Here is a 227,489-nt window from a genome sequence, read left to right as displayed (position 1 = left end):
CGTGCGCGGCGTCTCCTTCACACTCGGCAAGGAACGACTCGGCATCGTCGGTGAATCCGGTTCCGGCAAGTCGCAGACCGGCCGGGCAATCATGGGCCTGACGCCGAAACACGGCATCGTCACGGCCGACAGGCTTGATTTCAACGGCATCGATCTGATCAATGCGTCTGCCGGCGAAAGGCGCAGGCTGCGCGGCAAGCGCATCGCCATGATCCTGCAGGATCCGAAATATTCGCTCGATCCCGTCATGTCGATCGGACGGCAGATCTGCGAAACGCTGCGCACGCATGAGAAGGTCGGCAAGGCGGAAGCGCGCGAGCGCGCGCTCGCCATGCTGGAAGCGGTGCAGATCCGTGACCCGAAACGTGTCTTCGACCTGCATCCGCACGAGGTTTCGGGCGGCATGGGGCAGCGTGCGATGATCGCCATGATGCTGATTGCCGGGCCTGAGCTGCTGATTGCCGACGAGCCGACCTCGGCGCTCGACGTGACGGTGCAGCTCGACGTGCTGAGGATCATGGACAAGCTGGTGTCCGAGCGCGGCATGGGGCTGATCTTCGTCTCCCACGATCTGAGGCTGGTTTCCTCCTTCTGCGACCGTGTCATCGTCATGTATGCCGGCAAGATCGTCGAGGAGCTGGCGGCCGCCGATCTCAAACATGCGCGGCATCCCTATACGCAGGGGCTGCTGAACTGCATGCCCGAGATCGGCGCGAACCGCCACCCGCTGCCGGTGCTCGACCGCAAGCCGGAGTGGGCGGCATGAGCGCAGCTCTCGAGATCGACGATCTGAGCGTCGTTTACGACCATTTTCATGCATTGAAGGATGTCAGCATCGCCGTCGAACGCGGCGAATCCTTTGGTCTTGTCGGCGAATCCGGCTCGGGAAAATCGACCTTGTTGCGGGCCGTTGCCGGACTTGCGCCGGTGAGCAGCGGCGCGATCAACATCGATGGCGAGCCGCTGAAAGGTTCGAAACGCAGCAAAGTCTTCTACCGGCGCGTACAAATGGTCTTCCAGGATCCTTATGGTTCGCTGCATCCGCGCCAGACGATCGACCGGCTTCTGCTCGAACCGCTTGCCATCCACGGCATCGCCGACGGCGAGAAGCGCATTGCCCGAGCGCTTGACGAGGTCGGCCTCGGCAATGGTTTCCGCTTCCGCTACCCGCACCAGCTCTCCGGCGGCCAGCGCCAGCGCGTGGCGATCGCCCGGGCGCTGATCGTCGAACCGTCGATCCTGCTGCTCGACGAGCCGACATCGGCGCTCGACGCCTCGGTGCAGGCCGAGGTGCTGAACCTGCTGGAAGAGATCCGACGCGACCGCAAGCTCACCTTCGTGATGGTGAGCCATGATCTCGGTGTCGTCACCCATATGTGCGAACGGCTCGCGGTAATGCGCAACGGCGCCGTCGTCGAGCGGCTGAGCTCGCAGGAACTGGCGCAAGGCGCGGTTCACGAGGACTATACGAGAAATTTGATGATCGCGAGCAAGGGTTTCGTCAAAGCCTGAAAGTCAATCTTTTGAAGCCGTTGAAAAGAAAAGACCGGCGGCGGTGTTAAGGATAATGCTTCCCTAAAAGACGACCATTCAGCTAGACTATTGACAGCTGCCTTGCTTCTGTCATGATCCCGTTAACGTTTGTTAGCTTTCGTGATCGATGGAGGTTGAGGCATGTTCTTTCTCGGTGGGATGACCATGGGTTACCTCGATCCTCCTGTGAGAGCCGATCGCCAGGAACAGATTTCGGCATCCATTCCCTCGGAAAAGGACCGTCGGCTGATCGACAGTTCCTCCAACCCGTCGCAGAACGAGAACGCCGTCGAGCGCTCGTTGATCTGGGCATGGCGCACGCTCTGCTAAAAGGGCTGGTTGAATTTTCTCTTCCGCTCGCTCTGGACGGAAATTTATCTCTACCTACTTGATAGAGAAAATACGAATATAAACGCGAGCCGCACAACCGGCCGCACGAGAACAACGGAGGCGACATATGGCAGATCTGGGTATTTCGCATGCTCACGTGAACCAGTATGGTTCCGTACCGACCAAGAAGCCGCTCACCAAGCGCCACAGGCTTCAGACGGTGCTCCATGGCGCGATCTTCACCGCGGCGTTCCTGTTCGTGGTCGCTATGGTTTGCGGCGTCGTCGGGTAATCCGGCGGATGAAGCGTCGGCAGATGCCGGCGCTGCGGAGGTTTCCGCCTCTATTGAATTCCGGACCATTCAATTTGTCTCGGCATTCTCCTGGCACTCAAATGTCAAAAGGAGAGTGGTCACCAGAGCCATTTTGTTATGGTTGATCGGCATTCCGATCCCCCCATCATCGTTCTTCTCTATTTTTTACGCCATCTGAAGCGTCCCACGAAGGCCTTGATCTCGAGCGCAAACGGCGTGGGCCGGCCGCCCAGACTGCCGCCAGCATGGTGAGGCAATCCATGCGTCTTTCGTTTTTCTGGAATCGAACAGCTCTTGCATTGCCGGAACCAGGTGCCGGCACCCAGACAAGCTCGCTGGGCGGCGGGGAATGCCTCCCGACTTGAATTTTCCCAAGGATGTCCAAATTTTCGACATGGCTTTCGCGGAGAGGTTATCGATGGTCTCGATCACCCGTCGGGCCGTGTCCTGACCAGGGCTTAACCCGTTTGCATCGCTTGCCAAGTGTCGTTCACCCCGGCTTCATCGATCTTTGAAGAATAGGGCTCCGTTCATGTAACAGTCATGATAAGCAGTGCAAAAGGCCGAGCAAAACAGCCATAACTTCGTTTGGATCCAGAACCGAACCCATGTCTATTTCAAATCTTTCTCCGAGCCTTTCGCGCGAACCCGAGACGAAGCAGATCGATCATAACGATTCGATCCGCTCGACCTATCTTTCCATCGAGGACATCAAGGCGATGGGCGATGCGGTCGCCCGCAACGGCGTCGACAAGCTGCCGGCTTTCGCCCCCTTCGATTTCTTTGCGCGTCATAAGGAAAACCAGAAGGAAATCCTGCGCGTCTACAGGACCACGGCGACCGATGTCGAGGCCGGCGATACCATCACGCCGGCGGCAGAATGGCTGCTGGATAATCACTATATCGTCGAAGAGGCGATCCAGGAGGTGCGGCGCGACTTCCCCCGCCGCTTCTATCGCGAATTGCCGACCATGGTCGTCGGCGGCGTCGAAGTACCGCGCACCCTTGTGCTTGCCTGGCTCTACGTCGCCCATACCCACAGCACGATCTCGCAAGAAAGTCTGACGGCACTGGTCGACGGCTTCCAGGCCAGCGAGACGCTCAGGATCGGTGAACTCTGGGCGTTGCCCTCCCTCGTGCGCTACGTGCTCGTGGAAAACCTTCGCCGTATTTCGAGCCGCGTCGAAGCCAGCCGCCGCCTGCGCCGCCGCGCCAACGAGGCGGCCGACGAATTGGTGCGCCTGACCGACCCAGCCGCGGCGGCCGCCTATCTGAAGACGCTGGAACCGCTTGCCGAGGACAATACCTTCTCGACGCAGTTCCTCTATCGCTTGCGCGACGGTTCGCAGACATCGAGCCTGGCGATCACCTGGCTCGACGAGCGGCTGGAAGAGCTCGGCCGCAACACCGAAGAGGCGACGACGGCCGAACACAGCCGACTCTCTTCCGGCAACGTGACGATGGGCAACATCATCCGCAGCCTTCGCGAGATCGATGATGCCGAGTGGTCGGTCTGGGTCGAGCAGGTCAGCCATGTCGACAAGCTCCTCTGGGAGCATTCGGATTACGGCATCCTCGATTCCGGCTCGCGCAACAAATACCGCAAACAGATCGAGAAGCTGGCCAAGCGCTCGCCGCTGTCGGAAATGGAAATCGCCCAGCTGGCGCTCGACATGACCGATGCCGCCAAGGCCTCCGGCGAGCCGCAGCCGCATGAACCGAATGTCGGTGGCTTCCTGTCGGGCGCGCAGCGGCCGAAACTCGAGGCGCGGGCGAACTATCGCCCGACGGCCATCCAATATTTCGTGCGTGCGGTGCGCCGGTTCAACTGGCTGGCGATTGCCGTGCCCGTCATGCTGCTGACGGTCATCGCCATGGCGATTGTCGGCAAATTCATGGCGAATGCCGGCATGGGTGCTTTCGAAATCGCCCTGCTGCTGATCATGTTCTCAGTGCCGGCATCGGAGGGGGCGACAGGTCTCTTCAACACCGTGCTGTCCTTCTTCGTGACGCCGGCGCGCCTCGTCGGCTACGAGTTCAAGGAAGGCATTCCGGAGGATGCGCGCACGCTGCTCGTCGTGCCCTGCCTGATTTCGAACCGCGACAGCGTCGACGACCACGTGCGTAATCTCGAGGTTCATTATCTCGCCAATCCGCGTGGCGAGATCTATTTCGCAATGCTCAGCGATTGGCCGGATAGTGAGGCCGAGGAAACGCCCGCCGATCTCGAGGTTCTCGATTATGCCAGGCGCGAGATCGCCAATCTCTCCGCCCGCTATGCCTATGATGGCAAGACGCGTTTCTATCTGTTGCATCGCCGTCGCCTCTATAATCCCTCGGAAGGCGTCTGGATGGGTTGGGAGCGCAAGCGCGGCAAGCTGCACGAGCTGAACATGCTTCTGCGCGGCGACCGCGACACGACCTATCTGCCGGGCGCCAATACCGTGCCGGCCAAGGTGCAATATGTCATGACGCTCGATGCCGATACGCGCCTGATGCGCGATGCCGTCACCAAGCTCGTCGGCAAGCTCTATCATCCGATCAACCGCCCGGTCATCAACCCGAAAACCGGCCGCGTCGAAAGCGGCTATGGCGTACTGCAGCCGCGGGTCACGCCGTCGCTGACGACGGGCAAGGACGCGTCGGTCTTCCAGCGCGTCTTTTCGATCAACCGCGGCCTCGATCCTTATGTCTTCACCGTTTCCGACGTCTATCAGGATCTCGCCGGCGAAGGCACATTCACCGGCAAGGGCCTTTATCATGTCGATGCCTTCGAAGCGTCGCTGAAGGGACGGATCGACGAGAACTCCGTGCTCAGCCACGATCTTCTCGAAGGCTCAATGGCGCGTTGCGCGCTCGTCACCGATCTCGAACTGGTCGAGGATTTCCCGATCCGCTACGAGGTAGAAACCTCGCGCCAGCATCGCTGGGCGCGCGGCGACTGGCAGCTTCTCCCCTACATGTTCAATCCGAAATACGGCGTCACGGCACTCGGCCGCTGGAAGATGTTCGACAATCTGCGCCGTTCGCTGACGCCGATCGCCTGGTTCTTCGCCTCCGTGCTCGGCTGGTATTTCATGGGTCCGCTCGGCGCGCTCATCTGGCAGATTCTGCTGATCTTCTGCCTCTTCGTTGCGCCGACGCTGTCGCTCATCAACGGCATCATCCCGCGCACCAGCGATATCATCGCCCGCGCCCATCTCTATACGGTCTGGTCCGATATCACGGCCGCCAATGCGCAGGTTGCGTTGCGTATCGTCTTCATCGCCGATTCGGCTTGCATGATGGCGGATGCAATCGGCCGTTCACTCTATCGCCTCTTCGTCAGCCGCAAGCTGATGCTGCAGTGGCGGACCGCCGCCAGCGTTCAGGCCGGCGGCCAGGGCACGTTGATTTCCTACTACAAGGCGATGTGGCATGCGCCGGCGTTGGCGCTGCTGGCGCTCGGTTTTGCAGCCCTTCCCGGCAACAGCGCCTTCCTCGTCGGCATTCCCTTCGCGCTGCTGTGGATGTTTTCGCCGGTGGTGGCCTGGTATGTCAGCCAGTCGGCAGAGACCGAGGATCGGCTCGAAGTTGCCGATTCGGTGTCGAGCGAACTGCGCAAGATCGCCCGGCGCACCTGGCGCTATTTCGAAACCTTCACGACGGCCGAGCAGAATTATCTGCCGCCGGACAATATCCAGGAAACGCCGCATGTGATCGTTGCGGCGCGCACCTCGCCGACCAATATCGGCGTCTATCTGCTTTCCGTCGTTTCCGGCCGGCATTTCGGCTGGTTCTCCTTCGAGGAGACGCTCGAGCGGCTGGAGCAGACGATCGCGACGATCGACAAAATGGAGAAATTCCGCGGCCATTTGTTCAATTGGTACCACACCGATACGCTGCAGACGCTTGGGCCCCGTTATGTCTCGGCCGTCGACAGCGGCAATCTCGCCGGTCATCTGATCGCGATTTCGTCGGCCTGTCGCAACTGGGCGGAGGCGCCGTCCGCCCATATGCAGGGCAATCTCGACGGCGTCGGCGACACGGCCGGCATTCTCGGCGAAGTGCTGGCGGACCTGCCCGATGACCGCAAGACCGTGCGCCCGCTGCGCCGGCGCCTGGAGGAGCGCATCGTCGGCTTCCAGAACGCGCTTGCCGCCGTCAAGCGCGAGCACGAATTCGCCTCGATCCGCATCATCAACCTCGCCGTTCTCGCGCGCGACATCGAGAAACTCGCCGCCAATCTCGACCATGAGGTCAAGTCGAAGCAGAGCGAAGAGGTCACCCTGTGGGCGGCATCGCTGGTGAAGGTCTGCGAGGCGCATATTTCCGACAGCACCTTCGATCTTTCCAAAGTCGATGCGCTGAGGCCGCGCCTGGTGGCGCTGCGCGACAAGGCCCGCGATCTTGCCTTCTCGATGGATTTCGGCTTCCTGTTCCGGCCGGAGCGGCGCCTGCTGTCGATCGGCTACCGCGTCGAAAGCGGCGAACTCGACCAGGCCTGCTACGACCTTCTCGCCTCGGAATGCCGCCTGACCAGCCTCTTCGGCATCGCCAAGGGTGATCTGCCGACGGAACACTGGTATCGCCTCGGCCGCCAGGTCGTACCTGTGGGGTCGCGCGGTGCGCTGGTCTCCTGGTCCGGCTCGATGTTCGAATATCTGATGCCGCCGCTCGTCATGCAGGAGCGCGGCGGGGGTATTCTCAACCAGACCAACAATCTGGTCGTCGTCGAACAGATGAACTACGCCCGCAAGCTCGGCATTCCCTGGGGCATTTCGGAGGCAGCCTTCAATGCCCGCGACCACAACCTCAATTATCAGTACACGAATTTCGGCGTGCCGACGCTCGGCCTGAAGCGCGGCCTCGGCCACAATGCCGTCATCGCGCCTTATGCATCGTTGCTTGCCAGCCAGTACGACCCGCCGGCCGCGCTCGAAAACCTGCAGAGGCTGCGCAAGGTCGGGGCGCTCGGCAAGTTCGGTTTCCACGACGCCGTCGACTTCACGCCGACGCGCGTGCCGGAAGGCAAGAAATGCGCGGTGGTCTACAATTATTATGCCCACCATCACGGCATGTCGATCGCGGCGGTGGCCAACGTCGCCTTCAACGGTCATCTGCGCGAGCTCTTCCACTCCGATCCCGTCATCGAGGCAGCGGAGCTGCTGCTGCAGGAAAAGGCGCCGCGCGACATTCCCGTCATGAGCGGCAAGCATGAATCCGACACGCCGGCCAGCATCCAGGACGATCTCCTGCGGCCGGAGCTCAGGAAAATCAGCGATCCGGCATCGCGCGACCGCGAGCTCGTGTTCCTGTCGAACGGTCATTATTCGCTGATGCTGACGGCGACCGGTGCCGGTTATTCCCGCTGGAACGGCCTTTCCGTTTCCCGCTGGAAAGCCGATCCGACCGAAGACCGCTGGGGCAGCTTCATCTTCCTGCGCGATACCGCCACCAACGAATGGTGGTCGACGACATCTGAGCCGAAGGGTGTCGAAGGCGAAAAAATCAAGGTCGAATTTGCCGACGAGAAGGCGCAGTTCACCAAGACGGTCGGTGACCTCACAAGCGAGGTGGAATGCATCATCGCGACCGAGCATGATGCCGAGGCCCGACGCGTCACCCTGCTGAACATGGGCACGGAGGACCGGTTCATCGAGGTCACCTCCTATCTCGAACCGGTGATCACTTCCGACGACACCGACAATGCGCATCCGGCGTTCGCCCGCATGTTCGTCAAGACCGAGATCGGCAAGCGCGGCGACGTCATCCGCGCCGAACGCAACAAGCGCGACCCGAACGAGCCGAACATCAGCATCGCACATCTGATCGTCGACAATGCCGGCGACACCCGCCATACCGAATTCGAGACTGACCGGCGTAAGTTCATCGGCCGTGGCCGCAGCCTTGCCGATGCGGCCGCCTTCGATCCGGGTGCCACGCTTTCCGGCAGCGATGGTTTCGTGCTCGATCCGGTGATGTCGCTGCGTCGCACCGTCCGCGTGCCGGCCGGCAAGAAAGTCAGCGTGATCTTTTGGACGATTGCGGCGCCGAGCCGCGACGAAGTCGACAAGGCGGTCAATCGCTACCGTCATCCCGACGCCTTCACCCACGAGCTCGTTCAGGCCTGGACACGCACGCAGGTGCAGATGCGCCATGTCGGCGTCACCTCGCAGCAGGCGGCGGCCTTCCAGCATCTCGGACGCTATCTCGTCTATCCCGATATGCAACTGCGCAAGGACGAGGCGACCGTCGAGGCCGGCTTGCAGTCGCAATCGGCGCTGTGGCCGCTGGCAATCTCCGGCGACTTCCCGATCTTCACGCTGCGCATCAACGACGACATGGATCTCGAGATCGCCCGCGAGGCGCTGCTGGCGCAGGAATATCTGCGCTCGCGCGGCGTCACCGCCGATCTCGTCATCATGAACGAACGCGCCTCCTCCTATGCGCAGGACATGCAGCATGCACTCGACGCCATGTGCGAGAACGTCCGTCGCATCGGCCAGGCCGACGGATTGCGCCAGCATATCTTTGCGGTTCGCAAGGACCTGATGGAGGAGAGCACCTATCACGCGCTGATCGCGGCTTCGCGTGTCACGCTGCATACCAAGAACGGCAAGGTGGTCGACCAGATCAACCGCGCCGTGGCGCTGTTTGCACCCTCCAAGGAGGAACTGCAGGAGATCGAACGGGCCGAGCGCAACAAGCCCCCCGTCAAGCGTGTTGCCCCTGTGCCAGCGCCTGTCGTGCCCGCCGTCGTCATCGAGGAGGAAGGCGATCTCGACTTCTGGAACGGCATCGGCGGCTTTGCCCGAGATGGGCGTGAGTATGTCGTTCGCCTGCCCGGAGGTCATGCGACGCCGCAGCCCTGGATCAATGTCATTTCCAACGACAGCTTCGGCTTCCACGTGTCGGCCGAGGGCGCCGGATTCACCTGGAGCGTCAATTCGCGCGACTATCAACTGACCTCCTGGTCGAACGATGCCGTGGTCAACCGTTCGGGCGAGGCGTTCTATCTCACCGATCTCGACAGCGGTGCCGTCATGACGCCGTTCGCAGCGCTTTCCCGCCGGCCGGACATCCGTTTCGAAGCCCGCCACGGGCTCGGCTATTCCGTCTTATCCAGCGTTCAGCACGAGATCGCACTCGAGTTGACGCAGACGGTCGATCGCGAAAAGCCGGTGAAACTGCAACGCCTGCGCCTGCGTAATACCGGTTCGGCCACCCGTAAGCTGCGTCTCTACGGTTATGTCGAATGGGTCCTCGGCAGCAATCCTGCACGCACGGTGCCTTTCATCCTGTCGCAGCATGACGAGGAGACGGGGGCGCTGTTTGCCACCAATCCCTACAGCATCGATTTTTCCAACCGCACCGCCTTCTTCGCGGCGAGCGAGACGCTTTCGAGCTTCTCGGCAAGCCGGCGCGAATTCATCGGCAAGGCGGGAACGATCCAGGCGCCGCAGTCCGTCATCTCCGCCGCCGCTCTTTCCGGCGCGACCGAACTCGATGGTGATCCGGCCGCGGCGCTTGCGATCGACATCGAACTTGGCGCCGGCGAGGAGCGCGACTTCACCTTCTTCCTCGGCGATACGCCGACGGAAGAAGAAGCGCGCACTGTCATCGCCGATATCCGCAAGGCTTCGTTCGACGAGACGGTCGAGGCGAACCGCGCCTTCTGGCGGGACTTCACCGGCAGGCTGCAGATATCGACGCCAGATCGCGGGATGAACAATCTCGTCAATACCTGGCTGCCTTATCAGAGTCTCGGCTGCCGCATCATGGCCCGCACCGCCTTCTACCAGGCAAGCGGCGCCTTCGGCTTCCGCGATCAGCTGCAGGACACGCTGGCCTTCGTGCTGCACGAACCCTCGCTTGCCCGCCGGCAGATCCTGAATGCCGCTTCGCGCCAGTTCCGCGAAGGCGACGTGCAACATTGGTGGCTGCCGGGAACGGGTGCGGGCGTGCGCACGCTGATTTCGGACGACGTCGTCTGGCTCGCTTACGCGATCCATCACTATTGCAACGTCACCGGCGACAAAAACGTCCTCGACGAGGAGATCGCCTTCCTGGAAGGGCCGGCACTGCTCGAAGGCCAGCACGACTCGTTCTACAAGCCGGAGATTTCCGAGGACAAGGCAAGCGTCTACGAACACGCGGCGTTGGCGCTCGATCTCGCCATCGCTCGCAAGGGGGCTAACGGCCTGCCGCTATTTCTTGGCGGCGACTGGAACGATGGCATGAACCGCGTCGGCATCGGCGGCCGCGGCACCAGCGTTTGGCTCGGCTGGTTCCTGGCGGGGGCATTGCGCTCCTTCGTTCCCTATGCCGAGCAGCGCGGCGACACGGCCCGTGCAGAGCGCTGGTCGGCGCATCTCACCGAACTGAAGAAGGCGCTGGAAACTGCGGCCTGGGATGGCGGCTACTATCGCCGCGGCACGTTCGACGACGGTGCGCTGCTCGGCTCCAGGGAAAGCCCCGAATGCCGGATCGATTCGATCGCGCAGTCCTGGAGCGTGCTGTCCGGCGAGGGCGATCCGGCCCGCGCCGTCACGGCGATGGATGCGGTGCTCGATCAGCTGGTCGACGAGGATGCCCGCATCATCCGGCTGTTCACGCCGCCTTTCGTCAATTCCGCCAGGGATCCCGGCTATATCAAGGCCTATCCGCCGGGTGTGCGCGAAAACGGCGGGCAATATACCCATGCAGCGACCTGGGTCGTGATGGCGCTGGCGGAGCTGAAGCGGGGCGACGATGCCTTCCGCTGCTTCCAGATCCTCAACCCGATCACCCACGCGCTCGACAAGGCTTCAGCGGAGCAATACCGCGTCGAACCCTATGTCGTGGCGGCCGACGTCTACGGAAACGAGCCTTATAAGTCGCGCGGCGGCTGGACCTGGTATACCGGGTCAGCCGGCTGGCTCTACCGCGCCGCCGTCGAGGGCATCCTCGGTATTCGGCTGAAAGACGGCCGGCTCTACGTGCGCCCGTCGCTCCCTTCGGAATGGGACGGTTTTGCGGCAGAGGTGGAGCAAGGCGGCGGCAAATACCGCATTTCGGTCTCAAAAGCGTCCAATGACAGCGGCTACACTCTGTCGATAAACGGCTGCGAAGTCACCGATCCCGAAGAGGGATATCCGCTCGGATAACAGCGTTCTCCACGCTGAAAAACACGGCGATTCGCGACGGCCAAAAGGGAACCCTTTTGGCCGTCGTCGCGTTTGCAAACCGGATAATAAGGAGAGACCCATGGCAAGCACGCCGACCGAAGCCATCGCCACGGGGCGCAGTTCCCTATCCGCAGTTGCGCCAGTACGTGATACGAGGCTCGACGTCTTGCGCGGCGTGGCCCTGATCATGATCTTCATCAATCATGTTCCCGGACAGATCTTCGAATATGTGACGACGAAGAATTTCGGCTTCTCCGATGCCGCCGAAGCCTTCGTGCTGATTTCGGGCATTGCCGTCGGCCTTGCCTATGGGGGCCGCTTCCAGCCGGGCAACCGGCTCACGGTGGCGATCAAGGCGGCAAAGCGCGCCTTCACGCTCTATCTCGCCCACATGATCACCACCTTCATGACGCTGGCGCTCTTCATCTGCGGTGCCTGGCTGTTCCATCGGCCGGGGTTGCTGGTCGAAATCAATATTCTGGCGGTTCTGATGAACCTGAAGGAAGGCATTCCGGCGCTGCTCCTGCTCGGCCACCAGATCGGCTACAACAATATCCTGCCGATGTACGGGGCGCTGATGCTGATGGTGCCGATCATCCTGCTCTTGAATGCGCGCAGCCCATGGCTGGCGCTCGGCGTCTCGGGCACGGTCTGGCTGCTTGCGGGCATCTACGAGGTGGCGCCGTACAACATGCTGATCGAGGGCTACTGGTTCCTCAATCCGCTCTCCTGGCAGTTCTTGTTTTCGATCGGCATCGTCTCGATGCTGCATATCAAGCGCGGCGGCTCGATCCCGCAGCATCCGTTGCTGCTGGCGACCGCTGCCGGTTACGTCATCTCGTCCTTCATCTGGGTGACCGGCCATCTCTGGATTTTCGGCAACTCGCTGGCAGCCCTTGGCCTGCCGCCCGTCATCACCGGTTTCGACAAGACCTTCCTGTCGCTGCCGCGGCTGCTACATGTGCTGGCGCTGACTTATCTCGTTATCAGCATCCCGGCACTCTCGCGTATCCTGCGCCGTCCTGCGGACCATCCGCTGACGATCCTCGGCCGCCACTCGCTGAACATTTTCGTTGCCGGCACGATCCTCGCCATGGTCGGCCAGGTGGTGCTCTACATCACCAACAAGGACCAACTGGTCGGTCCGCTCTTCGTGATCGCTGGAGTCGCGACACAATTCGCCTATGCCTATTATCTCGAGCGCAAGCGCCAGCAGGGCAAGGTCAAGGGGAAACTTGTCGCCGATACCATCCCCGTTCCCGTCCGCATCGGCGGGGCGGCAAATGCCTATCGCCGGAACGATCGGAAATAGGGCCCGGATTTGCCCGACATGGAGGAGCCGGCGGCCGATGGCCGCCGGCTCAATTGTGAATGAGGATGTTCACGAGCTTGCCGAAGGGATCGCGGACATAAAAGCGCCTGACGCCCCAAGGCTCGTCGGCCGGGCCGTACTCGATCGGAAAACCGGCAGCCGACATCGCTTCGAAAGCCGTATCGAGATCATCAACCTCGATCGAAAGATCAGGAACCGGCGTCCCGGAGCCGCCTTCGCTGGCGATGCTCAGCTGGACGTTCATCGGCCTTGCGGCACCGAAGGTCGCGATCCAGCCGTGATTCATGATGACGTCAAGAGCGAGGATATCCTGATAGAAGCGCCGGGCCGGCGTGATATCCGGTGCCTGGATATTGGCGACGATGCGCAGGACCTTCATGGGCTTCCTCCCGATGCTTGGTGACAAGGCGGAAGGTAGGAACATGGGCACGGTGGTCAATTGGGGTTTGGCTTGAAATGGCGACGTGACGGCGTGTGGCATCCCCCTCTGCCCTGCCGGGCATCTCCCCCACAAGTGGGGAGATTGGCCAGTGGTTAGGCCCTCAATCTCTCTCTACTACGGTGCGGAACATCAGTTGGTCAGTGGTTGGGGAAACCATCGCGCCCAGCCGATCTCCCTCCTTGTGGGGGAGATGCCCGGCAGGGCAGAGGGGGTGGCCTCACGGCACACTGCAATGCATATCGTCCACAGCGGTATTGGGAGAAAGCAAAGTCTTAAGGCGTGGCATCTTGAATGCAGTTCGATGCAGCCGCCTAACCCAGGCAAACAAAAAAGGCCGGAAGGAGCTACCTTCCGGCCTTTATCTTGAAACCCGAACGATCAGGCAGCTTCGGTGGTGTGGGCCTTGCGGACCTCTTCATCCGTCAGGATGCCGCTGGCGCGCAGCAGGGCGGCGAAGCGGCCGTTGCTGTGGCTGAGCTCGTCGAAGCTGCCCTGTTCGACGACACGGCCGTCATCCAGGAAGAGCACCATATCGGCTTCGCGGACCGTCGACAGGCGGTGGGCGATGATGAAGGTAGTGCGATTCTCACGCAGATTGTCGATCGCGGCCTTGACGCGGGCCTCGGTCTCGACGTCGAGCGCCGAGGTCGCCTCGTCGAGCACCAGGATCGGTGCGTCCTTGAGGATGGCGCGGGCAATCGCGATGCGCTGGCGCTCGCCGCCGGAGAGCTTGTTGCCTCGTTCACCGACATGCGTATCGTAGCGATCCTCGCGGGTTTCGATGAAGTCGGCAGCGGCGGCGGCTTCGGCTGCACGGCGCATTTCCTCTTCACTGGCGCCTTCGCGGCCAAGGCGGATATTGTCGCTGATCGAACGGTTCAACAGGCCCGCATCCTGGAAGACGGTAGCGATGTGGCGACGCAGCGACTTGCGGGTCACCTTGGTGATATCGGTGCCGTCGACGAGGATCTTGCCGCCCTGGGCATCGTAGACACGCTGCAGCAGGTTAACGAGCGTCGTCTTGCCGGCGCCGGTCGGGCCGACGATCGCGACCGTCTGGCCTGCCTTCACCGAGAAGGAAACATTGTGCAGGCCCTGTGAGCTGTTGCCGAAGCCGAAGGAGACGTCGCGGAATTCGATCGCGCCCTTGACGTCCTTGATCTCGCCGTTGCCGGCTGGCTCTTCACGTTCACGCACCGAGTCTTCAAGCGTATAGAAGTCCTCGAGCTTGGAGCGGGCCTCGAAAATCTGCGTCGCGAACTGGCGCATCAAGTCGAGACGGCCGATCAACAGGTTGGCAAAGCCGATGAAGGCGATGACGTCGCCAACACGCAGCTGGCCGGCCTGGACGAGCATGGTGCCGATGATCAGGACCACCATCATCGCGATGGTCGACGCCATGCGGTTCAGTGCGCTGGCGATCGCCCACCAGTCGAGCACCGGATACTGAGCTTCGAGCAGACGGTCGGCGAAGGATTTCAGCGCTCGGGTTTCGGCTTCGATGCGGTTGTAGCTGTGCAGGACCGAAACGTTGCTGATCGAGTCGCTGACATGCGAGAAGACGGTGTGATAATGGTTCTCGACCGAAGCCTGGCCGTCCTTGGTGCGGCTCATGACGACGCGGCCGATCAGCCAGTAGCCAATGGCGAGCACCATAAGCACGGCGGAAAGGCGCAGGTCCATCGACATCGCTGTCGGCACCAGAAGGGCAAGCGCGATGACCGTCGACAGGTGGTTGCGCATGAATTCCAGCCAGAGGCCGAACAGCGTTTCGCAGGCGCGCAGCAATGTATGCAGCGCGTTGGAGGTACCGCGCTGATGGTGCCAGCCAAGCGGCATGGAAATGATGCGGCCGAAGGCTTCCGTCAACAGCGTCGCCCGCCGGCCATGGGCCAGCCGGTCGGCCTCGCGGGCCACCAGGACGAAGGCAATGGTGTTGAAGACGGCGAAAGTCGCCCACATGAAGAGGATGGGCTTGACCTCGCCCTTGCCCGAAATCGCATCGATAATGCGACCGAACAGGATCGGCTCCGCGATGGTAATCGTCGCAAGAACAATGTTTGCGACAACGACCAGGGATACGCGCAGCTTGTAGACGCCAAGATAGCGCAGAGCCCTTGCATAGACCTTAAATAGCGTCACGTCGAACCTCTTGTGCATCTGCGAAAACGGGATGATGCGATGCTACAAAAGGCTACCTGAACGGGCGATTAACGGAGTATTCGGGGTTCAGTCGATGTGATGACTGACACGATGGTACTGTCGCAGGACGCGACGGGATGGCCGTGGCGTCGAAATTGCCGTCCGGCTATATCTCGCAGCAATTTGCACTTGCATTTTATTCAATATTTAGCACAGCATTAAATTACAGACTGCATTTATTGAAGACCGTTTCGCGACCAGTTTGACCAGCCGCCGACGGCCTCAGGCGGGCATCAGGTCCGGGCAAGGGGCATTTTTGTGAATATTAATTTGTTAATTCAATTGCTTGTAATTCTGGAAGAATGCTCAAATCCTGAAGCTGTCGTCACCGAACTGGAGCAGATCCTCCACGGTTGCGGCTTCGAATATTACGGTCTGCTGCGCCATGCGCCGCGGAACCCGGTGCAGCAGAACCCAGAGCCCTGGGCTGCGGCGCTTGCCGGCCGCTGGCCGGAACAATGGCCGCAAATATACACTGCGAAAAAATATGCTCTGATTGATCCGATGGTGCGCTATCTCGCTCATGCGCAGCGGCCTTACCGCTGGCGGGAGGCAATGGCGGCCTTCCACAAGGATGCGCATCAGCGCCGCATGGAGCAGATGATGGTCGATGCCTTCGGGCATGGAATGGAGGATGGCTACATCTTTCCGATCCACGGACGTAACGGCATTCTCGCCAGCCTCAGTCTCGCCGGCAAGCCGATCGAGTTGTCGCCGGTGGAGATCGCACTGTTGGAGGCGGTGGCGCGCAAAGCCTTCTGGCGGCTGCTCGATCTGAAAGGCGAGGCGCCGGCGCTGGAAACCGTGTTGCCGGCCGATACGCCGCTGACGCGGCGCGAGATGGAAATCCTGCATTATCTCGCCGAAGGCATGACGTCGATGGAGATCAGCAAGGTGCTGAAGATCTCAAACCACACGGTCGACTGGTATATGAACGGCCTGCAGAACAAGCTGAAGGCGAAAAACAGGCAGCAGGCGGTGGCGATTGCCTTCCGTCATGGACTGATAAGTTAGAGCAATTCCGCCTCTCATCGAAGCGGAATTGCTCTGGTTTTTATTTTGATGCAACTCCGGACGGAAAACCGCTTCGCACTTTTTCTGGAGTTGCTCCAGAATGTCGAAAAATTGCATTTCGCAGTCGCAAGATAAATTGAACTTTCTGTGACAAGAAGTTAAGAATTTCCTTCGCGGGTGCAGCATGCCCGCGTCTGAACGTCCGAGGAGACCGTTTTGCCCATTTCCAAGATTCTCGTTGCCAATCGCTCTGAAATTGCCATTCGCGTGTTCCGTGCGGCCAACGAACTTGGAATAAAAACGGTGGCAATCTGGGCGGAAGAGGACAAGCTGGCGCTGCACCGCTTCAAGGCGGACGAGAGCTACCAGGTCGGCCGCGGCCCGCATCTTTCCAAGGACATGGGTCCGATCGAGAGCTATCTGTCGATCGAGGAGGTGATCCGCGTTGCGAAACTCTCCGGCGCCGATGCCATTCATCCCGGCTATGGCCTGCTGTCGGAAAGCCCCGAATTCGTCGATGCCTGCAACAAGGCCGGTATCATCTTCATCGGCCCAAGGGCTGATACGATGCGCCAGCTCGGCAACAAGGTCGCAGCGCGCAACCTGGCAATCTCGGTCGGCGTTCCTGTGGTGCCGGCCACCGGGCCTCTGCCGGAGGACATGGCGGAAGTGGCGAAGATGGCGGAAGGGATCGGTTATCCCGTCATGCTGAAGGCTTCCTGGGGCGGCGGCGGGCGCGGCATGCGCGCGATCCGCGATCCGAAGGATCTCGCCCGCGAGGTGACGGAGGCCAAACGCGAGGCGATGGCCGCCTTCGGCAAGGATGAGGTCTATCTGGAAAAGCTCGTCGAGCGTGCCCGCCATGTCGAAAGCCAGGTTCTCGGCGATACGCATGGCAATGTCGTGCATCTCTTCGAGCGTGACTGCTCGATCCAGCGCCGCAACCAGAAGGTTGTCGAGCGCGCCCCGGCGCCCTACCTCTCGGAAGCGCAGCGCCAGGAACTCGCCGCCTATTCGCTGAAGATCGCGGCCGCGACCAATTATATCGGCGCCGGTACCGTCGAATATCTGATGGATGCCGATACCGGAAAATTCTACTTCATCGAGGTCAATCCGCGCATCCAGGTCGAGCATACAGTGACCGAAGTCGTCACCGGCATCGACATCGTCAAGGCGCAGATCCACATCCTCGACGGCTTTGCGATCGGCACGCCGGAATCGGGCGTGCCGCGCCAGGAAGATATCCGCCTCAACGGCCATGCGCTACAATGCCGCATCACCACGGAAGATCCGGAGCATAACTTCATTCCGGATTACGGCCGTATCACTGCCTATCGGTCAGCGTCTGGTTTCGGCATCCGCCTCGATGGCGGCACTTCCTATTCGGGCGCCATCATCACCCGCTTTTACGATCCGCTTCTCGTCAAGGTCACGGCATGGGCGCCCAATCCTTCCGAAGCAATCGCCCGCATGGACCGGGCGCTGCGCGAATTCCGTATTCGCGGCGTGGCAACCAACCTGACCTTCCTCGAAGCGATCATCGGCCATCCAAAGTTCAGGGACAACAGCTACACGACACGCTTCATCGACACGACGCCGGAACTCTTCCAGCAGGTGAAGCGCCAGGACCGCGCCACGAAGCTCCTGACCTATCTCGCAGACGTCACCGTCAATGGTCACCCCGAAGCCAAGGACAGGCCGAGGCCGCTGGAAAATGCGGCCGAGCCGGTGGTCCCCTACGCCAACGGCAATACGGTCAAGGACGGCACGAAGCAGCTCCTCGACACGCTCGGCCCGAAGAAATTCGGCGAATGGATGCGCAACGAGAAGCGTGTGCTTTTGACCGACACGACGATGCGCGATGGCCACCAGTCGCTGCTCGCCACCCGCATGCGCACCTATGACATCGCCCGCATTGCCGGAACCTATGCGCACGCGCTGCCGAACCTGCTGTCGCTTGAATGCTGGGGCGGCGCGACCTTCGACGTCTCCATGCGTTTTCTGACCGAGGACCCGTGGGAGCGCCTGGCGCTGATCCGCGAGGGCGCGCCGAACCTCCTGCTGCAGATGCTGCTGCGCGGCGCCAACGGCGTCGGCTACACCAATTATCCCGACAATGTCGTCAAGTATTTCGTCCGCCAGGCGGCCAGGGGCGGCATCGATCTCTTCCGGGTGTTCGATTGCCTGAACTGGGTCGAGAACATGCGCGTCTCGATGGATGCCATTGCCGAGGAGAACAAGCTCTGCGAGGCGGCGATCTGCTATACCGGCGATATCCTGAACTCGGCCCGTCCGAAATACGATCTGAAATACTATACCAACCTTGCGGTCGAGCTCGAGAAGGCCGGCGCGCATATCATCGCACTCAAGGATATGGCAGGCCTCCTCAAGCCTGCGGCTGCGAAGGTTCTGTTCAAAGCACTGCGCGAGGCGACCAGCCTGCCGATCCATTTCCACACGCATGATACCTCAGGGATTGCGGCCGCGACCGTTCTTGCCGCCGTCGATGCCGGCGTCGATGCCGTCGACGCCGCCATGGATGCGCTTTCCGGCAATACCTCGCAGCCCTGTCTCGGCTCGATCGTCGAGGCGTTGCGCGGTACGGAGCGCGATCCGGGCCTCGATCCGCAATGGATCCGCCGCGTTTCCTTCTATTGGGAAGCGGCGCGCAATCAGTATGCCGCCTTCGAAAGCGATCTGAAGGGTCCGGCATCCGAAGTCTATCTGCATGAAATGCCGGGTGGCCAGTTCACCAACCTCAAGGAACAAGCCCGCTCGCTCGGCCTCGAGACCCGTTGGCATCAGGTGGCGCAGGCCTATGCAGACGCCAACCAGATGTTCGGCGATATCGTCAAGGTGACGCCGTCTTCCAAGGTCGTCGGCGACATGGCGCTGATGATGGTATCCCAGGACTTGACGGTTGCCGATGTCGTCAGCCCCGACAAGGAAGTCTCCTTGCCGGAATCGGTGGTCTCGATGCTGAAGGGCGATCTCGGCCAGCCGCCGTCAGGATGGCCTGAAGCGCTGCAGAAGAAGGCGCTGAAGGGCGACAAGCCCTATACCGTGCGTCCCGGCTCGCTGCTCAAGGAGGCCGATCTCGATGCGGAGCGTAAAGTCATCGAGACGAAGCTCGAGCGCGAGATCAGCGACTTCGAATTCGCTTCCTACCTGATGTATCCGAAAGTCTTCACCGACTTCGCGCTCGCCTCCGATACCTACGGCCCGGTCTCGGTGCTGCCGACGCCCGCCTATTTCTACGGTCTCAAGGACGGCGAGGAACTGTTTGCCGACATCGAGCGCGGCAAGACGCTCGTCATCGTCAACCAGGCGATGAGCGCCACCGACAGCCAGGGCATGGTGACCATCTTCTTCGAGCTCAACGGCCAGCCGCGCCGCATCAAGGTGCCGGACCGGGCCCATGGGGCGACAGGGACCGCCGTCCGCCGCAAGGCCGAACCGGGCAATGCCGTTCACGTCGGTGCGCCGATGCCGGGTGTCATCAGCCGCGTCTTCGTCTCGCCCGGCCAGGCCGTCAATGCCGGCGACGTGCTCGTTTCGATCGAGGCGATGAAGATGGAAACGGCGCTGCATGCGGAAAAGGACGGCACGATTTCCGAGGTGCTGGTGCGGGCCGGCGATCAGATCGACGCCAAGGACCTGCTCGTCGTCTACGCAGGCTGAAGGGCAGCTGGCCATTGTTAAAAAGGCGCCTTCAGCGTCTTTGCGAACCTGGCTCATTCACCCGATCGTGTATGATCGGCCTGTCAAAAAGCTGATAGTTAGCAGCCTCCGCGCCTTGCCCGGCGCGGGGGCTTTCTCCTAAACTTGGCCTTCCATCACCCGCCCCAAGACCAATCCAGGAAACAATATCCATGAGCAAGTTGAAAATTGCCGTCATCGTCGGCAGCACGCGTATTGGCCGTTTTGCCGAGCATCCGGCCAAGTGGATTGCCGCTATCGCCGCTGAGCGGCAGGACATCGAGGTCGAGGTTCTCGACCTGCTCGACTACCCCATGCATTTTTTCGGTGAGCAGCGTGCGACGACCGCTGAAAGCGAGACGGCAGAGCGCTGGAAAAAGAAGCTGCGTGAATTCGACGGCTTCATCTTCACCGCTGCCGAGTACAATCACGCTCCGACGGCCGTTCTGAAGAACGCCATCGATCTCGGCGAATTTATCCAGAAGCCGGTCGGCTTCGTCGGCTACGGCGGCGTCGGCGGCGCACGCGCGGTCGAGCACCTTCGTCTGATCTTCGTGGAAATGGGTGCGACGTCGGTGAAAACCGGCGTGCATATCGCGCTTGGTGAATATCTCGGCGTCCTCAAGGATGGCAAGAGCCTCAGCGATTACGCGCATCTCAACGAAGCGGCGAAGAACCAGCTCGACCAGCTCACCTGGTGGGGTAATGCGCTGAAGGCGGCGCGGGCCGTCGTCACCGCCTCCTGAGTGGAATTCCAGCAATGCCGGGATGTTCGCATCCCGGCATTAGATCAAAGAAATAGAGCATGAAGTCGTCCGAAAACCGCTCACACTTTTCCGCATCATGGTCTAGCTCAGATATCGTACGTATGGGCGGCGTTGATCGTCGAGATGAAGCGTTTGGTGCGCTCGCGCTCCGGCGCACTGAAGATAGCCCTGGCGCTGCCCGTTTCCACCACGCTGCCGGCTTCCAGGAAAACCACGTCATTGGCGATCTTGGAGGCGAGCCGGAGATCGTGGGTCGCCATCACCATCGTCGTGCCCTCGCTGGCAAGTTGGCCCAGCACATCGACCACTTCGGCGGAAAGCTCGGGATCGAGGGCGGATGTCGGCTCGTCACAGAGAAGCACGCGCGGCGACGGCGCCAGTGCGCGGGCGATCGCGACGCGCTGCTGCTGGCCGCCCGACAGCGTCGAAGGCCAGGCGTCGGCCTTGTGCGTCATGCCGACCTTGGTCAGCAATTCCATCGCACGCTCGCGGGCCTTTTCCCTCGGCCATCTCAACACCGTCACCAAGCCCTCCATGACGTTCTCGATCGCGGTCTGATGCGGGAATAGCTGGAAGTTCTGAAAGACCATACCGGTCTGGCGGCGGATCTTCTGGATCGCCTGCCAGCTCGTTCGTTTGCCTGGCGCAAAGGCCAGCTTTTCCTCTCCGAGGCGGATCGAGCCGGCGGTCGGAATTTCGAGCAGGTTGATGCAGCGCAGCAGCGTGCTCTTGCCGCCGCCGGAAGGCCCGACGAGCGCGGTGACGCTGCCTTCGGGGATGCGGAGACTGATATCCTTGAGGATGATGGCGTCGCCGAAGCGCTTTTCGATGTTGGAAAGCTCGATCATGCATTTGCCTCCAGCATGCCGCCATAACGCGCGAAGCGGCGTTCCAGCCGCACCTGCAGCTGCGAGAGGACGGAGCTCAGGACGAGATAGATCAGCGCCGCCTCGATATAGAGGATCAGCGGCTCATAGGTGGTGGCGACGATGCGCTGCGCTGCCTGGAAAAGCTCGGGCACGGTGATGGCCGCGGCAAGCGAGGTATCTTTGACCAGCGAGATGAAGGTGTTCGACAATGGCGGCACGGCGACGCGAGCCGCCTGCGGCAGGATGGTGCGGCTCATTGACTGGCGCCAGCTCATGCCGATCGAATAGGCGGCCTCCCATTGGCCCTTCGGCACCGAGGAAATGACAGCACGGATGATCTCGGAGCTGTAGGCGCCGATATTCAGCGTGAAGCCGATGAGGGCGGCCGGGAAGGCATCGAGCAGGATGCCGAGGCTCGGCAGGCCGTAGAAGATGACGAAGAGCTGTACGAGCAGCGGCGTGCCGCGGATGACCCAGACATAGAAGCGCGCGATGGCCGAAAGCGGCATCGGCCCGAAGAGCCGGGCGATCGCGGTGGCGAGCCCGAGGGCCAGGCCGAAGACGAAGGATAGCAGGGTCAGCGGAATGGTGAAGATCAGCCCCGCCCACAGGAGCGAGGGCAGCGATTCCGCCATCAGTTGGAGCCAGTGCGCCAAGGGAGTTCTCTCTCGTCGGTTGGGTCGTGATACCCGAATACCCCTCCCCAACCCCTCCCCACAAGGGGGAGGGACTTATCTAGGTGCCGCCTCGCAAGAAATAACGACCGGGCGGCCGGCCGAAACGATTATCTGGAGATGAGGCGGTCCGCCGGCTAAGCCCCTCCCCCTTTGTGGGGAGGGGCTGGGAAGGGGACTCTTTCTTCAGTTGAACTTACTTGGAAACATCCTGGCCGAAATATTTGTCGGCGATCTTCTTGTAAGTGCCGTCGGCCTTGATGTCGGCAAGCGCCTTGTCGATTTCGGCGAGAAGCTCGGGCTCGTTCTTGCGGATGATGACGCCGGAGTAGTCGGCATTTTCCTGCTCGGCGACGATCTTCACCGGCGCGTCCGGCTTGTGCTTCTTGAAATCGAGGAAGGAGAGGCTGTCGTTGATCGTGGCGTCGGCGCGTTTGGTCAGCACGAGCTGGATCGATTGATCAAAACCGTCGGTGCCGACGAGCTCGGCACCGGCTTCGGTTGCGAGCTTGCCGAAGTTGCTGGTCAGCGACTGGGCGGCCTTCTTGCCCTTCAAGTCGGCGAAGGACTTGATGCTGTCGTCGCCTTCGCGGGCGATCAACACGGCCTTGGAGGCGATATAGGGCTCGGAGAAATCATACTTCTGCTTGCGGGCTTCGGTGATGCCGACCTGGTTGATAACCGTGTCGTAGCGCTTGGCGTCGAGGCCGGCGATAAGGCCATCCCACTTGCCTTCGACGAATTCGGCCTTGACGCCGAGCTTGGCGGCGATCGCTTCGCCGATCTCGACATCGAAGCCGACGAGCTTGCCGCTTTCGTCATGATAGGTGAAGGGCGCATAGGTGCCTTCGGTGCCGATCTTGAAGACGCCGGCCGATTTGATGGCGGCGAGGTTTTCACCGGCATGGGCGGGCAGGAGGGCCGCAGCCTGAATGAGCGCAGCGGCGGCGACGGTTTTCAACCAGTTCATTGTTTCATCCATCCTTGGGAGGTGTTTCGGATGGGGATAGTTGGCAGAAAATTATGGCGCCGGAAGCGTAGAAAACTGCGAATAAAAGCAGCAACTGCAAATATTTTTCTCAAACGGCCACTCGAACCATGAATCCGGCAGAAATAGGCATCAAGCGGCGATGCGGCGGCGCAGCCTTTCGCTGACGATGATGATCAATCCGGCGCCGGCGACCACATTCTGTGTCGGGATGCCGGCCCAGACAACCCAGGAAGCAAGCCCAGACCGGAGAGCTATATTCGAATGACGCGGGCACGGAGACGGGCGCCTAACGTATGCCTTCGAAAAATCGGAATGACCAATCGATTTTCCCGCCTCGGTCAATAGGGCATGTTCGCTCTGTTAGTGCAGCTTTGTTTCCGAACGTCAGAAAACGTGTGTCCGTGTATATTGCCTGCATGATCATAAGCGTTTATGCACGTTCTCGGTTTTATAGGATCTCGATTCGGTAGGAACATGCAGGATTTTCTGTTGCGAGAGCGCCAAGGCGTGATTTCCGAGAGGCTGCGGCTGAATGGCCGCGTGCTGGCGACGGAGCTTGCGCTCGAATTCGGTGTCTCCGAGGACACCGTACGGCGGGATCTGCGCGAGATGGCGGCAGCAGGGCTCTGCGAGCGGGTCTATGGCGGCGCATTGCCGGTCTCACCGGCGCGTGGAAGCCTGTCGCAGCGCATCGGCTTTGCCGCTGACCGGAAACAGGCGCTGGGGCGCGCTGCGGCAAAGCAGATTGCCGCCGGCTCGACAGTGTTCTTCGACGCGGGCAGCACCAATCTGGCGATTGCCAATGCGTTGCCGGCCGACCTAGCACTGACGGCTGCAACGAACGCGCCGGCGATTGCCGCGGCGCTGATCGACAAGCCGGCTGTCAACGTCATCCTGATCGGCGGAATGGTGGACCGGCACACGGGCGGTTCGCTCGGCGCTAAGGCGTTGCGGGATATGGAGCAGATCTCGCCCGATCTCTGCATTCTCGGCGCCTGCGGCGTCGATCTCGAGGCCGGCATCACGGTGTTCGGCTTCGAGGATGCGGAGTTCAAGCGGTTTGCAACATCCAGGAGCAAAAGGGTGCTGGTGGCCGCAACCTCGGAGAAATTCGGCACTGCTGCCCCCCATAGCATACTGCCGGTTGCGCATTGCGAATGCTTGGTCGTCGAGCACGATGCCGATCCGGCCGTTCTTGCCGGTTACCGCGAGCGCGGATGCAGGACTGTTCTCGCCGAGAAAGCGAACTGAGGCGCCATCACAGAGTTTTGGGAAACCGGGCCAAGCAAGCCCGGCAATGAGGAAAGACCGGAAATGGATAGTCACGTGAGTATGCCGGGAGCCCGAAGCGGCTTCATTACCAGAAGCAGGGCGGCGGTTTCCCTGCTCTTTCTCATGAACGGTTTTGTCGTCGGCTGCTGGGCGCCGAAGATCCCGGATTTTGCCGAGCGTCTGGCGCTGACCAAGTTCGAGCTTGGGTTGATGATCCTCGTTTTCGGCGTCGGCTCGCTGGTCATGATGCCGATCGCCGGTGCACAGATCGCCAAACACGGCTCGCGTATCGTCGTTCAGGTACTGGCTGTCTGCATGCTGCCGTTGCTGCTGGCATTGACGCTCGCGCCAAATGTGCTGACCGGGGCAATTTCGCTCTTCCTGTTCGGCGGCCTTATCGGCGCAATGGATGTGGCAATGAATGCCAATGCGGTCTCGGTCGAGAAGTCCATGCGCCGCGCCATCATGTCGTCCTGCCACGCTTTCTGGAGCCTTGGCGGACTGATCGGCTCAGGTCTCGGCGGCATCGTGATTTCCAAGCTCGGCGTGCTCGGCCATGCGCAACTGGCGACCGTGCTGGCGGCAATCTTCCTTGCTCTGGCATGGCCGATGATCCTTGCGGATCCGCCGCATCCCGATACCAAGAAGGAAAAGACGAAGCTGCCGATGGTGCCGCTGCCGTGGCTGCTTGGATTGATGGCGCTGTTCTCGATGGTGCCGGAAGGCGCGGTTCTCGACTGGGGCGCGCTCTATCTCCGGCAGGAAATGGATGCATCCGTGGCACTATCCGGTCTTGGCTTCGCAGCCTTTTCGGCGACCATGGCCATCATGCGCTTTGGCGGCGACCTGGTGCGCGACCGTCTCGGCGGCGTCAAGACGTTGCGCATCTGTACGCTGTTTGCCATTGTCGGCATGCTGCTTGCAGGCTTGGCGCCCAATGCCGAGCTTGCCATCCTCGGCTTTGCCTGTTGCGGTATCGGCATTTCCAACATGGTGCCGATCGCCTTTTCGGCGGCGGGCAATATACCCGGCCTCAAGCCTGGCATCGGTATCTCGGTGGTCACGACCGTTGGCTATTCCGGCATGCTGGTTGCGCCATCGTTGATCGGCTTCGTCGCCGAGCATATCGGCTTTGCCGTCGTTTTCATGGCGCTGCCGTTGCTGCTGCTCGTCGTTTTGCTGCTGTCTAACCTAGCCCATTATGCCGATGAGACCTCCAGGGGCGGTCACTGAGCCGCCTCCCAACAAAAGTGATATCAGGGGCGGTTGACAAGCAGCCGGCCTTGATCCACCTGAAAAGCACTGTTTTTAGGGGTGCAAGAACTCTCCATGTCTTCAGCCGCCGATTTTGATCCGAAACCGCGCCGCACTTCCGTTGCCGTCGATGTCGGCGGCGTCATCGTCGGCGGCGGGGCGCCGGTCGTCGTGCAATCCATGACGAATACCGATACGGCCGATATCGATTCCACCGTCGCGCAGGTCGCCGCTCTCCACCGGGCGGGTTCGGAGCTGGTGCGCATTACCGTCGACCGCGACGAGAGTGCGGCCGCCGTGCCGAAGATCCGCGAGCGGCTGCTGCGCCTCGGCATGGACGTGCCTTTGATCGGCGACTTCCACTATATCGGTCACAAGCTGCTCGCCGATCATCCTGATTGTGCCGCGGCATTGGCGAAATACCGCATCAATCCCGGCAATGTCGGCTTCAAGGACAAGAAGGACAAGCAGTTCGCCGAGATCATCGAGATGGCGATCCGCTATGACAAGCCGGTGCGTATCGGCGTCAACTGGGGTTCGCTCGATCAAGAGCTGTTGACGGCGCTGATGGACCGGAACGCCGAAGCCGGATCGCCGCTTTCGGCCCGGCAGGTGACGCGGGAGGCGATCGTGCAGTCGGCGCTGCTTTCGGCAGCCCTTGCCGAAGAGATCGGCCTGCCGCGCAACCGCATCATCCTGTCGGCGAAGGTCAGCCAGGTGCAGGACCTGATCGCCGTCAATTCCATGCTTGCCGAACGCTCCAATCACGCGCTGCATCTCGGTCTGACGGAGGCCGGCATGGGCACCAAGGGCATCGTCGCCTCGTCGGCGGCGATGGGCTTCGTGCTGCAGCACGGCATCGGCGATACGATCCGCGTGTCGCTGACGCCGGAACCGAACGGCGACCGCACGCGCGAAGTCCAGGTGGCGCAGGAAATCCTGCAGGTCATGGGCTTCCGCCAGTTCATTCCCGTCGTTGCGGCCTGTCCGGGCTGCGGACGCACGACATCGACCGTGTTCCAGGAACTTGCCCAGAACATCCAGAACGACATTCGCAAGAACATGCCGGTCTGGCGCGAGAAATATCCCGGCGTCGAGGCACTGAACGTCGCCGTCATGGGCTGCATCGTCAATGGGCCGGGCGAAAGCAAACATGCCGATATCGGCATTTCGCTTCCCGGTACCGGCGAGACGCCGGCGGCCCCCGTCTTCATCGACGGCCGGAAGGCGTTGACGCTGCGCGGTCCCAATATCGCCGCCGACTTCGAAGCGCTTGTCGTCGACTATATCGAGAAGCGTTTCGGCCAGCGGACGGCGGCGGAATGAGCGCCCGCAGGTTCGCATGAGCCGGTTCTGGTCTGATATCGTCAGCAAGCTTCGGCCCTATGTCGCCGGCGAGCAGCCCCGTATCGCGAACATGGTCAAGCTCAATACCAACGAAAATCCTTACGGGCCGTCCCTGATGGCACTCGAGGCGATCCGGGAAGCGGCGGACGATCGCCTGCGGCTCTATCCCGACCCCACTGCTACCGAATTGCGCGAGACGATCGCGGCCCGTTTCGGCCTGACGGCGGAAGAAATATTCGTCGGCAACGGCTCCGACGAGGTTCTTGCGCATGCGTACCAGGCGCTGCTGAAACATGAGCGACCGCTTCTCTATCCCGATGTGACCTATGCCTTCTATTCGACCTATAGCCTGCTATACGGCGTCGAAGCGATCGAGATACCTGTTGATGATGGGTTCCGGCTCCGGCTGGAAGATTACGACAGACCATGCGGCGCGATCATCATCCCCAATCCGAATGCACCGACCGGTATCGGCCTGCCGCTTGCCGGTATCCAAGCACTTCTTGCCGCCCATCCGGATGCAGTCGTCGTCATAGACGAGGCTTATGTCGATTTCGGCGGTGAAAGCGCTATCCCGCTGATAGCCAGGCATCCCAACCTGCTGGTAATCCAGACCCTGTCGAAATCCCGTTCGCTTGCCGGTCTGCGCATCGGCTTCGCGCTGGGACAGCGGCCGCTGATCGAGGCGCTGGAGCGGGTCAAGGACAGTTTCAATTCCTATCCGCTCGATCGCCTGGCGCAGCTTGCTGCGACGGCGGCGATCAAGGATGAGGCATGGTTCGAGACATGCCGGGGGAAAGTCATCGCCAGCCGGAAAAACCTGGTCGCGGAACTTGAAGCGCTGGATTTTGAGGTTCTGCCGTCGCAGGCGAATTTCGTTTTCGCGAGGCACGAAAGCCGTTCGGGGCCAGCGCTTCAAGCCGCCCTGCGGGAGCGCGGCATTCTCGTCCGGCATTTCGCCAAGCCGCGTATTTCGGATTTCCTGCGGATCAGCATCGGCACGGACGAGGAGTGTGCTCGCCTGGTTTCGGCTCTCAAGGAGATACTGGCAGCCTGACCTGCGGGTTCAGTTCTTCCGGTCGGCGATGAAATGCGCTGCAGCGATGAGGATCGAGGCGCGGGCACCGTAGGGGGCCAGCAGCGCCTCGGCATCGCGGACGTGCTCACGGAGCTGGCTCTCGGCCCATTCCATACCACGCAAGGCGACGAGTGTTCCCTTGCCGCGCGCCGCATCCTTGCCGGTCGCCTTGCCCATGGTCGCCGCATCCGAGGTCAGGTCGAGAATGTCGTCGGCAAGCTGGAAGGCAAGGCCGATCTTTTCGCCGAAGGCGCGCAGGCGGCGGCGATCGTCCGGCGGGCTTGCCGAGATGACGGCGCCGGCTTCGCAGGCGAAGCGGATCAGCGCGCCTGTTTTCATCGCCTGCAGGCGGATGATGCCGGCCTCGTCGGGCGCCTGCCTTTCCGCCGCGAGATCGAGCGCCTGGCCGCCGGCCATGCCGCCGAGACCGGCTGCGCGCGCAAGGGCCAGTACCAGCGATGCCTTGCTCGTATCGGCAAGGGTCGTTTCCGGCGCGGCGATGATGTCGAAGGCATAGGTCAGCAGGCTGTCGCCGGCGAGGATTGCCGTCGCTTCGTCGAACTTGATGTGCACCGTGGGTTTGCCGCGGCGCAGGTCGTCATCGTCCATGGCCGGCAGGTCGTCATGCACGAGAGAATAGCAGTGGACGCATTCGAGCGCGGCGCCGACGCGAAGTGCCGCCTCGGCGTCGCCGCCGAGAAGGGCGGCACTTTCGACGAGGAGAAACGGGCGCAGCCGCTTGCCGCCGTTCAACACGGCATAGTGCATGGCATCGCGCAGCGTCTCGGGCCTGGCCATTTCATCGGAAAGAGCATTTGGTGAAAGCAATGCGTCGAGCAGCGCCTCGATCTCGCGGGCGTTGTTCTTCAGCCTCGTCTCGAAAGTGTCCCGGTTCGCGTCCATGGGCGCTGTTTGGCATGAGCGCCCCCGGGCTTGCAACGGAATTGTCGATGGCGGCAGCAAGTTTTGCCACGCACTCTGGCATAAGCTCTGCACAGGCGTTATGAGAACGACAGGAGCGAAATCGGACTGGGGACATTGGATATAGCGCCAGAGAGAGAGGACAGCGTCGACATGCCGGCTCGTCGGCGATGGTTCGAAGACCGGCGTGTGTTGAAACGCATCGTTGTTGCCATGCTGATCGTGCTGATCCTTCCCTATGCGTTGATCTTTTTCTATCTGTTGCCCTTCATTCACCCCGTCTCGACGCTGATGCTGCGCGATCTCGTGCTGCTGCGTGGTTACGACAGGCAATGGGTATCGCTTGATAAAATCGCCCCAGTTGCGGTGCAGTCGGTGATGATGTCGGAGGACGGGCAGTATTGCTTTCACGGCGGCGTCGACTGGGCGGAAATGCGCATGCTGGTCGAGGATACGCTGAAAGGTCAGGCGACGCGCGGCGGCAGTACCATCCCAATGCAGACGGCGAAGAACCTCTTCCTCTGGAACGGCCGCTCCTTCGTGCGCAAGGGGCTGGAACTTCCGCTCGCGGTGACCACGGATTTCGTCTTGTCGAAACGGCGGCTGATGGAAATTTATCTCAACATTGCCGAATGGGGTCCCGGCATCTACGGCATCGAAGCGGCGGCCCAGCATCATTTCAAGGTGCCCGCCTCGAAGCTCACGCGGCGCCAGGCATCGCTGCTTGCCGTCTCGCTGCCAAACCCAATCGACCGCAATGCCGGCAAGCCCGGACGAGGCCTTCGCCGGCTCGCGGGCGTCATCGAGAGACGCGGGCAAGGTTCGGGCGATTACATCAGATGCATCTATGATTGACATCAGAACTGGTCGTTGGAAGCGGCAAGTGTCATCTGACATTCTTGGTTCTGCCATATGGGCGAATGCAGTCCAACCAGAGCCCCGATTCGCCCATGACCATCACGACATTTTCGTCCGAACTTCTCTGCTATTCGAAGACGCATAATCCGACCCCGCCCGCCCATCTCGGCAGCCGTTATGGCAAGCACGGCGGCTTTCTGCCGGAAGCCGGCAACACCATCGTCTGTCATCTCGAGAAGGGCTCGCAGACGCAGACGGCGCTGATCGAAGCGCGTGAAAAATATCTGGCGATGACCGAGGCCCCGCAGTTCCTCTTCACGCCGATATCAAGCATTCACATGACGCTTTTCGAAGGTGTCATCGAGACCAGGCGCCGGCAGGATTACTGGCCAAGCGATCTCCCTCTCGATACGCCGATCGACGACATGACCGCGCTGATGGCGGCAAGGCTGGAAGGTTTCTCGATGTTCGACCCCTTCAAGGTCGCCATCGTCGAAGCGCGTCCGTCGGGCCTGCTCGTCGACGGGGCGACGGCGAACGACCGCAAGATCATGCGCGCCTGGCGCAGCGCCCTGGCCGATCTTCTCGGCTATCGCCAGCCGAACCATGAGGACTATAAGTTCCATATAACCTTCGCCTATGCGATCGAACGGCTGGAGGATGAAGCCTTGCCGCGCTGGCAGGCGATGCTCGATGATGTGGCCGACGATATCCGCCGTAAGGCGGTTGTTTTCGAGCTGACACCGCCGGCATTCTGCGTGTTCGAGGATATGAACCATTTCCACGAATTGCTGATCTTCGATTTCGAAGCCTGAACGGGAGAGGCCCATGGACAAACCGACGCTTTACATCGCCAACAAGAACTATTCCTCCTGGTCGTTCCGGCCGTGGATGGCGCTGACGGCTGCCGGAATCGATTTCGAGGAAGTCCTGATCCCCTTCGACGATACGGGTGGCAATCCCAATATCAAGGCGGTTTCGCTGACCGGGCGGGTGCCGCTTCTCAAGCACGGCGCATTGAAGATCTGGGAATCGCTGGCAATCATCGAATATGTCGCCGAACTTTATCCGGACGCCGGCCTTCTGCCGAGGGATCGGGCCGAGCGGGCGCTCGCCCGTTCGGTTTCGATGGAGATGCTCTCGAGCTTCCGGGCGCTGCGCAGCGCCTGCCCGATGAATATCCGCCGGCCAAAGGGCAAGATCGCGTTGCCGGATGGTGTCGACGCCGACACCAGCCGCATCGAGACGATCTGGCGCGATCTCCTGCAGCAATCCGGCGGACCGTTTCTGTTTGGCGCGTTCAGCGGGGCGGATGCGATGTTTGCACCTGTCGTCAACCGGTTCGACATCTATGATCTCGTCAGGCGAAACGACATCCTGGCCTATATGGAGACCATGAAGGCGCATCCGGCCTGGCGAAAATGGGAAGAGGCGGCCCGCGCCGAGCCCTGGATCGTACCGGAGGACGAAGTCTGAGCCCGGAATCATCGGCTTCGCAAAAAATACGCATGGGGACTGGTCAACGCCACCCCTTGCATGTATAAGCGCGCCAAATTCCGAAATCGCGACATGTCCGTTTCGGCCGCCAGTCTGGCCGTGGGAATGTTTTGCCCGCAAGTGGAGTAAGAGAAATGGCTGTACCGAAGAGAAAAACAAGCCCGTCCAAGCGCGGTATGCGCCGTTCGGCAGACGCCCTGAAGGCTCCGACCTACGTCGAAGACAAGAACTCCGGCGAACTGCGTCGCCCCCATCATATCGACCTGAAGACCGGTATGTATCGCGGCCGCCAGGTTCTGACGCCGAAGGAAAGCGCATAATTTCCCGATCCGGCTTGTCCGGTCGAAGTTTCAAGGCCGGCGTCACGCCGGCCTTTTGCATATCGACGATATAATATTTGCAATGACTTGCAGTCAGGCAACGGTTTGCGGCAGTATTCTTCCATGATGCGCTGGGAGATTGCAGATGATAGCCGCCATGCCCCTAATGATTATCCCGTTTATTCTTTACAATCTCGCGATGCTGGGCCTGATGGGCGATGGCGGCATTCCGGCACTGCAACATGATATCATCGTGCTGTCGATGATCTCGGGCGCCATCTGGAGCATGGCGCTCGGCGATCTTTTCATCGTCATCGCACTTGTCGTGCTGTTCTTCGAAATCCTCAAAGCCACCAGAACCGGCCCCGGCAATCTCGTCAACCACATGCTGTCGATGCTGGTGTTCATCGCCTTCCTGGTTGAGTTTTTGCTCGTCCGGGATGCTGCGACGCAGGTGTTCTTCATTTTGATGACGATCGCTCTGATCGATGTCATCGGCGGTTTTGCCGTGTCGATCCGGAGCGCCGGGCGGGATGTGTCGATCGGATTATAGGTTGTCGAGCTTGTTCTGAAGAGCGCGGAGCTGTTCCTTCAGCTCGTCGATATCCTTGGCCTCGGCCTTGCGGCTTTCCTTGGCGGGCGGCGTCATGAAGGGCGAGAACATCTGCATCGCCTGCTGAAACAGCTCGGTGTTGCGGCGAACATGGTCCTCGACCATCTGCATCGGCAACTGCAGGTTCTTGCCGAGCGGCGTTTCGCCGAAGGCGCGGGTCACCTGCTCGCGCATCTGGGCCTGCTGTTCGGTGAAGGAGCGCATCGAATGTTCGAGAAAGCTCGGCACGACCATCTGCATCTGATCGCCGTAATAGGTGATGAGCTGGCGCAGGAAGGAGATCGGGAGCAACGTGTTGCCGGTCTTCGATTCCTGTTCGAAGATGATCTGGGTCAGCACCGAGTGGGTGATGTCATCTCCGCTTTTTGCATCCTGTACGGTAAATTCTTCGCCCTTCTTCACCATCTCCGCCAGGTCTTCCAGCGTCACGTAGGTGCTGGTGCCCGTGTTGTATAGGCGGCGATTGGCGTATTTCTTGATAACGATCTGACCCTCATGCTTCGCCATATCAGTCTCCTGGACCCCCGTCTGATTTATGGATATTCCTCCATTTGAGACTGTAAACGCAAAAGAAGCCCGGTGACAATCTCTTTGTGCGATGCGGCAAACCTTTCACAGAGCAGATGAATCGGGCTTTGACGGGCTTTGCCTAAAAATGACGGCGGCCGGTCTTCGCGTTTGACTTGTGCTCCAAGCTTTGCCAGTTTCCACTTATGTAAGTGAGACGAAAACGAGGAGCGTCCCCATGAGCAATCCATCCATCGTCATCGCCAGTGCAGGGCGAACAGCAGTCGGCGCCTTCAACGGCGCTTTCGCGACAGTCCTCGCGCATGAGCTCGGGGCGGCCGTCGTCAAGGGCGCTCTCGAACGCGCCAGCGTCGATCCCGGCGAGGTGGACGAGGTGATACTCGGCCAGGTGCTTTCCGCCGGCGAGGGCCAGAACCCGGCCCGCCAGGCGGCGATGAAGGCCGGCATTCCGAAGGAAGCGACGGCTTGGGGCGTCAATCAGCTCTGCGGCTCGGGCCTGCGCGCGGTGGCGCTTGGCATGCAGCAGATCGCCACCGGCGACGCAAAGATCATCGTTGCCGGCGGCCAGGAATCCATGTCGATGGCGCCGCATGCCGCGCACTTACGCGGCGGCGTCAAGATGGGCGACATGAAGATGATCGACACGATGATCAAGGACGGCTTGACCGACGCTTTCCATGGCTACCACATGGGCATCACCGCTGAGAATGTTGCGCGCCAGTGGCAGCTTTCGCGCGACGACCAGGATCAGTTCGCCGTCAGTTCCCAGAACAAGGCGGAGGCAGCGCAGAAAGCCGGTCGCTTTGTCGACGAGATCATCCCCTACGTCATCAAGACACGTAAGGGCGACGTTACGGTCGATGCCGACGAATATATCCGTCACGGCGCCACGCTGGAGGCGATGGGGAAATTGCGCCCGGCTTTCGACAAGGACGGCACGGTCACCGCCGCGAACGCGTCCGGCCTCAACGATGGTGCCGCTGCGGCGGTGCTGATGAGCGAAGCGGAGGCGGTCCGGCGCGGCATCCAGCCGCTCGCCCGCATCGTTTCCTGGGCAACGGCGGGTGTCGATCCGCAGATCATGGGCACCGGACCAATCCCGGCCTCGCGCAAGGCGCTCGAGAAGGCCGGCTGGTCGGTGAACGATCTCGATCTCGTCGAAGCCAACGAGGCCTTCGCGGCGCAAGCCTGCGCCGTCACCAAGGATCTGGGGTGGGATCCGTCGATCGTCAACGTCAATGGCGGGGCAATTGCGATCGGCCATCCGATCGGCGCCTCCGGCGCGCGCATTCTCAACACGCTGCTGTTCGAAATGAAGCGCCGTGGCGCGAAGAAAGGTCTCGCCACGCTTTGCATCGGCGGTGGCATGGGTGTGGCCATGTGCTTTGAAGCGCTTTAAATAGCATGCGATCCATGTTTGATTGAAGATCCCGCCAAGCGGCGAGGCGAAAAACAATAGGGGAGCGGAACATGAGCAGAGTGGCTTTGGTCACCGGGGGCACACGCGGCATCGGCGCGGCAATATCCATGGCACTGAAAAATGCCGGATACAGGGTCGCTGCCAGCTATGCCGGCAACGACGAGAAGGCCAAAGCCTTCCACGACGTTACCGGCGTTCCGGTGTTCAAATGGGATGTTTCGGATTACCTCGCCTGCGGCGAGGGAATTGCCAGGGTCGAAAGCGAGATCGGTCCGGTCGAAATCCTCGTCAACAATGCCGGCATCACCCGCGACGCGATGTTCCACAAGATGACGCAGCAGCAATGGCACGAGGTGATCAATACCAACCTCACCGGCCTGTTCAACATGACGCATCAGGTCTGGACCGGCATGCGTGACCGCAGCTTCGGCCGTATCGTCAATATCTCGTCGATCAACGGGCAGAAGGGCCAGATGGGCCAGGTGAACTATTCGGCGGCCAAGGCGGGCGATCTCGGTTTCACCAAGGCGCTGGCCCAGGAAGGGGCGAACAAGAACATCACCGTCAACGCCATTTGCCCCGGTTACATCGGAACGGAAATGGTGCTTGCCGTGCCGGAGAAGGTGCTGAACGAACGCATCATTCCGCAGATCCCCGTCGGCCGTCTCGGCGAACCGGAAGAGATCGCGCGCTGCGTCACCTTCCTCGTCTCCGACGATGCCGGTTTCATCACCGGTTCGACGCTGACGGCCAATGGCGGACAGTTCTTCGCCTAGACATTTCAGTCTTGGAGTCGACACTAGAGGTCAGATTCAAAGCAATTGGCGCGTCCGGCTGAACGCGCCAATCTCTGTTTATGGACGTCGCTGTGGCCGAACTCTGGCCGGCACTTTGCGCAGCGAGCGATCTTCGCTGCTGAGGACTGATATCGCGGTCGCCAGGAAAGCCGACGCGATGAGAACGGCGACGAGGGAATTCAGCAAAGTGTGAATCATGGAAACGTTTCCTTTCCGGTGCGCCGGGCGGCTTTGCCTGTCCGTTGCGCTCGCAAAGGAAATATGTACCTGGCCGTTTGGCGGCGGTAGATTTGACTTTCGCAACCAATTGTCAACATCGCGTTGACGGATGCGGCAGCCAAAGAAAAACGGGCGCCGAAGCGCCCGTTGGGAGTCCGAGATGTTTTTGCCGATCAGCAGCGGGCCTCGTAGCGGCGGCCATAGCGGTCGCGGTAGACGCAGTAGCCGCGGCGTTCGACCGAGTGGCCGATGAGTGCGCCGGTCAGGCCGCCGGCAACGGCGCCGACAGCGGCACCACCCCAGCTGTTGGTGACGACACCGCCGATAACAGCGCCCGTGCCGGCGCCGATCGCCGTGCCTTGCTCGGTCGCCGTGCAGGATGCCAAGGCGCCGACGAGGGCACCAATAAGAACAATCTTCTTCATCATGTCGTAACTCCCCAGGTTAGTTGGGCTTTAGATGCGGCCCATTAGTACAAGGATAATGATAATCACGAGAACTAGCCCTAAACCGCCGGAAGGTCCATAGCCCCAGCCACGGCTATAACCCCAATTCGGCAGGGCTCCGATCAAGAGCAGAATGAGGATAATAAGAAGTATTGTGCCAAGCATGGTGTGTTTCCTTCATCTCATCGGCAATTTGGATGGACGAGAAACACACATTGGCGATTTTTGTTCCCGGTTCAGCTCCGGAAATGTGACGGCGCCTGATTCACGGTTTAAGTTGCGTTATTTCCGGAAATTGCCACTATGGTTAAAAAGACATGTAAATACAATATGTTGCGGTGAACAAATCGGGAAAATCGCGATGTCGCCGATTCGTCAGCGATTCGTTCCGTGTTTGATCGGAATGCGATATTGGCCGCCTTGACTTAACGCCATCTGAATCCGGCTCCTGAAAGATTGATGCCGATGCGACGAGGCGGCGCGAAAGGATCTGCCGCCGATCCGCATCTAGCACCCGGACCTGAAGCCGCTACCAGATATTGTCGTGAACGAAAGGCGAAAACGGCGGAGTCAGCGATTCGTCTCCGATTCGTTCCGGCTTTGGTCGAGAGGTTAATTTCGGGCGGATTTTCGCCCGCTCAACATCGGGGCGGGAATCGTCACCCGCGACATCGAAAATGCAAACGGGAGAGAGTCTCATGATTCAGCATCTAGTGGGAAAAAGTGATTCAAAATCAATACTTAGCCGTGAACAAAAGCTGAATCAGCGGGAGTCAGCGATTCGTCGCTGATTCGTTCTCACGCTGTTCCGAATCGGACATTCGGGCATTCCGCACGACTCGCAAAGGTCGTAATCCCCGAGGCATTTTGAAATCTGCCCTTGCGTTTGCGGCGGCAGCTGTCCATGTGTTCTCTGCTTCCACCGAGGAGCCGAGATTTTCCTGGGGCCACCCGCCTCATTTGCATGGACCCATGACTCTGACTTCGCAGCCGATGATTCTGAGTGGGCGCGGTGTGACCGCGGTGCTCGGGCCGACCAATACCGGCAAGACCCATTATGCCATCGAGCGCATGGTCGCGCACGGGACGGGCGTGATCGGCCTGCCGCTCCGGCTGCTGGCGCGCGAGGTCTATACGCGGGTGGTGGAGAAGGTCGGCGTACGGAATGTGGCGCTGGTCACCGGCGAGGAAAAGATTTCGCCGCCCAATGCGCGTTTTTCCGTCTGCACCGTCGAAGCGATGCCGCGCGAGACCAAGGCCGCCTTCGTCGCGATCGACGAGGTGCAGCTCGCCGGCGATCTCGAGCGTGGCCATATCTTCACCGACCGCATCCTGCATCTTCGCGGCCGCGAGGAAACGCTGTTGCTCGGCGCGGCGACAATGCGGCCGATCCTGCAGCAGCTCCTGCCCGGCATCACTATCGTCGAGCGGCCGCGGCTTTCGCATCTTTTCTATGCCGGGCAGAAGAAGATCACCCGACTGCCGCAGCGCTCGGCCATCGTCGCCTTCTCCGCCGACGAGGTCTATGCCATCGCCGAGCTCATTCGCCGGCAGCGCGGCGGCGCGGCAGTCGTGCTCGGCGCGCTCAGCCCGCGCACCCGCAATGCGCAGGTGGCGCTCTATCAGGCGGGCGACGTCGAATATCTGGTGGCGACCGATGCGATCGGCATGGGCCTCAACCTCGATGTCGATCACGTCGCCTTTGCCCAGGACCGGAAATTCGACGGTTACCAGTTCCGCAATCTCAATCCGGGCGAACTCGGCCAGGTCGCCGGGCGTGCCGGGCGGCACGTGCGAGACGGGACCTTCGGCGTCACCGGGCAGGTCTCGCCTTTTGACGACGAACTGGTGCAGCGGATCGAAGGACACGAGTTCGACAACGTCAAGGTTTTGCAGTGGCGGACGACGGAGATGGACTTCTCCTCAATCGCGTCGCTGCGCGCCAGCCTTGAGGTGGGTCCGCGCGTGCCGGGGCTGACGCGGGCGCTGCCTGCGGTCGACCAGCAGGCACTGGAGCAGCTTTCGCGTTATCCCGAGGTCATCGATCTCGCCGACAGGCCCGCGCGCGTCGAAAAACTCTGGGAGGCTTGCGCGCTTCCCGACTATCGGCGTATCACCCCAGCACAACATGCCGATCTTATCTCGACCCTCTTTTCCGATCTCGTCCGCTATGGCACGGTGAACGAGCAGTTTCTTGCGGAGCAGGTTCATCGCTCCGATCGGACAGATGGCGAAATTGACACGCTTTCGGCGCGAATCGCGCAGATAAGGACCTGGACCTACGTTTCGAATCGGCCCGGTTGGCTTGCCGATCCGACACACTGGCAGGAAAAGACGCGGGAAATCGAAGATCGATTGTCCGACGCGTTACATGAAAGGTTGACGAAACGCTTTGTTGATCGCAGGACATCTGTGCTCATGAAGCGCCTGAGAGAGAATGCGATGCTGGAAGCTGAAATCAGTGTGAATGGCGATGTCTTCGTTGAAGGACATCATGTAGGGCAGTTGAGCGGATTCCGTTTCACGCCGGTGGCGGGAACGGACGGACCGGATGCCAAGGCGGTTCAGGCTGCGTCGCAGAAGGCGCTCGGGCTCGAGTTCGAAGCCCGGGCGGCCCGGATGCATGCCGCCGGCAACAGCGATCTGGTGATCGGTTCGGATGGGTTAATCCGTTGGCTGGGCGACCCGGTGGCGCGGCTTTCGGGCAGCGATCACATCATGCGTCCGCGCGTGATCCTGCTGGCCGACGAGCAACTGACGGGCAACGCCCGCGATCACGTTGCCGCGCGCATCGAGCGCTTCGTCAATCATCATATCAGCACGGTGCTGAAGCCGCTCGACGACCTGTCGCGCGCCGAGGACCTGCAGGGCCTCGCCAAGGGGCTTGCCTTCCAGCTCGTCGAGAATCTTGGGGTGCTGTTCCGCCGCGACGTGACCGAGGAGGTGAAGTCGCTGGACCAGGAAGCCCGCGCCTCCATGCGCCGCTACGGCGTGCGTTTCGGCGCCTATCATATCTTCGTTCCGGCACTTCTGAAGCCGGCGCCGGCCGAACTCATCACGCTGCTCTGGGCGCTGAAGAACGACGGTTTGGACAAGCCGGGCTACGGCGATCTCATTCCCGTGCTTGCCGCCGGCCGCACCTCCGTCGTCACCGATCCGAGCTTCGAGCGGATGTTCTACAAGCTCGCCGGCTTCCGTTTCCTCGGCAAGCGTGCCGTGCGTATCGACATCCTGGAACGGCTTGCCGATATCATCCGTCCGCTGCTGCAATGGAAGCCCGGTCAGAACAACCGTCCGGAGGGCGCCTATGACGGCCGCCGCTTCACGACGACGACGGCGATGCTGTCGATCCTCGGTGCGACACTCGAGGACATGGAAGAAATCCTCAAGGGTCTCGGCTATCGCGCCGATGCCGTGAAGGCGGAAGAAGCGTCGGCACATCTTGCGACGCAGGATGCAGCCTCAGCGCCCGCCGCCAGCGCGCAAGCGCCCGCGGAAGAAACGGCCGAAACAGCCGAAAAGGCCGACCACGACGATGCCGACGGCGCGGCAGAAGAGACTGCTGCCGAGCCCGCCGCAACCGAGGCGGCTTCGGCAGTCGCGGAGGCGCCCGTGGCGGAAGGGGTCGAAATCGCCGCTCCGGCCGAACCGATCGAGACATCCGCTCCTGCGGAAGCCTCTGCTGCCGGGGAAACCTCCGCTCCTGCGGAAGCGGTATCGGCTTCCGATGAAGCAGTACCTGCATCTGGGGAAGCCGGCGAGCCGGCGGAACCGAAGCCGGTTCTTCTGTGGCGTCTTGGCGGTCGCAACGACAATCAGCGCCAGGCGCGTGGCGGGCATGGCGAACGCCGTGGCGGCCAGGGCGAGCAGCGCGGTCAAAGCCAGGAGCGCGGCGATCGCAGTCGCCGGCCGGGCGGCGGTGAAGGCGGCGAGGGCAATCGCAATGGCGACGGCCGCGACAACAATCGCCAGAACCGCGGCAAGGACGGCGCAGGTCGCGATGGCGGCCGGCCCCAGCAGGCAAGAGGCGACCGCAACAACCAACCACGGGGCGATCAGCCGCGTGGCGACCGGCAGGAGCGTGGCGATCGCAAGGATCGCGGTGAGCGTAACGATCGTAACGACCGCAACAACAATCGTAGCGGCTCGCAGCCGCTGCGCTTCGAGGCCAAGCCACCGCGCAAGGAGAAGCCGATCGATCCGGATTCGCCTTTCGCCAAGCTTGCAGCTCTCAAGGAGCAGATGAAGAAGTAATCATGAGCGGGGAGACACAGCCGACAAGCGGTTCGCGCCAGCGCATCGACAAGTGGCTGTTCTTCGCGCGCATGGTGAAATCGCGCTCGCTGGCGCAGAGCCATATCCAATCGGGCCATGTGCATATCAACGGCGAGCGCTGCAGCCATCCGAGCCAGATGGTCAAGCCGGGCGACCGTATCGAGCTGACGCTGGAGCGGCGCGATGTCGTTCTCGTCATGCGCCTTGCCGGCGAGCGGCGCGGTCCTTACGAGGAGGCGCGCCTACTCTACGACGACCAATCCCCGTCACCGGATGAGGCAAAACGTCTCACGCTCTACGAGCAGGCGATCCGGGCGACCGGCGCCGGCCGTCCGACCAAAAAGGAAAGACGTGCAATCGACAGGCTGATGTCGGACGAGGATTAGAAAACTCTGTCTGCGGCGGCGGTTTTTGCAGATCGTTTATCCTTGAAATCCGGCGCTAAAGCCGATACGTCACTGACAACCTGCCGGAAGCGTGCTTGCCTCCCAAGCCTGCTCACGCTTTTCCTCCGGCACGGGGATAGGCGCGACGTTCCAGGTTGCCCGGCCCCATCCGCATGGAAATCCTGGAGTTCTTCATGACCTATGTCGTGACCGACAATTGCATCAAGTGCAAATACACCGACTGCGTGGAAGTCTGCCCTGTCGACTGCTTTTATGAAGGCGAGAATTTCCTCGTCATCCATCCTGACGAATGCATCGATTGCGGCGTCTGCGAACCGGAATGTCCCGCCGAGGCGATCAAGCCCGATACTGAGCCGGGCCTCGACAAATGGCTGAAGATCAACACCGAATATGCCACGATCTGGCCGAATATAACGATCAAGAAGGACCCGTTGCCCGAGGCCAAGGAAATGGATGGCGAGACCGGAAAATTCGAGAAGTTTTTCTCCGACAAGCCCGGTTCCGGCGATTGAGACAGCGCCTACATTCGGTCGCCGGATTCAGGCGACCGTCGGGAAAAACGTTTTAAAAGCTGCGTGAGGCATATGGGTGACATGTGTTGCCCGCATGACTCAAGCGAAGCAAATTATTGATTTCCTCATATTTTTATGATAGGTTTCGTCTACTGTTCCATTTGTGGCATGACGCATGCCCAAAACCATCACGAAAGCAAAACAAATCCGTACACGGTTTCCGTGACATATCAACGCTTTGAGCGCCGGGTCCCAAGATCGAGCGCAAGAAGTCTTTGCTTTTGCCCGATGGGACCAGAGTGAAGTCACCCGACGGATACTACCGTCTCACCCGGGCCTGACTGACCCGGCTCCGGCCGCCGCCGGAAGCGTAACAGGGAGTTTTTGAATAGAATGACGACTCAGCAGAAAAAGCCTTCTACAGCACGTCACGGCTTCAAGACCGGTGAATCGATTGTCTACCCCGCTCATGGCGTCGGTACCATCACCGCTATCGAAGAGCAAGAAGTTGCCGGCATGAAGCTCGAACTTTTCGTTATCGATTTCGAGAAGGACAAGATGCGTCTGAAGGTTCCCGTCGCCAAGGCCATGAGCATCGGTATGCGCAAGCTTTCGGAAACGGATTTCGTCGAGCGTGCTTTGAAGGTTGTGCAGGGCAAGGCACGCGTCAAGCGTACCATGTGGTCCCGCCGTGCCCAGGAATATGATGCGAAGATCAATTCCGGCGACCTGATTTCCATCGCTGAAGTCGTGCGCGATCTCTATCGTGCCGAGAACCAGCCCGAGCAGTCCTATTCCGAGCGCCAGCTTTATGAGGCTGCCCTCGATCGCATGGCGCGCGAAATCGCCGCCGTCAACAAGATGTCGGAAACAGAAGCCGTCCGCCTCGTCGAGACCAATCTCAACAAAGGTCCGAAGCGGGGCAAGGCGATCGAAGAAGACGATTCACAGGACGAAGCCGCATAAAGCGACCCTGTTTTTCCATCAAAAAACCCGGCCTTCGCGCCGGGTTTTTTTATTGGAACTTTTTTCCGACTGCCGCGTTTAGCATACGTAATTGCGGACTGCTCGTCGGGCAATGCCTCAGCGAGCGAACTGCTATTCCGTCAATGTTCGATGAGGAGCGGATCATGCCTTTTCTATATTGCCAATCCGGCAAGGTGAAGAAACAGGTCCAGCCCAGCCGTCTTACCGGCATATGATGAGAAATAGGGCCTCCCCCTGAAAAGTCCAGGGGCGAGGCTTTTATGCATTCAGAACACCATTCAATCCGGACAGCGATGTTCCGGAAGATGAGTTTTATTGTTCATTTCAGGGCGAGAGGCCTGTTTCGGGAGATCGAAATGAAGAACATGTCTGCAGATCGGCGCATGATCAAAATCGCGATGGCCGCCCCTTATCTCGCCCGTCAGGAAGAGCACGATCTCGCCACCCGTTGGAAGGATCACGACGACCGCGGCGCGCGCAACCAGATCGCCATGGCCCATATGCGCCTCGTCATATCCATGGCCGGCAAATTCCGCAATTTCGGCCTGCCGATGAGCGATCTGGTGCAGGAGGGCTATGTTGGCCTGCTGGAAGCCGCCGCTCGCTTCGAGCCGGAGCGCGACGTGCGCTTTTCGACTTATGCAAGCTGGTGGATCAGGGCTTCGATCCAGGACTATATTCTGCGCAACTGGTCGATCGTGCGCGGCGGTACGAGTTCGGCGCAGAAGGCGCTGTTCTTCAATCTGCGCCGTCTTCGCGCCAAGCTCGCCAAGGGTGACACCCAGCTGACGCTGCAATCCATTCACCAGGAAATCGCCGCGGCCCTCGGCGTCAGCCTCTCCGATGTGCAAACGATGGATGCCAGGCTTTCCGGCAACGACGCTTCGCTGCAGGCGCCTTCGGTCTCCGGCGATGCCGAGAGTGCGGAGAAGATGGACTTCCTCGTCAGCGACGATCCCCTGCCGGACGAGCAGGTGTCCAACATGATCGACGGCGAGCGCCGCCGCGTCTGGCTAGCCTCGGCGCTGAAACATCTCAACGAACGCGAGATGAAGATCATCAGCGCCCGGCGTCTGGCGGAGGACGGTGCCACGCTTGAAGAACTTGGCGCCGATCTCGGTATTTCCAAGGAACGTGTGCGTCAGATCGAAAGCCGGGCGATGGAGAAGCTTCGCAGCGCGCTCGTCAGCGCCGATCCGCATATGGCGGCCTACGCCTGAAGCCTATCCCCTCCAGCAGCACAGACTGGCCCGGCGCAAGCCGGGCCTTTTTATTCGGCGATGATCTTGACGCGATCGCCTGTAGAAACGGCTGCACCCGTGGGCAGGGCGTTGATGAGCTTGAAGAGATCGAGCTTGCGGTCCGTGCCCATCATGCGGGCGGCGAGCGTCGAGATATTCTCACCCGGCCGGACGGTGACGACGCGAATGCGCAGCGGCTTCAGCGAGGCTGCCTCTGCCGGCGTCATGCGGCGGAAACTCGCGCGCAAGACACTGGCCGTTGGCTCAAGGGCGTCGCTGCCTTTCGGCACGGCGGTCAGGAAACGGAAGATCTGCGAATTGTTGCGGATCACGGTGACATCGAAATCCCAGCGGTCGGCGCTGGCGCGCGCGGCGGCTGCTTCCATGCCGTTGATGGTGATCGGCTGGATGGTCGACGGATCGAGGCCGGTCACCCAGCCGCTGGAGATATAGTTGGTGAGGCTCTGGTTCTGATTGTCGGCGACGCCGTCGAAGCGGACGGCGATGTCGTTCGGGCCGGTGGCCATCACCGCCTCGACCTTGTTGTCGATGTGAAAATCCGGCGGCACGTCGAAACGGATGCCGAGGCCGCCATGCAGGAAGGTCTGGCCGCGCACATAACCTTCTTCGGGGCTGTCGCCGTAGAGCAGTCCATCTATGCCGTCGAGATAATAATTACGGCCCTTGTCGCCGACCGCCCCTTCCTGGCCGAAGGCGCGGGCGTGGGTGCGGGCAAGCTCTATGCGTTGCGCCGAATTCGGATGGCTCGACAGGAAGTCGAGGCTCTGGTCGGCTTCGGGATCAACCGACATGAAGCGACTGTAAGCGGCCATCGAATCGAGGAAACGGGCAGCGGCATAGGGGTCGTAGCCCGCTTCGCCGAGCATGCGCACACCAATGACATCGGCCTGCAGCTCCTGCTGGCGGGAGAAGGCGGCGAGCCGCAGCTTGCCGCGGGCAAGCGCCTGCTTGCCGGCGATGTCGCTGGAAAGGACTTCGGCGACGACACGGCTGGCGATGACCTCAGCCTCTTCGCGCTTCTGCCGCTCGATGCCGTGGTTTGCGGTCACGTGGCCCATTTCGTGCGACAGCACGGCGGCGACTTCCGAGGCATCGTTGGCAAGGGCGAGCAGGCCGCGGGTGACGTAGAGATAACCGCCCGGCAACGCAAAGGCGTTGATCGCCGGCGAATTCAGGATGGTGATGCGGTAGGACTGGCTCGGATTTTCCGACACCGCCGTCAGGGCGCCGGCGATGCGGGCGACGAGGCGCTCGGTTTTGGCGTCCTTATATTCGCCGCCGTAGCTTGATACGATGCGCGGATGCTCACGAGCGCCCATCGCCGCGCGCGGATCGTTCTTCTGCACCTCGTCGACGATCTGCGGATTGGAAGAAGGCGAAACACTCGGCTGATAGGATTGGTCGATCAGCGTTTGGCAGCCATTCAGCGCCATTGCGACGGCCGAAAACAACATCAGGCGACGGGCGAAACGCTGCGGCGCGGAGATGGCATCACTGGAAAGCGCGGGCGATTTCCACGTCGTCAAGCTGTCCAGGCTGTTTCTCCGCATCATGTCGCTGTTTTGCCGGTTTGCCGCAGATTCGGACCGACCATGGCAAAGGGAATTCAACAGGGACGCACCCCTGATCTCGCACTGCACAATCGGCCGATACAAGTCCTTGCTGTAGCTGATTTACGCATCGGTTGCATAGCGAGACTCTGTATAAATGTGGCGCCGTTGCATTTTGGCAAGCCTCAGGCATGAGGGCCTCCCTTCGCTCGGATGAAATTATGGCGAAAGTTCCGTCACAACGCGGAGATTCGTCGACGGCGCGGAAAAAGAACGGGCCCGATTGAAGCAACCGGGCCGATAGCAACAGTCCTGCGAGAAAATTGCAACCCACGATAATTCATCGAGAAGGAATGCCTTCCGATGAAGCATTCTCTCGCCGTCGTGATTCGACTATTCCGCAGCTTCCGCCGCCGGTTGCTTCGTCGTCTCGCCGGCGCGGGACAGTTGCACAGGCTTCAGCATGATGGCGGCGGCAAGGCCGATCAGCGCAATGGCGCAGGAGGTCATGAACAGCGGCGAGAAAGCGGCGGCATAGGTCTCGGCGACGGCCTGGCGGCTCGCTTCGGGAAGGGCGGCCATCATTTTCGGCGTCAGCTGCTTGATATCGGCGACGCCGGGAATGGAGACGCCGATCTTGCCGAGCTCAGAGGCGATGATGGCGCCGTAGATGGAAATGGCGATCGAGGCGCCGCCCATGCGCGACAGCGTCACCGAGCCGGTGGCGGCGCCGACGTCGCGGACGGGTGCTGCATTCTGTACGCCGATAATGGGAACCTGCTGGGCAAGGCCGATGCCGATGCCATGCAGCATCATGATCGCGCCGATGAAGGCGATCGGCGTTCCGGCGTGGATCTGCGACATCAGCGCAAAGGCGGTGGCGCTGCAGATGAGGCTTGCGATAGCGAAGGGCTTGTAGCGCCCCGTTATCGAGATGATGCGGCCTGCGGAAAGCGACCCGCAGACGAGGCCGCCGGTCAGGAGGATGAAGAGCAGGCCGGCGGCAGACGGCGAAAGGCCGGTCGTGGTCTGCAGGAAGAGGGCGAGATAATTGACCATGCCGATGGCGATGGCGCCGCCCATGATCGAGATCACCAGGAGCAGGCTGAAGGTCGAATTGCGAAACAGCTGCAGGGGAACGATCGGTTCCGGCGCGCGACGCTCGACGAACACCCAGGTGACGGCGCAGACGACGCCGAAGGCGACGATGCCGATACTCTCAGGCGAGATCAACGCGCCGAACAATTCGCTGCTGTCGGTGGCAAGCACGATGCTTGTCGTCGTCATGGCAAGCAGGAGGGCACCGGCATAATCGATCTTGGGGCGGCGATGCGGTTTGCGGTACGGCAGCATGAAGGCAAGGCCGATGAGCACGACGAAGCCGATCGGCACGTTGACGAGGAAGATCGAGCGCCAGCCGAAGAGATCGCTCATCGTGCCGCCGAGCACGGGGCCGATTGCGCCCGATGCCATCAGCACGAGGCTGGAATAGCTTTGGTAGCGAGCCCGTTCGCGCGGCTCGAACAGGTCGGCGTTGACGGCGAAGATCGACACCATGATGCCGCCGCCGCCAAGGCCTTGCAGCACGCGGGCGGCGATCAGCGTGTCCATCGAGACCGCCAGGCCGCAGACTGTCGATCCGACGGTGAAGATCATGATCGCCGTCATCATCACGTATTTGCGGCCGAACAGATCGCCAAGCTTGCCATAGACCGGCATGACGGCGCTCAGCGACAGGAGATAGGCCGAGCCGATCCAGCCGAAGCGCTCGAGATGGCCGAATTCGCCGACGATCGTCGGCAGAGCCGTGGAGACGATCTGATTATCGAGCGTCGCCATGAACATGGCCGTCATCAGGAAGAAGAAGAGAATAAGCCGTCGGCGAGGATCCGTCACGAGCGGCGCAGGCGCGAGTTGCATGTCCATGGAAGGCATCGTTCCGGGTTGATGTGCTTTTATGTGCTAACAGCATATAGTTGTCAATGGCACATTAATGACATCGGCATATTCAATTTTTGAATCGGCTCTGTTATAGTCCTGTGATGAGCGAAATCCTGACCAAGACCCTTTCTGCGGAGCCGGCCGAGCCGGATCGTGAAAATGTGCCGCGTATCGGCCGGAGCATGGCGCGCATGCGGCTGATGACCGGGCGGCGGCTGATCGGCCGGCTGGCGATCCAGAGTGCTGCACCGGGCCTTGAGCTTTCGCATCTCGACGTGCTCGATGCCGTGCGCAAGGCGCAGCCTGCCGGCGAGGTCACCGTCGGCATGATCGCGGAGATGCTGCGCATCGATCCGTCACGGGCAAGCCGGGTGGTGGCCGACATGGTTGGGCGCAATGTGCTGCGCCGCGAGGCCTCGCAGGCCGATGCGCGGCGGATCGTCGTCGTCATGACCGAGGTCGGCCAGGACCTGCTTGCCGAGATCGTCGCGCAGAAACTTGCGATCATTTCCGAGATCGTTTCCGACTGGCCGCAGGAAGATGTCGAGCGCTTCGCAGCGCTTTTCGAGCGCTTCATCGGCGGTTACGAGGCGGTCTTCCTGTCGCGCGACAAGGATACGCCGGGCTGAGGCAGACGCCGTCGTTCGCCGGCCCTTCCCCTCGACCCCTCGTTTGCGCTATGGGCAATGCCCATGAGCCAATCCACCTTCACCATTCTCCTTGGCGGCGAACTCAGCCTGACGGAACGCCTGCGCCATGCCATCGAAGACAGCCGCTTCATTGCGGCCGATGGCGGCATGCGGCATGCGGCAGCCCTCGGTATTACGCCGGAGCTCTGGGTCGGTGATTTCGATTCGACGCCGGCCGATCTCGCCGATGCATTTCCTAATGTGCCGAAACAGCCTTATCCGGCAGCGAAGGCGGCGACGGACGGTGAAATCGCAGTGGCGGAAGCCATCGCGCGCGGCGCTCGGCGGCTGATCCTCGCCGGTGCGCTCGGTGGTGAACGTTCCGACCACGCGCTTCAGCATCTGCTGTCGGCCGTCAGCCTGGCGGAAGAGGGTTTCGACCTGCTGCTGACCTCGGGCAAGGAAGAGGCAGTGCCGCTGGTTGCCGATACGATCGAACTGGACCTTCCCAAAGGCAGCCTGTTTTCCGTGCCCGGATTCAGCGAGTTGAGGGGGCTTTCCATCGAGAATGCGCGTTATCCGCTGGTGGATTTCCATCTGCCTTTCGGCTCGTCACGCACGATTTCCAATGTTGCGGAAGGCAAGGTTCGCTTTTCGCTCCGCAGCGGCCGGGCGATCGTGCTCGCCCGGCCCTATGATCTTTCCGGAGTCTGATTTTTGGCCCCTCCCATTCTGAAACTCGACGATATCTTCCTGAGCTTCGGCGGTGCACCGCTTCTGGCGGGTGCTGGCCTGCAGATCGAGCCCGGTGACAAGATCTGTCTCGTCGGCCGTAACGGCTCGGGAAAATCGACGCTGCTGAAGATTGCCGCCGGCCTGGTCGAGGCGCAGTCCGGCGAGGTCTTCCGCCATCCGTCCTCGACGGTGCGTTATCTCGAACAAGCGCCGGATTTTGCCGGCTTCAATACGGTGCAGGCCTATGCCGAGGCCGGCCTCGGGCCGGGCGATGACCCCTATCGTGTCACCTATCTGCTGTCGCATCTCGGGCTGAGCGGCGACGAAGACCCCAGAATGCTGTCCGGTGGCGAATCGCGGCGCGCAGCCCTTGCCCGGGTTATGGCACCGGAGCCGGACATTCTCCTGCTCGACGAGCCGACCAACCATCTCGACCTGCCGACCATCGAATGGCTGGAAGGCGAGCTGCAAAAGACCCGCAGCGCCTTGGTGCTGATCTCGCACGACCGGCGTTTCCTCGAAAAGGTCTCAACGGCAACCGTCTGGCTCGACCGCGGCACCTCGCGCCGGCTCGACCGCGGCTTTGCACATTTCGAAGCATGGCGCGACCAGGTGCTGGAGGCCGAGGAGCTGGAGCAGCACAAGCTCGGCAAGTCGATCGAGCGCGAGGAGCACTGGCTGCGCTATGGCGTCACGGCGCGGCGCAAGCGCAACATGCGCCGTCTCGGCGAGCTGCAGACGATGCGCTCGAACTATCGCGGCCACAAGGGGCCGCAGGGCACGGTGCAGGCGACGGTTTCGGACGCGCAGGAATCCGGCAAGCTGGTGATCGAAGCCGACAAGATCACCAAGAGCTTCGGCGAGCGGGCAATCGTCACGTCGTTTTCGATCCGCGTGCATCGCGGCGACTGCATTGGTCTCGTCGGGCCGAACGGCGCCGGCAAGACGACGCTGCTGAAGATGCTGACCGGGCAGCTTTCGCCGGATAGCGGCATCGTCAAGCTCGGCACCAATCTGGAGATCGCGACGCTCGACCAGAAACGCGAGGATCTCGACCCCGAGGATACGCTTGCCAACTATCTGACGGATGGGCGCGGCGAAAACCTGCTCGTCAACGGCGAGCAGCGCCATGTCACCGGCTACATGAAGGAATTTTTGTTCCAGCCGGAACAGGCGCGTACGCCGATCAGAAACCTCTCCGGCGGCGAACGCGCCCGGCTGATGCTGGCGCGCATCCTTTCGCGCCCGACAAACCTTTTGATCCTCGACGAACCGACCAACGATCTCGATATCGAAACGCTCGATCTCCTGCAGGAGATTGTCGCCGGCTTTCCCGGCACTGTCATTCTCGTCAGCCACGACCGCGATTTCCTCGACCGCACCGTGACCTCGACGATTGCACCCGCCGTGCCGGATGCGCCGGATGGTCGCTGGATCGAATATGCCGGCGGCTATTCGGATATGCTTTTACAGCGCAAGGGCGCGCTCGATGAGCGTAAGAGAGCCGAGAAGGCGGCGGAGAAGCCGAAGACGCAGGAGGCAGCGCCTTCCGCCGGGAGCTCGAAGGCCAAGCTGTCCTTCAAGCAGAAATTCGCGTTGGAAAACCTGCCGAAGGAGATGGCGAAGGCCGAAGCCGAAATCGCCAAGCGCGAACAGGTGATGGCAGATCCTAATCTTTTCACGCGCGATCCCGCAGCCTTCAATCGCCTTGCCCGCGAGATGGAAAAACTGCGCGCCAGCCTGACAAAGATGGAAGAGGAGTGGCTGGAGCTCGAAATGCTGCGGGAAGAATTGGAAGGCTGAACCTGCTCTCGCGGCTCACTTTTCCTTGATTCGTCGGTGTGTCGTCCTGCGGCATAAGGTGCCGTCCGGCAGCCGGGGATATTGCCGATCGTAATGGCGACAAGGAAAAGTCATATGTCTCGCAAGCCCCATTCCCGTTTTCTCACAGCACTTGCGGCCGGCGGCCTCGTCGCGCTTGCCCTGTCGCAAGCCGCACAGGGGCAAGACGCCCAGCGCATTCGCGTTCGCGGCGCAATCGAAAGCCTCGGCGGCGATACGCTCGTCGTCAAGACGCGCGAGGGCAGCGATGCGACGGTCGCGCTGAAAGCCGGCTGGAAGGTCGGCGGCATCAGACAAGCTTCGGTCGAGGATATCAAGCCCGGCGATTTCGTCGGTGTCGCCTCGCTTCCGAAGGGCCCTGGCCCTGATGGAGCAATCGAGGTGCTGATCTTTCCGGCGTCGATGAAGGGAACGGGCGAGGGCAACCGTCCCTGGGATGCGCAGCCGAACAGCCAGATGACCAACGCGACTGTCAGCCATGCCGTGAAATCTGTCGACGGTCACATAATCACGCTGACCTATCAGGGTAGGGAAAAGACTATCTCGATTGCCGATGGGACACCGATCGTGACGTTGGCGCCTGCGTCCAAGGATGATCTGAAGCCTGGCGCCGGCGTTGTCGTCACTGGCGAGAAGGCGGCGGACGGCAGCATCTCCGCCAGCCGGATCGCCGTCGGCCTCAACGGCGTCATGCCGCCGATGTGACGGATGCGCAGCGCATCTTTGTTTTACGCATCGCCGTTAGACCGAATCGCTAGATTCCCTGGTGCCGCACGTCTTTTCAGACGGGCAAAGGGCGCTGCAGCGCCGGTAGCAGCGGCGTTTTACAGCGCCGGCGCGGGGACGGCGGCTGTGCCGGCACTGGCGCTGGCGCCGGCTTGGACGACAGGCGGCGATTCCTCGGATTTTGACGGCAGCGCCTGCAGATGCAGCACGCGCGGCTTCAGTGCCTCGAGATAAGCCTCGGAGCGGCCGATATAGATCATGCTGCTTTCAGGCATGGAGGTGAGCAGTTTGGCCATTGTTTCCTGCCATTCCGGCTCCATGCCTTCCAGGACTTCCTCGAAGATGATCCAGCGGGGGCGCACGAGCAGCAGGCGCGCAAAGCCAATCGCCTTCTGTTCGTCGCTGTCGAGCAGCTTGTCCCAGCGGGCACGGGTATCGAGCCTTGCGACCAGCGAATGCAGGCCGGCCTTTTCGAGGGCCGCCTCGATGGCCGCGTTCTCGTATTTCTCCGGGCTTTCGGGAAAGGCCAACGCCTCGCGCAGCGAACCGCCGGGAACGTAGGCAACCTGCGGAACGAACACCATATCGTCGATCGGCGGCAGGCCCATCGTGCCGCTGCCGCACGGCCAGAGGCCGGCCATGGCCTGGAACAGCAGCTTGCGGTTGACGCTGTGATCGCCGTTGATCATGATCTTGTCGCCGGCCTTGATCACGACATCGGTTTCAAGCAGGCGGAAACCGCCGCATTCATCGATGTCTTCGCCGATCTTCGCGACGATCACCACATCCTTCAGCGTCAGCGTGCCGGGCGCGGCATTTTCATAGGCAATGCTGTTCTTCAGGTTGAAGTCCTCTTCCATCTCGACCAGCGCCTGGCGGAAATCGGTGACGCGCATCAGCGTGGCACGCCATTCGGCGATCGGGCCGAAATTGGCAACGTACCAGCGCAGCGCCGTGTTGACCTGATTGAAGGCGCCGACGGACATCATCAGCTGGCCGAGGGTGAGGCCGCCGGAGAAATAGGCGGGGGCGGCAACGATGATCGGGATGACGATCACCAGCCAGCCGTAGCCGGCCGAAACCCAGGTAAGATTGGTATTGGCCATGGCGAGCCGCTTGACGACCCTCAGCACCGAGCTGATATCGGTGTTGATGCGCCGGCGCTCGTTTTCCTCGCCGCGGGCAACGGTGATTGCCGGCATGTTTTCGTTGGCGTGCATCAGCGTGAAGCGAAGCTCGGCCTCTTTCGAAAAACGATCGGCATTGAGCTTCACCAGCTTGCGGCCGACGACCTGGCTGAGCACCGAGGCGGAAGCGGCATAGAAAATCGCCGCCCAGACCATGTAGCCCGGAATGGAGAAGCTGTGGCCGCTGATGCGGAAGATGAAGCCGCTCGAAAGCTCCCAGAGCACGCCGATGAAGCTCACCAGGAGAATGGTCGACTGCAGCAGGCCGAGAACCAGCCCTGTCGTGCTTTCGGCGAGGTTGCGGGAATCCTCATGCAGACGCTGGTCCGGATTGACGCCGATCAGGCCGCTGGAAGCGAGCCGCAGCGCCCGCTTGCGCTTCAGCCACTGGTCGACGAGATCGCGCGACAAGCCTTCGCGCATATAGAGCGCCGTCATCTGGTTCAGCCAGGCCTGCAGCACGTTGAGCAGCAGCAGTGTGCCGGCGATCATCGCGAAGATTTCGAGCTGGTGGAAGAATTCGCCGAGGTCGCGGCGCTCCAGCGAATCATAGAAGGGAGCATTCCACTCGTTCAAAATCACCTGGCCATAGGATGTCGCCAGTATGACGAGGATCAGCACCGTCGCCAGAAACAGCACCTTGCCACGCACTTCCGAATTCCAGAATGCTGAGAACATGACGCCGAGGCGATATGTCAGGCTGAGATCATACCCTACCCTATCCTGCCTTCGGATGCCCGGCCCCCTCTCGATTTTATCTGCCATTACGCTTTTCCACACCGCCCATGCTCCCATTAATAACATGGTGGCGTTACCGGTCTATCAACAGATTCTATCAGTCATTAAAGTGTGATGATGCTTGCATGAGTCTCTCCTGCATGCATTCGCCAGTTGATTCGCAATTCGACTGGGTCTAATTAAGGCCTCCGTGGTGATTTGGCCGGCCGGCTTGCAGCCACGTTAAAAAAGTCGCTAAAGGGCCGCGTGCGGACCGGTAGCGATTTTTGTCGCCGCCGGTTTTTGTTTTTGATCGAGTGACCGCAATGCCTATCAAGATCCCCGATACGCTGCCCGCCTTCGAAACCCTGGTTCAGGAGGGCGTGCGGGTGATGACCGAGACGTTGGCGATCCGTCAGGATATTCGGCCGTTGCAGATCGGACTGCTCAACCTCATGCCGAACAAGATCAAGACCGAGCTGCAGATGGCCCGCCTGGTCGGCGCCTCGCCGCTGCAGGTGGAGCTGTCGCTCATCCGCATCGGCGGCCACAAGGCGAAGAATACGTCCGAGGACCATCTGCTTGCCTTCTACCAGACCTGGGAGGAGGTAAAGCACCGCAAGTTCGACGGCTTCATCATCACCGGGGCGCCGATCGAGCTTTTGCCGTATGAGGACGTCACCTATTGGGCGGAGATGCAGGAGATTCTCGACTGGACGGAAACGAATGTCCATTCGACGATGAACGTCTGCTGGGGCGCGATGGCGGCGATCTATCATTTTCACGGCGTTCCGAAATACGAGCTGAAAGAGAAGGCCTTCGGCGTCTACCGCCATCGGAACCTGAAACCTTCCTCGATCTATCTCAACGGCTTTTCCGACAATTTCGAAGTGCCGGTGTCGCGCTGGACCGAAGTGCGCCGCGCCGATATCGAAAAATCCGAAAGTCTGGAGATCCTGATGGAATCAGCCGAGATGGGCGTGTGCCTCGTGCACGAGAAGCGGGGCCGGCGGCTCTACATGTTCAACCATGTCGAATATGATTCCACCTCGCTTTCCGACGAATATTTCCGCGACGTCAACGCCGGCGTGCCGATCAAGATGCCACACAATTACTTCCCCCATAACGATCCGGCGCTTGCGCCGCAGAACCGCTGGCGCAGCCATGCGCATCTCCTGTTCGGCAACTGGATCAACGAAATCTATCAGACGACGCCCTTTGATGTGGAAGAGATCGGCACGGATCTCTGACCGTTGCCGATCGCGCCGCGAGCCGATGCCACTGCCTCGATGCTGCGGCTTTTCTTTCCGATCCATCGGTTGCGGATCGAAGCAAATGCGGGCAGGTTCCTGTCCTGAAGCCTACAGAACCGCGCGTCTTCGTTGGACGTGCAATGCACATGTTGAATCGCTGCAAATTCCTCAAATCGGTTCCGAATTGAGGAATTTGCAGCAGAGATAGAATGGACGGTCGATCATGTCGGATAAGTTGGAGCGGGACGTTTTCGGGCGAACGAAGGCGGGCGAGACCGTCTATCGGGTCGAGATCAAAGGCGGCGGGCTGACGGCCAAGATTATCAGCTGGGGTGCGGTCATCCAGGATCTGCGCCTCGAGGGACATGACGCGCCGCTGCAGCTCGGCTTCGACGATTTCGACAGCTACCCGCTCTATTCGTCCTACTTCGGCGCAACGCCAGGCCGCTGCGCCAACCGCGTCGGCGGCGGCAGGTTCACGCTTGACGGCAAGGACTATCACCTCGAGCCGAATGAAAACGGCGTCACGCATCTGCATGGCGGCAGCGACAATATCGCCAAACGCAACTGGACGATCGTCGAGCATGACGTCGACCGCGTGGTGCTGAAGATCGTCGATCCGGATGGCCGCGCCGGCTATCCCGGCAATTGCACCATCCAGGCGACTTTCTGGGTGCATGGCAACGGTGAACTGTCGATCATCTACGAATCGACCAGCGACCAGCCGACGCTCGCCAATGTCTGCCAGCACGCCTATTTCAACCTCGACGGCCGCGAAGATGCGCTTGGCCATGACATCATGATAGCCGCCGATCATTATCTGCCGACCGATGAAAAGCAGGTGCCGACCGGTGAGATCCGTCCCGTCGAGGGCACGGAATTCGATTTCCGCGAGATGGCGCCGATGAAGCGTTTCGTCGGCAGTGAACAAGCGTTTTACGACCATAATTTCTGCCTGTCGGGCGAGCGTACCGCCAAGCGGAGCGTCGCGCTTGCCCGCAGCCTTTATTCCGGTGTGTCGCTGGAAGTGCGCAGCACGGAGCCAGGCGTGCAGTTCTATGCCGGCTTCAAGCTCGATGTCGCGGCTCCCGGCATCGGCGGGCGCAAATACGGCCCGTTCGCCGGCTTCTGCCTGGAGACGCAGGTCTGGCCGGATGCCATCAATCACCAAGGTTTTCCGAATGCAGTGCTGCGCCCCGGCGAAGTGCTGCGCCAGGAGACGGATTATATCTTCACCAAGAACTGAGCATCCTCCAGCGCCGCGCGTTTCTAAACGCGCGGCGCTGCGGACGCACGACTGTCAAATTTGAGCGCTATGAAGCCCTTGCTGGTCCGCCGGCGAGGGGTTTTTCGTTGCATGTTCGATTCTACCTTGCCGATTGGTTCTATATAGGTTCTATTGTGTGCCCATGGATAGAACCAGTCTGATAGCGGAACTGAACAGCCGCGGCCTGCGTGACGAGGCGCTGACCGGGCCGCTCTACAAGCGGCTGTCGCAGACACTGACCGGCCTCATTCAGGAAGGGCTGCTGAAGCCCGGCACCGCACTCCCGGGCGAGCGCGACCTTGCCGAGGCTCTGAAGCTCGGCCGTGTCACCGTGCGCACCGCCTATCGCGACCTAATGGCATCCGGCGCACTGGAATCGCGCCACGGAAGCGGTACTTTCGTGTCGAGCAGGGTGGAGCGCATGGAACAGTCGCTGTGGCGGCTTTCCTCCTTTTCCGCCGACATGCGCTCGCGCGGGCGTCTGCCGGCCGCGCGGATACTGTCGCGGGCGGTCAATACGCCGTCGCCGGAGGAATCCTTCCTGCTCGGCCTCGGCGGCGATGAGCCGGTGCTGAGGCTCGACCGCTTGCGCCTTGCCGACGGACTGCCGCTGGCGATCGAACGCGCCGTGGTGCCGATCAAGTTCCTGGGGCACGATGCCGGCGGCGAGGGATCGCTCTACGATGCGCTGACGGCCAGCGGCCACAGGCCCGTGCGCGCGCTGCAGCGGCTGACCGCGGTCACGCTCGACCCGTCCTCCGCCGCGATCCTGAACGTCAAATCAGGCGCGCCGGCGCTTCTGATCGAACGTGTCTCGCGCCTGGAAGACCAGCGCGTCGTCGAATACACCCGCTCGCATTATCGCGGCGACGCCTATGATTTCGTTGCCGAATTGAGAATCGGAGATGACCTATGAATGACAACCAGTCACTGATGCTGCAGGAAGCCGGTCAATCGCCGGAGGTGGTGGCCACGCTGCTCGAAAAGGAAAAACCGGTCTTTGCCGAGATCGCCCGGCTGTTTTCGTCCGCCCGCCCGAGCGTGGTGACGACGGCGGCGCGCGGTTCCTCGGACCATGCCGCCACCTTCTTCAAATACCTCTTCGAGATCACCTGCGGCGTTCCGGTCGCCTCGGTCGGTCCGTCGATTGCTTCCGTTTATGGTGCGGCGCTGCACCTGAAGGGCGGCGTGCATTTCACCGTGTCACAGTCGGGTGCGAGCCCCGACATCGTCGCGCTGCAGGATGCGGCGAAGAAGGGTGGAGCGACGACGATCGCCGTCGTCAACGTCACCGACAGCCCGCTTGCGAAGCAGGCCGATATCGTTCTCGGCCTCAATGCCGGCGCGGAAAAGAGTGTCGCGGCGACAAAATCCTTCATCGCCTCGGTCGCCGCCCTTTCCGGGGTGACGGCTGCGATCGGCGGTGCGTCCGATCTGCAGGCCGCGCTCGGCAAGCTGCCGGAGGCACTGTCGGCGACCGCGGGGATCGACACGGCGGCAGCCGAAGAGGTGCTCTTTAACGCGACCTCGCTTTATACGGCCGGCCGCGGCCCGGCTTTCGCGATCGCGCTCGAAGCGGCGCTGAAGGCCAAGGAAACCTCCGGCCTGCATGCCGAAGCCTTTTCGCTGGCGGAACTGATGCATGGCCCGATGCGCCTGGTGCAGCCGGGCTTCCCGATCATCGCCTTTGCGCCCGACGATGCGGCCTTCGCCAACAATGTGCAGGCGCTGGAACGCCTGCAGAAACTCGGCGCGACCACCGTCGGCTTCTCGACGCAGCCGCTTTCCGGCGTCCATCTGCGCGTACCGACGACGGGCAACGGCCTCGTCGATCCGCTGGTGTCGCTGCTCGTCTATTACCGGCTGATCGAGTCGGTGACGCGCCGCAAAGGCTTCGATCCCGACAAGCCGGCAAACCTGCTCAAGGTGACGGAGACGGTCTGATGGTCCGCAAGATCTTCCTCGGTGCCCGCATCTTCGACGGCGAGCGCTTCCATGACGACAAAGCCCTCATCGTTGCCGGCGGCCGCGTCGAAGCGATCGTTGCAAGAAATGATCTGCCGGACGGCGAGGTGGTGGCGCTTGCCGGCGGTGTTCTGTCGGCCGGCTTCATCGATGCGCAGGTCAATGGCGGCGCCGGGCGGATGCTGAACGACGAGCCTTCCGTTGCCTCGATGGACATTATCGCCGGCGGGCACCGGCCCTATGGCACGACGTCGCTGCTGCCGACGCTGATCACCGATACATCAGAGGCCTCCATTGCCGCCATCGAGGCGGCCAAAGAGGCAGTGAAAATGAACCGCGGCGTCGCCGGCCTGCATCTGGAAGGCCCGCATCTGGCGCCCGCAAGGAAGGGCGCGCATCTGGCGGAACTGATGCGGCCGGTGGAGGACCGCGATGTCAAGGCCTTCATCCGGGCGCGCGAGGCGATCGGCACGCTGCTCGTCACCATGGCCGCCGAGCAGGTGACGGTTGCCCAGGTGCGTGAGCTTGCGGAGGCCGGCGTCACCGTCAGCATCGGCCATTCCGATTGTTCGAGCGAGGCGGCGGAGGAACGTTTCGATGCCGGCGCACGGGGCGTCACGCATCTCTTCAACGCCATGAGCCAATTGGGACACCGTGCGCCTGGCCTCGTCGGCGCGGCGATCGATCATCCCTCGATCTGGTGCGGCATCATCGCCGACGGCCATCATGTCGATCCGAAGGCCCTGCGCACGGCGCTTCGCGCCAAACGCGGCGAAGGCAAGCTGTTTTTCGTCACCGACGCGATGTCGCTCGTCGGATCGGAGAAGGATTCGTTCACGCTGAACGGACGCACCGTCCGGCGCGAAAGGGGCGGTTTCTGCTCGAAGCTAGTGCTTTCCGGCGGCACGTTGGCCGGTTCCGACGTCGACATGATCTCGACGATCCGTTACGGCGTCACCTATCTGGACCTGACGCTCGCCGAGGCCTTGCGTATGGCGACCCTTTATCCCGCGCGGTTCCTCAGGCTTGCCGATCGCGGCCATCTCTCGCCGGGCGCGCGTGCCGATCTCGTGCATCTCACCGATGCGCTTGCCGTCACCGCCACCTGGCTCAGCGGCGAAGCGGCCTGAACGCTAAAGGCGCGTCGCGATCTGTCAGATTTGCTGTTCGCGCTTTAGATCTTTGTTTTACGCATGTCGTTATCGCAAAACCGCGGCACACTTTTGCGCGACATGCTCTAGGAGAAGTGGGATGACCGACATTACCGATGCCTATTTCTCCAATCTGATCGGCCGGCTGGAGGAACTGAAGCAGACGCTCGCCGAGCCGATGGCGCAGGCAGCAGCCGTCATCCTCGATGCTGCCCGCGGCGACAAGCGTGTCTATGTCTTCGGCACCGGCCATTCGCATATGCTGGCGGAAGAGGTGCACTATCGTGCCGGCGGGCTCGCCTTCACCGTGCCGGTACTCGTCGGCTCGGCCATGTTGCATGAGGGTGCAGTCATCAGTTCGGTCTATGAGCGCACGCAGGGCCTAGTGCGGCCGATGCTGGAGCGTTACGGCATGCAGCCGGGCGATGTCATCATCATCGCCTCCAATTCGGGCGTGAACGCCGCACCGATCGAGGCCGCCGACTATGCGCGCGAAATCGGCGCAAAGGTGATTGCCATCACTTCGATCGCCTATTCCTCAGCGATTGCCAATGGCCGCCGGCGGCTCGCCGACGTGGCCGATGTGGTGCTCGACAACGGGCTGCCACCGGGTGACGCCGTTGTCGATCTCGAAGGCACGGGGCTTCGGGTCGGGCCAGTCTCGACGGCGGTCGGGGTGACGGTCATCAATGCGATCTTCGCAGAGGTCGCTTCGGAGCTTTCGAAATCCGGCGATGCGCCGATTTATCTCAGCGCCAACATGCCGGGTGCCGCCGAGATCAACCAGAAGCTCGTCAAGAAATACCGGCCGCGCAACCCGCATCTCTAGGGCAATTCCAGCAAAAGTGCGTAGCGGTTTTGCGTCCGGAATTGCGTGAAAACAAAGAGATAGAGCATGATGCCGAAAAGTGTGTGCGGTTTTCGCGCGACATCATGCCCCGATTATTTAATTGAGACGGCGGAAAAAAAAGGCCGGCGCGAGCCGGCCTCTCCGATAGGCTGAAACCAGGATCAGTCCTTGGCGCGTTCGACGTAGGAATTGTCTTCCGTGGCGATGACGACGCGGGTGCCGGCATTGATGTGCGGCGGAACCATGGCGCGCACGCCGTTCGACAAAATCGCCGGCTTATAGGAGGACGATGCCGTCTGGCCCTTGACGACCGGTTCCGTCTCCATGATTTCGAGCGTGACGTGGCGCGGCAGTTGGAGCGCCAGCGCAATGCCTTCATGCATCGAGAGGATGCAGGACATGCCTTCCTGCAGATAGGCCTTGTCGTCACCCATGGTGTCGACATCGACCACGACCTGGTCGTAGGTCGCCGGGTTCATGAAGTGGAAGCCTTCGCCGTCTTCATAGAGATATTGGAAGGAGACGTCTTCGACGAAGGCGCGCTCGACCTGTTCGGTGGTGCGCCAGCGCTCGGAAACCTTCACGCCGTCGACGATGCGGCGCATGTCGACCTGGGTGACCGGCGTGCCCTTGCCCGGATGAAAGTTCTGGGCGGTAAGAACGACGTAGAGCTTGCCGTCGACATCGAGAACGTTGCCCTTGCGGACCGAAGAGGCGATGACCTTGACCATAAGACTTCCTTGTAACTCGGCTTTCGGCGTCGTAGATGACTGGCGAGACGCCCCGAAGACGCAAATGTTTTTCTTTGGGGCGCAACTAACCTAAAATCCGGGAAATAGCCACCCCCAATACCGGCTTCTCCGGCGAAGAAAGCTTGGAATGAACTCTTCGGCGAAAGCGTCCCCTTGGTGGACCCCGTCCGTGCATGCCGACCGCCGTCCGTTCCTGGTCGGGCGCAACGCAATCCAGGCGGCGTTGCGCGGGTTTTTTGCGCGCGAGGATTTCATCGAGGTGGATACGGCGGTGCTGCAGGTTTCCCCCGGCAACGAGGCGCATCTGCATGCCTTCGCCACGGAAGCGCTGACGACGGATGGGCAAAGGGCGCCGTTCTACCTACATACCTCGCCGGAATTTGCCTGCAAGAAGCTGCTTGCGGCGGGCGAGGAACGCATCTCGTGTTTTGCCCATGTCTATCGCAACCGCGAGCGTGGGCCGCTGCATCATCCTGAGTTCACTATGCTCGAATGGTATCGGGCCGGCGAAAGCTACGAGAGCCTGATGATGGATTGCGTGCGGATCCTGGCGCTGGCCGCCGAAACGGTGAAGACCGGGAAGCTTGCCTATCGCGGCGCCGAGAGCGATCCCTTTGCCGGGCCGGAGCGGATCAGCGTTGCCGAAGCCTTCGAGCGTCATGCCGGCATCGATCTTCTCGCCTCGGTCGCCGCCGGCGGTTCGACCGACCGCGACCATCTGGCCGCCGAGACGAAGCGCGTCGGCATGCGTGTTGCCGATGACGACGGCTGGGCCGATCTCTTTAGCCGGGCGCTTGTGGAAAGGATCGAGCCGCATCTTGGTTTCGGCCGCATCACCATCCTCGACGAATATCCGATCTCAGAGGCGGCACTTGCCCGTCCCTCGGCAGACGACCCGAGGGTTGCCGAACGTTTCGAGCTCTATGCCTGCGGCGTCGAGCTTGCGAACGGTTTCGGCGAGCTCACCAACGCTGCCGAACAGCGGCGACGGTTCGAGATCGAAATGGCCGAGAAGACGCGGGTCTACGGCGAGACCTATCCAATCGACGAGGATTTTCTCGCTGCGCTGCCGCTGATGCCTGAGGCAAGCGGTATCGCGCTCGGCTTCGACCGGCTGGTGATGCTGGCGACGGGAGCATCACGCATCGACCAGGTGCTCTGGGCGCCGGTGGCGGAGTACGGAAGATGAATGCCGTCAAACCGATCAAGAGCGTCGACGATCTTGTGAAGGCGGGACTGGTCGCGTCTGCCGATCGCGCAGCGCTCGAGGAGGTTGCGGCGCGTTATGCGATTGCGCTGACGCCTGCAATCAGTAAGCTCATCGACCGCACCGATCCCGTTGATCCGATCGCTCGGCAATTCGTGCCTGATACAGCCGAACTCACGGTTGCCCGCGAAGAACGGGCCGATCCGATCGGCGATCATGCCCACAGCCCCGTCGTAGGCATCGTTCACCGTTACCCCGACCGCGTGCTGCTCAAGGCCGTGCATGTCTGCCCGGTCTATTGCCGCTTCTGCTTCCGCCGCGAAATGGTGGGGCCGCAGGGTCTCGGCACGCTCGATGCGGCGGCGATGCAGGCCGCTTTCGATTATATAAGCAGTCATGAGGAGATCTGGGAGGTCATCCTCACGGGCGGCGATCCGCTGGTGCTTTCTCCGCGCCGGCTCCACGAGATCATGGAGGTGCTTGCCGGCATCGCGCATGTGAAGATCATCAGGTTCCACACGCGTGTCCCGGTCGTCGACCCCGAGAAGATCGATGCGACGATGATCGCGGCACTGAAGGCGAGCGGCAAGACGGTCTATATCGCGCTGCACGCCAACCATGTGAGAGAGCTGACGACGGAAGCGCGCGCCGCCTGCGGCCGCCTCGTCGATGCCGGCATTGCCATGGTCAGCCAGTCGGTGCTGCTCAAGGGCGTCAACGACGATCCCGCCGTGCTGGCGGAGTTGATGAAGGCCTTCGTCGAAATCCGCGTCAAACCCTATTACCTGCATCATCCGGATCTGGCGCCCGGCACCAGCCATTTCAGAGTGACGATCGAGGAGGGGCAGAAGATCGTCGCGGCGCTGCGCGGGCGGATTTCCGGTCTCTGCCAGCCGGCCTACATCCTTGATATCCCAGGCGGTCACGGCAAGGCCGTCGTCACTGGGAGCGCGATCCGGGCGACAGGTGACGGATGTTATTCCGTCACCGATTATCGCGGCGGCGAGCATTCCTATCCGCCGGCCGATTGAGACAAAAGCGGCGCTTTTCGTATCATTTCTGTACTCGCCACGCCGGAAACCAGACTGTGTCGCAGTATCGAAATTACATTAAGTCATTGATATAAGGTCGTTGTTTACGACGGCTCGGGAAGGATCGCTAAAATCCTAACTATGAGCCTTAGTCATATTTAACTCAATAAATTAGCGGAATGTTCTGTTTTCCGCACTAAAAGAACGCTCATGACAAGGCGATGAACGCCGGATCGGGATCATGAGAATCTTGGAGTGATGGGATGAATAAGGCAATCCGCGACCTCGTAGCTAAATTCGGCAAGCTTCCCGGGTCGATCGACCAGGTTGCCGACGATGCCGATCTTTATGCGGCAGGTTTGACGTCCTTTGCTTCTGTGCAGTTGATGCTTGGCCTCGAAGAGGCCTTCGACATCGAATTTCCCGACAATCTCCTGAACCGCAAATCCTTCGCGAGCATCTCGGCCATTGCCAGGACCGTCGATCTCATCCGGGACGGCCGGAAGGTCGCGTGATGAATTTCCCCGTCAAGATCATGCAGGACGGTCTTGTCGCAAGGGTGGCCCGCGTCGCCGAAATCGCGGCGAAACACGCGGATACCGTCGATGCCGAAGCCCGTTTCCCCCGGGAAGCCGTCGATGCGATGAAGGCCGAAAGGCTGCTCGGCATCCAGGTGCCGCGCCATTTCGGCGGCGAATCCGCCTCGATCACCGAGATCGCCGAATTGTGCTCGATGCTCGGCCAGGCCTGTGCCGCAAGCGCCATGGTTTTCGCCATGCACCACATCAAGCTGTCGAGCCTCGTTGAACACGGCGCCGACAGCGAATGGCATCGCGGTTTCATGCGCCGCATCGCCGCCGAACAGCTGCTGATCGCATCCGCCACCACCGAAGGCGGCATCGGTGGAAACCTGCGCAACAGCATCTGTGCGGTCGAAGTCGATGGCGACACGTGCCGCCTCGAAAAGGATGCGACCGTCATTTCCTACGGCTCGCATGCCGACGCCATTCTCATCACCTCGCGTGCCCACGCGCAGGCGGCTTCCTCCGATCAGGTGCTGACGGCCTTCCTCAAGGACCAGTACACGCTCGAGAAAACGCATGTCTGGAATACGCTCGGCATGCGCGGCACCTGCTCCGACGGCTTCCTGTTCAAGGGCGAAGCGGCGGCTTGCCAGATCCTGCCGAAGCCTTTCGCGGAGATCGCGGCGCAGTCCATGCTTGCCTCCTCGCACCTCTTGTGGAGCGGCGTCTGGTACGGCATTGCCGTCGACGCCGTTGTGCGCGCCCAGGCTTTCGTGCGTGCCGCAGCCCGCAGGGCGCCGGATGCCCAGCCGCCGGGCGCGCTGCGCCTCGCCGAGGTTTCGAACCTGTTGCAGATGGTGAAATCCAACGTCGTTACCGGCCTCAAGGCCTATGAGGATGCCAAGGCCGATGCCGACAGGCTGTCTTCGATGGGATTTGCGGTGGCGATGAACAACGTCAAGATCGCCTCGTCCGAGACCATCCTGGAGATCGTCAACCATGCGATGCTGATCTGCGGCATCATGGGCTACAAGAACGGTACGCCCTTCAGCCTCGGACGCCATCTGCGCGACGCGCATTCCGCACAGCTCATGATTTCGAATGACCGCATCCTCGGCAACACGTCGAGCATGCTTCTTGTCCATAAACAGGACACTAGCCTACTGGGGTGACAGTCATGGATATGCAGACCTCGTTTCTGGACCGGCTTTTCGAATCCGGTCTGCTGATCGATACCGGCATCGACGGGCTCTACGGCCGCAGCGGCCAGTTCGAAGACGTGATCGCTGCCTTCGAGCGCCTGATCGACACGTTCGGCGGCGCCGATGGTGCCGAAGCCATGCGCTTTCCGCCCGGCATGAACCGCGCCTTCTTCGAAAAGAGCGGCTACATGAAGAGCTTTCCGCAGCTCGCCGGCACGGTGCACAGCTTCTGCGGCAGCGAACTCGATCATGTCAGCCTGCTGCAATGCATGGAAGTCGGCGAAGACTGGACCAAGGGGCAGGAGGCGACCGACATCGTGCTGACGCCGGCTGCCTGCTATCCGCTCTATCCGACGATCGCCAAGCGCGGCAACCTGCCGAAGACGGGCGGCCTCTTCGACCTGCAATCCTATTGCTTCCGCCATGAGCCGTCGAAAGACCCTGCCCGCCAGCAGCTGTTCCGCATGCGTGAATATGTCTGCATGGGCACCGAGCTGCACGTCACCGATTTTCGCCAGCGCTGGATGGATCGCGGCGTCGAGATGATGAAGGCCGTCGGCCTCGATGTGACGATCGACGTCGCCAATGATCCGTTCTTCGGCCGCGCCGGCAAGATGCTCGCCAATAATCAGCGCGACCAGAACCTGAAGTTCGAGCTGCTGATCCCCATCACCTCGGCTGCCAATCCGACCGCCTGCATGAGCTTCAACTACCATCAGGATGCCTTCGGCACGAAGTGGGGTCTCAAGCTCGAAGACGGCAATGTCGCGCACACCGCCTGCGTCGGCTTCGGGCTGGAGCGCATCGCCCTTGCCCTCTTTCATCATCACGGGCTCGATGTGAAGCAATGGCCGGCCAGCGTACGGAAAGCGCTGTGGGGCTGAGCAAATCGATGACATCGGTCTTTTCGGGAATCGACCCGGAAACCTACCGGGCGCATGCGCTGCATTCCGGCGAGCGCGCCTGGCCGGAAACCAACTGCTATGTCGATCTCTGGATCGAGGTACTGGCGACATCAGGCGTTGCGCCGGAGGCGATGCTGGGTTTTACCCTGACGCAGGATTTCGAGGGCGACCAGTTCACCTTCTTCAAGGTGCCGCTCGAGGATCTCGAAGCGCTCTACGGCATTCGTGCGACCGAGCTTGCCATCTACGACCGTGTCGAACGCCATGTCGAGGTTCAGATCGCGCGTGCCCGTCTCTGCCTGATCGAAATGGATTCTTTCTACATGCCGGATACGCGCGGCACCGCCTACCGGCAGGAGCACGGCAAAACGACGGTTGCGATCAACCGACTGGATATTGCGGCCAAACGCGTCGATTATTTCCACAATGGCGGCTATTTTCGTCTCGAAGGCGAGGATTTCGACGGGCTGTTCCAGCTGCATCGGGAAAACGACCCGCCGTTCCTTCCCTATGCGGAATTTGCTCGGTTCCCGGAAAAGCCCGCGGATGAAGCGCATCTGCGCGCGACCGCGCGGCGGCTTGCCGGCTTTCACTTTGCCCGGCGTCCCCGCGAAAACCCGATCCGCGCCTTTGCAGGCGTCTTTCCGCAACAGGTCGAAGCGGTGGCGGAACGGCCGTTCGGCTTCTTCCACAAATACGCCTTCAACACGCTTCGCCAGGTAGGCGCCAATTTCGAACTGGCGGCCGATTACCTCACCTGGCTCTCCCCTGATGAATTCACGGCTGCCGCCGAGCATGCCAGGCGCATTTCCGAGGTGGCGAAATCGGTGCAGTTCCAGCTTGCCCGCGCCGTCACCCGCAAGAAGTTCGAGCCGTTGCAGGCAGCACTTGATCCGGCCGCCGATGCATGGGATTCCATGATGGCGTCGCTTGCGGGGCGAATCTGAGGCCGGAGATCTGACCATGCGGGGGCGTTTGGCAAGCATCGGTGCTGAGGAAAGTCTACTTTCCGAAGGCTGGAACCTGATCCTGACGGAGCCGGGCGCATGCGCGGTGCCGCACGACATCCCGCTATCGGCGCAGTTCATTCCAGCACCCGTTCCCGGGACCGTCGCCGCAGCACTCGAAAAAGCCGGTCTCTTCGATCGGGAAAATCCCGAGCCGCTGAACACGCGGGACGCCTGGTATCTCTGCCGGCTTTTCGATGCCGAGCCGGGTGACGCGATCCTGCGTTTCGCAGGGCTGGCGACGCTCTGCCACGTCTTCCTGAACGGCCAGGAAATCCTGTTTTCCGAGAGCATGTTCACGGCGCATGAGATTCCGGTGACACTTTCGGGCGGCGACGAGCTGGCCCTGTGCTTCCGGGCGCTCGGCCCCCGCCTGTCGGAGCCGGGCCCGCGCGCGCGCTGGCGGCCGCAGATGATCACGCCGGCGGGCTTGAAGAATTTCCGCACGACTCTGCTCGGCCATATGCCGGGCTGGTGCCCCGATATCCATGCCGTCGGGCCATGGCGGCCGATTTCGATGGTGCGGCGCAATCCCGTCTCGATCTACAATGTTTCCATCCGCGCCGTATTGGAGGAGAGTGGCGTCGGCCGTCTCAGCGTTTCCCTGCACAGCAATGCCGAGGATCCGGCAATGCTGCTGCACTGCGGCGGGATGGAGCAACCCTTCGAAAAGGTCGGCGACAGTCATTACTCGGCTATCCTCAAGCTTTCCGACATCGAGGCCTGGTGGCCGCACACGCATGGCGCTCCGCGTCTCTACGAACTGACGCTGGTTTCCGACGGGGTGGAATATCCGCTCGGCAGGACCGGCTTCCGGCGCGTCGACATCGAGCGCGGTGCCGATGGCGATGACTTCGCGCTCCTCGTCAATGGCGAACGCATCTTCTGCCGTGGTGCGGTGTGGACGACGGCCGATATCGTGCGATTGCCGGGCGGGCGGGCGGATTACGAGCCGTTCCTGCGGCTTGCTGCCGGAGCCGGCATGAACATGATCCGCATCGGCGGCACCATGGCCTACGAGACACCAGATTTCTTCGCGCTCTGCGACGAGCTCGGCCTGCTGGTCTGGCAGGATTTCATGTTCGCCAATTTCGATTATCCGCGCAACGACAAGGCTTTTCTTGGCCACGTGCATGCGGAGGTCGAGGAATTCCTGCACGGCGTGCAGGCGTCGCCTTCGCTGGCCGTGCTCTGCGGCGGCAGCGAAATCCACCAGCAGGCGGCAATGCTCGGCCTGCCGGCGGAATTCTGGAGCGGGCCGGTCACCGATGAAATCATTCCGGCGGTCGTCGCGCGCATGCGCCCCGATGTGCCCTACATGCCGAACTCACCCTATGGCGGGGCGATGCCCTTTTCGCCGAATGCCGGTATCGCCCATTATTACGGCGTCGGCGCCTATATGCGGCCGATTGCGGATGCGCGCCGCGCCGATGTGCGTTTTGCCTCCGAAAGCCTCGCCTTCGCGCATGTGCCGCAGCAAAGGACGCTGAAGCATCATCTCGATGTGCCCGCCGTCCACAGCCCGCTATGGAAGGCCCGCGTGCCCCGCGATCGCAGCGCATCGTGGGATTTCGAGGATGTTCGCGATTTCTACCTGCAGCTTCTCTACGGTTTCGATCCCGCTCAGCTGCGCCGCGAAGATCCGGAACGCTATCTCGATCTCTCCCGCGCCGTCACCGGCGAGGTGATTGAAGAGACTTTTGCCGAATGGCGGCGCAAGGGCTCCGCCTGCAATGGCGCGCTCGTCTGGACGCTGCAGGACCTGCTGCCCGGCCCCGGCTGGGGGGTGATCGATTCCACCGGAGAGCCGAAGCCCATCTGGTATGCGATGCGCCGTGCATTCCGGCCGGTGCAAGTGGTCTTCACCGACGAGGGAACGAACGGTCTCGACGTGCATGTCGTCAACGAGACGGATGCCGCGCTCGACGTCGAACTCGAGGTCGTCTGCCTGCGCGACGGAAAACAGCAGGTCGTCAGCGGCAGCAGGGCCTTCAAGCTAGCGGCAAGAGACACTGAGCGCCTTGCCTGCACGGCGCTGTTCGGCGCCTTCTTCGATACGACCTATGCCTTCCGTTTCGGGCCGCCGGCGCACGATGCAAGTGTGGCGCGCCTGCGCTCGCTGGCGGATGGCGCCCTTCTCGCCGAGAGCTTCCACTTCCCGTGCGGACGGGGGAAGGCGCTCCATGACGCAGGGATCGAAGCAACATTCGGCAGAGAGGGCGACGACTGGTTCGTCGATCTCAGGACCGACCGGCTGGCGCAATCGGTGCATATCGACGTCGAAGGCTATCGGGCCGAGGACGACTGGTTCCACCTTGCCCCCGGTGCGATGCGGCGGGTGACGCTCCACGCGCTGTCCGGCGTGGAAAGCGACATTCCGCCTGCAGGCGAGATCAGAAGTCTAGGCAGTTCGCATCGCGTCGCAATCGAGGGCTGACGCCGCTGCGAAGGATGATGCCGATCCATTGGGAAAGACCGTGATTTGAGAACGATATACCGCTTTCTGCGCGCCCATCTCCTGCAGCGGCTGATCCCGCGGTCGCGTCTTGCTTTCAACCCGCGCAGGCCGGTGGAAGTCGTCGGTTATCTCTCGATGGCGGTCGGCGTCGGCGAATCGGCAAGGCTCTGCGCCGACGCGTTGTCGAAGGCGGGGCAGGCGATTTCGCTCTCCGATGTCAGCACGCATCCTGACGAAAATTCCTTCGCCGGATGGATGCCGTCGCATCTCACCGCCGAACCCGCGGGAAGCCGGATCTGGCATCTCAATCCGCCGATGCTGCCGCGCGCCATCCTGAAGAAGGGCGTTGCCAATTTCACCCGCGCCTTCAACATCGGCTATTTCGCCTGGGAGCTCGAAATCGTCCCGGCGGAGTGGCGCAATGCGATGCATTACATGAATGCCGTCTTCGTGCCGTCGGAATTCACCAGGCGGGCGATTGCACCGCTCACTGCGGCACCGGTCATCGTCGTTCCGCATCCCGTCACCGAGAAGCCGGCGACGGAAGGCATGCGCCAGAAATTCGGCGTCGAGGAAGACGCCTTTCTGGTCAGCTTCATCTTCAGCGCTGGCTCCTCGATCAACCGGAAGAATCCGCAGGCCGTCATCGAGGCCTTCCGGATATTCGCTGCCGAATGCCCCAGCGCCTTCCTGTTGATGAAGGCCAGCGGCGATATCAACAAGGATGAAAGCCTGCGCGAACTGGTCGCCTCGGTCGCAGGCAACACTCGGATCAGGATCGTCACCGACAGGATGTCGGATTCCGATATCAACGGCCTTATCCGCTGTTCCGACGCCTATCTTTCGCTGCATCGTTCCGAGGGTTTCGGGCTGACGGTGGCCGAGGCGATCATGCAGCGTACGCCGGTCGTGTCCACGGCCTGGTCGGGCACGTTGGATTTCTGCGATCCCGACAATAGCTGGCTGGTTGCCTCTCCCCTCATTCCGGTGGTCGATACCCATCCGGAATTTGCCGGGCTCAAGGGTGCGGTCTGGGCCGATCCTTCCTCCGAAGTGGCGGCTACGCACTTGCGGGACATCTTCCGCGCGCCTGAGCGAGCGCGCGCGAAGGCCGAGAAGGCGCGAGCGTTCCTGCTGCGCTACCTCGCCGAGAACAGCTATGACAAGGCGCTCCAGGCGCTGGAAGCGATGCAGGCCGCCTAACGTGACGTCGTCACTCCGCTTTATTTTAACATTTTCGCATTAGAGATGGCAGGTATGCGGCGGTAGGCCGATCCTGACGGATGGACAGATGTCGAAGGGTATTATCGCAAACTCGGTGATGAACGCGGCGGCAGGTATGCTGCTGCTTCTGACGGGCTTTGTGTCATCAATCATAACCGCGCGGCTGCTCGGGCCGGAAGCCAACGGCATCGTCGCCTTTTCGCTCTGGCTGGTGGTGACCGGCGCCTCGATCGCCGAGCTCGGCTCCAGCATCACGCTGCTGAAGACCTTGCCGCAACTTTCGGCGGAAGGCTTCGACGCGCGCCGCCGCCGGGGTTTTGCCGCCATCCTCGTCAGCTTCATGATGTTCTCGACCGTCGTGCTGCTGGCGCTCTACGCGCTGTTCTTCCTGACCTCAGAAAAGATGCACTGGGCCGACACGGCGCCATCCGTCGCTCTGGTCACGGGCGTGCTGTTTTTCATCCAGGCGATCGGATCCTTCGTCAAATTCTATCTGATCGGCGAAAAGAAGCTGGGCGCCTTCTTTAAGCTGACGGTCGCCGTCTCGATCGTGCAGCTTGCCGGCGTTGCCGTCGGCGCTGTTTTCTATGGCGTCGAAGGCGTTCTCGTCGGCTATGCGCTCGGCCAGCTGGTGCTGTTTTTCGCCACGCTGCCGATCCTTCTTGCGCGGCGCGACTGGTGCGGGGTCTCGCTGAAATATCTCGCCTCCTCCTCCGTCATCCTGTCGATCCAGTTCATCATCGATTCCATCTTCCTCAACCGGCTCGAGCTGCTCTTTCTGCAGCAGTTCTGGTCGGTGGAGATGGTCGGCTATTATGCCGTCGGCCTGTCGATCGCGAATATCGCGCTGCAACTGCCGATCCAGATGACCGGCAGCCTGCTGCCCTATTATTCCGAGCGGCGCCACGGCAGCGACGATTCGACATTGCCGGTCGAGGTCTTCGCCGCCGTCACCCGCAGCATGGCCTATATCGTGCTGCCGATGAGCCTCGGGCTTGCCGCGATCTCCAGCGAACTGGTGCTCGTGGTGTTCGGCGAAGCGTTCCGCCGTAGCGGGACGGTGGTGGCGCTGCTTGCGCTCGTCGCTCCCGCCTATACCTTCATGCAGATCCTCAGTCTCTACCTGCTGTCGATGGACAGGGCCCGCTCCCGCCTGAACATCAGTGTGATAGGTGGCCTACTGATGGTAGCGGGTTGTTTACTGATCGTACCTAGGCTTGCAGCCGAGGGTGCTGCAATCGTGCGCATCCTCGTATTCGTTGCGATGTCGATGATGATGATCAAACAGACAGGATTCGGATCCCAGCTTTCGGGTCTCTACGCAAGCCTGACGAAGGTGACGCTCGCCTCCGTCCTCTGTGCTTGCGGAGCGATTTCCGTGCTGGAATTCGTCCAGGGTCCGGCCGGACTGGTCGGCGCGATCATCGCCGGCGCATTCGCCTATTTCGCAGCGCTCCGGGTGCTGCGCGCCGTGCCGGGCGAGGATGTCGAAGTCATGCGCTCCATTCTCGACAAGATGCCGTCCCTGCTGCGGCGACCTGTGGGACATGCGATCAATTTCATCGCGCCGCGGCTTCCCGGCGATCCCGATCGCGCCAAGGTCGCGCCCGGTGAATTCTCGCTGGAACCGGCCGAGGGTGCGGGGCGCAGTGCTGCCCTGCCTGTCGTCTTCGATGGCACGGTCGGGCTGTTCATGCCTGAGAATCCTCTCGCCAAGAAACGTTCGGCCGCCGTGCTCTTCGTCAGCCCCTGGGGTTTCGAGGAGATGTGCAGCCGTAAATTCTTCCGCGTCGCGGCTGAGCATTTCTCGGATATCGGCGTGCCGAGCCTGCGCTTCGATTATCGCGGCACCGGCGACGCGCTCGATTTCGGGGCGCTGCCGGCAAGGCTGGAAACCTGGGAAAATTCGATCCGTGCGGCCGCCGACAAGCTGAAGTCGCTGAGCGGCTGCGACCGTATCGTCCTCATCGCACAGGGCCTCGGCGCGACGCTTGCCCACCGCGTCGGTTCGTCGATCGAAGGCGTCGACAGCCTCGTCATGCTGGCGCCTGTGCTGAGCGGCAGGGCCTATCTGCGCGAACTCAACATGTGGTCCAAGATCATCGATGCCGATCTCGGCCTTGGCAAGGAGCATGTCCAGACCGCGAAGGTGCAGATCGCCGGGCTCGTCATGCCCGAAGAGATTGCTGCCGAGCTCGGCAAGCTCAACATTGCCTCGCCGCAGGGGCTCGCAGCCTCCCGCTATCTGATCCTAGAACGTCCTGCCAAGGCCGAGGATACCGGCTTTGCCGATGCGCTGAAGGCGCTTGGCGCCGATGTCGAGCAGACGGCCTTCGAAGGCTATGACGAGCTCGCCACCAATCCGCTGTTTGCCAAGACGCCGATGGCTGTCGTCGCGCTGCTGACGACGTGGCTGGAGGCAGCGACGACAGAGACATCCATCGCCCATTCATCGGCGGCGATCGACAACTCGTTGCTTGCCGGCGACGGTTTTGCTGAAACGCCGGTCCGATTCGGAAGCCATAATCATCTAGTCGGCGTCGTCAGCCGGCCGCTCGGCGAGATCAAGGGCAATGCCGTGCTCTTCCTGTCGACGGCCTATGACCGGCATGCCGGCTGGGGACGGACGACGGTCGATATGGCACGCGAGCTCGCCCGCCAAGGCGTCGTTTCGCTGCGCTTCGATTCCGCTAATGTCGGCGACAGCCCACCGCGGCCGGACGCGCCGGAACAGGTGCTTTATTCGGACACGCAGACCGCGGATGCGGTCGCCGCGCTCGACCTGCTCGAAAGCGTCGTCACCGGCCCCGTCATGGTCGCCGGCCGATGCAGCGGCGGCTATGTCGCCTTCCGCGCCGGCGTCGCCGACGAGCGCTTGAAGGCTGTCGTGTCGATCAATCCCTTCGTCTATTACTGGGATCCTGACATGCCGGTGCGCAGGGAGCATGTCGTCTCCGTTCCCCGCAGCCTCGATGATTACAGCCAGCGCCTGGCGCGGCTCGACACGCTGAAGCGGCTGCTGCGCGGCCAGGTGGATGTCGTCTCGGCATTGCAGAACATCGTCATCGCCGCCGGTCGCCGGCTGTCGCCGTGGATCGCGCCGCTGCTCGAGCTGCTCCCCGACCGGCGCCACATCGCCCGCGAGGTTCGGCACTCCTTCGCGCTGTTCGGTAAACGCAAGGTGCCGCTGACGCTGATCTACAGCGAGGGCGATGTCGGGCTCGACCACGTCTATTTCCACTTCGGGCCGCGCGGCGCCAGGCTTTCCCGCTATCCGAACGTGCGGCTGCTGATGCTGCCGGATGCCGACCATAATCTAACGCCGCCGCAATCGCGCAAATTCGTGCTCGACGAGATCATCCGTCTGGCGAGAGCGTAACCGGGGATTTTACAGTGCCGCGCGTCTTTTCACACACGCGCAACGCTGTAGCTTATGCGGCAGGAAGACAGGATCAGATGCTTTTCGCGACGACGACATCAAGCGATCTGTAGAGATCGATGTAACGTCCGGCGACGATATCCCAGGAATAGCCGCGGGCGGCGGCGAGAAGCTCAGCTCGAACGGTCTCCGGTTGGCGCGAAAGAGTTTCATGCGCTGTTTCGATCGCCGTGGCGGCGGTCTCAGGATTGGTGAAATCGGCAAGCATGAGAACGGGATGCCGGGCAGCAAGCGTCGTAAAGGCATCGTTGGCGTTCAGCACCGGCAGGAGGCCGGCGCTCATCGCCTCCAGCGCCACCAGGCCGAAACCTTCATATTCCGAGGCGGAAGCGAAAATCGAGGCTTCTGCGATGACGCGCCGGATGGTGTCGTTCTCCGGCGACACATGCAGGGTGACGCGGCCGGAAAGATGACGGCTTTCGATTGCCCCTTCGACATCCGCCCGGTTCAGGTCGGATTCGGCGCCGATAATGTCGAGATGCCACTCCGGATCACGGGTCTTCAGCATGGCCATCGCATCGAGCAGGTGGTCCAGCCGCTTGTTCACCGAGAACCGGCCGATCGTGACGATGCGGCGCTTTGCCCGGCGCGAAGCGGTGTCGGCGAACTTGCCGATATCGGCGCCGTTTTCGATCAGGAGGCTGTCAGGCACGATCTCGGAAAACTGCTTGAGGTCGGAGGCGCTGCAGCAGACGACGCGGCGGTAGGCCATCGCCGAAGCCCGGGTCAGCGTCTGGAACCAGATCTTCTTGATCGTCGCGTATTTCCGCGTGTGGAAGAAGCCGCCATGAGTGGTGACGATCATCGGCTTGCCGTGCAGCAGCCGGCCCCAGGCAAGTGCGTCGAAGAAGAAATCGATGGCATGGACATGCACGAGATCGGCATCGGCGAGATGGCGGAAGACCTGCGGTGCCAGCGGATAGCGGCTGGTGCCGGACCAGGGGATGCGCACCACCTCGATACCGTCGATATCTTCGCGAGGCGGCAGCTTGTCCTCTGGCGCGGTGAAGAGCGAATCCAGCGTGACGACGCGCACGCGATAACCGCGGCGTACCGTCTGGCGGGCGAGATTGGCGACCACGTCTTCGAGGCCGCCGCGGTTGGGCAGGAACTGGCGCACGACATGGACGATCAGCGGAGCCGTTTCCACCTGCGGCACCGCGCGCGCCCTATCTGCCTCGACGATCGACATTTTCCACCTATCGCTGCACGTGCCGGCCTGCGCTGACGCGGGCCCGTGATAGCAACGACCAGACATGCCCGGCGTTAAGGCGCGGTTTAGGCGACGGCTTGCGAGGGCTAATCTTCGCGAAAAGGGTTAACCGTGTCTGACGGGAATTCAGAGTGTTTCCGTTTTTCTCGAGTCACGGAAACGCTCTATCTCTTTTGTTTTCACGCAATTCCGGACGCAAAACCGCTGCGCACTTTTGCTGGAATTGCTCTAGAATGCCTTGAAGGTCAGCGTCGTCAGCGAGCGGACGATGCCGGGAATATTGGCGATGTTGTCGTTGATGAATTTGCCGATATCCTGGCCTTCCTCGATATAGACCTTCAGCAGCAGGTCGTAGTCGCCGCTTGTGGAATAGAGCTCCGAGACCAGTTCGGTCTGGTAAATCGCGTCGGCGACCTCATAGGTCTTGCCGGGTGCGCATTGGAGCTGGACGAAGATCGGCTTCATGGAGATTTCCTGCAAAGTTGTTTGGCTGATATAATGGTCGAAAGCGCCATGCCGATGCAAGCCGTTCGTCACGCAGCCGGATCGGCGGCCGCTTCCGCGACGATCCAGTCGCGAAAGGCGGCAAGTGGCGCATAGTCGGCGCGCTCGGGTGGAAAGGCGAGATAATAGCGCTCGCGACTTTCCATTTCACGATCTACAGCGGCAACGAGATCGCCGCGCCTGATCTCCTCCTGCATCAGGAATGTCGGCAGCAGGGCGACGCCGAGGCCGGCGATTGCCGCCTGCGCGGCGGTGGCGAACTGGTCGAAGAGCATGCCGTGCACGTTTTCGAAGGAAACGCCATTGCCGGCGAACCATTGCTCCCAGGCGTCAGGACGCGTCGTCAGGTGCAGAAGCGGAACGGCGAGCAGATCTTCTGGTCCTGAGATCGCGTATCGCTTCAGAAAATCCGGACTGCAGGCCGGCACCGTGCGCTCCGACATCAGAAGCGCGAGTTCGGCGCCTGGCCAGTGCGGGTGGCCGAAATGGATGGCGGCGTCGATCGAATCGAGGCGGAAATCGAAGGGCGAAAGCCGGGTCACCAGATTGATGGTCACGCCGGCATTGGCGGCGAGAAAGCGCCCCAGGCGCGGCGCCAGCCAGCGCGTGCCGAAGGTCGGCAGGATGGCGAGGTTAAGCGTGCCGCCATGGGGATTGGCGCGCAGGTTGAGCGAAGCGCTCGATATGCGCCGCAGCGCCTCGCGAATCTCGCGGGCATATCCGTCACCGGCAAGCGTCAGCCGCATGGTCTGGCGTTCGCGCAGGAAGAGCTCGACGCCGAGCTGCTCCTCCAGCGCGCTTACCTGGCGGCTGACGGCGCTCTGCGTCAGATCGAGTTCGCGCGCCGCTGCCGTCACGCTGCCGGTGCGGGCAACCGCCTCGAAGGCGGCGAGATGCGAAATCGATGGCAGAAAACGTCTGGACGTCAGCATGGTCATTCCGTTTCAGAATGGGCTATTTCCGAAATAGCGATATTTGCGCCTTTGTCGCGCGTGTAAAGAGGTTCATCCTGCAAAAACGGAATGATCCGGAGTTTCCCAATGCCGCAAAGCTTCGTTTCCCCAGACCGCATCCGATCGCTTTTCACCGAGGCGATGTCGCAGATGTACCGGGCGGAGGTGCCGCAATACGGCACGCTGATCGAACTGGTGGCGGATGTGAATGCCAGCTGCCTCGAAAGGGATCCCGACCTGCGCGCGCGCCTGGCCCGCGCCGGCGAGCTGGAGCGTATCGAGGTCGAGCGTCACGGCGCTATCCGGCTCGGTACGGCAGATGAGCTCTTCACCATTCGCCGGCTGTTTGCGGTCATGGGCATGCAGCCGGTCGGCTATTACGATCTTTCGGTCGCCGGCGTGCCGGTTCATTCCACCAGCTTCCGGCCGATCGACGAGGCCGCGGTCAATGTCAATCCATTCCGCGTCTTCACCTCGTTGCTGCGACTGGAACTAATCGAGGACGAAGGACTGCGCGGCGAGGCCGAAGCCATCCTGGCCAAACGGCGGATCTACACACCGCGCGCCATCGCGCTGATCGAGCGCCACGAGCAGAACGGCGGCCTGAGCGAGGCGGAAGCGACGGAATTCGTCGCCGAGGCGCTGGAAACCTTCCGCTGGCATGGCGAAGCGACGGTCAGCGCCGAAACCTACAAGCGCCTGCACGATGCCCATCGGCTGATCGCCGACGTCGTCAGCTTCAGGGGACCGCACATCAACCATCTGACGCCGCGCACGCTCGATATTGACGCCGTCCAGGCTCGCATGCCGGAACGCGGCATCACGCCGAAGGCTGTCATCGAAGGGCCGCCGCGCCGTCATTGCGATATTCTGCTGCGGCAGACGAGTTTCAAGGCGCTGGAGGAAACGATCGCCTTTTGCGGTGATGACGATGCGATTCAAGGGACGCATACCGCCCGCTTCGGCGAGATCGAACAGCGCGGCGTGGCGTTGACGGCGAAGGGCCGGGCGCTCTACGACCAGCTGCTCGCCTCGGTTCGCGGCGAGGTGCAGGTGGGCGCCAGCGGCGCCAAGGCCGGCGTCTACGATCACGAACTCACCGAGCGTTTCAAGGCACTGCCGGACAGCTGGGACGAGCTGCGCAGCGCGGATCTGGCCTTCTTCCGCTATTCCGCGACCCCTGCGGGCATCGCCGCCGCGGTCGGCAGCAGGCTGCCCAGCGATCCGGAGGCGCTGATCGCCGGGGGTTACCTTGCCTTCACCCCGATCGTCTACGAAGACTTCCTGCCCGTCAGCGCGGCCGGCATCTTCCAGTCGAACCTCGGCACCGACCAGCAGCAGAACTATGCGACCCGCTCGAACCGCGACGCCTTCGAGGCAGCACTGGGTGCTACCGTTCAGGACGAGCTGGCGCTTTACGCCGAACGCCAGGCCGCATCGCTGGATTCGGCACTGGCCGCGCTCGGCCTTGCGGGCCTGCCGCTGAAGACCGTTGCGTGAAATGGCTGCTTCAACGCTTTCTTTTATGCATTAGAGTATCCGCGATTTCGCTCTGATCGGACTGAGCCATGCTGAATGATCCGCGCTCCCACGGCCTCTGGGAAAAGACAGCGCCCGAAGCGCCGACGACTTCGCCTCTCGACGGCACGGTATCGGCCGATGTCGTCATCGTCGGTGGCGGTTACACCGGCCTCTCTTCCGCCCTGCATCTCGCCGAAGCCGGGTCGAAGGTGGTGCTGCTGGAAGCCAAAGAGATCGGCTTCGGCGGGGCTGGGCGCAATGTCGGGCTGATCAATGCCGGCATGTGGCTGATGCCGAACGATCTGCCCGGCGTGCTCGGCCCGGTGCATGGCGAACGTCTGCTCGATCTGCTCGGCAATGCGCCGAAGCTCGTCATGGAGCTGATCGACAAACATCAGATTGCTTGCGAACTCGAACGGAATGGCACGCTGCATTGCGCGGTCGGCGCGGATGGGCTGAAGGAGATCGAGGATCGCGCGGCGCAATGGTCCGCCCGCGGCGCCGCCGTGACGCTGCTCGATGCAGCAGAAACGGCCAAACGCATCGGCAGCGATGCCTATACCGGTTCGCTGCTCGACAAACGCGCCGGAACGCTGCAGCCGCTTGCCTATGCGCGCGGCCTTGCCCATGCCGCCGTCAAATCAGGCGTCACCATTCATACATCCAGCCCGGTCGTTGCAACGGAGCGTAACGGCAGCCGCTGGACCGTGAAGACATCAAGCGGCGAAGTCAGCGCCGAGTGGATCGTCGTCGCGACGGATGCCTACAGCACCGGTCCATGGGAGCAGGTGCGTAGCGAACAGGTGCATCTGCCCTATTTCAATTTTGCCACCGTGCCGCTCGGCCACAACCTGCGCCAGTCGATCCTGCCCGGGCGGGAAGGCGCATGGGATACCAAGGAAATTCTCTCCTCCTTCCGCATGGATCAGGCCGGCCGTCTCATTTTTGGCAGTGTCGGGGCGCTGCGCAATACCGGACTGGCCGTACACAAGGGTTGGGCCAAACGCGCATTGAAGCGGCTCTTCCCTGTGATCGGCGACGTCGAATTCGAGTGTGAATGGTATGGCCATATCGGCATGACCGACAATGCGCTGCCGCGCTTCCACAAATTCGCACCTGGTGTCGTCGGCTTTTCGGGCTACAATGGCCGCGGCATTGCCCCCGGTACGGTCTTCGGCCGTACGCTGGCGGAGCATATCCTCGGCCGGCTTCCGGAAGCCGATCTGCCGCTGCCGCTGACTTCGCCCACCGAGCCAAGCTTCCGTGCACTCAAGGAAATATGGTACGAAGCCGGCGCTCAGGTCGCCCATTTCGCCGATGCACGCTTCTGAGAATAATAAGATTGGAAACACGACAATGACCATCGCCGTCCTCGATCTCGCCACCGAAACCGCCAAACTGCTTGCCGAACTCGGCGTCGATGCCGGCCGCTACCACGGCGGCACGCTTTCCGTCACCTCGCCGGTCACCGGCAAGGAAATCGGCAAACTCAGGGAACATTCCGTTTCCGAGACGAAGGCGGCAATCGATGAGGCACATCAGGCCTTCCTCGAATGGCGTGCCGTGCCGGCGCCGAAGCGCGGCGAACTGGTCCGCCTGCTCGGCGAGGAACTGCGCGCCTCCAAGGCGGCGCTCGGCCGTCTCGTTTCGATCGAGGTTGGCAAGATCACTTCGGAAGGTCTGGGCGAAGTGCAGGAGATGATCGACATCTGCGATTTCGCGGTCGGCCTTTCCCGTCAGCTCTATGGCCTGACGATTGCCACGGAGCGCTCCGAGCACCGGATGATGGAAAGCTGGCATCCGCTCGGCGTGATCGGCATCATCTCCGCCTTCAACTTCCCGGTTGCCGTCTGGTCGTGGAATGCCGCACTTGCGATGGTCTGCGGCAATTCCACCGTCTGGAAGCCCTCGGAAAAGACGCCGTTGACGGCGCTTGCCGTGCAGGCGCTGTTCGAAAAGGCGCTGAAGCGTTTCGTCGCCGAGGGCGGTAGCGCACCGGCCAATCTGTCGACGCTGATCATCGGCGGCCGTGAGGTCGGCGAAGTGCTGGTCGATCATCCGAAGATCCCGCTGGTTTCCGCCACCGGCTCGACGGCTATGGGCCGCGCCGTCGGTCCGCGCCTGTCGCAGCGTTTTGCCCGCGCGATTCTCGAACTCGGCGGCAACAATGCGGCGATCGTCTGCCCGTCGGCCGATCTCGACTTGACGCTGCGCGGCGTCGCCTTTTCCGCCATGGGTACGGCAGGCCAGCGCTGCACGACGCTGCGCCGTCTCTTCGTGCATGACAGCGTCTACGACCAGCTGGTGCCGCGCCTGCAGAAGGCCTATGGCTCCGTCACCATCGGCAATCCGCTCGAAAGTGGTACGCTTGTGGGACCGCTGATCGACGGCCAGGCTTTCGAGAAGATGCAGGCAGCGCTTGGCGAGGCGAAATCGGCGGGCGGCACGGTGACCGGCGGCGAACGCGTCGACAATGGCTCGGCTGACGCCTTCTACGTTCGCCCGGCGCTTGTCGAAATGCCGGATCAGACCGGCCCGGTCGAGCACGAGACCTTCGCGCCGATCCTTTATGTGATGAAATACAGCGATTTCGACGCGGTGCTGGCGCTGCATAACGCCGTGCCGCAGGGGCTGTCGTCGTCGATCTTCACCAACGATATGCGCGAGGCGGAAACTTTCGTCTCGGCCCGCGGTTCGGATTGCGGCATCGCCAACGTCAATCTCGGGCCATCGGGCGCCGAAATCGGCGGCGCCTTCGGCGGCGAGAAGGAAACCGGCGGCGGCCGTGAATCCGGCTCGGATGCCTGGAAGGCCTATATGCGCCGCTCCACCAACACGATCAATTACGGCAGGACGCTGCCGCTGGCGCAGGGCGTCAAGTTCGACGTCGAATAGGCCGGCTGCAAAAGGCTGCAAAAGAGAGGCGGCGCTTGGGAGCGTCGCCTTTTTGGCCAAATCGAATTTTATTCCCCGGTAACATGAAATATATAGTCAAGATATTGTGATGGCTTTTCCGGCCAAGCCAAACTTGAAATCTGTAGTCAGGAAAAATATACGCCTCTCATCGCCCTTGGGAGCTCGGGCGCGCTATTGCCACGGAGGCCATCATGAACATTGCTCTTAGTCGTTTTTCCCTTGCGCTTGTCGCTTCTCTTTTCGCCGCCACCGCGCTCGCCGGCAGCGCCCATGCGCAGGACGAAGGTCTCGTTGTTTACAATGCCCAGCACGAAAGCCTCGGCCGCGAATGGATCGACGCCTTCACCAAGGAGACCGGCATCAAGGTCACCATGCGCCAGGGCAGCGACATGCAATTCGCCAACCAGATCATCCAGGAAGGCGACGCCTCTCCAGCTGACGTATTCCTGACCGAGAATTCACCGGCGATGACGCTGGTCGATGGCGCGGGCCTGTTTGCCCCGATCGAAAAGGAAACGCTGGATCAGGTTCCGGATCAGTATCGCCCGGCTGACGGCATGTGGACGGGCATTGCCGCACGCACCACGGTTTTTGCCTATGACAAGACGAAGCTCACCGAAGACAAGCTGCCGAAGTCGATGCTAGACCTAGCAGATCCCGCCTGGAAGGGCCGCTGGGGTGCATCCCCTGCCGGTGCCGACTTCCAGGCCATCGCTGCCGCCCTGCTGCAGCTCAAGGGCGAGCAGTCGACAGCCGCCTGGCTGAAGGCTCTCAAGGAAAACGCTACGCCCTACAAGGGCAACAGCGTCGCCATGAAGGCCGTCAACGCTGGCGAAGTCGAAGGCGCGATCATCTACCACTATTATTGGTTCGGCGATCAGGCCAAAACAGGCGAGAACAGCAAGAATGTCGGCCTGCATTACTTCAAGAACCAGGATCCGGGCGCTTTCGTCAGCGTTTCGGGCGGCGGCGTCCTGAAGTCCACGCAGCACATGAAGGAAGCTCAGGCTTTCCTGAAGTTCCTCACCAGCAAGGCTGGCCAGGCAGTCCTCATGGATGGCGATTCCTATGAATATGCCATCGGCAAGGATGCGCCCTCCAATGACAAGCTCACCCCGCTTGCCGATCTCAACGCCCCGAAAGTCGAAGCTTCGACCCTCGACAGCAAGAAGGTTGTCGAGTTGATGACGGCTGCCGGCCTGATCTAAAGCGTGGCGCGCCACACTTTAGATCTTTGGTTTTCCGCATGTCGTCGTCGCAAAACCGCGGCACAGTTTTGCGCGACATGCTTTGACCTTTCTGCCGCAGGCTTCTTCCGGCCAAAACTATTGCATTTGGCTCAAGAAAACCTTAGGGCATGACGAAATCCGGCAACTGCCCTTCAAAGGCGGTTGCCTTCCTTTTTCAGCGTGTAAAGGCATCGGCCTTGCTGCAGGACAATAGATTGCTCGCATCCGGCAACCAGGCACCGGTCGCGCCGAGGGCCACGCGCATGGTTTTGCCGCGCGGACGCATGCCGCACGCTTCGGTGATCCTGCTTGCAACTGTCGTCGCGATCTTCAGCCTCGTGCCGCTCGGCTTCATCGGCTGGGTCACCTACGATGTCGGCTGGGAAACGGTGAAGGCCCTGATCTTCCGGCCACGCGTCGGCGAACTTCTCGTCAATACGGTTCTCCTGGAATCGATCACCATTCCGCTGTCGATCGCGCTTGCCGTGACGCTTGCCTGGCTGACAGAACGGACGAACATTCCTTTCGCGCGGCTCTGGGCCTGGCTGGCGATTGCTCCGCTCGCCGTGCCTGCCTTCGTGCACAGCTATGCCTGGGTCAGCCTTATTCCCGGCATGCGCGGTCTGCAGAGTGGCGTCCTCGTCTCGGTCATCGCCTATTATCCGTTCCTCTACCTGCCGGTCGCCGCAACGCTGCGCCGACTCGATCCGGCCATCGAGGATGCCGCGGCCTCGCTGGGCCTTAATCCCTGGCGCGTCTTCTTCCGTGCCGTGCTGCCGCAGCTGAGGCTTGCCATCTGCGGCGGCTCGCTGCTGGTCGCGCTGCATCTGCTTTCGGAATACGGACTGTTCGTCATGATCCGGTTCGACACGTTTGCGACGGCGATCGTCGACCAGTTCCAGTCGTCCTACAACAGCCCGGCCTCCAATATGCTCGGCGGTGTGCTCGTCGCCTGCTGCCTTTTTCTGCTCGGCTTCGAGCTGCTGGTGCGCGGCAATGAACGCTATGCCCGCGTCGGCACCGGCTCGCCACGCCCTGCGGATCGCCGCCGGCTGGGCTGGTTCGTCGTGCCGGCCGTGTTGCTGCCCGTCATCCTGGCGGCGCTGACGCTCGGCGTGCCGCTGGTGACGCTTGGCCGCTGGCTCTATCTCGGCGGCACCGATATCTGGCGCATCGAAGTCGGCAACGCCTTCCTGCAAACGATTGTGCTTGCCGTTATCGGCGGCGTGTTGGCGACGATTGCCGCAGCGCCGATGGCCTGGCTTTCGGTGCGTGCGCCCGGCCGCTTCCAGCGGGTGCTCGAAGCCTGCCATTATTATGTCGGCTCGCTGCCGGGCGTCGTCGTGGCGCTGGCGCTGGTGACGATCACCGTGCGTCTCGTGCTGCCGCTCTATCAGACCTTCGCAACGCTGCTTGTCGCCTATGTAATGCTTTTCCTGCCGCGCGCCATGATCGGGCTGCGCGCCAGCATCGCCCAAGCGCCGGTGGAGCTGGAGCGCGCCGCGATGGGCCTCGGCCGCACGCCCGGCCAGGCGGTGCGGCAGATCACCATGCGGCTTGCCGCACCGGGAGCGGCCGCCAGCGTCGCGCTGGCCGCACTCGGCATCACCAATGAACTCACGGCGACACTGATGCTGTCGCCCAACGGCGTCGATACGCTGGCGACGAAATTCTGGTCGCTGACCAGCGAGATCGACTATGTCTCGGCCGCTCCCTACGCCTTCATGATGATCGTGCTGTCGCTGCCGCTCACCCTGATGCTCTATACCCAATCGAAACGGACTGCCGGCCAATGACGCTGCTTACGATCGAGAACATCAGCAAGCGCTATGGCCCCGTCCAGGCGTTGAAGGATATTTCGCTCGACGTCCAGGCGGGCAGCCGCACGGCGGTCGTCGGCCCGTCCGGTTCGGGCAAGACGACGCTGCTGCGCATCATTGCCGGCTTCGAACAACCGGATGTCGGCAGGGTGACGTTGGATGGCGAGGTGCTTGCCGACGGCCCGGCGACAATACCGGCGCACAAGCGCGGCATCGGCATCGTCTCGCAGGACGGTGCGCTGTTTCCGCACTTAAGCGTTGCCGAGAATATCGGCTTCGGCTTCGAGCGAGGTGCCGCCGATCGCGAGAAACGCGTGCTCGAGCTGCTCGACATGGTCGAGCTCGACCGCGGCATGCTGGCGCGGCGCCCGCATCAGCTTTCCGGCGGCCAGCAACAGCGTGTGGCGCTCGCCCGCGCGCTCGGCCGCAAACCGCGGCTGATGCTGCTCGACGAACCTTTCTCGGCACTCGATACCGGCCTGCGCGAGAATATGCGCAAGGCGGTTGCGCGCGTGCTGCAGGCGGCCGGCATCACCGCCATTCTCGTCACCCATGATCAGGAAGAGGCGCTGACCTTTGCCGATCAGGTGGCGGTTCTGAGAGAGGGGCGGCTGATCCAAGCCGGGTCGCCGCAATCATTATATCTCCATCCGCGCGATCGCGAGACGGCGCTGTTTCTCGGCGACGCCGTGCTGCTTCCCGCCATCATCCGAAATGGCCTTGCCGACTGCGCTCTCGGCCATGTCGCCGTCGAGGGCAGCCGTCAAGGCAAGGCGGAGATCATGCTGCGGCCCGAGCAGATTCGCGTCGTTGCCGATGAAAGCGATCGCAAATACGGCGGACGTGTCGTCGAGGTGGAATTCGGCGGCGCCGTCTGCACCGTTGCCGTTTCGCTGGACGGCGTTGCGCTGCCGCCGATCCTGATCAAGACCTCGAGCGTCGCCCTTCCGGCGCGAGGCGATCTCGTTCGCCTCGATATCGCCGGCAAGGCGCATGTCTTCGAGAGCTAAACGAAGAGCCCGCACCTCCTATTGGACGCGCGGGCTCCATCACTTATCGTTTTCGTGTCATTTTCCAGAAATCAATTTCGATCTCGGGGTTATTCGCTAGCCGAACTTGCGCACCACTTCTTCCGGTTCGATGCCTTCCAGCCAGCCGCCGGTAAAGCCGGCGCGTTCGAGACCGAGACGGATGACCGGCGATTGCCGCATCAGTTTCCAGATGAAATCCGAACGGTCGTTCTCGATGGTCATGACGACAAGGCCCTGGTCGATGCCGACGGTGCGGTCGTCGACCCAGCCTTCCGGCCGCTTGGTCTTGACTGTGGGGTTGAAGCCACCGGGGAAGCCGCCTTCCAAGAGCAGATTCGGATAGGTAGTCAGAAGCGCCTTGGTGCCATCGAGAGCCGCCTGCTTGTCGTAAGGCAGACAGGCAAGTGCTGCCCAGGGTGCGATCGTGCCGTCATCCGGACCGAGCGGGGCGCCGCGCGCGGCATAACCCAGAACCTTCGGCTGGCGGCCGCCGCGCATGCGTCGCGTCGGTGGCGGACCGTCACAGGCGGAGAAACCCCAGACATTCCTGTTATAGCCGACGAACTGGCCGGGATTGCGCTCGGCATAATCACGCTGGACGTTGATCATTACCTGCGTGTTGCGGAAATAGTCCCAGTTCCGCTCCGCCATCGGCTTGTCCTGAATGGCGCGGAAATCGATCCAGGCATGCGAGAACAGGTGGATGAAGAGCGGCCCGGCATAGAGATAGGACTGCTCGCCGTGCAGCATCCAGGAATAGCTTGACGTAAAGACGTCGTAGCTCGATTGCGGGATGGGGTGCGTCGGCGAAGCGAGTGCCAGCGTGTAGAGGATGATCGCCTCGTCGAAGCCGTGATAGCGCCAACGCAGGAAGCCGGAAGAGGGTTTCCAACCCATGGCAATCGTGTCGCCCTTGTTCAGCGCCCAGCGCCAGTCAACGCGCTCGTAGATGAAGGTCGCGAGTTGACGGATTTCAGTCTCCGTCTCGTCGTCTTCGCGATTGAAATACTGTGCGGCCGTGAGGATGCCGGCGACAAGCAACGCCGTGTCGATGGTCGAAAGCTCGCTGTTCCAGGCGCGATGGCCGGTATCCATGTGCAGGAAATGGTAGAAGAAGCCGCGGTGGCCGGTCGCGTGGCGTTCCTCGCCCTGGCGCGCCTCGGCGAAGAACCGCAGCGTATTGACCGTACGTTCGGCCGCCTCCTCGCGGCTGATCCATAAACGCTCGACACCGACAGGATAGGAGGAAAGCGCAAAGCCCACCGCTGCGATGCTCGCCGGAACCCCGCCGATCGAGGTATCCGCCACCAGGCCGTTTTCGGGATTGGAATATTTCAGGAAATACTTGAACGCCGAATGTTGCAGCCTGTCGACGAGCGCTGCATCAATGTCTTCAATCCGTTGCAGCATAGGCTCCTACCCAACTGTTGCATCGCCCCATGCTTCAACATGGTGGGCGTCCCCGAGCAAATCAAACCTTTTTGATTCGTAGGGATAAGAGAACACAAATGGGTGGAATTGGTCGTTAACAATTAAGGGTGAAATAATATCTGGGATAAGTGATATAAGCGATGCAGCAAAAAGGGCGACCTGCACCTCCCCGGCACAGCTCATTTCCTGAAATACTTGCTTCATCGGATGCTCTATAAGAGCGGCCGACAAAGCCCTCAAGCGTTATCGTCCGATCGCATAGGCCTGCATCAGGCGGGGCGTGGCTGCGGCGCGCATCAGCCCGTCAGCATCTCGCCGGGCGGCAGTGAGTCGGCCGCGTCGGCTTGTGGCGCGCCGACCGGTCGAACTCAGGCCGGCGTCGAGCGTGCGGAAAGAAAGACCTGCGGCTCGAAGGCAAAATCCTTGTCGAAGGGGTAGGTCGGATGCAGCTTGCGCAGCCGCGGCAGGCGTTCGACGAACTGGTCGACGACACCTGTTGATAGCGCCATCAGGTTCGGATTGGCAATCGGCGCCAGTTCCGGTGAGAGATAGCCCGATTTGACGACGATGATCTTCGCTTGGTGCGGGTCGAGGCCGAGCCGGGTGAAATCGGCGATATTGTGATAGGGCCGGCGCTTGGCGGAAAGCACCAGATCGATACCACTGACCGAAACCACCGCCTGGCGGTCGGCGGGATCTGATGTCTCATGCAGGAATTTGACCGTGAAGCGGGCGACAACCGGCTTGCTGCCTTTGGTATCGAGCGAGGCGCCGACGCTGAGCTCCAGCTCGGCGCCGATGCCGGCGGCGTAACAGGCCTCGGTCGCCGCCTTGTCGGCGATGCCGGCGAAGACGACGCCGGTGGCACCCCTGGCGATCAACTCGGCCAATACATCGGCCCGGTCCCCGACGCCGCCGCCTGTGGGGTTGTCGCCGGATTCGGCAAGCACCACTGGCGCGGTCGGGCTTGCGATTGCCCTGGCGACGCATTCTTCGACCGAGCCGGTCTCGCAGCCGAAGACGAAGTCTTCGCGCGCATCCCAATAAGCCCTCGCGAGACGTTTGGCCTCGCGTTCCAGCACGGCGCGGTCGGTGCCGGTCATGATCGCGGCAGCGGTGGCGCGCGGTTCGTCGGCCCAGACATAGCCGACCATCAGCGATGCATCCCAAACGCCATCAAGCGCATCGATCCCGGGCAGCATGTCATAGAGGCTCTTTGCCGGCTCATCGACGGTGCTGGTGCGCTCGCCGGGCAGCACCACCGGGATCGGCGCCCAGAGGAGGATCGGCCTCTCGCCGGTTTTCAGGCTGTTTACCAGCATGGAGACGGAGCGGCGCATCGTCTCCTCGACATCGATATGCGGCGCGGTGCGATAGGTGGAATAGATGTCGAGCGCATCGATGATGCGCTGGGTGACATTGCCGTGCAGGTCGTAGCTTGCCGAAACCGTGCAATCCTCGCCGACCAGAGCACGGGCCGCGCTGATCCAGTCGCCCTCGGCATCCTCCATACCCTCGACATACACTGCGCCGTGCATGGCGAGGTAGAGACCGTCGAGCGGCAGCATCGGCTTCAGCCGCTCGAGGAATTCACCCTTGAAGGCCTCGTAGGTGGCGCGTGAAACTGGGCCGCCGGCAATGGCGCGCGCATGGATCGTCGGCAGGAACTCGGCATCATAATCCCTGAGGAAGGCGAAATAGGGAGACGCCAACAGTGCGTCGCCGCGCACCACGCGAAAATCCTTCTCCTCGTTCAGGACGGGATTGTATGTACTACACTCGGTATGAATGCCACCGACAGCGATGCGCATGGGAAACCTCAGTTGATGTTGGGAGCAATCAGGACGTTATGGGCGGCGATGCTGGCACTCCGGCCCGAGCGCTGGCATCGACGCGCTGGGTGCGGATCGGTGTCGCTCGACGGAGTTTGTGCTGCGATAAACTGAACATGCGGGATCCGATCCGAAGACGCGTCCTTTTGCCTCGACAATAAGTTTACAAACGAACCAATCAACCAAAATAAATTTACAATCTTGATCTTCTAAGCCGGCGTTGAGGTGGAAGGTGCCGTAATCGGTGAGTCTCGGACCGACTCGGCTTTTTCCGTCGGATGCCGGGCCGATTGCTGCCGACAGCCGTGGCCGCGTCGCCATAGAGAAAAAATCCCACTTCGGGATCCCGAAATTCCCCCACTTCGGGATTCCGAAATTCGTCGCGTTTTGGGCGGTGCCGCCGCGGGGAAACATCCAATGATTTCAATACCGCCACCAATTTCGGGATTCCGAAGTGCTATATAGATTATGGCGGGGCGTGGCTTGCCGATGAAGTCAGCGAAGCGCTCGACAATTCGCCGAACAGAAAGTCGATGCGGCTATGCGCTTTAGAGGCTACCCGTCGAGAATGGATATCAATCTACGGATACCTGCCAAAATGACCTCTGACACGTAGCACAAGGCGTCAAATCAGCTGTTCCGCGCAAGCTCTTTAGCGGCTTCATTGTGTAGATGGTTGAGAATGTCATATATGTGCGCTACCGGGCACCCGAATATCTTGCGCTCCGATTTCTTCCATGACGATTGAATTTGTTAGGGCGCTCGGTGTTGAAACCAAAAATCGGCCCACCACTCATGCCCTCTAGGCTCTGTAGATGGGTCCGGCTATCGATTGTGGCGATAAACCTCGGAAAGAGCGTGGTCTGCTCTTCCGGTTCGGCTTTCTTAAGCCTGAGCATCGTCATTCCGACAGTGGCGTTTCCCGAAGGCGATACCCTTTCGGATGTTAGCTCAACAGGAAGACCGAGCAGAAAAAAGACCTCAAGGTCGGCAGGTTCGTTCTGCGAAGCCTCGTATGTGAGCGGGACAATATTGTGTTTCGCGATTAATCGGATTTGGTGCTCCTCGAGAAACAATCGAGCCCAAGTTTGTCGTCGTGAAAATGGAGGCGAGGCGAGCTCTTAAGATCATAAGGAACCCCGTGGTCGCTTAGCTTCGTTTCGCCGAAGGTGTCTAGCAACTGGCACCCAAGGCTGATGATGTCTGGGTGATTCACGGCCTCATCGAGGTATTCGACCACATGACCCGCTGTCAGAATGCCAAATATGTCCCCGATGCGTATCAGCAACCCGGAAGCCGCGAAGAAACGGTCGGGGCCTTGATCATCCTTCATGCGAGAGTTGACGCTTATCGCCACAAAGTGACGAGCGATGAATGTTTGAGCATCAGTCATTCGCGGCGACACCATAATTTGAAGATGTAATTCGAGATTCGAAATAAAAGTAATAATTGTGATTAAGCTCTCCGTCTAATTGTTCCGACTCAGAGAATTTGACCTTCTCCTTGCAACCGAGGAGGTGTGGCGATGACTGGTTTCTACGCGGGCTACTTCGCAGGCGGTGCGGGTAACGGCTTGGCAATGTTTGTAATAGCCGACGGTAAAATATCGGGCGCGGACATGGCGGGTGTCAGTTTCGATGGCGCTTTTGGCGAGGACGAAGAAGGCAAGCTTACAGGTACGGTTTCGGTTCAAGTGCCACCTGGTGTAACCGTGGTGCAAGGCGTCACAGCACCCGCGCAAGGGCTAACCTATGAAGTGCCTTTCGTCTTTCCAATGAAATTTGACAAAGAGCCCTTTCTAGAGCTTCGGACGCCGCTGGGGAACGTTAACGTTCGGCTCCAAAAAGTTCGGGAACTGCCGTGATGGACTCAAACTTTTGGGCATTTCAGGCGAAGGATTGGATCAATATTCTGATCTTAGGCGTCACCGCTTTCGCCGTCTACATTGGTCCGATCCGTGCGGTGAAGATCACGAGACGAGAGGAGGTCGAGGCACTCAAATTGCGGCAGAAAGCAGAAATTTTCGCATCACTCATGAAAACACGGCGATTTCAGCTTGATCCCGAACACGTCTCGTCGTTGGATCTCATCCAAGTGTACTTTAGTGAAGAAGAGACCGTGCTGGCGGCCTACAAAGCTTATATCCGTCTTCTGTCAAGAAAACTGATTCCGGGCGTGGCCGACGAATCGTTCTGGAAAGAACGACGATGCTTTCATTGATTTGGTCTACGCTATCGCGCGGGCTACCGGCTTTTCACAAGACAAAAAAGAAATCGAAGAATTGGCCTACTCTCCAAGCGGGTGGGCAAGCGATCAAGAAACAATAAGACGGTTGCATGGCCTATTGATCGAAATCTTCGAAAACAAGCGGCCGATACCGGTCACAAATTTCATCAATCCGACGGTTTTCAATCCATTTCCACCGGCGCCCGCGATCGATCCGAACTGGCTGTGGAAAGGCTGACGATGGTAGAGGTGTGGGCCTGGTTCTGGCTGATGGAGCGCCATCAGCCTTGAAAGGCTCCCGGTACCTCTTTGGTTCCATGAAAAAACTAGACCCACAGAGGCCCGCCGGGCGTTTCTATCCTTGCTGGAAATTTTGCCCGACCTGAGAGATAGGTGACGTTTTGTACCGGAGACATGGGTAACACTTTCCGTTTTGAAGCGGGAGGTGTTGATGCCGTGGAGAGAGATTTCGGTCATGGAGGAACGTCTTCGATTTGTCGCCCGGCTGCTTGAGGGCGAGGGTATGAGCGATGTTTGCCGGGAATTCGGCATCTCGCGCAAGACCGGCTACAAGATCTTCAACCGTTACAAGGACGAAGGGCTTGATGCCCTGACGGACCGGTCGCGCCGACCGGTCCGTTATGCCAACCAGTTGCCCGAGCCAGTCACGGCGATGATCGTGCGACTGAAGAAGGAAAAACCATATTGGGGAGCACGCAAAATCCGGGAGCTTCTGGTCAAGCGGCTTGCAGGCGATGTGCGCATTCCCGCCACAAGCACCGTGCATGCCGTGCTCGACCGACACGGCCTTGTGAGCCAGGCCCGCAAGAGGAACCGGGCGAACAAGGCCGTGGGAACGGTGCTTGGTGAAGCGCTTGCTCCCAATGACCTCTGGTGCGCCGATTTCAAGGGAGAGTTCAAGCTCGGCAACGGACGCTACTGTTACCCCTTGACGGTCACCGACCAGGCATCACGCTACCTTCTCTGCTGCGAGGCCTTCGAATCGACCCGCGAGCAGGGCGTCTTCGAAGCCTTCCGCAGGCTCTTTGCCGAACGCGGGCTGCCCACCGCCATCCGCTCCGACAACGGTCTGCCCTTCGCCAGCCCCAATGGGCTCTACAATCTGTCGAAGCTGTCGGTCTGGTGGCTGAGGCTCGGCATCGGCATCGAGCGCATCAAACCCGGTCACCCGCAGCAGAACGGCCGCCACGAGCGCATGCATCTGACGCTGAAGAAGGAGGCCACCCGCCCGCCCGGCAGGACGATCCTCCAACAGCAGGCACGCTTCGATGACTTCATCCGCGAATTCAACGAGGAACGCCCACATGAGGCGCTGAACATGCGGCATCCGGCAGAGATTTATCGGCCGTCAGACCGCCTCTATACCGGCCTGCCCGAGATCGAATACCCCTTCCATGACCGCGACGTGCTGGTCACCCATTGTGGACGCATCTGTATGCACCGCAAGAAGATCAATATCTCAACCGTCATGGCCGGACAGAAACTCGGCATCAAAGAAGTCGACAACGGCATTTGGCTCGTCAGCTTCATGCACTATGATCTGGGATATATCGACCTGGAGCAGAGAACCTTGCAAACCATCGACAACCCGTTCGGCACGAGGTTGTCACCCATGTCTTAGGTACGTTCCGTTACCTATGTGTCGGGAATGGACATTTAAAAAACTGGAGCGGGCGAAGGGATTCGAACCCTCGACCCCAACCTTGGCAAGGTTGTGCTCTACCCCTGAGCTACACCCGCTCAATCCGCATCGGTCCGGGGTAGGTTGTTGGACCGTGGGCGCCGCCTCGCGGCGACCGGCGCTATATGGCCTAACGGGTTTTCAAATGCAACAGGGAAATGACGGAGAGGCGAAGAAAAATTCCGGTGTTCGCAGACGCCCGGTGGAAAGGCCGCAAATGCGGGGCAAAGCGTCGGTCGCAAAGATTGCCAAACGATGTGGACACACTTAATCAGGACGCCTCGCTTTTTTCCCTTCCTGTCCAATGGATTGCCCCATGTCCGAAAATGCCCCGAAGACAAGAGAAGAATTGTTTGCCTTTCTCGATGGGCTCGGCATTGCCCATAAGACGGTCGACCATGCGCCGGTCTTCACTGTCGCCGAATCGGTGGCGCTTCGCGATGAAATCCCCGGCGGTCACACCAAAAACCTGTTCGTCAAAGACAAGAAGGACAGGTATTTTTTGCTGACGGTGGAGGAAAATGCCGAGGTGGACCTCAAACAGGTGCACAATTTGATCGGCGGGTCCGGCCGGGTTTCCTTCGGCAGGGCGGAAAAGCTGATGGAATATCTCGGCGTCATCCCCGGGGCCGTCACGGCGTTCGGCGCGATCAACGATACCGCGGAGAATGTTACCTTCGTGTTCGATGCCGATCTGATGCGCGAAGAGATCGTCAACTGCCATCCGCTGTCCAACGATGCGACGACCTCGATTGCGAGCAGCGATCTCATCCGTTTCATGGAAGCGACGGGACATAAGCCGCTTGTCTTGAAAGTGACGTCCTGACATACGATTTTAGCGCTAAGGCGCGTCGCGATCTTTCAGATTCGCTTGCCGCGCTTTAGTCTCTGGTTTTGCGCATGCCTTTATCGCAAAACCGCACCACAGTTTTGCGCGACATGCTTTAGCAAAGACGCCGGCAGGATCGGCGCGGCGGGAGATACCTATGAGCGGCAGCGACAACCCCTATAGCGGTTCCTTCGGAAATCAGATGACGGCGAGCACAAGCTTCGGTGCTGCGCCGGAACCCACGGCTGCGGCCGGCAGCTACATCACGGAGACGACGACCGCGAATTTTTCCAAGGACGTCATCGAGGCATCGCGTAGCCAGCCGGTGCTGGTCGATTTCTGGGCGCCCTGGTGCGGTCCGTGCAAGCAACTGACGCCGGCCTTGGAAAAGGTGGTCAACGAAGCCAAGGGCCGTGTCCGGCTGGTCAAGATGAACATCGACGACCATCCGTCGATCGCCGGTCAGCTCGGCATCCAGTCGATCCCCGCCGTCATCGCCTTCGTCAACGGCCGTCCTGCCGACGGTTTCATGGGCGCGGTGCCGGAAAGCCAGATCCAGCAGTTCATCGACCGGATCGCCGGTCCGGCCGGCGCCGACCAGGCGGCCGAAATCGAAGCGGTGCTTGCGGAAGCGGCGGAACTGCTTGCCGCCGGCAATATCGACGAGGCCGCTCAGCTCTATGGCGCCGTCATGCAGGCCGATCCCGAGAATGCCAAGGCGCTTGCCGGGATGGCCGAATGCATGATCGCCGACAACCAGCATCAGCGGGCTCGCGACATACTGACGGAATTGCCGGAAGAGCTGTCAAAAGACACCGGCATTCAGGCCGTGCTGAAGAAACTTGAGCAGATCGAGGAGGCCCGCAAGCTCGGCGACCCCATTGCGCTCGAGCGTGAACTGGCCGCCAATCCCGATGATCACGAGGCGCGGCTGAAGCTCGCCAAGATTCTCAACGTCGAAGGGCGGCGCGACGAAGCGGCCGACCATCTGCTTCAGATTATGCGCAAGGATCGTGCCTTCGACGATGATGGCGCCCGCCGCCAGTTGCTGCAGTTCTTCGAGGTCTGGGGCTTTAAGGATCCAGCGACGGTTGCAGCGCGCCGCAAGCTTTCGGCGATGCTGTTCTCCTAGATCAGGACGATTTTAGGCCTGATCGGCCTAAAATCTGAATCCTGCTAAGTTTCGAACATCTGCCCTTGCGTTTTCGGGCGAGGGCACCACATTCTCGTCAAGACGGGCATGCCCGTTACAAGAATGCGGGACGGTTTCATGCAAGTCGGGAATGCCAGATACCTGAAGCCGGGCGATCTGCCTGATGCGATCGCTGTCTTCCCCCTGACCGGCGCCCTCCTCCTGCCGGCCGGGCAGCTACCCCTCAACATTTTCGAGCCGCGCTATCTGGCGATGCTGGATGCAGCATTGAGCGGAAACCGGCTGATCGGCATGGTGCAGCCGGCGCTTGGCGAACATGAGGACAAGGGCGGCGAGCCCAACCTTGCCGCTGTCGGCTGCCTCGGCCGCATCACCTCCTTCGCGGAGACTGGCGACGGGCGCTGTATCGTATCGCTGACCGGCGTCTGCCGCTTCCGGCTGCTGGAAGAGAAATCGACCAACGATCCCTTCCGTATCTTCCGTATCGCCCCATTCATCGCCGACCTCTCGGCCGAAAACGAGGAGGAGGCGGTTGATCGCGCTGCGCTTCTCACCGCCTTCAGGGACTATCTCGATGCCAACAAGCTGGAGGCGGACTGGGAGAGCGTCGAGCGGGCGAGCAATCTGACGCTCGTCAATTCGCTGGCGATGATGTCGCCCTTCGGGCCGGCGGAAAAACAGGCGCTGCTGGAGGCGCCGGATCTGAAGACGCGGGCCGAGACGCTGATCGCCATTACCGAAATCGTGCTGGCGCGCGTCTTCGGTGACTCCGACACGGTTCTGCAGTAGACTTCAGCCATGGATGAAAAACTCAGCCGCGTCGATCCCAAGCTGCTCGATCTCCTGGTCTGCCCGCTCTCCAAGGGCCGGCTTTCCTATGATCGAGAGCAGAATGAGCTCGTCTCGGAAAAGGCACGGCTTGCCTATCCAATCCGAGACGGCATTCCGATCATGCTGGTATCCGAGGCCCGCCGCCTCGACGACTAAAGCAATTCTCGGAAGCGGTTTTCCCAGGCAAGGCGCGAGGCGCTTTTGCCGGGTATTGCGTAAAAACAAAGGTTAAATTGTCTCTCCGGCAAGCAGGCGCGGATTGTGCTTCGCCGTCGTTCCGGCCGCCTGGCCGATGAAGAAGGTTTTGAGGCGCGGCAGCCGGTCGACGATGCCGAGGCCGACGTCGCGGGCGATGCGGATCGGCGTTGCGTCGTTGGAGAAGAGCCGGTTCAAGACGTCGGTCGTCACTCCCATGCGGAACGTGTCGAAGCGCCGCCAGGTCTGGTAGCGCTCGAGAATGTTGATCGAGCCGATATCGAGGCCGAGGCGATCGGCGTCCACGATGGTTTCGGCCAGTGCCGCCACATCCTTGAAGCCGAGATTGAGGCCCTGACCGGAAATCGGGTGGATGCCATGGGCAGCGTCGCCGGCCAGCGCGAAACGCGGCGCGACGAAGGAGCGGGCGAGCGTCAGGCCGAGCGGGAAGGCGCGCTTGTCGCCGATCACTTTCAGGCTCCCAAGCTTGTGGCCGAAGCGGCGTTCGAGCTCTTCCTCGAAGATCAGGTCGTCGGCAGCGACCAGCCGGTTGGCATCCGGCGTGCGCTCCGTCCAGACGAGCGAGGAGCGGTTGTTCTTCAGCGGCAGGATGGCGAAGGGGCCGGCCGGCAGGAAATGTTCCTCGGCGCAGCCGTCATGCGACCGCTCGTGTTCGACGGTTGCAACGATGCCGGACTGGCCGTAATCCCAGGTAACGGTCCTGATGCCGGCGAGATCGCGCAGCGTCGAGCGCACGCCGTCGCAGGCAACCAATAGCTTGGTTTCCAGCGCGCTGCCGTCCGAAAGCGTGACGGTGACATGGGTGTCATGGGTCTTCAGCTCCGTGGCGCCGAGCCCGTGGCGGATGTCGATGCCGAGCCGGTCGCAGGCACCGCGCAGGGCTGCTACCATCACGACATTCGGGATCATGTGGGCGAAGGGCCGGCCTTCGGCGACTTCGCCGTCGAAGGTCAGAAAAACCGGACGCACCGGATCGGAGGTCTTGGAGTCGGTGACGATCATTTTGGTGATCGGCTGGGCTTCCGGTTCAATCTCGTTCCAGATGCCGAAGACCTCGAGCATCTTTGCCGCCGCCGCGATGACGGCGGAAGCGCGCGTATCGTTTTTCCAGACGTGTTCGGGAGCCGCCTCGACGACGGCGACATTCAGATGCGGCGCGGCCTGTTTGACCGCGACAGCGGCGGAAAGGCCGACATAACCCCCACCCACAACCAGCATGTCCAGCATCGCGCCGCTCCCGTACCTTATGCCTCAGATGTGCTTTATATAGATCATCGCAACTTCACTTCCTACCGCTGGGAGACATAGAAATGACGGGCGAGACATCAGGGCCTTCGGCGATGGAGACGCTGCTTTCGACGCTCGACCTCGAGCCGATCGAGGTCGATATTTTCCGCGGCCGCAGCCCCAAGGTCGGCTGGCAGCGGGTCTTCGGCGGCCAGGTGATCGGCCAGGCGCTGATGGCGGCGCAACGCACCATCGAGGGCGAGCGTTTCGTCCATTCGCTGCATGCCTATTTCATGCGGCCCGGCGATCCCTCGGTGCCGATCATCTATCAGGCGGAGCGCATCCGCGACGGATCGAGCTTCAATACGAGGCGTGTCGTCGCCATCCAGCACGGCAAGGCGATCTTCGCGCTGTCGGCCTCCTTCCAGGTGGAGGAGCCGGGCTTCGAGCACCAGATCGCGATGCCCGAAGTCGAGATGCCGGAGGCGCTGCTCGGCGAGCAGCAGATCAAGGAACAGTATCTCGCCCATGCGCCGGAGGCGATCCGAAAATACTGGCAGCGTGAGCGGCCGATCGAGATTCGTCCCGTCTCGCTGACGCATTATTTTTCCGACAGGAAGCTCGATCCCAAACAGGACGTCTGGGTGCGCGCCACCGGCCCGGTTCCCGACGACCGGCTCTATCAAGCGGCGGTGCTTGCCTATCTTTCGGACATGACGCTGCTCGATACGTCGCTCTATGCGCACGGAACGTCCATCTTCGACCAGAGCCTGCAGGTGGCGAGCCTCGATCACTCGATGTGGTTCCACAGACCCTGCAAACTCGATGACTGGCTGCTTTATACTCAGGATAGTCCCTCGGCTTCAGGTGCCAGAGGATTAACCCGGGGTAGCCTATTTACACGTTCGGGTAGCCTGATCGCATCGGTCACGCAGGAAGGTCTGATTCGGAAAAAGGCAAATGAATAAATAATGTGCAACTTTTTTAATTTGCGCGTTATTTGTGCGCTTATCGGCCGATCATTTGCCTGTTTATTGGCGCTTTTTATTATAACCTTTACTTTTCAATAACTTACATCTTGCCTCGAATCTGGCACGTCCCTTGAATGTGTATTCGCCGGTCGCTGTTCGGGAACGTCAGCGGCAAGGAGAGTCGGCTCCGCGCCGAGGATAACGAAGGATGGGAAACCAGATGAAAATTGTGATGGCCATTATCAAGCCGTTCAAGCTCGATGAGGTCCGCGAAGCCCTTACGGCGATCGGCATTCAGGGGCTGACTGTAACCGAAGTGAAGGGCTACGGGCGCCAGAAGGGGCACACCGAAATCTATCGCGGCACCGAATATGCAGTCAGCTTCCTGCCGAAGCTCAAGATCGAAATCGCGGTTGCATCGGAACTCGTCGACAGGGCGGTCGAGGCCATCGCGGCATCGGCCAAGACCGGTCAGATCGGTGACGGCAAGATCTTCGTCTATTCGATCGACCATGCCGTGCGCATCCGTACGGGCGAAACCGATTCAGAAGCGCTGTAAGAACGGCAGATCAAGGAGCTTTTTCCAATGTCAATTTCGAAGTTTTCTTCCACCTCTGCGCGTCTTTGCGCAGCAACGGCTGCCCTTCTGGCGCCGGCCGTTGCTTTCGCGCAGGAGGCTGCACCAGCTGCCACCGCCGCTGCTGCTCCTGCTTTCACCATGGACAAGGGTGACAATACCTGGATGCTCGTCTCCTCGGCGCTCGTCCTTCTGATGACCATCCCCGGCCTTGCGCTTTTCTACGGCGGTCTCGTCCGCGCCAAGAACATGCTCTCGGTGCTGATGCAGGTCTTCATGATCACGGCCGTCGTGGCGCTGATCTGGGTGACCTACGGCTATTCGCTCGCCTTCACCGACGGCGGCTCGCTGAACAGCTTCGTCGGCGGCTTCTCCAAGGCGTTCCTCGCCGGCGTCAACACGTCGTCGCTCGCTGAAACCTTCTCGAAGGGCGTCGCCATTCCGGAATACACCTTCATCGTGTTCCAGATGACCTTCGCCTGCATCACGCCCGGCCTGATCGTCGGCGCGTTCGCCGAGCGCATCAAGTTCTCGGCCGTCATGCTCTTCGTCGTCCTCTGGGTCACCTTCATCTACTTCCCGATGGCCCACATGGTCTGGTTCTGGGGCGGTCCGAGCTCCTACACCTCGCCGGCCGGCCTGATCTTCTCCTACGGCGCAATCGACTTTGCCGGTGGCACGGTCGTTCACATCAATGCCGGTATTGCGGGCCTCGTCGGCGCCATCATGCTCGGCAAGCGCACGGGCTATAAGAAGGAAATCATGGCTCCGCATTCGATGACGCTGACCATGGTCGGCGCCTCGCTGCTCTGGGTCGGCTGGTTCGGCTTCAATGCCGGCTCCAACCTCGAAGCCAATGCCTACGCCTCGCTTGCCTTTATCAACACCTTCGTCGCAACGGCTGCCGCCGCTGTGTCCTGGTGCATCGTTGAAACCCTCACCCGCGGCAAGGCTTCGATGCTGGGTGGCGCTTCCGGCGCGGTTGCCGGTCTCGTCGCCATTACCCCGGCGGCAGGCTTTGCCGGCCCGATGGGCGCAATCGTTCTCGGCCTCATCGTCTCGCCGGTGTGCTACTTCTTCGTCGACGTCGTGAAGAACAAGTTCAACTACGACGACAGCCTTGATGTCTTCGGCGTCCATTGCGTCGGCGGCATCATCGGCGCTCTTGGCACCGGTATCCTCGTCAACCCGGCGCTCGGCGGTGCAGGCATCGTCGACTATTCGACTGCCGACTTCGCAGCCTCCTATGCCGGCACGGCAACCCAGGTCTGGGCTCAGGCCAAGGGCGTGCTGACGACGCTGCTGTGGTCGGGTATCGGCTCGGCGATCCTCTACAAGATCGTCGACGTTGTCATCGGCCTGCGTGTCACCGTCGAAGCCGAGCGCGAAGGTCTCGACCTTTCGACCCACGGCGAAGCCGCCTACCACTCTTCCTGATCACAGGGTTTGCGGCGCCCGGCAAAAGGGCGCCGCTTCACGGCCCGTCGCGGCCTATCTCGAGCTTTTCCGGGTTAGACCCGGAAAAGCTGCCATAGACCGCATTTCGCCCGGACCTTTCAAGGTTCGGGCCTTTTTCATTTCCCTGTCCGGAATTGTCGTCCGGCTATGCATGGTTAACATCGCTTTAACCCGGCTCTGATTAGGTAGAGCGGACGCATTTTGGCACGGCGAAGCTTCAGCGATTCGCGTGTCCTCAGGCATTGGACGGGTTAGACACATGGCAAGAAGCACGTCGCCGGCAATGGATGGCCGTCCGGATCGGTTCTCCTTCTCGGCATTCATGCTGCGGCAGATCCAGGCGCTCATCGGCTTTGCGATCTTTCTGCTGCTGGCGTTCTGCGTCGCGGCGCTGGCGACTTGGAATGTTGCGGATCCGAGCTATTCCTATGCCACTGCCAACCTGCCGACGAATATTCTCGGTTACAGCGGTGCCGCCTTTGCCGATATCGTCATGCAATTCCTCGGCCTTGCCAGCGTCGTTTCAATGCTGCCGATCGTCGCCTGGGCGCTGACGCTGATTTCTGGCCGCCGCTTCAGCCGCATTCCGGCCCGCGCCGGCGCCTGGTTGGCCGGTTCAGTGCTCTCTTCCGCCGTCATCGGCTGTTTTCCGCCGCCGCTCACCTGGCCGATTCCGAACGGCATCGGCGGCGTCGTCGGCGACATGATCCTGCGTTTTCCCGCACTCTTCGTCGGCGCCTATCCCACCGGCACCTTCGCCATGGTGGTCGGCTGCATCTTTGCCGCGCCGACCGCCTGGATGATGCTCTTTGCATCGGGCCTCGTCGGCCGCAGCGACGCCGACGAGGAGGTCGAGGAAGATTACGTCGATACGAGAAGCAAGGCCCGCGTCGTCGGAGACGAGGACGAGGAGGAGGACGAGTCGCGCTGGGTCGCTTTCAGCGGCGCCGTGACGCATGCCTGGTACATGAGCCAGGGCCGGCTGCGCCGGCTCTTCGGCATGGGTCCGCGCAAGCGGCGCCAGGGCGATTACGAATCACCGTATGATTTCAACGATGACGAGTTCGGCACGCTGAACGAACCCGTTCGCGCCAAGGCGCCGACCGTCCGCGGCGAGCGCATGGAGCCGTCGATGGAACCATCAATGGGGCCAAGGACGGCTTCGCCGCGGCGCATCGTCTCCGCGCCGTCGCTGTCCATCGATGACGACGACAATGACGACGACCTGCCCTTCGATAACGACATGCCGCCGCGCCCGGCCGATATCCTGCCCGACGACGATGACGACGACTGGATGATCCGCGCCCCGGCAAAGGCGGCCGGCAAGCCGGAACCGCGCGTCGTCCCGGTGGTCGCACGCCCGAAGCCCAGCGCCCGCATCGAGCGGGAGGCGCAGGGCTCGTTCATCCGCCCCGAGGGTTTCCAGCTTCCGTCGATGCATCTGCTCGCAGAACCGAAGAACGTCGTGCGCGACTCCACGCTGTCGGCCGATGCGCTGGAACAGAACGCCCGCATGCTCGAAGGCGTGCTCGAAGATTTCGGCGTCAAGGGCGAGATCATCCATGTCCGTCCCGGTCCCGTCGTCACGCTCTACGAACTGGAGCCGGCGCCCGGCATCAAGTCGTCGCGCGTCATCGGCCTTGCCGACGATATCGCCCGCTCGATGAGCGCGATTGCCGCCCGCGTCGCCGTCGTGCCCGGCCGCAACGCGATCGGCATCGAATTGCCGAACCAGACGCGCGAGACCGTCTATCTGCGCGAACTTATCGCCTCCCGGGATTTCGAGGGCAGCAAGGCGAAGCTCGCCATGGCGCTCGGCAAGACGATCGGCGGTGAAGCCGTGATCGCCGATCTTGCCAAGATGCCGCATCTGCTCGTCGCCGGCACCACCGGTTCCGGCAAGTCGGTCGCGATCAACACGATGATCCTGTCGCTGCTCTATCGCATGACGCCGGAACAGTGCCGGCTGATCATGATCGACCCGAAGATGCTCGAACTCTCCGTCTATGACGGCATCCCGCACCTGCTTTCGCCTGTCGTCACCGATCCGAAAAAGGCCGTCGTCGCGCTCAAATGGACGGTGCGCGAGATGGAAGAGCGCTACAAGAAAATGTCGAAGATCGGCGTGCGCAATATCGACGGCTTCAACACCCGCGTCGAGCAGGCGCTCTCGAAGGGCGAGGCGATCTCGCGCACGGTGCAGACCGGCTTCGACCGCCACACCGGCGAGGCGATGTACGAGACCGAGGAATTCGATCTGCGGCCGATGCCCTATATCGTCGTGATCATCGACGAGATGGCCGACCTGATGATGGTCGCCGGCAAGGATATCGAAGGCGCCGTCCAGCGTCTGGCGCAGATGGCGCGTGCGGCCGGCATCCACGTGATCATGGCGACACAGCGTCCGTCGGTCGACGTCATCACCGGCACGATCAAGGCGAATTTCCCGACCCGCATTTCCTTCCAGGTGACCTCGAAGATCGACAGCCGCACCATTCTCGGCGAACAGGGCGCCGAACAGCTGCTCGGCATGGGCGACATGCTCTACATGGCGGGCGGCGGGCGTATCCAGCGCGTGCACGGCCCGTTCGTGTCTGATGTCGAAGTGGAAGAGATCGTCTCCTACCTGAAGACCCAGGGCTCGCCGCAATATCTCGACGCGATCACTGCCGATGACGACGAAGACGGCGATTACGGCGGCGGTGGCGGCGGTCCGGCCGGCACGTCCAATCTTTCCGAATCGGAAGATCCCTACGACCAGGCGGTCGCCATCGTACTGCGCGACGGCAAGGCGTCGACCTCCTACGTCCAGCGCCGGCTCGGCATCGGCTACAACCGCGCCGCCTCGCTCGTCGAGCGCATGGAGAAGGAGGGCATCATCGGACCGGCCAACCATGCCGGCAAACGTGAGATCCTCGTTCCCACCGAAGGCGACATCCTCGACCGCTGACAGAACAGGCATATATTTCCAATACAGCCGCTTTTGCGGAAACCTGATAGCATCGAAGCCGTTACCTCTCGCAGGCCGATCGCAACGCCTTGAAGACGCCGCCTTTCGGCAGCATGCAGATCGCATAAAGGAGATTTAGATGAGTCACTCCGATACCTTTCTCTCCGGCCTGACGGTAACGCGCCGCGACCTTCTCGGCGCTTTCGCTATCGCCGCGATAGCGAGCGCCATTCCCCTCGGCGCTTATGCGCAGGCGGCAGCTCCTGCCTCCGGCACGGCGCAGGCGATCGCCGATCATTTCTCCGGCGTCACGACGATGCAGGGCGAATTCGTGCAGTTCGGTCCGCGCGGCGAACAGACCGGCGGCAAGTTCTTCATCCAGCGCCCCGGCAAGCTGCGCTTCAACTATGACGATCCGTCGCCGATGCGGGTGATCGCCGACGGCAGAAACGTCGCCATCGGCAATACGAAGCTCAAGACCTGGGATCTCTACCCGCTCTCCAAGACCCCGCTCAGCCTGCTCTTGGCGCAGCATATCGACCTGTCGGCCGGTATGGTGAAGGGCGTGAAGGAAGAGTCCGACCTGACGACGATCGCGCTCGGCAACAATACGGTGTTCGGAAACTCGACCATCACCATGATGTTCGATGCGAAGACCTACGACCTGCGTCAGTGGACGATCACCGACAATCAGGGCAAGGACACTTCGGTGATGATTTTCAACGTCAAAACCGGCATGCAGTTCGACGATCGCGTCTTCCGCGTGCCCTATGAGAGCATTCCCGGCACGCCTCAGTCGCGCGACTGAGAGCTTTTCGGTTGATCGCCGGCCGCTTTGACATGCGGCAGGTTCCCTCGCGTCCGCCTTTGTTCTAAAGCCCTTTCATGAAAGCGCATCGCGTGAAAACCGTTGCACGGTTTGCGCGATACGCGTTGGGCGTGAAAGGGCATGGGCATGGGCTTTTCGATCACCACCTGGAACATCAACTCGGTGCGGCTGCGCATGCCGATCGTCGAGCAGCTCGTTCTCAAGCACAGGCCCGATATCCTCTGCCTGCAGGAAACCAAGGTGACGAACGACCTGTTTCCCGCGGCACCGCTCAGGGCAATGGGCTACAATCACATCATCATCCATGGCCAGAAGGGCTATCACGGCGTGGCGATCGCCTCGCGCATTCCGTTGACCGAGGATCACCGGCAGGATTATTGCGGCGTCGGCGATGCGCGCCACATCTCGGCAATCTTCGAATACGGCAATCGTCGCGTCCGGCTGCATAATTTCTACGTCCCGGCCGGCGGCGACGAGCCGGATCGCACGATCAATCCGAAATTCGGCCACAAGCTCGATTTCATCGAGGAGATGAAGCTGCTGAAAGCCGATGGCGAGGCCAATACGTCGTCAATTCTCGTCGGTGACCTCAACATCGCGCCGCTGGAGCATGACGTCTGGTCGCACAAGCAGCTTCTGAAGATCGTCAGCCATACGCCCGTCGAAACCGAGGGGCTGCTCGAGGTGATGAAGCGTGGCGCCTGGCTCGATCTCATGCGCCAGCATGTGCCTGAAAACGAGAAACTCTACACCTGGTGGAGCTATCGCGCCAAGGACTGGGAGACCGCCGATCGCGGCCGCCGTCTCGACCATATCTGGTCGTCGTCGGATCTCGGGCCGCATCTGAAGCGGATCGAGATCCTGAAAGAGGCGCGCGGCTGGGATCGTCCCTCCGACCACGTGCCGGTGACGGCGCATTTCGATTTCTAGAACGATGCGGTTCAGCTTTTCGTAAAGCGCAGAACTGCTCTAACCGGGATCAGGTGAAGCGGTAGAACTGGCTTGCGGCCTTTGCCGCAAGCTCGGCAAGATTATCGCGGATCCGGTTCTCGATCAGCCGGGCTGCGTCCGGATATTCTTCGATCAGCCGGTGGAACAGGGCGCGGGTAATGCGGATGATACTGGTGTCCTCGCGCGCTACCGCGGTGAACTTGCGCTCCACCAGCGTCACCAGTGCCAGCTCGGAAACCAAGGTTCCGGGACCGGCGATCCCCTCTGTCTTCTGCATGCCGTCGCTGCTCGTCGCGCGCAGCTCCAGGCTGCCGGTGAGAATGACATAGGCGCTCTCGGCCGGTGAGCCTTGGCGAAACAGCATCTGGCCGGCAGCGATCATGCGCCGGTCGGCGCCGAAGGCGATCAACCGCAGTTGATCCTCGTTCATGTCCTTGAACAGAGGAAGCTGCGCGAGCATGTGGATGTCGTCGGTCAGCGCCATGCGGGCTTTTCGCCTTAGAGCAATTCCAGCAGAGGTGTCTAGCGGTTTTGCCAGGCAAAGCGTGAAACGCTTTTGCCGGGAATTGCGTGAAAACAAAGAGATAGAGCATTTCCGCGATTCGGAGAAAAGGAAATGCTCTAGGGTATGATTTTATAGCCGCCGTTTTCCGTGACGAGGATTTCGGCATTGGAGGGATCGCGCTCGATCTTCTGGCGCAGGCGGTAGACGTGGGTTTCCAGCGTATGCGTCGTCACGCCGGAATTATAGCCCCAGACCTCTTCGAGCAGCACGTCGCGGGTGACGACTTTCTGTTCGGCGCGGTAGAGATAGCGGATGATCGCCGCTTCCTTTTCCGTCAGCCGGATCTTCTGACCGTTATCGGTGGTCAGCAGCTTCTGGCTCGGCTTGAAGAGGTATGGGCCGACGGTGAAGGTCGCATCCTCGCTCTGCTCATGCTGGCGTAACTGCACGCGGATGCGGGCGAGCAGCACGGCGAAGCGGAAGGGCTTGGTGACATAGTCGTTGGCGCCGGCTTCGAGGCCGAGGATCGTGTCGGAATCGGTATCATGGCCGGTCAGCATGATGATCGGCGCCTTGAAACCGCCCTTGCGCAGCAGCTTCACTGCCTCGCGGCCGTCCATATCGGGCAGGCCGACATCCATGATCAGCAGGTCGATCGGCGTCGAACGGGCGGTCGCGACACCTTTACCGGCGTTGGATTCCTGCAGAACCGTGAATTCCTCATACAGCGACAATTGCTCCGTCAGCGTCTGCCGAAGGTCATCGTCGTCATCCACCAGAAGAATGGTGCGTGCGGTCATGCCGTTTGCGTCCTCATGTTAAGTTCCCTAGTCCTACGCCAAATTGCTGGTTTGGCAAGGATCGGGCAGCGGGCTGTTGCCGGGTCGGTTTTGATATGATTTCAATCGAAGCCCCAGACAAGGCACGACATGCGAGAAAAATGGAAAAAGCAAGGCAGAGGCGGGGCATGACGCCGTCGACGGTGGTGGTGCGTCCTGCGCCGGGGCGTAAGAGCCGGGCAATCGTCCGGCTCGGCGCCATCACCATACCTGCTGCGATCGGCCGTTCCGGCCGCACCGTGATGAAACGCGAGGGCGACGGCGCCACGCCGATCGCCTCGATGAGGCTGATATCCGGCTTCCGGCGCGGCGAGCGGAACGGCCGGCTCGTCACGCCGCTTTCCATCCGCCGCATCCGCCCCGACATGCTCTGGTGCGATCAGTCCGACAACGCCAGCTACAACCGCCTTGTCAGGGCGCCGTTCGGCGCAAGCCACGAGGAGATGCGGCGCAGCGACGGGCTCTACGATATCTGCCTGGTGATGGACTGGAACATCTCCTCGCGTGCACGCAATCGCGGCTCGGCGATCTTCTTCCATCTCATCAGGCCGGGTTACGAGCCGACGGCGGGCTGCGTGGCCATAAGCCTGCGCGACATGCGCCGCCTACTGCCTCACCTTCGAAAGGAAACGATTGTCCGCGTCGTCTGATTGTCTTCCGGATGCGGCCGCCTATATGTTTTCGGTGACCGAACGCTCCGGCTGAAATGCGTTCAGGGACGTCCGCACCCTGCACAATTCCTCAAATCGGAATCGATTTGAGGAATTGTGCAGCAATTAAGTTTTACAGCGTCCTTCGCGCGTCTTAAAAGACGCGCGGCGCTGTAAGTGACGCAATTCATGCCTCGTCCAATTCTTCAAACTCCCGGAGATATATTGTGCCCGCTCAACCCATCATCACTTTCCATGACGGACATTCCATTCCGCAGGTCGGCCTCGGCGTCTGGCAGACGCCGCAGGAAATCGCCGCTCCCACCGTGCGCACGGCGATCGCCGCCGGCTATCGTCATATCGATACCGCTTCCGGTTACGACAACGAAGAGGGCGTCGGCGAAGGCATCCGCTCTTCCGGCCTCGACCGCAGGGATATCTTCGTCACCACCAAGCTCAGGAACGACGACCAGGGCTATGACAATGCGCTGCGGGCCTTCGACGGCAGCCTGAAGAAACTCGGCTCCGAATATGTCGACCTCTATCTCATTCATTGGCCGTCGCCGCATCGCGGCCTTTATATGGAGACCTGGAAGGCTTTCGTCCGTATCCGGGAAGAGGGCCGCGCCCGCTCGATCGGCGTGTCGAATTTCAATCCTGAACATCTCGAGCGCATCATCGGCGAGACCGGCGTCGTTCCCGTTATCAACCAGATCGAACTGCATCCCGATTTCCAGCAGAAGGCGGCGCACGAGGTTCACAAGAAGCTTGGTATCGCCACCGAATCCTGGAGCCCGCTCGGCCAGGGCAAGTTCATCTCGAACGCTGTGATTGGTGAGATTGCCAAAAAGCATCAGAAGACGCCGGCTCAGGTCATCATTCGCTGGCACATCGACACCGGCCTCGTCGTCATCCCGAAATCAGTGACGCCGTCGCGTATCGAGGAGAATTTCCAGGTGTTCGACTTCAAGCTCGATGCCGATGATATGGCTGCGATAGTCAAACTCGACAACGCCAGCGCCCGCATGGGACCGGATCCGATGACGGCAGCCTTCTGATTAAGCAAACCGATGAGCGGCCGCGCGGGTGAGATCGCCCGTGGCGGCCGTTGCATCAAGGAGGCATGCATCCTTCAGTCAATAATTGCAATTGGACGATCCGTTGGTCGGGGCGAAGCCGTAACTGCAGCTATTGCCCAGGTTCCGCGGTCTTCCAATTGAGCCGGTATAATCGTCGAAGGCGTGTGAGGGATACCAATAACCGTTCGCGCTTTTGATATAGCCGGGCCGACCGCTGCTGTAGCCGCGGTATCCGTTGAGCGACGGTATCTTCTTCTGCGCGACCTGTTGCAGTTGGCCGGAGGCGACCGTGACTGGCGGTATGGTTGGATGCATCGGCGCGGCGCCGACGGCGTCGATCGATGCCAGCGGTGCGAATATGATCAGGCCGGCTCGCAGTAAACTCGCTACTAATTTCTGCCTCATGGCGCTTCCCCGATGGCGCGGTGTTCGCGAAGCCTGAACGGTATCTGTCGCGTGTCGCGCCTGATCATCGATGAGGCCACAGGACTTTATCGATGTCGATTGCCCGAAAGGATGAAATTGGAAGGCGGGCCATGCACAAACGGGCTCGCCCGCCACGAGTGAGTTAAATCGGAAGCAATTTACGGAGTTAGAGCATGTCGCGCAAAACTGTGCCGCGGTTTTGCGACAACGACATGCGTAAGAACAAAGGCCTAAAGCGCGAGGAGCGAACCTGAAAGATCGCGACGCGCGCTTTGGTGCAGAAATTCAGGGGCTGCAGAGCTCTTTGCGCGTCGAAGAAGGCGCGGGGTGTGCAGGTCGCAATCTGGGCGCCGAAGCGACAGACGCCATAAATGCAAAGCCGCCCGATGTGCAGCGGGCGGCTTTCAATCCCATCCGTTGCCGGATCAGATCAGTTCCACTCGCGGATATCGACGAAGTGCCCGGCGATCGCGGCTGCGGCGGCCATTGCCGGCGAGACGAGGTGCGTGCGGCCCTTGAAGCCCTGGCGGCCTTCGAAGTTGCGGTTCGAGGTCGAAGCGCAGCGTTCGCCCGGCTTCAGGCGGTCGTCGTTCATCGCAAGGCACATGGAGCAGCCCGGCTCGCGCCAGTCGAAACCGGCGGCCTTGAAGATCTTGTCGAGGCCTTCGGCTTCCGCCTGTTCCTTGACGAGGCCGGAACCCGGCACGATCATCGCGTCGACGGTTGGGGCAACCGTCTTGCCTTCGACGACCTTGGCGACTTCGCGCAGATCCTCGATGCGGCCGTTGGTGCAGGAGCCGATGAAGACGCGGTCGAGGGTGATGTCGGTCATCTTCGTGCCCGGCTTCAGGCCCATATAATCGAGCGCGCGCCATTTGGAGGTGCGCTTGGTTTCGTCCGGAATGTCGTCGGGGTTCGGAACGATGCCCTGGACGGAGATGACGTCCTCGGGCGAGGAGCCCCAGGAAACGATCGGCGGCAGGCTGGCGGCATCGAGCACGACGACGCGGTCGTAATGAGCGCCCTCGTCGGTCTGCAGCGTCTTCCAGTAAGCGATCGCCTGTTCCAGCGCCTCGCCCTTCGGCGCGCGCGGCTTGCCCTTGATATATTCGAAGGTCTTCTCGTCAGGGGCGATCAGGCCGGCGCGGGCGCCGCCTTCGATCGTCATGTTGCAGACGGTCATGCGGCCTTCCATCGACAGCGCGCGGATCGCTTCGCCGGCAAATTCGATGACGTGGCCGGTGCCGCCGGCCGTGCCGATCTCGCCGATGATGGCAAGGATGATGTCCTTGGCGGTGACGTGCGGCGGAAGCAGGCCGTCGACCCGCACCAGCATGTTCTTCGCTTTCTTCTGGATCAATGTCTGGGTCGCCAGCACATGCTCGACCTCGGAGGTGCCGATGCCGTGCGCCAGCGCGCCGAAGGCGCCGTGCGTCGAGGTGTGGCTGTCGCCGCAGACGATGGTCATGCCGGGCAGGGTAAAGCCCTGTTCCGGGCCGACGATGTGGACGATGCCCTGGCGCTTGTCGCTTGCCGAATAATATTCGACGCCGAATTCGGCGGCATTGGTGGCCAGCGCTTCCACCTGGATGCGGCTTTCCTCGTTCTTGATGCCGAGGTGGCGGTCGGGCGAGGTCGGAACGTTATGGTCGACGACGGCAAGCGTCTTTTCCGGCGCGCGAACTTTGCGGCTGGTCATGCGCAGGCCTTCGAAAGCCTGCGGCGAGGTGACTTCGTGGACCAGATGGCGGTCGATGTAGAGAAGACAGGTTCCGTCTGCCTGTTCGTCGACCAGATGATCGTCCCAGATCTTGTCGTAGAGGGTACGCGGTGCGCTCATGGCGTTAAGTCCGTTTTTTGGAAGCTTTTGGAAAATCGAGAAATGGCGGATCAGGCTCCGCCGGCCGTCATTCGATCAACGAAGTCGGCTGTTGAGCGCACCGGATACACACGCAAAGAACCGCGCCGGCAGGCGATAATGGTCCTGCAGCACGAAAATACGCGCACCAATGCATCTGAACTTGGATTCCATGGCCTGCATATAGCGATTTTTCGCGGCGGCTTCAATTTGAATCATCAGCAGACGTTCTGCGGCCTCTCAGCGACGCGACGGAGATTGATCGCTTACCGCGACTTCATCCATTTCTCCGTCCGCCTCAGCGCCAGCGACAGGCCGATCGTCAGGATCAGATAGATATAGGTGACGATCGAATAGGTTTCGAAAAAGCGGAAGGAGCCGGCGGCATAGACCTTGCCCATCTGGGTGATGTCGGCGACGCCGAGCACGGAAACCAGCGAGCTGTCCTTCACCATCGAGACGAAGTCGTTGGAGAGCGGCGGGAAGATTACCCGGATCGCCTGCGGGAAGACGACGGAGCGAAAGCGCCGGTAGCGCGACAGGCCAAGCGCCTTGGCCGCCTCGATCTGGCCGATATCGACCGACTGGAAACCGGCCCGGAAGATTTCGGCGATGAAGGAGGAATAACCGATCGTCAGCGCGATGATCGCTCGCCACATCAGCGACAGGTCGCGCACCAGGATGGGCTCGGCCATACCTGATGTCACCAGCGGCGAAATCAGGAAATTATAGGCTGCGACCAGAGCCGGCGCGCCGACGAAGGCGACGTAGAACAGCAGCACGAGGATCGGTATGCCGCGGATGATCTCGATGTAGAAGCGCGCAATCTGACGCAACACCTGGCTGTCGGCCATGCCGAGCAGGCAGATGCCGAGGCCGAGCACGGTGGCGAGCACGAAGGCGACCAGCGTGACGAAGACGGTGACGCCGACACCGTTGACGACGGTGCGGAAGACCTGGGCGTAGATATCGTTGGCGACGATGACGGCGGCAAGCACGATGCCGATCGTGACCAGGGCGACCAGCCACCAGGGATAGTCGTCCTTGACGTGTCTGTCGGGAGATGGTCGCAGGGCCATCAGTCGTTTTTCGGCGTCATTCGCCCATCTTGTAGTCGAGGAACCACTTCTTGTTCAGCCCATCCAACGTGCCGTCGGCCTTGAGTGCGGCGATGGCGGCATTGACCGGGGCGACGAGGTCGGACCCTTTCGGGAAGATGAAGCCGAAATCTTCGGTGCCGAGCGGTTCGCCGATCAGCTTGAGGGCGCCGTTCGAGGCGTCGACATAACCCTTGCCGGCGGTGCCGTCGGTCAGCACGACGTCGACATCGCCGGCCTTCAGCGCTTGGACGGTGGCGCCGAAGGTTTCGAAGAGCTTGATGCGCGGGTTCTGCTCGTTGCCATCCAGCACTTCATAGACAGCGGTGTAGAAGGGCGTGGTGCCCGGCTGCGCGCCGACCAGGCCATCCTTGAATTCGCCGAAGGACTTGGCATCGGCGAAGCGTTTCTCGTCGCCGCGCACCAGCATGAACTGCTGCGAACGCATATAGGGATCGGAGAAATCCACCTTCTGCTTGCGGTCTTCCTTGATGGTGATGCCGGTCATGCCGATGTTGTACTGGCCGTCGGACACCGCCTGGATCATCGCGTCCCAGCTGGTGTTCTGGTATTCCACCTTGAAATTCAGCCGCTTGGCGATCTCGTTCATCGCATCATATTCCCAGCCGATCGCCTTGCCGGATTTCGGATCGACGAATTGCAGCGGCGGATAGGCATTCTCGGTGACGACGACGACGCTCTTGCCGCCAAGATCGGGCAGCTCGGCGGCCGATGCAGCCAGGGGCAGAAGAGCAAGGGCGGCGAGGCTCGCAAGAACGGTACGGCGAAACAACATTGAACGGTTCCCCAAAATTGAACGGCAAAAACTGTCACGGAAGATAGGCCTGAGGCAAGGCCGCCGCCTGCGTACCGAAGCAAAAAATAGAAAAGGCGGCCCGAAGGCCGCCTTTTCAAGCAAAGAATTTTGCCTAGTGCAGATCTTATTCTGCTGCCGGTTCCGCTGCAGCGGCGGCCGCTTCAGCAGCGGCCTTGGCTTCTGCTGCTTCTGCTGCTGCCTTCTCGGCGGCGAGCGCCTGGGCGGCTGCAACCTTTTCAGCTTCGATGCGTGCCTTTTCCTCGGCAATGGCGGCGCGTTCGGCGTCGTTGAGCTTGCGGGCGCGGACGCCGGTGTCTTCAACGATACGGGCAGACTTGCCGCGGCGGTCGCGCAGGTAATAGAGCTTGGCGCGACGGACCTTGCCGCGGCGAACGACGTCGACGCTTTCGATCATCGGCGAGTAGACCGGGAATACGCGCTCGACGCCTTCGCCGTAGGAGATCTTGCGGACCGTGAAGTTTTCCTGCAGGCCGCCGCCGGAGCGGGCGATGCAGACGCCTTCATAGGCCTGAACGCGGGTACGGGTGCCTTCCGTGACCTTGACGTTGACGCGGACGGTGTCGCCCGGGGAAAATTCGGGAAGCGTGCGCTTGGCTTCGATCTTGGCGGCCTGTTCGGCCTCAAGCTGCTGAATGATGTTCATCGTCTTAACCTTTGGTTCTTCTGAAACAGCCAGAGCGCTCAACACTGATCCTTCGGAGCTGGCCTCAGGACTTTGCCCATCAAGGGCGGGAGCGGATTCGCCATTCTTTGTTTGCTGGCAGACGGGGATAAACCCCATTTCCGCGTGCGCCAATACACCAAAGGCCAGGGCTTGTCATCACTTGGATGGCATTTTTGTGAAAAGGGCTGCGAAATCAGCCGTTTTTCTCGGTTTTGGCCTTTTCGAGAAGATCCGGCCGCCGTTCCCGGGTCAGGCGCACCGCTTCCTGATGCCGCCACTTCTCGATGGCGCCGTGATTGCCCGAGGTGAGGATCGGGGGAATTTCATGGCCCTCCCACTCCTGCGGCCGGGTATAGTGCGGATGTTCCAGCAGTCCGCCTTCGAAGCTTTCGTGCAGGCCGGAAAGGTCGTTGCCCATGACGCCGGGCAGGATGCGGATGATGGCATCGAGCACGATCAGCGCCGCCGGCTCGCCGCCGGATAGGACGTAGTCGCCGATCGAGACCTCTTCCAGGCCGCGCGCCTCGATCACCCGCTGGTCGACGCCCTCGAAGCGGCCGCAGACGATGATGACGCCATCACCGGCGGCGAGCTCGCGAACACGCTCCTGCGTCAGCGGCTGGCCGCGCGGGCTCATCAGCAGCCGCGGGCGGGCATCGTTTTCCGAGGCACTGTCTATGGCGCGGGCGAGAACGTCTGGTTTCAGCACCATGCCGGCGCCGCCGCCGGCCGGGGTGTCGTCGACGGTGCGGTGTCTGTCGGTGGCGAAGTCGCGGATCTGCACCGTATCAAGCGACCACTGCCCCCGCTCCATCGCCTTGCCGGCGAGCGAGAAGCCCAGATGCCCCGGAAACATTTCCGGATAAAGTGTCAGCACGCTCGCCCGGAAAGCCATCACTTCTTCTTTTTCGGCTTGTCGGGAGTGAATTTCGAAAGCTCTTCGGGATCGTCGACCAGCCCCGCCGCCAGCGGATCGATCAGCAGCGTGCCGGCCTCGAGGTCGATCTCCAGCACCGAGGTTTCGGAGAAGGGGATCAGCACCGGGCGCTTGCCCGGACCTTTGAGTTCCAAGAGGTCGCCGGCGCCGAAATCGAAGACCCCGGTAACGGTGCCATAGCTGACACCCTTGTCGTCGCGCGCCTCGAGCCCTTCGAGATCGGCATAGTAGAACTCGTCGTCCTCCAGCTCCTCATCCGGCAGGTTGTCCCGCTCGATATAAAGTTCTAGCCCGTTCAGAGCCTCGGCGGCATTGCGGTCGTTGACGCCGCGGAAACGGACGACGACGACATTCTTCATCTCGCGGATTTCGAGGACTTCGAAGCTGCGGCCATCCATGCTGTGCAGATGGCCGTAGTCGCCAAGCGCACTGGGATCGGCCGTATAGGCCTTGGCGCGCACCTCGCCCCGGAGGCCCTGCGCGCCACCGATCGTCGCCATCAGAACGGGGTTTTCAAGCTTGGTCATGGGTTCCTTCATGTGAAGCCGAAAGACAGGTTTCTCATAGACGAAGTGCGGAGGATTGGAAACGAAAACGGGCGGCATGTCGCCATGCCGCCCGCTCGAAGGGAATGTCGCGATTATTCCGCGGCGTCTGCTGCAGCAGCGGCGGCGTCGGCGACCTTCTGAGCCTTTTCGGCGGCGCGTTCCTGGGCGCGCTTGCCGGGCTTTGCCTTGACCGGGTTGTTCTTGACTTCGCGCTTGGCAACGCCGGCCTCATCGAGGAAGCGCAGAACGCGATCGGTCGGCTGAGCGCCGTGTTCGATCCAGTGCTTGATGCGCTCGGCGTTCAGCTGAACGCGCTTCTCATCGTCCTTGGCAAGCATCGGGTTCCAGGAACCGAGATTTTCGAGGAAGCGGCCGTCACGCGGGCTGCGCGCATCGGCGAGAACGACGTGGTAATACGGGCGCTTCTTGGAACCACCGCGGGCGAGACGAATTTTCAGTGCCATGTTCTTTACTCCTTGGGCTTTTCTTGACCGCTTTCTTGAGCGGTACGGTTATCGGGCTGCAGCGCTCTGTTCAGCGTGATCCGCAGCGATCTGCTCATGATGCCGGATGACTTCCTTGATGACGAAGTTCAGGAACTTCTCAGCGAAATCCGGGTCCAGATTGGCGGCTTTCGCCAGCTGGCGAAGGCGTTCGATCTGGTATTCCTCGCGCGCCGGGTCGGCCGGCGGCAAATTGTATTTGGCCTTCAGCACGCCGACCTCTTTGGTGCAGCGGAAGCGTTCGGCCAGCATGTGCACGAGAGCGGCATCGATATTGTCGATCGACTGACGATAGCTCGCGAGCTGGGCTTTGACGTCTGGATCAATCATGGGGCAAGCGATCCTTTCACTTCTTCTTCGGCAATCCGGGCAATCCCGGGAAACCACCGCCAAGGCCCGGCAGCTTGGCGCCGCCGAGGCCCGGCAAACCACCCGGCAGACCGCCGAGACCGGGCATACCCCCGCCCGGTTTTCCAAGCCCCGCCGCTTCCGCCTGCTTCTGCAAGGCCTCGAGCTGCCGGGGATCGATGTTCGAGAGATCGGGCATGCCGCTACCCATGCCGCCCATGCCGCCGCCGAGCCCCATCTTGCCGGCAAGGCCGCCCATCATCTGCTTCATCATGCCGCCTTTGCCCTTGCCGCCCATCATCTTCATCATGTCCGCCATCTGGCGGTGCATCTTCAGAAGCTTGTTGATGGCGGCGGCATCGGTGCCGGAGCCGGCGGCGATGCGCTTCTTGCGCGAATGCTTGAGCAGGTCGGGATTGGTGCGCTCGGCCTTGGTCATCGACTGGATGATGGCGATCTGGCGACCGAAGAGCTTGTCGTCGAGGCCGGCTGCGGCCATCTTGTCCTTCATGCCGGCCATGCCGGGCATCATGCCCATGATGCCGCCCATGCCGCCCATCTTCTGCATCTGCCGCAGCTGGTCGGCAAGGTCGTCGAGATCGAACTTGCCCTTGGCCATCTTGGCGGCCATCGCGGCCGCCTTCTCGGCGTCGATGTTTTCGGCCGCGCGCTCGACGAGCGAGACGATGTCGCCCATGCCGAGGATGCGGTCGGCGATGCGGCGGGGATGGAACTCCTCCAGCTCGCTCATCTTCTCGCCGACGCCGATCAGCTTGATCGGCTTGCCGGTGACGGCGCGCATCGAAAGGGCGGCACCGCCGCGGCCGTCACCGTCCATGCGGGTCAGCACCAGACCGGTGATGCCGACGCGTTCGTCGAAACTGCGGGCGAGGTTGACGGCGTCCTGGCCGGTGAGGCTATCGGCGACCAGCAGGATTTCATGCGGGTTCGACCGCTTCTTGATGTCCGCCATCTCGACCATCAAGGGCTCGTCGATATGCGTGCGGCCGGCGGTATCGAGGATGACGACATCATGGCCGCCGAGCTTGGCCGCCTGCACGGCGCGGGCGGCGATATCCGTCGGCGACTGGCCCGATATAACAGGCAATGTGTCGATATTGGCCTGCGCGCCGAGCTGGCGAAGCTGCTCCTGGGCTGCCGGACGACGCGTGTCGAGCGATGCCATCAGCACCTTCTTCTTCTCGCGCGTCGATAGGCGATGGGCAATCTTCGCCGAGGTCGTCGTCTTGCCGGAACCCTGCAGGCCGACCATCATGACGACGACCGGGGCCGGTGCATGCAGGTCGATGCCGACGCCTTCGCCGCCCAGCATCTCGATCAGTTCGTCATGCACGATCTTGACGACCATCTGGCCGGGCTTGATCGACTTCAGAATCTCGGCGCCGACGGCCTTTTCACGCACGCGGTCGGTGAAGGAACGCACGACGTCGAGCGCGACGTCGGCCTCCAGCAACGCACGGCGAACCTCGCGCAGCGCTGCGGAAACATCGGCTTCCGAAAGCGCGCCACGGCCTGTCAGTCCATTCAGAATGGATCCAAGACGGTCCTGGAGGTTTTCAAACATCGGCTCTTCCTTGATACGTTTCGGGCGGGTTTGGATATGCCCGGAAACGTCGTGCTTTTCCTTGACGAAAACAAGACGCAAAGCCAAAAAGCACCCGAGGGCGCATCGCGCTGTCGGGTGTTGACCTCCGGGATCTCTAAGTCCCGGTCGGCGGCTCGGAGTCGTGTGGCTCGTCGCGGATTGGGCGCGATAAACAGGAAAGTCGGGCGAAAGTCAAGGCAATGCGGACAAATGACCGCATGACCGCCGTCTCAAAAGCTGAGCGACGAGAGGGCACTACTGTCTCATCCAGCGGTTGCAGCAATAGTACATACTCAAACAAAGTGATGTATTGGCTTTGCGCAATCCGCCAGGTTTCAGGTTTTGCCGATAAATATTGCCACTCCGGCGGCCGAATTCGCTGTCAACGCCAGTTGCAAATTATTCGGCTTATGATTCTACTTTATACTTGAGTGCGTCCTGTAAAATGATTCGTGAATATCCTTGATGCCGAATGAATCGGCGGAGATATCGAATGCTAAATGCTGATATTGAGAGCTGGGCGCTGGCGCGGGCCCATCATATTGTTCTGAACGAGGGCCTGAATCTTGCGAAGGCGGCACAGGATCTGGACCGCAAGCGGTCCCGCTCGCTGGTCTACGAGCTGAGAAAGGTCATCACCGCAGCTATTGTCGAAGCCCATGCTGCGTCTTTCGATCCTGAGGGTGCGCAGCGGTAAAAGCCAAACTGCCTCGAAAGGGTCGGCAGCCCGCAACACCTGCCCGGCACTCACCCTCTGGTAATTCCTTCGCATTTCCGCCATATACACCGGAAAGACAGACGGAATGATACCCATGAGCGCAGCGGTCGAATTCGCGAGGATGAACGGGCTTGGCAACAAGATCCTGGTCGTCGACATGCGCGGCCGGCCGGACAAAGTGACGCCGGCGGCGGCGGTCGCGCTCAATGCCGATCCGCAGACTGAGTTCGATCAGATCATGGCGATCCATGATCCGAAGGCCGAAGGCACCGATGCCTTCATCGATATCCTGAATTCCGATGGCTCGAAGGCGCAGGCCTGCGGCAACGGCACGCGCTGCGTCGTGCAGGCGCTTGCCGCCGAGACGGGCAGGAAGGTCTTTACCTTCCAGACGGTCGCCGGCATCCTGAATGCCGTCGAGCACGAGGACGGGACGATCTCGGTCGATATGGGCCGGCCGGTGTTCGATTGGGACAAGATCCCGCTGGCGGAAGAATTCCATGATACCAGCCGCATCGAGTTGCAGATCGGCCCGATCGACAAGCCGGTGCTGCATTCGCCCTCAGTGATGTCGATGGGCAATCCGCATGCGATCTTCTGGGTGGACAGGGACGTGATGTCCTATGATCTCGCCCGCTTCGGACCGTTGCTCGAAAACCATCCGGTGTTTCCCGAGCGCGCTAATATCACGCTGGCGCAAGTGACGTCGCCGACATCGGTGACGACGCGCACTTGGGAGCGCGGCGCGGGACTGACGCTTGCCTGCGGCTCGGCTGCCTGTTCTGCTGCCGTCAGTGCTGCGCGCACCGGCCGCACCGGTCGCAAGGTGACGATCGATGTGGCGAGCGCCAAGCCGCCGGCCACGCTTTCGATCGAATGGCGGGAGCGCGACGATCATGTCATCATGACCGGCCCGGCCGAATGGGAATGGTCGGGCAGGGTCGATCCGTCGACCGGTCGCTGGTCGCGCGATGATACCCGAGAGGCGGAGGCGCAGTGAGCGGCATCGAGGTCATTACCTTCGGCTGCCGCCTCAACACATATGAATCCGAAGTGATGAAGGCGCAGGCTGAGAAGGCCGGGCTCAACAACGCCATCCTGGTCAATACCTGTGCCGTGACCGGCGAGGCCGTGCGCCAGGCCCGCCAGGCGATCCGCCGTGCACGGCGCGACAATCCGCATGCCCGCATCATCGTCACCGGCTGCGCCGCGCAGACGGAAAAGCAGACCTTCGCCGCAATGGCGGAGGTCGATGCCGTGCTCGGCAACGAGGAGAAGCTGACGAGCGCCTCCTATCGCAGCTTGCCGGATTTCGGCGTTTCGGCCGAAGAGAAGCTCCGCGTCAACGACATCATGAGCGTCAAGGCGACGGCACCGCAGATGATCAGACACATCGACGGCCATGTGCGTGCCTTCATCCAGGTCCAGAACGGCTGCGACCATCGCTGCACTTTCTGCATCATCCCCTATGGCCGCGGCAATTCCCGTTCCGTGCCGATGGGAGCCGTCGTCGATCAGGCCCGCAATCTCGTCGACGGCGGTTATCGCGAGATCGTGCTGACCGGGGTCGATGCCACCAGCTATGGCGGCGATCTGCCGGGCGCCCCGACGCTCGGGCTTTTGGCGAAGACGCTGCTGAAACAAATCCCCGATATCCGCCGGCTCAGGCTTTCCTCGATCGACAGCATCGAGGCCGATGCCCATCTGATGGATCTCATCGCCGACGAGCCACGTTTCATGCCGCATCTGCATCTTTCGCTGCAGCATGGCGACGACATGATCCTGAAGCGGATGAAGCGCCGGCATTTACGCGCCGATGCGTTGCGTTTCATCGAGGATGCGCGCCGCCTGCGCCCCGAGATGAGCTTCGGCGCCGATATGATTGCCGGCTTTCCCACCGAAACCGAAGAGATGTTCGACAATGCCGTGAGGCTGGCCGAAGAGGCTGGCATCGCCCATCTGCATGTCTTTCCTTACAGTCCGCGTCCCGGCACGCCGGCCGCCCGCATGCCGCAGCTCGACCGGTCGCTGGTCAAGGATCGCGCCGCAAGGCTGCGCGCCGCTGGACATAGGCTGCATCAATCCCATCTCGATGGGATGATTGGAACCCGGCAATCGCTGCTTGTTGAAAACAACGGCCTGGCGCATACGGAGAACTTCACGCTGGCCGCAGCCCCCGGCCTTCGTCCCGGCGAACTTGTGCCGGTCACGATCACCGGCCACAATGGCAAGCATCTCGATATGCAATTGACGGCCGCAGCGGCGGCCTGACTTTCACGGAATGCCCATGGCTCTCAGTTTCATCAAAAAGGTCTTCACCTTCGGCAAGCCGGCTGACCAACCTGTGCCTGCGGCCGTCGAAAGGGAGCTGGAGCCGCGTTCGCGCGACGAAGATCTGCCGGTTGCCGACGATCCGGTGCTGGCCGAGGAAATGGATACGGCCGGCGGGCCGGCTGCCGATATTGACCCCGGCGGGGTCGAAGCAGCGGTTGCTGACGATGATGTCGAATCCGCAATCCTGCCCGCCGCCGACCAGCTGAACGACATGAGTGTCGTGCCGCTTTCATTGCTGGAAGCGGAAGCTGCGGCGGAAGCGGAGACGGAAGCCCATCCGATTGCTGCGGACGTTGCGGAAGCACCCCCCTCTGTCCCTTCGGGACATCTCCCCCACAAGGGGGGAGATCGTTCGGAGGTCGACGCGCCACCTTCGGTCGAAGAGACCGCGGAAGTCGCAGGCCTGCTTCCAGAAGAGATTTCGCCCGAGATCAATGTGGAGCAAGACATCTCCGTTCAGCCGATCTCCCCCCTTGTGGGGGAGATGCCCGGCAGGGCAGAGGGGGGTATCTCACCCACCGAACCTTCCGAGATCGCCGCTGAACAGTCGAAGCTTGAATCGCCTATCCTCCCCAAAGGCTTCGCCACCGGCCCGAAGGTCGTCGAGCCGGAGCCCGTTGTCCTGCAGCCAAAACTCAGCTGGTTCCAGCGCCTGCGCAACGGTCTTGCACGCACCTCTTCGCAGTTGACCGGCCAGATCACCGCGCTCTTCACCAAGCGCAAGCTCGATGACGAGACGCTGCAGGATCTCGAGGACCTGCTGATTCAGGCCGATCTCGGCGTCGAGACCGCCATGCGCGTCACCGACACGCTTGCCTCCGAACGCTATGGCAAGGATGTCACCGGCGAGGATGTCAGCCGGATCATGGCGTCGGAAATCGCCAAGGTCCTGAAGCCGGTCGCCAAGCCGTTGCAGCTTGACCTCTCGCACAAGCCGCATATCATCCTTGTCGTCGGCGTCAACGGCACCGGCAAGACGACGACGATCGGCAAGCTTGCGGCAAAACTTTCCGGCGCCGGGCTGAAGGTGATGCTGGCAGCCGGCGATACTTTCCGTGCGGCGGCGATCGAGCAGCTGAAGATCTGGGCCGACCGGACGAAATCCGAATTCATCGGCACCAAGCTCGGCGCCGATGCCGCCGGGCTTGCCTATGACGCCTTCGAACAGGCAAAGGCGAAAAAATGCGACGTGCTGATCGTCGATACCGCCGGCCGCCTGCAGAACAAGGCAGAGCTGATGGCCGAGCTTGAGAAGATCGTGCGCGTGCTCGGCAAACTCGATCCCGATGCGCCGCATACCGTGCTGCAGACGCTCGATGCCACGACGGGGCAGAATGCGCTGAGCCAGGTCGAGATCTTCCGCAACGTCGCCGGCGTCAACGGCCTGATCATGACCAAGCTCGACGGCACGGCGCGCGGCGGCATCCTCGTCGCCATCTCCGCCAAGCACAAGCTGCCGGTCTATTTCATCGGCGTCGGCGAGGGCGTCGAGGATCTGGAGCCGTTCGAGGCCGAGGATTTTGCCCATGCCATTGCCGGACTTCCCCAATGATGCCACAGATATGCCGCCGAAAGCCTGCAGGGCACGGCCGGAAACAGTTTCCAGGAAAACAGGTTTGAAGAACGCATGAGCACCGAAAGCGATATCACCCCGTCTGCTGCCGACCGGCATCACCCGCTGCTGAAACTGGCGTTGGAACTCGGGCCGCTGCTGATCTTCTTCTTCGCCAATCTGCGCGGCCAGTGGCTGGTGGAGACGTTTCCTGCTCTTTCCGAATTGGGCGGACCGCTGTTCGTCGCGACCGGGCTATTCATGGCGGCGACGATCATCTCGCTGATCGTTTCGAAGATCGTGCTCGGCCATCTGCCGATCATGCCTTTTGTATCGGGGATCGTCGTCGTCATCTTCGGCTCGCTGTCGATCTGGCTGCAGAACGAAACCTTCATCAAGATGAAGCCGACCATCGTCAATGCGCTCTTTGGAGTGGCGCTGCTCGGCGGGCTGGCCTTCGGCAAGTCGCTGCTCGGCTATGTCTTTAATGCCGCGTTCCAGCTCGATGCCGAGGGCTGGCGCAAGCTCACCATCCGCTGGGGCATCTTCTTTCTCTTCCTTGCCGTGCTGAACGAAGTCGTCTGGCGTAATTTTTCCGATGGTACCTGGGTCGCCTTCAAGGTCTGGGGCACGATGCCGATCACCATCATCTTCACGCTGGCGCAGATGCCGTTGGTGCTGAAGCATAGCGTCAACCTGGAAACGGACGGCGAGAAGTGAGCGCTGTCGATGCAGAGTCTCGCGTAAGACACCAGAGCTTCTGGTTTGTCGCCTGCCTTGCGGTCCTGATCATCCAGATCGTCGCCGAATATATGATGGGCCGCCTGCCGATCTGCGCCTGCGGCACTGTCAAGCTGTGGGAGGGCGGGGTCAATACCAGCGGCAATTCGCAGCATCTATCGGATTGGTACACGCCGTCACACATCATCCATGGCTTCCTGTTCTACGGGCTCGCGCATCTCATCGTACGCGGCAAGCCGCTGGCGGCAAGGCTGCTGCTGGCGCTCGTTATCGAATCCAGCTGGGAGCTGCTCGAGAATTCACCTCTCATCATCGACCGCTACCGCACGGCGACGATCGCGCTCGATTATTACGGCGACAGCATCCTGAATTCGGCGATGGACACCGTCTTCATGTGCGTCGGCTTCTTCTTCGCGCGGCGCGCACCGGTGGCGCTCACGGTTGCAATCGCCATCTTCTTCGAGATTTTCACCGGCTACGTGATCCGCGATAACCTGACGCTCAATGTGCTGATGCTGATCTGGCCGGTGGAGGCAATTAAGGTCTGGCAGGGTGGGGTGTAGGGCTTCTTTGTTCTCACAAGACCCCTCCCCAACCCCCTCCCCACAAGCTAGAGCGTTTCAGGTTTTGACGGAAGCGTATCCGGCATTGTCGAAGTAGTTGCTGCATTCGCTGGGCTCGATGGTTGTGACGAGGTGTCCGATGTGGCGCCAGGTGTCATCGATGGTTCGCTTCTGAGCCAGGCGCATCCAGTGCTTGATTTTGGCGAAAGCCTGTTCGATCGGATTGAGGTCGGGGGAGTATGGCGGCAAGTACCAGAGCCGAGCACCAGCGTTGCGGATCATCTGACGGATGGCGACCGACTTGTGGGAGCCGAGATTATCCATCACGACGATGTCGCCGGGTTTGAGCACCGGTACGAGTTGCTGCTCGACATAGGCGCGAAAGCACTCACCGTTGATCGGTCCATCGAAGACACAGGGTGCGGTAAGCCGATCGCAGCGCAACGCGCCGAGGAAAGTCAGGGTGCGCCAATGTCCGTGCGGCGCGAAGCTGCGCAGGCGTTTGCCCTTCGGCCCCCACCCTCGAAGCGGCGCCATGTTGGTCTTGATCCAGGTTTCATCGATGAAGACCAGCCGTCTTGGATCGAGGCCAGCCTGCCAGGATCGCCAGCGCTGTCGCCGTCGCGCGACGTCAGCGCGCGCCTGCTCAAGGGCGAACAGTGTTTTTTTGAACCGCAATCCCTCACGCCGCAGGAACTGCCATACCGTATCGTGGGATACCTTCACCCCTCGCGCGGCCAGCTCTTCCTTCAACCTGTGCAGTGACACATGCGGCGTCTGGTTGATCCGCTCCACGATAAACGCCCGATGCGGCTCCAGAACCCGCTTGCGGTGGCCGCCCATCTTCCCAGGCGCGACAGATCCGCTCGAACGATAACGCTGCGACCACTTTACCGCTGAAGACACGGCAATACCGAACCGCGCCGCAACCGACCGGCAGCTCTCACCGGCTTCGATTGCAGCAACAACACGCTCACGAAGATCATTGGAAAGAGGTCGCGTCATTCGATGCTGGCCTCCACTCCAGCCAGCATCTTGAATCACAAAACACACAAAAACGGAATCCCTTCCGATTCAACTAAATCCGGATACGCTCTAGGGCATATACATATCTCGCAAAGCCCATCCATCGGCGACGGCTCGAAAGTATTTGAGGCCGTTGAAGAAGGTGATTGGGCCCGGCGGCTTGGCCGAGGCGTAGCCGTTCCAGCCGCCGAGCTTGGCGATGATCCAGGCGGCCCAAGCCAGCGAGGCCTTAGAGTGGGGATTGGACTGCAGCTTGGTTGTGCCCTTGAAACGGCTTTCGAGGGCGGCGAGGGTATCGATCTCGGCTGCCGTGAAGGTCAGGCTTGCCGGCTGGTGATCGCCGCCGCTGCGGGCTTGGACGAGCTGGAGGACGATTGCTGCGGCCTTGGCGGCGATGGCGACGAGCTTTTCCAGCCGTGCCGCCAGATGCAACTGGCTGTCCTCGATCTTGAAGCCTTGGTTCTTCATCACCCGAAAGAACTGCTCGATCATCCAGCGCTGCTTGTACCAGGCGACGATCTGCCAGGCATCGGCCGGGCTGCTGAGCCAATGGGTGGTCAGGAGCAGCCAGTGCAAGGGCTCGACACCGTCGGGGGCGGCCGGTTCAACGATCTCGACCCAGCTCAGCCTGACGCCATCGGGCAGGCCGGCCTCGCGCAGGTTTTGCGGCCGCCGGATCGTCGCTTCGCCGAAGCGCAGGCACACCGTCGCCTGCCGCGCCGGACGGTCGGCGCGCTCGCGCAGATCAATCGTCTGAGTATCGCAAAACGCCACCGTTTCGACCGCGCGGCGCAGTTTGGAACCGTCGATGAGCGCATGGTCATGCATGACGCGCGACAAAAGATCGAAGCGCCGATCGGGCAGGCGCGCCCACATGATGAAGAAGTCACCCTCCCGGTCGGCGATCGCCGTGACCCGGGCCGCACGCGAAAGCACCAGTTTGGCCGCCTCTGCCGTCTCCACCCAGCGCCGCGATTCCTTTTCGTTCAACGGCCGCTCGGCATGCGGCGTAAGCTCTTCGCTACCCCGCGTCCAGACCCGGCCGCCCACCAGGCCAAGGCAGCTGCCGGTGTCGGCATCGAGCGCCAGCATCGGATGCAGCAAAAGGCCAAAGCAATTGCCTTTTTTGATCTTGCCCAATTCCCGCCGGCTGTCCGGCGTCGTCGCAAACTTGATCTCGCTGGTGTCCTGCAGCGCCAGCACGTGGCGACCCTCAACCGCAGACCGGGTCTCCTGGCTCCAGCCGGCAATGATCTCTTCCACGCTCACCGCACTGTTGTTGAGAAAACGCCCGAACCGGATCTCCTGCGAATGGTTGCCCTCGGCCAACTGGCGAAGGCAAACCGTCTCGCGCAGCACAATGCGACGGAGCAGCACCGCCCCCCTTTATCGAGACGACGATCTCCAAACCGGCCCAACGAAAAATCATGCCCTACATCCATCGGCGACGCTCCCAAATCAAAACGTCGCCAAAACAATCATACGGCCCGCAGTAAAGGAATCCGACCCCCGCAAACCGAGTCAATCCGTCGCACCGACTTATGTATATGCCCTAGTCCCCACAAGGGGGAGGGACTAACTCGTGACACCGCCTCGCAAACCAGACCAACTGCACACTGGACGTTCGATTGGACGCACGGCAAGAGCCGCACGTTAAGTCCCTCCCCCTTGTGGGGAGGGGTTGGGGAGGGGTCTTTTGTGGATCACTTGCTCAGGAAGCCGGCTTGCCGAGCGCCTTTTCCATCGCTGGAAAAAGCCCTTCCTTCAGGCTGATATCGTCGAAGGGTCCGACGCGCTTATAGAGGATTGTGCCGTCAGGACCGACCAGATAGCTTTCCGGAATGCCGTAGACACCCCAGTCGATCGCTGCCTTGCCATTCGGATCGATGCCGATCGCCCGATAGGGGTTGCCGAGCTCGCCGAGGAAACGCAGGGCGTTGTCGCTCTGGTCCTTGTAGTTGATGGCGACGATGTTCAGGCGTCCGTCTTTTGCCAGTTCTTTCAATAGCGGATGCTCGTCCCGGCAGGGGAGGCACCATGAGGCGAAGACGTTGACGAGGGTCAGCTTGCCCTTGATTGCCGCATCGGTCAGCGCCGGCAGGTTGGCGCCGTCGAGCGGTGGCAAGTTCAGCGCCGGCGCCTTGGTGCCGATCAGGGCGGAGGGAATTTCGGCGATGTTCTTGCCATGGAAATCCTGGTCGTAGAGCATCTTTGCGGCCGTGGCCGCAATGCCGCCGAAGACGACGAGCGGCAGCAGCGCCAATGCGTAACGGCTCAGCCCGCGCGGCTTGGCGGCGGTGTTTTCCGGCGTGTCGTTCATTCGCCATCCCCCACACTGACCTTGGGGCGCGCCGAACGGCGGCGGATGCCGGCAGCCTCAAGGGCTGCAAGTTCCCTGCGGCGGGCGCGGCCGTCGGCCCAGGTCCAGAGCGTGACGGCGATCGTCACCAGGGCTGCAAAGCCATAGGAAGCGTAGACGTAGAAGGCGTGCGTCACGGCTATTCCTCCCGGCTCGCCATGCGGGCGGCAAGACGGCGCTGGGCGGCAATGCGGCGGCGCCAGATCTCGTTCCTCATCGCCATGATGTGCAGCGTGAAGAAGAGCAGGGTGAAGGCGATCGCCATGACGAAGAGCGGCCGCAGGAATTCCGGATCGATCGCCGGGCCGTCGAGGCGCAGCACGCTTGCCGACTGATGCAGCGTGTTCCACCACTCGACCGAGAATTTGATGATCGGGATGTTGACGAAGCCGACGAGGATGAGCACGGCGCTGACGCGCGCGGCCTTCGACGGATCATCGATGGCGCGGCCGAGCGCAATCAGCCCGAGATACATCAGGAAGAGAACGAAGACGGAGGTCAGCCGCGCATCCCAGACCCACCAGGTGCCCCACATCGGCTTGCCCCAGAGCGAACCGGTGACGAGTGCGAGCAGGGTAAAGGCGGCGCCGAGCGGCGCTGCGGCCTTGGCGGAGACATCGGCCAGCGGATGGCGCCAGACCAGCGTGCCGATCGCCGAGACGCTCATGATCGTATAGCACATCATCGAAAGCCAGGCCGAGGGCACATGCACATACATGATGCGCACGGTCTCGCCCTGCTGGTAATCGCCTTCGGTGGCGAAGCTCAGATAGAGGCCAACCGCGAAACAGAGGGCGGTGATGCCAGCCAGCCACGGAATGGCGCGCGCCGCCAGCGCCAGAAACCGCGTCGGGTTGGCGAGATCGCTGAATTTGCTGATGGCAAGGCTCGTTTCGCGCATGATCGTTTCCTTACCTTGATCCGGCTTTTCCCGCAATCGAATGGCCCATCAATCCGCTGTGTTTCGTAGCGCCAGGGCGGCGGCTGCCGGGCCGATGACCGCGAAGAAGAGTGTCAGCGCAATGAGGATCAGGAAGGGCGGCAGGAAGGGGGCGGGATCCTCGACTGCGGCATAGGTGGCGCTGACGCCGAAGATCAGCACCGGAATGGTCAGCGGCAGCACGAGGATCGAGACCAGCAGGCCGCCGCGGGGCAGCGCCACGGCAACGGCGGCGCCGACGGCGCCGATGAAGGTGATGGCAGGCGAGCCGACCAGCAGCGTCAGCATGGTGGCTGCAATCGCCGTCTCGTCCATGTTCATGAAGAGGCCGAGCAGCGGCGAGGCGATGACCAGCGGCAGGCTGGTGGCCGTCCAATGGGCGAAGCATTTGACCAGCACGGTCAGGACGAGCGGCGTTTCCTGCATCAGCATCAGGTCGAGCGATCCGTCGTCGCGCTCGGCCTGGAACAGGCGGTCGAGACCGAGAAGGGCGGCGAGCAGCGCGCCGATCCAGACGATGGCGGGGCCGATGCGCGACAGCAGTTTGAGATCGGGGCCGACGCCGAAGGGAATGACGGCGACGATGGTCAGGAAGAACAGCACGCCGATCAGTGCACCGCCGCCGGCGCGGATGGAAAGTTTCAGGTCGCGGAGGAAGAGGGCGGTCATGCGGGGCGGCTCTCTGCATGTGCGGTTGACGGGGTAGCTACATCGAGAAGCATCAACCCCATACCCCCGCATCGACCCCGGCAAAGCCGGTCATCTTCAATTCCTGCGAATTCCTCAGCCCCAGCGGCTGATGCGTCGCCGCCAGCACGATGCCGCCCTTTGTCTGATGCGCTCCAATCAAATCGGCAAGCAGCCGGTCGGCGCTGGCATCGAGTGCCGCGGTCGGTTCGTCGAGGATCCAGACGGGGCGGTGGGCAACGAGCAGCTTGGCGAAGGCCATCCGGCGCTGCTGGCCGGCGGAGAGATAACCGAAGGGAAGGTGGGTGATGCCGGCAAGACCGACGGCGTCAGCGGCGTCCTCGGTGGAAAGAGCGGCGGCGGAGCCTGTATTGCCGAGAAAGACACGCCAGAAATCGAGGTTTTCTGCAACCGTAAGTTCACTCTTCATCGCATTTCGATGGCCAAGGTAGTGGCTGACCTCGCCCGGATGCCTGCCTCCCGGGCTCTCTTCGTCGCAGAAGATGACAGTGTCTTTTTCCGGCCTGAGGAGGCCCGCGACGACTCGCAGCAAAGTCGACTTTCCCGATCCGTTTCTTCCCGTGAGGACAAGCGCCTCGCCGGCTGCCAAGTGAAAGGAAATGTTAACGAAAATGAGATCTTCACCGCGCCTTGCAGCCAGATTGTCGGCGGTGAGATGCATGCGGCGGCTCTTTCCTGGTTTCGGCTTGCGGCGGTCAAAAAATGTCCGATTTTGACTGTGCTCGGGTATGGCAAGTTTTTAGGAAATTATCTATAAGACCTGCAACCACGCCAGCGGTCGGCGTGAATTTCATCCTTGCGCCGAACTTGGAGCGTCTGTTCCACGTGCGGACAGCGGAAATGGCCGTACCCGCATCCTGATGTGCATTAAAGTGCATAGGCGTTCGCACGACTGTGTTGGCTATCAGAAACGGGGTCTCTCGTGTCTAAATCTCTTGACAGTTTCAATTGTCGTTCCACGCTTTCCGTCAACGGGAAGGACTATGTCTATTACAGCCTGCCCAAGGCTGAGGCAAACGGTCTGGCCGGCGTGTCGAAGCTTCCCTATTCGATGAAGGTGCTGCTCGAAAACCTGTTGCGCTTCGAAGACGGCCAGTCGGTCACCAAGGAGCACATCCTGGCCGTTGCCGAATGGCTCAACAATAAGGGTGCGGTCGAAAACGAGATCGCCTATCGCCCGGCGCGCGTGCTGATGCAGGACTTCACCGGCGTTCCCGCCGTCGTCGATCTTGCTGCGATGCGCGACGCGATGGTGTCGCTCGGCGGCGATCCGGAGAAGATCAACCCGCTCGTTCCGGTCGACCTCGTCATCGACCACTCGGTCATCGTCGATGAATTCGGCACGCCGCAGGCTTTCGCCAAGAATGTGGAGCTGGAATACCAGCGCAACGGCGAGCGCTACCGCTTCCTGAAGTGGGGCCAGCAGGCCTTCAAGAATTTCCGCGTCGTGCCCCCCGGCACCGGCATCTGTCATCAGGTCAATCTCGAATATCTCGGCCAGACCGTCTGGACCAAGGAAGAGGACGGCGAGACGATCGCCTATCCCGATACCTGCGTCGGCACAGACAGCCACACGACGATGATCAACGGTCTTGGCGTTCTCGGCTGGGGTGTGGGCGGTATCGAAGCGGAAGCTGCGATGCTCGGCCAGCCGGTCTCGATGCTGCTGCCCGAAGTCATCGGCTTCAAGCTGACCGGCAAGCTCAAGGAAGGCGTCACGGCGACCGACCTCGTTCTCACCGTCGTGCAGATGCTGCGCAAGAAGGGCGTCGTTTCGAAGTTCGTCGAATTTTTCGGCCCCGGCATGGACAACATGCCGCTCGCCGACCGCGCGACGATTGGCAACATGGGCCCGGAATACGGCGCGACCTGCGGCTTCTTCCCGGTCGACGGCGAAACCATCAACTACCTCACAATGTCCGGCCGCACGCGTGACCGGATCGCGCTCGTCGAAGCCTATTCGAAGGCGCAAGGCATGTGGCGCGAGGGCGACGGTTCCGAGCTCGTCTTCACCGATACGCTGGAACTCGATCTTAGCGACGTCGTGCCGTCGATGGCCGGCCCGAAGCGTCCGGAAGGCCGCATCTCGCTCGAGAACATCGCGACCGGCTTCGCCGGCTCGATGGACGCGGATTACAAGAAGCCCGGCCAGCTGAACAACCGCTATGCCGTCGAAGGCATGGATTTCGATCTCGGCCATGGCGACGTGGCGATCGCTGCCATCACATCGTGCACCAACACCTCCAACCCGTCAGTGCTGATCGCCGCCGGCCTTCTTGCCCGCAACGCCGTTGCCAAGGGACTGAAGACGAAGCCGTGGGTGAAGACTTCTCTGGCGCCGGGATCGCAGGTCGTCGGCGAATATCTCGCCAAGTCGGGCCTGCAGGCCGATCTCGACAAGCTTGGCTTCAACCTCGTCGGCTTCGGCTGCACCACCTGCATCGGCAATTCCGGCCCGCTGCCGGCACCGATCTCGAAGACGATCAACGACAAGGGCCTTATCGTTTCCGGCGTTCTCTCCGGCAACCGTAACTTCGAAGGCCGTATCTCGCCCGACGTGCAGGCGAACTACCTCGCATCCCCGCCGCTCGTCGTCGCTTATGCGCTTGCCGGCACTGTGCAGAAGGATCTGACCAAGGAGCCGATCGGCGAGGATGAGAGCGGCAATCCGGTTTATCTCAAGGACATCTGGCCGACCTCTAGGGAAGTCCAGGAATTCATCCTGAAATACGTGACCCGCGAGCTCTACGAACGCAAGTACGCCGATGTCTTCAAGGGCGACGTCAACTGGCAGGCCGTTCAGATCCCGCCGGGCCAGACCTATGCCTGGGACGACGATTCGACCTATGTGCAGAACCCGCCCTACTTCGTTGGGATGGGCAAGAAGGGCACCGGCGTTTCCGACATCAAGGGCGCCCGGGTTCTCGGCCTGTTCGGCGACAAGATCACCACCGACCACATCTCGCCGGCCGGTTCGATCAAGGCGGCATCGCCAGCCGGCGCCTACCTTATCGATCACGACGTCGCCGTTGCCGACTTCAACCAGTACGGCACGCGCCGCGGCAACCATGAAGTGATGATGCGCGGCACCTTCGCCAATATCCGCATCCGCAACCACATGCTTGGCCCAAACGGCAAGGAAGGCGGCTACACCATCCATTACCCGTCGAAGGAAGAGACCTCGATCTACGACGCCGCGATGCAGTACAAGCAGGAAGGCGTACCGCTCGTCATCTTCGCCGGTGTCGAATACGGCAACGGCTCTTCGCGCGACTGGGCTGCCAAGGGCACCAACCTGCTCGGCGTCAAGGCGGTGATCGCCCAGTCCTTCGAGCGCATCCATCGCTCGAACCTCGTCGGCATGGGTATCATTCCATTCGTCTTCGAAGAGGGCACGACCTGGCAGAGCCTCGGCCTCAAGGGCGATGAACTCGTCACCATCGAAGGCCTGGAAAAGATCAAGCCGCGCGAGAAGAAGATCGCCAGGATCACCTATGGCGACGGCACCGTGAAGGAGGTTCCGCTGCTGTCGCGTGTCGATACGCTCGACGAGGTGATCTACCTCAACAATGGCGGCATCCTGCAGACGGTTCTGCGCGATCTCGCAGCCTGATTTTTAAGAAACTCGCATGATAATGGCCGCCGGAGAGCAGTTTCCGGCGGCTTTTCTTTGATGCGACGACAGTATTTGGACGGGCTCACGATGATTTGTTTTACGCAGGTTCCGGCCGGGCTACGTCTCACCCGTTCGTGACTTTCGGTTTGGACCCTGAGGGATTATTCGTACGTTCATATGTCAGGGCCTCCGGTACAAACATGCCGTCGGCGCTGAAAAAGAGGTGCAGGTGAATGTCCCCGCGTTTTTTGATTCCGCTGATTGCCGGCGTTGTTCTCTCAGGCCCGCTGCAGGCCGAAGACGGCACGCCGAAAGGTGTCGTCGAACTCTTCACGTCGCAGGGCTGTTCCTCCTGTCCTCCCGCTGATGCCGCGTTTCGCAAGCTGGTGAACCAGGGCGATGTCATCGCGCTCGCCTATCACGTCGATTACTGGAATTATCTCGGCTGGGCCGATACGCTGAGCTCCAAGGAAAATACCGAGCGGCAGTACGGCTATGCCAGGACGATGGGCCGCAGCAACGTCTATACGCCGCAGGCCATCGTCAACGGACGCGGCCATCTGGCCGGCGCCGATCTGAATGGCATCAACGGCAAGATCGACACCTTTAGCAGCGAAGGCAATGGGCTGACTATTCCCATCAGTGCCGCGATGCGCGGCGACGAGTTGGAGATCAAGATCGGCGCCGGACAGGGCAAAGCCAATGTCGTGATGGTCTATTTCGATAAGGAAAAGACGATCGATGTCGAAAAGGGCGAGAACAGCGGCAAAAAGATTTCTTATCTGCACAGCGTCACCAATGTCGAAACCGTCGGCATGTGGGACGGCAAGGCGACCAATCTGACGCTGCCGGCCAGCGTCCTGCAGCGACCGCAACTCGAGGGCTGCGCCATCCTGCTGCAATCGGCGACCGCAGACGGCGATCCGGCTGCGATCCTTGGCGCGACCGTAGTGATGGCTGGTAAAAATATCTGAGATTCCATCCGCTTTCGGATGAAGTGCCGGGGCGGCCCGGCCGAGCGTATTCGGGGCTGGGGTTAAGGTCGATACGCTCCGCCGGGCCTTTTGGCGCGCTGGCGCCAAACTGGAATTCATAAATCTCCTGCAAATGAGGCGCTGTTTTGACTGAAATGCGGCGCTGCGGAGAAAGCGTGGTGCCCGCCAGCGCCCTTGCGACAGAGACGCGCGGCGCTGCACTGCGGCGGAATGTGACGGCCGGCACTCTTGCAATTTGCGGCGGCTCGGGCAAACTGTCACCCTCCTGTCACAAGCGGAGGCCTCGGGAGACTGATGACAGATCAGCCGGATTTGCGACACGGCGAGAGCCGCTCCGTCGACAATAGTTCCTCAGTCGTCGTCGATCTCAGGGAATACAAACAAAGCAAAGACCTGCTTCCGGTGACCTTCCACCGGCGCGAACTGGACGCGATCCTCTGGATCTACGGCCGCATGGTCGGTGACGGTGAGTGGCGCGACTACGCCATCGATCACCTGAAGGACAGGGCGGTCTTTTCCGTTTTCAAGCGCTCCGGCGAAATGCCGCTCTTCCGCATCGAGAAAAACCCGAAGCTTGCCGCCAAGCAGGGCGCCTATTCCGTGATCAGCGTCAACGGCACCATCCTGAAGCGCGGTCACGAGCTGAACCAGGTGCTGAAGGTCTTCGACAAGACCCTGAAGCTCGTCGACAAATAAGCGATATCAGCTGTTAAACAGCGTGCCGGGATAGGTCGACGGGTCCGGATCGGTGATCATGCCTTCGCCGAGCGCGCGCTGCATGAACATCGTGTCCAGCCAGCGGCCATGCTTATAGCCGGTGCCCTTCATCAGACCGACCTCCTCAAAGCCGGCTGCGCGATGAAGCGCGATCGATGCGGGGCTGGCGCCGCCGATGACGGCGGCCATCTGACGAAAACCGAGTCCGGTGCAGCGGTCGATCAGGGCGGCGAGCAACGCCTTGCCGATGCCCCGACCGCGGACCTCAGGCGCGAGATAGATCGAATCCTCGACCAGCCAGCGATAGGCGGGACGCGTGCGAAACGCCGAGGCATAGGCGTAGCCGAGCAGGACACCGCCCGCATCGACGGCGGCGATATAGGGATATTGCTGGCTGACGATGGCCGCAAAACGTTGCGCCAGCTCGGCCTCGGACGGCGGCACGATCTCATAGCTTGCGACGCCGTTCAGGACCGATTCGCGATAGATTTCGGCAATGGCGGGAATATCGGCTTGCGTGGCATCGCGCAGGAGGAAGGACATTTTGGCGGTAGATCCATTGGGGAGGATATCTCTTCCTAAAACCATCCCGCGAAAGCCTGCGCAACAAAAAAGGCGGCCGAAGCCGCCTTTTCGATCTCAGTCTGCCCTGCTTATTTACGGTTGCCCATGAACTGCAGCAGGAACATGAAGAGGTTGATGAAGTCGAGATAGAGCGTCAGCGCGCCCATGATCGCCTTGCGGCCGGCGACGGCGACGTCATCGGCTTCCAGGTACAATTCCTTGATCCGTTGCGTATCATAGGCGGTGAGGCCTGCGAAGATCAGCACGCCGAGTACCGAGATCGCGAACTGCACGGCGGATGACGCCAGGAAGATGTTGACCAGCGAAGCGATGATCAGGCCGAACAGACCCATGATCAGGAACGAGCCCATCGCCGACAGGTTACGCTTCGTCGTGTAGCCGTAAAGCGACAGCGCGCCGAAAGAGGCGGCGGTGACGAAGAAGGTCTGCACGACGCTCTGGCCCGTATAGATCAGGAAGATCGACGAGAGCGACAGGCCGACGAGCGCGGCATAGACCGCAAAGGTCGTCTGGGCGGCGGCCACCGTCATCGTATTGATCCGGAAGCTCAGGAAGAACACCAGAGCCAGCGGCGCCAGAATGACCACCCACTTCAGCGGGCTCACATAGATCGCCTGACCGAAAGCGGTCAGTTCGCCATTGGCGAAGGCGAGTTGGAACGACAGATATGCGGCCACACCGGTGATCGCCAGGCCCAGCGCCATCAGGTTGTAGACCTTGAGCATATAAGCGCGCAGGCCTTGATCAATCATCTCGCCGGTCTGAACGCGGCTTTGATAGTTACGAAGATCAGCCATAGTTTCCTCTTACAAGCTCCGATGGAAATACGGTGTCGGGGTTTTCGACCCGGGCGCCGCTGCGGAGCTCCAGCATGCCTGCGAACAATATGAGGCTTTCGCCCATTGCAAACAAGAGGCTTGCAAAGCCTCGGCCGGTTAAATCGCCGTAAGGTGAAGGGTTTGAGTGCCGCTGACTGGTCAAAGCTCGCGCAAAACGGGGGCCGCCTTCTGCCCAAGGATGCGCCAGGTACCGATCAGGCCGATGCCGACGGTTAGGATGAGCGCAGTCACAAGCGTCAGTCCGGCCACGTCGGGCAGAAAGGTCGAGGGCAGCCGCATGATGCGGGCGACGATGAACCAGGCGGCAACCCCGCCGGCGATCAGCGCGAAGATCGCAGTTGCGAGGCCGAGGATCAGATATTCGTAGCTGAAGGCGCGGATCAGCGTGGCGCGCGTGGCGCCGAGCGTCTTCAGCACCACCGCGTCGTGGGTGCGCGCCCGGTTTCCGGCGGCAAGCGCGCCGGCAAGGACGAGGATCGAGGCGATGAGGGCGACGGAGGCTGCGGCGCGGATCGCGGTCGCCAGCTGTGCGACCAACTGGTTGACGATATCGATCGCGTCCTTGACGCGCACGCTGGTGATCGTCGGATAGGTGTTGGTGACCGATTTCAGGATCGCGGCATCTTCCGCCGGTGTCGAAGAGGGGTCGGTCAGGGTCGCCAGCCACGCATGCGGGGCGCCGCGGAAGGTATTCGGCGAGAAGACCATGACGAAATTGATCGACAGCGATTCCCACTCGACGCGGCGCAGACTGGCGATCTTCGCGGTGATGTTGCGGCCGAGTACATTGACGGTGACCGTATCGCCGATCTTGAGGCCGAGCTCATGCGCCTCTTCCGAGGAGAAGGAGACGAGCGGCTCGCCGCTGTAATCCTTGTCCCACCATTTGCCTTCGGTGAGGGCGGCGTTCTCCGGCAGGGTTTCGGCATAGGTGATGCCGCGGTCGCCGTTCAGCACCCAGCGGCCGGCTGCCGGCACGTTCATCTTGGTGACGTCCTCGCCGTTGAAGGCGATGATCCGGCCGCGCAGCATCGGCACCTCGACGAGCTTGCCCTGCGGCGCCTGCGCCTGGACGAGATCGCGGAAGGCATCGACCTCGGCGCTCTGGATATCGACGAAGAAGAAGTTCGGCGCACCCTCGTTCATCCGGCCGGTCAGCTGCCGGCGCAGGTTCCCGTCGATCAGCGTCAGGGTTACCAGCAATGCCAGGCCAAGGCCGAGCGAGAGGACGACCGAGGGCGTCAGTGCGCCGGGGCGGTGGATGTTGCCGATCGCCAGCCGCAGCGCCGGCGAGTTGACGCGCGGGCTGCGGCGCGCGAGCCAGGCGATCAGCGCCGCGACCAGGCGCAGGACGACGAAGGCGAAAACGATCGCGCCGACGAAGACGACGGCGATGAAGCGGTCATAGGCGGTGAGGATGGCAAGGCCGGCAAGGCCGGCCATGAACAGGGCGGCAAGCAGGATGTAGGGCCAGGAGGGCAGGCGGCGGGCCTCGAAGCCCTGCTCGCGGAAGAGGGCGGTCGCCGGCACTTCGCGGGCGTGGCCGAGCGGCAGGATGGCGAAGGCGAGCGTCGTCAGGATGCCGAAGAGCGTGGCGAGCAGCAGGGCGCCGGGATAAAGGGTCGGCGCAGTCGAGACCGGCAGGAATTGCGCCAGAAACTGGGCGGCGAAGATCGGCGACAGGGCGCCGATGACGAGGCCGATCAGGATGCCGCCGAGAGCGATGATGGCAATCTGGAAGAGATAGATCAGAACGACGACCTGCGCCGGCGCACCGAGACATTTGAAGGTGGCGATGGTGGTGCGCTTGGCATCGAGGAAGGCGCGCACCGCGTTGGCGACACCGACGCCGCCGACGATCAGTGCGGTGAGGCCGACCAGGGTCAGGAACTGCGAGAAGCGGGTGATATTTTCGGTGAGAGAGGGCGCGGCACGGTCGCTGGTGCGGATCGCCCAGCCGGCGGCGGGGAATTCCTTGGAGGCGCGCGCCTGGATGCCCGACATCGCGCCCTTGTCGTTCAGCCTGATCTTGTAGGCATGTTCGACCAGGCTTCCGGTCTGGATCAGTCCGGAGGCTTGGAGCGCCTGGCGGCTGACGAGCAGACGCGGCGCAAAGCCAAAACCTTCCGACAGTGCATCCGGCTCAGTCTTCACCGTGCCGGTGATGCTGAGCTTGACGTTGCCGAGCAGCAACTCGTCGCCGACGGCAAGCCCGAGCCGATCGAGAAGAAGGGGCGCTGCGACCGCGCCATAAGTGCCGCTTTGGCTGGAAAGCAGCGCTGCAAGCGGATAGTCCGGCTCGGCCACGAACTTGCCGTAGAGCGGGTAGGCTTCATCGACGGCCTTGACCTCGACCAGCGCCTGATCGGAACCGTCGGGCTTGCGGGCCATCGAGCGCAGGCCTGTCGACACTGAAAGGGTGCCGAGGCCTTCGAGGAAACCGATTTCCTGAGGCGTGGCTTCGCGGTTGTTGAGTTCGAAGCGGATGTCGCCAGCCAACAGTTCCTGCCCCTGCGAGGCGATCGTGTCGGTGATCGACTGTGAAACGGAATTGACGGCGGCGATGGCGCCTGTCCCGAGCGCGATGCAGGCAAGGAAGATGTAGAAGCCGCGGATGCCGCCGCGAAGCTCGCGCAATGCCAGGCGAAAAGCGAGCGAGACGCGTGGCGTGATGATCCTCATGCGATCGCCGCTTCGCTGCGGCGGGCGGCGCTGTCGCCCTCGATCCTGCCGGAGCGGACGCGGATCTGGCGCGAGCATCGGTTTGCAAGCGAGACGTCATGGGTGACGAGAAGCAGGGTCATGCCGCGTTCGGCCTGCTTGGAGAACAGAAGGTCGGCGATCTGGCGGCCGGTCTCGGTGTCGAGATTGCCGGTCGGCTCGTCGGCGATCAGCAGGGCGGGCGACGGGGCGAGCGCCCTGGCAATCGCCACGCGCTGCTGTTCGCCGCCGGAAAGCTGGCCGGGATAGTGGTTCAGCCGCTCGCCGAGGCCGACCGATTTCAGCTCGCGATGAGCGAGCTCGAAGGCGTTGCCGACATTGGCGAGTTCGAGCGGCACGGCGACGTTTTCCAGCGCCGTCATATTGGCAATCAGGTGAAAGGACTGAAAGACGATGCCGATGTTGCGGCCGCGGAAATCGGCGACCTGGTCCTCGCTCAACGCGTGGAGCGGCGTGTCATTGATGTTGATCTCGCCGCTGTCGAGCTTCTCCAGCCCGGCAAGAACCATCAGCAGGGTGGATTTGCCGGAACCGGAAGGGCCGACGATGCCGACGGATTCGCCGGCCGCGATATCGAGATCGATGCCCTTCAGCACATGGACGGAGGCGGCCGCGCTGCCAAGGGTCAGATCGGCGCCCTTCAACTCGATAATGGTTTTTGCCAACAGAAATCGCCCTATATAAGTCCGTAATGGAAAGGCCGCATAACGGCACCTCGCCAATCTAGGGAAACCAGGATGAGATTTAAAGTTGCCGCCCTTCAATTCACCGTCATCGCCGTCTCGCTGATCCTTGCCACTGCCGCCGATGCCCGGACGATCAATCTCGTCGGTTTTGGGGATAGTTTGATGGCGGGCTATCAGCTGCCGCCCAGCGACGGCTTTCCGGAAAAGCTGCAGGCGGCCCTGAAGGCGAAGGGGCTCGACGTCACCATTGCCAATGCCGGGGTCTCCGGCGACACGACGACAGGCGGGCTTGCGCGTATCGACTGGTCGGTCCCCGACGGCACCGATGGCGTCATTCTCGAGCTTGGCGCCAACGATGCGCTGCGCGGCATTCCGCCGGAGGAGAGCGAGCGGAATCTCGATCAGATGATTGGCCGGCTACAGGATCGCGGGATTGCCGTGCTGCTCGCCGGTATCATAGCGCCGCCGAACATGGGAGCGGATTATGCGGCGCGCTTCAATCCTATTTATCGGAAACTTTCCGACAAATACGGAGTTCGACTTTATGCCTTCTTCCTCGACGGGGTTGCGCTCGATGCGGGGCTGAAGCTCGATGACGGCATGCATCCGAACGCGAGAGGTGTCGACGTTATGGTCGAGAAGATGGTGCCTGCTGTCACAAATTTCGTCGAAGCGATTTCATCTGTGAAGAATTAGGGGCTTGCGCGGTTGTTGATTGCATGATTCCGTGTGAGCACCTGCAAAAGATTCGGGGAGTGCTCGTGATGCCGAGACTGTTTACCGCCCTCGAAATTCCGCGCAATGCGGCGATGAGTCTTTCATTGCTGCGCGGTGGCCTCCCCGGAGCACGATGGATCGATGTGGAGAATTACCACATCACTCTGCGCTTCATCGGTGATGTCGACGGCCGCACGGCTGATGAAATCGTTGAACGCCTCGACCGGATCGACCGGCCGGAATTCCAGTTCCGGCTCGAAGGCATCGGTTCGTTCGGCTCGAAGAAACCGCATTCGGTCTGGGCCGGCGTCTCGCCATCGCCTGAAATGCATGCGCTGCAGGGCGAGATCGAGCGCATCTGCCAGCGCATCGGTCTGCCGCCCGATCCCCGCAAATTCATGCCGCATGTGACGCTGGCGCGGCTCAAATCTTCGCGGCTCGACGATGTCGTGCAATATCTGGCGGGACGCGGCAACTTCCACACCGCAACCTTCACTGCACCGCGCTTCGTGCTGCTTTCGTCGCGCGAATCGGTCGGTGGAGGGCCTTACCTCACCGAGGAAGTTTTCCCGCTGCACGAGGCACGCTCGACGCCCAGCGTTTCGAGCAGCCTGCAGCAGCCGGTCAAGAGCCTGGTGTAGACCAGCTCGAAACCTTCAGGGCCGCCATAATAGGGATCGGGGATATCCTCTCCCGTTCCCAGCGCGGCATCACCGAAAAGGTGGATATTCGCCCCAGGCGGTGTGCTCTTGCCGAGCGCCGCCAGGTTGTCTCGGTCCATGGCGAGGATCAGATCGAAATCCCTGAGATCCCTCGCCCTGATGCAGCGAGCGCGCTGCCCCGATATGTCGATGCCGTGACTTTTCGCGGTGGCGATCGAACGCCGATCGGGCGGCTCGCCTTCATGCCAGCCGCCAGTGCCGGCGGAATCGATCGTAAAATCGCCGGTCAACCCCGCCTCGGCGACAAGATGGCCAAAAATTCCCTCCGCGAGCGGAGAACGGCATATATTGCCCATGCAAACGAAGAGGATGCTGATGCGTTTCATCGGTAACCTGTCGACAGAGAAGAGGATCATGGCATGAAAATGGAAAGACTGGAACGGGCGGCGGCCGAGGCTGAACTGACCGAGCTTGCGGGCTGGGCGCTCAATGATGCGGGTTCTTCGATATCGAAGACGTTCAAGTTCGCAAATTTCGTCGAGGCTTTCGGCTTCATGACGCAGGCAGCACTCGCGGCCGAGAAGCTCAACCACCATCCCGAATGGTTCAACGTCTATTCCAGGGTGGATGTGACGCTGAACACGCATGATGCCGGCGGACTGACGGAACTGGATTTCAAGCTCGCCAAAGCCATGGAGAAGGCTGCGGCGCGCCGTGTCGTTTGAAAGGGGGGCCGATTGAAAGGGGGCGATTGAAAGGGGTCGATTGAAAGACTGGGCGCCGTCACCATATGTTCGCATGGACAAAAGGGATGCAGGGATGGACGAGGTCAAATTCGGGGAAATCCTCTTGCCGGGCGACGAGGACACCCAGAGCCGGCGCGAGAAAACCGTCAGGCAGAAATTTTGGCCGACGTTTCGGCGGGCGGTGCGGCAGATCCCCTTCTCGCGCGATGTCGTCGCCGGTTTCTATTGCGCGCTCGATCCGCAGATGCCGACCAAGGTGCGCGGCGTGCTGCTTGCAGCACTCGCCTATTTCGTCATGCCGATCGACATGATCCCGGATGTTTTCGCCGTCATCGGCTTTTCCGACGACATCGCCGTGCTCTCGGCCGCCTTCGCCATGGTGCGCGGCCACATCCGCCCGGGCCACTACGAAGCGGCCGACCGCGTTCTCGCCGATCGACCCGAAGAAGCAATGAAGACGATCTAAAGCGCGTCCGCTGCACACTTTTGGGCGACATGCATCAGGCGATTTCGCGTTCCAGCACCTTGCGGAGCTTGCCGAAGGCAAGCCGGATACGTGACTTCACCGTGCCGAGCGGCAGCCCGGTCGCTTCGGCGATCTCCGAATGCGATTGACCGAGGAAGAAGGCAGCGCGCAGCATGTCGCGCTGTTCCTCCGGCAATTGACCGACGGCCGCGCGTATCTTAGCGTCGCGATCGTCATTAGCGATGATCTCTTCCGCACCGATATCACCCGGCGGCTGCAGGGCCGGATCGGTCTCGTCGAAGATACGGGTATTGGCGCGGCGCCGCATGTCGATGCGGCGATTGCGGGCAATGCGGAAAAGCCAGGTCGAGAGGGACGATCGCGTGGCATCGTAAAGTCCTGCCTTGTGCCAGAGCACGATCATGATCTCCTGGACCAGTTCCTCGGCCTCGCCTGATGTCATCTTCTGGCGCATCAGCCAGGCCTTCAGGCGAGGGGCGAAATAGTCGAACAGGATGGAAAAGGCCTGCTGGTCGCGATCGTCCGCGACGGCCTTGGCGAGGGCAGCAAAACGCTGTCTTTCCTCGGCATCCATATCCCCTCACCAGCCCCCTGCGGCAATAATTTCGTCCCGGATTTCCAAGTCTTAATGAGGTACAACGGATTTGCGAAACGTCAAACTCTTGCCTGAATCTTTGTGTCTTAAATTCAGCCGAACGGACCGCCAGTGCCATCGGGGCACGATGTCGCGGCCGGTACCGTCAAAGGTGCGAAAATTGACACTCGAGCTGAAATGACACAGGCAGATACAAATCGCAGCTATTGTTGACCATTTGGTAACCTGAATTAAGTCAAAATAAAGCAGATCGTGATTATGCGGCGCCCGCTATGATCGCTTCGGGCCTTGAATCGCAAGAACCGGCAGGAATCCATGTTTGTAAAAAGTATCGTATCCGCTCTCGCACTCACCCTTGTTATGGCCGGAGTTGCGGAAGCGCAGCAGGCCGCGCCGAACCGCATCCAGCAGTTCCAGGCATGGGGCGCCTACTCCTACAAGTCGGGCAACAGCACCGTCTGCTACGTGCTGTCCGTTCCGACGGCAAAGCAGCCGGCAAGCGTCGACCACGGCGACAATTTCTTCATCGTCTCTCAGCGCCCGGGCCAGAACATCTCTTACGAGCCGCAGGCGATGATGGGCTACACGGTCAAGGAAAATTCGAAGATCAACGTCGTCATCGACAACAAGACCTTCGTGATGTTCACCAAGGACAAGGCCGGCTGGGTCGAGAATGCGGCCCAGGAGCCAGCCCTCGTCGCCGCGATGAAGACCGGTCACTCGATGACGGTCAATGCCGTTTCGCGCAAGGGCACCGGCACCTCCTACAGCTATTCGCTCTCGGGTATTTCGGCTGCGCTGAAGCAGATCGAAACCTGCAAGTAAGCGGTCCTCTAGGCCGAAGAGTTTCATGGGCCGGCCTTGCGCCGGCCCATGCCATTTCCATCTATGGTGACGCGCGGGCAAAATGATGCTAAAGCCGGCGCCAACAGCGGACAGATCGCGATTTCAGTCGCCGTTCCGCCATTCAACTTCTGCCGATGTGCTGTCATGCGCCCGCAGGTCTTCCGGCTTATCGCTGAAGTCCGCGGGGTTGCGAGGAGCAGCCACATGTTTGAATTCGGGATGAATGCCTATGTCCGTCATGGATGCGATCGTTGTCACCAAGCCGCAGGCGCGCACGTCCGCCAGCCTCGAGAAGCCGTCGTTGATCGGCATGTCGCGCGAGGAGATGGCGGCGGCACTCCGGGAAAAGGGTGTGGCCGAGAAGCAGATTAAGATGCGCGTCTCGCAGCTCTGGAACTGGATCTATGTGCGCGGGGTTTCCGATTTCGACCATATGACGAATGTCGCCAAGGACATGCGGGAGATGCTGAAGCAGCATTTCACCATCGAACGTCCCGAGATCGTCGAGGAGCAGGTTTCCAACGACGGCACGCGCAAATGGCTGCTGCGCTTTCCCGCCCGCGGCGCCGGGCGTCCCGTCGAGATCGAGGCCGTCTACATTCCGGAAGAGGGCCGCGGCACGCTCTGTCTTTCCAGCCAGGTCGGCTGCACGCTCACCTGTTCCTTCTGTCATACCGGGACGCAGCGTCTGGTGCGCAACCTGACGGCGGAAGAAATTCTTTCGCAGCTGCTGCTTGCCCGCGACCGGCTTGGGGATTTCCCGGACCGTGAAGCGCCGCAGGGTACGATCATGCCTGCCGAGGGCCGTAAAGTCAGCAACATCGTCATGATGGGCATGGGCGAACCGCTTTATAACTTCGATGCCGTCAAGCAGGCATTGCTGATCGCCACGGATGGTGACGGCCTGTCGCTGTCCAGGCGCCGCGTGACGCTGTCCACCTCCGGCGTCGTGCCGGAGATCTTCCGCACCGGCGAGGAAATCGGCGTCATGCTGGCGATTTCGCTGCATGCGGTGCGCGACGATCTGCGCGACATTCTGGTGCCGATCAACAAGAAGTACCCGCTGAAAGAGCTGATCGAAGCCTGCCGGACCTATCCTGGCCTTTCGAACGCGCGGCGTATCACCTTCGAATATGTGATGCTGAAGGATGTCAACGACAGCCTGGAAGACGCCAAAGGGTTGATCAAGCTGTTGAAAGGCGTGCCGGCGAAGATCAACCTCATTCCGTTCAATCCCTGGCCCGGCACCAATTATCAGTGTTCCGACTGGGAGCAGATCGAGAAGTTCGCCGACTTCATCAATTCGGCAGGCTATGCTTCGCCGATCCGCACGCCGCGCGGCCGCGACATTCTTGCAGCCTGCGGCCAGCTGAAATCGGAATCCGAACGCATGCGCAAGACCGAACGTCTGGCCTTCGAGGCGATGATGATCGCCAATCACGGCGCCGACGACTGATCAGCAAGTTTGATCCTCGCTACAATTCTCCGCGATTGATTTCAGGGGGCGCTTTTCCTAAAAGTGCCCCCAAAATCATTCAGGAGGATCCCCATGCGCCCGATTTTGCTCGCTCTTGCCGCCAGTTTGGCCCTTTCCCTGCCCGCAAAGGCCGATGACGTCACCGTCGCCGTGACGGCGATCGTCGAACATCCGGCGCTCGATGCGGCGCGCAAGGGCGTTCTCGATGCGCTGACGGCCGCCGGCTACAAGGAAGGCGAGAACCTGAAATTCGTGTTCGAGTCGGCGCAGGGCAACCCGGCGACGGCAGCCCAGATCGCCCGCCAGTTCGCCGGCGACGAGCCCAATGTCATCGTGCCGATTTCAACGCCCTCGGCCCAGGCCGTCGTTTCCTCGACACGTGACATTCCTGTCGTCTTCACGGCCGTGTCCGATCCGCTCGGCGCCCAGCTCGTCAAGAACATGGACAAGCCCGGCAGCAATGTCACCGGCCTCTCCGACATGTCGCCGGTCGCCGAGCACATAGCGCTGATCAAGGAAATCCTGCCTGATGTGAAAACCATCGGCTATCTCTACAATTCCGGCGAGGCGAATTCCGTTTCGCTGCTCGCCGTGCTGAAGGCTGAAGCCGAAAAGGCTGGCCTCAAGGTGGTCGAATCGGCCGCCACCAAATCGGCCGAGGTCCAGGGTGCGGCGCGTGCGCTCGTCGGCCGCGCCGATGTGATCTACATTCCGACCGACAACACGATCATCTCCGCGCTTGAAGGTGCTGTCGCCGTTGCCGAGGAGAGCAAGCTGCCGCTCTTTACCGCCGATACGGATTCGGTTTCGCGCGGCTCGATCGCCGCTCTCGGCTTCAACTATTATGATGTCGGCAAGCAGACCGGCGAGATCGTCGTGCGCGTGCTGAAGGGCGAGAACCCGGGCGACATCGCGGTCAAGACCGCCGCCGGCAGCGACCTCGTCGTCAACAAGGCGGCGGCCGCGAAGATGGGCGTCACGCTGCCGCAAAGCGTGCTTTCCCGCGCCAATAAGGTCATTGAATAATCGGCCGTTACTTCGACGTTTAGTTGGATACAGCCGCTCCCGTTTGCACGGGGGCGGCTCTTCGTATTAAAACGCTGCGGTTTCGCGACGGGCGGAACGGACATAAAAAGGGGCTGAAAGCCTTGAGCCAAATCGCATTCTGGGGGGCCGTCGAGCTCGGCCTGGTTTATTCTTTCGTCGCTCTCGGGGTCTATCTCGCCTTTCGAGTTCTGGATTTTCCCGACCTGACGGTCGATGGCTCCTTTCCGCTTGGCGCGGCGGTGACGGCCGTACTGATCATTGCCGGCGTCAATGCCTGGCTTGCGGCTCTGATCGCCATGGCGGCCGGTGCCGCTGCGGGCATGGTGACGGCGCTGCTCAACGTGCGCTTCAAGATCCTCAACCTGCTCGCCTCGATCCTGACGATGATCGCGCTGTTTTCCGTCAATCTGCGCGTGATGGGCAAACCCAATGTCGCCCTCATCAATGCCGACACGATGATCAGCCCGTTCTTCGGCCACGGCCTTCGCGATTTCTACGTGCGGCCGCTCTTCGTCGGTGTTCTGGTGGTCATCGCGCTCATCCTGGTCTGGCGTTTCCTGGAAAGCGATGCGGGGCTGGCAATGCGGGCGACCGGCGCCAATGCAAGGATGGCGCGGGCCCAGGGCGTCGATACCAGCCGGCAGATCTATCTCGGCATGGCGATCTCGAATGCGCTGGTGGCGCTCGGCGGCGCGCTGTTTGCCCAGACCAACGGCTTTGCCGACGTCACCTCGGGCGTCGGCACGATCGTCGTCGGTCTGGCTGCCGTCATCATCGGCGAGACGCTGCTTGGGCGCCGCGGTCTGCTGATCGCGTTGATCGGCTGCGTGCTCGGCTCGATCCTCTATCGCATCGCGATCCAGCTGGCGCTTTCGAGCGACGTCATCGGCCTTCAGGCGTCCGACCTGAATTTCGTCACGGCGATGCTGGTGACCTTTGCGCTCATTCTTCCCCGACTTCGTCGAGGTGCCGCATCGTGATCAGTGTCAAGGACATCAAGGTCGTTTTTGGACGCGGCACGCCGCTGCAGAAGCAGGCGCTGAACGGCGTCAGCCTGACCATAGAGCAAGGCTCTTTCGTCACCGTCATCGGCTCCAACGGCGCCGGCAAATCGACGCTGCTCGGCGTGCTCGCCGGTGACGTGCTGCCGAGCGAAGGGCAGGTGCTGATCGGCAAGAACGAGGTGACGCGCAGGTCGACGGCGGCCCGCGCCGGTCTGGTCGCGCGCGTATTCCAGGATCCATTGACGGGAAGCTGCGGCGCATTGTCGATCGAGGAAAATCTCGCGTTGGCTGCCCGTCGCGGCGAGAAGCGCGGGCTTGCGCCGGCGCTCGGTGGTATCAGGCGCGACTATTTCCGCGAGCGGATTGCCGAACTCAATCTCGGCCTGGAAAACCGGCTGAAGGACCGCATGGACTTGTTGTCCGGTGGGCAGCGGCAAGCTGTTTCGCTCGTCATGGCGACGCTGGCGGGCTCGGAAGTGCTGCTGCTCGACGAACATACGGCGGCACTCGACCCGGGCATGGCGGAGTTCGTGATGAACCTCACGCAGAAGATCGTTACCGAGCGCAAGCTGACGACGATGATGGTGACACATTCCATGCGCCAGGCGCTGGATTACGGCCATCGCACGATCATGCTGCACGGCGGCGAAATCGTTCTCGACGTGGCAGGAGACAACAGAAAGAACCTGCAGGTTGAAGATCTGATCGCCATGTTCCGCAAGATGCGCGGCCAGACGCTGGATGACGACGCCCTGCTGATCGGCTAACGCCGACAGCGTGCTGATCGGTTAGACCGGCCGCGTGCTGATCGGCCGATCAACGTGCCTGGGTGAGCAGGATCTTCGCGGCGAAGACCGAGAAGACGCCGGCGAAGGTGTAGTCCATGCCGCGCAGCACCTTCTTGTTGTTCTGCAGCCAGGAGGCCAGCCAGTCGGCGGCAAAGACGATGCTGGCGTTGATCGGCATGCCGATCAGGATGAAACAGAAGCCGAGAAAGAGCAGCTTTTGGGTGACGGCTGGATCGCCGGCGCTGACGAATTGCGGCAGGAAGGTCATGAAGAAGATGATGACCTTGGGGTTCAGAAGATTGACCCAGAAGCCTGACGAAATGTTCGAAAGTGGCGTGCCCTTCTGCTCCTCGACCTTGGCGACGATGAGCTTCGAGCCGAAGCGGACCGCCTGCACCGCCAGCCAGAGCAGATAGGCGGCACCGCCGGTCTTCAGGATCAGGAAGGCGGTCGGCGATGCGGTGATCAGCGCCGAAATTCCGAAAGCGACCAGCATGGTATGGACGACGATGCCGAGGCTGGTGCCGACGACAACGAAGAGAGCCGCCTTCTTGCCCTGGGCGAGCGCGCGGCTGATCGACAGCGTCATATCGGGGCCTGGGGTCGCCGCGAGCAGCAGCGTCGCGGCGGCAAAGGCCAGAAGGGTCGGCAGGCTGGGCAGAAAATCCATGACACACTCTGAAAGCCGGAAAGGATTTAAAGCATGTTGCGCAAAAGTGTGTAGCGGTTTTGCGACAACGACATGCGTAAAAACAAAGACCTAAAGCGCGAGGAGCGATTCCGAAAGACCGCGACGCGCTTTAGGGACCTCTTAACCAGCTTTCAGAAAATTACCAATCAAACCTTGTGATGGGGCCTATTACTTCTGTTCGAGGAAGGCCTTGAACTTGTCGGCGTAGTCCTTGTGCCAGCGTGACAGCGGCGGACGGTTCTCAATGATGTCGCCGGCCGCCCAGGCCATCCGGCGTTCGTCGACCGGACGCGCCACATCATTGTCGGGGCAGAGAATATAGAAATCGCCGCGTTCGAGGCTTTCGACCATGAAATCGATGGTTTGTTCCGGCGTCCAGGCAGCGGCCGGTTTTTCCGCGCGGTCGCCCTTGGTGAGGCCGGTGAAGACGAAGCCCGGGATCAGAAGATGGGCGGAGATCTTTCCGCCTTCGGTGTTGCGAAGCTCATGCTGCAGCGCTTCGGTGAAGACTTTCACACCAGCCTTGGAGATGTTGTAGGCGGGGTTGCCGGGTGGCGTGGTGATGCCCTGCTTGGAGCCGGTGTTGATGATCAGGCCCGGCTCGCCGTGCGACAGCATCTTCGGGCCGAAGGTGCGCGTGCCGTTGATCACGCCCATCAGGTTCACGGCGAAGATATTGTCCCAGTTCGCCTGTGGGCTGAAGATCGAGGTTTCCGGGCCGATGCCGGCATTGTTCATCAACACGTGCACACGGCCGAAGCGCTGGAGCACGGCGCGCTCGAGAGCTTCCAGCGAATCTCTGCTGGCGACGTCGGTTTCGACCGCCATCACATTTTCCTCGCCGGCAATGGCCTTGAGTTCATTTGCGGCGTCGGCCAGCCGATCGCCGCCAAGATCGGCGATGGCGACGCTCATGCCACGTCCGGCGAAATATTTCGCCGCGGCAAGACCGATGCCGGAGGCGCCGCCGGTGATGACGGCAACATTGGATTTTCTGAAAATGTCTTGAATATTCGTCACGGGGCAACCTCTCCTCGAGCATTTGCGGACGCTGGCGAATATGGGCTCCGCTTTCGCCCTGTCAAACGCTATCGGCACCATCAGCGTCGCAGTTGCCCTTGCGTCACGCGCCAATCTCGCTAAAAGTGCCGCGACACCGGGTTTTGCCGGGCCTTTTATGCAACGGACCTCATCATCATGGCATCGTACAAAGACGTGAAGAAAGTCGTTCTCGCCTATTCCGGCGGCCTCGACACCTCGATCATCCTGAAGTGGCTGCAGACGGAGCTCGGCGCCGAAGTCGTCACCTTCACCGCCGATCTCGGCCAGGGCGAAGAGCTGGAGCCGGCGCGCAAGAAGGCCGAGATGCTCGGCATCAAGGAGATCTACATCGAGGATGTGCGCGAGGAATTCGTGCGCGATTTCGTCTTCCCGATGTTCCGCGCCAATGCGGTCTATGAGGGCGTCTACCTGCTTGGCACCTCGATCGCCCGTCCGTTGATTTCCAAGCATCTGATCGATATCGCCAAGAAGACCGGCGCCGATGCGATCGCCCACGGCGCGACCGGCAAGGGCAACGACCAGGTCCGTTTCGAACTCTCCGCCTATGCCCTGAACCCCGATATCAAGATCATCGCGCCGTGGCGCGACTGGTCGTTCAAGAGCCGCACCGATCTGCTGGCCTTTGCCGAGCAGCATCAGATCCCGGTTGCCAAGGACAAGATGGGCGAGGCGCCGTTCTCCGTCGACGCCAACCTTCTGCATTCCTCTTCCGAGGGCAAGGTTCTCGAGGACCCCTCCAAGGAGGCGCCTGAATATGTGCATATGCGCACCATTTCGCCGGAGGCGGCACCCGACAAGGCGACGACCATCAAGGTCGGCTTCGAGAGGGGGGACGCGGTTTCGATCAATGGCGTGCGCATGAGCCCGGCGACGCTGCTGGCTGCGCTCAACAATTACGGCCGTGACAACGGCATCGGCCGTCTCGACCTCGTCGAGAACCGCTTTGTCGGCATGAAGTCGCGCGGCGTCTATGAGACACCAGGCGGCACCATCCTGCTTACGGCGCACCGCGCCATCGAATCGATCACGCTCGACCGGGGTGCTGCCCATCTCAAGGACGACATCATGCCGCGTTATGCCGAGCTGATCTATTACGGCTTCTGGTTCTCGCCGGAGCGCGAGATGCTGCAGGCGCTGATCGACAAGAGCCAGGAGCATGTCGAAGGCGAAGTGACGCTGAAGCTCTACAAGGGCAATGTCATGGTCATCGGCCGCGAAAGCGATAAGTCGCTCTATTCCGACAAGCTCGTCACTTTCGAGGACGATCAGGGCGCCTACGACCAGAAGGATGCGGCCGGCTTCATCAAGCTCAATGCGCTCCGCCTGCGCACGCTCGCCAAGCGCAACCTCGCGAAATAATCACGGTTCGCCTTCGAACCGGATATCAGCCCGCCGGCAATTTTGCTGTGCGGGCTTTTTCACGGAACACGGCAGCAAATGCCACCAACCTCTCAGAGCATTCTAGATGACCGGACTGCACCAACAGCGGATATCGTGGCTGCCCACTGTTGGGCGATGGGGTGAGTTCTTCAAAGCTTCGCCGACCGCAATCCTACATTTTTGAGTAGGAAGCTTGGCCCTCTCAAATGGAGCGCTGGAAGTTTCGCATCTCCGCAAACACGGGAAAAAATCGTTCCTTTATAATATCGAGGCCATGTGGAACAACATCACCGATCCTTGCCTCGAAATCATAGTCATCGAATGTATCCCTGCCGTGTCTCCGTATCGAGCCCGAAATCTCCTTTCCACCCCGATCAACATTGTAACGAGTTGATTGATGAGCATCGGGCTCATTGAACCGGCGTTTGATGAACTCGCATTGAAGCCCGATCAAAGCTGCCGACTGGTATCGGCTCTCTAGAAAGATGGCCACAGATGCTGCTCCGTAAACTTCACGCTCGCCGCCCGCGATCTGGATAAGCGCACCACTCGCATTCGGGTGTGTGTATACCTTTGAGATAAGATGTAGGTTCTGAACGCTTGGACGATCGGCCCATGGTCCATAAGTCGACCTGATGTGCCGAAAACGTCTCAATCGGGTTTCGGGATCATGACCAGGAATATCACGTTCATAGAAACCCAAATTGAAGCGATGGACCGCTCTGGTAATCTCTAGCCTGTCAAAGAGACCTAAGTCGTTAGCCTCCCGCCAACCGTCAAACCTCAGATGATCGAAGGTTGTCCCGAGATAATTTTGGCCCGCAGACAACAGGATTTCTACGGCGCTCTCGAAAACTGTTATCTCTGTATTTGAGAGGTCCTTATAATTCGGCTGTTCGCTATCCGTGGGCCGATATCGCAGCACAGGCTCATAAGGTTTTTGATGTTTCTTCAACTCGGCCAACCGCCTCAAAGTCCTTTCGGCCTCTGCTCTGTCCATCACGTTTTCCTCTAATGGGGGTTCCAGACGCAAGACCGTGGGGACGGCCAGAAGTCTTGTCGTCTGGTGCTTACCAAAAGTACAAGTACTGACTCAGGGAACCGCATGGGTCGATTTTCAAAGCCGATAGTCAGTTCAATCTACCAATGCTGAATATTATTTTCGCTAAAGATGCACCTTAAAATTGTCAGCCTTCGCGAGAGGTTTGCGCTCGACTTGGCATACATATGAAGTTGTTGCTTAAGCCAGTCCATTGAGGCGGTGGACGGAAGCTGCCGACCCGCGATCATCATGGTAATGTGCCCAATGTTCACTTGGGGCCGAAAGCTGCCGCCGGTAGCATTTGTCACCTAATCCCGCTTTTGGGGACCGGTAACCATACTTGACGAACGCCCGTGATCGCTTAGTCTGCCGTCATCATCCTCCGGAGCATTTCCATGACGCAGTCTTTGCTCTTCGGCGCCTTTCTGGCGGCGCTCTTCTACGTGCTCATTCCGGGACCCGCCTTCCTGCAGCTGCTCGGCATCGGCGCCGGGCAGGGGCGCAAGGCCGGCGCCTTCTTCATGATGGGGCATCTGGTTGGGGATCTCATCTGGTCATCGTTGGCGCTGATCGCGATCGTCGGCGCAAAGACGATCGGAACCTTCGTCTTCGACCTGCTCGGCCTTGCCTGCGGCTTCTACCTCGCCTGGATCGGCTGGAGCGCCGTCAATGCCAAGCCGAAAACGGAGGGGCAGGCGCTTGTTGTGGTCGAGCGGCCGTTTCGCCGCGGTCTGATCTTCGGCGTCACCAATCCGAAGGGTTATCCGGTGGCGCTCGCCACGTTCACCGCACTCGTAGCAGGCTCGGCCGGAGCGATCGATTTCGAGGCGTTGCCGGTGCTTCTCGGCGTGTCGTTCGTCGGTTTCGTGACGGCCGACATCATCCTGATCGGCATCATCGGCGCCGGTACGGTGCGGCGCTTCTATCGCGCCCATGAGCGGCTGATCGTGCGCTGCTCCGGCGTGCTCTTCATGGGATTTGCCGCCCAGGCGCTCTGGCACGCAACGCCCGGCCTGCTCGGCTGGCGCAAAGCCTGACCTAGAGCGCGTCGCGATCTTTCAGCTTCGCTCCTCACATCATACTTTTCGGCGTCACGCCGATCAGCCGTCCAGGAAGCTGACGATCGAGTTCAGCGTCTGGACCTCGTCAGAATCGCCGATCGACATGGCGACCTGCAGCTGGTTCTTGTAATAATCGAGGAAATTGAAGCTGGTGCCGTCGGTGACGCTGGAGAGATCGACGATGTTGCCGAGCGGATCGATCGCATGCATTGGCAGCGGTTCGGAGATCGCGGCGTAGGTGTTCTGATCGATCAGGCCGCTGTCGAAACTCTGGCGTGCATAATTGCGCAGTTCTCCCGCGCTGACCGCGGTGAAATCCGGGCCTTCGCCAACATCGTCTTCGATCTGGAACGAGGCCGGGGCGGGAGCTCTGGTCTCGATTTCAATATCAGAGGTCTTCGAACTTTTTGCGTTATTGGGATTGTTTTTAAAAAGCAAACTCTGAGAAGACCGCACAGAAAAAATTTCCATGACGCATGTCCCCTTACAAGAAGAACATCAGGAAACTAGCGCCTGCGCGTGATTCGCGTCAATCGTTAACGATTGGTTAATTTTCACGTATCAATTGTCGTCCATCAGATTTGACAGGCGTCCACAAGATTGGCAAGCGAGGCAAAAGGTGCATCCCGGCAACATACCAATTCTGTGACGGCTCTCCTATATTGACGATCCATCTGCATGCCAAAAGGAATTCTCCGATGTCTTCTCCACATGATTTCAATCCGGCGCTGGTGACCTGGGACGGTCTTCACGGCTTGCCGCGTTTCGATGCCCTAGATGACGGCGATTTCGCCGCCGCCTTCGAAGCCGCGCTTGCCGCGCATGAAAGGGAGATCGACGAGATTGCCGGAAACGGCGATGCGCCGACATTCGACAATACGGTCGTGGCGCTGGAGATTGCCGGCGACGCACTGTCGCGCGTTTCGGCGCTGTTCTGGAACAAGGCAGGCGCGCATACCAATGATGTGATCCAGGCGCTGGAGCGGGAGATCTCGCCGAAGATGTCGCGCCACTATTCGAAGATCGGGATGAATGCGGCACTTTTTGCCCGCATCGACACGCTGTGGGAGAGCCGTGAGAGCCTTGGGCTGACGCTCGAACAGACACGCGTGCTGGAACGCCACTGGAAAGGTTTCGTCAAATCGGGCGCCAAGCTTGACAAGGCCGAGCAGGAAAAACTCGCCGCGATCAATGAAAAGCTTGCCGGCCTCGGCACGCAATTCGGCCAGAACGTGCTGGCCGACGAGAAAGCCTGGGCGCTGGTGCTTTCTGATGGAGCCGAGCTCGACGGGCTGCCGGAGTTCCTGCGCGATGCAATGGCTGCGGCAGCGCGCGAACGCGGCGAGGATGGCAAATATGCAGTGACGCTGTCACGCTCGATCATCGAGCCGTTCCTGACCTTTTCGGAGCGCCGCGAGCTGCGCGAGCAGGCTTTCAAGGCGTGGGTGGCGCGCGGCGAAAACGATGGAGAGACGGACAATCGCGCCGTCATCAAGGAAACGCTGGCGCTGCGCCATCAGGTGGCGACGCTGCTTGGCTACGGCAATTTCGCCGAGCTGAAACTCGACAATACGATGGCGAAGACGGCGGATGCGGTGAACGGCCTGCTCAAGTCCGTCTGGGCGCGGGCGGTGAAACGCGCCGGCGAGGAGGAGATCGATATCGCGGCACTGATCGCCGAAGAGGGCCGGAACCACGAGGTGATGCCCTGGGACTGGCGCCATTATGCCGAAAAGATCCGCGCACGGAAGTTCGATTTCTCCGAGGCCGAACTCAAGCCTTATCTGCAGCTCGAGAAGATCATCGAAGCCTGCTTCGACGTGGCCGGCCGGCTGTTCGGCATCCGGGTCGTGGAGAAGAAGGGCGTGGCCGCCTATCACGCGGATGTCAGGGTGTTCGAAATCAGGGACCGCGAGGACAAGCTCGTCGCCCTGTTCCTCGGCGATTATTTCGCCCGCAGTTCGAAACGATCAGGCGCCTGGATGAGTTCGCTGCAATCGCAGCACAGACTGGAGCTGAAGAACGGCCGCCACGGCGAATTGCCGATCATCTACAATGTCTGCAACTTCGCCAAGCCGGCGGAAGGCAAGCCGGCGCTGCTGTCGCTCGACGATGCCCGCACGCTGTTCCACGAATTCGGCCATGCGCTGCACGGCATGCTTTCTAATGTCACCTATCCCTCGGTTGCGGGTACCGGCGTTTCGCGCGATTTCGTCGAGCTGCCGTCACAGCTTTATGAGCACTGGCTGACCGTGCCCGATATTCTGAAGCGCTATGCCGTGCATGTCGAAACCGGCGAGCCGATGCCGCAGGCCCTGCTCGACAAGGTGCTGGCCGCCCGCACCTTCAATGCCGGCTTCAATACCGTCGAGTTCACCTCCTCGGCGCTTGTTGATATGGCGTTTCACACGAGAACGGCCGTCGAGGACCCGATGGCGGTTCAGGCCGAGGTGCTGGCCGAGATCGGCATGCCGAAGTCGATCGTCATGCGCCATGCGACGCCGCACTTCCAGCACATCTTCTCCGGCGGCTATTCGGCCGGCTATTACTCCTACATGTGGTCGGAGGTGCTCGACGCCGACGCCTTTGCCGCCTTCGAGGAGACGGGAGACGCCTTCAACGGCGAGATGGCGCGCAAGCTCAAGGACAATATCTATTCCGTCGGCGGTTCGGTCGATCCGGAAGACGCCTACAAGGCCTTCCGCGGCAAGCTGCCGAGCCCGGATGCGATGCTCGTCAAAAAAGGACTTTCGACCTTTGAGGAATTGACAGGCAGCGACGCCTAAGACAATTTGATGACATGCCATGATGCGGCGGGGCGACAGCCTTGCCGCAGCTTTTGCGCGTTCCCCCCTTTCGCAAACGCAAAAAAAACTGTATGGACGCCCCAAACTAATAGGCGCGTCCTCTAGAGCGTGCGCCCCAGCATCAGAGATTTCACATATGTCACTTCGCAATATCGCGATCATCGCGCACGTTGACCATGGCAAGACGACCCTGGTGGATGAGCTTCTTAAGCAATCCGGCTCGTTCCGCGAAAATCAGCGTGTCGCTGAACGCGTGATGGACTCGAACGATCTCGAAAAAGAACGCGGCATCACCATTCTCGCCAAGGCGACCTCGGTGGAATGGAAGGGTGTCCGCATCAACATCGTCGACACTCCCGGCCATGCCGACTTCGGCGGTGAGGTCGAGCGCATTCTCTCGATGGTGGATGGCGCGATCGTTCTCGTCGACTCCTCTGAAGGCCCGATGCCGCAGACGAAGTTCGTTGTCTCGAAGGCGTTGAAGGTCGGTCTTCGTCCGATTGTCGCGATCAACAAGATCGACCGTCCGGATGGCCGCCACGAAGAAGTCATCAACGAAGTTTTCGATCTTTTCGCCAATCTCGACGCCACCGACGAGCAGCTCGACTTCCCGATCCTCTACGGTTCCGGCCGCGACGGCTGGATGAACGTCAATCCGGAAGGCCCGAAGGATCAGGGTCTTGCGCCGCTTCTCGACCTGGTGCTCAAGCACGTTCCGGAGCCGACCGTCCACGAAGGTCCGTTCACGATGATCGGTACCATCCTCGAAGCCAACCCCTTCCTCGGCCGCATCATCACCGGTCGCATCAATTCCGGTTCCATCAAGCCGAACCAGGCCGTAAAGGTTCTCCACGCCGACGGCAAGACGATCGAAACCGGCCGTATTTCCAAGATCCTCGCCTTCCGCGGCATCGAGCGCACGGCGATCGACGAAGCGCATCAGGGCGATATTGTTGCGATCGCCGGCCTTTCCAAGGGCACGGTCGCCGACACCTTCTGCGATCCCTCGGTCACCGAGCCGCTGCAGGCGCAGCCGATCGATCCGCCGACCGTCACCATGTCCTTCATCGTCAACGACAGCCCGCTGGCGGGCACCGAAGGCGACAAGGTGACCTCACGTGTCATCCGCGACCGTCTCTTCAAGGAAGCGGAAGGCAACGTCGCCCTGAAGATCGAAGAAGCCGAAGGCAAGGATTCGTTCTACGTGTCCGGCCGTGGCGAACTTCAGCTCGCCGTTCTCATCGAGACCATGCGTCGCGAAGGCTTCGAGCTTGCCGTGTCGCGTCCGCGCGTCGTGATGCACAAGGATGAAAACGGCCAGCTTCTGGAGCCGATCGAGGAGGTCGTCGTCGACGTCGACGAAGAACATTCCGGTGTCGTCGTGCAGAAGATGTCCGAGCGCAAGGCCGAAATGGTCGAGCTGCGCCCGTCGGGCGGTAACCGTCTTCGCCTGCGTTTCTACGCACCGACCCGCGGCCTGATCGGCTACCAGTCGGAGCTGCTGACGGATACGCGCGGCACGGCGATCATGAACCGCCTGTTCCACGACTACCAGCCCTACAAGGGTGTGATCGGTGGCCGCGTCAACGGCGTGCTGCTCGCCAACGCTCCCGGCGAAGCCGTCGCCTATGCGATGTTCAACTTGGAAGATCGCGGCCCGATGATCATCGAGCCGGGCGAAAAGGTCTATGCCGGCATGATCATCGGCATCCATTCGCGTGACAACGACCTTGAAGTCAACGTGTTGAAGGGCAAGCAGCTCACCAACATCCGCGCCGCCGGCAAGGACGAAGCGGTGAAGCTGACGCCGCCGATCCGCATGACGCTTGATCGCGCGCTCTCCTGGATTCAGGATGACGAGCTGATGGAAGTGACACCGAAGAATATTCGTCTGCGGAAGATGTATCTCGACGCAAACGATCGCAAGCGTTTCGAAAAGACGAAGGCGGCTCTCTGAGCGCCATTCAAGTGCTGCAGCGTTTTGGGCTTCCGAAAAGAGGCGCGGCGCTGGAGAGAAATCCTTAAAAACCCCGGCCTTCGCGCCGGGGTTTTTTATTGTGCGCCGCGTCGATTCCGTCTTGTGACAATCGTTAAAAAAGCGTTAACTTTTGATCGTCGTCCACATATCAAGTCTGTGGGCAATCAACCGGGATGCGACATCGCATATGGTTAATTGCCTCTAGCGGGACCAGAGTAAACGTTATGAAGACGTTGTCGATCGATGTCCGGCGGGCCGAGCCGCAAGACGCCCGAGCCATATCGGAAACACACAGGCTTGCCTGGCAACACACCTATGCCGGCATCATTCCCCACCGCGCACTGACGCAGATGATCGAGCGGCGCGGCGAAAGCTGGTGGCGCAAGGCAACGCGCGGACCGGCGACGCTGCTGGTTCTCGATGTTGCCGGCACGGTTGCCGGCTACGCGACGCTCGGCCTCAACCGTGCCCGCGCTCTGCCGCAAGAAGGTGAAATTTACGAGCTTTATCTGCGGCCCGAGTATCAGGGCATCGGCCTTGGCAGGATGCTGTTCGGCGAGGCGCGCCGGCTCTTGAAGTCGCTCGGCTGCAACGGGCTTGTCGTCTGGTGCCTCGAGGAAAACGAGACCGCCAGCCACTTTTATCGCCATCATGGCGGCGTCGATTTCTGCGAAGGCATGGAAAGTTTCGACCACAGGCAATTGAAGAAGATCGGCTTCATCTGGAGCTGAACGGCCATTCAAAGTGCCACAGCGTCCTTGGCGCGTCTGAAAAGACGGGCGGCGCTCGAGTCGACGCTCCACTATCTCCTATTGGAAACTTTTGATGTGAATGTGCGCCGCTGCAGTCGAGCATTGGCGCTGTGCGATGTTGCGTTGCCACATGAAACTGATTATCTGGCTGCCGGCACATTCAACCTTGCGGGAGTTTCTTATGCGCATCGACGCTATTGCAATCGGTCATAATCCACCTGAGGACGTCAACGTTATCGTCGAGGTTCCGGTCGGCGGTCATCCCATCAAGTATGAGATGGACAAGGAAGCCGGCACGCTGGTGGTCGATCGTTTCCTCTATACGCCGATGACCTATCCCGGCAATTATGGTTTCGTGCCGCACACGCTGTCGGAAGACGGCGACCCGATCGATGTGCTGATCGCCAGCACCCGCCCGCTGGTTCCCGGCTGCGTCATCAACGTGCGCCCGATCGGCGTCCTGAAAATGGAAGACAATTCCGGCAAGGACGAGAAGATCATTGCCGTGCCGTCGCCGAAGCTGACGCTGCGCTATGAGAAGGTGAAGGACTTCACCGATCTTCCCGAGATCACGCTGAAGCAGATCGAGCACTTCTTCCAGCACTACAAGGATCTGGAGCCCGGCAAGTGGGTGAAGATCTTCGGCTGGGGCGACTCTAGGGAAGCAGGCGAACTCATCCTCGAAGCTGTCGAGCGCGCCAAGAAAACGAAAGGCTGATCGCTCAGCCTAAAAACATCTCGAGCTTTTTTAGCAAATCCTCCGGATCGCCGTCGATCCGGAGGATTTTTTTGCGCGCGGTCTCACCCGAGACGAGGCTGATGCTGGATTTGGGAATGCGCAGGGATTTTGTGATCAAAAGGATAAGCGCCTTGTTGGCCTTGCCTTTCTCGGGCACTGATGTGACGCGTGCCTTCAGGAAGGCTTCGCCCTTGCCGTCGACCTCAATGCCGTCGAGAGCGTCGCGCCCGCCATTCGGGGTCAGCCGGACGGCGAGGCGCAGATGGTCATCGAAAAGGCTCCAGGGACGGCTCAAGCGACCAGCGGGTACAGCGTGGTCCAAAGCAGGGTGCGCAGGAAGAAGATGATCAGCAGCAGGATGATTGGCGAAATATCGATGCCACCAAGGTTCGGCAGCCGGCGGCGGATCGGCTTCAGCACCGGTTCGGTGACATTATACAGGAATGTGCCGACCGAATTGACGAACTGATTGCTGGAATTGATAACATTGAAGGCATAGAGCCAGGAAAAAATGGCACTGGCAATCAGGATCCAGGTGTAAATATTCAAAGCCAAATCAATGGTTTGAAACAGCGCAAACATCGTCGTCTCCAATTCGTTGTTGACAGACATGTAGACATTGGCGACTAAACGGGCAAGTGCCGTGTGGAAACGCACGGTGAATCTTGTTTAACGGGCGGCTTTGCAGCTATTCCGGCGCCCGTCTCCTCGGAAAACATCCATGTCGTTTTCGCCCACCGGAGATCGTTTTGCCGCGTTCCGGCATTCGTCCTACACGCGTTTCTTCTTCGCGCGCTTCCTGCTTTCCTTCTCGCAGCAGATCGTCAGCGTCGCGGTCGGCTGGCAGATGTACGATCAGACGGGCAGCGCGATCTATCTCGGTTTGATCGGTCTCGTGCAGTTCCTGCCGTCGCTGCTGCTCATCCTCGTCACCGGTTCGGTGGCCGACCGGTACAATCGCCGGGCGATCGCGGCTCTCTGCTCGCTGGTAAGCGCGCTCTGCACGCTGGCGCTGCTGGTTATGACTGTCATGGGGACCTTCACGCCCTTGCCTGTTTTCGCGGTGCTTCTGATCTTCGGTGTTGAACGCGCCTTCATGTCGCCGGCAGTGCAGTCGCTGGCGCCCAATCTCGTGCCGGAGCAGGCACTCTCCAATGCGATCGCCTGGAATTCGTCGTCCTGGCAGCTTGCGGCAATCACCGGCCCGGTGCTCGGCGGTCTGCTTTACGGCGTCAGTGCGTCGACTGCCTATACGGTGGCGGTGATCTTTTCCGTGCTCGGTGCCGCCCTTCTCTACATGATCCCGAAACCGGAGCAGAAGACGACGGGCGAGACCAAGAGCTGGGCGATGATCCTCGGCGGCTTCAGTTTCATCCGCGCCGAAAAGGTAGTGCTCGGGGCGATCTCGCTCGATCTCTTCGCCGTGCTGCTCGGCGGGGCGACGGCGCTGATGCCGATTTTTGCGCGCGATATCCTCACCCTCGGTCCCTGGGGGCTCGGACTGCTGCGCGCCGCACCGGGACTTGGCGCCATTGTCATGGCAGTCTTCCTTGCCGCCTATCCGCTCAAACATCGCGCCGGCATCTACATGTTCATCGGTGTCGCCCTGTTCGGCGTCGGAACGATCATCTTCGGCGTCTCGACCAATACCGAGGTCTCGATCGCGGCGTTGGCGCTGATGGGGGCGGCCGACATGGTGTCGGTCTATGTGCGCGAGAGCCTGATTGCGCTCTGGACGCCGGACCAGCTGCGCGGCCGTGTCAATGCGGTCAACATGGTCTTCGTCGGCGCTTCGAACGAGCTCGGGGAATTCCGGGCGGGCACGATGGCGGCGATCTTCGGCGCGGTGCCGGCGGTCGTCATCGGCGGGATCGGAACGCTTGTCGTGGCGGCGATCTGGGCATCGAGTTTCCCCAAACTGCGTGGGATCGATACGCTCGACGCGCCCACTGTATCGTCGGAATCGATTTAGAAACCGGTTATGCGCGAAGAGCGATAGAGGACGCCGCCTTCGCGGTTTTTCCCTCGAAGACGATGTCGAGGAATTCGGTGAGCCAGGCTCTCAGCGGCGCATCGAACAGCATGCGGCCTTCGAGATGTTCGCGTCCCTGCTGGGCGTTCGGCAGGATGAAGCGATGGGCGCCATGCACCACCCAGCGATGCATCATCACCCGGGTCAGTTCGGCGTGGAACTGCAGCCCCAGGCGTTGCCGTCGTAGCGGAAGGCCTGGTTCGGGTAGGCATCGCCTTCGGCGAGCAGATCGGCGCCGCGCGGCAGCTCAAAGCCCTCGCGATGGAAATGATAGACCATCTTCGGCCAGTGCATCAGCAGCCGGCCCCTCTCGGTCGGGTGCAGCGGATACCAGCCGATCTCGGTCGAGCCATCGGCATTCGACTGTACCTTGCCGCCGAGATGATGCACCAACATCTGCGCGCCGAGGCAGATGCCGAGGTAGGGGCGTTTTTCCCGGAGCGGGACGTCGATCCAGTCGATCTCCTTCTTGACGAAGTCATCGGAATCGTTGGCGCTCATCGGCCCGCCGAAGACGACGGCGCCGGCATGGTCTTCAAGTGTTGTCGGAAGCGGCTCGCCGAGAACCGGCCGACGGATATCGAGGCGGTAACCCTTTTCGACGAGCAATTGGCCGACGCGGCCGGGGCTCGACCGTTCCTGATGCAGGACGATGAGGATTGGGCGCTCGTCGCGGTTCGGGTTTTGCTCAGTCGGCATCATCTTGCGCAACCTGGACATCCGTCACCCTGGCGGCGGCCTCCTGCCGCTTCTGGATGCGCTCGCGCGAGGAGACGCCGAGCAGATCAGCGATACGCCAGATCACATGGTCTTCCATCTCGCTGCGTTCGCCATCGGCGTAGACGATGTCCCAGAGGACGCCGATCAGCTCGAGGCGTTGCTCGGTATTGAGATGGCGTTTCAGGTCGGCGGTGAAGCGATAATAGTCGACGGCGGAGCTTTCGGCCTCGAGGCCGGCTGCTATCAGAGCATCGAGCTGCTTGCCGTCTAGCGCATACTGCTCCTTCAGGAGCTTGCGCAGCCGCTTCTTCTCGCTGGTTTTGATCTGACCGTCGGCCTCCATGACCTGCATGCAGAGCGCTGCCACTGCGATGCGCGGATCATCGGGGGCAAAACCTTTCTTCGGGTGGTCGGCGGTGAGATTCTGGAAGAATGCCTGAAAGCGTTCGAACATGCGGTTTTCGTTCCATTTCAGAAAAGGCGGAGCCGTGTCTTGGGTTCCGGTTCCACCCTGGGATCGCGAACGCCGGGATCATCCGGCAATCCGCCAAAGAAAGGTTTTGTCTCGCTCGGCGCGGGCGGTTTATCGCCCGCGGTCGGTTCGGCTGGTTTCGGTTTGGCCGACGTCGATGCCGGCGTGGGGCGCACAGCCTCGGCAATCGTCGCGGCGCGTTCCAGCTCGATGATGCGATGGTCGTTGACGGGACTTTCCGGCCTGACGTCACGCAGCGGCGGCAATGTCTTCAAAGCCGTTTCGATCGAGGCCGGCGCCGAACCGTCTTCGAGCGGACCCTCGATCTGGCCGAAGGGCGCCTTCCATTCGAAGGCGTCGAGGCGGCCGGTCACGGGCGATACCGGCAGCCACTTGTCGGAGACGAAGCCGTCTGCCACCCAAGCCGGATCGCGCGGCGCCTTGAGCGCCTGGGCCAGCCAGTGGCGCACGCGGCCCTGGTCGCCGGTCTCGGCTTCTTCGATGTCGGCCAAAAGCAAGTAGGCGGCTTCACGCGGCTGCATGCGGGCCGCTGCCTCCGCCTTGGCGCGGGCCTTGGCGAATTCCTGCGCGTCGAGGGCTGCCTGGGCGACGACGAGAAGGGATTCGACATTGTTCGGGCGCTGCCCTTCCAGCCGCTCGGCACGCTTCAGCCGGTCGAGCGTGGAATCGCCGCTGCGGGCCCTGACATAGGCTTGGCCGATCTCGGGATGAGGCGCCGATTTCCATGCCTGTTCGAGGATCGAGGCGGCCTTGCGCACGCCGCCTTCGCGAAACAGCGCCTTTGCGGCAATGAGGGCTGCCGGAATGAAATCGGCGGCAAGCTTCAGCGCCTGCAGCGCGTCGTCGCGGGCACCGGTCGGGTTGCTTTCCAGCTTCTCGCCGGCGCGCGCCGTCAGGAGGACGGCGTGCAGACGGTTGGCTTCGGCCTTTTCGACGACGCGGGCAGCCTTCTGCTGCTCGAGCAGGCGGATCGCATCGTCCCAACGGCCGGCCTGGCTGCGATATTCGAGCGTCGCCTGTGCGGCCCAGGGAAGATAGGGCGCGTTGTCCGCAGCCTTTTCGGCATATTGGCGGGCGGCCTCGTTGGCCCCGAGACGGCGGGCTTCCAGATAGAGACCGCGCAGACCGAGCTCGCGCGTCTCGGGATCGTTGGCCATGGCCTCGAACTTGGCGCGCGCTTCGTCATGGCGACCTTCGATGAGGGCGGCCTGGGCCTCGAGCAGGTTGATCAGCGGTTCCTGATCGGCGCGAATGAGGCCGCGCGAGCGGGCCGCCATCTTGCGGGCAAGCAGCGCATTGCCGGCGCCCGCGGCGATCAGGCCGGTCGACAGTGCCTGATAACCGCGGTCCCGCTTGCGGGCGCGGAAATAACGCGTCACCGAGTGCGGCGAGGTCCAGACGATACGGACGAACCACCAGGCGATCATCACGGCAGCAATGAGAGCGATGATCGCGCTGGCGGCGACGATCAGCTTCGTCTGGTAGATCTGGCCCTCCCAGATCAGCGAGAGGTCGCCGGGACGATCGGCGAGCCAGGCGAAGCCAAGGGCGAGAAGCAATACGAAGAGGGCGAAGACGACAAGGCGGATCAGCATGGTCTTATCCTTCCTTGCCGGTGCCGGAAACCGCTTTCGACAGCGCCCCGCCAACCAGTTCCTCGACGCGGATGCGCGCTTCGAGCGATTGCTTGAAGGCGGCGGACGCCTGCTTGCCGGAAGCGGGCAGGCTGTTCCATTCGGCGGAGGCGCCTGGCAGGTCGCCGCTCTTCACCTTCTCCTCCATGCGGGCGGCAATGGCTTCGACGCTTTCGCCCTCGATGTTGCCGACGGGGCGGACGCTCACCAGCGACTTGGCGCTCGACATCAGCCGATCCGACCAGCTCTGGTTCGGGTCCGGCTGGTTGACGGCTTCAACGATCGCGGTGGCGACATCGGGAACCTCGCGCACCAGCTCGGTGCGTGAGGGAATGCCGGTCTCGGCAAAGGTTCTAAGGTCGGCGACGGCTGGATCGTCGGGTGCGACGCCGGCGAAGGTGTCGAGTTCGGCCAGGAACGGGCCACCGCGATCAATCGCCGCCTTCAGGGCGGCAGCCGCGATCGCCCGGGCAACGGCGACATCCTCGCGCGGCTCGTTCAGCTTCTTTTCGGCCTCTTCCAGGCGCTTGGTGATATCGGCGCCGTTCGTCGTCTGCTGCTCGGATGACTGGGCAAGCGTTGAGCGCAGCTGGTCGACCTGACCGGTCAGTTCCGCAATCTTCTGGTTGAGTGCCTCGACATTGGCAGCATCGGCCGGCGCACCGGCTGCGGGGGCCTTGGCAGTCGCTTCCAGCGCAGCAACGCGTTTCGCAAGCTCGCCGTTGTCCGCGCTCGCCGGATTGGCGGCAAGATTGGCGACGGTCTGTTTCAGGCCGTCGATCTGGCCGGCAAGATCGGCCGTCTCCGGCGATGTCGTCTGCGGCGTGGAGGAGCCAGGGAGGTAACCCGCATACTGGATGGCGCCGGCGCCAAGCAGCGCCACGAGGCCGCCAACGATGCCTGCGGCAATGAGGCCGGAGGTGCTGGCGCTCTTCGGCGCAGGCTGTTCGGGAGGAGAGGTGAAGGAAAGTTCTGGAACTGCCGGTTCCTCCGGCGCATCCATCACAGGCTTCTCTTCATCTTCGGCATGCGACGCAGTCTCGGTTTCGGGCGGCAGGCCCTCATCCGCGGCGGCGGTGCTGTCGGCCTCGCGAGTTTCATCGTCCACCGGTTTTTCGGTATCGGCTGCAGAGGCGAATTCCTGTGAATCGAGGTCGATCGTGACCGGCTCGTCGGCGCTCTTCGAATGGCGTGGCGGGTTTCCCGATACCATGAGGTCCTCTTTATCCTGCATTGCAACGAAACTAGACAGTGATGCCAGGTAAGGGAAGAGGTTAGATCAAATTTGGGTGGTTAGAGCCTTTCCTGGTCAGATTGCAGCATTCTGTTGGCTCAAACGGAGTCGGATGATCGACCGGCCGGCGCGCGTCGTAGCCCGGCTCTACGGCCAAGCCGGCCGGTCGATCAGCCGGCCCGTTTCAGCCAACCCGAAGGGCCGGGCATCTTTCCGCCAGGATCAGAGGCGATCGGCTCGGACGTACCAAAAGGTATGCCCTTCGCCAATCGCCTCTGCCCTGACGAAAACCTGCTCCGGCAGAATGCTTCAAGCTGACCAGGAAAGGCTCTAAAGCCTTCAAAGCAGCGACAAAAGGCTTTTCTCTTCCGGCATCGGCGAAATCTCGACGCTCTCTTTCAGAGCCGTCGGGATGGCTTGTGCCACCGCTTCGCTGAGACAGAGAAGGCGGATTCCACTGTGTTTCGGCCCGGCTGATAGGAGTTCCGGCATGCGAAAGAAATCCTCTGCCGTCTGGCGGGAATAGAAGAGAATGGCTTCCGGGTAGCCGCTAGCGAAGATAGCGCCGATCTCGGTGGGATCGGGGACGGCCGGTTGCATACGGTAGCATTCAGCGACGGAAAAATGGATGCCGAGTTCGCGCAATCTTCCTTCAAAAGTCTCGGCGCGCGGGGTGCCAGCGAGGTAGAGCAGCGTGCCCGGATTCTCCGCCACGACGAGATCGGCGAGATCGCGGCCGTTGCCCTGGGATGAAGCGACGGATCGGAAGCCGAGGCTGCGCGCCTCTTCCGCCGTCGTTTCGCCGACCGCAAAAAGCGGGCGGGCGAGATGCGGACGAAGTTTTTCGCCGAGTGCGGAGAGGACCCTGATGGCTTCGGCGCTCGTCACTGCGATTGCGCCACTGGTGATCGCGAGCGCGGCTGCTGCTGCGACGCTGTCGTGCAGCGGCTGACGCAGCGGCAGCAGCAAGGGCTCGTGGCCCAAATCGCGTAATCGTTGTGCGGTTCTAGTCGCCGAGTGCGCGGGGCGGGTGACGAGCACACGCATGGCCGCTTCAGTGCCAATCGTCGAAAAAGGCGCTGCCGGCTCTTGCGCGCACGTCCTGGCCGGCGCGGGTGCCGAGCGCTGCCGCATCGCGGCGGTGGCCGTCGGTCGTCACCGCATGCTGGCTGCGGCCGTCGGGAGTGATGATGAGGCCGGAGAACCGGATCAGGTCGCCTTCGCAGACAGCATAACCGCCGATCGGCGTGCGGCAGGAGCCGTCGAGGGCGGCGAGGAAGGCGCGTTCGCAGGAGACGGTGTCGAAGGTCGCGATATCGTTGACCGGCGCCAGCAGATCGTCGATCCTGGAATCGCCGATGCGGCTTTCGATGCAGATCGCTCCCTGCGCCGGCGCTGGCGGGAAGGTGTCGGGATCGAGGATATCGGTCAGCACATCGACCTTGCCGAGGCGTTTCAGGCCGGCAAGCGCCAGCAGGGTCGCATCCACCTCGCCCTCCTCGAGCTTGCGCAGGCGCGTTTCGACAAGGCCGCGGAAGGTGACGACATTGATATCCGGCCGCATGCGACGGATCAGCGCCTGGCGGCGGAGCGAGGAAGAGCCGACGGTGGCGCCATGCGGCAGATCGATCAGTTTGCGCGCGGTGCGGCCGATGACGGCGTCGCGGATATCTTCACGCGGCAGGTAGGCGGAGAGATAAAGCCCTTCGGGCAGCTTCGTCGCCATGTCCTTGGTGGAATGCACGGCGAAATCGAGCTCGCCGGCGGCAAGCTTCTGTTCGAGCTCTTCGGTGAACAGGCCCTTGCCGCCGATCTCGGCCAACGACCGGTCGGTGATGCGGTCGCCCTTGGTCGAGAGAACGACGATCTCGAACATGTCCTCGGGCAAATGATGCGCCGCCATCAGCCTGTCGCGGGCCTCATGCGCCTGGGCAAGCGCCAGCGGGCTGCCGCGCGTGCCGATCCGGAAAGGTTTTGTTTGCATCGGCTCTATTCCGTTGTTACCGGAGTTCTCGTAAACGGGTTTCCATCCCATCGCAATCAACGAACAGGCCTTATGGTTCCCTTTCTGCGCATCCTTGGCATCGAAACGAGCTGCGACGAGACCGCCGCGGCGGTCGTCGAGCGCGATGCGGAGGGGCATTCCAACGTGCTGTCGGATGTCGTGCTTTCCCAACTCGACGAGCATAGCGCCTATGGCGGCGTGGTGCCTGAGATCGCCGCCCGCGCCCATGTCGAAGCGCTGGACGAGCTGATCGAGGAGGCGCTGAAGCGCGCCAATGTGTCGCTCAACGATGTCGACGCCATCGCCGCCACGTCGGGGCCGGGGCTGATCGGCGGGCTGCTGGTGGGGTTGATGACCGGCAAGGCGATCGCCAGAGCCGCCGGCAAGCCGCTCTATGCGATCAACCATCTCGAAGGCCATGCGCTGACGGCGCGGCTGACGGACGGGCTTTCCTTTCCCTATCTGATGCTGCTCGTCTCCGGCGGCCATACCCAGCTGATCCTGGTGCGGGGCGTCGGGCAGTATGAGCGCTGGGGCACGACGATCGACGATGCGCTTGGCGAAGCCTTCGACAAGACGGCAAAGCTGCTCGGCCTGCCCTATCCCGGCGGCCCGGCGGTGGAGCGGATGGCGCGGGACGGCAATCCCGGTCGCTTCGACTTTCCGCGGCCGCTGGTCGGCGAGGCAAGGCTCGATTTTTCCTTCTCCGGCCTGAAGACGGCGGTGCGGCAGGCGGCGCAGGATATCGCGCCGCTCAGCGATCAGGACGTGGCTGACATTTGCGCCTCGTTCCAGAAGGCGGTTTCGCGGACGCTGAAAGACCGCATCGGCCGTGGTCTGCAGCGGTTCAAGACGGAATTTCCCGCGACATTGCGAGCGACTGGCCCAGCGACTGGCGAAAAGCCGGCGCTGGTCGTTGCCGGCGGTGTCGCCGCCAATCTCGAACTGCGCGGCACGCTGCAGGCGCTGTGCGACAAGAATGGTTTCCGCTTCATTGCACCGCCGCTGCACCTCTGTACCGACAATGCCGTGATGATCGCCTGGGCGGGGCTGGAGCGGATGGCGACCGGCGCCGCGCCGGATACGCTCGACGTCCAGCCGCGCTCGCGCTGGCCGCTCGATTCCAATGCGGAAACGCTGATCGGTTTCGGAAAACGAGGGGCCAAGGCATGAGCGAAACCATCGCCGTCGTCGGATCGGGGGCTTTCGGCACGGCGCTTGCGGCCGTCATCGCCCTTGCCGGCCGCAGCGCCGTGACACTCGTCGGGCGCGATCCGTCACTGATTGCCGATCTGAAGGCCGAACGGCTGCATGATGCGGCGCTGCCCGGCATTCTCCTGCCCGATACGCTGGAATTTTCCGCCGAGGCGGATGCAATCACTGGTGCCTCCATCGTGCTTTTTGCGATGCCGTCGCAGGCGCAGGCCGATGCGGCGCGGCAATACGGCCCCTACCTTGCCAAGGATGCCGTAGTCGTCACCTGCGCCAAGGGCATCGAACGAGCGACGGGCAATCTTCTGACCGACATGCTGGAACGGGAACTGCCGGACCATTCCGTCGCCGTGCTCTCGGGCCCGGGTTTTGCTGCCGATATCGCCAAGGGCCTGCCGACGGCGATGGCGATTGCGGCAGCCGACATGGAGACCGCGGAGCGCCTCGCTCAGGCCATATCGGGCCGGACCTTCCGGCTCTACGCTTCCAACGACCGGATCGGCGTGCAGCTTGGCGGCGCGCTGAAGAATGTGCTGGCGATCGCCTGCGGCATTGTCGAAGGCCGCGGCATCGGCGATTCCGCGCGTGCGGCGCTGATTGCGCGCGGGCTTGCGGAAATGTCGCGTTTCGTCGTCGCCAAGGGCGGGCAGGCGGACACGGTGCGCGGGCTTTCCGGCCTCGGCGATCTGGTGCTGACGGCGACGAGCCATCAATCGCGAAACCTGCGCTTCGGCATCGCACTCGGGCGCGGCGAAAAGACCGATCCGCTGCATGGCGCGCTGGTGGAAGGCGCGTTTGCTGCCTCCGTTGCCTCGCGGCTTGCGGCGGAATTGAAGGTCAGCATGCCGATCACCGATGCCGTTTCCGCCATCATCGACGGCAAGCTCGATATATCAGAGGCGATAGAGCAGCTGATGACGCGTCCGATCACCACCGAATAGGAGACAGACATGCTTTTCGCCCTTCTCTGCAAGGACAAACCGGGACACCTGAACGTGCGCATGGATACGCGCCCGACGCATATCGAGCATCTGAACAAGCTGAATGCCGAGGGCACGCTGAAGATCGCCGGCCCGTTTCTCGATGACGACGGCAAACCCTGCGGCAGCCTGATCGTCGTCGAAGCGGAATCGAAAGAGGCGGCGCGTGCGCTTGCCGATGCCGACCCTTACGCCAAAGCCGGACTATTCGAAAGCGTCGACGTCAAGGCCTACAACTGGGTCTTCAACAAACCGGAGGCGTGACATGGCGCACTGGCTCTATAAATCCGAACCCGCCTCCTGGTCCTGGGAGCAGCAGAAGGCTGCCGGCGAAAAGGGCACGGAATGGACCGGCGTCCGCAACTATCTGGCGCGCAACAATATGCGGGCGATGCAGATCGGCGACAAAGGCTTCTTCTATCATTCCAATGACGGGCTGGAGATCGTCGGCATCGTCGAAGTCTGCGCCCTGTCGCATCCCGATTCTTCCGCCAAGGGCGATCCGAAGTGGGATTGCGTCGATATCCGCGCCGTCATGGACGTGCCGAAGCCGGTGACGTTGAAGGACGTCAAGGCGAGCGAGAAGCTCGCCAAGATGGCGCTCGTCACCTCGATGCGGCTTTCGGTGCAGCCGGTCACCGAGGAAGAATATCTCGAAGTCTGCCGGATGGGCGGACTGGACAATCCGCCGCGTTGAAGACCGATCCGCAAGCTTTCATCCGCGCCAATACCAGCCTGATGCCGCCGCCGCATGTGCCGGAGATTTCGCTCTATATGGCAAGCGAGGCGCATGAGCTCTGGCTGAAGACGGAGGGGGAACTGGAGGCGATCGGCCTGCCGCCGCCCTTCTGGGCTTTTGCCTGGGCGGGCGGCCAGGGGCTGGCGCGCTACATCCTCGATCATCCCGAGACCGTGCGCGGCAAGCGCGTGCTCGATTTCGCCAGCGGTTCCGGCCTTGTCGGCATTGCGGCTGTGATGGCCGGTGCCCGGGAGGTCATGGCTGGCGATATCGATCCCTGGGCGGAGACGGCAGTCCGGCTGAATGCCGAGGCCAATCGCGTCTCGCTCGGATTTACCGGCGCCGATCTGATCGGGCGGGCGGTCGATGCGGATATCGTACTTGCCGGCGACGTCTTCTACGATCGCGCTTTCGCCGATGCGCTCGTTCCCTGGTTCGCGAAGCTGGCAGCCGACGGCAAGCGGGTGCTGGTCGGTGACCCCGGACGCAGTTACCTGCCGCGGGATCGGTTGGAATTCTGCGCGGTTTATGAGGTGCCGGTAACGCGGGCGCTGGAGGACAGCGAAATCAAGAAGACGACAGTGTGGCGGTTCACTCCCTAAGTCCGATCGACATTCAGGATTCGATCATTCGCGATCGCCCGGACCAAAAGACGTCAGCCGGTGATCAAGGCGGCCTCATACACCATCGTCGCGGCGGCAAGATCAGCCAATGCCGTTCCGACGGCCTTGTAGAGCGTGATCTCATCGTTTGACATCCGCGCTGGAACATTCCGGCGGCACAGTTCGTCAAGTGTCGCACGCACCGCATCTGCAGCAATGACGCCGGCCCTGATCGGCTGGACCAGATCGCCCGCTTCGTGAAGGGCTTCGTGCGTGTCGCTATAGACCGAGGAGCGCCGAAGCGCCTCGTCATCGGCCTCGCGCATTGCCGGGGTGAAGCCGCCGATCAGGTCGACATGGGTGCCCGGCCGCAGCCATTCGCCGCGGATAAGCGGTGCGGTCGCCAGCGTCGCCGCGCTGACGATATCGGCTTGCCGCGCAGCGGCTTCCAGATCCGTGACGGCAGTGGCCTGGAGCCCCTGTTGCCGGAGGCTCTGCGCCAGCCGCTCCGCACCGGCGGGATCGATATCCCAGATATCGACATGCGCGATCGGCCGGACAGTGCGATAGGCATCAGGTATGAGGCTCGCGACGCGGCCAGCGCCGATTACCAGCAGGCGACGGGCGTCCTTTCGGGCAAGATAGTCCGCGGCAAGCGTCGATGCCGCTACCGTGCGGCGCGTGGTGATGGTGTTTCCGTCAAGGAGCGCAAGCTGCATCCCGGTCCGGCCATCGTAGAGCATGTAAGTCGAGGTCAAACCGGGAATGCCGAGCAGCGTGTTGCCGGGAAAGACGGTGACGATCTTGATGCCAAGGTAGCGCTCTGACCGGTGCGTTTCATGCCAGGCCGGCATCAGAAGCAGCGTCGCATCCGGCTCACCGCTGTTGGCTATCGTGTGGTGATGCCGTACCGGCGCGACACAGCCTTCGGCAAATGCTTGCCGCAAGGTCGCGACCAGCGCGCCGAAAGGCAGAAGCTCGCCCGTTGTGCGGGCATCGAGAATACGGATTTGTGTGTCGGTCATTGAAGCGATCTCTCAGGAAGTTCTAACGGCGGGATAAGGCGAGTTCTGTGTGATTGGACGAGAGCCGCGTCGCCGCTGCGCGGCGTACCGGCTTTTCAACCGGCATCGGCCTTTTGGGGAATGCAAAGCACTGAACACCACTCAGCCAAACGCCGCTTTCTTCTCCAGAATTCTGGCGTATTGCGTCAGCGGATAGCACAGGGCGAAGAAGATCACCGCGACGAGACCGTAGACCTTGAAAGGTTCGAAGGTCGCGTTATTGATGGCGTTTGCGGTTTTCAGCAGCTCGTCGAAGCCGAGGATCGAGGCCAGTGCGGTGCTCTTGATCAACTGGACCAAGAACCCGACGGTCGGCGCGCGGGTGATGCGGAAAGCCTGTGGCAGGATGACGAGGCGAAGTTCGAGGAGACGATGCAAGCCCAGGCTGGCTGCGGCGTCCCATTGCCCGCGCGGCACCGCCTCGACGCCGCTCCGCCAGATTTCCGCAAGATAAGCGCTGGCATAGAACGTCAGGCCGCAGACGGCGGCGGTCCATGACTCGATCCGGAAACCGAGCATCGGCAGGCCGAAGAACATCAGAAAGAGCTGCATGAGGAGCGGCGTTCCCTGAAACAGGGCAATGTAGCCGGACGCGAAGCTGCGCGGCCAGCGTGTTTTCGATATCCGTGCAGACAGGATCGCCAGGCCAAAGATGGCGCCGCCGGCAAAGGCTGCGAGCGAAAGCATAAGGGTCCAGCGTGCCGCGAAGACAAGATTGCGCAGAATGTCCCAGAAGGTGAACTCAATCATGCCAGACCGGCTCCCAGAAAACGGCGTTTCCCGGCGACGAGGAGCCGGCGAAGTGCGGCGGACATCGAAAGGTAGATCAACGTCGCCACCAGATAGGTCTCAAAGGAGCGGAAGGTGCGCGACTGAAGCAGATCGGCCTCCTGCGCCAGCTCGCGGACGGATATTTGCGAAACCACCGCCGATTCCATCATCATGACGATGATCTGGCTCGTCAGTGCCGGAAAAATGATGGCGACCGCTTGCGGCAGGATGATCTTGAAGAACACCAGCCGGGGCCTCAGGCCGAGTGCCTGCGCCGCCTCCTTCTGGCCTCTCGGTATGGCATCGAGCCCGGCCCCGACCACCTCGATCGTGTAGGCTGCCATGTTGAGGGTCATGGCAAGCACGGCGGCAGTGACCGGATCGAGGCGAATGCCGAGGCTGGGCAAGCCAAAGAAGATGAAGAACAGCTGCACCAGGAACGGCGTATTGCGCATGATTTCCACATAGAGGCCGACGACCTTGCGCAACCACGGATAAGGTCCCCGGCGCGCGGCCGCGCCGAGAATGCTGAGAACGATACCAAGGACCGATGTGGAGGCCGTCAGGGCAAGCGTCGTGCCTGCGCCATAAGCCAGAGCTGCCATCCCGTCCCAAAGCCAATTGAAATCGAGGCTGTATCTCATCGCATGTCCTTTGGAGCCGGATGATCTGGGCCGGGCCGCCCCGGAAATCTGGGTCCGCCTCTCAAGCAAAGCATTGGAGCATGATGCCACCGCAATCGCTTGCGGTTTTCGGCATCATGCTCTGGTGAGTGGGAGGCCGTGCCCGTTAGTCCTTCAGGTTCTCAGGGTTGAGCGGCGCTTTCAGCCAGCTCTTCGAGCCTGCGTCGAGCGAACCGTCGGCGATCATTGCGGCGACGCTGTCATTGACAGCCTTCTTCAGGCCTTCCTCGCCCTTGCGGAGCGCGATGTGCGAGGGGGAACTGAGGAGCTGGAACTTCTGCTCCGGCTTCAGGGCTTCCTGTCGTGCCAGAACCTGCGCGCCGACATCGTTGCCAACGACCATCAACTGGGTCTGGCCGGATATGAAGGCCTGGATGACCGAATTGTAGTTCTCGAAACGCTGGATCGCAGCCGAGCCGGGGGCGACAGCCGTCAGCGACGTGTCTTCGAGCGTCCCACGATTGACGGCAATTGACTTGTCGGCGAGGTCTTCCTTGCCGCTCACCTTCAGCGCAGCCGGACCGATGACGGCAATATAGTAAGGGGCGTACGGGGCGGCATAATCGATAACCTCAGCGCGCTCCTTCGAATAGCCGACGCTCATCAGCAGGTCGACGCGGTCGTCGTTCAGGTAGGCGATCCTGTTCTGGCCAGTAACGCTGACGAGATTGAGTTTCACGCCGAGCCCGTCGGCGATCTTCTGGGCGACCTCGACGTCATAGCCCTTGATGCTCATATCGGCGCTTGCCGAAGAGAAGGGCGGGAAATCGGAGAAGATGCCGATGTTGATCTCGCCTGCGGCTTTGATATCGGCAAGTTCGTCGGCCTGAGCGGCCCCCGCCAGGATGCCGAACACGGCAATTGCCGCAGTGGCGGTGTAGCGCAATTTCATAAGAGCAGTCATGTCGTTCCCCTTTTTGAGACGTGTTGTGCGACAGGTGATGGATGGCAGCGGGCATGAGGCGCGCTGCCGGTTGGAGCTGGTTCTCAGGTCACCTTGGTCCTGACCGCGGGACTGAACATCGCGAGGCACAGGAGTTCGAACAGGACCTGCGCGGCGATCTGCGCGGTGTTGGTGGTGTTGTCGTATTGCGGTGCGATTTCGACGACGTCGCCGCCGACGAGGTTGATGCCCTTGATGCCGCGCAGCAGGGTCAGAGCCTCCCTCGGCTGAAGCCCGCCGACTTCTGGCGTGCCGGTTCCCGGAGCGAAGGCCGGATCGAGGCTGTCCACGTCGAAACTGAGATAGGTCGGACCGGCGCCGACAACCTCCAGAGCCTTTGCGATCACCGCCTTGAGGCCCATCTCCGCTACCTCTTCGGCGTGGATGACGGTCATGCCGGAGGCAAAGGAGAACTCCCAGAGATATTCGCCGCCGCCGCGGATGCCGATCTGGATCGTACGCTTCGGATCGAGAACGCCGGCCAAAACCGCCTCGCGGAAGGGCGCGCCGTGATGGAACTTGGAGCCCTCATAGGGACCGGCGGTGTCGCAATGAGCGTCGATGTGGATCATGCCGACCGGCTGGCTGGCCGCCAGGCCCTTGAGGATGGCACCGGAGATCGAATGGTCGCCGCCGACCGACAGCGGGATGACCCCGGTTGCCGCGATCATCCGGTAGCAGGCCTCGATGTCGGCATGGCATTCGGCCAGACCGAACCGGCTGCGCATCGGCACGTCGCCGACATCGGCGACCTTTAGCCCTCCCATCGGCGCGACACGCAGAACATGTTCGTAGGGACCGATACGCTCGATCGCCCGGACGGCCCGCGGCCCCAGCCGTGCGCCGGCGCGATTGGTGACGCCGAGGTCCATCGGCACGCCGATCAAAGCCACGTCAAGCGCCTCAAGCACCTCGGGCCGCAAGCCGTTCTCGATGAAAAGGGCATCCAGAAAGGTGGCAGGATCGGCGAAGGGCCATTTGCGGCTGTCGCCGTCCTTGAATACGCTCGCCGCCACCGCGCGGAAGTGCGGATCTTTCATCTCTCCGCCTGCAGCGCTGCCGAAGCGCTTTCTCAAGTCTTCCAGAAAATCCCGGTCAATGGTCAAGGCAGGCTCCCACGGTATTGATGCTGCCATCATCATCGGCGCCGCCCGTTTCTCTTGGAACCGCGAAAATTCGAGAGGGGATATAACGATTATTGATAGCTTGGATCCGCCGAGGCTCCGCGATGCGGGTAGCGCGGCCATCGGCGCGTTCAGAAAACTTTATAACCCTGCGAGAATTTTCCCACTACCGCGGCTGGCAACCTCCAAGCAGTCTCCGATGCGAACGGTCCGGCAGAGGGCCGACAACAAAGGGAACCTACCATGTTGCACGATATGACACGCCGCCGCTTCCTCGGATCCGCCGCAGCCGCGGGGATTGCCGGCACGATGACCGGGTTTGCGAGATCCGCCGCAGCCGGCAGCGGCAATCTCACCGCCGTCGAATGGGGCGGTGATGTCGTCGAAGCGATGAAGCAGATTGCCGCCGACCAGAATGCCGCGACATTCAACTGGGTTCTTCACCAGGGCGGCGCGGGCGCGATCCTGCCAAAGATCAAGGCCGTCTGGCCGAATGTCGACTATGACTACGTCGCCGGCTGGGAAGGCTCGTTCAACAGCATGGTGAAGGAGGATTGGCTCGAGACCATCAATCCTGCCGATGTTCCCAACCTCGCGAATATTCCCGAGAAAATCATCATTCGTGACGCCAAGGGCAATATCAAAGCGGTCCCGCGCGCAGTTGGCGGCATGTATTTCGGCGCCCGAACCGATACGGCTCCGATCGCCGTGAAGACCATCGATGATCTGCTGAGCCCCGATCTCAAGGGCGCGATCTGCTGGCCGGGCCCGACACAGAGCATGATGCTCCAGATTGTTGCGCTCGCCCTTCACGCCGGCGGCAGTGAAACGAATATGGAACCCGGGTGGAAGCTCATGAAGGAATTGGCGAAATCCGGCAATATCGGCCGCGTCGCCGTCACCGATATCGATTTCACCAATTCGCTGACGTCTGGCGAGACCTCCGTCGGCTTCTTCGCCGAGCCCGGCTGGGCGGCGGTGGCGAAAAACTTCCCGGTTACGCGTTTCACCAAGGACAGCAACTTCAAAGCCTTCCTCTACCAGAGCGGGTTCGGCGTCCTGAAGAACAGACCGAACACCAAGGCGACGCTCGATTTCGTCAACTTCGCGATCAGCCCGGACATGAACTCGCTCTACGCCAAGGTGGCTGGCGAGGCGCCGTTGAACAGCAAGGCAGTCACGCCCGACAACCTCAAGCATCTCGCCTTCACGTCGGACGAGTTTTCGAGCTTCGTCTATGTGCCGGACTACAATGTCGTCCTCGAACAGCAGGATGCCTGGTCCAAGCGCTGGGAGCAAGATATCGCCCCGTTGCTCTAAGACACCTCGCGGCAGGTTGTTGTAGGCGCGGGCTTCGACAACCTCCCTTTCTCATGGCCGCAAGGGCGAGGAAAAGGCTGTTTCATCATGACCAAGGTAAGGCGGCAACCCGTTGCCATTTCAATTCCGGATCGCGGCGATGCGGCCCTGACGCTCGGGCCAGCCCTGCTGGTGTTCGCATTCGGTTTTCTGTCACCGCTCATCAATCTGGCAATCGAAAGCTTGAAGGAGTTTACGCCGGGGCGCGTCGGCTCCGTGGAAAATGCCGCGGCAACGGTTCAGAACTATTACGAGCTTGCAAACCAGGCGTTTGCAAGCGTTCTGCTGACGACCTTCTGGATCGGTGGAGTTGCCGCGATCATCGGCCAGCTTGTGGCATTCCCGCTGGCCTATTTCATCGTGCGGCGCATTTCGCCGCGGATGCGCACGCTCACCCTCGGCTTTTTGATTACGCTCGTTCTTTCCAGCGTCCTGATCAAGACGTACGCGATCGAACTGACCTTCGGGTCGGTCGGCATCCTCCGACCCTTCCTCTTGACACTGGGCCTTTCGCCCAACAGCCGCGAATATATCAATATCGTCGTTATTGCGGGTCTGGTTCACTCGATCATACCGGTCGCAACGCTGACGTTGATCGGCGCGATGCAATCGATCGATCCGCGTCTGCTCGATGCAGCCCAGTCGCTCGGCGCACCGGGATGGAAAGCCCATCTGTCGATCACGCTTCCCCTGAGCGTCCCGGCGCTGGTCTCGAGCACGCTTGTCTCGCTGACTTTCGCGATCAGCGCCTTCGTCATTCCCATGGTGCTCGGGAGGGGCCGGGTGCTTTTCATGTCGAACGTCATCTACACCCGGTTCAGCGATATCGCCAACTATCCGAGCGGCGCGGCGATCTCGCTCGTCATGCTTGCCGTGGCGTTGGCGGTCGTCGCTGTCATCACGTTTGCGCAGGCGCGGAGGGTTTCCCGATGAGCATGCAGTCTCTTGCAGCGAGAACCGGAGACCGGATCGCCGGTTCCCTTGCCTACGGTGTCATCGGCCTTGGATTGGCGTTCCTCGCCATCCCGTTGGTGATAACATGCGTCATGGCTTTCGACGCCAGGACCTATCTTGGCCCGATGCCGCCACCTGCCTTGTCGTTTCATTGGTTCGAACGGCTCGTCTCCCAGGCGGATATCCTTGCCAGCCTGCGCACCAGCTTCATCTTGGCGGTACTCACGACGGTTCTGTCCGTCACGATCGGAACTGCGGCGGCTGTCGGTCTTGCCCGGGGTAATTTTCCGGGAAAGGCAGCGCTGACTTCGGCCTTCCTCTCGCCACTCATCGTCCCGCCCGTCGTGATTGGATTCGGCCTGCTGCTTTTCCTTTCCAAGGCCGGTATCACAAATGGTATGGCGCGCCTGCTCCTCGGCCACGTGATCGTGACGTTGCCCTATTGCATAAGGACCAGTCTCGCCAGCCTTCTCGGCAGCGACCAACGATTGACGGAAGCCGCAATGGTTCTCGGCGCCACCGAGCGCCAGGCCTTCTGGACCATTACCCTGCCGCTGATGCGGACGGGGGTCGTCACCGGCGCGATCTTCGCCTTCGCAATTTCGATGGATGACGTATCGATCAGTCTCTTCCTGAGCGATCCGTCCGCAACGACCTTGCCTGTTACGCTGGTCAGCAACATGCGCGCGGCTTTCGATCTGACGATCGCTGCGGCGGCCGTGGTCCTGATTGCCGTCACCGCGTTGCTGATCGTTGTGCTGGACCGCGTCGTCGGCTTCGACACCGTCGTCGGTCAGGGTTTGTTTCGTTCATGAGGACAATAGGATGAATTCTGCCGTGGAATTTCAAGGGGTCAGCAAGCGCTTCGGCGGAACTGTCGCCCTTGGCAATATCTCCTTTTCGGTGAACCCAGGTGAAACAATCGCGCTGCTTGGGCCGAGCGGCTGCGGCAAGACCACTATTCTTCGGCTCATTGCCGGATTCGAGCGGCCCGACAAAGGCTCGATCTTGATCGACGGCGAGCCGATGGCCGGATTGAAACCCTATGAGCGCAATGTCGGGCTGCTGTTCCAGCACTACGCTCTTTTCCCGCATATGACCGTCGAACAGAACATCGGCTACGGACTTCGCCATCGCAACCATCCGCCGGGGCAAATACCACGCCGCATTGCCGAGATGCTTGAACTCGTCCGGCTCGTCGGTTTCGGACAGCGGCGGCCGCACCAGTTGAGCGGCGGTCAGCAGCAGCGTGTTGCGCTTGCGCGGGCGCTCGCCACTCATCCAAGCCTCGTTCTTCTGGATGAGCCGCTGTCGGCCCTCGACGCCAAACTTCGCCATGAGCTGCGCACTGAATTGAAGGATGTGCTTGCCGCGGTCGGCTCGACCGCCATCGTGGTAACCCACTACCAGGAGGAGGCGATGAGCCTGGGAGAGCGGATATTCGTGATGAACCGTGGCACAATCATGCAATCCGGCAAGCCGGATGACGTGTATTGGCGTCCAGACTCGCGTTTCGTCGCGGATTTCATGGGTCGGACGAATTGGATTCATGGCTCGATCTCTGCCACGGGCGGAACGGCCGGCAAATTTCGCTCCGAATCCGGCTGGGAGTTCCCGGTCGCGTCCACGGGAAGTCTTTCAGGTGCCGCCGAGATTTGCGTGAGGCCGGAAAGCATCGAGATATCGTCCGGTGTTCCGGCTGCCGGAGCCATGCCCGGGCGCGTTGCCGACGTCGTGACACTCGGTGCCTTCAGGCATGTCGTTCTGGACCTCGCCACTGGCGACCGCATAGTCTCGGCTTGCCCGAACCGTCCAGACATAGCCTTCGCTCGCGGACAGGAGATCAGCGTTTCCTTTCCCCCCGAGGCATGCGTTCTTTTTGCGCGATAAGCTGGCATTGATGGAGCGCAGCTTCGCACTGCGCCCGGGCTAAGGGTCGGCAGTTGCCGGAAGGACATGGTTCGTCCAATATCCACTTACGGGCAGAGAGGCCCTCGGCTCTCGAGCGCCACAAAGTATGGAATGCGGCTTCTGATGCTTGATCTTGATTCCTATCTGCTTCGTGCATTTCTGACCGTCGCGGAAATCGGAACCGTCAATGGAGCAGCCGTCAAGCTGAACAGAACGCAGGCGGCCGTGAGCATGCAGATCCGCAAGCTGGAGGAGCTTGTCGGCGTTACGCTGTTTTCGCGTTCGTCAAAGGGCCTCGAACTCACGAGCCATGGGCAGATCATGCTGGCCTATGCCCGCGAAATGGTCGCCCTCAGCGACGAGGTCGGGAAAAGACTGACAGGCAAGATGATCGAGGACCGCATTCGCCTCGGCGTCGTCGAGGACTTCGCAGCCGGCCACCTGATCGACATTCTTAGTGCCTTCAGAGCCCAGAACCCGAAGGTCGAGATCGACATCATCGTCGAGCCGAATCGTCGCCTCGCCAGCCTGTTTGAAGACAGGAAGCTCGATCTCGTGGTTTGCGACATCACCTGCCTCGCGCGAAAACCGACCCTGATCTGGACCGAATATCTGATGTGGACGGTCAGATCCGACTTTGTGGCGGATACGGAAAAGCCGCTTCCCATCATCATGTTCGAGGAGGAGTGTCCCTGGACGCTTCCGACGATTGCGGCCCTGTCCCAGCGGAACATCAAGTGGAAGACGGCGTGCGTTGCATCGACGCTGGTGGCCATGGCGACCGCGGTTCGCGTCGGTATCGGCATCGCGCCAATGATGCTCAACACGAAACCGGAGGGCTGCCGGACGCTTGACCGATCGGCGGACCTGCCCGGTCCGGTGCGCATCGAGATCGGTCTGTATGCTCAGTCCGAGACGGCCGAAGGCGCGCGCTATCTTGTGGACTTCATTTCGCGGCATACGGCCATATTGTCCAGCTAGAGCATGATGCCGAAAAGTGTGATCGGTTTTCGGACGATATCCTGCTCCAACTCCTTCTGGGAGCGTTCAGCTTCCATTATATCGGGTCAATTTAATTCCTCCTACCGGAACGGCGAGCGAAGCCCCACAGTGATCCATGAAGGGTCGACGGCCCAATCTCAAGCATACATGGAAGCCTGCGAATGATGGGGCAAGCCAAAGTTGACGAAACTCTCCTCGCAGATGCCGCCTATCTGCCCGGCCAGGTCGCAAACCTGACGAGGGGAGCAAGCGTCACAGCGCAGACCAACGAAATACTGGAGCGCATCGATGACATGCTGCTGCGCGAAGGCACCGACAAGTCAGAGATCATTCTCGTCAACATCTGGCTCAGGGACCTTGCCTCATTCGAGGAAATGAACAGAGCTTGGGATGCTTGGATGCCGGATAGCGGAACGCCACGGCGGGCGACGTTCGAGGACAAGAATCTGCCGCCGATGTGCGCCATCCGTATTGACGTAGCCGCGTCGCGAAAGAGTAGGGCCGGGCAAATTTGAGCCACCTGCGCTCGTCATCTTCATACTCTTGTCAGCGAAGCCGAGCGGAATCCCGCACTTTTGGCATCATGCGCTAAGGTCGGATGACACAGACATTGGCCTCGTAGGCGCAGGGATCGTCCTGCACCGCGATATCGATGACTTTCGCCTTCGGTGCCAGTTGCTCAGGCCGTGCTGTGGGATAGAAGCCATAGCCGTCGCCGCCGACATAGGTTCCGCCATCAACCTGATAGACGTAAGAAGAGCCGGCATAGGTGCCGCCGCCGTCACCCTGCGCCTGCGGCACGACGACGATCAGATTGCTGCGGGCGAAGCGATTGGTCGCCGGCGATGAAAACTGTTTCAGGAACGGCATCCGTTCTTTGCGGTTCCGATATCGATAGGCGTTATCGAAACGGATGCCGCGATCGCGCCAGCCGATACGTTCGCCGAGGAGTAATCCACCGTGGAAATCGTGACGGTGGCCGCGAAAGCGATGATCGTCGCGGCGGTCACCGGCTTCGGCGGGAAGTGCAGCAAGCGCGGACAGGGCAAGCAGGGCGACTGCGGACAGACTGCGAAACATGGGTGGCCGGCCTCCGGAATTCCGATCCCTAACAAATCGTTAACGCCAGATTGCGCCAAAAGCCGGAGCTTGTCCATTCAGGTCGGACAACCGGCACAAAATTTGAGCGGAAAAGACCAGTTTCTTTAGCCTGCAAACTTCCCGGTAACGCGAATCGATTAAATTAAAAGCAGACAGCGATTGTGCTTGTCGTCGGCGTTCCCGGTGATTAAACGTCGCAATTGATGCAACGCACACAGAGAATTTTGTCATTCGTGTGGTTGACTGAGCATGCTCCGAAATCCGGGAGCGCAGAGAAGCCGCCGCGAGGTTCTGATGGCGAATGTGACAAATAACCGGCCCCTATCGCCGCATCTGCAGATTTACAAACCTATCCCCACCATGGTCATGTCCATCGTTCACCGCATCACCGGTAGCGCGCTCTACGTCGGCACGCTGCTCGTCGCCTGGTGGCTGATAGCGGCGGCAAGCGGCCAGGGCTCCTACGACTGGGCCAACTGGGTGCTCGGCAGCCTTCTCGGCAAGCTCGTACTTCTCGGCTACACCTGGGCGCTGCTGCACCACATGCTCGGCGGCTTCCGCCATCTCATGTGGGATCTCGGCTACGGCCTCGAGAAAGAATTCTCGACCAAGCTCGCCATCGCCAACATCATCGGGTCGCTCTGTCTGACCGTGCTGGTCTGGGTGATCGGCTTCCTCATTCGCTTCTGAAGGTCCTCTCATGGATATGCGCACCCCCCTCGGCAAGGTTCGCGGGCTCGGCTCCGCCAAGGACGGCACGGGCCATTTCTGGCGTCAGCGGCTGACCGCAGTCTCCAATATTCCGTTGATCCTCTTCTTCGTCATCTTCATGATCGCCTATGCCGGCGCGCCCTATGCGGATGTGGTTCGCGCGCTGTCGAACCCGTTTGTCGCGGTCGTCATGGGCCTGATGGTAATATCTGGCGTCATCCATATGAAGCTCGGCATGCAGGTCATCATCGAGGACTACGTGCATGGCGAGTTCGGCAAGATCGCTCTGCTGATGCTGAACACGTTCTTTGCGATCGTGATCGCCGGCCTCTGTCTCTTCGCCATTCTGAAAATCGCATTCGTAGGATAAGCTGACATGGCACCGACTTCACCCGCCCAGAACGGCAAGGCCTACAAGTATGTCGATCACTCCTACGACGTGATCGTCGTCGGCGCCGGCGGCGCCGGGCTGCGTGCCACGCTCGGCATGGCAGAGCAGGGTTTCCGCACGGCCTGCATCACCAAGGTATTCCCGACCCGCTCGCATACGGTCGCGGCCCAGGGCGGCATCGCCGCTTCGCTGCGCAACATGACGCCGGATAGCTGGCAGTGGCACCTCTACGATACAGTCAAGGGTTCCGATTGGCTCGGCGACGTCGACGCCATGCAGTATCTCACCATGGAAGCGCCGAAGGCGGTCTATGAGCTCGAGCATTACGGCGTGCCGTTCTCGCGCAACGAGGAAGGCAAGATCTATCAGCGCCCGTTCGGCGGCCATATGCAGAATTACGGCGAAGGCCCGCCGGTCCAGCGCACCTGCGCCGTTGCCGACCGCACCGGCCACGCCATCCTGCATACGCTCTACGGCCAGTCGCTGCGCAACAATGCCGAATTCTTCATCGAGTATTTCGCGCTAGACCTGATCATGTCGGAAGACGGCAGCCGCTGCACCGGCGTCGTCGCCTGGTGCCTCGACGACGGCACGATCCATCGCTTCGCCGCCAAGATGGTGGTGCTGGCGACCGGCGGCTACGGCCGCGCCTATTTCTCGGCAACATCGGCCCATACCTGCACCGGCGACGGCGGCGGCATGGTGGCGCGTGCCGGCCTGCCGCTGCAGGACATGGAATTCGTTCAGTTCCACCCGACCGGCATCTACGGTTCGGGCTGTCTGATCACCGAAGGCGCGCGCGGCGAAGGCGGTTACCTCGTCAACTCCGAGGGCGAGCGCTTCATGGAGCGGTACGCGCCTTCGGCCAAGGACCTTGCCTCGCGCGACGTCGTTTCGCGCTGCATGACGCTTGAGATCCGCGAGGGCCGCGGTGTCGGCAAGGCGAAGGACCACATCTTCCTGCATCTCGACCATCTCGATCCGGCCGTTCTTCATGAACGCCTGCCGGGGATTTCCGAGAGCGCCAAGATCTTCGCCGGCGTCGACGTCACGCACGAGCCGATCCCGGTTCTGCCGACCGTTCACTACAATATGGGCGGCATTCCCACGAATTATTGGGGCGAAGTGCTGAACGCCGACGGCGCCAATCCTGAACGGATCATCCCCGGCCTGATGGCTGTGGGTGAAGCCGGCTGCGCCTCGGTGCACGGCGCCAACCGCCTCGGCTCCAACTCGCTGATCGACCTGGTGGTCTTCGGCCGCGCCGCGGCGATCCGCGCCGGCGAGGTGATCGACCGCGCGGCGCCGATCCCGCATCTCAATGTCGCCGCCTGCGACAAGATCATGGACCGTTTCGACGGTCTGCGCCACGCCAGCGGCGGCACGCCGACGGCAGAACTGCGCGAGAAGATGCAGCGTGCCATGCAGGAAGACGCCGCCGTCTTCCGCACGCAGGAATCGCTGGAATCCGGTTGCCGGCGTATCTCGGCAATCTGGGGCGAGATGAAGGACATCAAGGTCACCGACCGCTCGATGATCTGGAACTCCGACCTCGTGGAGACGCTTGAGCTGCAGAACCTGATGGCCAACGCCATCACGACGATCTACGGCGCTGAGGCCCGCAAGGAGAGCCGCGGTTCGCATGCCCGCGAGGACTATGCCGAGGGTGCATTCGCCGGCCGCGACGACGTCAACTGGCGCAAACACACGCTCGCCTGGGTGGACGAGGCAGGCGACGTGAAACTCGATTACCGGCCGGTCCACACCGAGCTGATCGCGGAAGGCATCGATCCGCATAAGATCGAGCCGAAGGCTCGCGTGTACTGATCTCAAGAGGAACCGGACATGGTTGAACTCGCTCTCCCCAAGAATTCTCAGATGCGCGAAGGCAAGGTCTGGCCGAAGCCGGCGGGCGCCAAGAACACCCGCGAATTCCGCGTCTACCGCTGGAGCCCGGACGATGGTCAGAACCCGTCGATCGATACCTTCTACATCGATGTCGACGATTGCGGGCCGATGGTGCTCGACGGTCTGCTCTACATCAAGAACAAGATCGACCCGACGCTGACGCTGCGCCGCTCCTGTCGCGAGGGCATTTGCGGCTCCTGCGCGATGAATATCGACGGCACGAACACGCTCGCCTGCACCAAGGGCCTCGACGATATCAAGGGTGCGGTGAAGATCTATCCGCTGCCGCATCTGCCCGTCGTCAAGGATCTGGTTCCGGACCTCACCAACTTCTATGCCCAGCATCGTTCGATCGAGCCATGGCTGAAGACGGTGTCGCCGGCGCCGGCCAAGGAGTGGAAGCAGAGCCACGAGGACCGGCAGAAGCTCGACGGCCTTTATGAATGCATCCTCTGCGCCTGCTGCTCGACCTCCTGTCCGAGCTACTGGTGGAACGGCGACCGCTATCTCGGTCCGGCCGTTCTGCTGCAGGCCTATCGCTGGCTGATCGATTCCAGAGACGAGGCGACCGGCGAGCGCCTCGACAATCTCGAAGACCCGTTCCGCCTCTATCGCTGCCATACGATCATGAACTGTGCGCAGACTTGTCCGAAGGGTCTTAACCCGGCCAAGGCAATCGCCGAAATCAAGAAGATGATGGTCGAGCGCCGGGTTTGATCAGCATGCATACCGATGGCGGAATCGACGGCTTCGATCCCGAAGCCGTCACGGAGATCAGGTCGCGGCTTGCATCGGTGCGCGAACAGGGCATCCGCATCGGTTTTGCGATCGAAAGTGGCAGCCGCGCCTGGGGCTTTCCATCTCCCGACAGCGATTATGATTGTCGCTTTGTCTACATCCGTCCCGTCGAACATCATCTTGCTCTTGTTTCGGCGCGCGATGTCATCGAGTTCCCGATCATTGGCGATATCGATACAGGCGGCTGGGATCTCAGAAAGGCGTTGCGGCTCGCGCTCAAGGGAAACGCCGTGGTGGTTGAATGGCTGAAATCGCCGATCGCCTACGAAGAGGAAGCTGGTTTTCGCTCCCGTCTCGGCGCGTTTCTTGATCACGTCATGGTGCCGGAGAAGGTCGCTGCGCATTATGTCGGACTTATGCGGCGGCATTTTCAAAGCCATGGCGAAGACGTGATCAAGCTGAAGACGCTGCTCTATGCCCTGCGTCCGGCCATCGCGCTCGAATGGATGCGGCAGCGTTCATATCGCGTGCTGCCGCCGATGAATATGCTGGAATGCCTTGAGACGATCTCCATCGCGCCGGAACTTCGGGCGGCGATACTCGATCTCGTGCATGTCAAGAAGCAGACGCGCGAAATGGGTGTGGGCCTGCCACCGGCACTGGTGCAAGTGTTCCTGCAGGGTGCACTGGAGCGCTATTCCGAGACATTGCGCGAGTTCGACAGGGATCCTGACAGAGATGAACGCGGGCAACACCTTGCTGACAAATTCTATGTGCAGGAAGTTTTGCAGCGGGACAGTTGAACTGTATCGTTTTTCGGTTAGGTGTTGTCGCGGGCAATTTATGCCGCCCGACTTGATTAACCAAAGCGAATTACGATAATCGGACTTGTCTCACGCCCGTTTCTCTGCGGCGATGGCCGAATTCAGGAGTATGATGATGCAGTTGCGATATGCGATGACAGGTCTGGTGGTGGCTCTCGCGCTAGCCGGTTGTGATCGGACGGCATATAATTACAACTCCAGCTCAAACTCGGTGCCGACGCCGTTGACGGCGCAACCGGTGCCCTCCGTACAGGGCGGGCAGCTTCCGCCGCCGACCGGCAGCTCGCAGTTTCCGGCCGCACCAGCGTCGGCGTCGCCGATGCCGGGCGCTCAGCCTGGGGCAATGGCCGCGAATGCGCTCGATATCACCAAGGAATCGATGGTTGGAAGCTGGCGTGTCAACGGCAGCTGCGACATGTTCCTGACGCTCACCAATCTCGGCAGCGGTTCGCGCGGCGGCACGCGTGGTTGCGTCGGCGAGCTGACGGCGATGGGCTCCTGGGAGGTCGCCGGCAAGCAGGTGCTGCTCAAGGACCGCTCGGGCAACCAGCTTGGCAGCGTCTACAAGACGGCCGACAACCGCTTCCAGGGACAGACGAGCACGGGCCAGTCGATCAGCCTCAGTCGGTAAACTAACTGGCGTGGTAAACGAACCGGCGGGTCAGCGCCATTGACTGACAGGCGGATATGCGCTCATGCAACCAATGCCGGATTATGCGCTCAGCGTCTGCGAACAGCTTAAAGCGCTGACCGCATCGGGCGCCCTCCAGGTCGATTCTGCCCAATTGGACGTGGCAAAGAGCCTCGACCGGGTGCTCGCCGGGCTGAAGCAGCGGCTGCCGGCGGCAAAATCGAGCGCGCTCGGCTGGCTGTTTGCCGCCAAGAAGAAATCCACAGACGGCATCAAGGGGCTTTATATCCACGGCAGCGTCGGGCGCGGCAAGACCATGCTGATGGACATGTTCTTCGCGATGGCGCCGTGCAGGAAGAAGCGCCGGGCGCATTTCCACGAATTCATGGCGGATGTGCACAACCGCATCGCGGCGCACCGGCTGAAGCTCAAGAACGGCGAGACGAGACAGGCCGACCCGATGCCGCCGGTCGCCGCAGCGCTTTACGACGAGGCAGAACTGCTCTGTTTCGACGAGTTCACGGTCACCGACATCGCCGATGCGATGATCCTGTCGCGGCTGTTCTCCGAGCTTTTCGCGCGCGGATGCGTGCTGGTCGCGACCTCGAACGTCGAACCCGACAATCTCTACACGGATGGTCTCAATCGCGGCCTGTTCCTGCCCTTCGTCGCCTTGCTCAAGCAGCATGTCGATGTCGTCACCCTGGATTCGCCGACCGACTACCGGATGGAGAAGCTGAGCAGCCAGCCGGTCTATCTGGTGCCGATCAACGACCATAACGACATGGCGATGGATGCGTCCTGGACGCAGGCGCTGCATGGGCGCAAGGCGCAGCCGCTGGATATTCCAATGAAGGGGCGCCACATCCATGTGCCGCTCGCCGTCGACCGCATGGCGCGGTTCTCTTTCGCCGATCTCTGCGACAAGCCGCTCGGGGCAGTCGACTTCCTGGCGATCGCCGAGCGTTTCGATACGGTCTTCGTCGATCACATTCCCTTGCTCGGGCCGGAAAAGCGGAACCAGATCAAGCGGTTCATCATTCTGGTCGATACGTTCTACGATCATGCCGTGCGGCTTTACATTTCCGCAGCGGCCATGCCGGAGGAACTGCTGCTGCAACGGCGGGGTGTCGAGGGCTTCGAATTCGACCGCACGGCTTCACGCCTGTTCGAGATGCGCAGTGCGGAATATCTTGCGCTGCACCATGAGAAACGCGCCGCGGAGTAACAATTCGGTGACAGAATATCTTACGTTTACGTAAGCATTTTTGTATCTAAACGATTGAAAACGCTGCATCAAAAATAATGGATTGCCATTTTTTGGCTTTGGGTCTATGCGATTGCGTCATTGGGCGGTGCCTTGGCGTCCGTTCGACGAATTTGATCGCAAAGGAAACAGCGAAATGGCGCGTAACAAGATCGCACTCATTGGTTCTGGCATGATTGGTGGCACGCTGGCACACCTCGCCGGCCTGAAGGAACTGGGCGACATCGTCCTCTTCGACATCGCAGACGGCATTCCGCAGGGCAAGGGTCTCGATATCTCCCAGTCGTCGCCGGTCGAAGGCTTCGACGTCAATCTGACGGGTGCCAGCGACTATTCCGCGATCGAGGGCGCTGACGTCTGCATCGTCACGGCAGGCGTCGCCCGCAAGCCCGGCATGAGCCGCGACGATCTTCTCGGCATCAACCTCAAGGTCATGGAGCAGGTCGGCGCCGGCATCAAGAAATATGCCCCGAACGCTTTCGTGATCTGCATCACCAACCCGCTCGACGCCATGGTCTGGGCGCTGCAGAAGTTTTCCGGCCTTCCCGCCAACAAGGTCGTCGGCATGGCCGGCGTTCTCGACTCCTCGCGCTTCCGCCTCTTCCTCGCCAAGGAATTCAACGTATCCGTCCAGGACGTCACGGCTTTCGTGCTCGGCGGCCACGGCGACACGATGGTGCCGCTCGCCCGCTACTCGACGGTCGGCGGCATTCCGCTCACCGACCTCGTCACCATGGGCTGGGTCACCAAGGAGCGGCTCGAAGAGATCATCCAGCGCACCCGTGACGGCGGCGCTGAAATCGTCGGCCTGCTGAAGACCGGCTCGGCCTATTACGCGCCGGCCGCCTCGGCGATCGAGATGGCCGAATCCTACCTCAAGGACAAGAAGCGCGTTCTGCCCTGCGCTGCCCACCTCTCCGGTCAGTACGGCGTCAAGGACATGTATGTCGGCGTTCCCACCGTCATCGGCGCCGGCGGCGTCGAGCGCATCATCGAGATCGATCTCAACAAGACCGAGAAGGAAGCCTTCGACAAGTCCGTCGGCGCCGTCGCCGGTCTCTGCGAAGCCTGCATCAACATCGCGCCTGCCCTGAAGTGATTGGCGCTGAAGTAATCGAAATAGGGATACACCCATGAACATTCATGAATATCAGGCCAAGGCTCTGCTGAAGGGCTATGGCGCCCCGGTTGCCGAGGGTGTGGCTATTCTCAACGTTGAAGAAGCCGAAGCTGCCGCCAAGTCGCTTCCCGGTCCGCTTTACGTGGTCAAGAGCCAGATCCATGCCGGCGGCCGCGGCAAGGGCAAGTTCAAGGAGCTGTCGCCGGAAGCCAAGGGCGGCGTGCGTCTCGCCAAGTCGATCGACGAAGTCGTCGCCCATGCCAAGGAAATGCTAGGCAACACGCTGGTGACTGCCCAGACCGGCGAAGCCGGCAAGCAGGTCAACCGCCTTTACATCGAAGACGGCGCCGACATCGCTCGCGAGCTTTATTGCTCGCTGCTGGTCGACCGCTCGGTCGGTCGCGTGGCTTTCGTGGTCTCCACCGAAGGCGGCATGGATATCGAAGCTGTCGCCCACGATACGCCCGAAAAGATCCAGACGATCGCCATCGATCCGGAAGCCGGCGTGACGGCGGCCGACGTTGTTGCAATCTCCAAGGCTCTCCAGCTCGACGGCGCTGCCGCCGAAGACGCCAAGGCGCTTTTCCCGGCGCTCTACAAGGCCTTCGGCGAGAAGGACATGGCTCTCCTGGAGATCAACCCCCTGATCGTCATGAAGGATGGCCATCTGCGCGTCCTCGATGCCAAGATGTCTTTCGACGGCAATGCGCTCTTCCGTCACGACGACGTCAAGGCGCTGCGCGACGAGACCGAAGAAGACGCCAAGGAAATCGAGGCCTCGAAGTGGGACCTCGCCTATGTCGCGCTCGACGGCAATATCGGCTGCATGGTCAACGGCGCAGGCCTTGCCATGGCGACGATGGACATCATCAAGCTCTACGGCAAGGAGCCGGCTAACTTCTGCGACGTCGGCGGCGGTGCCGGCAAGGAGAAGGTTGCTGCGGCTTTCAAGATCATTACCGCAGACCCCAAGGTCGAAGGCATTCTCGTCAACATCTTCGGCGGCATCATGAAGTGCGATGTCATTGCCGAGGGCGTGATTGCCGCGGTCAAGGAAGTCGGCCTCAAGGTTCCGCTCGTCGTGCGCCTTGAAGGCACCAATGTCGAACTCGGCAAGAAGATCCTGAACGAGTCGGGTCTGGCGATCACGGCGGCTGACGACTTGGACGATGCAGCCAAGAAGATCGTCGCGGCGATCAACGGCTGATCATGACCTTCCAGTCCACGCCCTCCGCTGCTCATTTCCGCCTCAACGCCTTCGCCGGCGTATGGGAAGGGGACGAGCGTGTCGCGGCGTCGGCGTGGACGAGTGAAGGCAAGGCCAGTGCTGACTTTTCCGGTGAGGCGTTGTTCGGAGGGTTCTTTCTCGAGCAGCGCTATCGCCAGACGCGCGATGGTACTGTTTCGTTCGAGGCGCGAAATGTTTTCGGCTTCGATGCTTCGGACCAGACCTATAAACTCTATCAGTTCGACACCGCAGGTTTTGCGCCGCCCGTGCCGGCGTCCGGCGAGTGGAACGGCAATGAGCTTGTGCTGATGAAGACTTCGCCGCGCGGCAGCCAGCGCACCGTATTCACATTTGAAAATGAAGACTGCTACCGGATGGGCGTCAGCTTTTCGCCTGCAGGCAGCGATACTTGGCAGGAGGTCGTCAGCGGCGTCTATCGTCGCGCGTCCTCCACGTCTTCCAACCTCTCCTAAACAAAGGCCTCGCATGTCCATTCTCGTCAACAAAGACACCAAGGTTCTCGTTCAGGGCCTAACCGGCAAGACCGGCACGTTCCACACCGAACAGGCGCTCGCTTATTACGGCACCCAGATGGTCGGCGGTATCCACCCGAAGAAGGGCGGCGAAACCTGGACCGGCGCAAAGGGCGAAAACCTGCCGATCTTCGCAACCGTTGCCGAAGGCAAGGAAAAGACCGGCGCCAACGCGACCGTCATCTATGTTCCGCCGGCAGGAGCCGCCGACGCGATTATCGAGGCGATCGACGCCGAGATCCCGTTCATCACCTGCATCACCGAAGGTATTCCGGTCATGGACATGGTGCGGGTCAAGGCTCGCCTCGACCGCTCCAAGTCGCGCCTGCTCGGCCCCAACTGCCCGGGCATCCTGACGCCGGAAGAATGCAAGATCGGCATCATGCCGGGCTCGATCTTCCGCAAGGGTTCGGTCGGTATCGTTTCCCGCTCGGGCACGCTGACCTATGAAGCCGTGTTCCAGACCTCCAATGAAGGTCTCGGCCAGACGACGGCCGTCGGCATCGGCGGCGACCCGGTCAAGGGCACCGAGTTCATCGACGTCCTGGAAATGTTCCTGGCCGACGAAGCCACCCACTCGATCATCATGATCGGCGAAATCGGCGGTGCGGCTGAAGAAGACGCAGCGCAGTTCCTCAAGGACGAAGCCAAGAAGGGCCGCAAGAAGCCGATGGCTGGCTTCATTGCCGGGCGTACGGCCCCGAAGGGCCGCACCATGGGCCATGCCGGCGCTGTGGTTTCCGGCGGCAAGGGCGATGCGGAATCGAAGATCGCAGCGATGGAATCGGCAGGCATCAAGGTGTCGCCATCCCCGGCCCGCCTAGGCAAGACGCTGGTTGAAGTCCTCAAGGGCTAAGCCACCTATAGACCGGGCGGAGGAACGGCATCTGCGCCTTCCGCCCGGCCTCGACAATACGAAACCAGCAGATGCGCCGCGGACAGGCGGCAATGGAATGCGGCAGCCGGCCATCAAGCCGGCAAATTCATCAAAGTCAGGAGGCGGACGGAAGCGTCCGCATATCACCATGGCACGGCAAGAAGCCAACGAGCAGTTTCAGATCACCTCGTTTCTGGATGGCGCCAACGCTGCCTATATCGAGCAGCTTTATGCGCGATATGAAGAGGACCCGGCATCGGTCGACGATCAGTGGCGGTCCTTCTTCAAGGCGCTGGAGGAGGATCCCAGCGATGTGAAGAGGGCGGCTAAGGGCGCTTCCTGGCGCAAGAAGAACTGGCCGATTCCGGCCGGCGGCGATCTGGTATCGGCTCTCGATGGCGACTGGGGCATCGTCGAGAAGGTGATCGAGACCAAGGTCAAGGCCAAGGCCGAAGCTCAGGGCAAGCCTGCCGATAGCACCGAGGTGCTGCAGGCGACGCGCGATTCCGTGCGCGCGATCATGATGATCCGCGCTTACCGCATGCGTGGCCACCTGCATGCCAAGCTCGACCCGCTCGGCATCGCCGCTCCCGTTGACGACTATCACGAACTTTCGCCGGAGAATTACGGTTTCACGGCCGCCGATTACGATCGCAAGATCTTCATCGACAACGTGCTCGGCTTGGAATACGCGACCATCCGCGAGATGATCGAAATCCTCGAGCGCACCTATTGCTCGACGCTTGGCGTCGAATTCATGCATATCTCCAACCCGGAAGAAAAGGCCTGGATCCAGGAGCGCATCGAAGGACCGGACAAGGGTGTGGCCTTCACGCCGGAAGGCAAGAAGGCGATCCTTGCCAAGCTCGTCGAAGCCGAAGGCTACGAACAGTTCCTCGACGTCAAGTTCAAGGGCACGAAGCGTTTCGGCCTCGACGGCGGCGAATCGCTGATCCCGGCGCTGGAGCAGATCCTCAAGCGCGGCGGTCATCTCGGCCTCAAGGAAGCCGTGTTCGGCATGGCCCATCGCGGCCGCCTGAACGTGCTCTCCCAGGTCATGGGCAAGCCGCACCGGGCGATCTTCCACGAGTTCAAGGGCGGCTCGGCCGCTCCCGACGAAGTCGAGGGCTCGGGCGACGTCAAGTACCATCTCGGCGCCTCCTCCGACCGCGAATTCGACGGCAACAAGATCCACGTTTCGCTGACGGCGAACCCGTCGCATCTCGAAATCGTCGATCCCGTCGTCATGGGCAAGGCCCGCGCCAAGCAGGATATGAACGCCACCGTCTGGGACGGCGACATCATCCCGCTTTCCGAACGCGCCAAGGTGCTGCCGCTGCTGATCCATGGCGACGCGGCCTTTGCCGGCCAGGGTGTCATTGCCGAAATCCTCGGCCTTTCCGGTCTGCGCGGTCACCGCGTCGCCGGCACCATGCATGTGATCATCAATAACCAGATCGGCTTCACTACCAACCCGGCCTTCTCGCGCTCGTCGCCTTATCCGTCCGACGTCGCCAAGATGATCGAGGCGCCGATCCTGCACGTCAACGGCGACGATCCGGAAGCGGTGGTCTATGGGGCCAAGATCGCCACCGAATTCCGCATGAAGTTCCACAAGCCCGTTGTGCTCGACCTTTTCTGCTACCGCCGCTACGGCCACAATGAAGGCGACGAACCGTCCTTCACGCAGCCGAAGATGTACAAGGTGATCCGCGCCCATAAGACCGTGCTGCAGCTCTATGCGGCCCGCCTCGTCGCCGAGGGTCTGCTCACGGACGGCGAAGTCGAGAAGATGAAGGCCGATTGGCGCCTCCATCTCGAACAGGAATTCGAGGCCGGCCAGCAGTACAAGCCGAACAAGGCCGACTGGCTTGATGGTGAGTGGTCGGGCCTGCGCACGGCCGACAATGCCGACGAGCAGCGCCGCGGCAAGACCGCCGTGCCGATGAAGACGCTGAAGGAGGTCGGCCGCAAGCTCTCGGAGATCCCGGCGGGCTTCAATGCGCACCGGACGATCCAGCGCTTCATGGAAAACCGCGCCAATATGATCGCCACCGGCGAGGGTATCGACTGGGCGATGGCTGAAGCGCTGTCCTTCGGTGCGCTCTGCGTCGAAGGCAGCAAGATCCGCCTCTCCGGTCAGGATTGTGAGCGCGGCACCTTCTCGCAGCGCCACTCCGTTCTCTACGATCAGGAAACCGAAGAGCGCTACATCCCGCTCGCCAATCTTTCGCCGACGCAGGGGCGCTACGAAGTCATCAATTCGATGCTTTCGGAAGAGGCCGTGCTCGGTTTCGAATACGGCTACTCGCTCGCGCGTCCGAATGCGCTGACCCTCTGGGAAGCCCAGTTCGGCGATTTCGCCAACGGTGCGCAGGTAGTCTTCGACCAGTTCATCTCGTCGGGCGAACGCAAGTGGCTGCGCATGTCGGGCCTCGTCTGCCTGCTGCCGCACGGCTATGAAGGTCAGGGTCCTGAACACTCCTCGGCCCGCCTCGAGCGTTTCCTGCAGCTTTGCGCCGAAGACAACATGCAGGTCGCCAACGTCACGACGCCGGCGAACTACTTCCACATCCTGCGCCGGCAGCTGAAGCGCGACTTCCGCAAGCCGCTGATCCTGATGACGCCGAAGTCGCTGCTGCGCCACAAGCGGGCGGTCTCGACGCTTGCCGAAATGGCCGGCGAATCTGCCTTCCATCGCCTGCTCTGGGACGATGCCGAAGTGATCAAGGACGGCCCGATCAAGCTGCAGAAGGACAACAAGATCCGCCGCGTCGTCATGTGCTCCGGCAAGGTCTATTACGATCTTCTCGAAGAGCGTGAAAAGCGCGGCATCGACGACGTCTATCTCTTACGCGTCGAGCAGCTCTATCCGTTCCCAGCAAAGGCGCTGATCAACGAGCTGTCGCGCTTCCGCAATGCCGAGATGGTCTGGTGCCAGGAAGAGCCGAAGAACATGGGCGCATGGTCGTTCATCGACCCCTTCCTCGAATGGGTGCTCGCCCATATCGACGCGAAGTACCAGCGCGTCCGCTATACCGGCCGTCCGGCCGCCGCCTCGCCGGCGACGGGCCTGATGTCCAAGCATCTGTCGCAGCTCGCCGCATTCCTCGAGGATGCATTGGGCGGTTAAAACAAGGGGGGCGCAATGGCTTATTTCTTTCTGAGATTACAGCCGCCGCGCCCCACTTTCCCGCATGACGGGACCGGGGAGGAAATGGCGGCGATGAAACGCCATGCCGAATACTGGCATCGGAACGCCCTTGCGGGATCGGCAATCGTCGTCGGCCCGGTCTTCGAGGGTGAAGGCGCCTGGGGCATGGCGATCGTCGAAGTCGAGGATCAAGCAGCGGCACAGCTTCTTGCCGACGGCGATCCTATCATCGCTTCCGGTTTCGGTTTCCGCTTCGATATCCTGCCGATGCCCTCGATCATCTCGCGGCCGCCCGCCGTCTGAAACGCATAAACGAAAACACACGAAATCAGGATCTGAACAATGGCCACAGAAATCCGCGTTCCAACTCTCGGTGAATCCGTCAGCGAGGCAACCGTCGGCACCTGGTTCAAGAAGGTCGGCGACGCCATCAAGGCCGACGAGCCGATTCTCGAGCTTGAAACCGACAAGGTGACCATCGAAGTTCCGGCACCGGCCTCCGGCACGCTTTCGGAAATCGTCGTTGCTGCCGGCGAGACCGTCGGCCTCGGCGCGCTGCTCGGCCAGATCGCCGAAGGTGCTGCCGCCGCGGCCGCGCCGGCTGCTGCTGCACCGGCCGCCGCGCCTGCCCGGCCAGCCCCGGCGGCGGCTGCCCAGCCAGCGCCAGTTGCCGCCGCTGCTGCGTCGTCGTCGAGCGCCTCCGTCTCCACCATGCCGCCGGCCCCGGCGGCTTCGAAGATGCTTGCCGAAAACAATCTTTCCGCTGATCAGATCGACGGTAGCGGCAAGCGCGGCCAGGTGCTGAAGGGCGACGTCATCGCCGCCGTCGCCAAGGGCATTTCCGCTCCGGCGGCCGCACCCGCGGCAACGCCTGCCGCCGCGCGCGGCCCATCGACGGTCGAGGATGCCTCGCGCGAAGAGCGCGTGAAGATGACGCGCCTGCGGCAGACGATCGCCAAGCGCCTCAAGGACGCGCAGAACACCGCCGCCATGCTGACCACCTACAACGAGGTGGACATGAAGGCAGTCATGGATCTGCGTAACAAGTACAAGGACATTTTCGAGAAGAAGCATGGCGTCAAGCTCGGCTTCATGGGCTTCTTCACCAAGGCGGTGACGCATGCATTGAAGGAATTGCCGGCTGTCAACGCCGAAATCGACGGCACCGACGTCATCTACAAGAACTACTGCCATGTCGGCATGGCCGTCGGCACGGACAAAGGTCTCGTCGTTCCTGTCATCCGTGACGCCGACCAGATGTCGATCGCCGAAATCGAGAAGGAGCTCGGCCGTCTTGCCAAGGCGGCCCGTGATGGCTCGCTGTCCATGGCCGACATGCAGGGCGGCACCTTCACCATCACCAATGGCGGCGTCTACGGTTCGCTGATGTCTTCGCCGATCCTCAACGCGCCGCAGTCCGGCATTCTCGGCATGCACAAGATCCAGGAGCGGCCGGTTGCGATCGGCGGCCAGGTGGTCATTCGCCCGATGATGTATCTGGCGCTGTCCTACGATCACCGCATCGTCGACGGCAAGGAAGCGGTCACCTTCCTCGTGCGCGTCAAGGAAAGCCTGGAAGATCCGGAACGTCTGGTTCTCGATCTCTAGAGTATTTCCGTTTTTCTTCGAATCACGGAAATACTCTAACTATTTGTTTTCACGCAATTCCGAACGCAAAACCGCTGCACACTTTTGCTGGAATTGCTCAAGGGGAGCGCTTTCGATGCGGAACCGGATCATGCGAGCGGCGCGCCTTCTTCTTTGCGCTGCCGCCGCGCATGTCCCAGTCTCCGCATCGGCTGCTTTATCCGCTGCATCGGCCGGTCGCGGGCAAGAAAGGCAATGTCGCGGCGTTCTGGAGCGGCTGGGGCGACGGTTTTTATCCGGTCTTCTGGGGACTAGACAAGGATGGCCACACGCTGGTGTTGCTGACGGATTTCAGCGTCGGGAATGCCGACGGGCGGAAGGAGCCGAAGCTGTAATGAGCGGAAGGATCGTGATCTCGACGAGACGGAGAGGCGTGGCTGCAATCGCAGCCGTTGCATTTTTCGGCGTTCCGGCGTCCACGTTCGGTGCGGCATGCAAGCAGGAACGGGCGGTCTATGCCGATCGTGACGGTGCCTATGAATTGCGCTTTGCGCCGCTGAATTCTCCATCGGCCGCCGCCAGCAACCAGTTCAAGGTCAGCGCGCTCAAAACATTCGTCGTGATGGACGGTTATGTCATGCCCTCGGAAGACCCGGTGCGCGCCATCGGCATCCTGATGTTCAACTGCCCCGAGGGGGATGCGACCGGCGCCGATCTCGATGCCTGCACGGTGTGGCAGGGCGCCGTCTATGGCATGGATGCCGATGGCGAGATGGACAATCTGCAACCGGATGGTGCTGAGGCAGCCGAGAAGCTCGTGCTTCCCGGCCTTGGTCCCGCCATCCGCGAATCCAGCGCTTGGGGCGAGGGCAAGGCCGTGGTGGCACCCTGGGACGTGCTGACATTTAAGGAGTGTGCGACATGAGCGATGCACCTGTGGTTCTCATTACCGGCGGAAGCCGGGGTATCGGCGCCGCGGCTTCACGGCTCGCCGCGCGCCAGGGCTGGCGTGTCGCGGTGAACTACGCCGCCAACCCTCAAGCCGCGGATGCCGTCGTGGCTGCGATTGTCGAGGATGGCGGCGAGGCCGTGGCGATCCAGGGCGATGTCGGCAAGGCTGCGGATATTGTCTCGATGTTTACGGCGGTCGACCAGCATTTCGGCCGGCTCGACGGGCTCGTCAACAATGCAGGCATCGTCGATTATCCCAAACGCGTCGACGAGATGTCGGTAGAGCGGATCGAGCGCATGCTGCGCGTCAATGTGACCGGGTCGATCCTCTGCGCCGCAGAGGCCATACGTCGCATGTCGAGCCGGCATGGCGGGAAGGGCGGGGCGATCGTCAACATCTCTTCGATGGCGGCGGTCCTCGGTTCGGCGACGCAGTATGTCGATTATGCCGCCTCGAAGGCGGCGATCGATACGTTCACCGTCGGGCTGGCCCGCGAGGTCGCAGCCGAGGGTATCCGGGTGAATGCGATAAGGCCCGGCGTCATCGAAACCGACCTTCATGCCTCCGGCGGCCTGCCGGATCGGCCGCGAGAGCTGGCGCCGTCGATCCCGATGCAGCGCGCGGGCACGCCCGAGGAGGTGGCCGATGCGATCCTCTATCTTCTGTCGCCTTCGGCCTCCTATATCACCGGCGCGATCCTCAATGTGAGCGGCGGCCGCTAGAACGACTGGGAAAACAGCCTGCAATATATTCTCGAGTTCCTCGGCCTGATGTCGCACGCGGCCGATTAACGAAATCCAAAGGGAAAGAAGCAATGTCCTACGATGTGATCATTATCGGAACCGGCCCGGGTGGCTATGTCTGTGCCGTCAAGGCGGCCCAGCTTGGCCTCAAGGTCGCCGTCGTTGAAAAGCGGGCGACCTATGGTGGCACCTGCCTGAACGTCGGCTGCATTCCGTCGAAGGCGCTGCTGCATGCCTCCGAAATGTTCCATCAGGCCGGCCACGGGATGAGCGCACTCGGTATCGACGTCCCGGCGCCGACGCTCAATCTCGGCAATATGATGGCCCACAAGGATGCGACGGTGAAGTCGAATGTCGACGGCGTCGCCTTCCTCTTCAAGAAGAACAAGATCGATGCCTTCCAAGGTGCCGGCAAGATCGTCTCGGCCGGCAAGGTCTCCGTCACCGCCGACGACGGCAAGGTGCAGGAGATCGAAAGCAAGAACATCGTCATCGCCACCGGCTCCGACGTCGCCGGCATTCCCGGCGTGCAGGTCGAGATCGACGAAAAGACCATCATCTCGTCCACCGGCGGCATCGCACTGGAGAAGGTGCCGGAAACGCTGATCGTCGTCGGCGGCGGCGTCATCGGCCTCGAGCTCGGTTCCGTCTGGTCGCGCCTCGGCGCCAAAGTCACCGTCGTCGAATATCTCGACACCATCCTTGGCGGCATGGACGGCGAAGTCTCCAAGCAATTCCAGCGCATGCTGGCCAAGCAGGGCATCGAATTCAATCTCAGCGCCAAGGTTACCGGCGTCGAAAAGGGCGACAAGGGCGCCAAGGTCACTTTCGAGCCCGTCAAGGGCGGCGACAAGGTGACGCTCGACGCCGAGGTCGTGCTGATCGCCACCGGCCGCAACCCCTATACGGCCGGTCTTGGCCTCGAAGAAGCCGGTGTGACGCTCGACAACCGCGGCCGTGTCGAGATCGACGGTCACTTCAAGACCAATGTCGCAGGCATCTATGCGATCGGCGATGTGGTCAAGGGTCCGATGCTGGCGCACAAGGCGGAAGACGAGGGCGTGGCGCTTGCCGAAATGCTCGCCGGACAGCACGGCCATGTGAACTACGAGGTCATTCCGAGCGTCGTCTACACCCAGCCGGAAATCGCTTCCGTCGGCAAGACCGAGGAAGAGCTGAAGGCGGCAGGCGTCGCCTACAAGGTCGGCAAGTTCCCTTTCACGGCGAACGGCCGGGCGCGCGCGATGCTGGCAACGGACGGCTTCGTCAAGATCCTTGCTGACAAGGAAACCGACCGGGTGCTCGGCGGCCATGTCGTCGGCTTCGGCGCCGGCGAGATGATCCACGAGATCGCCGTGCTGATGGAGTTCGGCGGTTCGTCGGAAGATCTGGGCCGTACCTGCCACGCGCATCCGACAATGTCGGAAGCGGTAAAAGAGGCTGCGCTCGCAACCTTCTTCAAGCCGATCCATATGTAATCTTACATATTCGTAACAAAGCATATGGCCGCTTGCCGGAAGGCAGGCGGCTGTTTTAGTTGTTGCGTATCGTTGAGTTCAGCATCCCTTGAAGGTCCAGAAATGCAGCAGCCGGCCATCATGAGTTACAGCCTGAGCCAGCGTTTTCTTCACTGGGCCATAGCGCTGCTGATCTTCTTCAACCTGCTGTTTCCCGATGGCATGAATATCTGGCATCGCCTCATGCGCAGGGGCCAGGTGCCGACGCCCGAGCAGATTTCATCGGCAAATATCCATGCCTATGTCGGCATCGCCATTCTGGTGCTTGCTGCGCTCAGGCTCGGGCTGCGTTTTACCAAGGGCGTTCCGGATGAGATCGCGCAGGAGCCGGCGATCTTCCGTCTTGCAGCAAGGCTTGCCCATGCCGGCCTTTACATCCTGATCTTCGCGATGCCGCTTTCCGGCATCGCCGCCTACTATTTCGGTATCGATGCCGCCGGTTCGTTCCACGCGGATGTGCTGAAAATCATTCTCTGGGCGCTGATCGCGGCGCATGTCGCCGGCGCCCTCGTCCATCAGTTCTATTGGAAAAGCAATGTTCTGCGCCGCATGACGCTCGGCTGAGCGCCGACGGGCTCAGTTTACCGCGGTCACGGTGAAGCCCTGCTGGCGCAGCAGCTCGATAACGCCTTCCTTGCCCGGCAGGTGCAGGGCGCCGACGGCCATGAAGACGTTGCCGCCGTCGAGAATGGGCGCGGCGCGCTCGGCCATCACCTTGTTGCGGTCGAGGATGACGCGCTGTTCGAAGGCGGCATAATCGCTGTTTTCGCCTTCCTCCTCCGGTGTCACGGTTTTCAGCATCGGCATGGTCATGCCGATATCGCCGGAGAGGTAGAGGTCGGTCATCGTCTCGACGACATCGCTCATCTTGTCGCCGAGTTCCAGCGTCTCGATCAGCGATTTCAGATGGAATTCGACCGGCAGATCGGCCATGGCCTGGATCTGTTCGGCAAGCGTCTCCAGCCCCTTGACCTGCTTGCCCTGAGCAACGGCGTCGGTTGCGATCTTCTGGTCGAGGAACTGCCCGCCTTTCGCCTTACGGGCGATTTCGCAGGCCGGAAGCGCGACGGCGCTGGAAATCATCCAGGGCCGCATCCGGGAAACGGCGCTGATCGGGATGCCGCGCTGTTTGAGGCCGGTCTCGAGGCGCTTGTAGTCCTCGGGGGAGAGCAGCTTATCGATCGTCGTGCCGTCGATGAACATCGTCAGCTCTGGCTTTGCGAGCAGGGCGGCGGTCGCCTTCCGCTCATCGAGGATCTCGTCGGATTCGATGATGATGGTGTCGGCGGCGTCATGGGCTGCCTGGGCGCGCGGCGGCAGGGCAAGCACGCGCGGATCGGTGACATGCATGCTGCCGAGCAGCCACGAGGGTGCAAGTCCCGGCTTCTCGATCTTCCAGAAGATGCCCTTGCCGTTCGGCGTGGCTTCGGCTTCCTTCAGCGCCTCGGCATAGCGGGCAGGGTCGCTCTGCTGCAGTTCGACCATCAGGTTGCGGCCGGTGCAGGCGACATCTTCGGCCGCCGCCGGCCTTGCCGTCAGGAAGGCGGCAAACAGGGCGGCAAGAAGCAGCATGTGAAAGGCCGCAATCAGCCAGAGCAACAGATTGGCCGGCACTGCGAGGTAAGACGTCCGGCGGCCGATTGATGTCGTCATGATGGGTGTTCCGATCACATGCCTTGTGCGTTTCATGCTCTACGCCCGGCTTGCGCATATTCCTTTAAGAGAAGGCCTTAACGAAAGCTTAAAGCGCCTCACATTCAGTTGGATCGATGCCATGCGCTTTAACACTTTCAATCTACGCGTCCTGTTTCTCCGATGCGTTAGGCGCGCGGATGCGCCCGATCATACACCTCGAGCAGCCGCGATGCATCGACGCCGGTATAGACCTGTGTTGTGGAAAGGCTGGCATGGCCGAGCAATTCCTGGATGGTGCGCAGATCACCGCCGCCGGCCAGCAGATGGGTGGCGAAGGAGTGGCGCAGGGCATGCGGTGTCGCCGTTTCCGGCAGGCCGAAGGCGCTGCGCATCTTCTGCATGGTCCGCTGGATGATTGCCGCTTGCAGCTTGCCGCCGCGAGCGCCGCGAAACAGCGGCTCGCCGCTTTCGAGATGATATGGGCAGAGCGTGCGGTATTTCTCGACGGCGTCGAAAACCACGGAGAGCAGCGGCACCAGCCGCGTCTTGTTGCCCTTGCCGGTGATGCGCAGGGTCGTCGCGCCCTTCTGCAGGTCGGCGGGCGTAAGATCCAGCGCCTCGGAGATGCGCAGGCCGCAGCCGTAGAGCAGCGTCATGACCGCCGCATCGCGGGCCGCAATCCAGGGTTCGTCATGGAGCTGGGCGTCGTCGCTGACGACGGTGATCGCCTGGGTGTCCGACAGCGGCTTGGGCAGCGATTTCGGTTGTTTCGGCGAGCGCACCGCGGCAGCACCGGCGGCGTTGACCAGGCCTCTCTTTTCGAGATGGCGCAGCAGTGAGCGAAGACCGGCGAGATTGCGGCCAAGCGATCGGGCGCCGGAGCCCTGCTTGCGCCGGGCCGCCAGGAAGGCGCGGAAATCGGCGGGGCGTAACTCCCTGATATCGCCGAGCGTCGCCGGGCCGGCGAGATGGCCGGTCAGAAAGGTCAGAAACTGGCGGGTATCGCGCTCGTAGGCGTCGAGAGTATGCTCGGAAAGACGGCGCTCCCTGGCGAGGTTTTCGAGCCACGCGGCCCGTTCCGCCATCAGGCGCTGATCGGCGATAACAAGCAGTTCGTTCACGTTGCGGGCCTTGATTTTGCCTTCAAGTCCGCCAATTTGGAGCAGGAACAGTTATGGAATTGCTAATGCCGGCCAAGCCTTTGTCATCCTTCGATCATATTGTACTGCGATAGCTTATACCCCATAAACAGGATCTTTCATGGCACGGCGCGATTCCATGACGGCTTTCGGACAGCTCGCGGAAGCGATCGCTCTCGTTTCACAGGGAAAGCCCGGTCATATCGTCGATACGCTGATTGCCGAACGCGGCCAGAGGATCGTGAAAAATCCGCTCTGGCCGGTCATGCGGCCGTTCCTCTACACGCTGCTGCGCTACAACAAGGCGCTCGAATTCGCCAATGCGGTCGCCAAAATGCCGGGCTTCCAGTCGTTCGAATATATGAGCGACATGCTGAAACTCGACATCGGCATCACCAACGGCGAACGCATTCCCGATACCGGCGGCTTCATCCTCGTCAGCAACCATCCGACCGGCATCGCCGACGGCGTTGCCGTGTTCGATCTGTTGAAAGCGCGCCGGCCGGACATGATGTTCTTTGCCAATCGCGATGCCATCCGCGTCAATCCGCGGTTTGCCGAGATGATCATTCCCGTCGAATGGCGGGAGGAGCATAAGAGCAAGCTGAAAGCGCGCGAAACGCTGCAGCTGACCAACCATGCGGTGAAGGAAGGCAAGGCGACAGTGCTCTTTCCCTCAGGACGCATCGCCTATTGGGCGAATGGCCGGCTGAATGAACGTCCGTGGAAGACCTCGGCCGTCGGGCTGGCGCGCAAATACAATCTGCCGATCCTTCCCGTCCATATGATGGCGCGCAATTCGGGGCTGTTCTACTGGCTGGCGAAGTGGTCGACGGAGCTTCGCGACATGACGGTCTTTCACGAACTGCTGAACAAATGCGGCGACCGCTTCGATTTCGTCATCGGCAATCTCATTCCGGCCGAACATCTGGACGGCGACCTCAACGAGGTGACGAAGGCGCTGGAGAAACATACGGTGCACGACATGGCTAGAGATGGTGACGCGAGTTTCGTGCCGGTCGGCCTGCCGGCTGCGGCGCCGCGCCACGAGATTCCGGTTCCTGCAATCTAACCACCGGCATTGCCATGACGATCGATATCCGCAGGCTCCGCGATCGGCTACCGCAGGAGATCGCAGATCTCGAAAGCGAGGCCCGGCGGGAAGGCTATCGCCATGTCGCCCGCCTTATCTACGAATGGTCGATCGGCGATATCAAGTTCGAACATCACGGCGAAAGGCTGCTTGGCGCTTATATCGATGAGGTGCTCGTCGGCATCGGCGGCATGACCGTCGAATCCGCCATGTCAGAGGCGCTGCGGATGCGGCGTTTCTACATTCGTCCTGCAATGCGCAGGCGCGGCATCGGCCGGATGCTTGCCCTAGCTCTGCTCGACCATGCGCGTTCCTGCTGCAGCATCGTCACCGTTCATGCGGGAAACGATGCTGCGGCGAGGTTCTGGGAGGCGCTCGGGTTTCAGCCCCACGGACGAGATGGACATAGCCATCTGCTCGCGCTGCAGCGCCATAGCGATGATCCAGCGGCTTCGAATTTGAGCCGGTGCTTCACGCCCCGATTTCCTTGAGGCGGATGGCCTGGCGCGCCAGCAAGCGCTCGACATCGGCAATATCGAGCGCCGAGAGCTTGGCGCCTGGCTTGCGCAGGGTGGCGGACTTGATCACGCCGCGCTTGGCAAGCACATATTTGCGCGAGGCGAGACCGATGCCCTGCTGCTGTTCGTAGCGGGCGAGCGGCAGATAGGCATCGAAGATCGCATGGGCGCGATCGGGATTTCCGGCGGCATAGGCCTCGACGACGCCAACCATCATCTCCGGATAACAAAAGCCGGTCATGGCGCCATCGGCGCCCCGGCCCATCTCTTCGGGCAGGAAAAGCCCGCCATTGCCGCAGAGGATCGAGATGCGTCGCATGGCGCCCCTGTCGCTGGCGGCGCGAAGTGCCGAGATCTTCGACAGACCCGGCCAATCCTCATGCTTAAGCATGACGCAATTGTGCACCTCGTTGACGATGCGCTCGATGACCTTGGGCGCGATCGTCACATTGGTGGTGAGCGGATAATCCTGCAGCACGAAGGGCGTATCGCCGAGGGCCTCGCCGACCGACTGGTAGAAGGCGAAAGCCTGATCGTCGGTCTTGACGGTCCAGGGCGGCGCGACCATAACGCCGGCCGCACCCTCACCCATGACGGCTTCGGCGAGTTCGCGCATCGGCGCAAGCCCTGGCGCCGAAACGCCGACGATGACGGGGAGGCGGCCGTCGAGTCGCTTCAGCACCCGTTCGACGACTATCCGCGATTCCTCGGCGGTCAGCTTCGGGGCTTCTCCGAGCTGGCCAAGCACCGTCAGGCCGGTGACGCCGGCGCCTTCGTAAAAATCGACCATGCTGTCGATACTGGCGAGATCGAGCGCGCCGTCATCGGTGAAGGGGGTTACGGCGATCACATAGACGCCCTTGGCATCTTCAGTCAGTCTGGCCATTGGTGCTCTCCAATTCAGCGGCCGAAGAACAGCGCTTCGGCATTTCGAACAAAAATCTTTTCGGCGATCGCCCGATCGTCGATGGCGGCCAGCATGGTCTCGATCAACTCGGCGTCATCGGGCATGCCGTCCCCCATGCGACCGCATACTCCAATTGCAACCGCGGGGTGATCATGCACAAGGGCTTGACCTACAGAGCTGAGACAAATTCGCTGCATTATAGCCGGGCTCGGATCTTTAAATCGTCGCTATGACGCGGAACCCATCGCTTCGTCTTTACGGTTCCAATTCCATCGATTTGCGGGCATGGTCCCACGCGATGAGCACAGATTCGTCCGATCTCTTTGGCGCGCTTTTCGAGGCACCGCCCGCGAACCGAACGGTTCCGGTGCTGGTGCCGATGCCGGCGCCGAAACCCTATTCCTATTCGGTGCCGGATGGCATGGCGGTCGAGCCCGGCTCGGTCGTGCAGGTACCGCTCGGGCCGCGGCAGGTGATCGGCGTCGTCTGGGACGGCGTCGAGGACGGCGTCGATCCGAAGAAGCTTCGGCCGATCAGCCATGTCTTCGACTGCCCGCCGCTTGCCAGGGAGATGCGGGATTTCATCGATTGGGTGGCGACCTATACGCTCTCGCCGCCCGGCCTCGTCGCCCGCATGGCGCTGCGGGCACCGAACGCCTTCGAACCGGAACCGATGGTAGAAGGATTGAAGCTCGTCGGCGGCGAACCGGAGCGGATGACGCCGGCGCGGGCCCGGGTGCTCGATACGGCCTCCGACGGCTTTTCCTGGACACGCAGCGGCCTTGCCCATGCGGCGGGGGTCTCGACGAGCGTCGTCGACGGGCTGATCACGCTCGGCATCTTCGAGACGATCTTCCTGCCGCCGCCGCCGGTCGTTGCGATGCCGGATCCGGATTTTACCGCCGCACGTCTCGAAGGGCCGCAAAGGCAAGCGGCCGAGGAGATCGTCGCCGACGTCCAAAAGGGCGAATTTTCGGTGTCGCTGATCGACGGGGTGACCGGCTCCGGCAAGACCGAGGTTTATTTCGAGGCGATTGCCGAGACGCTGAAACGCGGCAAGCAGGTGCTGATCCTGCTGCCGGAGATCGCGCTGACGGCCAGTTTCATGGAGCGCTTCCAGAACCGCTTCGGGGCAAAGCCGGCCGAATGGCATTCCGACCTCGCGCCGCGCATGCGCGAGAAAGTCTGGCGCCAGGCGGTGACCGGCGAAGTGCGGGTGGTGGCGGGCGCGCGCTCGGCGCTCTTCCTGCCCTTCGAGGATCTCGGCCTGATCATCGTCGACGAGGAACACGATCCCGCTTACAAGCAGGAGGATCGCGTCTTCTACAATGCTCGCGATATGGCTGTCGTGCGCGGCCGCATCGGCGATTTTCCGGTCATTCTGGTGTCGGCGACGCCGTCGGTCGAAAGCCAGGTCAACGGCCAGAGCGGGCGCTACAGCACCGTCCACCTGCCGACGCGTTTCGGCGATGCGGCAATGCCGGACCTGCATCTCATCGATATGCGCAGACACACGCCGGAGCGGGGCGGCTTCCTGTCGCCAGTGCTGATCCGGGCGATCGGCAAGACGGTGGAAAAGCGCGAACAGGCGCTGCTCTTTCTCAACCGGCGCGGTTATGCGCCGCTGACGCTCTGCCGGGTCTGCGGCCATCGGTTCCAATGCCCGCAATGTTCGAGCTGGCTGGTGGAGCATCGTTTCCGCAAGCAGCTGCAATGCCATCAATGCGGCCATGCCGAGCGCACGCCGGAGGCCTGCCCGGAGTGCGGCACGCTCGACCATCTCGTCGCCTGCGGGCCAGGCGTCGAGCGCATCGCCGAGGAGGTGGAACGGCATTTCCCTGAGGCGCGGACGATCGTTCTCTCCTCCGATATCATGGGCGGGGTGAAGCGGCTGCGGCTGGAGCTGGAAGCGATCGCCAAGGGCGAAGCCGATATCGTCATCGGCACTCAGCTCGTGGCCAAGGGGCATAATTTTCCACTGATGACGCTGGTCGGCATCGTCGATGCCGATCTCGGCCTTGCCAATGGCGACCCGCGCGCGGCCGAACGCACCTTCCAGCTCTTGTCGCAGGTGACGGGCCGGGCCGGGCGCACCGGCCTCAAGAGCCATGGGCTGCTGCAGACCTACCAGCCGCAGCATCCTGTCATGCAGGCAATCGTCTCCGGCGATTCCGACGCCTTCTACGAGCGCGAGATCACCGAGCGCGAACGTGCCCTGTTGCCGCCGTTCGGCAGGCTGGCGTCGATCATCGTTTCGGCCGAAACTCGCCACGACGCCGAAAACCATGCGCGTGGCATGCGCAACGCCGCCCCGCAGGTGTCGGGCATCTCGGTCCTCGGCCCGGCCGAAGCGCCGCTCGCGCTGGTGCGCGGCCGCCACCGTTTCCGCCTTCTGGTGCACGGCCGGCGAAACTCTGACATGCAGGGATTCCTGCGGGCACTGCTGTTGCAATCGCCCAAGGAGCGCGGATCGGTGCAGGTGCAGCTGGATATCGATCCGCAGAGTTTTCTCTAAATGAATGGCGCCGCCATTCCCTCCGTTTTCGGCGCATGTCATAAAACACCGATTCATCCGGGTGATTTGGGGCTGACGCATGGAGTTTTACTTTCCGACCGAGCTTGGCGAGCAGCTTGCCTTTTGCTCCGCCGCTTTCACGGCCCTCGCCGGCTTCATCATGATGTTCGCGCCGGGCCATACTTTCCGTCTTCTCGGTCTGCAGGCGCAGGAGGGGCGGCCGGAAGGCTTCGGCGAGGGGCGCTCGATGGGTGGTTTCTATCTCGGTTTCGGGCTGTCGGCGATCATGCTCGCCCAGGATTGGATCTACATGGCGCTCGGCGCCTCCTTCGCGATGGCGGCCTTTGCGCGTATCATCTCGATCCTGTCGGATAAGGGGAGTAATCTCGTCAACTATTTACTTCTGGTTGTACAGATCGCCTTGGCCGTGCTACCGCTGCTCTACGTCTTCGGCTTCACCCAGACATAAGTCTGGCTGCCGACAGACGGCTTCTTTTGCCTGCTTCCAGGCCATTGCGCAATTTTGCGGACAGAAATTCATATGAAAGGCGTATTCGGGCGTTACGCGTGTTGCGAGTCCGAACATCCTATGTTAGACGGACCCCGAATTTCGGAAGAAGCAAGAGGCTTCTCTTGTGATTTCTGGGGGAAATCAAAACGAATTCAAGATCATAGGTTCGGCGCCCGCCGAGAGCCGGATTTTGGGTTGAAATCAGGGAAATTTGTGCCAGTGGCAGACACGTCCCAGCTTACTTCTGGTGTTGCAGAACGCTATGCCTCTTCGCTTTTCGAACTGGCGCTCGAGCAGGGCGCCGTCGACAGCGTCACCGCCGATCTTGACCGTTTCCAGGCGATGCTGGATGAGAGCGCCGACCTGAAGCGCTTCGTCGCAAGCCCGGTTTTTTCAGCCGAAGATCAGCTGAAGGCAATCGTCGCCATCAGCGAGAAGGCCGGCATCAGCGGTTTCTTCGCCAATTTCCTGAAGGTCGTGGCGCGCAACCGCCGCCTGTTCGCCCTGCCGGGCATGATCAAGGCCTTCCGCATCATCGCCGCGAACCATCGCGGTGAAATCTCCGCCGAGGTCACCTCGGCACATGCGCTTTCGCAAGCGCAAGAAACCGAATTGAAGGTGGCACTCAAGAGCGTTACCGGCAAAGACGTGACGATTGCCGTCACGGTTGATCCGTCAATTCTTGGTGGTCTGATCGTGAAGGTCGGGTCCCGTCAGATTGATACGTCTCTTCGTACCAAACTCTCTACCCTTAAGCTCGCATTGAAAGAGGTTGGCTGATGGATATCCGCGCCGCGGAAATTTCCGCAATTCTCAAAGACCAGATTAAAAATTTCGGCAAAGAGGCAGAAGTCTCGGAAGTCGGCCAGGTTCTCTCCGTCGGTGACGGTATCGCTCGTGTCTATGGTCTGGACAATGTCCAGGCCGGTGAAATGGTTGAGTTCCCAGGCGGCATCCGCGGCATGGCGCTGAACCTTGAAGCCGACAATGTCGGCGTCGTCATCTTCGGTGCCGACCGCGACATCAAGGAAGGCGACACCGTCAAGCGGACCGGCGCCATCGTCGACGTTCCGGTCGGCCCAGAGCTGCTCGGCCGCGTCGTCGACGCGCTCGGCAATCCGATCGACGGCAAGGGCCCGATCAACGCGACGCGCCGTTCGCGCGTCGACATCAAGGCTCCCGGCATCATTCCGCGCAAATCGGTTCATGAGCCGATGTCGACCGGCCTCAAGGCCATCGATGCGCTGATTCCGATCGGCCGCGGCCAACGCGAGCTGGTTATCGGCGACCGCCAGACCGGCAAGACCGCGATCCTTCTCGATGCCTTCCTCAATCAGAAGGCCATTCACGACAACGGTCCGGAAGGTGAAAAGCTTTACTGCGTCTACGTCGCCGTCGGCCAGAAGCGCTCGACCGTCGCTCAGTTCGTCAAGGTGCTCGAAGAGCGCGGCGCACTGAAATATTCGATCATCGTCGCCGCCACTGCTTCCGATCCGGCGCCGTTGCAGTACCTGGCTCCGTTTGCCGGCTGCGCCATGGGCGAATATTTCCGCGATAACGGAATGCATGCGCTCATCGGTTACGACGACCTGTCCAAGCAGGCGGTGTCCTACCGCCAGATGTCGTTGTTGCTGCGCCGCCCGCCGGGCCGCGAAGCCTATCCGGGCGATGTTTTCTACCTGCACTCGCGCCTGCTCGAGCGTGCTGCGAAGATGAACGACGACCAGGGCGCCGGTTCGCTGACCGCTCTGCCGGTCATCGAAACGCAGGGCAACGACGTGTCGGCCTTCATTCCGACCAATGTGATCTCGATCACTGACGGCCAGATCTTCCTTGAAACCGACCTGTTCTACCAGGGTGTCCGTCCGGCCGTGAACGTCGGCCTGTCGGTTTCCCGCGTCGGCTCGGCGGCGCAGATCAAGGCGATGAAGCAGGTCGCCGGCTCGATCAAGGGCGAACTTGCCCAGTATCGCGAAATGGCCGCCTTCGCCCAGTTCGGTTCGGACCTCGACGCTGCGACGCAGCGCCTGCTGAACCGCGGCGCACGCCTGACCGAACTCCTGAAGCAGCCGCAGTTCTCGCCGCTGAAGACGGAAGAACAGGTCGCCGTGATCTTTGCAGGCGTCAACGGCTATCTCGACAAGCTGCCGGTCGCTTCGGTTGGCAAGTTCGAGCAGGGCTTCCTCTCGTACCTGCGTTCGGAAGGCTCTGCCATCCTCGACGCGATCCGCACGGAAAAGGTAGTCAGCGATGATACCAGGGGCAAGCTCACCGCTGCTCTCGATAGCTTCGCAAAGTCTTTCTCGTAATCGGGCCCTAAGTTAGGACAGATAACGGATGCCTTCACTTAAGGATCTGAAAAACCGGATTGCCTCCGTCAAGGCGACGCAGAAGATCACCAAGGCGATGAAAATGGTCGCCGCGGCGAAGCTTCGGCGTGCGCAGGAGGCGGCTGAGGCCGCCCGGCCCTATTCGGAGCGCATGGGTGCGGTTCTGGCGAACATTGCCAAGGCCGTCACCGATGCCGATGGCGCACCGGCGCTGATGACAGGCACCGGCCAGGACCAGGTTCATCTGCTGGTGGTGTGCACGGCAGAACGTGGTCTCTGCGGCGGCTTCAACTCGCAGATTGCGCGCTTCGCGCGCGAACATGTGCGCAGGCTGGTTGCCGAGGGCAAGACGGTGAAAATCTTCACTGTCGGCAAGAAGGGTTACGACATCCTTCGCCGCGAATACGCGTCGCTGATCATCGAGCGCAAGGAGTTGCGCGAGGTCAAGCGCATCGGCTTCGAGAATGCCGATCAGATCGGCAAACGCATCATCGATATGTATGCTGCCGGCGAGTTCGACGTCTGCACGCTGTTTTATTCCGAGTTCAAGTCGGTGATCAGCCAGATTCCGACGACGCAGCAGCTCATCCCTGCTTCGACGGGGGCTGTGCAGACCGAGGATGCCGCCCATGCGGGCGCCGTCTATGAATATGAGCCGGATCCGGCTTCGATCCTCGAAGATCTGATCCCGCGCAACATCTCCGTCCAGGTCTTCCGCGCGCTCCTCGAGAACGTCGCAGGCGAGATGGGCGCCAAGATGAGCGCTATGGACAACGCAACGCGTAATGCCGGTGAGATGATCAACAAGTTGACGCTGAGCTACAACCGCCAGCGTCAGGCGCAGATCACCAAGGAACTCATTGAAATCATTTCGGGCGCGGAAGCGCTCTGAGGCTAGGAAAAGAGGGTCAGAAAATGGCTGAGGCAGCTACCCCCAAGATCGGCTCTGTCGGCAGAGTCACCCAGGTTATCGGCGCCGTCGTCGACGTTGCTTTCGAAGGCGAACTGCCGAAGATCCTGAACGCGCTGGAAACCACCAACAACGGCATCCGCCTGGTTCTCGAAGTTGCGCAGCACCTTGGCGAAAACATCGTCCGTACTATCGCGATGGACTCGACAGACGGTCTCGTGCGCGGCCAGGAAGTCGGCGACACCGGCGCTCCGATCATGGTTCCGGTCGGTAACGAGACGCTTGGCCGCATCATGAACGTCATCGGCGAGCCGGTCGACGAAGCAGGTCCGCTGGTCACTGCCCACAAGCGCGCCATCCACCAGGATGCGCCAACCTATGTCGAGCAGTCGACGGAGGGGCAGATCCTCGTCACCGGCATCAAGGTCGTCGATCTTCTCGCTCCTTATGCACGTGGTGGCAAGATCGGCCTCTTTGGTGGCGCCGGCGTCGGCAAGACCGTTCTGATCATGGAACTGATCAACAACGTCGCCAAGGCGCATGGTGGTTATTCGGTTTTTGCGGGCGTCGGTGAACGCACCCGCGAAGGCAACGACCTCTACTATGAAATGATCGAATCGAACGTCAACAAGCATGGCGGCGGCGAAGGCTCGAAGGCGGCACTTGTTTACGGTCAGATGAACGAACCGCCGGGCGCCCGCGCCCGCGTCGCCCTGACCGGCCTGACGGTCGCCGAGCACTTCCGCGACCAGGGCCAGGACGTTCTGTTCTTCGTCGACAACATCTTCCGCTTCACGCAGGCAGGTTCCGAAGTGTCGGCTTTGCTGGGCCGCATCCCGTCGGCCGTCGGTTATCAGCCGACGCTGGCAACTGACATGGGCCAGATGCAGGAGCGCATCACCACGACGACGACTGGCTCGATCACCTCGGTCCAGGCCATTTACGTTCCGGCCGACGACTTGACCGACCCGGCGCCGGCAACTTCGTTCGCCCACCTTGACGCAACGACGGTTCTGTCGCGCTCGATCGCTGAAAAGGGTATCTACCCGGCCGTCGATCCGCTCGACTCCACGTCGCGCATGCTCGATCCGCTGGTCGTCGGTGAAGAACATTACGACGTCGCCCGCAAGGTCCAGTCGACGCTGCAGCGCTACAAGGCCCTGCAGGACATCATCGCCATCCTTGGCATGGACGAACTGTCCGAAGAGGACAAGATTGCTGTCGCCCGCGCCCGCAAGATCGAGCGTTTCCTGTCGCAGCCGTTCTTCGTCGCCGAAGTCTTCACAGGTTCGCCGGGTAAGCTGGTTGCTCTGGAAGACACGATCAAGGGCTTCAAGGGCCTCGTCAACGGCGAATACGATCACCTGCCGGAAGCTGCCTTCTACATGGTCGGCTCGATGGAAGAAGCGGTCGAAAAGGCCAAGAAGCTCGCAGCTGCTTAATGAGCGACGCGCTGGGCGAGATATTCTGCTGCGACTTCCTGAAGGGGGTCGTGGCGGATCTTCCGGAACCAGCCGCGCCGACCGTCTATCGCGCCGATAACGGCGTGCTGATGATGGTGGTGGGTCTGGTTCGAAGCGAGGAAGGGCTCGGTTATCTCGACCAAGCGATAATGCACTGCCCGTTCTGCGGGACTAAATTGCAAGATGCGAAAGCCATAGCCGAGAAGGTAAGTCACTGATGGCTGACAATTTCAACTTTGAGCTCGTTTCGCCGGAGCGCCTGCTGCTGTCGGAGATGGTGACCGAGGTCGTTATCCCTGCGACTGAAGGCGAGATGACGGTCATGGCAAACCATGCACCGACGATGACGACGATCAAGCCGGGCGTCGTGAGCGTACGTTCGGCCTCCGGCAAGAAGCAGAATTACGTCGTGTTCGGCGGTTTTGCCGATATCCTGCCGACTGGCTGTACATTGCTTGCCGAATCCGCGGTTCCGGTCGAGGAACTCCAGAAGGACGAGCTGACGCGCCGCATCGAGGCTGCCCGCGAGGAACTCGAACATGCCGAACTGCATGAGCACAAGTCGAAGCTCGAGCACTTCATCATGGAAATGACGCATCTGCGCGGTGTCGTTGAACAGGATTGACTACAATCGGTAAGATCCATGAAAAGCGGCCGCGACGGCCGCTTTTTTGTTTCTGCCGTCATCTGTCGGTGTGCGGAAAAACCGGGCTGTCGGCCGAGCTGAAATGAAGACGCGCAGCGCTGTAGGACCGCCTACTGCTGGCGGTGATGCGGGAACATTCTCAGAAGCCCGTGCCGCCGCGCAGCTCGATGGCGACTGTCCGGAGCAGTATCTTCAGGTCGAGCAGCAGGCTGAAATTCCTGACATAATAGATATCGCAGGCAATGCGGGCGCGGGCTTCCAGCGGTCGCGTCGTCGGGCCCCGCCAACCGCGTGTCTGCGCAAGACCGGTGATGCCGGGGCGCATGATGTGGCGCTGATGGTAGTCCGGCACCAGTTCCTCGTAGAGCTTGCCGGCTGCCCGCATGTTGATGGCGTGGCAGCGCGGGCCGACCAGCGACATCTCACCCCTGAGGACGTTGAAAAGCTGCGGCAGCTCGTCGATATTGGTCTTGCGGAGCACCGCGCCGATGCCGGTCACCCGGCTGTCGCCCTTGACCGTCTGTTGAACCCCGCTCGGATCACAAGCTTCGGCGCGCATCGACCGGAACTTGAAAACCGTGATCTTGCGGCCGTTCATCCCCCAGCGGATCTGGCGAAAAAACACCGGACCGCCATCGTCGAATTTGATGAAAAGCGCGATTGCCAGAAAAAGCGGCGCCAGCACCATGAGGGCGCTGACGGAGGCGACGATGTCGATCAACCGCTTCACACCCAGCCGCACCGCCATTTTTCTTTCGACAGGGGAAAAGCTATCCGGCTGGCGAATGTTGGAGTTCGCTATAACCAGGATCTTGGTTTTGTCCTGACGCTGAGACGGATCGAAGCGTGAATTCGTCTTCGAAGTAAAAGCATTCATTACGCAAGGTCCAGAAGTTTAGATGCGGTACTGAACAACAGTGAGACAGATACAGGGTCACGTATCGTTTGTCATCGGTATAAATAAAAATTTGATAACCCTAAAGACGCCAAAAATGGGAGTATTTCGCGTTAACCTTAATGCCTGTAGTTGCGATTGCGGGAAATTTATACTTTGAAAGGAGTAGCCCGAATGGGTTGACCCGATGTCAGCCGGTTTCCGAAATCGATCGCCGGCTTTTCCAGCAGGAAGTAGCTGAGGCTCGCGACCAGAAGGATGAGCGCCGCCGCCAGCCCGCAAGATTGCAGCCAGCCGATAACGACATTCTCCGAGGAGACGCCAAACGAGCCTGAGTCGAGCCTCTGGATCAATATCAGGATGATCTCCTGCCAGATATAGATGCCGAAGGAGATCTTTGCGATGTAGCGGACGGGAGCGTTGTCGAGCAGCCTGCCCAGGTGTTGCGAGTGGCTGAGCGAAACGAGCGCCGTTGCGACCGCCAGCGGAAAGAGCGGAAAACCGTAGGGGATTTCGAGCCAGCCGTAAGCTTCGGCGGAGCCGCCGGGCGATATCACGAGGCGGTAGCCGGCAACGGCGAGGGCCAGGAGCGATGCAACATCGAACCAGGAGGAGCGCCTTGTTGGCAGCATGACCTCGATGCCCGCGGCAAGCGCGCCGAGCGCGAAGACGGCAAAGAAGCCGATCGGATTATATCTCGGCATCCATTCCTTCGCCCCGCCCTGCAGGCCGTACTGCCAGCCGCGTCCGATGTCGTCGAGCGGAAGCAAGATCAGGATCAGCACATGGGCGAGAAGTACGGTGGTGATGACGCAAAGCCAGGCGAAGCGGGCAAGCAACGGGCGCTGCCTCAGGACGGGCAAACGAAACAGCAGGAGGAAGCAGACCGGCAGGAGCACATAGCTGGTGACCTCGAAGGGAATAGACCAGAGCGGGCCGTCGGCTTCGACAGGAAACAAGGTGCGCCAATGCCACTGGCTCATGAACAGCAGCCCGGAGACGTAGCGGAGCACAAGCTCCGGCGTCAGCGGCAAGGCAAGCAGCGTCAGGCTGAGGGCGAAGCCGATGGTGGCGGCGAACCAGAAGCCCGGAGCGATGCGCGCCGCCCTGCGGATCGCGTAATGCCGGAGGCTCGGCATGGCGCTTCCGGCGTCGAGCGCGCGCCAGAAGGGATGGGCAAGAAGAAAGCCGCTGAGCACGAAGAAGATGGCGACGCCGAAATTGCCGAAGCGGAGGATATGTGCAGTCGGTGCCAACTCGTCGGGAATTCTGCGCATATCCAGCCGCAGCGTGAGGTGGTGGGCGAGCACCAGCAGACAGGCCGTCGCGCGCAGAAAGTCCGCTCCGGCCAGTCTCTCCTGTTGTCGCATCTTGTTCCCGCCCTGCCCAGATGATGCCGAAAAGTGTGAGTGGTTTTCGGATGACATCATGCTCCGGGTCTCGGACTCTGCAGCGGAAAGCCGCGACGGGCAAGGCCGGGGCGGGCTCAGGCGAGGAGTTCATTGGTATAATAGGTGGAAAAATCCGGCTTCTCTTTGAGTGCGGCGCCATTGGCATCGACCAGAATGCCGTTTTCGACCAGGAAGCCGCCGATGGCGTCGGCCTTTGCCGAGTCGATCGTACCGATCACACCGGCCTCGGATTTTAGGAAGTGCCCCTCGATCAATGCCTTCTGAGAAGCCTTTATCAGTTCCGTATTCATCAGCGCGCCGTTGCTTCCAGCGATCAGCAGGTCGCAGGCTTCGTCGGGATGGTCGACCGAATAGGCATAACCCTTTCGTGTCGCCTGGATGAAGGCGCGGGCGTGCTCCCGACTTGCGGAGAGATAGGCGTCGCTGGAGACGATGACCGTCGTCTGCTCGTCGGGAATGCCATAATCGGAATAGTGGAAGCGGCCGATCTTCCGATTTTCCAGTTCGGCGGCGATGCCTTCCCAGGTGTAGATCTCCAGCGTGAAATCGATCGAGCCATTGTCCAGCGCCTCGTAAGCGGAGGTGCCGAGGGTGACGGTCTTGACGTCGCCTTTGCCGCCGTCATTGCGGATCATCGCGGAAATCAGCGCGCTCTCCCAGGTGCCGCCAAAGCCACCATAGGTCTTGCCGTCGAGGTCTTTCGGGCTCTTGATGTCGTCGCGTCCGCCCTTGAAGATCAGGCGTGCGGTTTCCGTCTGGACGACGCCGTAGACCATCTTCACGTCACCGCCGCCAGCGCGTTGCGTGAGGGTTTCGATCTCGCTGCTGATGCCGAAATCGGCAACGCCGTTGGACACCAGCGTTCCGGCGCTGGTATCGGTGAAGGGAAGAATTTCGACATCGAGGCCGGCATCGGCATAGAAGCCCTTCGCCTTGGCGACATAGATGCCGATATGGTTGGTGTTGGGTGTCCAGTCGAGCGCCATGCGGACCTTTGCGGGCGCCGATTGGGCGAAGGCGGTGCGGCCGGCGAGGCTTGCCGCGATGGCGGCGAAGATCGTCTGGCGACGGGTGAGAAGCAGCATGGTGACCTCCTCAGGTCTCTAAGCATGATGCCGAAAAGTGTGAGCGGTTTTCGGACGACATCATGCTCTAACTCTTTAAATTAGAACAGGATTCAGATTTTAGGCCGACCGGCCCAAAATCATCCTGTTCCAGCGGATGAAGCAGGGTTTGCAGGATTTCGGTTTCGATCGCCTGGGCCGCCGGAGAGCCGAGATCGGCAATGCTTCTCGGACGGGGCAGGGGAACGCGGAATTCGCGGATGATACGCGCCGGACGGGCCGAAAGTACGTAGATCCGGTCGGAGAGGAACACGGCCTCGCGAACGTCGTGGGTGATCAGCAGCGCCGTCCAGCGATGTTCGGTCCACATGCCCTGCAGCCATTCCTGCATCTGCATGCGTGTCAGCGCGTCCAGCGCGCCGAAAGGCTCGTCGAGCAGCAGCATGTCCTGGGTCTGGACGACGGTGCGCAGCAGCGCGGCGCGCTGGCGCATGCCGCCGGACAGTTCGGAGGGGTAGCGATGCTCGAAGCCGGCGAGGCCGAAGCGCTCGAACAGAGGCGCGATGGCGGCGCGGGCCGCGCGGCGGCTCATACCGTGCACCTCAAGGCCGAGTGCCGCATTGTCGATGATCCGGCGCCAAGGCATCAGCGCATCGCGCTGCGGCATGAACGCAAAGGAATGCGGCGCCTGTTCCAGCGGCGTGCCGTTGAAGAGCATAGTGCCGGAATCGGGCCGAAGCGCCTGTGTCAGCAATCGAAGGACCGTCGATTTTCCGGAGCCGGATGGGCCTACGATCGAAACGAACTCGCCGCTCTCGACAGCGAGCGAAATATCGTCCAGCACCTTCATGCCGTCGAAGGACTTCGAGATATTGCTGAGTTCAACCATTCTATCGCTCATCGCCGCCGCTCCCCGGCTGGTTGCCAGGGCATGACGAGGCGCTGGATGATCAGCGTCGCTGCGAAGAGGCAGAGTGTCAGCACGGCGCTGACGATAACGGCGGCGAGCACGAGATCGGGGCGAAAATTGTTCTTGGCATTGAGGATATAGATGCCGAGGCCGCGGGCGGCGCCGGCATATTCGGCAAAGATCGCGCCGACCACGGCATAAGTGATCGAGATCCGCAGACCGGCGAAGAAATAGGGCAGCGAGGAGGGGAGCCGTGCCAGGCAGAAAACGCGCCAGCGGCTCGCCTTCATCGAATTCAGCAATTCGGCGATGTCACGGTCGGTCGATTCATAACCCTGCAGCAAGGCGACGAGCAGTGGGAAGAAGGTGACGAGCGCCACCAGCAGGATCTTCGGCAACAGGCCGAAGCCGAACCAGAGGACGACGAGGGGCGCGATCGCCACCAGCGGCAGGGTCTGGCTGGTGATGAAGATCGGCAGCAATGCCCGGCGCATGAAGGGCATGAAATCCATGAGGATCGAGGCGGCGAAGGCGAAGCCAAGCGACAGGGCGAAACCTCCGAGTGTCGCGCCGAGCGTCGGCCAGGTATTGGCGATCAGCGCCTCGCGGTTCAGCCAGCCCTGGATGACGATGCGCGAGGGCGCCGGCAGGATGGATGGTTTGATGCCGGAAAGATCGACATAGAGTTCCCACGCCGCCAAAAAAACGCAACCGGCAAGCAAGGCGGGTATGCCCCGGTAGAGAGCGGCGCTGAGCGCGGCAAGGCGCGAATCCGATGGGTTTGACAGTGTCATCAGCGTTCGATTTCAAGCTTTCGTCGGGAGCAAATTCAAGGTGCTATAGCGTCCTTTGCGCGTCCGAAAAGACGCGCGGCGCTGTATTGGCCGACACCGTGATGTCGAGGGTCACATGCCCTTCGGGGTCGCCGAAGCGAAAGAAGGCCTCGCGAATGGTGGCGAAGACCGCGCTGGCATCGCCGGAAAGCCTGGTGCAGAAATTTTTGGCGCGGTCGAAAGTGCCGGAGCGCTTCAGGAAGTCGATGCAGCCATAGATCTCGTCCATATGGGTACCGGTGCCCATGACGTAGAGCGAGAATTGCGCAGCGGTCGGCTGTCCGCTCTCCGTGGTGATGTCAACGGCGGCAAGTGCGGCTCTTATGCGCTCGGCAAGCGGCTCCGCCTGACCGGGGGAAGGGTTGACGCCGCAGATGGCGTCGTCGGGCTCGCCGGGGCAGCCGCGTGAAACGGCGGCGGACAGCACGCAATGTTCGCCGGTCCTTGCGGCGGCGACGAAAAGATCGTGCATGGCGGCGAAGAGGATGTCAGGCGGGCCGACCAGCAGTGTGGAGATGTCATCGGTCTCGATGCGCAGCCGGTCGCGATAGGGATCGAGCGCCTTGACGGCATCGAGAATGATGCCGACGAAATTGCCGGACATCGGATAGAGTGACACTTGTGCGCCTGAGAACATCTGAACCTCGCTCCGCTGGCATTACCCAGATCAGCTTTGAAGGGTCCAGAGGCTTGCGCCTCACATCTCAGCCCCGGCGATACGGAGCTCCCCTGTTATTTGCGCGGAAACTATCACCGGGGTTTTCTCCCCGCAACAGCAAAATTGCGAACCCGTCCGCGCGGTCGGAACGAAGCCGAGGTGACGGAAAACACCCGGACGGAGGTCCTGCCCGGGTGTTCCCAATGGTTCCGTACCTGCCGGGAACGGAACCGGAGCTTCCTGCCTCAGGCGGCTGGCGCATAACCCCGAAAATCGGAATCGATTTTCGGAAAGGATCATGCGCAGATTCAAAGTGATAGAGCGCCCTTAGCGCGTCTGAAAAGACACGCGGCGCTCTATTCCGGCATAAGGACGATCGCTACGGGCAGTGACGAGTGCCCGCGTCCACCATTCCAGCCTCGCCATCATCCGATCGAGCAAACGCAGTGCATCGGCGGGATTGTCGAGCCGCCCGTCCGTGTCGAAGCGGTTCCAAGGTGCGGCAAAGCTCACCGAATCGCGGATCGTGACGGCGTGGAGTTCGGCAAAGACGAGCCGCAGCTGTTCGACGGCGCGCAGGCCGCCGGATATGCCGCCATAGGAAACGAAGGCGACCGGCTTGCCCTGCCAGGGCTCGAAGAAGAAATCGATGATCGACTTCAACGAGGCGGTGAAGCTGTGGTTGTATTCCGGCGTGACGATGATGAAGGCGTCGGCCATGCCAAGTCGTCCGGCGAGCCTGTCGATTTCGGGGTGCGTCATGTCACGGTTGGCCGGCAGCGCGAAATCCAATGGGTCGATGATGTCGATATAAAATTGCGGGAAGCGGAGGAGTTCCTGCGTCAGCCATTTGACCAGCCGGTCGCAGATGCGGCCCTCTCTCGTGCTCCCATAGATGACAGCCAGCCTGGTGGGTGTTTGCATGCGTCGCTCCTTGTTGGGATTGGACTTTACGATTGCGGGAGCAAGGGTTATAAAACCTCAACTAATATTGAGGTCAAGAGGCGATGGATACAATTTCTGCAGCGCCGCTCGGCAAGCTCCTGACGGTCGGCGAAGTGGCGGAGCGCAGCGGCTTGGCCGTCTCGGCGCTGCATTTCTACGAGACCAAGGGGCTGATCTCGAGCATCCGCTCCCGCGGCAATCAGCGGCGCTATGGGCGCGACGTGCTTCGCCGGCTCGGCATCATCAAGGTGGCGCAGCGTGTCGGCATTCCGCTTTCGGAAATCCAGGCGGCGTTCACGTCCCTGCCGCAGGGGCGCACGCCGACCGTCGCCGACTGGCAGACGCTGTCGGCGCGTTGGAAGGATGATCTCGACGCGCGAATCAGGCGGCTTAGCCTGCTGCGCGACCGTCTGACCGGCTGCATCGGCTGCGGCTGCCTGTCGATCGAAAGCTGTCCGTTGCGCAATCCCTGCGACCGGCTGGGCAAGGAAGGGCCAGGCGCGCGGCTTCTGGAGGCCGAAAGCTAATCTTCCGCCGGAAGCCTTGCCGGAAAGATGGATGCGCGCCTTTCTTTCGGTCGGCGCGCTCATATGTTAAGGGCGAATGACGCAACCGGCGGCACTGTCCGCGAGGAGGACGGCTTCGTGTTCCATCCCAGACTATTCGAAAATCGCAATGTGGTCGTTACCGGCGCCGGTCGCGGCATCGGCCTTGAGGTGGCCCGGCAGTTCCTGGACTGCGGTGCGAGGGTGATCGTCCATACCGGGCGAAAGCCGGGACGCGACCTGCCGGATTTCCTGCTGACGGCTGAATCGGAAAGACGGGCGCTGCTGCTGCACGCCGATTTCTCCGCGGCCGGCGGGGCAGCGCAATTTGCTGAAGATGCTCTCGCCTTCTTCGACAAGGTCGATGTGCTCGTCAACAATGCCGGCACCATGCTTGGCCGTTTTCCCGCTGCCACACTCACCGACGCAGAATATGAGGCGGTCGTGCGGCTCAACCAAACATCGGTGGTGGCGCTGACGCGGGCGCTGCTGCCGGCATTGAAGACGGCTGAAGCCGCTGCCATCGTCAACACGGTTTCGATTTCGGCGCTGACCGGCGGCAGCCCCGGTTCTTCGATCTATTCGGCCTCGAAAGCCTTCGTTGCGACTTATTCCAAGGCGCTTGCCCGTGAGCTCGCACCGGACGGAATCCGCGTCAATTGCGTGTCGCCAGGAACGATCGAGACGGATTTCCATGAACGGTATTCCTCCCGCGAAAAGCTTGAGCAGACGAGAAAATCCATCCCCCTGCAGCGGCTCGGCACGCCGGAGGACTGCGCTCCCGCCTATCTGTTCCTGGCGGCTCCCTCGCTCTCGGGCTACATCACCGGACAGGTGATCGAAATCAACGGCGGTCAGCTTATCTGCTGATTTGCTTGGACCTTTTTTGGCATTTCATCACTTTTGACCAATTCGCATTTGCGAATATGCTATTTGTGCTGATCTACCTCATCGCCTCTCTTCCGAGATCCAGAATGCCGTTGCCCAAACCCGAGCCGGGGATCACCGGCCAGGAATTGCACAAACTCGCTGGAAAAGCCGACGAGGCGAGCGATCTGCTGAAAGCGCTAGCGCACCAGACGCGACTTCTGATCCTCTGCATACTGGCGAACGAGGAGCGGACGGTGAGTGAAATCGAAAATATCCTCGGCATACAGCAGGCAATGGTCTCGCAGCAACTGGCGCGGTTAAGGCTCGAAGGCCTGGTCCACACGCGCCGTCAGGGCCGGCTGGTCTATTACAGCATCGGCAATGTCAACGTGCTTGGCTTCCTCGAATCGCTGTTCGATCTTTTTCCGGCTGCAGAAACAGTTAGAGCCTGACGCCGAAAACTGTGCGCGGTTTTCGGACGACATCATGCTCTATTTGTTTGAATTAGATCAGGATTCAGATTTTTAAGCCGATCGGCCTAAAATCACCCTGATCTAGAGACCGGCCTTGCGGAGCACCGCTGCTGTGTCAAAGATGAACTGACCCGGATGATGTCATGCCGGATCGGGAGACCGGATGATCGACAAGCTGGAATTCTTCATCGCCCTTGCCAATGAAAAGCATTTTGGCCGCGCCGCGGAGGAGTGCGGGATCTCGCAGCCGACGCTTTCGGCTGCCATCCGGCAGCTCGAGGATCAGCTTGGCGTCATGCTGGTGCAGCGCGGTTCGCGGTTCCAGGGGCTGACGCCTGAGGGGCAGCGCGTGCTCGAATGGGCCCGACGCATCGTCGGCGATGCCCGCACCATGCGCGAGGAGATGCGCGCTGCGCGCCGCGGTCTTTCCGGCCACATCCGCCTCGCCGCCATTCCGACCGCGCTTGCCATGCTGTCGCGCATCACCACGCCATTTCAGGAGAGGCATCCCGGCGTGACCTTCTCGATCGTCTCGCGGAATTCGCTGCAGGTGCTGAGCATGCTCGAAAACCTCGAAATCGATGCCGGCATCACCTATCTCGAAAACGAGCCGCTCGGCCGCGTCACGACCGTTCCCCTCTATGCCGAGCGCTATAATCTGATCACGGCTGCAGGCAGCCCGCTGTCCGACCGCGACAGCGTGACCTGGCGAGAGATCGGCGATCTTCGGCTTTGCCTATTGACTGCCGACATGCAGAACCGCCGCATCATCAACCGCCACTTGACGGAAGCGGGCGCCACAGCGCATCCGACGCTCGAATCCAATTCGATGATCGTGTTGTTCTCGCATGTCAGGACTGGACGCTGGGCGAGCATCATGCCGCGCAACGTTGCAAAATCCTTCGGATTTCCAGTGGAAATCCGCATGATCCCGATTGTCGAGCCGGAGGCGCATCATCTGGTCGGCCTTGTTGCGCCTTATCGTGAGCCCTTCACGCCGCTTGTCTCAGCCTTGCTGTACGAGGCGAGGGCACTCGTGCGAGACGAAGAGCTTTGATAGAAAAAACCTATCAAGCAACGAGATAGCTTTATTGATCGCCGGCTGCTTCCCTGAGATGGTGGTTACGGAATAGCACTCGGCCGGGGGAGCCCCGCTGTTTCGCAACGAGCAAGCCGCTGGGAGGGCTGCCTTATGACCATTCATATCGCCGAAGGCGATATTGCAGCGCGCACCCGAGCCATTGTCGCCGATCTTCGCTTTCTCGAAGGGCCGCTGCTTCCCATTCTGCATGAAGTTCAGCAAGAATTCGGTTATGTGCCGCAGGAAGCCATGCCCGTCATCGCGGAGGAATTGAACCTCTCCCGTGCCGAGGTGCATGGCGTGGTGACCTTCTATCACGATTATCGCGATCATCCCGCCGGCCGGCACGTGCTGAAGCTCTGTCGCGCCGAAGCCTGTCAGTCGATGGGCGGCGATGCGCTGGCCGAGCGCGTCAAGACACTGCTCGGCATCGATTTTCATCAGACGACGCTCGACGGCGCCGTGACGCTGGAGCCGGTCTACTGTCTCGGGCTCTGCGCCTGCGGGCCGTCGGCAATGCTCGACGGCGAGGTCTATGGCCGGGTCGACGATCAGACGGCGGTGGAACTCGTCGCGGAGGCGCGCCGATGACGGTCAGGATATATGTTCCGCGCGATGCCGCAGCGCTGGCGCTCGGGGCCGAAAAGGTGGCAAAGGCGATTGCCCAGGAGATCGCCGCCCGCGGCTTCGATGCCGAGATCGTGCGCAACGGCTCGCGCGGAATGTTCTGGCTGGAGCCGCTGGTCGAAGTCGAGGTTGCCGGCAAGCGCATCGGCTATGGACCGGTGAAGTCGAAGGATGTGCCCGATCTGTTCGATGCCGCGATGATTGATGGAGGCGAGCATCGGCTCTGTCTCGGGGAGGTTGAAGACCTCCCGTTCCTCAAGGAACAAACCCGCCTGACCTTCGCCCGGTGTGGCGTCATCGATCCGCTTTCGCTTGGCGATTACGAGGCGCATGGCGGTCTTGCCGGCCTTCGCCGCGCCGTTTCGATGATACCAGTCGATATCGTCAAGGAAGTCACCGATTCCGGCCTGCGCGGACGCGGCGGCGCCGGCTTCCCCACCGGCATCAAGTGGAAGACCGTTCTCGACGCCGCCGGCGAACGCAAATACATCGTTTGCAACGCCGATGAGGGCGATAGCGGCACCTTTGCCGACCGGATGATCATGGAGGGCGATCCCTTCGTGTTGCTCGAGGGCATGGCGATATCGGGGCTTGCGACCGGAGCAACGAAGGGTTTCGTCTATACGCGCTCGGAATATCCGCATGCGATCGCTGTCATGACCGAGGCCGTCGGCATCGCGCGCCAGGCCGGCATTCTCGGGCCATCGGTGCTCGGCTCGGGCCGCGCCTTCGATATCGAAGTGCGCACCGGCGCCGGCGCCTATGTTTGCGGCGAGGAGACAGCCTTGCTCAACAGCCTCGAAGGCAAGCGCGGCGTCGTGCGCGCCAAGCCGCCGCTGCCGGCGCATAAGGGGCTGTTCGACTGTCCGACCGTCATCAACAACGTGATCTCGCTCGCCTCCGTGCCCGTGATCATGGATAAGGGCGCCGCCTTCTATCGGGATTTCGGCATGGGCCGCTCCCGCGGCACGATTCCGCTGCAGATCGCCGGCAATGTCCGATATGGCGGCCTCTTTGAGACGGCCTTCGGTCTTTCGCTCGGAGATATCGTCGACAGGATCGGTGGGGGGACGGCTACGGGACGACCGGTCAAAGCCGTACAGGTCGGCGGACCGCTCGGGGCCTATTTCCCGCGGGCGCTGTTCGACACGCCGTTCGATTACGAAGCCTTCGCCGCCAAGGACGGGCTGATCGGCCATGCTGGCATCGTCGTCTTCGACGACACGGCCGATATGCTGAAACAGGCGCGTTTCGCGATGGAATTCTGCGCCGTCGAAAGCTGCGGCAAGTGCACGCCCTGCCGCATCGGCTCGACGCGCGGCGTGGAGACGGCCGACAAGATCGCGCACGGCATCGAGCCGGAGAAGAACCGGGCGCTGCTTGCCGATCTCTGTAACACGATGAAGTTCGGCTCGCTCTGCGCGCTCGGTGGGTTCACGCCCTATCCGGTGATGAGCGCCATGACGCATTTCCCGGAGGATTTTTCGCCGGCACCTCTGGTGGAGGCGGCGGAATGACGGGGTTTTTTAAAACTTTGCCCCTCACCCTAACCCTCTCCCCGCTTGCGGGGAGAGGGGACGTGCCATACGAGACGTGGCGGGGAACGGAGAGGTTGCGGCGTGTTCCCTTCTCCCCGTTTGCGGGGAGAAGGTGCCGGCAGGCGGATGAGGGGCACGCCCCGAGGCGGCCGACAAGGAAATCTATCGGAGGAGCAATCCATGTCTCTCATCCATGAAATCGACTACGGCACTCCCGCTTCGAAATCCGAAACTATGGTGACGCTCACCATCGACGGACAGCAGATCAGCGTGCCGGAGGGCACCTCCATCATGCGCGCCTCGATGGAGGCCGGTATCGAGGTGCCGAAGCTCTGCGCCACCGACATGGTCGACGCTTTCGGCTCCTGCCGCCTCTGTCTCGTCGAAATCGAGGGCCGGGCCGGAACGCCTGCGTCGTGCACGACGCCGGTGGCGGAAAACATGGTGGTGCACACGCAGACGGGGCGGTTGAAGGATATCCGCCGCGGCGTGATGGAACTCTATATCTCCGACCATCCGCTCGACTGTCTCACCTGCGCTGCCAATGGCGATTGCCAATTGCAGGACATGGCGGGCGCCGTCGGCCTGCGCGACGTACGCTACGGCTACGAGGGCGACAATCACGTCAACGCGCGCAACAACGGCGATATCAATCTGAAATGGATGCCGAAGGACGAATCCAATCCCTATTTCACCTATGATCCCTCCAAATGCATCGTCTGTTCGCTTTGCGTGCGTGCCTGCGAGGAAGTGCAGGGCACTTTCGCGCTGACGATCGAAGGGCGTGGTTTCGGCTCCCGCGTGTCACCTGGCATGCATGAGAATTTCATGGATTCCGAATGCGTTTCCTGCGGCGCCTGCGTCCAGGCCTGTCCGACGGCGACGCTGACGGAGAAATCGGTAATCGAGATCGGTCAGCCGGAGCATTCGGCCATCACCACCTGCGCCTATTGCGGCGTCGGCTGCTCCTTCAAGGCGGAGATGCGCGGCGAGGAACTGGTGCGCATGGTGCCGTGGAAGGAGGGCCAGGCCAATCGCGGGCATTCCTGCGTCAAGGGTCGCTTTGCCTACGGCTATTCCACCCACAAGGATCGCATCCTCAACCCGATGATCCGTGAAAAGGTCAGCGATCCCTGGCGGGAGGTGAGCTGGGACGAGGCCTTCGCGCATGTGGCGTCGGAGTTCCGCCGCATCCAGTATCAATATGGCCGCGACGCGATCGGCGGCATCACCTCCTCACGCTGCACCAATGAGGAAACCTATCTGGTGCAGAAGCTGGTCCGCGCCGGCTTCGGCAACAACAACGTCGACACATGCGCCCGCGTCTGCCATTCGCCGACCGGCTACGGTCTCGGCCAGACATTCGGAACTTCGGCCGGCACACAGAATTTCGACAGCATCGAACATTCGGATGTCGTCGTCATCATCGGCGCCAATCCGACGGATGGCCATCCGGTATTCGCCTCGCGGCTGAAAAAGCGGCTGCGCCAAGGGGCCAAGCTCATCGTCATCGACCCGCGCCGCACCGACATCGTCCGGTCGCCGCATATCGAGGCTTCCTACCACCTGCCGCTGAAGCCGGGCACCAATGTCGCGGTCATGACGGCGCTGGCGCACGTGATCGTCACCGAAGGGCTCTATGACGAGAGGTTCATCCGCGAGCGCTGCGACTGGTCGGAATTCGAGGACTGGGCTGCCTTCGTCGCTGAACCGCAGCGCAGTCCCGAAGAGACGGAAATCTTCACCGGCGTGCCGGCGGCGGATCTGCGCGGTGCGGCAAGACTCTATGCCAAGGGCGGCAATGGCGCACTCTACTACGGCCTCGGCGTCACCGAACACAGCCAGGGCTCGACCACGGTCATCGCGATCGCCAACCTGGCGATGGCGACCGGCAATATCGGCCGTCCCGGCGTCGGCGTGAACCCGCTGCGCGGCCAGAACAATGTGCAGGGTTCCTGCGACATGGGTTCCTTCCCGCACGAACTGCCGGGCTACCGGCACATTTCCGACGATGCGACGCGCGATATCTTCGAAAAGCTCTGGGGCGTGAAGCTCAACAACGAGCCGGGCCTGCGTATTCCGAACATGCTGGATGCGGCAGTCGACGGCTCCTTCAAAGGCATCTACATCCAAGGCGAAGATATCCTGCAGTCTGATCCCGATACCAAACATGTCGCGGCCGGGCTGGCGGCGATGGAATGCGTCGTCGTGCAGGACCTGTTCCTCAACGAGACCGCCAATTACGCCCATGTCTTCCTGCCGGGCTCGACCTTCCTCGAGAAGGACGGCACCTTCACCAATGCCGAGCGCCGCATCAACCGGGTGCGCAAGGTGATGTCGCCGCGCAACGGCTATGGCGACTGGGACGTGACGCAGAAGCTTGCCCAGGCGATGGGGCTCGACTGGAATTACACCCATCCGTCGGAGATCATGGACGAGATCGCCGCGACGACGCCGAGTTTTGCGATGGTCTCCTACGACTATCTCGACAAAATGGGCTCGGTGCAGTGGCCCTGCAACGAGAAGAACCCGCTCGGCTCGCCGATCATGCATGTCAATGGCTTCGTGCGCGGCAAGGGCAAGTTCATCCGCACCGAATATGTGGCGACCGACGAGCGCACCGGCCCGCGCTTCCCGCTGCTGCTGACAACCGGCCGCATCCTCAGCCAGTACAATGTCGGGGCGCAGACACGGCGGACCGAGAATGTCGTCTGGCATGCGGAAGACCGGCTGGAAATCCATCCGTACGATGCCGAGCAGCGCGGCGTTCGCGACGGCGACTGGGTGAAGCTCGGCAGCCGCTCCGGCGATACGACGCTCAGGGCGCTGATTACCGATCGCGTCGCGCCGGGTGTCGTCTATACGACCTTCCATCATCCCAATACGCAGGCGAACGTCATCACCACCGATTTCTCCGACTGGGCGACGAACTGCCCGGAATACAAGGTGACGGCGGTGCAGGTCTCACCCTCCAACGGGCCGAGTGAATGGCAGCTGGAATATGATGAGCAGGCGCGTCAGTCACGTCGCATCGCCGGCAAACTCGAGGCAGCGGAGTGACGATGCGGGGGCGGGGCGGCGTTGTCGGTGAGCCTCCCCCTTCTCCCCAGCGGGGAGAAGGTGCCCGAAGGGCGGATGAGGGGGGCGGCGCGGCAAATGGTGTTGCCCCTCGCTTGCGCTCGGTGCGCTCGCTCCTGTCGTCGCTCGCCCCCTCATCGCCTCGCTTTGCTCGGCACTTCTCCCCGCTGGGGAGAAGGGGGAGCAAGCGATTGACGTTGTCTTCCCAAGAGGCCGAGTTGTGGAGGAGGGTGTCTTTCATCCTGTCGCTGCATGATAAAATTCACCGTCACTGCCCATGCCCCCGAAATCACCCGCCGCAACGGCATCCTGCAGACCGGTTCGCGAATCGTGCCGGAAGAGGTGCCGATCGCCTTTTCCTACGGCGGCAGTTCGCATGCGGTGATGATGGCAACGCCTGCGGATCTCGAGGATTTTGCCGTCGGATTCAGCCTGACCGAAGGGATCATTGCCGGGCCGGCGGAGATATCGGGCATCGAGGTCGTCGATGGTGAGCAGGGGATCGATGTGCAGGTGAGCCTGGTCGACGATGTCGCCGATCGGCTGCGGGCACGGCGCCGCAGCATGGCAGGGCCGGTCGGCTGCGGGCTCTGCGGCATCGAATCGATCGAACAGGCGGTGCGGCCGGTGGCTGACGTTTCGACATCGCCGCTGGCGCTGTCGCATGCGGATATCGTCCGCGCCGTTTCGCTTCTGAACGAGGCACAGCCGCTGCATCGCGAGACACGGGCGGTACATGGCGCCGGGTTCTATCTTCCCAGCAGCGGGCTGATTGCCGTGCGCGAAGATGTCGGCCGGCACAATGCGCTGGACAAGCTCTGCGGCGCCATCATCCGCGCCAGTGAAAGAGGCGCGGACGGCGCCGTCGTCGTCACCAGCCGGCTTTCCGTCGAGATGGTGCAGAAGGCGGCGATCCTCGGCAGCCCGGTGCTCATCGCCATATCGGCGCCGACGGCTCTCGCCATCCGCACGGCCGAAGAAGCCGGCATGACGCTCGTTGCGCTGGTGCGCGGCGAGGATTTCGAGATCTTCACCCACCCGCACCGCATCTCGCCTGGAAGCATTGCCGATGTCGCATGATACCAAGACCAAGCTCGTCTATATGGCAAACCAGATCGCCACCTTCTTCAAGAGCCAGCCGCAAAGCGAGGCCGCGCAGGGGGTCGCCACCCATATCAACAAATTCTGGGACCCGCGCATGCGGCGGCAATTGTTCGAAATTCTGGAGAATGAGGAGAACGGCCTGGATGCGCTCGTGCTTCAGGCCGTTCCTCTGATTAGAAAACCGGAGCCGGTGATACACTAGAGCATTTCCGTTTTTCTCCGAATCACGGAAATGCTCGATCTCTTTGTTTTCATGCAATTCCGGAGAAGGCATCGCTAACCTTCGGCTATCAGAGCCCGGAAAATGATAGTCGCTGCTGAAGGCTGCTTGTGGTGCCGCAATAAAAAACCGCCTCAAGCGGGCGGTTTTCTAATACTCGATCGCATGGTCCGAATCAGGCCGCCAGTTCATCCGTCTCGTTTTCCTTGAACATCTTGGCGAGGTTCAGGAAGCAGATCATGCCATTTTCCGAGGCGATGATGCCTTCGCAATAAGCGCGGTCGAAGGAGGCGGTCACTTCAGGCACCGGCTGGACCTGGCTGGACGAGATGGTGAGAATGTCCGAGACGCGGTCGACCAGCATGCCGATGACCATGCTGTGAACTTCGGCGACGACGATGGCGCTGCGCTCATTGGCGACCGTGCTCTTCATGCCGAGCTTGAAAGCAAGATCGATGATCGGGATCACCGAACCGCGCAGGTTCATGACGCCGATGACATCGGCCGGTGCATGCGGGATCGGCGTCGACGGCGCCCAGCCGCGGATTTCGCGAATGGTCGTGGTCTTGACGCAGAATTCCTGATCATGCAGACGGAAGGCAATAATTTCGAGCGTATCGCCGCTGAAGTTAGTCGAATTGATCGTGGCCATTAGAATTCTTCCCAACTGTCGTAAGCTAGGGCA

Annotated in this window: 214 protein-coding genes, 1 tRNA gene, 4 pseudogenes and 2 riboswitches (1 of these 221 running past the window's edge); of the genes and pseudogenes, 140 read left to right on the top strand and 79 right to left on the bottom strand. The window is 61.4% G+C overall.

The window, feature by feature from the left end:
- The 6 genes from N2A41_RS21815 to N2A41_RS21790 form a co-directional block, all read left to right on the top strand.
- Window positions 1–766: the 3' portion of an ABC transporter ATP-binding protein gene (locus N2A41_RS21815; RefSeq protein WP_170260798.1), read on the top strand. Its footprint begins 68 nt before the window's first position; the window shows 766 of its 834 coding nt (coding positions 69–834); the start codon falls outside the window, past its left edge; its stop codon occupies window positions 764–766.
- A complete protein-coding gene (locus N2A41_RS21810) occupies window positions 763–1,512 on the top strand; it encodes an ABC transporter ATP-binding protein (RefSeq protein WP_170277792.1) in 750 nt (249 codons plus the stop codon). Before N2A41_RS21815 ends, N2A41_RS21810 begins: the two co-directional genes overlap by 4 nt.
- 162 nt (window positions 1,513–1,674) lie before the next feature.
- A complete protein-coding gene (locus N2A41_RS21805) occupies window positions 1,675–1,863 on the top strand; it encodes a hypothetical protein (protein ID WP_222384373.1) in 189 nt (62 codons plus the stop codon).
- A 127-nt stretch (window positions 1,864–1,990) separates the two neighbouring features.
- Window positions 1,991–2,155, top strand: coding sequence for a hypothetical protein (locus tag N2A41_RS21800; RefSeq protein WP_017966088.1), 165 nt, complete (start codon window positions 1,991–1,993; stop codon window positions 2,153–2,155).
- A 629-nt stretch (window positions 2,156–2,784) separates the two neighbouring features.
- Window positions 2,785–11,304, top strand: a complete 8,520-nt coding sequence (locus N2A41_RS21795; protein ID WP_260109696.1) for a GH36-type glycosyl hydrolase domain-containing protein — start codon at window positions 2,785–2,787, stop codon at window positions 11,302–11,304.
- A 100-nt stretch (window positions 11,305–11,404) separates the two neighbouring features.
- Window positions 11,405–12,637 (top strand): OpgC family protein, encoded by a 1,233-nt coding sequence (locus N2A41_RS21790; RefSeq protein WP_260109695.1) that lies wholly within the window; start codon window positions 11,405–11,407, stop codon window positions 12,635–12,637.
- Window positions 12,638–12,686: 49 nt separating this feature from the next.
- Here the strand turns inward: N2A41_RS21790 and N2A41_RS21785 are convergent, their stop codons facing one another.
- Window positions 12,687–13,037: a VOC family protein gene (locus N2A41_RS21785; RefSeq protein ID WP_170260795.1), complete on the bottom strand. Its 351-nt coding sequence runs from the start codon at window positions 13,035–13,037 to the stop codon at window positions 12,687–12,689.
- A 441-nt stretch (window positions 13,038–13,478) separates the two neighbouring features.
- Window positions 13,479–15,242: a glucan ABC transporter ATP-binding protein/ permease gene (locus N2A41_RS21780; RefSeq protein ID WP_260109694.1), complete on the bottom strand. Its 1,764-nt coding sequence runs from the start codon at window positions 15,240–15,242 to the stop codon at window positions 13,479–13,481.
- A gap of 318 nt (window positions 15,243–15,560) precedes the next feature.
- Here N2A41_RS21780 and N2A41_RS21775 point away from each other — a divergent pair, with 318 nt between their 5' ends.
- The 3 genes from N2A41_RS21775 (at window position 15,561) to N2A41_RS21765 (ending at window position 20,761) form a co-directional block, all read left to right on the top strand.
- Window positions 15,561–16,316 carry a LuxR family transcriptional regulator gene (locus N2A41_RS21775; RefSeq protein ID WP_170258200.1) on the top strand — a complete coding sequence of 252 codons (756 nt, stop codon included), beginning with the start codon at window positions 15,561–15,563 and terminating at the stop codon, window positions 16,314–16,316.
- Window positions 16,317–16,532: 216 nt separating this feature from the next.
- A complete protein-coding gene (pyc, locus tag N2A41_RS21770) occupies window positions 16,533–19,997 on the top strand; it encodes a pyruvate carboxylase (protein WP_170258201.1) in 3,465 nt (1,154 codons plus the stop codon).
- Window positions 19,998–20,188: 191 nt separating this feature from the next.
- On the top strand, window positions 20,189–20,761 hold the full coding sequence (locus N2A41_RS21765) for an NADPH-dependent FMN reductase (protein WP_017966096.1): 573 nt from the start codon (window positions 20,189–20,191) through the stop codon (window positions 20,759–20,761).
- A gap of 107 nt (window positions 20,762–20,868) precedes the next feature.
- On the opposite strand, the gene N2A41_RS21760 is transcribed toward N2A41_RS21765, so the two are convergent.
- The 4 genes and pseudogenes from N2A41_RS21760 to N2A41_RS21745 all read right to left on the bottom strand — a co-directional run.
- On the bottom strand, window positions 20,869–21,630 hold the full coding sequence (locus tag N2A41_RS21760; RefSeq protein WP_162115029.1) for an amino acid ABC transporter ATP-binding protein: 762 nt from the start codon (window positions 21,628–21,630) through the stop codon (window positions 20,869–20,871).
- The gene (locus N2A41_RS21755) at window positions 21,627–22,307 is read right to left on the bottom strand and encodes an amino acid ABC transporter permease (protein WP_170260791.1); all 681 of its coding nucleotides are present in this window, start codon (window positions 22,305–22,307) and stop codon (window positions 21,627–21,629) included. The genes N2A41_RS21760 and N2A41_RS21755 overlap by 4 nt, the downstream gene beginning before the upstream one ends.
- A gap of 214 nt (window positions 22,308–22,521) precedes the next feature.
- Window positions 22,522–23,295 (bottom strand): amino acid ABC transporter substrate-binding protein, encoded by a 774-nt coding sequence (locus N2A41_RS21750; RefSeq protein ID WP_170262932.1) that lies wholly within the window; start codon window positions 23,293–23,295, stop codon window positions 22,522–22,524.
- Between the two features lie 150 nt (window positions 23,296–23,445).
- A pseudogene (locus tag N2A41_RS21745) lies at window positions 23,446–23,629 on the bottom strand (DMT family transporter); the annotation flags it as partial.
- 161 nt (window positions 23,630–23,790) lie between these two features.
- Between N2A41_RS21745 and N2A41_RS21740 the strand changes: the two are divergent.
- From N2A41_RS21740 to hisC, 4 genes are all read left to right on the top strand, one after another.
- Window positions 23,791–24,567: a DeoR/GlpR family DNA-binding transcription regulator gene (locus N2A41_RS21740; RefSeq protein WP_260109693.1), complete on the top strand. Its 777-nt coding sequence runs from the start codon at window positions 23,791–23,793 to the stop codon at window positions 24,565–24,567.
- 63 nt (window positions 24,568–24,630) lie between these two features.
- The gene (locus N2A41_RS21735) at window positions 24,631–25,821 is read left to right on the top strand and encodes an MFS transporter (protein ID WP_170262931.1); all 1,191 of its coding nucleotides are present in this window, start codon (window positions 24,631–24,633) and stop codon (window positions 25,819–25,821) included.
- Between the two features lie 96 nt (window positions 25,822–25,917).
- Complete coding sequence (gene ispG, locus N2A41_RS21730) at window positions 25,918–27,168, top strand: flavodoxin-dependent (E)-4-hydroxy-3-methylbut-2-enyl-diphosphate synthase (RefSeq protein ID WP_170262930.1); 1,251 nt, start codon at window positions 25,918–25,920, stop codon at window positions 27,166–27,168.
- Window positions 27,169–27,184: 16 nt separating this feature from the next.
- Window positions 27,185–28,246, top strand: a complete 1,062-nt coding sequence (gene hisC / locus N2A41_RS21725) for a histidinol-phosphate transaminase (RefSeq protein WP_260109692.1) — start codon at window positions 27,185–27,187, stop codon at window positions 28,244–28,246.
- 9 nt (window positions 28,247–28,255) lie between these two features.
- Here the strand turns inward: hisC and N2A41_RS21720 are convergent, their stop codons facing one another.
- Window positions 28,256–29,170, bottom strand: a complete 915-nt coding sequence (locus tag N2A41_RS21720) for a polyprenyl synthetase family protein (protein ID WP_260109691.1) — start codon at window positions 29,168–29,170, stop codon at window positions 28,256–28,258.
- A 135-nt stretch (window positions 29,171–29,305) separates the two neighbouring features.
- Here N2A41_RS21720 and mtgA point away from each other — a divergent pair, with 135 nt between their 5' ends.
- The 5 genes from mtgA (at window position 29,306) to N2A41_RS21695 (ending at window position 32,416) form a co-directional block, all read left to right on the top strand.
- Entirely contained in the window at window positions 29,306–30,043 is a 738-nt protein-coding gene (mtgA, locus tag N2A41_RS21715) for a monofunctional biosynthetic peptidoglycan transglycosylase (protein WP_162115035.1), read from the top strand.
- A gap of 95 nt (window positions 30,044–30,138) precedes the next feature.
- Complete coding sequence (locus N2A41_RS21710) at window positions 30,139–30,861, top strand: DUF1868 domain-containing protein (RefSeq protein WP_260109690.1); 723 nt, start codon at window positions 30,139–30,141, stop codon at window positions 30,859–30,861.
- A gap of 13 nt (window positions 30,862–30,874) precedes the next feature.
- A complete protein-coding gene (locus tag N2A41_RS21705; protein ID WP_260109689.1) occupies window positions 30,875–31,522 on the top strand; it encodes a glutathione S-transferase family protein in 648 nt (215 codons plus the stop codon).
- A 155-nt stretch (window positions 31,523–31,677) separates the two neighbouring features.
- Window positions 31,678–31,863, top strand: coding sequence for a 50S ribosomal protein L32 (gene rpmF, locus N2A41_RS21700; RefSeq protein ID WP_003543812.1), 186 nt, complete (start codon window positions 31,678–31,680; stop codon window positions 31,861–31,863).
- A gap of 145 nt (window positions 31,864–32,008) precedes the next feature.
- Entirely contained in the window at window positions 32,009–32,416 is a 408-nt protein-coding gene (locus tag N2A41_RS21695; RefSeq protein WP_003543801.1) for a hypothetical protein, read from the top strand.
- On the opposite strand, the gene phaR is transcribed toward N2A41_RS21695, so the two are convergent.
- Window positions 32,411–32,983: a polyhydroxyalkanoate synthesis repressor PhaR gene (gene phaR / locus N2A41_RS21690; RefSeq protein WP_003543798.1), complete on the bottom strand. Its 573-nt coding sequence runs from the start codon at window positions 32,981–32,983 to the stop codon at window positions 32,411–32,413. The genes N2A41_RS21695 and phaR overlap by 6 nt on opposite strands.
- Window positions 32,984–33,221: 238 nt before the next feature.
- Here phaR and N2A41_RS21685 point away from each other — a divergent pair, with 238 nt between their 5' ends.
- Both N2A41_RS21685 and N2A41_RS21680 read left to right on the top strand, forming a co-directional pair.
- Entirely contained in the window at window positions 33,222–34,403 is a 1,182-nt protein-coding gene (locus N2A41_RS21685; protein ID WP_170262926.1) for an acetyl-CoA C-acetyltransferase, read from the top strand.
- 71 nt (window positions 34,404–34,474) lie between these two features.
- Window positions 34,475–35,200 (top strand): beta-ketoacyl-ACP reductase, encoded by a 726-nt coding sequence (locus N2A41_RS21680; protein WP_017962530.1) that lies wholly within the window; start codon window positions 34,475–34,477, stop codon window positions 35,198–35,200.
- Between the two features lie 413 nt (window positions 35,201–35,613).
- Here the strand turns inward: N2A41_RS21680 and N2A41_RS21675 are convergent, their stop codons facing one another.
- Both N2A41_RS21675 and N2A41_RS21670 read right to left on the bottom strand, forming a co-directional pair.
- Entirely contained in the window at window positions 35,614–35,868 is a 255-nt protein-coding gene (locus tag N2A41_RS21675; RefSeq protein ID WP_018071981.1) for a YMGG-like glycine zipper-containing protein, read from the bottom strand.
- Between the two features lie 27 nt (window positions 35,869–35,895).
- Window positions 35,896–36,051, bottom strand: a complete 156-nt coding sequence (locus N2A41_RS21670) for a DUF3309 family protein (protein WP_017962528.1) — start codon at window positions 36,049–36,051, stop codon at window positions 35,896–35,898.
- Between the two features lie 807 nt (window positions 36,052–36,858).
- Here N2A41_RS21670 and N2A41_RS21665 point away from each other — a divergent pair.
- From N2A41_RS21665 to N2A41_RS21645, 5 genes are all read left to right on the top strand, one after another.
- Complete coding sequence (locus N2A41_RS21665) at window positions 36,859–40,140, top strand: helicase-related protein (protein WP_260109688.1); 3,282 nt, start codon at window positions 36,859–36,861, stop codon at window positions 40,138–40,140.
- 2 nt (window positions 40,141–40,142) lie between these two features.
- On the top strand, window positions 40,143–40,547 hold the full coding sequence (locus N2A41_RS21660) for an RNA-binding S4 domain-containing protein (RefSeq protein WP_260109687.1): 405 nt from the start codon (window positions 40,143–40,145) through the stop codon (window positions 40,545–40,547).
- 194 nt (window positions 40,548–40,741) lie between these two features.
- The gene (gene fdxA, locus N2A41_RS21655; protein ID WP_260109686.1) at window positions 40,742–41,080 is read left to right on the top strand and encodes a ferredoxin FdxA; all 339 of its coding nucleotides are present in this window, start codon (window positions 40,742–40,744) and stop codon (window positions 41,078–41,080) included.
- 393 nt (window positions 41,081–41,473) lie between these two features.
- Window positions 41,474–42,046 (top strand): CarD family transcriptional regulator, encoded by a 573-nt coding sequence (locus N2A41_RS21650; protein ID WP_003543775.1) that lies wholly within the window; start codon window positions 41,474–41,476, stop codon window positions 42,044–42,046.
- Window positions 42,047–42,423: 377 nt separating this feature from the next.
- Window positions 42,424–43,287: an RNA polymerase factor sigma-32 gene (locus N2A41_RS21645; RefSeq protein ID WP_012759432.1), complete on the top strand. Its 864-nt coding sequence runs from the start codon at window positions 42,424–42,426 to the stop codon at window positions 43,285–43,287.
- Between the two features lie 50 nt (window positions 43,288–43,337).
- Here the strand turns inward: N2A41_RS21645 and N2A41_RS21640 are convergent, their stop codons facing one another.
- Together N2A41_RS21640 and N2A41_RS21635 are read right to left on the bottom strand one after the other, a co-directional pair.
- Window positions 43,338–44,882, bottom strand: coding sequence for a M48 family metalloprotease (locus tag N2A41_RS21640; RefSeq protein ID WP_260109685.1), 1,545 nt, complete (start codon window positions 44,880–44,882; stop codon window positions 43,338–43,340).
- 390 nt (window positions 44,883–45,272) lie between these two features.
- The gene (locus N2A41_RS21635) at window positions 45,273–46,805 is read right to left on the bottom strand and encodes an MDR family MFS transporter (RefSeq protein WP_260109684.1); all 1,533 of its coding nucleotides are present in this window, start codon (window positions 46,803–46,805) and stop codon (window positions 45,273–45,275) included.
- Window positions 46,806–46,921: 116 nt separating this feature from the next.
- On the opposite strand from N2A41_RS21635, the gene N2A41_RS21630 reads away from it, so the two are divergent.
- The 4 genes from N2A41_RS21630 (at window position 46,922) to N2A41_RS21615 (ending at window position 50,731) form a co-directional block, all read left to right on the top strand.
- The gene (locus N2A41_RS21630) at window positions 46,922–47,449 is read left to right on the top strand and encodes a MarR family winged helix-turn-helix transcriptional regulator (RefSeq protein WP_026154349.1); all 528 of its coding nucleotides are present in this window, start codon (window positions 46,922–46,924) and stop codon (window positions 47,447–47,449) included.
- 57 nt (window positions 47,450–47,506) lie between these two features.
- Window positions 47,507–48,163 (top strand): thiamine diphosphokinase, encoded by a 657-nt coding sequence (locus tag N2A41_RS21625; protein WP_260109683.1) that lies wholly within the window; start codon window positions 47,507–47,509, stop codon window positions 48,161–48,163.
- Between the two features lie 3 nt (window positions 48,164–48,166).
- Window positions 48,167–49,987, top strand: coding sequence for an ABC-F family ATP-binding cassette domain-containing protein (locus tag N2A41_RS21620; RefSeq protein ID WP_260109682.1), 1,821 nt, complete (start codon window positions 48,167–48,169; stop codon window positions 49,985–49,987).
- A 114-nt stretch (window positions 49,988–50,101) separates the two neighbouring features.
- Window positions 50,102–50,731: a hypothetical protein gene (locus N2A41_RS21615; protein ID WP_260109681.1), complete on the top strand. Its 630-nt coding sequence runs from the start codon at window positions 50,102–50,104 to the stop codon at window positions 50,729–50,731.
- A gap of 119 nt (window positions 50,732–50,850) precedes the next feature.
- On the opposite strand, the gene N2A41_RS21610 is transcribed toward N2A41_RS21615, so the two are convergent.
- Window positions 50,851–52,743 (bottom strand): ABC transporter ATP-binding protein/permease, encoded by a 1,893-nt coding sequence (locus N2A41_RS21610; protein WP_260109680.1) that lies wholly within the window; start codon window positions 52,741–52,743, stop codon window positions 50,851–50,853.
- Between the two features lie 114 nt (window positions 52,744–52,857).
- A riboswitch (SAM riboswitch) is annotated at window positions 52,858–52,935 on the top strand.
- A gap of 47 nt (window positions 52,936–52,982) precedes the next feature.
- On the opposite strand from N2A41_RS21610, the gene metA reads away from it, so the two are divergent.
- From metA to N2A41_RS21580, 6 genes are all read left to right on the top strand, one after another.
- Entirely contained in the window at window positions 52,983–53,906 is a 924-nt protein-coding gene (gene metA, locus N2A41_RS21605; protein ID WP_162115046.1) for a homoserine O-acetyltransferase MetA, read from the top strand.
- 226 nt (window positions 53,907–54,132) lie between these two features.
- Window positions 54,133–55,155, top strand: coding sequence for an aldose epimerase family protein (locus N2A41_RS21600; protein WP_170262919.1), 1,023 nt, complete (start codon window positions 54,133–54,135; stop codon window positions 55,153–55,155).
- Window positions 55,156–55,318: 163 nt separating this feature from the next.
- Window positions 55,319–56,092, top strand: coding sequence for a GntR family transcriptional regulator (locus N2A41_RS21595; protein WP_170262918.1), 774 nt, complete (start codon window positions 55,319–55,321; stop codon window positions 56,090–56,092).
- Entirely contained in the window at window positions 56,089–57,120 is a 1,032-nt protein-coding gene (locus N2A41_RS21590) for an SIS domain-containing protein (RefSeq protein ID WP_260109679.1), read from the top strand. The genes N2A41_RS21595 and N2A41_RS21590 overlap by 4 nt, the downstream gene beginning before the upstream one ends.
- Window positions 57,120–58,271 (top strand): N-acetylglucosamine-6-phosphate deacetylase, encoded by a 1,152-nt coding sequence (gene nagA, locus N2A41_RS21585; protein ID WP_260109678.1) that lies wholly within the window; start codon window positions 57,120–57,122, stop codon window positions 58,269–58,271. The genes N2A41_RS21590 and nagA overlap by 1 nt, the downstream gene beginning before the upstream one ends.
- Window positions 58,272–58,392: 121 nt before the next feature.
- Window positions 58,393–59,121 carry an SIS domain-containing protein gene (locus N2A41_RS21580; protein ID WP_003543744.1) on the top strand — a complete coding sequence of 243 codons (729 nt, stop codon included), beginning with the start codon at window positions 58,393–58,395 and terminating at the stop codon, window positions 59,119–59,121.
- A gap of 182 nt (window positions 59,122–59,303) precedes the next feature.
- Here N2A41_RS21580 and efp read toward each other — a convergent pair whose 3' ends face one another.
- A complete protein-coding gene (efp, locus tag N2A41_RS21575; RefSeq protein ID WP_170258218.1) occupies window positions 59,304–59,873 on the bottom strand; it encodes an elongation factor P in 570 nt (189 codons plus the stop codon).
- A 148-nt stretch (window positions 59,874–60,021) separates the two neighbouring features.
- On the opposite strand from efp, the gene epmA reads away from it, so the two are divergent.
- The 9 genes from epmA (at window position 60,022) to N2A41_RS21530 (ending at window position 72,831) form a co-directional block, all read left to right on the top strand.
- Window positions 60,022–61,083, top strand: coding sequence for an EF-P lysine aminoacylase EpmA (epmA, locus tag N2A41_RS21570; protein ID WP_260109677.1), 1,062 nt, complete (start codon window positions 60,022–60,024; stop codon window positions 61,081–61,083).
- On the top strand, window positions 61,080–62,132 hold the full coding sequence (locus N2A41_RS21565) for a lysine-2,3-aminomutase-like protein (RefSeq protein ID WP_260109676.1): 1,053 nt from the start codon (window positions 61,080–61,082) through the stop codon (window positions 62,130–62,132). Before epmA ends, N2A41_RS21565 begins: the two co-directional genes overlap by 4 nt.
- A gap of 263 nt (window positions 62,133–62,395) precedes the next feature.
- Window positions 62,396–62,647 (top strand): acyl carrier protein, encoded by a 252-nt coding sequence (locus N2A41_RS21560; protein ID WP_017962508.1) that lies wholly within the window; start codon window positions 62,396–62,398, stop codon window positions 62,645–62,647.
- A complete protein-coding gene (locus tag N2A41_RS21555) occupies window positions 62,647–63,828 on the top strand; it encodes an acyl-CoA dehydrogenase family protein (protein ID WP_260111084.1) in 1,182 nt (393 codons plus the stop codon). The genes N2A41_RS21560 and N2A41_RS21555 overlap by 1 nt, the downstream gene beginning before the upstream one ends.
- A gap of 5 nt (window positions 63,829–63,833) precedes the next feature.
- Complete coding sequence (locus N2A41_RS21550; RefSeq protein ID WP_222384394.1) at window positions 63,834–64,742, top strand: amino acid--[acyl-carrier-protein] ligase; 909 nt, start codon at window positions 63,834–63,836, stop codon at window positions 64,740–64,742.
- Window positions 64,733–65,710: a DUF1839 family protein gene (locus tag N2A41_RS21545; protein ID WP_222384480.1), complete on the top strand. Its 978-nt coding sequence runs from the start codon at window positions 64,733–64,735 to the stop codon at window positions 65,708–65,710. The genes N2A41_RS21550 and N2A41_RS21545 overlap by 10 nt, the downstream gene beginning before the upstream one ends.
- 16 nt (window positions 65,711–65,726) lie before the next feature.
- The gene (locus N2A41_RS21540) at window positions 65,727–68,207 is read left to right on the top strand and encodes a glycoside hydrolase family 2 protein (protein ID WP_260109675.1); all 2,481 of its coding nucleotides are present in this window, start codon (window positions 65,727–65,729) and stop codon (window positions 68,205–68,207) included.
- Between the two features lie 45 nt (window positions 68,208–68,252).
- Window positions 68,253–69,431: a glycosyltransferase family 4 protein gene (locus N2A41_RS21535; protein ID WP_260109674.1), complete on the top strand. Its 1,179-nt coding sequence runs from the start codon at window positions 68,253–68,255 to the stop codon at window positions 69,429–69,431.
- Window positions 69,432–69,519: 88 nt separating this feature from the next.
- Window positions 69,520–72,831: an oligosaccharide flippase family protein gene (locus N2A41_RS21530; protein ID WP_260109673.1), complete on the top strand. Its 3,312-nt coding sequence runs from the start codon at window positions 69,520–69,522 to the stop codon at window positions 72,829–72,831.
- Window positions 72,832–72,904: 73 nt separating this feature from the next.
- Here N2A41_RS21530 and N2A41_RS21525 read toward each other — a convergent pair whose 3' ends face one another.
- The 3 genes from N2A41_RS21525 to N2A41_RS21515 form a co-directional block, all read right to left on the bottom strand.
- On the bottom strand, window positions 72,905–74,083 hold the full coding sequence (locus N2A41_RS21525) for a glycosyltransferase family 4 protein (RefSeq protein ID WP_260109672.1): 1,179 nt from the start codon (window positions 74,081–74,083) through the stop codon (window positions 72,905–72,907).
- A gap of 249 nt (window positions 74,084–74,332) precedes the next feature.
- Window positions 74,333–74,569: an Lrp/AsnC ligand binding domain-containing protein gene (locus N2A41_RS21520; RefSeq protein ID WP_003567502.1), complete on the bottom strand. Its 237-nt coding sequence runs from the start codon at window positions 74,567–74,569 to the stop codon at window positions 74,333–74,335.
- A 68-nt stretch (window positions 74,570–74,637) separates the two neighbouring features.
- Window positions 74,638–75,546: a LysR family transcriptional regulator gene (locus N2A41_RS21515; RefSeq protein WP_170262907.1), complete on the bottom strand. Its 909-nt coding sequence runs from the start codon at window positions 75,544–75,546 to the stop codon at window positions 74,638–74,640.
- 84 nt (window positions 75,547–75,630) lie between these two features.
- On the opposite strand from N2A41_RS21515, the gene hglS reads away from it, so the two are divergent.
- The 6 genes from hglS (at window position 75,631) to N2A41_RS21485 (ending at window position 84,057) form a co-directional block, all read left to right on the top strand.
- Window positions 75,631–77,061, top strand: coding sequence for a 2-oxoadipate dioxygenase/decarboxylase HglS (hglS, locus tag N2A41_RS21510; RefSeq protein ID WP_260109671.1), 1,431 nt, complete (start codon window positions 75,631–75,633; stop codon window positions 77,059–77,061).
- 68 nt (window positions 77,062–77,129) lie between these two features.
- Window positions 77,130–78,413, top strand: coding sequence for an NAD(P)/FAD-dependent oxidoreductase (locus tag N2A41_RS21505; protein WP_260109670.1), 1,284 nt, complete (start codon window positions 77,130–77,132; stop codon window positions 78,411–78,413).
- A 25-nt stretch (window positions 78,414–78,438) separates the two neighbouring features.
- Window positions 78,439–79,977: an L-piperidine-6-carboxylate dehydrogenase gene (amaB, locus tag N2A41_RS21500; protein ID WP_260109669.1), complete on the top strand. Its 1,539-nt coding sequence runs from the start codon at window positions 78,439–78,441 to the stop codon at window positions 79,975–79,977.
- A 212-nt stretch (window positions 79,978–80,189) separates the two neighbouring features.
- Window positions 80,190–81,206, top strand: coding sequence for an iron ABC transporter substrate-binding protein (locus N2A41_RS21495; protein WP_260109668.1), 1,017 nt, complete (start codon window positions 80,190–80,192; stop codon window positions 81,204–81,206).
- Window positions 81,207–81,355: 149 nt separating this feature from the next.
- Entirely contained in the window at window positions 81,356–83,023 is a 1,668-nt protein-coding gene (locus N2A41_RS21490; protein WP_260109667.1) for an ABC transporter permease, read from the top strand.
- Window positions 83,020–84,057, top strand: coding sequence for an ABC transporter ATP-binding protein (locus N2A41_RS21485; protein WP_170258232.1), 1,038 nt, complete (start codon window positions 83,020–83,022; stop codon window positions 84,055–84,057). The genes N2A41_RS21490 and N2A41_RS21485 overlap by 4 nt, the downstream gene beginning before the upstream one ends.
- Before the next feature lie 96 nt (window positions 84,058–84,153).
- Here the strand turns inward: N2A41_RS21485 and N2A41_RS21480 are convergent, their stop codons facing one another.
- The 4 genes from N2A41_RS21480 to N2A41_RS21465 form a co-directional block, all read right to left on the bottom strand.
- Complete coding sequence (locus N2A41_RS21480; RefSeq protein WP_260109666.1) at window positions 84,154–85,488, bottom strand: glucoamylase family protein; 1,335 nt, start codon at window positions 85,486–85,488, stop codon at window positions 84,154–84,156.
- Window positions 85,489–85,494: 6 nt separating this feature from the next.
- Window positions 85,495–85,713, bottom strand: coding sequence for a hypothetical protein (locus N2A41_RS21475; protein WP_260109665.1), 219 nt, complete (start codon window positions 85,711–85,713; stop codon window positions 85,495–85,497).
- A 164-nt stretch (window positions 85,714–85,877) separates the two neighbouring features.
- On the bottom strand, window positions 85,878–87,320 hold the full coding sequence (locus tag N2A41_RS21470; protein ID WP_260109664.1) for a M81 family metallopeptidase: 1,443 nt from the start codon (window positions 87,318–87,320) through the stop codon (window positions 85,878–85,880).
- 1,066 nt (window positions 87,321–88,386) lie between these two features.
- Window positions 88,387–88,734, bottom strand: a complete 348-nt coding sequence (locus N2A41_RS21465; RefSeq protein ID WP_162115068.1) for a hypothetical protein — start codon at window positions 88,732–88,734, stop codon at window positions 88,387–88,389.
- A gap of 132 nt (window positions 88,735–88,866) precedes the next feature.
- On the opposite strand from N2A41_RS21465, the gene N2A41_RS21460 reads away from it, so the two are divergent.
- The 4 genes from N2A41_RS21460 to N2A41_RS21445 all read left to right on the top strand — a co-directional run bounded on the left by N2A41_RS21460 (window position 88,867) and on the right by N2A41_RS21445 (window position 91,209).
- Window positions 88,867–89,205 carry a hypothetical protein gene (locus tag N2A41_RS21460; protein WP_222292760.1) on the top strand — a complete coding sequence of 113 codons (339 nt, stop codon included), beginning with the start codon at window positions 88,867–88,869 and terminating at the stop codon, window positions 89,203–89,205.
- A complete protein-coding gene (locus tag N2A41_RS21455; RefSeq protein ID WP_222292763.1) occupies window positions 89,205–89,561 on the top strand; it encodes a DUF6680 family protein in 357 nt (118 codons plus the stop codon). Before N2A41_RS21460 ends, N2A41_RS21455 begins: the two co-directional genes overlap by 1 nt.
- Before the next feature lies 1 nt (window position 89,562).
- Window positions 89,563–89,805, top strand: a complete 243-nt coding sequence (locus N2A41_RS21450) for a DUF6680 family protein (protein WP_162115071.1) — start codon at window positions 89,563–89,565, stop codon at window positions 89,803–89,805.
- 213 nt (window positions 89,806–90,018) lie between these two features.
- Entirely contained in the window at window positions 90,019–91,209 is a 1,191-nt protein-coding gene (locus N2A41_RS21445) for an IS481 family transposase (RefSeq protein WP_260109368.1), read from the top strand.
- A 44-nt stretch (window positions 91,210–91,253) separates the two neighbouring features.
- Here the strand turns inward: N2A41_RS21445 and N2A41_RS21440 are convergent.
- Window positions 91,254–91,328: transfer RNA gene (locus N2A41_RS21440), tRNA-Gly, on the bottom strand.
- A gap of 257 nt (window positions 91,329–91,585) precedes the next feature.
- Here N2A41_RS21440 and N2A41_RS21435 point away from each other — a divergent pair.
- The 4 genes from N2A41_RS21435 (at window position 91,586) to N2A41_RS21420 (ending at window position 94,238) form a co-directional block, all read left to right on the top strand.
- Entirely contained in the window at window positions 91,586–92,095 is a 510-nt protein-coding gene (locus N2A41_RS21435) for a prolyl-tRNA synthetase associated domain-containing protein (RefSeq protein WP_260109663.1), read from the top strand.
- Window positions 92,096–92,255: 160 nt separating this feature from the next.
- Window positions 92,256–93,230: a thioredoxin gene (gene trxA / locus N2A41_RS21430; protein ID WP_260109662.1), complete on the top strand. Its 975-nt coding sequence runs from the start codon at window positions 92,256–92,258 to the stop codon at window positions 93,228–93,230.
- A 123-nt stretch (window positions 93,231–93,353) separates the two neighbouring features.
- Window positions 93,354–94,040 carry an LON peptidase substrate-binding domain-containing protein gene (locus N2A41_RS21425; protein WP_017966161.1) on the top strand — a complete coding sequence of 229 codons (687 nt, stop codon included), beginning with the start codon at window positions 93,354–93,356 and terminating at the stop codon, window positions 94,038–94,040.
- Window positions 94,041–94,049: 9 nt separating this feature from the next.
- The gene (locus N2A41_RS21420) at window positions 94,050–94,238 is read left to right on the top strand and encodes a Trm112 family protein (protein WP_017966162.1); all 189 of its coding nucleotides are present in this window, start codon (window positions 94,050–94,052) and stop codon (window positions 94,236–94,238) included.
- A 72-nt stretch (window positions 94,239–94,310) separates the two neighbouring features.
- On the opposite strand, the gene N2A41_RS21415 is transcribed toward N2A41_RS21420, so the two are convergent.
- A complete protein-coding gene (locus N2A41_RS21415; protein ID WP_170263012.1) occupies window positions 94,311–95,525 on the bottom strand; it encodes a ubiquinone biosynthesis hydroxylase in 1,215 nt (404 codons plus the stop codon).
- An 83-nt stretch (window positions 95,526–95,608) separates the two neighbouring features.
- Between N2A41_RS21415 and tesB the strand changes: the two genes are divergently transcribed.
- The 6 genes from tesB (at window position 95,609) to N2A41_RS21385 (ending at window position 103,240) form a co-directional block, all read left to right on the top strand.
- Complete coding sequence (tesB, locus tag N2A41_RS21410; protein ID WP_170263013.1) at window positions 95,609–96,493, top strand: acyl-CoA thioesterase II; 885 nt, start codon at window positions 95,609–95,611, stop codon at window positions 96,491–96,493.
- Window positions 96,494–96,704: 211 nt separating this feature from the next.
- Window positions 96,705–97,055 carry a P-II family nitrogen regulator gene (locus tag N2A41_RS21405; protein WP_003543684.1) on the top strand — a complete coding sequence of 117 codons (351 nt, stop codon included), beginning with the start codon at window positions 96,705–96,707 and terminating at the stop codon, window positions 97,053–97,055.
- Between the two features lie 27 nt (window positions 97,056–97,082).
- The gene (locus tag N2A41_RS21400) at window positions 97,083–98,510 is read left to right on the top strand and encodes an ammonium transporter (RefSeq protein ID WP_017966165.1); all 1,428 of its coding nucleotides are present in this window, start codon (window positions 97,083–97,085) and stop codon (window positions 98,508–98,510) included.
- 280 nt (window positions 98,511–98,790) lie between these two features.
- Complete coding sequence (locus N2A41_RS21395) at window positions 98,791–101,481, top strand: FtsK/SpoIIIE family DNA translocase (protein ID WP_170263014.1); 2,691 nt, start codon at window positions 98,791–98,793, stop codon at window positions 101,479–101,481.
- Window positions 101,482–101,620: 139 nt separating this feature from the next.
- Complete coding sequence (locus N2A41_RS21390; protein ID WP_260109661.1) at window positions 101,621–102,289, top strand: outer membrane lipoprotein carrier protein LolA; 669 nt, start codon at window positions 101,621–101,623, stop codon at window positions 102,287–102,289.
- A gap of 147 nt (window positions 102,290–102,436) precedes the next feature.
- The gene (locus tag N2A41_RS21385) at window positions 102,437–103,240 is read left to right on the top strand and encodes an exodeoxyribonuclease III (RefSeq protein WP_260111083.1); all 804 of its coding nucleotides are present in this window, start codon (window positions 102,437–102,439) and stop codon (window positions 103,238–103,240) included.
- Window positions 103,241–103,289: 49 nt separating this feature from the next.
- Here the strand turns inward: N2A41_RS21385 and N2A41_RS21380 are convergent, their stop codons facing one another.
- Together N2A41_RS21380 and N2A41_RS21375 are read right to left on the bottom strand one after the other, a co-directional pair.
- Complete coding sequence (locus tag N2A41_RS21380) at window positions 103,290–103,745, bottom strand: cyclic nucleotide-binding domain-containing protein (RefSeq protein ID WP_260109660.1); 456 nt, start codon at window positions 103,743–103,745, stop codon at window positions 103,290–103,292.
- A gap of 137 nt (window positions 103,746–103,882) precedes the next feature.
- Window positions 103,883–104,566: a response regulator transcription factor gene (locus N2A41_RS21375; protein WP_017966170.1), complete on the bottom strand. Its 684-nt coding sequence runs from the start codon at window positions 104,564–104,566 to the stop codon at window positions 103,883–103,885.
- 167 nt (window positions 104,567–104,733) lie between these two features.
- On the opposite strand from N2A41_RS21375, the gene N2A41_RS21370 reads away from it, so the two are divergent.
- Both N2A41_RS21370 and N2A41_RS21365 read left to right on the top strand, forming a co-directional pair.
- Complete coding sequence (locus N2A41_RS21370; RefSeq protein ID WP_260109659.1) at window positions 104,734–105,255, top strand: L,D-transpeptidase family protein; 522 nt, start codon at window positions 104,734–104,736, stop codon at window positions 105,253–105,255.
- 227 nt (window positions 105,256–105,482) lie between these two features.
- Window positions 105,483–106,313, top strand: a complete 831-nt coding sequence (locus N2A41_RS21365) for an aldo/keto reductase (RefSeq protein WP_260109658.1) — start codon at window positions 105,483–105,485, stop codon at window positions 106,311–106,313.
- Window positions 106,314–106,391: 78 nt separating this feature from the next.
- Here N2A41_RS21365 and N2A41_RS21360 read toward each other — a convergent pair whose 3' ends face one another.
- The 11 genes from N2A41_RS21360 to ffh all read right to left on the bottom strand — a co-directional run bounded on the left by N2A41_RS21360 (window position 106,392) and on the right by ffh (window position 115,138).
- Window positions 106,392–106,739 (bottom strand): cell surface protein, encoded by a 348-nt coding sequence (locus tag N2A41_RS21360; protein WP_260109657.1) that lies wholly within the window; start codon window positions 106,737–106,739, stop codon window positions 106,392–106,394.
- Window positions 106,740–107,190: 451 nt separating this feature from the next.
- Window positions 107,191–108,600: a 3-isopropylmalate dehydratase large subunit gene (gene leuC / locus N2A41_RS21355; protein WP_260109656.1), complete on the bottom strand. Its 1,410-nt coding sequence runs from the start codon at window positions 108,598–108,600 to the stop codon at window positions 107,191–107,193.
- Between the two features lie 75 nt (window positions 108,601–108,675).
- Window positions 108,676–108,837 carry a hypothetical protein gene (locus N2A41_RS21350; protein WP_260111135.1) on the bottom strand — a complete coding sequence of 54 codons (162 nt, stop codon included), beginning with the start codon at window positions 108,835–108,837 and terminating at the stop codon, window positions 108,676–108,678.
- A 47-nt stretch (window positions 108,838–108,884) separates the two neighbouring features.
- Window positions 108,885–109,697, bottom strand: coding sequence for an amino acid ABC transporter permease (locus N2A41_RS21345; RefSeq protein ID WP_260056903.1), 813 nt, complete (start codon window positions 109,695–109,697; stop codon window positions 108,885–108,887).
- Between the two features lie 16 nt (window positions 109,698–109,713).
- The gene (locus tag N2A41_RS21340; protein ID WP_260109655.1) at window positions 109,714–110,511 is read right to left on the bottom strand and encodes a transporter substrate-binding domain-containing protein; all 798 of its coding nucleotides are present in this window, start codon (window positions 110,509–110,511) and stop codon (window positions 109,714–109,716) included.
- Between the two features lie 145 nt (window positions 110,512–110,656).
- Window positions 110,657–111,196 carry a 50S ribosomal protein L19 gene (rplS, locus tag N2A41_RS21335; RefSeq protein ID WP_017989740.1) on the bottom strand — a complete coding sequence of 180 codons (540 nt, stop codon included), beginning with the start codon at window positions 111,194–111,196 and terminating at the stop codon, window positions 110,657–110,659.
- A 214-nt stretch (window positions 111,197–111,410) separates the two neighbouring features.
- Complete coding sequence (gene trmD / locus N2A41_RS21330) at window positions 111,411–112,112, bottom strand: tRNA (guanosine(37)-N1)-methyltransferase TrmD (RefSeq protein ID WP_260109654.1); 702 nt, start codon at window positions 112,110–112,112, stop codon at window positions 111,411–111,413.
- Window positions 112,112–112,681 carry a ribosome maturation factor RimM gene (gene rimM / locus N2A41_RS21325; protein WP_260109653.1) on the bottom strand — a complete coding sequence of 190 codons (570 nt, stop codon included), beginning with the start codon at window positions 112,679–112,681 and terminating at the stop codon, window positions 112,112–112,114. Before rimM ends, trmD begins: the two co-directional genes overlap by 1 nt.
- 113 nt (window positions 112,682–112,794) lie before the next feature.
- Window positions 112,795–113,166, bottom strand: a complete 372-nt coding sequence (gene rpsP / locus N2A41_RS21320; protein WP_003543667.1) for a 30S ribosomal protein S16 — start codon at window positions 113,164–113,166, stop codon at window positions 112,795–112,797.
- 48 nt (window positions 113,167–113,214) lie between these two features.
- Entirely contained in the window at window positions 113,215–113,535 is a 321-nt protein-coding gene (locus N2A41_RS21315) for a chorismate mutase (protein WP_011427149.1), read from the bottom strand.
- Between the two features lie 16 nt (window positions 113,536–113,551).
- Complete coding sequence (gene ffh / locus N2A41_RS21310) at window positions 113,552–115,138, bottom strand: signal recognition particle protein (RefSeq protein WP_260109652.1); 1,587 nt, start codon at window positions 115,136–115,138, stop codon at window positions 113,552–113,554.
- 493 nt (window positions 115,139–115,631) lie between these two features.
- Here ffh and N2A41_RS21305 point away from each other — a divergent pair, with 493 nt between their 5' ends.
- The 6 genes from N2A41_RS21305 to N2A41_RS21280 all read left to right on the top strand — a co-directional run bounded on the left by N2A41_RS21305 (window position 115,632) and on the right by N2A41_RS21280 (window position 121,067).
- Window positions 115,632–115,856, top strand: coding sequence for a hypothetical protein (locus N2A41_RS21305; RefSeq protein ID WP_170257161.1), 225 nt, complete (start codon window positions 115,632–115,634; stop codon window positions 115,854–115,856).
- 115 nt (window positions 115,857–115,971) lie between these two features.
- Entirely contained in the window at window positions 115,972–116,877 is a 906-nt protein-coding gene (gene dapF, locus N2A41_RS21300; protein WP_260109651.1) for a diaminopimelate epimerase, read from the top strand.
- Entirely contained in the window at window positions 116,874–118,148 is a 1,275-nt protein-coding gene (mtaB, locus tag N2A41_RS21295) for a tRNA (N(6)-L-threonylcarbamoyladenosine(37)-C(2))-methylthiotransferase MtaB (protein WP_260109650.1), read from the top strand. Before dapF ends, mtaB begins: the two co-directional genes overlap by 4 nt.
- 16 nt (window positions 118,149–118,164) lie before the next feature.
- Window positions 118,165–119,763, top strand: coding sequence for a signal recognition particle-docking protein FtsY (ftsY, locus tag N2A41_RS21290; protein WP_260109649.1), 1,599 nt, complete (start codon window positions 118,165–118,167; stop codon window positions 119,761–119,763).
- A 75-nt stretch (window positions 119,764–119,838) separates the two neighbouring features.
- On the top strand, window positions 119,839–120,483 hold the full coding sequence (locus tag N2A41_RS21285) for a septation protein A (protein WP_017966185.1): 645 nt from the start codon (window positions 119,839–119,841) through the stop codon (window positions 120,481–120,483).
- A complete protein-coding gene (locus tag N2A41_RS21280) occupies window positions 120,480–121,067 on the top strand; it encodes a DUF2585 domain-containing protein (RefSeq protein WP_260109648.1) in 588 nt (195 codons plus the stop codon). The genes N2A41_RS21285 and N2A41_RS21280 overlap by 4 nt, the downstream gene beginning before the upstream one ends.
- 57 nt (window positions 121,068–121,124) lie before the next feature.
- Here the strand turns inward: N2A41_RS21280 and N2A41_RS21275 are convergent, their stop codons facing one another.
- The 7 genes from N2A41_RS21275 to ccmA form a co-directional block, all read right to left on the bottom strand.
- Entirely contained in the window at window positions 121,125–122,072 is a 948-nt protein-coding gene (locus N2A41_RS21275; protein ID WP_162115351.1) for an IS630 family transposase, read from the bottom strand.
- A 90-nt stretch (window positions 122,073–122,162) separates the two neighbouring features.
- Window positions 122,163–123,470, bottom strand: a complete 1,308-nt coding sequence (locus N2A41_RS21270) for an IS4 family transposase (RefSeq protein WP_017963437.1) — start codon at window positions 123,468–123,470, stop codon at window positions 122,163–122,165.
- A 334-nt stretch (window positions 123,471–123,804) separates the two neighbouring features.
- On the bottom strand, window positions 123,805–124,413 hold the full coding sequence (locus tag N2A41_RS21265; protein ID WP_260109647.1) for a DsbE family thiol:disulfide interchange protein: 609 nt from the start codon (window positions 124,411–124,413) through the stop codon (window positions 123,805–123,807).
- On the bottom strand, window positions 124,410–124,589 hold the full coding sequence (gene ccmD / locus N2A41_RS21260) for a heme exporter protein CcmD (RefSeq protein ID WP_260109646.1): 180 nt from the start codon (window positions 124,587–124,589) through the stop codon (window positions 124,410–124,412). Before ccmD ends, N2A41_RS21265 begins: the two co-directional genes overlap by 4 nt.
- 2 nt (window positions 124,590–124,591) lie before the next feature.
- A complete protein-coding gene (locus N2A41_RS21255; RefSeq protein ID WP_260109645.1) occupies window positions 124,592–125,353 on the bottom strand; it encodes a heme ABC transporter permease in 762 nt (253 codons plus the stop codon).
- 48 nt (window positions 125,354–125,401) lie between these two features.
- A complete protein-coding gene (gene ccmB / locus N2A41_RS21250) occupies window positions 125,402–126,061 on the bottom strand; it encodes a heme exporter protein CcmB (RefSeq protein ID WP_162116902.1) in 660 nt (219 codons plus the stop codon).
- A gap of 52 nt (window positions 126,062–126,113) precedes the next feature.
- Window positions 126,114–126,761 (bottom strand): heme ABC exporter ATP-binding protein CcmA, encoded by a 648-nt coding sequence (ccmA, locus tag N2A41_RS21245; protein WP_260109644.1) that lies wholly within the window; start codon window positions 126,759–126,761, stop codon window positions 126,114–126,116.
- 261 nt (window positions 126,762–127,022) lie between these two features.
- On the opposite strand from ccmA, the gene acnA reads away from it, so the two are divergent.
- From acnA to N2A41_RS21230, 3 genes are all read left to right on the top strand, one after another.
- Complete coding sequence (gene acnA / locus N2A41_RS21240) at window positions 127,023–129,713, top strand: aconitate hydratase AcnA (protein WP_260109643.1); 2,691 nt, start codon at window positions 127,023–127,025, stop codon at window positions 129,711–129,713.
- A gap of 236 nt (window positions 129,714–129,949) precedes the next feature.
- A complete protein-coding gene (locus N2A41_RS21235) occupies window positions 129,950–130,690 on the top strand; it encodes a DUF1223 domain-containing protein (RefSeq protein ID WP_260109642.1) in 741 nt (246 codons plus the stop codon).
- A gap of 315 nt (window positions 130,691–131,005) precedes the next feature.
- Window positions 131,006–131,407 carry a DUF2794 domain-containing protein gene (locus N2A41_RS21230; RefSeq protein ID WP_164577648.1) on the top strand — a complete coding sequence of 134 codons (402 nt, stop codon included), beginning with the start codon at window positions 131,006–131,008 and terminating at the stop codon, window positions 131,405–131,407.
- A 6-nt stretch (window positions 131,408–131,413) separates the two neighbouring features.
- Here the strand turns inward: N2A41_RS21230 and N2A41_RS21225 are convergent, their stop codons facing one another.
- From N2A41_RS21225 to N2A41_RS21210, 4 genes are all read right to left on the bottom strand, one after another.
- Complete coding sequence (locus N2A41_RS21225) at window positions 131,414–131,971, bottom strand: GNAT family N-acetyltransferase (RefSeq protein ID WP_260109641.1); 558 nt, start codon at window positions 131,969–131,971, stop codon at window positions 131,414–131,416.
- Between the two features lie 110 nt (window positions 131,972–132,081).
- On the bottom strand, window positions 132,082–132,810 hold the full coding sequence (locus tag N2A41_RS21220; protein ID WP_017966197.1) for a Bax inhibitor-1/YccA family protein: 729 nt from the start codon (window positions 132,808–132,810) through the stop codon (window positions 132,082–132,084).
- Window positions 132,811–132,990: 180 nt separating this feature from the next.
- Complete coding sequence (locus N2A41_RS21215) at window positions 132,991–135,534, bottom strand: ABC transporter permease (RefSeq protein WP_260109640.1); 2,544 nt, start codon at window positions 135,532–135,534, stop codon at window positions 132,991–132,993.
- Complete coding sequence (locus tag N2A41_RS21210; RefSeq protein ID WP_260109639.1) at window positions 135,531–136,238, bottom strand: ABC transporter ATP-binding protein; 708 nt, start codon at window positions 136,236–136,238, stop codon at window positions 135,531–135,533. Before N2A41_RS21210 ends, N2A41_RS21215 begins: the two co-directional genes overlap by 4 nt.
- A 72-nt stretch (window positions 136,239–136,310) precedes the next feature.
- Here N2A41_RS21210 and N2A41_RS21205 point away from each other — a divergent pair, with 72 nt between their 5' ends.
- Both N2A41_RS21205 and thpR read left to right on the top strand, forming a co-directional pair.
- A complete protein-coding gene (locus N2A41_RS21205) occupies window positions 136,311–136,955 on the top strand; it encodes an arylesterase (protein WP_260109638.1) in 645 nt (214 codons plus the stop codon).
- Window positions 136,956–137,023: 68 nt separating this feature from the next.
- The gene (thpR, locus tag N2A41_RS21200) at window positions 137,024–137,617 is read left to right on the top strand and encodes an RNA 2',3'-cyclic phosphodiesterase (RefSeq protein WP_026154359.1); all 594 of its coding nucleotides are present in this window, start codon (window positions 137,024–137,026) and stop codon (window positions 137,615–137,617) included.
- Here thpR and N2A41_RS21195 read toward each other — a convergent pair.
- Window positions 137,524–138,024, bottom strand: coding sequence for a low molecular weight protein-tyrosine-phosphatase (locus N2A41_RS21195; protein ID WP_080635703.1), 501 nt, complete (start codon window positions 138,022–138,024; stop codon window positions 137,524–137,526). The genes thpR and N2A41_RS21195 overlap by 94 nt on opposite strands.
- Window positions 138,025–138,057: 33 nt before the next feature.
- Between N2A41_RS21195 and N2A41_RS21190 the strand changes: the two genes are divergently transcribed.
- Both N2A41_RS21190 and N2A41_RS21185 read left to right on the top strand, forming a co-directional pair.
- Complete coding sequence (locus tag N2A41_RS21190; protein WP_170260901.1) at window positions 138,058–138,363, top strand: 4a-hydroxytetrahydrobiopterin dehydratase; 306 nt, start codon at window positions 138,058–138,060, stop codon at window positions 138,361–138,363.
- A 94-nt stretch (window positions 138,364–138,457) separates the two neighbouring features.
- A complete protein-coding gene (locus N2A41_RS21185; protein WP_260109637.1) occupies window positions 138,458–138,850 on the top strand; it encodes a YkvA family protein in 393 nt (130 codons plus the stop codon).
- 34 nt (window positions 138,851–138,884) lie between these two features.
- Here N2A41_RS21185 and N2A41_RS21180 read toward each other — a convergent pair whose 3' ends face one another.
- Complete coding sequence (locus N2A41_RS21180; protein WP_017966205.1) at window positions 138,885–139,445, bottom strand: sigma-70 family RNA polymerase sigma factor; 561 nt, start codon at window positions 139,443–139,445, stop codon at window positions 138,885–138,887.
- A 336-nt stretch (window positions 139,446–139,781) separates the two neighbouring features.
- Between N2A41_RS21180 and N2A41_RS21175 the strand changes: the two genes are divergently transcribed.
- From N2A41_RS21175 to N2A41_RS21155, 5 genes are all read left to right on the top strand, one after another.
- Complete coding sequence (locus N2A41_RS21175) at window positions 139,782–140,291, top strand: invasion associated locus B family protein (RefSeq protein WP_017966206.1); 510 nt, start codon at window positions 139,782–139,784, stop codon at window positions 140,289–140,291.
- Between the two features lie 250 nt (window positions 140,292–140,541).
- Window positions 140,542–141,768 (top strand): 23S rRNA (adenine(2503)-C(2))-methyltransferase RlmN, encoded by a 1,227-nt coding sequence (gene rlmN / locus N2A41_RS21170; RefSeq protein ID WP_017966207.1) that lies wholly within the window; start codon window positions 140,542–140,544, stop codon window positions 141,766–141,768.
- A gap of 93 nt (window positions 141,769–141,861) precedes the next feature.
- On the top strand, window positions 141,862–142,815 hold the full coding sequence (locus N2A41_RS21165; RefSeq protein ID WP_222384422.1) for an ABC transporter substrate-binding protein: 954 nt from the start codon (window positions 141,862–141,864) through the stop codon (window positions 142,813–142,815).
- A 122-nt stretch (window positions 142,816–142,937) separates the two neighbouring features.
- Window positions 142,938–143,816 (top strand): ABC transporter permease, encoded by an 879-nt coding sequence (locus N2A41_RS21160; protein WP_017966209.1) that lies wholly within the window; start codon window positions 142,938–142,940, stop codon window positions 143,814–143,816.
- Entirely contained in the window at window positions 143,813–144,607 is a 795-nt protein-coding gene (locus N2A41_RS21155; protein ID WP_162116886.1) for an ABC transporter ATP-binding protein, read from the top strand. The genes N2A41_RS21160 and N2A41_RS21155 overlap by 4 nt, the downstream gene beginning before the upstream one ends.
- Before the next feature lie 49 nt (window positions 144,608–144,656).
- On the opposite strand, the gene N2A41_RS21150 is transcribed toward N2A41_RS21155, so the two are convergent.
- Window positions 144,657–145,298: a LysE family translocator gene (locus N2A41_RS21150; protein ID WP_170257147.1), complete on the bottom strand. Its 642-nt coding sequence runs from the start codon at window positions 145,296–145,298 to the stop codon at window positions 144,657–144,659.
- Window positions 145,299–145,487: 189 nt separating this feature from the next.
- Window positions 145,488–146,339: an SDR family NAD(P)-dependent oxidoreductase gene (locus N2A41_RS21145; protein WP_222384424.1), complete on the bottom strand. Its 852-nt coding sequence runs from the start codon at window positions 146,337–146,339 to the stop codon at window positions 145,488–145,490.
- Window positions 146,340–146,516: 177 nt separating this feature from the next.
- Here N2A41_RS21145 and N2A41_RS21140 point away from each other — a divergent pair, with 177 nt between their 5' ends.
- Window positions 146,517–147,740: an argininosuccinate synthase gene (locus tag N2A41_RS21140; protein ID WP_222384425.1), complete on the top strand. Its 1,224-nt coding sequence runs from the start codon at window positions 146,517–146,519 to the stop codon at window positions 147,738–147,740.
- 223 nt (window positions 147,741–147,963) lie between these two features.
- On the opposite strand, the gene N2A41_RS21135 is transcribed toward N2A41_RS21140, so the two are convergent.
- On the bottom strand, window positions 147,964–148,761 hold the full coding sequence (locus N2A41_RS21135) for a hypothetical protein (protein ID WP_222384426.1): 798 nt from the start codon (window positions 148,759–148,761) through the stop codon (window positions 147,964–147,966).
- Between the two features lie 437 nt (window positions 148,762–149,198).
- Here N2A41_RS21135 and N2A41_RS21130 point away from each other — a divergent pair, with 437 nt between their 5' ends.
- A complete protein-coding gene (locus tag N2A41_RS21130) occupies window positions 149,199–149,840 on the top strand; it encodes a LysE family translocator (protein ID WP_222384427.1) in 642 nt (213 codons plus the stop codon).
- A 63-nt stretch (window positions 149,841–149,903) separates the two neighbouring features.
- On the opposite strand, the gene N2A41_RS21125 is transcribed toward N2A41_RS21130, so the two are convergent.
- A complete protein-coding gene (locus N2A41_RS21125) occupies window positions 149,904–150,335 on the bottom strand; it encodes a hypothetical protein (RefSeq protein WP_222248967.1) in 432 nt (143 codons plus the stop codon).
- A 227-nt stretch (window positions 150,336–150,562) separates the two neighbouring features.
- On the opposite strand from N2A41_RS21125, the gene N2A41_RS21120 reads away from it, so the two are divergent.
- From N2A41_RS21120 to ppa, 4 genes are all read left to right on the top strand, one after another.
- Window positions 150,563–152,650 carry a M3 family metallopeptidase gene (locus N2A41_RS21120; protein ID WP_260109636.1) on the top strand — a complete coding sequence of 696 codons (2,088 nt, stop codon included), beginning with the start codon at window positions 150,563–150,565 and terminating at the stop codon, window positions 152,648–152,650.
- A gap of 157 nt (window positions 152,651–152,807) precedes the next feature.
- The gene (gene typA / locus N2A41_RS21115) at window positions 152,808–154,628 is read left to right on the top strand and encodes a translational GTPase TypA (RefSeq protein WP_017966219.1); all 1,821 of its coding nucleotides are present in this window, start codon (window positions 152,808–152,810) and stop codon (window positions 154,626–154,628) included.
- Between the two features lie 245 nt (window positions 154,629–154,873).
- Complete coding sequence (locus N2A41_RS21110; protein WP_017966220.1) at window positions 154,874–155,380, top strand: GNAT family N-acetyltransferase; 507 nt, start codon at window positions 154,874–154,876, stop codon at window positions 155,378–155,380.
- A 202-nt stretch (window positions 155,381–155,582) separates the two neighbouring features.
- The gene (gene ppa, locus N2A41_RS21105; RefSeq protein ID WP_026154361.1) at window positions 155,583–156,119 is read left to right on the top strand and encodes an inorganic diphosphatase; all 537 of its coding nucleotides are present in this window, start codon (window positions 155,583–155,585) and stop codon (window positions 156,117–156,119) included.
- A gap of 4 nt (window positions 156,120–156,123) precedes the next feature.
- On the opposite strand, the gene N2A41_RS21100 is transcribed toward ppa, so the two are convergent.
- Both N2A41_RS21100 and N2A41_RS21095 read right to left on the bottom strand, forming a co-directional pair.
- Entirely contained in the window at window positions 156,124–156,435 is a 312-nt protein-coding gene (locus tag N2A41_RS21100) for a DUF167 domain-containing protein (protein WP_260109635.1), read from the bottom strand.
- Window positions 156,432–156,722: a YggT family protein gene (locus N2A41_RS21095; RefSeq protein WP_025396317.1), complete on the bottom strand. Its 291-nt coding sequence runs from the start codon at window positions 156,720–156,722 to the stop codon at window positions 156,432–156,434. Before N2A41_RS21095 ends, N2A41_RS21100 begins: the two co-directional genes overlap by 4 nt.
- Window positions 156,723–156,861: 139 nt before the next feature.
- Here N2A41_RS21095 and N2A41_RS21090 point away from each other — a divergent pair, with 139 nt between their 5' ends.
- On the top strand, window positions 156,862–158,112 hold the full coding sequence (locus tag N2A41_RS21090; protein ID WP_222292867.1) for an MFS transporter: 1,251 nt from the start codon (window positions 156,862–156,864) through the stop codon (window positions 158,110–158,112).
- Window positions 158,113–158,119: 7 nt separating this feature from the next.
- Here N2A41_RS21090 and N2A41_RS21085 read toward each other — a convergent pair.
- The 6 genes and pseudogenes from N2A41_RS21085 to hemC form a co-directional block, all read right to left on the bottom strand.
- Window positions 158,120–158,892: pseudogene (locus tag N2A41_RS21085) on the bottom strand (glutamine amidotransferase).
- A complete protein-coding gene (locus N2A41_RS21080) occupies window positions 158,861–159,346 on the bottom strand; it encodes a TerB family tellurite resistance protein (RefSeq protein WP_017966226.1) in 486 nt (161 codons plus the stop codon). Before N2A41_RS21080 ends, N2A41_RS21085 begins: the two are co-directional and overlap by 32 nt.
- 17 nt (window positions 159,347–159,363) lie before the next feature.
- On the bottom strand, window positions 159,364–160,980 hold the full coding sequence (locus N2A41_RS21075) for a heme biosynthesis protein HemY (protein ID WP_260109634.1): 1,617 nt from the start codon (window positions 160,978–160,980) through the stop codon (window positions 159,364–159,366).
- Between the two features lie 4 nt (window positions 160,981–160,984).
- Window positions 160,985–162,253 carry a hypothetical protein gene (locus N2A41_RS21070; protein ID WP_260109633.1) on the bottom strand — a complete coding sequence of 423 codons (1,269 nt, stop codon included), beginning with the start codon at window positions 162,251–162,253 and terminating at the stop codon, window positions 160,985–160,987.
- Window positions 162,254–162,592: 339 nt separating this feature from the next.
- On the bottom strand, window positions 162,593–163,300 hold the full coding sequence (locus N2A41_RS21065) for a uroporphyrinogen-III synthase (protein ID WP_260109632.1): 708 nt from the start codon (window positions 163,298–163,300) through the stop codon (window positions 162,593–162,595).
- Window positions 163,301–163,307: 7 nt separating this feature from the next.
- Entirely contained in the window at window positions 163,308–164,237 is a 930-nt protein-coding gene (gene hemC / locus N2A41_RS21060) for a hydroxymethylbilane synthase (RefSeq protein WP_260109630.1), read from the bottom strand.
- Window positions 164,238–164,309: 72 nt separating this feature from the next.
- Between hemC and tsaD the strand changes: the two genes are divergently transcribed.
- Genes tsaD through N2A41_RS21035 form a run of 5 tightly spaced genes read left to right on the top strand, consistent with a single transcriptional unit; the run spans window position 164,310 to window position 167,791 of the window.
- Window positions 164,310–165,431 (top strand): tRNA (adenosine(37)-N6)-threonylcarbamoyltransferase complex transferase subunit TsaD, encoded by a 1,122-nt coding sequence (gene tsaD, locus N2A41_RS21055; protein ID WP_222384434.1) that lies wholly within the window; start codon window positions 164,310–164,312, stop codon window positions 165,429–165,431.
- A complete protein-coding gene (locus N2A41_RS21050; RefSeq protein WP_162116875.1) occupies window positions 165,428–166,411 on the top strand; it encodes an NAD(P)H-dependent glycerol-3-phosphate dehydrogenase in 984 nt (327 codons plus the stop codon). Before tsaD ends, N2A41_RS21050 begins: the two co-directional genes overlap by 4 nt.
- Window positions 166,412–166,420: 9 nt before the next feature.
- Complete coding sequence (locus N2A41_RS21045) at window positions 166,421–166,714, top strand: YciI-like protein (RefSeq protein ID WP_170278702.1); 294 nt, start codon at window positions 166,421–166,423, stop codon at window positions 166,712–166,714.
- A 1-nt stretch (window position 166,715) separates the two neighbouring features.
- Window positions 166,716–167,147 (top strand): EVE domain-containing protein, encoded by a 432-nt coding sequence (locus N2A41_RS21040; protein ID WP_003543603.1) that lies wholly within the window; start codon window positions 166,716–166,718, stop codon window positions 167,145–167,147.
- The gene (locus N2A41_RS21035) at window positions 167,144–167,791 is read left to right on the top strand and encodes a class I SAM-dependent methyltransferase (RefSeq protein WP_222279739.1); all 648 of its coding nucleotides are present in this window, start codon (window positions 167,144–167,146) and stop codon (window positions 167,789–167,791) included. Before N2A41_RS21040 ends, N2A41_RS21035 begins: the two co-directional genes overlap by 4 nt.
- Before the next feature lie 53 nt (window positions 167,792–167,844).
- On the opposite strand, the gene N2A41_RS21030 is transcribed toward N2A41_RS21035, so the two are convergent.
- The 5 genes from N2A41_RS21030 to speB all read right to left on the bottom strand — a co-directional run bounded on the left by N2A41_RS21030 (window position 167,845) and on the right by speB (window position 172,358).
- Entirely contained in the window at window positions 167,845–168,816 is a 972-nt protein-coding gene (locus N2A41_RS21030; protein WP_260109629.1) for an ornithine cyclodeaminase family protein, read from the bottom strand.
- Window positions 168,817–168,957: 141 nt separating this feature from the next.
- Window positions 168,958–169,605, bottom strand: a complete 648-nt coding sequence (locus N2A41_RS21025) for an amino acid ABC transporter permease (RefSeq protein WP_260109628.1) — start codon at window positions 169,603–169,605, stop codon at window positions 168,958–168,960.
- Window positions 169,602–170,270, bottom strand: a complete 669-nt coding sequence (locus tag N2A41_RS21020) for an amino acid ABC transporter permease (RefSeq protein ID WP_260109627.1) — start codon at window positions 170,268–170,270, stop codon at window positions 169,602–169,604. Before N2A41_RS21020 ends, N2A41_RS21025 begins: the two co-directional genes overlap by 4 nt.
- 145 nt (window positions 170,271–170,415) lie before the next feature.
- Window positions 170,416–171,213 (bottom strand): transporter substrate-binding domain-containing protein, encoded by a 798-nt coding sequence (locus N2A41_RS21015; RefSeq protein WP_260109626.1) that lies wholly within the window; start codon window positions 171,211–171,213, stop codon window positions 170,416–170,418.
- Window positions 171,214–171,296: 83 nt separating this feature from the next.
- On the bottom strand, window positions 171,297–172,358 hold the full coding sequence (gene speB, locus N2A41_RS21010; RefSeq protein ID WP_260109625.1) for an agmatinase: 1,062 nt from the start codon (window positions 172,356–172,358) through the stop codon (window positions 171,297–171,299).
- A 261-nt stretch (window positions 172,359–172,619) separates the two neighbouring features.
- On the opposite strand from speB, the gene N2A41_RS21005 reads away from it, so the two are divergent.
- The 6 genes from N2A41_RS21005 to N2A41_RS20980 all read left to right on the top strand — a co-directional run bounded on the left by N2A41_RS21005 (window position 172,620) and on the right by N2A41_RS20980 (window position 178,117).
- Window positions 172,620–173,696, top strand: coding sequence for an extracellular solute-binding protein (locus N2A41_RS21005; RefSeq protein WP_260109624.1), 1,077 nt, complete (start codon window positions 172,620–172,622; stop codon window positions 173,694–173,696).
- Window positions 173,697–173,783: 87 nt separating this feature from the next.
- Window positions 173,784–174,668: an ABC transporter permease gene (locus tag N2A41_RS21000; RefSeq protein WP_170281869.1), complete on the top strand. Its 885-nt coding sequence runs from the start codon at window positions 173,784–173,786 to the stop codon at window positions 174,666–174,668.
- The gene (locus tag N2A41_RS20995; protein WP_170281868.1) at window positions 174,665–175,504 is read left to right on the top strand and encodes an ABC transporter permease; all 840 of its coding nucleotides are present in this window, start codon (window positions 174,665–174,667) and stop codon (window positions 175,502–175,504) included. The genes N2A41_RS21000 and N2A41_RS20995 overlap by 4 nt, the downstream gene beginning before the upstream one ends.
- Window positions 175,505–175,514: 10 nt before the next feature.
- Window positions 175,515–176,579 carry an ABC transporter ATP-binding protein gene (locus N2A41_RS20990; RefSeq protein ID WP_222384444.1) on the top strand — a complete coding sequence of 355 codons (1,065 nt, stop codon included), beginning with the start codon at window positions 175,515–175,517 and terminating at the stop codon, window positions 176,577–176,579.
- 132 nt (window positions 176,580–176,711) lie between these two features.
- Window positions 176,712–177,581 (top strand): LysR family transcriptional regulator, encoded by an 870-nt coding sequence (locus tag N2A41_RS20985; protein ID WP_017966244.1) that lies wholly within the window; start codon window positions 176,712–176,714, stop codon window positions 177,579–177,581.
- 182 nt (window positions 177,582–177,763) lie between these two features.
- Window positions 177,764–178,117, top strand: coding sequence for a RidA family protein (locus N2A41_RS20980; protein WP_017966245.1), 354 nt, complete (start codon window positions 177,764–177,766; stop codon window positions 178,115–178,117).
- Between the two features lie 73 nt (window positions 178,118–178,190).
- Here N2A41_RS20980 and N2A41_RS20975 read toward each other — a convergent pair whose 3' ends face one another.
- Entirely contained in the window at window positions 178,191–178,682 is a 492-nt protein-coding gene (locus tag N2A41_RS20975) for a hypothetical protein (protein ID WP_222384446.1), read from the bottom strand.
- A gap of 315 nt (window positions 178,683–178,997) precedes the next feature.
- Here N2A41_RS20975 and sdhC point away from each other — a divergent pair, with 315 nt between their 5' ends.
- The 19 genes and pseudogenes from sdhC to N2A41_RS20880 all read left to right on the top strand — a co-directional run bounded on the left by sdhC (window position 178,998) and on the right by N2A41_RS20880 (window position 197,448).
- The gene (gene sdhC, locus N2A41_RS20970; RefSeq protein WP_017966247.1) at window positions 178,998–179,393 is read left to right on the top strand and encodes a succinate dehydrogenase, cytochrome b556 subunit; all 396 of its coding nucleotides are present in this window, start codon (window positions 178,998–179,000) and stop codon (window positions 179,391–179,393) included.
- Between the two features lie 10 nt (window positions 179,394–179,403).
- Window positions 179,404–179,784, top strand: a complete 381-nt coding sequence (gene sdhD, locus N2A41_RS20965; RefSeq protein WP_260109623.1) for a succinate dehydrogenase, hydrophobic membrane anchor protein — start codon at window positions 179,404–179,406, stop codon at window positions 179,782–179,784.
- 6 nt (window positions 179,785–179,790) lie between these two features.
- Window positions 179,791–181,632, top strand: a complete 1,842-nt coding sequence (gene sdhA, locus N2A41_RS20960; protein ID WP_170260934.1) for a succinate dehydrogenase flavoprotein subunit — start codon at window positions 179,791–179,793, stop codon at window positions 181,630–181,632.
- 18 nt (window positions 181,633–181,650) lie between these two features.
- Window positions 181,651–182,430 carry a succinate dehydrogenase iron-sulfur subunit gene (locus tag N2A41_RS20955; RefSeq protein WP_003567268.1) on the top strand — a complete coding sequence of 260 codons (780 nt, stop codon included), beginning with the start codon at window positions 181,651–181,653 and terminating at the stop codon, window positions 182,428–182,430.
- A 5-nt stretch (window positions 182,431–182,435) separates the two neighbouring features.
- On the top strand, window positions 182,436–183,254 hold the full coding sequence (locus N2A41_RS20950) for a nucleotidyltransferase domain-containing protein (protein WP_162116927.1): 819 nt from the start codon (window positions 182,436–182,438) through the stop codon (window positions 183,252–183,254).
- 136 nt (window positions 183,255–183,390) lie between these two features.
- Complete coding sequence (locus N2A41_RS20945; protein ID WP_026154363.1) at window positions 183,391–183,906, top strand: protease inhibitor Inh/omp19 family protein; 516 nt, start codon at window positions 183,391–183,393, stop codon at window positions 183,904–183,906.
- Window positions 183,907–183,970: 64 nt separating this feature from the next.
- On the top strand, window positions 183,971–185,134 hold the full coding sequence (gene zapE / locus N2A41_RS20940; protein ID WP_260109622.1) for a cell division protein ZapE: 1,164 nt from the start codon (window positions 183,971–183,973) through the stop codon (window positions 185,132–185,134).
- Between the two features lie 175 nt (window positions 185,135–185,309).
- Window positions 185,310–186,272 carry a malate dehydrogenase gene (mdh, locus tag N2A41_RS20935; RefSeq protein ID WP_003543522.1) on the top strand — a complete coding sequence of 321 codons (963 nt, stop codon included), beginning with the start codon at window positions 185,310–185,312 and terminating at the stop codon, window positions 186,270–186,272.
- Between the two features lie 34 nt (window positions 186,273–186,306).
- Window positions 186,307–187,500, top strand: coding sequence for an ADP-forming succinate--CoA ligase subunit beta (gene sucC / locus N2A41_RS20930; protein WP_260109621.1), 1,194 nt, complete (start codon window positions 186,307–186,309; stop codon window positions 187,498–187,500).
- Between the two features lie 2 nt (window positions 187,501–187,502).
- Window positions 187,503–187,994: a DUF1579 domain-containing protein gene (locus N2A41_RS20925; RefSeq protein WP_260109620.1), complete on the top strand. Its 492-nt coding sequence runs from the start codon at window positions 187,503–187,505 to the stop codon at window positions 187,992–187,994.
- 13 nt (window positions 187,995–188,007) lie between these two features.
- Complete coding sequence (gene sucD / locus N2A41_RS20920; RefSeq protein WP_260109619.1) at window positions 188,008–188,910, top strand: succinate--CoA ligase subunit alpha; 903 nt, start codon at window positions 188,008–188,010, stop codon at window positions 188,908–188,910.
- Window positions 188,911–189,079: 169 nt separating this feature from the next.
- The gene (locus tag N2A41_RS20915) at window positions 189,080–192,064 is read left to right on the top strand and encodes a 2-oxoglutarate dehydrogenase E1 component (protein WP_260109618.1); all 2,985 of its coding nucleotides are present in this window, start codon (window positions 189,080–189,082) and stop codon (window positions 192,062–192,064) included.
- Window positions 192,065–192,079: 15 nt separating this feature from the next.
- Window positions 192,080–192,388, top strand: a complete 309-nt coding sequence (locus N2A41_RS20910; RefSeq protein WP_017966258.1) for a YciI family protein — start codon at window positions 192,080–192,082, stop codon at window positions 192,386–192,388.
- A 39-nt stretch (window positions 192,389–192,427) separates the two neighbouring features.
- Window positions 192,428–193,693 (top strand): 2-oxoglutarate dehydrogenase complex dihydrolipoyllysine-residue succinyltransferase, encoded by a 1,266-nt coding sequence (gene odhB, locus N2A41_RS20905; protein ID WP_260109617.1) that lies wholly within the window; start codon window positions 192,428–192,430, stop codon window positions 193,691–193,693.
- Window positions 193,694–193,890: 197 nt separating this feature from the next.
- A pseudogene (locus N2A41_RS20900) lies at window positions 193,891–194,067 on the top strand (DUF4241 domain-containing protein); the annotation flags it as partial.
- A complete protein-coding gene (locus N2A41_RS20895; protein WP_260109616.1) occupies window positions 194,067–194,597 on the top strand; it encodes a hypothetical protein in 531 nt (176 codons plus the stop codon). The pseudogene N2A41_RS20900 and the gene N2A41_RS20895, both read left to right, overlap by 1 nt.
- Window positions 194,594–195,346: an SDR family oxidoreductase gene (locus tag N2A41_RS20890; RefSeq protein ID WP_260109615.1), complete on the top strand. Its 753-nt coding sequence runs from the start codon at window positions 194,594–194,596 to the stop codon at window positions 195,344–195,346. Before N2A41_RS20895 ends, N2A41_RS20890 begins: the two co-directional genes overlap by 4 nt.
- A 92-nt stretch (window positions 195,347–195,438) precedes the next feature.
- Window positions 195,439–196,845, top strand: coding sequence for a dihydrolipoyl dehydrogenase (gene lpdA / locus N2A41_RS20885; RefSeq protein WP_260109614.1), 1,407 nt, complete (start codon window positions 195,439–195,441; stop codon window positions 196,843–196,845).
- 102 nt (window positions 196,846–196,947) lie between these two features.
- Window positions 196,948–197,448, top strand: coding sequence for a cytochrome b (locus N2A41_RS20880; RefSeq protein WP_260109613.1), 501 nt, complete (start codon window positions 196,948–196,950; stop codon window positions 197,446–197,448).
- A 12-nt stretch (window positions 197,449–197,460) separates the two neighbouring features.
- On the opposite strand, the gene N2A41_RS20875 is transcribed toward N2A41_RS20880, so the two are convergent.
- A complete protein-coding gene (locus N2A41_RS20875) occupies window positions 197,461–198,537 on the bottom strand; it encodes a TraB/GumN family protein (protein WP_222384482.1) in 1,077 nt (358 codons plus the stop codon).
- Between the two features lie 167 nt (window positions 198,538–198,704).
- Window positions 198,705–199,640 carry a tyrosine recombinase XerC gene (locus tag N2A41_RS20870; RefSeq protein ID WP_222384458.1) on the bottom strand — a complete coding sequence of 312 codons (936 nt, stop codon included), beginning with the start codon at window positions 199,638–199,640 and terminating at the stop codon, window positions 198,705–198,707.
- Between the two features lie 139 nt (window positions 199,641–199,779).
- Here N2A41_RS20870 and N2A41_RS20865 point away from each other — a divergent pair, with 139 nt between their 5' ends.
- Together N2A41_RS20865 and N2A41_RS20860 are read left to right on the top strand one after the other, a co-directional pair.
- Window positions 199,780–200,730 (top strand): GNAT family N-acetyltransferase, encoded by a 951-nt coding sequence (locus N2A41_RS20865; RefSeq protein WP_260109612.1) that lies wholly within the window; start codon window positions 199,780–199,782, stop codon window positions 200,728–200,730.
- 14 nt (window positions 200,731–200,744) lie between these two features.
- Window positions 200,745–201,242 carry a GNAT family N-acetyltransferase gene (locus N2A41_RS20860; protein ID WP_260109611.1) on the top strand — a complete coding sequence of 166 codons (498 nt, stop codon included), beginning with the start codon at window positions 200,745–200,747 and terminating at the stop codon, window positions 201,240–201,242.
- Here the strand turns inward: N2A41_RS20860 and N2A41_RS20855 are convergent.
- Window positions 201,223–202,155, bottom strand: coding sequence for a dihydrodipicolinate synthase family protein (locus N2A41_RS20855; RefSeq protein ID WP_017966269.1), 933 nt, complete (start codon window positions 202,153–202,155; stop codon window positions 201,223–201,225). The two genes, N2A41_RS20860 and N2A41_RS20855, sit on opposite strands and share 20 nt — an antisense overlap.
- Window positions 202,156–202,169: 14 nt before the next feature.
- Window positions 202,170–202,286: pseudogene (locus N2A41_RS33470) on the bottom strand (amidohydrolase family protein); the annotation flags it as partial.
- Between the two features lie 188 nt (window positions 202,287–202,474).
- On the opposite strand from N2A41_RS33470, the gene N2A41_RS20850 reads away from it, so the two are divergent.
- The 8 genes from N2A41_RS20850 to N2A41_RS20815 all read left to right on the top strand — a co-directional run bounded on the left by N2A41_RS20850 (window position 202,475) and on the right by N2A41_RS20815 (window position 210,530).
- Complete coding sequence (locus N2A41_RS20850; protein ID WP_260109610.1) at window positions 202,475–204,691, top strand: primosomal protein N'; 2,217 nt, start codon at window positions 202,475–202,477, stop codon at window positions 204,689–204,691.
- A gap of 79 nt (window positions 204,692–204,770) precedes the next feature.
- Window positions 204,771–205,160 (top strand): AGROH133_08824 family phage infection protein, encoded by a 390-nt coding sequence (locus N2A41_RS20845; RefSeq protein ID WP_222384461.1) that lies wholly within the window; start codon window positions 204,771–204,773, stop codon window positions 205,158–205,160.
- Window positions 205,161–205,415: 255 nt separating this feature from the next.
- Complete coding sequence (locus N2A41_RS20840; RefSeq protein WP_017966273.1) at window positions 205,416–205,982, top strand: F0F1 ATP synthase subunit delta; 567 nt, start codon at window positions 205,416–205,418, stop codon at window positions 205,980–205,982.
- Window positions 205,982–207,511 carry a F0F1 ATP synthase subunit alpha gene (atpA, locus tag N2A41_RS20835; protein ID WP_018482655.1) on the top strand — a complete coding sequence of 510 codons (1,530 nt, stop codon included), beginning with the start codon at window positions 205,982–205,984 and terminating at the stop codon, window positions 207,509–207,511. The genes N2A41_RS20840 and atpA overlap by 1 nt, the downstream gene beginning before the upstream one ends.
- 28 nt (window positions 207,512–207,539) lie before the next feature.
- Window positions 207,540–208,424 carry a F0F1 ATP synthase subunit gamma gene (locus N2A41_RS20830; RefSeq protein ID WP_260109609.1) on the top strand — a complete coding sequence of 295 codons (885 nt, stop codon included), beginning with the start codon at window positions 207,540–207,542 and terminating at the stop codon, window positions 208,422–208,424.
- Window positions 208,425–208,447: 23 nt separating this feature from the next.
- Entirely contained in the window at window positions 208,448–209,884 is a 1,437-nt protein-coding gene (gene atpD / locus N2A41_RS20825) for a F0F1 ATP synthase subunit beta (RefSeq protein WP_222384463.1), read from the top strand.
- Window positions 209,884–210,123, top strand: coding sequence for a hypothetical protein (locus N2A41_RS20820; RefSeq protein ID WP_260109608.1), 240 nt, complete (start codon window positions 209,884–209,886; stop codon window positions 210,121–210,123). The genes atpD and N2A41_RS20820 overlap by 1 nt, the downstream gene beginning before the upstream one ends.
- On the top strand, window positions 210,123–210,530 hold the full coding sequence (locus N2A41_RS20815) for a F0F1 ATP synthase subunit epsilon (protein ID WP_168347700.1): 408 nt from the start codon (window positions 210,123–210,125) through the stop codon (window positions 210,528–210,530). Before N2A41_RS20820 ends, N2A41_RS20815 begins: the two co-directional genes overlap by 1 nt.
- 160 nt (window positions 210,531–210,690) lie before the next feature.
- Here N2A41_RS20815 and N2A41_RS20810 read toward each other — a convergent pair whose 3' ends face one another.
- The 7 genes from N2A41_RS20810 to N2A41_RS20780 all read right to left on the bottom strand — a co-directional run bounded on the left by N2A41_RS20810 (window position 210,691) and on the right by N2A41_RS20780 (window position 217,247).
- Window positions 210,691–211,428 carry a sugar transferase gene (locus tag N2A41_RS20810; protein WP_222384465.1) on the bottom strand — a complete coding sequence of 246 codons (738 nt, stop codon included), beginning with the start codon at window positions 211,426–211,428 and terminating at the stop codon, window positions 210,691–210,693.
- 167 nt (window positions 211,429–211,595) lie between these two features.
- Complete coding sequence (locus tag N2A41_RS20805) at window positions 211,596–212,816, bottom strand: acyltransferase family protein (protein ID WP_260109607.1); 1,221 nt, start codon at window positions 212,814–212,816, stop codon at window positions 211,596–211,598.
- A gap of 116 nt (window positions 212,817–212,932) precedes the next feature.
- Window positions 212,933–213,943: an ABC transporter substrate-binding protein gene (locus N2A41_RS20800; protein ID WP_260109606.1), complete on the bottom strand. Its 1,011-nt coding sequence runs from the start codon at window positions 213,941–213,943 to the stop codon at window positions 212,933–212,935.
- Between the two features lie 67 nt (window positions 213,944–214,010).
- Window positions 214,011–214,823: an ABC transporter ATP-binding protein gene (locus N2A41_RS20795; protein WP_260109605.1), complete on the bottom strand. Its 813-nt coding sequence runs from the start codon at window positions 214,821–214,823 to the stop codon at window positions 214,011–214,013.
- A complete protein-coding gene (locus N2A41_RS20790; RefSeq protein ID WP_260109604.1) occupies window positions 214,820–215,626 on the bottom strand; it encodes an ABC transporter permease in 807 nt (268 codons plus the stop codon). Before N2A41_RS20790 ends, N2A41_RS20795 begins: the two co-directional genes overlap by 4 nt.
- Before the next feature lie 43 nt (window positions 215,627–215,669).
- Window positions 215,670–216,302 carry a YkoF family thiamine/hydroxymethylpyrimidine-binding protein gene (locus N2A41_RS20785; protein ID WP_162116843.1) on the bottom strand — a complete coding sequence of 211 codons (633 nt, stop codon included), beginning with the start codon at window positions 216,300–216,302 and terminating at the stop codon, window positions 215,670–215,672.
- Window positions 216,293–216,406, bottom strand: a riboswitch (TPP riboswitch). Its footprint overlaps the gene before it by 10 nt.
- 244 nt (window positions 216,407–216,650) lie before the next feature.
- Window positions 216,651–217,247 carry an NADPH-dependent FMN reductase gene (locus N2A41_RS20780; RefSeq protein ID WP_260109603.1) on the bottom strand — a complete coding sequence of 199 codons (597 nt, stop codon included), beginning with the start codon at window positions 217,245–217,247 and terminating at the stop codon, window positions 216,651–216,653.
- 83 nt (window positions 217,248–217,330) lie between these two features.
- Between N2A41_RS20780 and soxR the strand changes: the two genes are divergently transcribed.
- From soxR to N2A41_RS20735, 9 genes are all read left to right on the top strand, one after another.
- On the top strand, window positions 217,331–217,795 hold the full coding sequence (gene soxR / locus N2A41_RS20775) for a redox-sensitive transcriptional activator SoxR (RefSeq protein ID WP_260109602.1): 465 nt from the start codon (window positions 217,331–217,333) through the stop codon (window positions 217,793–217,795).
- Between the two features lie 117 nt (window positions 217,796–217,912).
- On the top strand, window positions 217,913–218,683 hold the full coding sequence (locus tag N2A41_RS20770; protein ID WP_260111082.1) for an SDR family NAD(P)-dependent oxidoreductase: 771 nt from the start codon (window positions 217,913–217,915) through the stop codon (window positions 218,681–218,683).
- A gap of 104 nt (window positions 218,684–218,787) precedes the next feature.
- The gene (locus N2A41_RS20765; protein ID WP_260109601.1) at window positions 218,788–219,135 is read left to right on the top strand and encodes an ArsR/SmtB family transcription factor; all 348 of its coding nucleotides are present in this window, start codon (window positions 218,788–218,790) and stop codon (window positions 219,133–219,135) included.
- 184 nt (window positions 219,136–219,319) lie between these two features.
- Complete coding sequence (locus N2A41_RS20760; RefSeq protein ID WP_162116839.1) at window positions 219,320–220,213, top strand: LysR family transcriptional regulator; 894 nt, start codon at window positions 219,320–219,322, stop codon at window positions 220,211–220,213.
- Between the two features lie 135 nt (window positions 220,214–220,348).
- Window positions 220,349–220,828 (top strand): formate dehydrogenase subunit gamma, encoded by a 480-nt coding sequence (locus N2A41_RS20755; protein ID WP_162116838.1) that lies wholly within the window; start codon window positions 220,349–220,351, stop codon window positions 220,826–220,828.
- Window positions 220,825–222,381 (top strand): formate dehydrogenase beta subunit, encoded by a 1,557-nt coding sequence (locus N2A41_RS20750; RefSeq protein WP_260109600.1) that lies wholly within the window; start codon window positions 220,825–220,827, stop codon window positions 222,379–222,381. The genes N2A41_RS20755 and N2A41_RS20750 overlap by 4 nt, the downstream gene beginning before the upstream one ends.
- 201 nt (window positions 222,382–222,582) lie before the next feature.
- Window positions 222,583–225,462: a formate dehydrogenase subunit alpha gene (gene fdhF, locus N2A41_RS20745; protein ID WP_260109599.1), complete on the top strand. Its 2,880-nt coding sequence runs from the start codon at window positions 222,583–222,585 to the stop codon at window positions 225,460–225,462.
- Window positions 225,463–225,735: 273 nt separating this feature from the next.
- Window positions 225,736–226,560 carry a formate dehydrogenase accessory sulfurtransferase FdhD gene (fdhD, locus tag N2A41_RS20740; RefSeq protein ID WP_260111081.1) on the top strand — a complete coding sequence of 275 codons (825 nt, stop codon included), beginning with the start codon at window positions 225,736–225,738 and terminating at the stop codon, window positions 226,558–226,560.
- Window positions 226,550–226,786 carry a formate dehydrogenase subunit delta gene (locus N2A41_RS20735; RefSeq protein WP_017966293.1) on the top strand — a complete coding sequence of 79 codons (237 nt, stop codon included), beginning with the start codon at window positions 226,550–226,552 and terminating at the stop codon, window positions 226,784–226,786. Before fdhD ends, N2A41_RS20735 begins: the two co-directional genes overlap by 11 nt.
- Before the next feature lie 193 nt (window positions 226,787–226,979).
- On the opposite strand, the gene N2A41_RS20730 is transcribed toward N2A41_RS20735, so the two are convergent.
- On the bottom strand, window positions 226,980–227,456 hold the full coding sequence (locus tag N2A41_RS20730; protein ID WP_003543427.1) for a chemotaxis protein CheW: 477 nt from the start codon (window positions 227,454–227,456) through the stop codon (window positions 226,980–226,982).
- Between the last annotated feature and the right edge of the window lie 33 nt (window positions 227,457–227,489).

It is taken from the genome of Rhizobium sp. SRDI969, assembly GCF_025152725.1.
Classification (GTDB): domain Bacteria; phylum Pseudomonadota; class Alphaproteobacteria; order Rhizobiales; family Rhizobiaceae; genus Rhizobium; species Rhizobium leguminosarum_I.
This window is presented reverse-complemented; position numbering and strand designations above follow the sequence as displayed.

Bases quoted from the DNA above. Each gene is read 5' to 3' on its own strand.
- N2A41_RS21650 (WP_003543775.1), top strand. From the start codon at position 41,474: ATGACGACTCAGCAGAAAAAGCCTTCTACAGCACGTCACGGCTTCAAG.
- N2A41_RS20805 (WP_260109607.1), bottom strand. From the start codon at position 212,816: ATGCGACAACAGGAGAGACTGGCCGGAGCGGACTTTCTGCGCGCGACG.
- N2A41_RS21225 (WP_260109641.1), bottom strand. From the start codon at position 131,971: ATGTCCTTCCTCCTGCGCGATGCCACGCAAGCCGATATTCCCGCCATT.
- N2A41_RS21165 (WP_222384422.1), top strand. From the start codon at position 141,862: ATGCGCCCGATTTTGCTCGCTCTTGCCGCCAGTTTGGCCCTTTCCCTG.
- N2A41_RS20735 (WP_017966293.1), top strand. From the start codon at position 226,550: ATGTCGCATGATACCAAGACCAAGCTCGTCTATATGGCAAACCAGATC.
- N2A41_RS21195 (WP_080635703.1), bottom strand. From the start codon at position 138,024: ATGAAACGCATCAGCATCCTCTTCGTTTGCATGGGCAATATATGCCGT.
- N2A41_RS21015 (WP_260109626.1), bottom strand. From the start codon at position 171,213: ATGACTGCTCTTATGAAATTGCGCTACACCGCCACTGCGGCAATTGCC.
- rpmF (WP_003543812.1), top strand. From the start codon at position 31,678: ATGGCTGTACCGAAGAGAAAAACAAGCCCGTCCAAGCGCGGTATGCGC.
- N2A41_RS21040 (WP_003543603.1), top strand. From the start codon at position 166,716: ATGGCGCACTGGCTCTATAAATCCGAACCCGCCTCCTGGTCCTGGGAG.
- sucC (WP_260109621.1), top strand. From the start codon at position 186,307: ATGAACATTCATGAATATCAGGCCAAGGCTCTGCTGAAGGGCTATGGC.
- N2A41_RS20915 (WP_260109618.1), top strand. From the start codon at position 189,080: ATGGCACGGCAAGAAGCCAACGAGCAGTTTCAGATCACCTCGTTTCTG.
- N2A41_RS21315 (WP_011427149.1), bottom strand. From the start codon at position 113,535: ATGATTGATCCAGACGTCAAAGCCCAGCTCGCGAGCTATCGTCAGTCG.
- N2A41_RS21600 (WP_170262919.1), top strand. From the start codon at position 54,133: ATGTCGGATAAGTTGGAGCGGGACGTTTTCGGGCGAACGAAGGCGGGC.
- N2A41_RS20810 (WP_222384465.1), bottom strand. From the start codon at position 211,428: ATGAATGCTTTTACTTCGAAGACGAATTCACGCTTCGATCCGTCTCAG.
- N2A41_RS21415 (WP_170263012.1), bottom strand. From the start codon at position 95,525: ATGCTGGACATGCTGGTTGTGGGTGGGGGTTATGTCGGCCTTTCCGCC.
- leuC (WP_260109656.1), bottom strand. From the start codon at position 108,600: ATGAGCGCACCGCGTACCCTCTACGACAAGATCTGGGACGATCATCTG.
- N2A41_RS21215 (WP_260109640.1), bottom strand. From the start codon at position 135,534: ATGAGGATCATCACGCCACGCGTCTCGCTCGCTTTTCGCCTGGCATTG.
- N2A41_RS21625 (WP_260109683.1), top strand. From the start codon at position 47,507: ATGCCCATGAGCCAATCCACCTTCACCATTCTCCTTGGCGGCGAACTC.
- N2A41_RS21180 (WP_017966205.1), bottom strand. From the start codon at position 139,445: ATGGATGCCGAGGAAAGACAGCGTTTTGCTGCCCTCGCCAAGGCCGTC.
- N2A41_RS20845 (WP_222384461.1), top strand. From the start codon at position 204,771: ATGGAGTTTTACTTTCCGACCGAGCTTGGCGAGCAGCTTGCCTTTTGC.
- rimM (WP_260109653.1), bottom strand. From the start codon at position 112,681: ATGACCAAGCTTGAAAACCCCGTTCTGATGGCGACGATCGGTGGCGCG.
- N2A41_RS21045 (WP_170278702.1), top strand. From the start codon at position 166,421: ATGCTTTTCGCCCTTCTCTGCAAGGACAAACCGGGACACCTGAACGTG.
- N2A41_RS21610 (WP_260109680.1), bottom strand. From the start codon at position 52,743: ATGTTATTAATGGGAGCATGGGCGGTGTGGAAAAGCGTAATGGCAGAT.
- trmD (WP_260109654.1), bottom strand. From the start codon at position 112,112: ATGGCTTTCCGGGCGAGCGTGCTGACACTTTATCCGGAAATGTTTCCG.
- N2A41_RS21800 (WP_017966088.1), top strand. From the start codon at position 1,991: ATGGCAGATCTGGGTATTTCGCATGCTCACGTGAACCAGTATGGTTCC.
- phaR (WP_003543798.1), bottom strand. From the start codon at position 32,983: ATGGCGAAGCATGAGGGTCAGATCGTTATCAAGAAATACGCCAATCGC.
- N2A41_RS21670 (WP_017962528.1), bottom strand. From the start codon at position 36,051: ATGCTTGGCACAATACTTCTTATTATCCTCATTCTGCTCTTGATCGGA.
- N2A41_RS21630 (WP_026154349.1), top strand. From the start codon at position 46,922: ATGAGCGAAATCCTGACCAAGACCCTTTCTGCGGAGCCGGCCGAGCCG.
- lpdA (WP_260109614.1), top strand. From the start codon at position 195,439: ATGTCCTACGATGTGATCATTATCGGAACCGGCCCGGGTGGCTATGTC.
- N2A41_RS21490 (WP_260109667.1), top strand. From the start codon at position 81,356: ATGACGAAATCCGGCAACTGCCCTTCAAAGGCGGTTGCCTTCCTTTTT.
- amaB (WP_260109669.1), top strand. From the start codon at position 78,439: ATGACCATCGCCGTCCTCGATCTCGCCACCGAAACCGCCAAACTGCTT.
- N2A41_RS21580 (WP_003543744.1), top strand. From the start codon at position 58,393: ATGACCGACATTACCGATGCCTATTTCTCCAATCTGATCGGCCGGCTG.
- N2A41_RS20890 (WP_260109615.1), top strand. From the start codon at position 194,594: ATGAGCGATGCACCTGTGGTTCTCATTACCGGCGGAAGCCGGGGTATC.
- N2A41_RS21460 (WP_222292760.1), top strand. From the start codon at position 88,867: ATGACTGGTTTCTACGCGGGCTACTTCGCAGGCGGTGCGGGTAACGGC.
- N2A41_RS21765 (WP_017966096.1), top strand. From the start codon at position 20,189: ATGAGCAAGTTGAAAATTGCCGTCATCGTCGGCAGCACGCGTATTGGC.
- N2A41_RS21785 (WP_170260795.1), bottom strand. From the start codon at position 13,037: ATGAAGGTCCTGCGCATCGTCGCCAATATCCAGGCACCGGATATCACG.
- N2A41_RS20850 (WP_260109610.1), top strand. From the start codon at position 202,475: ATGAGCACAGATTCGTCCGATCTCTTTGGCGCGCTTTTCGAGGCACCG.
- fdxA (WP_260109686.1), top strand. From the start codon at position 40,742: ATGACCTATGTCGTGACCGACAATTGCATCAAGTGCAAATACACCGAC.
- N2A41_RS21075 (WP_260109634.1), bottom strand. From the start codon at position 160,980: ATGCTGATCCGCCTTGTCGTCTTCGCCCTCTTCGTATTGCTTCTCGCC.
- N2A41_RS21595 (WP_170262918.1), top strand. From the start codon at position 55,319: ATGGATAGAACCAGTCTGATAGCGGAACTGAACAGCCGCGGCCTGCGT.
- N2A41_RS21120 (WP_260109636.1), top strand. From the start codon at position 150,563: ATGTCTTCTCCACATGATTTCAATCCGGCGCTGGTGACCTGGGACGGT.
- N2A41_RS21130 (WP_222384427.1), top strand. From the start codon at position 149,199: ATGACGCAGTCTTTGCTCTTCGGCGCCTTTCTGGCGGCGCTCTTCTAC.
- dapF (WP_260109651.1), top strand. From the start codon at position 115,972: ATGAGCGCAGCGGTCGAATTCGCGAGGATGAACGGGCTTGGCAACAAG.
- N2A41_RS21125 (WP_222248967.1), bottom strand. From the start codon at position 150,335: ATGGAAATTTTTTCTGTGCGGTCTTCTCAGAGTTTGCTTTTTAAAAAC.
- N2A41_RS21695 (WP_003543801.1), top strand. From the start codon at position 32,009: ATGATAGCCGCCATGCCCCTAATGATTATCCCGTTTATTCTTTACAAT.
- N2A41_RS21445 (WP_260109368.1), top strand. From the start codon at position 90,019: ATGCCGTGGAGAGAGATTTCGGTCATGGAGGAACGTCTTCGATTTGTC.
- soxR (WP_260109602.1), top strand. From the start codon at position 217,331: ATGGATACAATTTCTGCAGCGCCGCTCGGCAAGCTCCTGACGGTCGGC.
- N2A41_RS21665 (WP_260109688.1), top strand. From the start codon at position 36,859: ATGACTCTGACTTCGCAGCCGATGATTCTGAGTGGGCGCGGTGTGACC.
- N2A41_RS20995 (WP_170281868.1), top strand. From the start codon at position 174,665: ATGAGCATGCAGTCTCTTGCAGCGAGAACCGGAGACCGGATCGCCGGT.
- mdh (WP_003543522.1), top strand. From the start codon at position 185,310: ATGGCGCGTAACAAGATCGCACTCATTGGTTCTGGCATGATTGGTGGC.
- N2A41_RS21350 (WP_260111135.1), bottom strand. From the start codon at position 108,837: ATGATTCAAATTGAAGCCGCCGCGAAAAATCGCTATATGCAGGCCATG.
- N2A41_RS21080 (WP_017966226.1), bottom strand. From the start codon at position 159,346: ATGTTCGAACGCTTTCAGGCATTCTTCCAGAATCTCACCGCCGACCAC.
- N2A41_RS21065 (WP_260109632.1), bottom strand. From the start codon at position 163,300: ATGCGTGTGCTCGTCACCCGCCCCGCGCACTCGGCGACTAGAACCGCA.
- N2A41_RS21050 (WP_162116875.1), top strand. From the start codon at position 165,428: ATGAGCGAAACCATCGCCGTCGTCGGATCGGGGGCTTTCGGCACGGCG.
- N2A41_RS21175 (WP_017966206.1), top strand. From the start codon at position 139,782: ATGTTTGTAAAAAGTATCGTATCCGCTCTCGCACTCACCCTTGTTATG.
- N2A41_RS21555 (WP_260111084.1), top strand. From the start codon at position 62,647: ATGAATTTCCCCGTCAAGATCATGCAGGACGGTCTTGTCGCAAGGGTG.
- tsaD (WP_222384434.1), top strand. From the start codon at position 164,310: ATGGTTCCCTTTCTGCGCATCCTTGGCATCGAAACGAGCTGCGACGAG.
- N2A41_RS20755 (WP_162116838.1), top strand. From the start codon at position 220,349: ATGACCATTCATATCGCCGAAGGCGATATTGCAGCGCGCACCCGAGCC.
- N2A41_RS21375 (WP_017966170.1), bottom strand. From the start codon at position 104,566: ATGACCGCACGCACCATTCTTCTGGTGGATGACGACGATGACCTTCGG.
- N2A41_RS21485 (WP_170258232.1), top strand. From the start codon at position 83,020: ATGACGCTGCTTACGATCGAGAACATCAGCAAGCGCTATGGCCCCGTC.
- N2A41_RS21345 (WP_260056903.1), bottom strand. From the start codon at position 109,697: ATGGCCCTGCGACCATCTCCCGACAGACACGTCAAGGACGACTATCCC.
- trxA (WP_260109662.1), top strand. From the start codon at position 92,256: ATGAGCGGCAGCGACAACCCCTATAGCGGTTCCTTCGGAAATCAGATG.
- hglS (WP_260109671.1), top strand. From the start codon at position 75,631: ATGATCCGGAGTTTCCCAATGCCGCAAAGCTTCGTTTCCCCAGACCGC.
- N2A41_RS21025 (WP_260109628.1), bottom strand. From the start codon at position 169,605: ATGATTGAGTTCACCTTCTGGGACATTCTGCGCAATCTTGTCTTCGCG.
- atpD (WP_222384463.1), top strand. From the start codon at position 208,448: ATGGCTGAGGCAGCTACCCCCAAGATCGGCTCTGTCGGCAGAGTCACC.
- N2A41_RS20795 (WP_260109605.1), bottom strand. From the start codon at position 214,823: ATGAGCGATAGAATGGTTGAACTCAGCAATATCTCGAAGTCCTTCGAC.
- N2A41_RS21435 (WP_260109663.1), top strand. From the start codon at position 91,586: ATGTCCGAAAATGCCCCGAAGACAAGAGAAGAATTGTTTGCCTTTCTC.
- N2A41_RS21190 (WP_170260901.1), top strand. From the start codon at position 138,058: ATGAAAATGGAAAGACTGGAACGGGCGGCGGCCGAGGCTGAACTGACC.
- N2A41_RS21140 (WP_222384425.1), top strand. From the start codon at position 146,517: ATGGCATCGTACAAAGACGTGAAGAAAGTCGTTCTCGCCTATTCCGGC.
- N2A41_RS21530 (WP_260109673.1), top strand. From the start codon at position 69,520: ATGTCGAAGGGTATTATCGCAAACTCGGTGATGAACGCGGCGGCAGGT.
- N2A41_RS21790 (WP_260109695.1), top strand. From the start codon at position 11,405: ATGGCAAGCACGCCGACCGAAGCCATCGCCACGGGGCGCAGTTCCCTA.
- N2A41_RS20865 (WP_260109612.1), top strand. From the start codon at position 199,780: ATGGCACGGCGCGATTCCATGACGGCTTTCGGACAGCTCGCGGAAGCG.
- N2A41_RS20910 (WP_017966258.1), top strand. From the start codon at position 192,080: ATGGCTTATTTCTTTCTGAGATTACAGCCGCCGCGCCCCACTTTCCCG.
- N2A41_RS21405 (WP_003543684.1), top strand. From the start codon at position 96,705: ATGGGAAACCAGATGAAAATTGTGATGGCCATTATCAAGCCGTTCAAG.
- rplS (WP_017989740.1), bottom strand. From the start codon at position 111,196: ATGAACATCATTCAGCAGCTTGAGGCCGAACAGGCCGCCAAGATCGAA.
- N2A41_RS20780 (WP_260109603.1), bottom strand. From the start codon at position 217,247: ATGCAAACACCCACCAGGCTGGCTGTCATCTATGGGAGCACGAGAGAG.
- N2A41_RS21305 (WP_170257161.1), top strand. From the start codon at position 115,632: ATGAATCGGCGGAGATATCGAATGCTAAATGCTGATATTGAGAGCTGG.
- N2A41_RS21640 (WP_260109685.1), bottom strand. From the start codon at position 44,882: ATGATGCGGAGAAACAGCCTGGACAGCTTGACGACGTGGAAATCGCCC.
- N2A41_RS21385 (WP_260111083.1), top strand. From the start codon at position 102,437: ATGGGCTTTTCGATCACCACCTGGAACATCAACTCGGTGCGGCTGCGC.
- N2A41_RS21220 (WP_017966197.1), bottom strand. From the start codon at position 132,810: ATGGCTGATCTTCGTAACTATCAAAGCCGCGTTCAGACCGGCGAGATG.
- N2A41_RS20955 (WP_003567268.1), top strand. From the start codon at position 181,651: ATGGTTGAACTCGCTCTCCCCAAGAATTCTCAGATGCGCGAAGGCAAG.
- N2A41_RS21340 (WP_260109655.1), bottom strand. From the start codon at position 110,511: ATGTTGTTTCGCCGTACCGTTCTTGCGAGCCTCGCCGCCCTTGCTCTT.
- N2A41_RS21395 (WP_170263014.1), top strand. From the start codon at position 98,791: ATGGCAAGAAGCACGTCGCCGGCAATGGATGGCCGTCCGGATCGGTTC.
- N2A41_RS21740 (WP_260109693.1), top strand. From the start codon at position 23,791: ATGCAGGATTTTCTGTTGCGAGAGCGCCAAGGCGTGATTTCCGAGAGG.
- N2A41_RS20760 (WP_162116839.1), top strand. From the start codon at position 219,320: ATGATCGACAAGCTGGAATTCTTCATCGCCCTTGCCAATGAAAAGCAT.
- N2A41_RS20765 (WP_260109601.1), top strand. From the start codon at position 218,788: ATGCCGTTGCCCAAACCCGAGCCGGGGATCACCGGCCAGGAATTGCAC.
- ccmA (WP_260109644.1), bottom strand. From the start codon at position 126,761: ATGCATCTCACCGCCGACAATCTGGCTGCAAGGCGCGGTGAAGATCTC.
- rlmN (WP_017966207.1), top strand. From the start codon at position 140,542: ATGTCCGTCATGGATGCGATCGTTGTCACCAAGCCGCAGGCGCGCACG.
- N2A41_RS21540 (WP_260109675.1), top strand. From the start codon at position 65,727: ATGCGGGGGCGTTTGGCAAGCATCGGTGCTGAGGAAAGTCTACTTTCC.
- N2A41_RS21205 (WP_260109638.1), top strand. From the start codon at position 136,311: ATGAGATTTAAAGTTGCCGCCCTTCAATTCACCGTCATCGCCGTCTCG.
- N2A41_RS21420 (WP_017966162.1), top strand. From the start codon at position 94,050: ATGGATGAAAAACTCAGCCGCGTCGATCCCAAGCTGCTCGATCTCCTG.
- N2A41_RS20980 (WP_017966245.1), top strand. From the start codon at position 177,764: ATGATGGGGCAAGCCAAAGTTGACGAAACTCTCCTCGCAGATGCCGCC.
- N2A41_RS21735 (WP_170262931.1), top strand. From the start codon at position 24,631: ATGGATAGTCACGTGAGTATGCCGGGAGCCCGAAGCGGCTTCATTACC.
- N2A41_RS21480 (WP_260109666.1), bottom strand. From the start codon at position 85,488: ATGCTGCAACGGATTGAAGACATTGATGCAGCGCTCGTCGACAGGCTG.
- N2A41_RS21110 (WP_017966220.1), top strand. From the start codon at position 154,874: ATGAAGACGTTGTCGATCGATGTCCGGCGGGCCGAGCCGCAAGACGCC.
- N2A41_RS20820 (WP_260109608.1), top strand. From the start codon at position 209,884: ATGAGCGACGCGCTGGGCGAGATATTCTGCTGCGACTTCCTGAAGGGG.
- N2A41_RS21660 (WP_260109687.1), top strand. From the start codon at position 40,143: ATGAGCGGGGAGACACAGCCGACAAGCGGTTCGCGCCAGCGCATCGAC.
- thpR (WP_026154359.1), top strand. From the start codon at position 137,024: ATGCCGAGACTGTTTACCGCCCTCGAAATTCCGCGCAATGCGGCGATG.
- N2A41_RS21235 (WP_260109642.1), top strand. From the start codon at position 129,950: ATGTCCCCGCGTTTTTTGATTCCGCTGATTGCCGGCGTTGTTCTCTCA.
- N2A41_RS21525 (WP_260109672.1), bottom strand. From the start codon at position 74,083: ATGTCGATCGTCGAGGCAGATAGGGCGCGCGCGGTGCCGCAGGTGGAA.
- N2A41_RS21150 (WP_170257147.1), bottom strand. From the start codon at position 145,298: ATGGATTTTCTGCCCAGCCTGCCGACCCTTCTGGCCTTTGCCGCCGCG.
- N2A41_RS21370 (WP_260109659.1), top strand. From the start codon at position 104,734: ATGACGCCGTCGACGGTGGTGGTGCGTCCTGCGCCGGGGCGTAAGAGC.
- N2A41_RS21285 (WP_017966185.1), top strand. From the start codon at position 119,839: ATGAGCACCGAAAGCGATATCACCCCGTCTGCTGCCGACCGGCATCAC.
- N2A41_RS21255 (WP_260109645.1), bottom strand. From the start codon at position 125,353: ATGCGCGAAACGAGCCTTGCCATCAGCAAATTCAGCGATCTCGCCAAC.
- N2A41_RS21635 (WP_260109684.1), bottom strand. From the start codon at position 46,805: ATGGACATGCAACTCGCGCCTGCGCCGCTCGTGACGGATCCTCGCCGA.
- N2A41_RS20880 (WP_260109613.1), top strand. From the start codon at position 196,948: ATGCAGCAGCCGGCCATCATGAGTTACAGCCTGAGCCAGCGTTTTCTT.
- atpA (WP_018482655.1), top strand. From the start codon at position 205,982: ATGGATATCCGCGCCGCGGAAATTTCCGCAATTCTCAAAGACCAGATT.
- N2A41_RS20875 (WP_222384482.1), bottom strand. From the start codon at position 198,537: ATGACGACATCAATCGGCCGCCGGACGTCTTACCTCGCAGTGCCGGCC.
- rpsP (WP_003543667.1), bottom strand. From the start codon at position 113,166: ATGGCACTGAAAATTCGTCTCGCCCGCGGTGGTTCCAAGAAGCGCCCG.
- nagA (WP_260109678.1), top strand. From the start codon at position 57,120: ATGGTCCGCAAGATCTTCCTCGGTGCCCGCATCTTCGACGGCGAGCGC.
- N2A41_RS21805 (WP_222384373.1), top strand. From the start codon at position 1,675: ATGTTCTTTCTCGGTGGGATGACCATGGGTTACCTCGATCCTCCTGTG.
- N2A41_RS21230 (WP_164577648.1), top strand. From the start codon at position 131,006: ATGACAGATCAGCCGGATTTGCGACACGGCGAGAGCCGCTCCGTCGAC.
- N2A41_RS21560 (WP_017962508.1), top strand. From the start codon at position 62,396: ATGAATAAGGCAATCCGCGACCTCGTAGCTAAATTCGGCAAGCTTCCC.
- typA (WP_017966219.1), top strand. From the start codon at position 152,808: ATGTCACTTCGCAATATCGCGATCATCGCGCACGTTGACCATGGCAAG.
- N2A41_RS21090 (WP_222292867.1), top strand. From the start codon at position 156,862: ATGTCGTTTTCGCCCACCGGAGATCGTTTTGCCGCGTTCCGGCATTCG.
- N2A41_RS21465 (WP_162115068.1), bottom strand. From the start codon at position 88,734: ATGACTGATGCTCAAACATTCATCGCTCGTCACTTTGTGGCGATAAGC.
- N2A41_RS20815 (WP_168347700.1), top strand. From the start codon at position 210,123: ATGGCTGACAATTTCAACTTTGAGCTCGTTTCGCCGGAGCGCCTGCTG.
- N2A41_RS20945 (WP_026154363.1), top strand. From the start codon at position 183,391: ATGCAGTTGCGATATGCGATGACAGGTCTGGTGGTGGCTCTCGCGCTA.
- N2A41_RS20730 (WP_003543427.1), bottom strand. From the start codon at position 227,456: ATGGCCACGATCAATTCGACTAACTTCAGCGGCGATACGCTCGAAATT.
- fdhF (WP_260109599.1), top strand. From the start codon at position 222,583: ATGTCTCTCATCCATGAAATCGACTACGGCACTCCCGCTTCGAAATCC.
- N2A41_RS21705 (WP_260109689.1), top strand. From the start codon at position 30,875: ATGGACAAACCGACGCTTTACATCGCCAACAAGAACTATTCCTCCTGG.
- N2A41_RS21475 (WP_260109665.1), bottom strand. From the start codon at position 85,713: ATGAAGCAAGTATTTCAGGAAATGAGCTGTGCCGGGGAGGTGCAGGTC.
- ftsY (WP_260109649.1), top strand. From the start codon at position 118,165: ATGGCTCTCAGTTTCATCAAAAAGGTCTTCACCTTCGGCAAGCCGGCT.
- N2A41_RS21710 (WP_260109690.1), top strand. From the start codon at position 30,139: ATGACCATCACGACATTTTCGTCCGAACTTCTCTGCTATTCGAAGACG.
- N2A41_RS20800 (WP_260109606.1), bottom strand. From the start codon at position 213,943: ATGCTGCTTCTCACCCGTCGCCAGACGATCTTCGCCGCCATCGCGGCA.
- N2A41_RS21675 (WP_018071981.1), bottom strand. From the start codon at position 35,868: ATGATGAAGAAGATTGTTCTTATTGGTGCCCTCGTCGGCGCCTTGGCA.
- N2A41_RS21505 (WP_260109670.1), top strand. From the start codon at position 77,130: ATGCTGAATGATCCGCGCTCCCACGGCCTCTGGGAAAAGACAGCGCCC.
- sdhD (WP_260109623.1), top strand. From the start codon at position 179,404: ATGGATATGCGCACCCCCCTCGGCAAGGTTCGCGGGCTCGGCTCCGCC.
- tesB (WP_170263013.1), top strand. From the start codon at position 95,609: ATGACGGGCGAGACATCAGGGCCTTCGGCGATGGAGACGCTGCTTTCG.
- N2A41_RS21470 (WP_260109664.1), bottom strand. From the start codon at position 87,320: ATGCGCATCGCTGTCGGTGGCATTCATACCGAGTGTAGTACATACAAT.
- hemC (WP_260109630.1), bottom strand. From the start codon at position 164,237: ATGCAAACAAAACCTTTCCGGATCGGCACGCGCGGCAGCCCGCTGGCG.
- N2A41_RS21680 (WP_017962530.1), top strand. From the start codon at position 34,475: ATGAGCAGAGTGGCTTTGGTCACCGGGGGCACACGCGGCATCGGCGCG.
- N2A41_RS21565 (WP_260109676.1), top strand. From the start codon at position 61,080: ATGAATGCCGTCAAACCGATCAAGAGCGTCGACGATCTTGTGAAGGCG.
- N2A41_RS21030 (WP_260109629.1), bottom strand. From the start codon at position 168,816: ATGACCGACACACAAATCCGTATTCTCGATGCCCGCACAACGGGCGAG.
- N2A41_RS21550 (WP_222384394.1), top strand. From the start codon at position 63,834: ATGGATATGCAGACCTCGTTTCTGGACCGGCTTTTCGAATCCGGTCTG.
- zapE (WP_260109622.1), top strand. From the start codon at position 183,971: ATGCAACCAATGCCGGATTATGCGCTCAGCGTCTGCGAACAGCTTAAA.
- N2A41_RS20950 (WP_162116927.1), top strand. From the start codon at position 182,436: ATGCATACCGATGGCGGAATCGACGGCTTCGATCCCGAAGCCGTCACG.
- ispG (WP_170262930.1), top strand. From the start codon at position 25,918: ATGTCTTCAGCCGCCGATTTTGATCCGAAACCGCGCCGCACTTCCGTT.
- N2A41_RS21005 (WP_260109624.1), top strand. From the start codon at position 172,620: ATGTTGCACGATATGACACGCCGCCGCTTCCTCGGATCCGCCGCAGCC.
- N2A41_RS21360 (WP_260109657.1), bottom strand. From the start codon at position 106,739: ATGAGGCAGAAATTAGTAGCGAGTTTACTGCGAGCCGGCCTGATCATA.
- N2A41_RS20785 (WP_162116843.1), bottom strand. From the start codon at position 216,302: ATGTTCTCAGGCGCACAAGTGTCACTCTATCCGATGTCCGGCAATTTC.
- N2A41_RS21265 (WP_260109647.1), bottom strand. From the start codon at position 124,413: ATGAACGACACGCCGGAAAACACCGCCGCCAAGCCGCGCGGGCTGAGC.
- odhB (WP_260109617.1), top strand. From the start codon at position 192,428: ATGGCCACAGAAATCCGCGTTCCAACTCTCGGTGAATCCGTCAGCGAG.
- N2A41_RS21750 (WP_170262932.1), bottom strand. From the start codon at position 23,295: ATGAACTGGTTGAAAACCGTCGCCGCCGCTGCGCTCATTCAGGCTGCG.
- N2A41_RS20750 (WP_260109600.1), top strand. From the start codon at position 220,825: ATGACGGTCAGGATATATGTTCCGCGCGATGCCGCAGCGCTGGCGCTC.
- efp (WP_170258218.1), bottom strand. From the start codon at position 59,873: ATGGTCAAGGTCATCGCCTCTTCGGTCCGCAAGGGCAACGTTCTCGAT.
- N2A41_RS21515 (WP_170262907.1), bottom strand. From the start codon at position 75,546: ATGACCATGCTGACGTCCAGACGTTTTCTGCCATCGATTTCGCATCTC.
- N2A41_RS20925 (WP_260109620.1), top strand. From the start codon at position 187,503: ATGACCTTCCAGTCCACGCCCTCCGCTGCTCATTTCCGCCTCAACGCC.
- N2A41_RS21615 (WP_260109681.1), top strand. From the start codon at position 50,102: ATGTCTCGCAAGCCCCATTCCCGTTTTCTCACAGCACTTGCGGCCGGC.
- N2A41_RS21070 (WP_260109633.1), bottom strand. From the start codon at position 162,253: ATGCAGGATAAAGAGGACCTCATGGTATCGGGAAACCCGCCACGCCAT.
- N2A41_RS21400 (WP_017966165.1), top strand. From the start codon at position 97,083: ATGTCAATTTCGAAGTTTTCTTCCACCTCTGCGCGTCTTTGCGCAGCA.
- N2A41_RS21645 (WP_012759432.1), top strand. From the start codon at position 42,424: ATGAAGAACATGTCTGCAGATCGGCGCATGATCAAAATCGCGATGGCC.
- N2A41_RS21720 (WP_260109691.1), bottom strand. From the start codon at position 29,170: ATGGACGCGAACCGGGACACTTTCGAGACGAGGCTGAAGAACAACGCC.
- N2A41_RS21095 (WP_025396317.1), bottom strand. From the start codon at position 156,722: ATGTTTGCGCTGTTTCAAACCATTGATTTGGCTTTGAATATTTACACC.
- epmA (WP_260109677.1), top strand. From the start codon at position 60,022: ATGAACTCTTCGGCGAAAGCGTCCCCTTGGTGGACCCCGTCCGTGCAT.
- N2A41_RS20790 (WP_260109604.1), bottom strand. From the start codon at position 215,626: ATGACACTGTCAAACCCATCGGATTCGCGCCTTGCCGCGCTCAGCGCC.
- ppa (WP_026154361.1), top strand. From the start codon at position 155,583: ATGCGCATCGACGCTATTGCAATCGGTCATAATCCACCTGAGGACGTC.
- sdhC (WP_017966247.1), top strand. From the start codon at position 178,998: ATGGCGAATGTGACAAATAACCGGCCCCTATCGCCGCATCTGCAGATT.
- N2A41_RS21520 (WP_003567502.1), bottom strand. From the start codon at position 74,569: ATGAAGCCGATCTTCGTCCAGCTCCAATGCGCACCCGGCAAGACCTAT.
- N2A41_RS21000 (WP_170281869.1), top strand. From the start codon at position 173,784: ATGACCAAGGTAAGGCGGCAACCCGTTGCCATTTCAATTCCGGATCGC.
- N2A41_RS21810 (WP_170277792.1), top strand. From the start codon at position 763: ATGAGCGCAGCTCTCGAGATCGACGATCTGAGCGTCGTTTACGACCAT.
- metA (WP_162115046.1), top strand. From the start codon at position 52,983: ATGCCTATCAAGATCCCCGATACGCTGCCCGCCTTCGAAACCCTGGTT.
- N2A41_RS20830 (WP_260109609.1), top strand. From the start codon at position 207,540: ATGCCTTCACTTAAGGATCTGAAAAACCGGATTGCCTCCGTCAAGGCG.
- ffh (WP_260109652.1), bottom strand. From the start codon at position 115,138: ATGTTTGAAAACCTCCAGGACCGTCTTGGATCCATTCTGAATGGACTG.
- N2A41_RS21390 (WP_260109661.1), top strand. From the start codon at position 101,621: ATGAGTCACTCCGATACCTTTCTCTCCGGCCTGACGGTAACGCGCCGC.
- N2A41_RS20990 (WP_222384444.1), top strand. From the start codon at position 175,515: ATGAATTCTGCCGTGGAATTTCAAGGGGTCAGCAAGCGCTTCGGCGGA.
- N2A41_RS21795 (WP_260109696.1), top strand. From the start codon at position 2,785: ATGTCTATTTCAAATCTTTCTCCGAGCCTTTCGCGCGAACCCGAGACG.
- hisC (WP_260109692.1), top strand. From the start codon at position 27,185: ATGAGCCGGTTCTGGTCTGATATCGTCAGCAAGCTTCGGCCCTATGTC.
- sdhA (WP_170260934.1), top strand. From the start codon at position 179,791: ATGGCACCGACTTCACCCGCCCAGAACGGCAAGGCCTACAAGTATGTC.
- N2A41_RS21275 (WP_162115351.1), bottom strand. From the start codon at position 122,072: ATGACGCGACCTCTTTCCAATGATCTTCGTGAGCGTGTTGTTGCTGCA.
- N2A41_RS21495 (WP_260109668.1), top strand. From the start codon at position 80,190: ATGAACATTGCTCTTAGTCGTTTTTCCCTTGCGCTTGTCGCTTCTCTT.
- N2A41_RS20985 (WP_017966244.1), top strand. From the start codon at position 176,712: ATGCGGCTTCTGATGCTTGATCTTGATTCCTATCTGCTTCGTGCATTT.
- N2A41_RS21185 (WP_260109637.1), top strand. From the start codon at position 138,458: ATGGACGAGGTCAAATTCGGGGAAATCCTCTTGCCGGGCGACGAGGAC.
- N2A41_RS20975 (WP_222384446.1), bottom strand. From the start codon at position 178,682: ATGTTTCGCAGTCTGTCCGCAGTCGCCCTGCTTGCCCTGTCCGCGCTT.
- N2A41_RS21685 (WP_170262926.1), top strand. From the start codon at position 33,222: ATGAGCAATCCATCCATCGTCATCGCCAGTGCAGGGCGAACAGCAGTC.
- N2A41_RS21020 (WP_260109627.1), bottom strand. From the start codon at position 170,270: ATGAGATACAGCCTCGATTTCAATTGGCTTTGGGACGGGATGGCAGCT.
- N2A41_RS21760 (WP_162115029.1), bottom strand. From the start codon at position 21,630: ATGATCGAGCTTTCCAACATCGAAAAGCGCTTCGGCGACGCCATCATC.
- sucD (WP_260109619.1), top strand. From the start codon at position 188,008: ATGTCCATTCTCGTCAACAAAGACACCAAGGTTCTCGTTCAGGGCCTA.
- N2A41_RS20855 (WP_017966269.1), bottom strand. From the start codon at position 202,155: ATGGCCAGACTGACTGAAGATGCCAAGGGCGTCTATGTGATCGCCGTA.
- N2A41_RS21380 (WP_260109660.1), bottom strand. From the start codon at position 103,745: ATGGCGCTGACCGACGACATCCACATGCTCGCGCAGCTTCCTCTGTTC.
- N2A41_RS20860 (WP_260109611.1), top strand. From the start codon at position 200,745: ATGACGATCGATATCCGCAGGCTCCGCGATCGGCTACCGCAGGAGATC.
- N2A41_RS21425 (WP_017966161.1), top strand. From the start codon at position 93,354: ATGCGGGACGGTTTCATGCAAGTCGGGAATGCCAGATACCTGAAGCCG.
- N2A41_RS20895 (WP_260109616.1), top strand. From the start codon at position 194,067: ATGAGCGGAAGGATCGTGATCTCGACGAGACGGAGAGGCGTGGCTGCA.
- N2A41_RS21135 (WP_222384426.1), bottom strand. From the start codon at position 148,761: ATGGACAGAGCAGAGGCCGAAAGGACTTTGAGGCGGTTGGCCGAGTTG.
- N2A41_RS21590 (WP_260109679.1), top strand. From the start codon at position 56,089: ATGAATGACAACCAGTCACTGATGCTGCAGGAAGCCGGTCAATCGCCG.
- N2A41_RS21455 (WP_222292763.1), top strand. From the start codon at position 89,205: ATGGACTCAAACTTTTGGGCATTTCAGGCGAAGGATTGGATCAATATT.
- ccmB (WP_162116902.1), bottom strand. From the start codon at position 126,061: ATGACCGCCCTCTTCCTCCGCGACCTGAAACTTTCCATCCGCGCCGGC.